General features: G+C 68.5%; 195 protein-coding genes and 5 pseudogenes (2 of these 200 only partly in view). 120 read left to right on the top strand and 80 right to left on the bottom strand.

Features of this window, described 5'->3' with window-relative positions; genetic code table 11:
• The 12 genes from DKM19_RS14965 to DKM19_RS15025 all read left to right on the top strand — a co-directional run.
• Positions 1-913, top strand: partial view of an ABC transporter substrate-binding protein gene (locus tag DKM19_RS14965; RefSeq protein ID WP_110696210.1) — the 3' portion only. The gene continues 869 nt to the left of window position 1, outside the view; 913 of the gene's 1,782 nt are visible here — the last part of the coding sequence; the start codon falls outside the window, past its left edge; the stop codon is at positions 911-913.
• Positions 914-1,001: 88 nt separating this feature from the next.
• A complete protein-coding gene (locus tag DKM19_RS14970; protein ID WP_089210274.1) occupies positions 1,002-1,997 on the top strand; it encodes an ABC transporter permease in 996 nt (331 codons plus the stop codon).
• The gene (locus DKM19_RS14975; RefSeq protein ID WP_110696211.1) at positions 1,994-2,854 is read left to right on the top strand and encodes an ABC transporter permease; all 861 of its coding nucleotides are present in this window, start codon (positions 1,994-1,996) and stop codon (positions 2,852-2,854) included. Before DKM19_RS14970 ends, DKM19_RS14975 begins: the two co-directional genes overlap by 4 nt.
• Before the next feature lie 37 nt (positions 2,855-2,891).
• Entirely contained in the window at positions 2,892-3,833 is a 942-nt protein-coding gene (locus DKM19_RS14980; RefSeq protein ID WP_110696212.1) for an ABC transporter ATP-binding protein, read from the top strand.
• Complete coding sequence (locus DKM19_RS14985) at positions 3,833-4,717, top strand: ATP-binding cassette domain-containing protein (protein WP_110705731.1); 885 nt, start codon at positions 3,833-3,835, stop codon at positions 4,715-4,717. The genes DKM19_RS14980 and DKM19_RS14985 overlap by 1 nt, the downstream gene beginning before the upstream one ends.
• On the top strand, positions 4,714-7,215 hold the full coding sequence (locus DKM19_RS14995) for a glycoside hydrolase family 2 protein (RefSeq protein ID WP_239514260.1): 2,502 nt from the start codon (positions 4,714-4,716) through the stop codon (positions 7,213-7,215). Before DKM19_RS14985 ends, DKM19_RS14995 begins: the two co-directional genes overlap by 4 nt.
• Positions 7,216-7,328: 113 nt before the next feature.
• On the top strand, positions 7,329-7,592 hold the full coding sequence (locus DKM19_RS15000) for a phosphoribosyl-ATP diphosphatase (RefSeq protein ID WP_110705733.1): 264 nt from the start codon (positions 7,329-7,331) through the stop codon (positions 7,590-7,592).
• A 76-nt stretch (positions 7,593-7,668) separates the two neighbouring features.
• A complete protein-coding gene (gene hisG / locus DKM19_RS15005) occupies positions 7,669-8,514 on the top strand; it encodes an ATP phosphoribosyltransferase (RefSeq protein WP_089210271.1) in 846 nt (281 codons plus the stop codon).
• Positions 8,515-8,813: 299 nt separating this feature from the next.
• Positions 8,814-9,698, top strand: a complete 885-nt coding sequence (locus DKM19_RS15010) for an ABC transporter ATP-binding protein (RefSeq protein WP_110696213.1) — start codon at positions 8,814-8,816, stop codon at positions 9,696-9,698.
• Positions 9,698-10,432, top strand: a complete 735-nt coding sequence (locus tag DKM19_RS15015) for an ABC transporter permease (RefSeq protein WP_162641493.1) — start codon at positions 9,698-9,700, stop codon at positions 10,430-10,432. The genes DKM19_RS15010 and DKM19_RS15015 overlap by 1 nt, the downstream gene beginning before the upstream one ends.
• Positions 10,429-11,568 carry a sensor histidine kinase gene (locus DKM19_RS15020; RefSeq protein WP_110696215.1) on the top strand — a complete coding sequence of 380 codons (1,140 nt, stop codon included), beginning with the start codon at positions 10,429-10,431 and terminating at the stop codon, positions 11,566-11,568. The genes DKM19_RS15015 and DKM19_RS15020 overlap by 4 nt, the downstream gene beginning before the upstream one ends.
• Positions 11,565-12,170, top strand: a complete 606-nt coding sequence (locus tag DKM19_RS15025; RefSeq protein WP_110696216.1) for a response regulator transcription factor — start codon at positions 11,565-11,567, stop codon at positions 12,168-12,170. The genes DKM19_RS15020 and DKM19_RS15025 overlap by 4 nt, the downstream gene beginning before the upstream one ends.
• A gap of 160 nt (positions 12,171-12,330) precedes the next feature.
• Here the strand turns inward: DKM19_RS15025 and DKM19_RS15030 are convergent, their stop codons facing one another.
• A complete protein-coding gene (locus DKM19_RS15030; protein WP_110696217.1) occupies positions 12,331-13,191 on the bottom strand; it encodes a siderophore-interacting protein in 861 nt (286 codons plus the stop codon).
• Between the two features lie 168 nt (positions 13,192-13,359).
• The gene (locus tag DKM19_RS15035; protein WP_239514261.1) at positions 13,360-14,424 is read right to left on the bottom strand and encodes an EAL domain-containing protein; all 1,065 of its coding nucleotides are present in this window, start codon (positions 14,422-14,424) and stop codon (positions 13,360-13,362) included.
• Between the two features lie 246 nt (positions 14,425-14,670).
• Between DKM19_RS15035 and DKM19_RS15040 the strand changes: the two genes are divergently transcribed.
• From DKM19_RS15040 to DKM19_RS15060, 5 genes are all read left to right on the top strand, one after another.
• The gene (locus DKM19_RS15040; RefSeq protein WP_110705735.1) at positions 14,671-15,357 is read left to right on the top strand and encodes an acVLRF1 family peptidyl-tRNA hydrolase; all 687 of its coding nucleotides are present in this window, start codon (positions 14,671-14,673) and stop codon (positions 15,355-15,357) included.
• A 182-nt stretch (positions 15,358-15,539) separates the two neighbouring features.
• The gene (locus DKM19_RS15045; RefSeq protein WP_110696218.1) at positions 15,540-17,138 is read left to right on the top strand and encodes an ABC-F family ATP-binding cassette domain-containing protein; all 1,599 of its coding nucleotides are present in this window, start codon (positions 15,540-15,542) and stop codon (positions 17,136-17,138) included.
• Between the two features lie 114 nt (positions 17,139-17,252).
• On the top strand, positions 17,253-17,471 hold the full coding sequence (locus DKM19_RS15050; protein WP_089210264.1) for a helix-turn-helix domain-containing protein: 219 nt from the start codon (positions 17,253-17,255) through the stop codon (positions 17,469-17,471).
• A gap of 129 nt (positions 17,472-17,600) precedes the next feature.
• Positions 17,601-18,404, top strand: coding sequence for an enoyl-CoA hydratase/isomerase family protein (locus DKM19_RS15055; RefSeq protein ID WP_110696219.1), 804 nt, complete (start codon positions 17,601-17,603; stop codon positions 18,402-18,404).
• 118 nt (positions 18,405-18,522) lie between these two features.
• Entirely contained in the window at positions 18,523-20,397 is a 1,875-nt protein-coding gene (locus DKM19_RS15060; protein ID WP_110696220.1) for an ABC transporter ATP-binding protein, read from the top strand.
• Between the two features lie 134 nt (positions 20,398-20,531).
• On the opposite strand, the gene DKM19_RS15065 is transcribed toward DKM19_RS15060, so the two are convergent.
• Positions 20,532-21,422, bottom strand: coding sequence for a sulfotransferase (locus tag DKM19_RS15065; protein WP_110696221.1), 891 nt, complete (start codon positions 21,420-21,422; stop codon positions 20,532-20,534).
• Positions 21,423-21,539: 117 nt separating this feature from the next.
• On the opposite strand from DKM19_RS15065, the gene DKM19_RS15070 reads away from it, so the two are divergent.
• Both DKM19_RS15070 and DKM19_RS15075 read left to right on the top strand, forming a co-directional pair.
• Positions 21,540-22,412 carry an LD-carboxypeptidase gene (locus tag DKM19_RS15070; protein WP_369990513.1) on the top strand — a complete coding sequence of 291 codons (873 nt, stop codon included), beginning with the start codon at positions 21,540-21,542 and terminating at the stop codon, positions 22,410-22,412.
• A gap of 91 nt (positions 22,413-22,503) precedes the next feature.
• On the top strand, positions 22,504-23,382 hold the full coding sequence (locus tag DKM19_RS15075) for a hypothetical protein (RefSeq protein WP_239514263.1): 879 nt from the start codon (positions 22,504-22,506) through the stop codon (positions 23,380-23,382).
• Positions 23,383-23,484: 102 nt separating this feature from the next.
• On the opposite strand, the gene DKM19_RS15080 is transcribed toward DKM19_RS15075, so the two are convergent.
• Both DKM19_RS15080 and DKM19_RS15085 read right to left on the bottom strand, forming a co-directional pair.
• Positions 23,485-25,245 carry a glycoside hydrolase family 15 protein gene (locus DKM19_RS15080; protein ID WP_110696224.1) on the bottom strand — a complete coding sequence of 587 codons (1,761 nt, stop codon included), beginning with the start codon at positions 25,243-25,245 and terminating at the stop codon, positions 23,485-23,487.
• Positions 25,246-25,289: 44 nt separating this feature from the next.
• Complete coding sequence (locus DKM19_RS15085) at positions 25,290-25,895, bottom strand: YitT family protein (RefSeq protein WP_110696225.1); 606 nt, start codon at positions 25,893-25,895, stop codon at positions 25,290-25,292.
• Between the two features lie 75 nt (positions 25,896-25,970).
• On the opposite strand from DKM19_RS15085, the gene DKM19_RS15090 reads away from it, so the two are divergent.
• Positions 25,971-27,404 carry a PLP-dependent aminotransferase family protein gene (locus DKM19_RS15090; RefSeq protein WP_110696226.1) on the top strand — a complete coding sequence of 478 codons (1,434 nt, stop codon included), beginning with the start codon at positions 25,971-25,973 and terminating at the stop codon, positions 27,402-27,404.
• 93 nt (positions 27,405-27,497) lie between these two features.
• On the opposite strand, the gene DKM19_RS15095 is transcribed toward DKM19_RS15090, so the two are convergent.
• Positions 27,498-28,118, bottom strand: coding sequence for a trimeric intracellular cation channel family protein (locus tag DKM19_RS15095; protein WP_110696227.1), 621 nt, complete (start codon positions 28,116-28,118; stop codon positions 27,498-27,500).
• Positions 28,119-28,163: 45 nt separating this feature from the next.
• Positions 28,164-29,663, bottom strand: coding sequence for a peptide MFS transporter (locus DKM19_RS15100; RefSeq protein ID WP_110696228.1), 1,500 nt, complete (start codon positions 29,661-29,663; stop codon positions 28,164-28,166).
• A 179-nt stretch (positions 29,664-29,842) separates the two neighbouring features.
• Between DKM19_RS15100 and DKM19_RS15105 the strand changes: the two genes are divergently transcribed.
• Together DKM19_RS15105 and DKM19_RS15110 are read left to right on the top strand one after the other, a co-directional pair.
• On the top strand, positions 29,843-31,681 hold the full coding sequence (locus tag DKM19_RS15105; RefSeq protein WP_110696229.1) for a long-chain fatty acid--CoA ligase: 1,839 nt from the start codon (positions 29,843-29,845) through the stop codon (positions 31,679-31,681).
• Between the two features lie 198 nt (positions 31,682-31,879).
• Positions 31,880-32,941, top strand: a complete 1,062-nt coding sequence (locus DKM19_RS15110) for a hypothetical protein (RefSeq protein ID WP_162641494.1) — start codon at positions 31,880-31,882, stop codon at positions 32,939-32,941.
• 27 nt (positions 32,942-32,968) lie between these two features.
• Here the strand turns inward: DKM19_RS15110 and DKM19_RS15115 are convergent, their stop codons facing one another.
• On the bottom strand, positions 32,969-34,075 hold the full coding sequence (locus DKM19_RS15115) for a PucR family transcriptional regulator (protein ID WP_110696231.1): 1,107 nt from the start codon (positions 34,073-34,075) through the stop codon (positions 32,969-32,971).
• A gap of 170 nt (positions 34,076-34,245) precedes the next feature.
• Between DKM19_RS15115 and DKM19_RS15120 the strand changes: the two genes are divergently transcribed.
• From DKM19_RS15120 to DKM19_RS15145, 6 genes are all read left to right on the top strand, one after another.
• Entirely contained in the window at positions 34,246-34,941 is a 696-nt protein-coding gene (locus DKM19_RS15120; protein WP_110696232.1) for an SDR family NAD(P)-dependent oxidoreductase, read from the top strand.
• The gene (locus DKM19_RS15125) at positions 34,941-35,690 is read left to right on the top strand and encodes an SDR family NAD(P)-dependent oxidoreductase (protein ID WP_110696233.1); all 750 of its coding nucleotides are present in this window, start codon (positions 34,941-34,943) and stop codon (positions 35,688-35,690) included. The genes DKM19_RS15120 and DKM19_RS15125 overlap by 1 nt, the downstream gene beginning before the upstream one ends.
• A gap of 19 nt (positions 35,691-35,709) precedes the next feature.
• Entirely contained in the window at positions 35,710-36,663 is a 954-nt protein-coding gene (gene speB, locus DKM19_RS15130; RefSeq protein ID WP_110696234.1) for an agmatinase, read from the top strand.
• Between the two features lie 122 nt (positions 36,664-36,785).
• Complete coding sequence (locus DKM19_RS15135) at positions 36,786-37,703, top strand: polysaccharide deacetylase (protein WP_204358807.1); 918 nt, start codon at positions 36,786-36,788, stop codon at positions 37,701-37,703.
• The gene (locus DKM19_RS15140) at positions 37,700-39,148 is read left to right on the top strand and encodes an APC family permease (protein WP_110696235.1); all 1,449 of its coding nucleotides are present in this window, start codon (positions 37,700-37,702) and stop codon (positions 39,146-39,148) included. Before DKM19_RS15135 ends, DKM19_RS15140 begins: the two co-directional genes overlap by 4 nt.
• Before the next feature lie 405 nt (positions 39,149-39,553).
• Positions 39,554-40,234: a DUF899 family protein gene (locus DKM19_RS15145; protein WP_110696236.1), complete on the top strand. Its 681-nt coding sequence runs from the start codon at positions 39,554-39,556 to the stop codon at positions 40,232-40,234.
• Positions 40,235-40,375: 141 nt separating this feature from the next.
• On the opposite strand, the gene DKM19_RS15150 is transcribed toward DKM19_RS15145, so the two are convergent.
• The 3 genes from DKM19_RS15150 to DKM19_RS51640 are packed head-to-tail and all read right to left on the bottom strand — an operon-like array spanning position 40,376 to position 43,150.
• On the bottom strand, positions 40,376-41,389 hold the full coding sequence (locus DKM19_RS15150; RefSeq protein ID WP_110696237.1) for an NAD(P)/FAD-dependent oxidoreductase: 1,014 nt from the start codon (positions 41,387-41,389) through the stop codon (positions 40,376-40,378).
• Positions 41,386-41,946 (bottom strand): isoprenylcysteine carboxyl methyltransferase family protein, encoded by a 561-nt coding sequence (locus DKM19_RS15155; protein ID WP_110696238.1) that lies wholly within the window; start codon positions 41,944-41,946, stop codon positions 41,386-41,388. Before DKM19_RS15155 ends, DKM19_RS15150 begins: the two co-directional genes overlap by 4 nt.
• 7 nt (positions 41,947-41,953) lie before the next feature.
• Positions 41,954-43,150 (bottom strand): type III polyketide synthase, encoded by a 1,197-nt coding sequence (locus DKM19_RS51640; RefSeq protein WP_239514264.1) that lies wholly within the window; start codon positions 43,148-43,150, stop codon positions 41,954-41,956.
• Between the two features lie 139 nt (positions 43,151-43,289).
• On the opposite strand from DKM19_RS51640, the gene DKM19_RS15170 reads away from it, so the two are divergent.
• Both DKM19_RS15170 and lepB read left to right on the top strand, forming a co-directional pair.
• Positions 43,290-44,159: a UbiA family prenyltransferase gene (locus tag DKM19_RS15170; protein ID WP_239514265.1), complete on the top strand. Its 870-nt coding sequence runs from the start codon at positions 43,290-43,292 to the stop codon at positions 44,157-44,159.
• A 259-nt stretch (positions 44,160-44,418) separates the two neighbouring features.
• Complete coding sequence (lepB, locus tag DKM19_RS15175; protein ID WP_162641495.1) at positions 44,419-44,916, top strand: signal peptidase I; 498 nt, start codon at positions 44,419-44,421, stop codon at positions 44,914-44,916.
• An 88-nt stretch (positions 44,917-45,004) separates the two neighbouring features.
• Here the strand turns inward: lepB and DKM19_RS15180 are convergent, their stop codons facing one another.
• From DKM19_RS15180 to DKM19_RS15190, 3 genes are all read right to left on the bottom strand, one after another.
• Positions 45,005-45,937, bottom strand: coding sequence for an aldo/keto reductase (locus DKM19_RS15180; RefSeq protein ID WP_110696241.1), 933 nt, complete (start codon positions 45,935-45,937; stop codon positions 45,005-45,007).
• 330 nt (positions 45,938-46,267) lie between these two features.
• Positions 46,268-46,615: a VOC family protein gene (locus tag DKM19_RS15185; RefSeq protein ID WP_110696242.1), complete on the bottom strand. Its 348-nt coding sequence runs from the start codon at positions 46,613-46,615 to the stop codon at positions 46,268-46,270.
• A gap of 273 nt (positions 46,616-46,888) precedes the next feature.
• Positions 46,889-47,257 carry a YciI family protein gene (locus DKM19_RS15190; protein WP_110696243.1) on the bottom strand — a complete coding sequence of 123 codons (369 nt, stop codon included), beginning with the start codon at positions 47,255-47,257 and terminating at the stop codon, positions 46,889-46,891.
• 242 nt (positions 47,258-47,499) lie between these two features.
• On the opposite strand from DKM19_RS15190, the gene DKM19_RS15195 reads away from it, so the two are divergent.
• Positions 47,500-48,414, top strand: coding sequence for an SDR family oxidoreductase (locus DKM19_RS15195; protein ID WP_110696244.1), 915 nt, complete (start codon positions 47,500-47,502; stop codon positions 48,412-48,414).
• Here the strand turns inward: DKM19_RS15195 and DKM19_RS15200 are convergent.
• Positions 48,405-49,376, bottom strand: a complete 972-nt coding sequence (locus tag DKM19_RS15200; protein WP_110696245.1) for a YafY family protein — start codon at positions 49,374-49,376, stop codon at positions 48,405-48,407. The two genes, DKM19_RS15195 and DKM19_RS15200, sit on opposite strands and share 10 nt — an antisense overlap.
• Positions 49,377-49,726: 350 nt before the next feature.
• Here DKM19_RS15200 and DKM19_RS15205 point away from each other — a divergent pair, with 350 nt between their 5' ends.
• A complete protein-coding gene (locus tag DKM19_RS15205; protein ID WP_110696246.1) occupies positions 49,727-51,160 on the top strand; it encodes an endo-1,4-beta-xylanase in 1,434 nt (477 codons plus the stop codon).
• A gap of 146 nt (positions 51,161-51,306) precedes the next feature.
• Here the strand turns inward: DKM19_RS15205 and DKM19_RS49440 are convergent, their stop codons facing one another.
• Positions 51,307-52,254, bottom strand: a complete 948-nt coding sequence (locus DKM19_RS49440; RefSeq protein ID WP_162641496.1) for an AraC family transcriptional regulator — start codon at positions 52,252-52,254, stop codon at positions 51,307-51,309.
• Between the two features lie 105 nt (positions 52,255-52,359).
• On the opposite strand from DKM19_RS49440, the gene DKM19_RS15215 reads away from it, so the two are divergent.
• From DKM19_RS15215 to DKM19_RS15245, 7 genes are all read left to right on the top strand, one after another.
• Complete coding sequence (locus DKM19_RS15215) at positions 52,360-53,382, top strand: aldo/keto reductase (RefSeq protein ID WP_110705737.1); 1,023 nt, start codon at positions 52,360-52,362, stop codon at positions 53,380-53,382.
• A gap of 304 nt (positions 53,383-53,686) precedes the next feature.
• The gene (locus DKM19_RS15220; protein WP_162641498.1) at positions 53,687-54,472 is read left to right on the top strand and encodes an SCO2525 family SAM-dependent methyltransferase; all 786 of its coding nucleotides are present in this window, start codon (positions 53,687-53,689) and stop codon (positions 54,470-54,472) included.
• Between the two features lie 6 nt (positions 54,473-54,478).
• Positions 54,479-56,323, top strand: a complete 1,845-nt coding sequence (locus tag DKM19_RS15225; protein WP_110696248.1) for an SCO2524 family protein — start codon at positions 54,479-54,481, stop codon at positions 56,321-56,323.
• A gap of 1 nt (position 56,324) precedes the next feature.
• Entirely contained in the window at positions 56,325-57,239 is a 915-nt protein-coding gene (locus DKM19_RS15230) for an SCO2523 family variant P-loop protein (RefSeq protein ID WP_110696249.1), read from the top strand.
• Complete coding sequence (locus tag DKM19_RS15235) at positions 57,236-58,189, top strand: SCO2522 family protein (RefSeq protein ID WP_204358808.1); 954 nt, start codon at positions 57,236-57,238, stop codon at positions 58,187-58,189. The genes DKM19_RS15230 and DKM19_RS15235 overlap by 4 nt, the downstream gene beginning before the upstream one ends.
• Positions 58,167-59,126, top strand: a complete 960-nt coding sequence (locus DKM19_RS15240; RefSeq protein ID WP_110696250.1) for an SCO2521 family protein — start codon at positions 58,167-58,169, stop codon at positions 59,124-59,126. Before DKM19_RS15235 ends, DKM19_RS15240 begins: the two co-directional genes overlap by 23 nt.
• An 11-nt stretch (positions 59,127-59,137) precedes the next feature.
• Positions 59,138-60,133: a phosphatidylserine/phosphatidylglycerophosphate/cardiolipin synthase family protein gene (locus tag DKM19_RS15245; RefSeq protein WP_110696251.1), complete on the top strand. Its 996-nt coding sequence runs from the start codon at positions 59,138-59,140 to the stop codon at positions 60,131-60,133.
• Here DKM19_RS15245 and DKM19_RS15250 read toward each other — a convergent pair.
• The 4 genes from DKM19_RS15250 to DKM19_RS15265 all read right to left on the bottom strand — a co-directional run bounded on the left by DKM19_RS15250 (position 60,063) and on the right by DKM19_RS15265 (position 66,294).
• A complete protein-coding gene (locus tag DKM19_RS15250; RefSeq protein WP_110696252.1) occupies positions 60,063-61,421 on the bottom strand; it encodes an FAD-binding oxidoreductase in 1,359 nt (452 codons plus the stop codon). The genes DKM19_RS15245 and DKM19_RS15250 overlap by 71 nt on opposite strands.
• Before the next feature lie 168 nt (positions 61,422-61,589).
• Entirely contained in the window at positions 61,590-63,554 is a 1,965-nt protein-coding gene (locus tag DKM19_RS15255; RefSeq protein ID WP_110696253.1) for an FHA domain-containing protein, read from the bottom strand.
• A 361-nt stretch (positions 63,555-63,915) separates the two neighbouring features.
• Positions 63,916-65,223: an MFS transporter gene (locus DKM19_RS15260; protein WP_110696254.1), complete on the bottom strand. Its 1,308-nt coding sequence runs from the start codon at positions 65,221-65,223 to the stop codon at positions 63,916-63,918.
• Positions 65,224-65,430: 207 nt separating this feature from the next.
• Complete coding sequence (locus DKM19_RS15265) at positions 65,431-66,294, bottom strand: NmrA family NAD(P)-binding protein (protein WP_110696255.1); 864 nt, start codon at positions 66,292-66,294, stop codon at positions 65,431-65,433.
• 97 nt (positions 66,295-66,391) lie between these two features.
• On the opposite strand from DKM19_RS15265, the gene DKM19_RS15270 reads away from it, so the two are divergent.
• From DKM19_RS15270 to DKM19_RS15280, 3 genes are all read left to right on the top strand, one after another.
• Positions 66,392-67,108, top strand: a complete 717-nt coding sequence (locus tag DKM19_RS15270) for a TetR/AcrR family transcriptional regulator (protein WP_239514266.1) — start codon at positions 66,392-66,394, stop codon at positions 67,106-67,108.
• A gap of 263 nt (positions 67,109-67,371) precedes the next feature.
• On the top strand, positions 67,372-67,845 hold the full coding sequence (locus DKM19_RS15275; RefSeq protein WP_110696257.1) for a hypothetical protein: 474 nt from the start codon (positions 67,372-67,374) through the stop codon (positions 67,843-67,845).
• Positions 67,845-68,180, top strand: coding sequence for a transcriptional regulator (locus DKM19_RS15280; RefSeq protein WP_110696258.1), 336 nt, complete (start codon positions 67,845-67,847; stop codon positions 68,178-68,180). The genes DKM19_RS15275 and DKM19_RS15280 overlap by 1 nt, the downstream gene beginning before the upstream one ends.
• Before the next feature lie 88 nt (positions 68,181-68,268).
• Here the strand turns inward: DKM19_RS15280 and DKM19_RS15285 are convergent, their stop codons facing one another.
• Together DKM19_RS15285 and DKM19_RS15290 are read right to left on the bottom strand one after the other, a co-directional pair.
• Positions 68,269-69,168, bottom strand: coding sequence for a hypothetical protein (locus DKM19_RS15285; protein WP_110696259.1), 900 nt, complete (start codon positions 69,166-69,168; stop codon positions 68,269-68,271).
• 418 nt (positions 69,169-69,586) lie between these two features.
• Positions 69,587-71,545 carry a S9 family peptidase gene (locus DKM19_RS15290; protein WP_110696260.1) on the bottom strand — a complete coding sequence of 653 codons (1,959 nt, stop codon included), beginning with the start codon at positions 71,543-71,545 and terminating at the stop codon, positions 69,587-69,589.
• A gap of 622 nt (positions 71,546-72,167) precedes the next feature.
• Between DKM19_RS15290 and DKM19_RS51645 the strand changes: the two genes are divergently transcribed.
• A complete protein-coding gene (locus DKM19_RS51645) occupies positions 72,168-73,100 on the top strand; it encodes a hypothetical protein (protein ID WP_239514267.1) in 933 nt (310 codons plus the stop codon).
• A 268-nt stretch (positions 73,101-73,368) separates the two neighbouring features.
• Here DKM19_RS51645 and DKM19_RS52940 read toward each other — a convergent pair.
• Positions 73,369-73,473 (bottom strand): annotated as a pseudogene (locus DKM19_RS52940) (hypothetical protein); the annotation flags it as partial.
• Between DKM19_RS52940 and DKM19_RS51650 the strand changes: the two are divergent.
• From DKM19_RS51650 to DKM19_RS15320, 6 genes are all read left to right on the top strand, one after another.
• The gene (locus tag DKM19_RS51650) at positions 73,429-73,809 is read left to right on the top strand and encodes a hypothetical protein (RefSeq protein WP_239514268.1); all 381 of its coding nucleotides are present in this window, start codon (positions 73,429-73,431) and stop codon (positions 73,807-73,809) included. The pseudogene DKM19_RS52940 and the gene DKM19_RS51650 overlap by 45 nt on opposite strands.
• A 127-nt stretch (positions 73,810-73,936) precedes the next feature.
• A complete protein-coding gene (locus DKM19_RS15300) occupies positions 73,937-74,890 on the top strand; it encodes a phosphotransferase family protein (RefSeq protein WP_110696262.1) in 954 nt (317 codons plus the stop codon).
• 48 nt (positions 74,891-74,938) lie between these two features.
• Positions 74,939-75,088, top strand: a complete 150-nt coding sequence (locus DKM19_RS49445; RefSeq protein WP_162641499.1) for a hypothetical protein — start codon at positions 74,939-74,941, stop codon at positions 75,086-75,088.
• 312 nt (positions 75,089-75,400) lie between these two features.
• Positions 75,401-75,910 carry a hypothetical protein gene (locus DKM19_RS15305; RefSeq protein ID WP_110696263.1) on the top strand — a complete coding sequence of 170 codons (510 nt, stop codon included), beginning with the start codon at positions 75,401-75,403 and terminating at the stop codon, positions 75,908-75,910.
• 508 nt (positions 75,911-76,418) lie between these two features.
• Positions 76,419-77,159, top strand: a complete 741-nt coding sequence (locus DKM19_RS15315; protein WP_162641500.1) for a hypothetical protein — start codon at positions 76,419-76,421, stop codon at positions 77,157-77,159.
• Positions 77,160-77,244: 85 nt separating this feature from the next.
• Entirely contained in the window at positions 77,245-78,858 is a 1,614-nt protein-coding gene (locus tag DKM19_RS15320) for a tannase/feruloyl esterase family alpha/beta hydrolase (protein ID WP_110696266.1), read from the top strand.
• 267 nt (positions 78,859-79,125) lie between these two features.
• On the opposite strand, the gene DKM19_RS15330 is transcribed toward DKM19_RS15320, so the two are convergent.
• A complete protein-coding gene (locus tag DKM19_RS15330) occupies positions 79,126-81,849 on the bottom strand; it encodes an AAA family ATPase (RefSeq protein ID WP_110696267.1) in 2,724 nt (907 codons plus the stop codon).
• Positions 81,850-82,224: 375 nt separating this feature from the next.
• On the opposite strand from DKM19_RS15330, the gene DKM19_RS15335 reads away from it, so the two are divergent.
• On the top strand, positions 82,225-82,767 hold the full coding sequence (locus DKM19_RS15335) for a DUF308 domain-containing protein (RefSeq protein ID WP_110696268.1): 543 nt from the start codon (positions 82,225-82,227) through the stop codon (positions 82,765-82,767).
• A 173-nt stretch (positions 82,768-82,940) separates the two neighbouring features.
• Here the strand turns inward: DKM19_RS15335 and sigJ are convergent, their stop codons facing one another.
• Together sigJ and DKM19_RS49450 are read right to left on the bottom strand one after the other, a co-directional pair.
• Positions 82,941-83,840, bottom strand: coding sequence for an RNA polymerase sigma factor SigJ (gene sigJ / locus DKM19_RS15340; protein ID WP_110696269.1), 900 nt, complete (start codon positions 83,838-83,840; stop codon positions 82,941-82,943).
• Positions 83,830-84,021 carry a hypothetical protein gene (locus tag DKM19_RS49450; RefSeq protein WP_162641502.1) on the bottom strand — a complete coding sequence of 64 codons (192 nt, stop codon included), beginning with the start codon at positions 84,019-84,021 and terminating at the stop codon, positions 83,830-83,832. Before DKM19_RS49450 ends, sigJ begins: the two co-directional genes overlap by 11 nt.
• Before the next feature lie 166 nt (positions 84,022-84,187).
• Between DKM19_RS49450 and DKM19_RS15345 the strand changes: the two genes are divergently transcribed.
• Positions 84,188-85,579 (top strand): cytochrome b N-terminal domain-containing protein, encoded by a 1,392-nt coding sequence (locus tag DKM19_RS15345; protein ID WP_162641503.1) that lies wholly within the window; start codon positions 84,188-84,190, stop codon positions 85,577-85,579.
• 239 nt (positions 85,580-85,818) lie between these two features.
• Here the strand turns inward: DKM19_RS15345 and DKM19_RS15350 are convergent, their stop codons facing one another.
• Entirely contained in the window at positions 85,819-86,925 is a 1,107-nt protein-coding gene (locus DKM19_RS15350) for a hydroxyneurosporene dehydrogenase (protein ID WP_110696271.1), read from the bottom strand.
• A 128-nt stretch (positions 86,926-87,053) separates the two neighbouring features.
• On the bottom strand, positions 87,054-89,918 hold the full coding sequence (locus DKM19_RS15355) for a LuxR family transcriptional regulator (RefSeq protein ID WP_110696272.1): 2,865 nt from the start codon (positions 89,916-89,918) through the stop codon (positions 87,054-87,056).
• 904 nt (positions 89,919-90,822) lie between these two features.
• Here DKM19_RS15355 and DKM19_RS15360 point away from each other — a divergent pair.
• The 3 genes from DKM19_RS15360 (at position 90,823) to DKM19_RS15370 (ending at position 98,155) form a co-directional block, all read left to right on the top strand.
• Positions 90,823-92,208, top strand: coding sequence for a HAMP domain-containing sensor histidine kinase (locus DKM19_RS15360; RefSeq protein WP_162641507.1), 1,386 nt, complete (start codon positions 90,823-90,825; stop codon positions 92,206-92,208).
• Positions 92,198-93,565 carry a cell wall metabolism sensor histidine kinase WalK gene (locus DKM19_RS15365; RefSeq protein ID WP_110696274.1) on the top strand — a complete coding sequence of 456 codons (1,368 nt, stop codon included), beginning with the start codon at positions 92,198-92,200 and terminating at the stop codon, positions 93,563-93,565. Before DKM19_RS15360 ends, DKM19_RS15365 begins: the two co-directional genes overlap by 11 nt.
• A gap of 1,122 nt (positions 93,566-94,687) precedes the next feature.
• Complete coding sequence (locus DKM19_RS15370) at positions 94,688-98,155, top strand: phosphodiester glycosidase family protein (protein ID WP_162641508.1); 3,468 nt, start codon at positions 94,688-94,690, stop codon at positions 98,153-98,155.
• Positions 98,156-98,158: 3 nt separating this feature from the next.
• Here DKM19_RS15370 and DKM19_RS15375 read toward each other — a convergent pair whose 3' ends face one another.
• The gene (locus tag DKM19_RS15375; protein WP_110696276.1) at positions 98,159-98,344 is read right to left on the bottom strand and encodes a hypothetical protein; all 186 of its coding nucleotides are present in this window, start codon (positions 98,342-98,344) and stop codon (positions 98,159-98,161) included.
• Between the two features lie 3 nt (positions 98,345-98,347).
• Positions 98,348-99,814 carry an APC family permease gene (locus DKM19_RS15380; RefSeq protein ID WP_110705739.1) on the bottom strand — a complete coding sequence of 489 codons (1,467 nt, stop codon included), beginning with the start codon at positions 99,812-99,814 and terminating at the stop codon, positions 98,348-98,350.
• 483 nt (positions 99,815-100,297) lie between these two features.
• On the opposite strand from DKM19_RS15380, the gene DKM19_RS15385 reads away from it, so the two are divergent.
• Positions 100,298-100,822: an NUDIX domain-containing protein gene (locus DKM19_RS15385; protein ID WP_110696277.1), complete on the top strand. Its 525-nt coding sequence runs from the start codon at positions 100,298-100,300 to the stop codon at positions 100,820-100,822.
• A 219-nt stretch (positions 100,823-101,041) separates the two neighbouring features.
• On the opposite strand, the gene DKM19_RS15390 is transcribed toward DKM19_RS15385, so the two are convergent.
• The 5 genes from DKM19_RS15390 to DKM19_RS15410 all read right to left on the bottom strand — a co-directional run bounded on the left by DKM19_RS15390 (position 101,042) and on the right by DKM19_RS15410 (position 106,627).
• A complete protein-coding gene (locus DKM19_RS15390; protein ID WP_110696278.1) occupies positions 101,042-101,650 on the bottom strand; it encodes a hypothetical protein in 609 nt (202 codons plus the stop codon).
• The gene (locus DKM19_RS15395; RefSeq protein WP_110696279.1) at positions 101,647-102,828 is read right to left on the bottom strand and encodes a PASTA domain-containing protein; all 1,182 of its coding nucleotides are present in this window, start codon (positions 102,826-102,828) and stop codon (positions 101,647-101,649) included. Before DKM19_RS15395 ends, DKM19_RS15390 begins: the two co-directional genes overlap by 4 nt.
• Positions 102,829-102,909: 81 nt before the next feature.
• Positions 102,910-104,010 (bottom strand): hypothetical protein, encoded by a 1,101-nt coding sequence (locus DKM19_RS15400; protein WP_162641509.1) that lies wholly within the window; start codon positions 104,008-104,010, stop codon positions 102,910-102,912.
• An 11-nt stretch (positions 104,011-104,021) separates the two neighbouring features.
• Positions 104,022-105,905 (bottom strand): protein phosphatase 2C domain-containing protein, encoded by a 1,884-nt coding sequence (locus tag DKM19_RS15405; RefSeq protein WP_162641511.1) that lies wholly within the window; start codon positions 105,903-105,905, stop codon positions 104,022-104,024.
• A complete protein-coding gene (locus DKM19_RS15410; RefSeq protein ID WP_162641512.1) occupies positions 105,890-106,627 on the bottom strand; it encodes a vWA domain-containing protein in 738 nt (245 codons plus the stop codon). Before DKM19_RS15410 ends, DKM19_RS15405 begins: the two co-directional genes overlap by 16 nt.
• A 419-nt stretch (positions 106,628-107,046) precedes the next feature.
• On the opposite strand from DKM19_RS15410, the gene DKM19_RS15415 reads away from it, so the two are divergent.
• Complete coding sequence (locus DKM19_RS15415) at positions 107,047-109,488, top strand: XRE family transcriptional regulator (protein WP_162641514.1); 2,442 nt, start codon at positions 107,047-107,049, stop codon at positions 109,486-109,488.
• A 52-nt stretch (positions 109,489-109,540) separates the two neighbouring features.
• Here DKM19_RS15415 and DKM19_RS15420 read toward each other — a convergent pair whose 3' ends face one another.
• Positions 109,541-110,521: a helix-turn-helix domain-containing protein gene (locus DKM19_RS15420; protein ID WP_110696284.1), complete on the bottom strand. Its 981-nt coding sequence runs from the start codon at positions 110,519-110,521 to the stop codon at positions 109,541-109,543.
• 346 nt (positions 110,522-110,867) lie between these two features.
• Between DKM19_RS15420 and DKM19_RS15425 the strand changes: the two genes are divergently transcribed.
• From DKM19_RS15425 to DKM19_RS52725, 5 genes are all read left to right on the top strand, one after another.
• Positions 110,868-111,839, top strand: a complete 972-nt coding sequence (locus DKM19_RS15425) for an alpha/beta hydrolase (RefSeq protein ID WP_110696285.1) — start codon at positions 110,868-110,870, stop codon at positions 111,837-111,839.
• Between the two features lie 324 nt (positions 111,840-112,163).
• A complete protein-coding gene (locus tag DKM19_RS15435; RefSeq protein WP_110705740.1) occupies positions 112,164-113,039 on the top strand; it encodes an alpha/beta fold hydrolase in 876 nt (291 codons plus the stop codon).
• 169 nt (positions 113,040-113,208) lie between these two features.
• Entirely contained in the window at positions 113,209-113,532 is a 324-nt protein-coding gene (locus DKM19_RS15440) for a hypothetical protein (protein WP_110696286.1), read from the top strand.
• Between the two features lie 915 nt (positions 113,533-114,447).
• On the top strand, positions 114,448-115,629 hold the full coding sequence (locus DKM19_RS15445) for an ice-binding family protein (protein ID WP_110696287.1): 1,182 nt from the start codon (positions 114,448-114,450) through the stop codon (positions 115,627-115,629).
• A 712-nt stretch (positions 115,630-116,341) separates the two neighbouring features.
• On the top strand, positions 116,342-117,502 hold the full coding sequence (locus tag DKM19_RS52725; protein WP_305000310.1) for a hypothetical protein: 1,161 nt from the start codon (positions 116,342-116,344) through the stop codon (positions 117,500-117,502).
• A gap of 210 nt (positions 117,503-117,712) precedes the next feature.
• On the opposite strand, the gene DKM19_RS51660 is transcribed toward DKM19_RS52725, so the two are convergent.
• The gene (locus DKM19_RS51660; protein WP_239514269.1) at positions 117,713-118,327 is read right to left on the bottom strand and encodes a hypothetical protein; all 615 of its coding nucleotides are present in this window, start codon (positions 118,325-118,327) and stop codon (positions 117,713-117,715) included.
• Positions 118,328-118,533: 206 nt separating this feature from the next.
• Here DKM19_RS51660 and DKM19_RS51665 point away from each other — a divergent pair, with 206 nt between their 5' ends.
• Complete coding sequence (locus tag DKM19_RS51665; protein WP_239514588.1) at positions 118,534-119,049, top strand: hypothetical protein; 516 nt, start codon at positions 118,534-118,536, stop codon at positions 119,047-119,049.
• Between the two features lie 18 nt (positions 119,050-119,067).
• On the opposite strand, the gene DKM19_RS49455 is transcribed toward DKM19_RS51665, so the two are convergent.
• The 3 genes from DKM19_RS49455 to DKM19_RS15460 are packed head-to-tail and all read right to left on the bottom strand — an operon-like array spanning position 119,068 to position 121,268.
• Entirely contained in the window at positions 119,068-119,229 is a 162-nt protein-coding gene (locus tag DKM19_RS49455; protein WP_162641515.1) for a hypothetical protein, read from the bottom strand.
• Positions 119,216-120,454, bottom strand: coding sequence for an MFS transporter (locus DKM19_RS15455; protein WP_110696288.1), 1,239 nt, complete (start codon positions 120,452-120,454; stop codon positions 119,216-119,218). The genes DKM19_RS49455 and DKM19_RS15455 overlap by 14 nt, the downstream gene beginning before the upstream one ends.
• A gap of 19 nt (positions 120,455-120,473) precedes the next feature.
• The gene (locus DKM19_RS15460) at positions 120,474-121,268 is read right to left on the bottom strand and encodes an alpha/beta fold hydrolase (protein ID WP_204358809.1); all 795 of its coding nucleotides are present in this window, start codon (positions 121,266-121,268) and stop codon (positions 120,474-120,476) included.
• Between the two features lie 127 nt (positions 121,269-121,395).
• On the opposite strand from DKM19_RS15460, the gene DKM19_RS15465 reads away from it, so the two are divergent.
• Both DKM19_RS15465 and DKM19_RS15470 read left to right on the top strand, forming a co-directional pair.
• On the top strand, positions 121,396-121,611 hold the full coding sequence (locus DKM19_RS15465) for a 2TM domain-containing protein (protein WP_110696290.1): 216 nt from the start codon (positions 121,396-121,398) through the stop codon (positions 121,609-121,611).
• A gap of 362 nt (positions 121,612-121,973) precedes the next feature.
• Positions 121,974-122,663 (top strand): alpha/beta fold hydrolase, encoded by a 690-nt coding sequence (locus tag DKM19_RS15470; RefSeq protein ID WP_110696291.1) that lies wholly within the window; start codon positions 121,974-121,976, stop codon positions 122,661-122,663.
• A 260-nt stretch (positions 122,664-122,923) separates the two neighbouring features.
• On the opposite strand, the gene DKM19_RS15475 is transcribed toward DKM19_RS15470, so the two are convergent.
• Positions 122,924-124,126 (bottom strand): hypothetical protein, encoded by a 1,203-nt coding sequence (locus DKM19_RS15475; RefSeq protein ID WP_110696292.1) that lies wholly within the window; start codon positions 124,124-124,126, stop codon positions 122,924-122,926.
• A gap of 329 nt (positions 124,127-124,455) precedes the next feature.
• Between DKM19_RS15475 and DKM19_RS15480 the strand changes: the two are divergent.
• Together DKM19_RS15480 and DKM19_RS15485 are read left to right on the top strand one after the other, a co-directional pair.
• Positions 124,456-124,645, top strand: a pseudogene (locus tag DKM19_RS15480) (RtcB family protein); the annotation flags it as partial.
• A gap of 310 nt (positions 124,646-124,955) precedes the next feature.
• Positions 124,956-126,608, top strand: a complete 1,653-nt coding sequence (locus tag DKM19_RS15485; protein WP_110696293.1) for an ATP-binding protein — start codon at positions 124,956-124,958, stop codon at positions 126,606-126,608.
• A 512-nt stretch (positions 126,609-127,120) separates the two neighbouring features.
• Here DKM19_RS15485 and DKM19_RS15490 read toward each other — a convergent pair.
• A complete protein-coding gene (locus DKM19_RS15490; RefSeq protein WP_162641517.1) occupies positions 127,121-129,010 on the bottom strand; it encodes a hypothetical protein in 1,890 nt (629 codons plus the stop codon).
• A gap of 757 nt (positions 129,011-129,767) precedes the next feature.
• On the opposite strand from DKM19_RS15490, the gene DKM19_RS15495 reads away from it, so the two are divergent.
• The 3 genes and pseudogenes from DKM19_RS15495 to DKM19_RS15505 all read left to right on the top strand — a co-directional run bounded on the left by DKM19_RS15495 (position 129,768) and on the right by DKM19_RS15505 (position 131,883).
• On the top strand, positions 129,768-129,995 hold the full coding sequence (locus tag DKM19_RS15495) for a hypothetical protein (RefSeq protein WP_110696295.1): 228 nt from the start codon (positions 129,768-129,770) through the stop codon (positions 129,993-129,995).
• 305 nt (positions 129,996-130,300) lie between these two features.
• Positions 130,301-130,636, top strand: a pseudogene (locus tag DKM19_RS15500) (transposase); the annotation flags it as partial.
• A gap of 14 nt (positions 130,637-130,650) precedes the next feature.
• Positions 130,651-131,883 (top strand): MFS transporter, encoded by a 1,233-nt coding sequence (locus tag DKM19_RS15505; RefSeq protein WP_110696296.1) that lies wholly within the window; start codon positions 130,651-130,653, stop codon positions 131,881-131,883.
• Between the two features lie 131 nt (positions 131,884-132,014).
• On the opposite strand, the gene DKM19_RS15515 is transcribed toward DKM19_RS15505, so the two are convergent.
• The gene (locus tag DKM19_RS15515; protein ID WP_110696297.1) at positions 132,015-132,461 is read right to left on the bottom strand and encodes a cytidine deaminase; all 447 of its coding nucleotides are present in this window, start codon (positions 132,459-132,461) and stop codon (positions 132,015-132,017) included.
• A gap of 104 nt (positions 132,462-132,565) precedes the next feature.
• Between DKM19_RS15515 and DKM19_RS15520 the strand changes: the two genes are divergently transcribed.
• Positions 132,566-132,775, top strand: coding sequence for a MarR family transcriptional regulator (locus DKM19_RS15520; RefSeq protein ID WP_110696298.1), 210 nt, complete (start codon positions 132,566-132,568; stop codon positions 132,773-132,775).
• Between the two features lie 29 nt (positions 132,776-132,804).
• Here the strand turns inward: DKM19_RS15520 and DKM19_RS15525 are convergent, their stop codons facing one another.
• Complete coding sequence (locus DKM19_RS15525) at positions 132,805-133,080, bottom strand: hypothetical protein (RefSeq protein WP_110696299.1); 276 nt, start codon at positions 133,078-133,080, stop codon at positions 132,805-132,807.
• A gap of 233 nt (positions 133,081-133,313) precedes the next feature.
• On the opposite strand from DKM19_RS15525, the pseudogene DKM19_RS15530 reads away from it, so the two are divergent.
• Together DKM19_RS15530 and DKM19_RS49460 are read left to right on the top strand one after the other, a co-directional pair.
• Positions 133,314-134,141 (top strand): annotated as a pseudogene (locus DKM19_RS15530) (RtcB family protein); the annotation flags it as partial.
• Between the two features lie 320 nt (positions 134,142-134,461).
• The gene (locus DKM19_RS49460) at positions 134,462-135,037 is read left to right on the top strand and encodes a hypothetical protein (RefSeq protein WP_162641518.1); all 576 of its coding nucleotides are present in this window, start codon (positions 134,462-134,464) and stop codon (positions 135,035-135,037) included.
• A 361-nt stretch (positions 135,038-135,398) separates the two neighbouring features.
• Here DKM19_RS49460 and DKM19_RS49465 read toward each other — a convergent pair whose 3' ends face one another.
• Positions 135,399-135,923, bottom strand: a complete 525-nt coding sequence (locus DKM19_RS49465) for a hypothetical protein (RefSeq protein ID WP_162641519.1) — start codon at positions 135,921-135,923, stop codon at positions 135,399-135,401.
• 654 nt (positions 135,924-136,577) lie between these two features.
• Between DKM19_RS49465 and DKM19_RS15535 the strand changes: the two genes are divergently transcribed.
• The 5 genes from DKM19_RS15535 to DKM19_RS15555 all read left to right on the top strand — a co-directional run bounded on the left by DKM19_RS15535 (position 136,578) and on the right by DKM19_RS15555 (position 141,645).
• Positions 136,578-137,570 (top strand): hypothetical protein, encoded by a 993-nt coding sequence (locus DKM19_RS15535; RefSeq protein WP_110696300.1) that lies wholly within the window; start codon positions 136,578-136,580, stop codon positions 137,568-137,570.
• Between the two features lie 282 nt (positions 137,571-137,852).
• Positions 137,853-138,821, top strand: coding sequence for a restriction endonuclease (locus DKM19_RS15540; RefSeq protein WP_110696301.1), 969 nt, complete (start codon positions 137,853-137,855; stop codon positions 138,819-138,821).
• Between the two features lie 337 nt (positions 138,822-139,158).
• Positions 139,159-139,809, top strand: coding sequence for an HAD family hydrolase (locus DKM19_RS15545; RefSeq protein WP_110696302.1), 651 nt, complete (start codon positions 139,159-139,161; stop codon positions 139,807-139,809).
• Between the two features lie 265 nt (positions 139,810-140,074).
• Positions 140,075-140,548, top strand: coding sequence for a hypothetical protein (locus DKM19_RS15550; RefSeq protein WP_162641521.1), 474 nt, complete (start codon positions 140,075-140,077; stop codon positions 140,546-140,548).
• 446 nt (positions 140,549-140,994) lie between these two features.
• A complete protein-coding gene (locus DKM19_RS15555) occupies positions 140,995-141,645 on the top strand; it encodes an HAD family hydrolase (protein ID WP_110705742.1) in 651 nt (216 codons plus the stop codon).
• A 218-nt stretch (positions 141,646-141,863) separates the two neighbouring features.
• Here DKM19_RS15555 and DKM19_RS15560 read toward each other — a convergent pair whose 3' ends face one another.
• The gene (locus DKM19_RS15560; RefSeq protein WP_110696304.1) at positions 141,864-142,496 is read right to left on the bottom strand and encodes an SMI1/KNR4 family protein; all 633 of its coding nucleotides are present in this window, start codon (positions 142,494-142,496) and stop codon (positions 141,864-141,866) included.
• Positions 142,497-142,622: 126 nt separating this feature from the next.
• Between DKM19_RS15560 and DKM19_RS15565 the strand changes: the two genes are divergently transcribed.
• The 3 genes from DKM19_RS15565 (at position 142,623) to DKM19_RS51675 (ending at position 144,408) form a co-directional block, all read left to right on the top strand.
• Positions 142,623-143,009 (top strand): hypothetical protein, encoded by a 387-nt coding sequence (locus DKM19_RS15565; RefSeq protein ID WP_110696305.1) that lies wholly within the window; start codon positions 142,623-142,625, stop codon positions 143,007-143,009.
• A 220-nt stretch (positions 143,010-143,229) separates the two neighbouring features.
• Complete coding sequence (locus DKM19_RS15570; protein WP_110696306.1) at positions 143,230-143,523, top strand: hypothetical protein; 294 nt, start codon at positions 143,230-143,232, stop codon at positions 143,521-143,523.
• 72 nt (positions 143,524-143,595) lie between these two features.
• Positions 143,596-144,408, top strand: coding sequence for a barstar family protein (locus tag DKM19_RS51675; RefSeq protein WP_239514271.1), 813 nt, complete (start codon positions 143,596-143,598; stop codon positions 144,406-144,408).
• Between the two features lie 162 nt (positions 144,409-144,570).
• On the opposite strand, the gene DKM19_RS15580 is transcribed toward DKM19_RS51675, so the two are convergent.
• From DKM19_RS15580 to DKM19_RS15605, 7 genes are all read right to left on the bottom strand, one after another.
• Positions 144,571-145,725 carry an RtcB family protein gene (locus tag DKM19_RS15580; protein WP_110696307.1) on the bottom strand — a complete coding sequence of 385 codons (1,155 nt, stop codon included), beginning with the start codon at positions 145,723-145,725 and terminating at the stop codon, positions 144,571-144,573.
• A 349-nt stretch (positions 145,726-146,074) separates the two neighbouring features.
• The gene (locus DKM19_RS49470) at positions 146,075-146,308 is read right to left on the bottom strand and encodes a hypothetical protein (protein ID WP_162641522.1); all 234 of its coding nucleotides are present in this window, start codon (positions 146,306-146,308) and stop codon (positions 146,075-146,077) included.
• Between the two features lie 36 nt (positions 146,309-146,344).
• Entirely contained in the window at positions 146,345-146,623 is a 279-nt protein-coding gene (locus DKM19_RS15585) for an SAM-dependent methyltransferase (protein WP_110696308.1), read from the bottom strand.
• 144 nt (positions 146,624-146,767) lie between these two features.
• Complete coding sequence (locus DKM19_RS15590) at positions 146,768-147,982, bottom strand: helix-turn-helix domain-containing protein (protein ID WP_239514272.1); 1,215 nt, start codon at positions 147,980-147,982, stop codon at positions 146,768-146,770.
• A gap of 4 nt (positions 147,983-147,986) precedes the next feature.
• On the bottom strand, positions 147,987-148,520 hold the full coding sequence (locus tag DKM19_RS15595) for a flavoprotein (RefSeq protein ID WP_110696310.1): 534 nt from the start codon (positions 148,518-148,520) through the stop codon (positions 147,987-147,989).
• A 140-nt stretch (positions 148,521-148,660) separates the two neighbouring features.
• On the bottom strand, positions 148,661-150,085 hold the full coding sequence (locus tag DKM19_RS15600; protein ID WP_204358811.1) for a replication initiator: 1,425 nt from the start codon (positions 150,083-150,085) through the stop codon (positions 148,661-148,663).
• 701 nt (positions 150,086-150,786) lie between these two features.
• Positions 150,787-152,283, bottom strand: coding sequence for a recombinase family protein (locus DKM19_RS15605; RefSeq protein WP_110696311.1), 1,497 nt, complete (start codon positions 152,281-152,283; stop codon positions 150,787-150,789).
• A 41-nt stretch (positions 152,284-152,324) separates the two neighbouring features.
• Between DKM19_RS15605 and DKM19_RS15610 the strand changes: the two are divergent.
• A pseudogene (locus DKM19_RS15610) lies at positions 152,325-152,714 on the top strand (RtcB family protein); the annotation flags it as partial.
• 534 nt (positions 152,715-153,248) lie between these two features.
• On the opposite strand, the gene DKM19_RS15615 reads toward DKM19_RS15610, so the two are convergent.
• Positions 153,249-154,103 carry a helix-turn-helix transcriptional regulator gene (locus DKM19_RS15615; protein WP_110696312.1) on the bottom strand — a complete coding sequence of 285 codons (855 nt, stop codon included), beginning with the start codon at positions 154,101-154,103 and terminating at the stop codon, positions 153,249-153,251.
• Between the two features lie 369 nt (positions 154,104-154,472).
• Here DKM19_RS15615 and DKM19_RS15620 point away from each other — a divergent pair, with 369 nt between their 5' ends.
• Entirely contained in the window at positions 154,473-155,450 is a 978-nt protein-coding gene (locus DKM19_RS15620) for a S41 family peptidase (protein ID WP_110705744.1), read from the top strand.
• Positions 155,451-155,545: 95 nt separating this feature from the next.
• On the opposite strand, the gene DKM19_RS15625 is transcribed toward DKM19_RS15620, so the two are convergent.
• A complete protein-coding gene (locus DKM19_RS15625; protein ID WP_110696313.1) occupies positions 155,546-156,382 on the bottom strand; it encodes a class I SAM-dependent methyltransferase in 837 nt (278 codons plus the stop codon).
• A 94-nt stretch (positions 156,383-156,476) separates the two neighbouring features.
• Between DKM19_RS15625 and DKM19_RS15630 the strand changes: the two genes are divergently transcribed.
• The 4 genes from DKM19_RS15630 to DKM19_RS50645 all read left to right on the top strand — a co-directional run bounded on the left by DKM19_RS15630 (position 156,477) and on the right by DKM19_RS50645 (position 159,418).
• Positions 156,477-157,109 carry a TetR/AcrR family transcriptional regulator gene (locus tag DKM19_RS15630; protein WP_110696314.1) on the top strand — a complete coding sequence of 211 codons (633 nt, stop codon included), beginning with the start codon at positions 156,477-156,479 and terminating at the stop codon, positions 157,107-157,109.
• A 260-nt stretch (positions 157,110-157,369) separates the two neighbouring features.
• Positions 157,370-158,359, top strand: coding sequence for a GTP 3',8-cyclase MoaA (gene moaA, locus DKM19_RS15635; protein WP_110696315.1), 990 nt, complete (start codon positions 157,370-157,372; stop codon positions 158,357-158,359).
• Between the two features lie 109 nt (positions 158,360-158,468).
• Positions 158,469-159,164, top strand: coding sequence for a molybdenum cofactor guanylyltransferase (locus DKM19_RS15640; RefSeq protein WP_204358812.1), 696 nt, complete (start codon positions 158,469-158,471; stop codon positions 159,162-159,164).
• A 2-nt stretch (positions 159,165-159,166) separates the two neighbouring features.
• Positions 159,167-159,418: a DUF6457 domain-containing protein gene (locus DKM19_RS50645; RefSeq protein WP_338055656.1), complete on the top strand. Its 252-nt coding sequence runs from the start codon at positions 159,167-159,169 to the stop codon at positions 159,416-159,418.
• A gap of 192 nt (positions 159,419-159,610) precedes the next feature.
• Here the strand turns inward: DKM19_RS50645 and DKM19_RS15645 are convergent, their stop codons facing one another.
• Positions 159,611-159,886, bottom strand: a complete 276-nt coding sequence (locus DKM19_RS15645) for a DUF3099 domain-containing protein (protein ID WP_239514274.1) — start codon at positions 159,884-159,886, stop codon at positions 159,611-159,613.
• 111 nt (positions 159,887-159,997) lie between these two features.
• Here DKM19_RS15645 and DKM19_RS15650 point away from each other — a divergent pair, with 111 nt between their 5' ends.
• Positions 159,998-160,210 (top strand): dodecin, encoded by a 213-nt coding sequence (locus DKM19_RS15650; protein WP_089205466.1) that lies wholly within the window; start codon positions 159,998-160,000, stop codon positions 160,208-160,210.
• Positions 160,211-160,302: 92 nt separating this feature from the next.
• Here DKM19_RS15650 and iolD read toward each other — a convergent pair whose 3' ends face one another.
• From iolD to DKM19_RS15720, 14 genes are all read right to left on the bottom strand, one after another.
• Positions 160,303-162,249 carry a 3D-(3,5/4)-trihydroxycyclohexane-1,2-dione acylhydrolase (decyclizing) gene (gene iolD, locus DKM19_RS15655; protein ID WP_110696317.1) on the bottom strand — a complete coding sequence of 649 codons (1,947 nt, stop codon included), beginning with the start codon at positions 162,247-162,249 and terminating at the stop codon, positions 160,303-160,305.
• Positions 162,246-163,169 (bottom strand): 5-deoxy-glucuronate isomerase, encoded by a 924-nt coding sequence (iolB, locus tag DKM19_RS15660; RefSeq protein WP_110696318.1) that lies wholly within the window; start codon positions 163,167-163,169, stop codon positions 162,246-162,248. Before iolB ends, iolD begins: the two co-directional genes overlap by 4 nt.
• Positions 163,166-164,074 carry a deoxyribose-phosphate aldolase gene (locus DKM19_RS15665; protein ID WP_110696319.1) on the bottom strand — a complete coding sequence of 303 codons (909 nt, stop codon included), beginning with the start codon at positions 164,072-164,074 and terminating at the stop codon, positions 163,166-163,168. Before DKM19_RS15665 ends, iolB begins: the two co-directional genes overlap by 4 nt.
• A complete protein-coding gene (iolC, locus tag DKM19_RS15670) occupies positions 164,071-165,042 on the bottom strand; it encodes a 5-dehydro-2-deoxygluconokinase (RefSeq protein WP_110696320.1) in 972 nt (323 codons plus the stop codon). The genes DKM19_RS15665 and iolC overlap by 4 nt, the downstream gene beginning before the upstream one ends.
• Positions 165,039-165,980: a sugar phosphate isomerase/epimerase gene (locus DKM19_RS15675; RefSeq protein ID WP_110696321.1), complete on the bottom strand. Its 942-nt coding sequence runs from the start codon at positions 165,978-165,980 to the stop codon at positions 165,039-165,041. The genes iolC and DKM19_RS15675 overlap by 4 nt, the downstream gene beginning before the upstream one ends.
• 4 nt (positions 165,981-165,984) lie before the next feature.
• Positions 165,985-166,989 (bottom strand): Gfo/Idh/MocA family oxidoreductase, encoded by a 1,005-nt coding sequence (locus tag DKM19_RS15680; RefSeq protein ID WP_110696322.1) that lies wholly within the window; start codon positions 166,987-166,989, stop codon positions 165,985-165,987.
• A 332-nt stretch (positions 166,990-167,321) separates the two neighbouring features.
• The gene (locus DKM19_RS15685) at positions 167,322-170,297 is read right to left on the bottom strand and encodes a glycoside hydrolase family 2 TIM barrel-domain containing protein (protein WP_110696323.1); all 2,976 of its coding nucleotides are present in this window, start codon (positions 170,295-170,297) and stop codon (positions 167,322-167,324) included.
• A gap of 39 nt (positions 170,298-170,336) precedes the next feature.
• Entirely contained in the window at positions 170,337-173,066 is a 2,730-nt protein-coding gene (locus DKM19_RS15690) for a glycoside hydrolase family 38 C-terminal domain-containing protein (protein ID WP_110696324.1), read from the bottom strand.
• Positions 173,067-173,125: 59 nt separating this feature from the next.
• Positions 173,126-173,983 carry a carbohydrate ABC transporter permease gene (locus tag DKM19_RS15695; RefSeq protein ID WP_089205475.1) on the bottom strand — a complete coding sequence of 286 codons (858 nt, stop codon included), beginning with the start codon at positions 173,981-173,983 and terminating at the stop codon, positions 173,126-173,128.
• A complete protein-coding gene (locus DKM19_RS15700; protein ID WP_110696325.1) occupies positions 173,980-174,927 on the bottom strand; it encodes a carbohydrate ABC transporter permease in 948 nt (315 codons plus the stop codon). The genes DKM19_RS15695 and DKM19_RS15700 overlap by 4 nt, the downstream gene beginning before the upstream one ends.
• Positions 174,928-174,934: 7 nt before the next feature.
• On the bottom strand, positions 174,935-176,287 hold the full coding sequence (locus DKM19_RS15705) for an ABC transporter substrate-binding protein (RefSeq protein WP_110696326.1): 1,353 nt from the start codon (positions 176,285-176,287) through the stop codon (positions 174,935-174,937).
• Positions 176,288-176,506: 219 nt separating this feature from the next.
• Positions 176,507-177,748, bottom strand: a complete 1,242-nt coding sequence (locus DKM19_RS15710) for an ROK family transcriptional regulator (RefSeq protein ID WP_110696327.1) — start codon at positions 177,746-177,748, stop codon at positions 176,507-176,509.
• A gap of 204 nt (positions 177,749-177,952) precedes the next feature.
• Positions 177,953-179,320, bottom strand: coding sequence for a metallopeptidase TldD-related protein (locus DKM19_RS15715; RefSeq protein WP_110705745.1), 1,368 nt, complete (start codon positions 179,318-179,320; stop codon positions 177,953-177,955).
• A gap of 74 nt (positions 179,321-179,394) precedes the next feature.
• Complete coding sequence (locus DKM19_RS15720) at positions 179,395-180,894, bottom strand: TldD/PmbA family protein (protein ID WP_110696328.1); 1,500 nt, start codon at positions 180,892-180,894, stop codon at positions 179,395-179,397.
• A 77-nt stretch (positions 180,895-180,971) separates the two neighbouring features.
• Here DKM19_RS15720 and DKM19_RS15725 point away from each other — a divergent pair, with 77 nt between their 5' ends.
• Positions 180,972-181,676 carry a beta-ketoacyl-ACP reductase gene (locus DKM19_RS15725; RefSeq protein WP_110696329.1) on the top strand — a complete coding sequence of 235 codons (705 nt, stop codon included), beginning with the start codon at positions 180,972-180,974 and terminating at the stop codon, positions 181,674-181,676.
• 118 nt (positions 181,677-181,794) lie between these two features.
• Complete coding sequence (fabI, locus tag DKM19_RS15730) at positions 181,795-182,559, top strand: enoyl-ACP reductase FabI (RefSeq protein ID WP_110696330.1); 765 nt, start codon at positions 181,795-181,797, stop codon at positions 182,557-182,559.
• A 16-nt stretch (positions 182,560-182,575) separates the two neighbouring features.
• Here the strand turns inward: fabI and DKM19_RS49475 are convergent, their stop codons facing one another.
• A complete protein-coding gene (locus DKM19_RS49475) occupies positions 182,576-183,499 on the bottom strand; it encodes a hypothetical protein (RefSeq protein ID WP_162641525.1) in 924 nt (307 codons plus the stop codon).
• Between the two features lie 241 nt (positions 183,500-183,740).
• Positions 183,741-184,685, bottom strand: coding sequence for an aldo/keto reductase (locus tag DKM19_RS15740; protein WP_089205484.1), 945 nt, complete (start codon positions 184,683-184,685; stop codon positions 183,741-183,743).
• A 65-nt stretch (positions 184,686-184,750) separates the two neighbouring features.
• Between DKM19_RS15740 and DKM19_RS15745 the strand changes: the two genes are divergently transcribed.
• The 5 genes from DKM19_RS15745 to mshC all read left to right on the top strand — a co-directional run bounded on the left by DKM19_RS15745 (position 184,751) and on the right by mshC (position 188,883).
• Positions 184,751-185,449, top strand: a complete 699-nt coding sequence (locus tag DKM19_RS15745; protein WP_110696331.1) for a histidine phosphatase family protein — start codon at positions 184,751-184,753, stop codon at positions 185,447-185,449.
• A 9-nt stretch (positions 185,450-185,458) separates the two neighbouring features.
• Entirely contained in the window at positions 185,459-186,043 is a 585-nt protein-coding gene (locus DKM19_RS15750) for a DUF3090 domain-containing protein (protein WP_089205486.1), read from the top strand.
• Complete coding sequence (locus tag DKM19_RS15755) at positions 186,040-186,801, top strand: SCO1664 family protein (RefSeq protein ID WP_110696332.1); 762 nt, start codon at positions 186,040-186,042, stop codon at positions 186,799-186,801. The genes DKM19_RS15750 and DKM19_RS15755 overlap by 4 nt, the downstream gene beginning before the upstream one ends.
• Before the next feature lie 33 nt (positions 186,802-186,834).
• Complete coding sequence (locus tag DKM19_RS15760; protein WP_110696333.1) at positions 186,835-187,551, top strand: NRDE family protein; 717 nt, start codon at positions 186,835-186,837, stop codon at positions 187,549-187,551.
• Between the two features lie 90 nt (positions 187,552-187,641).
• Positions 187,642-188,883, top strand: coding sequence for a cysteine--1-D-myo-inosityl 2-amino-2-deoxy-alpha-D-glucopyranoside ligase (gene mshC / locus DKM19_RS15765; protein ID WP_110696334.1), 1,242 nt, complete (start codon positions 187,642-187,644; stop codon positions 188,881-188,883).
• Positions 188,884-189,885: 1,002 nt separating this feature from the next.
• Here the strand turns inward: mshC and DKM19_RS15770 are convergent.
• A complete protein-coding gene (locus DKM19_RS15770) occupies positions 189,886-190,089 on the bottom strand; it encodes a cold-shock protein (RefSeq protein ID WP_086571699.1) in 204 nt (67 codons plus the stop codon).
• Positions 190,090-190,278: 189 nt separating this feature from the next.
• Positions 190,279-190,779 carry a peptide deformylase gene (def, locus tag DKM19_RS15775; protein ID WP_110705746.1) on the bottom strand — a complete coding sequence of 167 codons (501 nt, stop codon included), beginning with the start codon at positions 190,777-190,779 and terminating at the stop codon, positions 190,279-190,281.
• 235 nt (positions 190,780-191,014) lie between these two features.
• On the opposite strand from def, the gene DKM19_RS15780 reads away from it, so the two are divergent.
• The 7 genes from DKM19_RS15780 to DKM19_RS15810 all read left to right on the top strand — a co-directional run bounded on the left by DKM19_RS15780 (position 191,015) and on the right by DKM19_RS15810 (position 201,424).
• Complete coding sequence (locus DKM19_RS15780) at positions 191,015-192,334, top strand: MFS transporter (protein ID WP_369988986.1); 1,320 nt, start codon at positions 191,015-191,017, stop codon at positions 192,332-192,334.
• 122 nt (positions 192,335-192,456) lie between these two features.
• Positions 192,457-194,544, top strand: coding sequence for a molybdopterin oxidoreductase family protein (locus DKM19_RS15785; RefSeq protein ID WP_110696335.1), 2,088 nt, complete (start codon positions 192,457-192,459; stop codon positions 194,542-194,544).
• A complete protein-coding gene (locus tag DKM19_RS15790; RefSeq protein ID WP_110696336.1) occupies positions 194,541-195,944 on the top strand; it encodes an FAD-dependent oxidoreductase in 1,404 nt (467 codons plus the stop codon). The genes DKM19_RS15785 and DKM19_RS15790 overlap by 4 nt, the downstream gene beginning before the upstream one ends.
• 395 nt (positions 195,945-196,339) lie before the next feature.
• Complete coding sequence (gene nirB / locus DKM19_RS15795) at positions 196,340-198,787, top strand: nitrite reductase large subunit NirB (RefSeq protein WP_110696337.1); 2,448 nt, start codon at positions 196,340-196,342, stop codon at positions 198,785-198,787.
• Positions 198,788-198,847: 60 nt separating this feature from the next.
• Entirely contained in the window at positions 198,848-199,201 is a 354-nt protein-coding gene (nirD, locus tag DKM19_RS15800) for a nitrite reductase small subunit NirD (protein WP_110696338.1), read from the top strand.
• 304 nt (positions 199,202-199,505) lie between these two features.
• Positions 199,506-200,675, top strand: coding sequence for a uroporphyrinogen-III synthase (locus DKM19_RS15805; protein WP_110696339.1), 1,170 nt, complete (start codon positions 199,506-199,508; stop codon positions 200,673-200,675).
• Positions 200,672-201,424, top strand: a complete 753-nt coding sequence (locus DKM19_RS15810) for a sirohydrochlorin chelatase (protein WP_110696340.1) — start codon at positions 200,672-200,674, stop codon at positions 201,422-201,424. The genes DKM19_RS15805 and DKM19_RS15810 overlap by 4 nt, the downstream gene beginning before the upstream one ends.
• Here the strand turns inward: DKM19_RS15810 and DKM19_RS49480 are convergent.
• Complete coding sequence (locus DKM19_RS49480; protein ID WP_162641527.1) at positions 201,328-201,924, bottom strand: hypothetical protein; 597 nt, start codon at positions 201,922-201,924, stop codon at positions 201,328-201,330. The two genes, DKM19_RS15810 and DKM19_RS49480, sit on opposite strands and share 97 nt — an antisense overlap.
• 198 nt (positions 201,925-202,122) lie before the next feature.
• A complete protein-coding gene (locus DKM19_RS15815; RefSeq protein WP_110696341.1) occupies positions 202,123-202,977 on the bottom strand; it encodes a PAC2 family protein in 855 nt (284 codons plus the stop codon).
• Positions 202,978-203,561: 584 nt separating this feature from the next.
• Between DKM19_RS15815 and metH the strand changes: the two genes are divergently transcribed.
• The 13 genes from metH to DKM19_RS15880 all read left to right on the top strand — a co-directional run bounded on the left by metH (position 203,562) and on the right by DKM19_RS15880 (position 220,630).
• Positions 203,562-207,026 carry a methionine synthase gene (gene metH / locus DKM19_RS15820; RefSeq protein ID WP_110696342.1) on the top strand — a complete coding sequence of 1,155 codons (3,465 nt, stop codon included), beginning with the start codon at positions 203,562-203,564 and terminating at the stop codon, positions 207,024-207,026.
• A 37-nt stretch (positions 207,027-207,063) separates the two neighbouring features.
• On the top strand, positions 207,064-207,714 hold the full coding sequence (locus DKM19_RS15825) for an HAD family phosphatase (RefSeq protein ID WP_110696343.1): 651 nt from the start codon (positions 207,064-207,066) through the stop codon (positions 207,712-207,714).
• A gap of 104 nt (positions 207,715-207,818) precedes the next feature.
• Positions 207,819-208,337: a cellulose synthase gene (locus tag DKM19_RS15830; RefSeq protein ID WP_110696344.1), complete on the top strand. Its 519-nt coding sequence runs from the start codon at positions 207,819-207,821 to the stop codon at positions 208,335-208,337.
• Between the two features lie 328 nt (positions 208,338-208,665).
• Positions 208,666-209,676: an ABC transporter permease gene (locus tag DKM19_RS15835; protein WP_110696345.1), complete on the top strand. Its 1,011-nt coding sequence runs from the start codon at positions 208,666-208,668 to the stop codon at positions 209,674-209,676.
• Between the two features lie 59 nt (positions 209,677-209,735).
• Positions 209,736-211,514, top strand: coding sequence for an ABC transporter substrate-binding protein (locus DKM19_RS15840; RefSeq protein WP_110696346.1), 1,779 nt, complete (start codon positions 209,736-209,738; stop codon positions 211,512-211,514).
• 81 nt (positions 211,515-211,595) lie between these two features.
• Positions 211,596-212,609, top strand: coding sequence for an ABC transporter permease (locus DKM19_RS15845; protein WP_110705748.1), 1,014 nt, complete (start codon positions 211,596-211,598; stop codon positions 212,607-212,609).
• Positions 212,606-213,646 carry an ABC transporter ATP-binding protein gene (locus DKM19_RS15850; protein WP_110696347.1) on the top strand — a complete coding sequence of 347 codons (1,041 nt, stop codon included), beginning with the start codon at positions 212,606-212,608 and terminating at the stop codon, positions 213,644-213,646. Before DKM19_RS15845 ends, DKM19_RS15850 begins: the two co-directional genes overlap by 4 nt.
• Positions 213,647-213,698: 52 nt before the next feature.
• A complete protein-coding gene (locus DKM19_RS15855; RefSeq protein ID WP_110696348.1) occupies positions 213,699-214,757 on the top strand; it encodes an ABC transporter ATP-binding protein in 1,059 nt (352 codons plus the stop codon).
• Positions 214,758-214,972: 215 nt separating this feature from the next.
• Positions 214,973-216,646, top strand: coding sequence for an ABC transporter substrate-binding protein (locus DKM19_RS15860; protein ID WP_162641529.1), 1,674 nt, complete (start codon positions 214,973-214,975; stop codon positions 216,644-216,646).
• A 3-nt stretch (positions 216,647-216,649) separates the two neighbouring features.
• Positions 216,650-217,654 (top strand): ABC transporter permease, encoded by a 1,005-nt coding sequence (locus tag DKM19_RS15865; RefSeq protein ID WP_110696350.1) that lies wholly within the window; start codon positions 216,650-216,652, stop codon positions 217,652-217,654.
• 31 nt (positions 217,655-217,685) lie between these two features.
• A complete protein-coding gene (locus tag DKM19_RS15870; protein WP_110696351.1) occupies positions 217,686-218,594 on the top strand; it encodes an ABC transporter permease in 909 nt (302 codons plus the stop codon).
• A 3-nt stretch (positions 218,595-218,597) separates the two neighbouring features.
• Complete coding sequence (locus DKM19_RS15875) at positions 218,598-219,578, top strand: ABC transporter ATP-binding protein (RefSeq protein ID WP_110696352.1); 981 nt, start codon at positions 218,598-218,600, stop codon at positions 219,576-219,578.
• On the top strand, positions 219,575-220,630 hold the full coding sequence (locus DKM19_RS15880) for an ABC transporter ATP-binding protein (protein WP_089205509.1): 1,056 nt from the start codon (positions 219,575-219,577) through the stop codon (positions 220,628-220,630). Before DKM19_RS15875 ends, DKM19_RS15880 begins: the two co-directional genes overlap by 4 nt.
• Positions 220,631-220,770: 140 nt before the next feature.
• Here DKM19_RS15880 and DKM19_RS15885 read toward each other — a convergent pair whose 3' ends face one another.
• The 3 genes from DKM19_RS15885 to DKM19_RS15895 all read right to left on the bottom strand — a co-directional run bounded on the left by DKM19_RS15885 (position 220,771) and on the right by DKM19_RS15895 (position 223,750).
• The gene (locus tag DKM19_RS15885) at positions 220,771-221,454 is read right to left on the bottom strand and encodes a response regulator transcription factor (RefSeq protein ID WP_110696353.1); all 684 of its coding nucleotides are present in this window, start codon (positions 221,452-221,454) and stop codon (positions 220,771-220,773) included.
• Positions 221,454-222,647 (bottom strand): sensor histidine kinase, encoded by a 1,194-nt coding sequence (locus tag DKM19_RS15890; protein ID WP_110696354.1) that lies wholly within the window; start codon positions 222,645-222,647, stop codon positions 221,454-221,456. Before DKM19_RS15890 ends, DKM19_RS15885 begins: the two co-directional genes overlap by 1 nt.
• A gap of 206 nt (positions 222,648-222,853) precedes the next feature.
• Complete coding sequence (locus DKM19_RS15895; protein WP_110705749.1) at positions 222,854-223,750, bottom strand: RecB family exonuclease; 897 nt, start codon at positions 223,748-223,750, stop codon at positions 222,854-222,856.
• Between the two features lie 169 nt (positions 223,751-223,919).
• Between DKM19_RS15895 and DKM19_RS15900 the strand changes: the two genes are divergently transcribed.
• From DKM19_RS15900 to DKM19_RS15915, 4 genes are all read left to right on the top strand, one after another.
• Positions 223,920-225,011, top strand: a complete 1,092-nt coding sequence (locus tag DKM19_RS15900) for a site-2 protease family protein (protein ID WP_110696355.1) — start codon at positions 223,920-223,922, stop codon at positions 225,009-225,011.
• Positions 225,012-225,205: 194 nt separating this feature from the next.
• Positions 225,206-226,741, top strand: a complete 1,536-nt coding sequence (locus DKM19_RS15905) for a hypothetical protein (protein ID WP_110696356.1) — start codon at positions 225,206-225,208, stop codon at positions 226,739-226,741.
• A gap of 13 nt (positions 226,742-226,754) precedes the next feature.
• Positions 226,755-227,192: a hypothetical protein gene (locus tag DKM19_RS15910; protein ID WP_110696357.1), complete on the top strand. Its 438-nt coding sequence runs from the start codon at positions 226,755-226,757 to the stop codon at positions 227,190-227,192.
• Entirely contained in the window at positions 227,189-228,640 is a 1,452-nt protein-coding gene (locus tag DKM19_RS15915) for an FHA domain-containing protein (RefSeq protein WP_110696358.1), read from the top strand. Before DKM19_RS15910 ends, DKM19_RS15915 begins: the two co-directional genes overlap by 4 nt.
• 135 nt (positions 228,641-228,775) lie before the next feature.
• Here the strand turns inward: DKM19_RS15915 and DKM19_RS15920 are convergent, their stop codons facing one another.
• A complete protein-coding gene (locus DKM19_RS15920; RefSeq protein WP_110696359.1) occupies positions 228,776-229,375 on the bottom strand; it encodes a TetR/AcrR family transcriptional regulator in 600 nt (199 codons plus the stop codon).
• Between the two features lie 82 nt (positions 229,376-229,457).
• On the opposite strand from DKM19_RS15920, the gene DKM19_RS15925 reads away from it, so the two are divergent.
• The gene (locus tag DKM19_RS15925; RefSeq protein WP_110696360.1) at positions 229,458-230,372 is read left to right on the top strand and encodes a carbohydrate kinase family protein; all 915 of its coding nucleotides are present in this window, start codon (positions 229,458-229,460) and stop codon (positions 230,370-230,372) included.
• Between the two features lie 11 nt (positions 230,373-230,383).
• On the top strand, positions 230,384-230,686 hold the 5' portion of the coding sequence (locus DKM19_RS15930) for an aminotransferase class III-fold pyridoxal phosphate-dependent enzyme (protein ID WP_089205518.1). Its footprint extends 921 nt past the window's final position; 303 of the gene's 1,224 nt are visible here — the first part of the coding sequence; its start codon is at positions 230,384-230,386; the stop codon falls past the right edge of the window.

Raw genomic sequence — 230,686 nt, forward strand, 5'->3', positions numbered from 1 at the left:
GGTCAAGGGGAACTTCGGCATCCAGTCCTACTATCCCGAGCCCCCCTACATGCTGTCGGCCAACACGGCCTTCCTGGTCCCCAACACCACGAAGAAGCCGATGGACGACCCCGCCTTCCGCAAGGCGATCGCCAACTCCATCGACACCAAGAAGATCGTCGAGGGCGTCTACGGCAACCTGGTCAAGGCGTCCGGCCCTACGGGCCTGCTGCCCCAGTGGGACAAGTACGTCGACACGGCGGTGGTGAGCGAGAAGGGCTTCGCCTTCGACACGGGCAAGGCGAAGAAGCTCCTGGCCGACGCGGGCTACAAGGACACCGACGGCGACGGGTTCGTGGAGAACAAGGACGGTTCCAAGGCCTCGCTGAAGATCATCGTCCCGGCCGGGTGGACCGACTGGATGGAGGCCTCCCGGGTCATCGCCGAGGGCGCCAAGGCCGCCGGGATCGACCTCACCCCCGAGTTCCCCGACTACAACGCGCTGGTGGACCAGCGGGGGTCCGGCAAGTTCGACCTGCTGCTCAACAACGAGCGGCAGCTGTCCAACACGCCCTGGATGTACTACGACTACATCTTCCAGCTGCCGGTCAACAAGCTGCAGAACACCGTCAACTTCGGCCGCTACGAGAACAAGAAGGCCTGGGACCTCGTCCAGGAGCTCGACGGCAAGAAGGTCGACGACGTCGAGGGGATGAAGCAGGTCGCCTCGGAGATCCAGAAGATCCAACTGGACGATCTTCCGGTGATCCCGCTCTGGTACAACGGCCTGTGGGCCCAGACCAGCAACGCGGTCTGGACGAACTGGCCGTCCTCGGCGGCGGGCACGCCCAAGTCCCCGCCGGCAATGTGGCGCAACTGGCTCGAACTCGGCGGCGTCCTGACCCTGACCGACCTGAAGCCGGCAGGCGGCTGACCGACGATCCTCACCCCCTTCCCCGCGCCGTCCGCCGGAGTGCTCCGCGCGGGGGAGGGGCCCCATCTCGCCGATTCGGGAGGATCGTTTGCGACGCTATTTCGGCAGGAAGCTGCTCGTCTACGGGCTCACCTTCCTCGTGGCGGTCACGATCAACTGGATGATCCCGCGCTTCATGCCGGGGGATCCCGTGCAGAGCATGCTCGCCAGGGCCAACGTCTCGCAGCCCGCCGCCGTGGAGGCGATGCGCGCGCACTACACGAACCTGTTCGGGCTCGACCTGCCGCTCTGGAAGCAGTACGGCAACTTCTGGGCCGCGCTGTTCCAGGGTGATCTGGGCACCAGCATCTGGCTGTTCCCGACGCCCGTGACCGACGTCATCATGCGGGCGGTGCCGTACACGCTGGCACTGCTCATCCCGGCCATCCTGCTCAGCTGGTGGGCGGGCAACAGGTTCGGCGCGTTCGCGGCCAGGCGCAAGTGGCTGGACAACACCGTGCTGCCGATCGGCTACGTGCTCACCGCGACCCCCTACATGTGGCTGGCCATCCTGCTGGCCTGGGGGCTGGGCATCGTCGCGGGGGTCTTCCCCGTCTCGGGCGGCTACAGCTTCGCCATGCGGCCCAACCTGTCGTGGGAGTTCGTGGGAGACCTCGCGCTCCACTGGTTCCTGCCGTTCGTCTCGCTCTTCCTCGTCGCGTTCGGCGGGTGGGCGATCGGCATGCGCAACATGATCATTTATGAGCTGGAGGCCGACTACTCCACCTACCTGTCCTCGCTCGGGGCGCCCCAGCGCCTGATCCGGCGCTACGCGTTCAGGAACGCCGTCCTGCCGCAGATCACCGGCCTGGCCCTGCAACTCGGCGTGCTCGTGGCGGGCGCCCTGGTCACCGAGATCGTCTTCTCCTATCCGGGGCTCGGCCACCTGATCCTCCAGGCGATCCAGAACCAGGACTTCTTCCTGCTCCAGGGTGCCTTCCTGTTCATCGTCGTGGGCGTGCTGGCAGCCAACTTCATCATCGACGTCGTCTACGTCCTGGTCGATCCCCGCACCAGGACCGGGATGGGAGGCGAGGCGGCATGACGGCCGTTCCCGCGAGGCGCCACGAGGGCCTGTACTTCGCGATCCGCAACGGCAAGCTCCTGGCGGGGCTGGTCGTGCTGGTCCCGCTGATCATTCTGGCCGCCGCCGGTCCGATGCTCGTCGAGGGCGACCCGAACGCCTATGTCGGCATCCCCGCCTCCGCACCCTCGGCCGAGCACTGGTTCGGCACCACCATGTTCGGCCAGGACGTCTTCGCCCAGTTCCTGTACGGCATGCGGGTCACCTTCGTGGTGGGGCTGCTCGGCGGAGGGCTGGCCGCGATCATCGGCATGGTGATCGGCTTCACCGCCGGCTACCGGGGCGGGCTGGTCGACGAGGTGCTGAACATGCTCACCAACATCGTCCTGGTCCTGCCCGCGCTGGCCGTACTCCTGATCGTCAACGCCTACCTGGGCATCCGCAGCGTCGGCGTGCAGGCGCTCTTCATCGGGCTCACCTCCTGGCCCTGGGCGGCCAGGGCCATCAGGGCCCAGACGTTCTCGCTGCGCTCGCGGGACTTCGTGGACCTGGCCCGGCTGAGCGGGGTCCGCACCTGGAAGATCATCGCCAGGGAGATCGCGCCCAACATGAGCTCCTACCTGTTCATGACGTTCATCCTGCTGTTCGGCGGGTCGATCCTGATCGCCGCCTCGCTCGACTTCATCGGGCTCGGGCCGAGCCAGGGCGTCTCGCTCGGCCTGATGCTCAACAACGCGGCCCGCTGGAGCGCGCTCCACCTGGGCATGTGGTGGTGGTTCGTGCCTCCGGGGGCCGGAATCACCGCCATCGTCGGCGCCCTCTACGTCACGAACGTCGGCCTGGACGAGGTGTTCAACCCGAAGCTGAGGGAGCTGTGATGACCGAGACCGTGCTCGTCCCGGGGGAGAAGGCCCCATGACCCTGCGCGTCGACGACCTGCGGGTCCACTACCGGACCCTGCGGGGCGAGGTGAAGGCGATCGACGGCGTCACCTTCGACGTCGGCGACGGGGAGATCCTGGGGCTGGCCGGGGAGTCGGGCTGCGGCAAGACCACCCTCGGCAAGAGCCTGATCAGGATGGACGGCCGGATGCGGCTGGCCGGAGGCACCGCCGAACTCGACGGCGAGGAGCTGCCGATCGGCGACGACCACCGGATGAACCCCTTCCGCTTCACCAAGGTGTCGATCATCCCGCAGTACTCCATGAGCGCCATGAACCCCACCCGCAGGATCGGCAGGATGGTCGCCGAGCTGCTCCGCTCTCGCGGGCGGCACCTGGACACCGACGAGCTGGGACGCCGCCTGGACCTGGTCGAGCTGCCGCGAGAGGTCCTCCAGCGGTATCCGATCGAGCTGTCCGGCGGCATGAAGCAGCGGATGGTCATGGTCATCTCCACCCTGCTCGACCCCTCCCTGCTCATCGCCGACGAGATCACCTCCGCGCTCGACGTGTCGACCCAGAAGGCCGTGGCCAGGACCCTCGTGGAGTTCCGGGACCGCGGATTCGTGCGCAGCATGATCTTCATCACCCACGACATCTCGCTGACCTACCAGATCGCCGACACGATCATGGTCATGTACGCGGGGAAGCTGGCCGAGAAGGCCCCGGCGGGCGTGATCGTCGGCGAGCCCCGCCATCCCTACACCCGGTTGCTGATCTCCTCGCTGCCGGAGGTCGGCGTCCGCTACACCGATCGCCGGCTCTCGGGCATCCCCGGCGAGCCGCCCTCGCTGCTGGATCCGCCCGCCGGGTGCCGGTTCAGGGACCGATGCCCCCTGGCGTTCGGCAAGTGCGCCGAGGAACCCCCGGTGGTCGAGGTCGAACCCGGCCACCACGTCGCATGCTGGAAGGCCTGATGCTGAGACTCGACGGGGTCACGAAGACCTACAAGGTGGGCGCCTTCGGCGGCAGGACCATGACCGCCGTCGACGACGTGAGCTTCGACCTGCGGCCGGGGGAGGTGGTCTCGCTCATCGGGGAGAGCGGCAGCGGCAAGACCACCATCGGCAGGATGATCCTCGGGCTGACGCCTCCTTCCGGCGGCTCGATCACCCTCGACGGGGCCCGCGCCACGCCCGGCAAGGCCTACTACCGCCACGTCCAGGGCGTCTTCCAGGATCCGTTCAGCTGCTACAACCCGGTCTTCAAGGTCGACCACGTGCTCCAGATGATCAAGAACGAGTACTTCCCCGGGGTCGCCGCCTCCGAGTGGGAGGGCAGGATCACCGAATCGCTCAGGGAGGTCAGGCTCAACCCCGGCCAGGTCCTCGGCAAATATCCGCACCAGCTCAGCGGCGGCCAGCTCCAGCGCCTGCTGATCGCCAGGGCGCTCCTGCTCGACCTCAGGTTCCTGGTCGCCGACGAGATCACCAGCATGCTGGACGCTTCCACGAGGATCGACGTCCTCAACCTGCTCGCCGACCTGAAGTCGCGGGGCCTCGGCGTGCTGTTCGTCACCCACGACCTCTCGCTGGGCAACTACATCAGCGAGCGGGCCGTGGTCCTGTACCGGGGACAGGTGGTCGAGTCGGGCCCCACCGAGATGGTGTTCGGCAACCCCCTGCACCCCTACACGATCAAGCTGCTGTCCTCGGTGCCGCAGCTCACCACCAAATGGGACGACGCGCCCGCCGCCCTCCGCGACGACGGGCCCGCCGCGCCCTCCACACTGGTGGAGGCCGAACCGGGGCATCTCGTCCGGCAGGATGATGCGCCCACACGATTGAGGAGCGTGAGTTGAGAACTCTGCACGACGGCTGGACTCTTTCCCAGGTGGGCTCCGAGGGCTCCGAGACAGGCACCGAGGCGGGGAAGGAGATCTCCCGCGTCGCGGCCACGGTGCCGGGGTGCGTGCACACCGACCTGCTGGCCGCCGGGCTGATCGAGGACCCCTACCTGGACGACAACGAGACCCGGCTGACCTGGATAGGCCGCTCCGGCTGGGACTACGAGACGACGTTCGTCTGGCACGCCGACGAGCACGAGCGGACCGACCTGGTCTGCGAGGGGCTCGACACGGTCGCCACGGTGGTGCTCAACGGCGTCGAGGTCGCGGTCACGGCCAACCAGCACCGTTCCTACGGCTTCGCCGTACGGGATCTGCTTCTGGAGGGGAAGAACACGCTGCGGGTGCGGTTCGCCTCGCCGTACGAGTACATCGAGGCGCGCCGAGCCGAGCTCGGCGACAGGCCGGGCTCCTACGACGACCGCTACCAGTTCATCAGGAAGATGGCCTGCAACTTCGGCTGGGACTGGGGGCCGGCGGTGGTCACCTCCGGCATCTGGCGGCCGATCGGGCTGCGGTCGTGGAGCGGGGCCCGGCTGGCGTCGGTCCGGCCGCTGGTGAGCGGTGACGGGCGGGTCGAGGTGCACGTCACGATCGAGCGCGCGTCCGCCGGCACGGCCTCCGGGGCGTCCACCGGCACAGCCTCCGAGGCGGCCTCCGGCACGGGTCCTGGCACGACCTCCGGCACGGACTCCGGCGCGACCTCCGGGGCGGACGGGCGGCCGGAGGAGCCCCCGTTGACGGTCACGGCCTCGGTCGCGGGCATCGAGCACGAGGTACGGCTGGCACCCGGCGAGAACGAGGCCGTCCTGACGCTCCAGGTGCCGGACCCGGAGCTGTGGTGGCCCCGCGGCTACGGCGAGCAGACGCGCTACGAGCTCGTCGTCGGCCTCGGCGAGGAGACCTGGAGCCGGCGGATCGGTTTCCGCGACGTTCACCTGGACCGGACGGACGAGGCGTTCACCCTCGCCGTCAACGGCGTCCCGGTGTTCGTGCGCGGGGTGAACTGGATCCCCGACGACTGCTTCCCCGCCCGGGTCACCCGCGAGCGGCTGGCCGAGCGGTTCGGCCAGGCCCTCGCGGCGAACGTGAACCTCCTGCGGGTCTGGGGCGGAGGCCTGTACGAGAGCGAGGACTTCTACGACCTGGCCGACGAGCTCGGCCTGCTGGTCTGGCAGGACTTCCCGTTCGCCTGCGCCGCCTACCCGGAGGAGGAGCCCTTCGCGGCCGAGGTGGAGGCCGAGGCGCGCGAGAACGTCACCCGCCTGGCCTGGCGTCCCTCGCTGATCCTGTGGTGCGGCAACAACGAGAACATCGAGGGCCACGCCGACTGGGGCTGGCAGGAGGAGCTGGGCGAGCGCACCTGGGGGGCGGGCTTCTACTACGACCTGCTGCCCTCCGTGGTGGCCGAGCTCGACCCGACCCGCCCCTACTGGCCGGGCAGCCCCTACTCCGGCCGTCCCGACCTGCCGCCCAGGGACCCCGAACGCGGCACCGTCCACATCTGGGACGTCTGGAACCGCGAGGACTACACCCGCTACGCCGCCTACCGCCCCCGGTTCGTGGCCGAGTTCGGCTTCCAGGGCCCGCCCGCCTACGCCACCCTGCGCGGGGCCGTCTCCGACGACCCCCTCACCCCCTCCTCGCCCGGCGTCCTGCACCACCAGAAGGCCGCCGACGGCAACGCCAAACTCCTGCGAGGTCTGGGCGACCACCTGCCCCGGCCGGAGACCTTCGACGACTGGCACTATCTCACCCAGCTCAACCAGGCGCGGGCGATGGCCTTCGGCATCGAGCGGTTCCGGGCGCTGGCGCCGTACTGCATGGGCACGATCGTCTGGCAGCTCAACGACTGCTGGCCGGTCACCTCCTGGGCCGCGATCGACGGGCAGGGCCGCCGCAAGCCGCTGTGGTACGCGCTGCGCCGTGTCTACGCCGACCGCCTGCTCACGGTCCAGGACGGCGCCGTGGCGGTGGTCAACGACAGCGCGGAGCCGTGGGCGGGCGAGCTGGAGCTCCTGCGGCTCGGCCTGACCGGTGAGCCGCTGGCCAAGGAGACCGTCAGGGTCGAGGTGGCGCCCCGCTCCGTGGCGAGGATCCCGATCCCCGAGGGCGTCGCCACGCCCGGGAATCCGGCCGCCGAACTGCTGGCCGCACGGCTGGGGGAGCACCGGGTCCTGGAGTTCTTCGCCGAGGACCCGGAGGTCGACTTCCCCGTCGCGGCCTACGAGACCGAGGTGATCCCCTCGGGAGACGGCCTGGACGTCACGATCACCGCCCGGACCGTCCTGCGCGACCTGGCCCTGTTTCCCGACCGCCTCGATCCCGCCTCCTCGGTCGACGACATGCTCCTGACCCTGCTCCCCGGAGAGAGCGTCACCCTCCACGTGACCGGTTCGCCCGATCCCGCCGCCCTTGTCGCCCGCCCGGTGCTCAGATGCGTCAACGACTGACCGGCCGTTCCTTCTCATGTGACCGATTCGTGTCCCACGGTGTGGACGCGCACGCGAGAGGACCGGTGGGCGGATACGCTTGATGAGCACATCCGACGATGGCGAGAGAGATCATGAAGACCTTCGAAGAGCTGTATGCCGAGCTGTCCGACAAGGCACGCACCCGGCCCGAGGGCTCGGGCACCGTGGCCGCGCTGGACGCCGGTGTCCATGCCATCGGCAAGAAGGTCGTGGAGGAGGCCGCCGAGAGCTGGATGGCGGCCGAGCACGAGTCGAACGACCGTGCCGCGGAGGAGATCTCCCAGCTCCTCTACCACGTGCAGGTTCTCATGATCGCCAAGGGGATCGGGCTGGACGAGGTCTACAAGCATCTGTGAGCCGGTGAGCCCGGCTCACAGCATCGCAGCGTCACCGCCCTGTAGACCACACTCCACACGTAAGGAACCTCACGCCATGTTGCGTCTTGCCGTCCCGAACAAGGGCGCCCTCACCGAGGCAGCCCAGACGATACTGAAGGAAGCCGGATACCGCGCGCGCAAGGACAGCAAGGAGCTCGTGGTCGTCGACCCCGAGAACTCCTGCGAGCTGTTCTTCCTGCGGCCCAAGGACATCGCCGTCTACGTCGGCGAGGGCACCCTGGACGCCGGGATCACCGGCCGTGACATGCTCCGCGACTCCGGAGCGCAGGTCGAGGAGCTCATCCCGCTCGGCTTCGGCAGATCCACCTTCCGCTTCGCCGCCAACCCCGACGAGTTCGTCTCCGTCGCGGACCTCAAGGGCAAGCGCATCGCGACCTCCTACGCGGGCCTGCTGGAGGCCTACCTCGCCGAGCAGGGCGTCGAGGCCCGGGTGATCAAGCTGGACGGCGCGGTCGAGACCGCGGTCCGCCTGGGCGTGGCCGACGCCGTGGCCGACGTCGTGGAGACCGGAACCACGCTGCGCAACATGGACCTCGAGGTGTTCGGCGAGCCGATCGCCCACTCCGAGGGCGTGCTGATCAAGCGGGTCGGCGCCGTGGAGACCCAGGGGCTCATGCAGCTCATGCGCCGTCTCCAGGGCGTGCTGGTCGCCCGCGACTACGTGATGATGGACTACGACATCCGGGCCGAGCGGATCGAGGAGGCCATCGCCCTCACCCCCGGCATGGAGGGCCCCACGGTCTCCCCGCTGCACCGGGAGGGCTGGGTCGCGGTCCGCGCCATGGTGCCGCGCAAGGGGCACCAGCAGGTGATGGACCAGCTCTGGGAGATGGGCGCGAAGGCCATCCTGGTCACCGCCATCTTCGCCTGCCGCCTCTGAGCGGCTCCTGCCCGGCGGCGCCCCCGTGAGCGGCCCATCCTCCGGCGGGTGCTCCATCGGCCCATGTCCGTGGCCGGAGATCCGCGTCCGTCGTCGCCTCCGCGGCGGTCGACGGGAGTCACCGCCGTTCCGGCGGCGTCCGGCGCGTTCCGACGTCGTCTGACGCCGCCCGGCGCTGTCCGACGGCGTCCGGGGCTGTCCGACGGCGTCCGGGGCCGTCGGTCTTTCTGACAAATGTCACCGCCAAACCCGGAGAACAGGCACTGAGGATCATGCCTTGACGCTCCTAGCGTTGAGGCATGAAAGCCATCGCCTTCACCGACGTGAGTAAGAGCTACGGGAACGTGCTCGCCGTCGACGGGCTGGACCTCGCGGTCGAGGCCGGCCAGACCGTCGCGCTGCTCGGCCCCAACGGGGCGGGCAAGTCCACCTCCATCAACATGCTGCTCGGCCTGCTCCGCCCGACCCGGGGCCGGATCGAGATCCTCGGCCGCCTCCCGGAGGAGGCGGTCGCCCGGGGTGAGATCGGGGCCATGACGCAGAGCGGTGAGCTCATTCCCGAGCTCACCGTCGGTGAGCTGGTCGACTTCGTACGGCGGCTCTACCCCGCCCCGCTCGGTCTGGACGAGATCCTGAGGACGGCGGACCTCACGGACCTGGTACGGCGGCGCGCCGCCAAGCTGTCCGGCGGGCAGGCCCAGCGGGTCAGGTTCGCCCTGGCCATCGCGGGCGCGCCCAAGCTGCTCGTGCTGGACGAGCCCACCGCGGCCATGGACGTGGAGTCGCGGCTGAGGTTCTGGGCGGGCATGCGCGACTACGCGGCCGGGGGCCGGACGGTCCTGTTCGCCACCCACTACCTCGAAGAGGCCGACGAGCACTCCGACCGGGTCATCGTGATCTCCGGGGGCCGGATCGTGGCCGACGGCACCGCCGCGCAGATCAAGGCCGGGGCAGGCGGCCACGCCGTCAGCTTCGTCCTGGACGACCAGGCGACCACGGGGCTGGACGCCCTGCCGGGCGTCTCCGCCGTGGAGGTCTCGGGGGGCACCGCCACGCTGCGCACCGCCGACCCCGACGCCACCGTGGCGGCCCTCTACCGGGGCACCTCGCTGGAGATCCGTGAGCTGCGGATCACCGGGGCCGACCTCGAAGACGCCTTCCTCGCACTCACCCGGGAGCCATGATGCCGAACTACATCAAGATCGAGATCTTGCGGATGCTGCGCAACAAGCGCTACATCATCTTCGTGGTGGCCTTCCCCGTGGCGTTCTACCTGCTGTACGCCAACCTGTGGGGCGACGAGGCGGGCTCCGGTGGGGTGAGGGGCAGCGTCATCCTGATGGTCTCCATGGCCGCCTACGGCGCGCTGGCGGCCTCGATGATGAGCACCTCCGTGCCGTGGGCACAGGAGCGGCAGTCCGGCTGGCTCCGCCAGCTGCAGATCACCCCGCTGCCGAGCTGGTCGATCATCGTCACCAAGCTGATCACCTCGCTGCTGCTGGTGCTGCCGTCCCTGGTGCTGGTCTGCCTGGCCGCGGTGCTCACCCAGGGCGTCTCGCTGCCGGCCTGGCAGTGGGCCGCGCTGATCCCGGTCATGTGGATCGGCACCCTCCCGTTCGCCGCGCTCGGCCTGATCGCCGGCTCGCTGCTGCCCGCGGACACCGCCCAGCCGGTCACGATGATCGGCATGTTCGGGCTGGCGTTCCTCGGCGGCCTGTGGTTCCCGGTGGAGATCATGTCCGCGACGATGAGGAGCATCGCGCAGGTCACGCCCTCCTTCTCCTACGCCGACATGGGCTGGCACCTGGTCGCGGGCACGGCGCCGCCGCTGCGGGACGTGGTGACGATCCTGATCTGGGCCGCCGTGCTGGGGACCGCCGCGGTGTTCGCCTACCGCCGGGCTACCGTACGAGCATGAAACTCGCCTCGGCCCTCACCTTCGGCGGGACGGGAGAGAATCCGTCCCGCTGGCGGCGGCTGCCCGGGATGGCCATCGGCCTGGTTTATCTCTGCTTTCCGATGCTGGACCTCGTCACCGGAAACGTGACCGGCGCGAAGGCCGTGTGGGGCGCCTTCGGGCTGGTCACCTTCATCGTCTGTTACATCGCCGTGGTGATGAGCCAGCGCACATTCGGGAAGCCGACCCTGCTGAGCCATCTGCTGATCGCCGCGGTCACGGTCCTGGCCGTCGGCCTGCCGCTCCTCTTCGGCGGCGGCTGGCTGACGTTGCCGATCTACATGACCGTGCTCTACAGCATGGCGCTGAGCACGCGTGCGGCGGTCGTCGGCATCGTCGGCATGGGCGTCACCGTTGCGCTGATCGGTCTGCTGAAGCAGAACGATCCGGGCACCACTCTGGTGCTCGTCTTCCAGGTCGCCACGCTCGGCATCCTGTTCATGAGCGTGCGCAACACCCGGCTGCTGGTGACCCAGCTCCGCCAGGCGCAGGAGGAGGTGGCCCGGCTGGCCGCGAGCGAGGAACGGCTGCGCATCGCCCGGGACCTGCACGATCTGCTCGGCCACAGCCTGTCGCTGATCGTGCTGAAGAGCGAGCTGGCCGGGCGGCTGGCCGAGAGCGGCTCGGAACGGGCGGTGGCGGAGATCAACGACATCGAGTCGGTGGCCAGGGAGGCACTGGTGGAGGTGCGCGACGCCGTCACCGCCTACCGGCAGCGCGGCCTGTCGGGCGAGCTGGACGGCGCCCGCGCCGCGATGGAGGCGGCGGGGACGCGGGTGACGGTCCGGCTGGCGGGAACGCCGCTGCCCGACGCGCTGGACGGGCTGCTCGGCTGGGCGGTGCGCGAGGGGGCCACCAACGTCATCCGGCACGCGCGGGCGACCCGGTGCGAGATCGAGGTGACCTGCGACGGGGAGAGCACCGTCCTGGAGATCGTGGACGACGGACGCGGGGCGGCGCCGTACGGACCGGGCAGCGGGCTGACCGGGCTGACCGAACGGGTGGAGGCTGCCGGCGGGACGGTGTCCGCCGGTCCGGGTGAGACCGGCTTCGCCCTCAGGGTGGCGGTCCCGACGGCCGCGGGGGGACGGGCATGATCCGGGTGTTGCTGGTGGAGGACCAGGCGATGGTCCGGGGCGCGCTGGCCTCGCTGCTCGGCCTGGAGCCCGACATCGAGGTGGTGGGGGAGGCCGCCTCCGGCCCGGAGGCGCTCGCCGTCGCGCTCAGGATCCGGCCGGACGTCGTGCTGCTCGACGTCGAGATGCCCGGGGGAGACGGCATCACCGCCGGGGCGCGGATCCGCGAGGCGCTCCCCGGCTGCCACATCATGATCCTGACCACCTTCGGCCGTCCCGGCTACCTGCGCAGGGCGATGGAGGCGGGCGCGGTGGCCTTCCTGGTCAAGGACAGCCCGGCCCGCGAGCTCGCCGCCGCCATCCGCCGGGTCCGCGACGGTGAGCGGGTCATCGACCCGGGGCTGGCCGCGGCCGCGCTCAGCGCGGGCCCCAACCCGCTGTCGCCTCGCGAGCGCGACGTCCTGGCCGCCGCGGCGGACGGCTCCACCATCGCCGACGTCGCCGGGAGCCTTCACCTGTCGGAGGGCACGGTCCGCAACTATCTCTCCTCGGCCATCCAGAAGACCCACGCGCGCAACCGGATCGAGGCCGTCCAGCGAGCCCGGACCCACGGCTGGCTCTGACCCGCGACGACCGCGACGGCCCGCGACGGGCTGCCGGGACCGTCCGGCGAGCCCGGACCCGCGGGCGGCTCCGGCTCAGGAGACCGGCTCCGACCCGGAAGGCTCAGGCCCGGGAGGGCCCCGATCGGGGAGACCGGCTGCGGTCCGGGAGGTTCCGGGCTCAGGAGGAGAGCGCGGCGGCCTCCTCCTGCTCGATCTGCTCGTTCCACTCGCGCTTGGAGGAGCGCCAGGCCTCGTCGTCGCGACCGAGGCGCCAGTAGCCGGAGATGGACAGCTGCGACAGCGGGACGCCCCGCTCGGTGCGCAGATGGCGCCTGAGCTCCCTGACGAAGGTGGCCTCGCCGTGCACGAAGGCGTGTACGGCGCCGGGCGGGAAGTCGAGCTCCCGCACCGCTCTGATGAGCGCCTCGCCGACCGGCGCGCCGCCGCGGTGCAGCCAGAAGATCTTCGTGTCGGCGGGGGAGTCCAGTGACTGCTCCTCCTGCGCGTCCTCCACCTCGATGAAGACATGGGCCTGCGCGCCTGCGGGCAGGCGCTCCAGGGCGGTGGCGATGGCGGGCAGCGCGCTCTCGTCTCCCACGAGAAGGTGCCAGGCGGCGTCCGGGTCGGGGGCGTAGCCGCCGCCGGGGCCGAAGAAGTGGATCTCCTCGCCCGGCTGGACCCGATCGGCCCACGGCCCGGCCAGGCCGCTGTCGCCGTGGTAGACGAAGTCGAGCGTCAGCTCGGACGCCTCGGGGTCCCACGCGCGGACGGTGTAGGTCCGGGTGGTGGGCCACTGGTCACGGGGCAGGTCGCGCTGGATCGCCTCCATGTCGAACGGCTTCCGGTAGGTCACCCCGGGCGGGGGGAACAGGAGCTTCACATAGTGGTCGGTGAACTCACCCACCTCGAAGCCCGCGAGGCCCTCGCCGCCGAGCACCACCCGGATCATGTGCGGGGTGAGCCGCTCGACCCGCCGCACTTCGCCGCGGGTCGTCCTGCGTACGGGGCGCGCGGGGCGTGCGGGCCTGTCGTCTGCCATGTGCCACTCCCGGGAACGTCAAGTTAGGTAAACCTAACTCGTAGCATATGCCATTGAAGTGCGGAGAGGTTTTGGCGATTCGGCCAAAGTAAAGGCACTCCCGCCGTCGAACGGCCGAGCGCGGGCGTTTGGCGCGTTCCAAGGTCGCTCTGCTGCGGAGGCCGGCCCTCAGTGCTGCATGGCCGCGACCTGGCGGATCAGGTCGGCCACCCGGACGACGCCCATGCAGCGGCCGACCTCGTCGGTGACGACCAGATCGTCGTAAACGCGTGCGGTGTCGCGGCCCGCGAGCTGCATGGCGGCGATGGCGGGAGTGGTCTTGGGAACCGTGCGGGCGGTGTCGGCGAGCCGTGCCGCGGGCTTCTTACCGTGCAGGGCATGGCCGAAGCGGGTGGCGATCGACAGCAGGAAGCGGCTGCGGTCGAGGCTGCCCCTGGGACGCTGGTACTCGTCCACCAGGATCACGCTGGTGATGGACGGCTCGCTGCCGAAGGCCTCGGCCGCGTCCTCGGCGGTGGCGGCGTAGGGGAGGGTCACCGCGGGCAGCAGGAACTCCTGGACGCGGGGGCCGAGCAGGGCCTGCACCGGCTCCTGCTCGACGACGGGGATCGGCACGTGGACCCGTCCCGACGGGCCGGGGACCAGGAGCGGGCCCTGCGCCAGCCGTACTCCCCAGCCGCGCACCGCGGTGAGCTGCGCCTCGTCGGAAATCCCCGGGGCCAGCACGTGGGCGCCCACGCCCCGGGCGAGCGCCGCCAGGGACTCGGCGAGCGCGGAGCGGCGCGCGTCGCGGGGCGTCCTGGAGACCAGCTCGGGGGAGATCACGGCCAGGTACGGCCCCGCGTCGACGAGCAGGTCCAGCGGAATGTGGCCGGTGCCCAGATCGCCCACCGCGATGAGGTAGCCGATGGCGCGCAGGCCCTCCAGCCCGATGAGCAGGGCACGCCGGTCGTGCTGGGCGAAGTCTCCCCGGATCATGATGATGATCTCGCCGGGCCGCCGCCCGGATATGCGCAGGGCCTCGTGGAGCGGGGCCAGTGCCGCCGAGCCGCCGATCACCACGATGGCCGGCACGGGCAGCACGAGCGGGAGCAGCGCATCACTCCCGGTGACTCTGTGGATCGTCTGGATGACGGCGGAGATGTTCCCGTGACCGTTGCCTGCCGCCTGGAGCGCGATGACGCCCCCGGTGTCGAGGTCGACGATCGGCGTGATGCCCAGGTCGGCCGCCATGGAGGCTGAAGGGAGGACTTGCGCGCTACTCGACACCTCTTGAGGATGAACCCGGTCGCGGGGGCTACATAAGCCACGCACGGCGTGTTCACTGATATTTCGCTATTTGTTGAGGTTTTGGTTAGAGCCGGTCATTGGATCCGGCCGGCTGGAGCCGGTCGTCGAGGGCGCCCGCGCGGTCATCCGGCCGGGTGGTCGCCTGAGGAATCGTATGGAGCGCCGGGGCACCGGGTAGTGTCCCGTTTCATGACATCGCGACCGGCCAAGGGTGGAGGTCGCTGGGTCCTGGTGGGGCCCGAGCGCCTGAACCGCTGGATCGACGGCTTCGTGGAGCGGCACGGCCCGCCGAGCGTGACGGTCTCCGCCTCCGCCGACGTCGTCCGGCTTGAGGGCACGGACGGCGCGGTGGCCGAGTGTCAGGTGCCGTTCCCTCCCCTGACCCCCTCCGGTGGTGGGCCGCTGGCGCGTCTCACCACCCACGTGCGCAAGGAACGCCGGGTCGGCGTGCTGCTGGTACGGCTCGGCGGTCACGCGGCCGGGATCTTCCACGGGGACGAGCTCGTCTCCTCCAAGGTCGGGTCGCGGCTGGTCCACGGCCGTAGCGCGGCGGGGGGCTGGTCCCAGCACCGGTTCGCCCGGCGCAGGGAGAAGCAGGCGAACGAGGCACACGAGGCGGCGGCCGAGGTGGCTCTGCGCATCCTCGGACCCCACCTGGCCGAGCTGGAGGCGGTGATCCTGGGCGGCGACCGGCGTGCGGTGGACGCCCTGCGGCCCGACCGCAGGCTCGCCCCGGTCTTCGCGCTGGAGACCGAGCCCTTTCTGACGGTCCCCGACCCGCGGCTGGTCGTGCTCAGGGAGACCCCGGGCCAGTTTCGGGCGATCCGGATCAGGGTCACCGACCCCGATGTGCCGGTGTCAGGCGAGCGGCCCTGAACAAACGGGGGGAAGCGGGCCGGTTGCGCGCCGTACACTGATCGGTATGCGCACTCCCGATTGACCGTCGTCTGGGCAAAGGCGAGACGGCCGAGCCGAGAGCCGGGAGACACAGGGCGCGGCGGGTTCGGCCACTAGTGAAGTGAGCCTGTGTATTTCCAGTCTGGGAGTGTTCTCCAACCATGATCGTAGCTTCTGACATCGAACTGCGCGCCGGCGCCCGATTGCTGATAGAGAACGCCTCGTTCCGGGTCAACCCCGGTGACAAGATCGGGCTCGTCGGCCGCAACGGCGCCGGTAAGACCACCCTGACCAGGGTTCTCGCGGGTGAGGGCGCGCCCGCCGCGGGCACGGTCTCCATCACCGGCGAGGTGGGTTACCTGCCGCAGGACCCGCGCACCGGCGACCTGCAGGTGCTGGCCCGCGACCGCATCCTGTCCGCGCGCGGGCTGGACGACGTGCTGCGCGACCTGCACGCGGCCGAGCTCGGCATGTCCTCCGAGGATGACCGCAAGAGGGACCGCGCGGTGCGGGCATACGGGCGCCTGGAGGACCGGCTGCACGTCCTGGGCGGATACGCCGCCGAGTCCGAGGCCGCCTCGATCGCCTCCAGCCTCGGCCTGCCCGACCGGGTGCTCGGCCAGCCGCTCGAGACGCTGTCGGGAGGCCAGCGCCGGCGGGTGGAACTGGCCCGGATTCTCTTCAGTGGAGCGGAGACTCTCCTTCTTGACGAGCCGACAAACCACCTAGATGCGGACTCAATCGGGTGGCTTCGTGATTTTTTACGATCTCACCAGGGCGGCTTGATCATAATTAGCCACGATGTGACGCTTCTTGAAGTGACGGTAAACCGGGTTCTGCACCTGGACGCCAACCGTGCGGCGATCGACACCTACAACGTCGGCTGGAAGACCTACCTGGCCCAGCGGGAGACCGACGAGAAGCGCAGGAAGCGCGAGCGGGCCAACGCCGAGAAGCAGGCCTCGGTGCTGATGTCGCAGGCCGACAAGATGCGGGCCAAGGCCACCAAGGCCAAGGCCGCGCAGGACATGCAGCGCCGGGCGGAGCGCCTGCTCTCGGGGCTGGAGGTCGAGCGGCGTGACGACAAGGTCGCCAAGCTGCGCTTCCCCGAACCCGCCCCCTGCGGGCGGACTCCGATCATGGCGGAGGGATTGTCGAAGTCCTACGGCTCGCTGGAGGTGTTCACCGATGTGGACGCCGCCGTGGACAAGGGAACCAGGGTCGTCATCCTGGGTCTGAACGGTGCGGGAAAGACCACTTTGCTCCGTATTCTCGGGGGTATCGAGCAGCCCGACACCGGCGCGGTCAAGCCCGGCCACGGACTCAAGCTGGGCTACTACGCGCAGGAGCACGAGACGATCGACCCCGAAAGGACCGTGCTGGAGAACATGCGCTCGGCCGGGGGAACCCTCGCCGACGTGGAGCTGCGCAAGGTCCTGGGCTCGTTCCTGTTCACCGGCGATGACGTGGACAAACCCGCGAAAGTACTCTCCGGCGGGGAGAAGACGCGGCTGGCGCTGGCCACCCTGGTCCTCTCGGCGGCCAACGTCCTGCTCCTCGACGAGCCCACGAACAACCTTGATCCGGTCAGCCGAGAGCAGGTACTTTCTGCCCTAAGGTCCTATTCTGGGGCAATTGTGCTCGTCACGCACGATGAGGGTGCAGTAGCGGCTCTACGACCCGATAGGGTGATCTTGCTGCCTGACGGAGTTGAAGACGCATGGAGCGACGAATTTTCCGATCTTGTGGCACTTGCCTGATCTTAATTTGAGCGGGTACGGATCTTTTCCCATGGAGTAGGTAGCCGATCTCGCCGAAATGACTGATCATGGCGTGTGTAACGCTGCGGAAGTCTGGCACTACAGGAGGTACTCGTGGCCGAGACTCTTAAGAAGGGCACCCGGGTTACCGGGGCCGACCGTGAAAAACTGGCCGCCGATCTAAAGAAGCGCTACAGCGCGGGTGAGAGCATCCGCGCGCTGGCCGCTTCGACCGGCAGGTCATACGGGTTCATCCACCGCATCCTGAGCGAGTCCGGCGTGACTCTGCGCGGGCGCGGGGGAGCCACTCGAGGTAAGTCGTCTAAGCGCTGACCCCGCCTCGGAACGCGCGACCGCAGCCGCTCGTACCCACGCTGGCCGTCTCGTCCGGGTCTGTAGAACCTCATTCTGGAGAATCGATAGGCTCGGACGAGACGGAACCGATGGGTGGGAGAACGAGCGATGGTGGAAGTGGCGTTCGGGGGGAGTGCGGAGGAGGTCTCCCTCGAGGAGGTCGGTCTGCGCTACGAGGTGGACGGCAAGATCGCGACGATCACGCTGGATCGGCCGGAGAAGCGGAACGCACAGACGTTCGCTACCTGGTCGGCTCTGGCTCATATCGGTGACACCCTGCCGCAGCAGGTGAGGGTCGTCGTGATCAGAGGTGAGGGGCCGTCCTTCTCGGCGGGGATCGATCTGCGGATGTTCACTCCGGAGGGGGTTCCCGGTCAGGGTTCGTTCGCGGCCTCGGCGATGCTCGACAGCTCGACCTTCGAGCAGCGGCTAGCCAAGGCCCAGCAGGGTTTCCTGTGGCTGCGGCGTCCCGACATCGTCTCCGTCGCGGCCGTTCAGGGCCACGCGATCGGTGCCGGGTTCCAGCTTGCGCTCGCCTGTGACCTGAGGGTCCTGGCGGACGATGCCAAGCTGTGCATGAAGGAGCCTGCTCTCGGGCTGGTCCCCGACCTGACCGGCACCAAGCCGCTGGTCGATCTCGTGGGCCTGTCCAGGGCGATCGAGATCTGCCTCACGGCTCGCACCGTGGGAGCGGAGGAGGCAGCCAGAATCGGCCTGGCCGAACTGGTGGTCGCTCCCGGGGATCTGGGGCAGGCCGTACAGGATCTGACCGCTGCCCTGCTGGCGGTCGACCGGGACGCCGCGACGGCGACCAAGCGGCTGCTCCAGGGCGCCTCGGGGCGCACGCTGGAGGAGCAGTGCGTGGCCGAGGGGCAGGAGCAGGCAGTACGGCTCAGGGCGTTGTTCGCGTAGTTCACAGCGGTTCACAGCAGTTCACTTAGGGTCACTCAGGCGGGCCGTTGTTCGCCTCAAGCTGATGGGGGAATGGGACTGCCTCTCCCGGTGCTCGCATCGGGAGAGGAGGTCGTACATGGCGATGATGGGCGGGGGCTTCGGACCCCAGATGATGCGCTCGCTCCGGCGGGACGGCTCGGTGACCAAGGAACGTCTCACCCCGGGGACCGTCAGGCGCATCGTCAGATACGCCCGGCCCTTCTCACGGCACATCACGGCCTTCCTGGCCCTGGTCGTGGTCGGCTCGGTCATCGTGATCGCCAACCCGCTGCTGATGAAGGCGATCATCGACGACGGGATCATCCCGAAGCGGGTGGGAGTCGTCATCGCCCTCGCGCTGGTCATCGCGGGCCTGGCGATCGCCGACGCGGCGCTCACCCTGGCACAGCGCTGGTTCTCCTCGCGGATCGGCGAGGGCCTGATCTACAACCTGCGCACCGAGGTCTTCGACCACGTGCAGCGCATGCCCGTCGCCTTTTTCATGCGCACGCAGACCGGCGCCCTGGTCTCCCGGCTCAACAGCGACGTGATCGGCGCCCAGCGGGCGCTGACCAGCACGCTGTCCTCGGTCGTCGCCAACGTGGTCATGCTGGTGCTGGTGCTCGGCGCCATGCTGGTGCTGTCCTGGCAGATCACGGTCGTCTCCCTCGTGATGCTGCCGATCTTCATCTTCCCGGCCAAGTGGGTCGGCAGGAAGATGTCGGGGCTCACCCGTGAGCAGATGGAGCTCGACGCCGAGATGAGCTCCATGATGACCGAGCGGTTCAACGTCGCCGGCGCGATGGTCGCCAAGCTGTACGGCCGGCCGGACGAGGAGGCCGCCTCCTTCGGCGGCAAGGCGGGGCGGGTGCGCGACGTCGGGGTCACCGTCGGCATGTACGGGACGGTGTTCCGGGTCGCGCTCGGCCTGGTCGCGGCGCTGGCCACCGCGCTGGTGTACGGCATGGGCGGCGTGCTGACCATCGACGGCGCCTTCGAGTTCGGCACCCTGGTGGCGCTCACGACCCTCCTGCTGCGCCTGTACGGCCCGCTGACGAGCCTGTCGAACGTGCACGTGGACGTGATGACCGCGCTGGTGAGCTTCGACCGGGTCTTCGAGGTGCTCGACCTCAAGCCCATGGTCGCCGAGAAGCCGGACGCCCGGGCCGTTCCCCACGGCCCGGCCTCCGTCGAGTTCGACGACGTCTGGTTCAGATATCCGGCCGCCTCCGAGGTGTCCCTGGCCTCACTGGAGGCCGTGGCCCGCCCCGACACCGGGCCCAGCCAGGACGTGCTGCGCGGCGTCGGCTTCACCGCCCGCCCCGGCGAGATGATCGCGCTGGTCGGTCCCTCCGGCGCGGGCAAGACGACGATCACGAGCCTGGTCTCCCGCCTCTACGACGTCAACGACGGCGCGGTCCGGATCAACGGCCTGGACGTGCGCGACGCCACCCTGGACTCCCTGCGCGACACCGTGGGCGTGGTCATGCAGGACGCCCACCTGTTCCACGACACCATCGGGGCCAACATCGGCTACGCCAGGCCGGGCGCGACCGAGGAGGAGATCTGGGACGCACTGAGCGCCGCGCAGATCGCCGACCTGGTCAGGGGGCTGCCCGAAGGGCTGGAGACCGTGGTGGGCGACCGCGGCTACCGGTTGTCCGGCGGCGAGAAGCAGCGGCTGGCCCTGGCGAGACTGCTGCTCAAGGCTCCCCGCGTGGTCGTACTCGACGAGGCCACCGCGCACCTGGACTCCGAGTCCGAGGTCGCGGTGCAGCAGGCGCTGAAGATCGCGCTGGCCGGGCGGACCTCCCTGGTCATCGCCCACCGGCTGTCCACGATCCGCGACGCCGACCAGATCCTGGTGGTCCAGGACGGCCGCATCGTGGAGAGGGGCCGCCACGAGGAGCTGCTGGCCGAGGGCACGGTCTACGCCGAGCTCTACCACACCCAGTTCAGCGAGACCTCCTAGCGCCGGAGAGCACCGGCGCGCGTTCCATCGAGCCCTCCTGAGCTCGGCCCGGTCCCGTCCGCGCCGTTCGCATCCGCGCTGTGAGAAACATCTCCGTGACCCCTCGGCCCCGCCCCGTCGGGAAGCCGTCGCCCTCAGGAGGCCGAGACGTAGCCGAGGCGCAGGAGCTCCTCGCGGGCGACCTTCCCCACCAGCTCGGCGTCCTCGCCGCGCAGCCGGGTGCGCCAGGCGCCGACCTTCGGCACGCTCCTGCCGTACAGGGCGACCTTGGAGATCCGGGTCCCGAGGAAGGTGGAGAGCCCCTCCGCGGCGTCGGCGGGGGAGGAGACCAGGTCCTCGTAGCGCAGGGTCAGCAGTTGCTCGCGGGGCAGCTCGTGGTGGAGCGCGGCCGACAGCCGGACCGCGCTGCGCCAGCGCAGCGCGCACTTGCCCGCCGTGGGCATCGCCTTCCAGCGCTCGCTGTGCTCGCCGGAGTTGAGGCCCAGGAACGGGTTGGGAAACTCGGTCTCGTCGCTCAGCATCACCGGCTTGAACCACGACAGGGCGGCGGGGTCGGCCAGCATGTCGGCGATCACGTCGCGGCCGTCCCTGATGAGCTGGACGAAGCGGGCGTCGGGGAAGGCCTGCAGCAGCACCGAGGCGCTGTAGAGCAGGTCGGGGCTGGCGTCACCGAACCGGGCCACCGTGTTGGAGGTCACGCAGGGCCCCGCTCCGGTCACACCCCCCGCCTCGCGGCACGGCGCCGGGCACTCCTGGCACGCGCCGGGCACGATCTGCCAGGCCTCGGCCATGGCGTCGCGGAGCACCCGGGTGGCGCCCATGCCCCGGCTGGCGATGGAGGGGCGCCGGGCGAAGGCGTAGACGACGTGGGCCACCGCCGGACGCCCCATCGTGACGTGGAAGCCCGGGGAGCGTTTCAGGGCACGGGCCAGCAGGTCCGCGCCTGAGTGGGGAGCGGCGAGAACGAACACCGGCTGGCGGACTTTGATGCCGTTGACCACCAGGATGTGGGGCGGAGGTCGCATATGTGAGCCCAGTGTGGCACCGTTTGGGGAGTGAAAGAACCGCCTACGTCCTTCCCGGGCGCGGCAGACGGCGCCGTCGTCCCGCCCCCGCTGCGGCCCGGTGACACGGTGGCGGTGGTGGCTCCCTGCGGGCCCGTCGATTCCGGGGGAGTGGCGCGCGGCGTCCGGGTCCTGGAAGGCCTGGGTCTGAAGGTCGTCACCGGCGCCCACATCCTCGACAGGGACCGCTATCTGGCCGGATCCGACGCGGTCAGGGCCGCCGACCTGAGCGACGCCTGGTGTGATCCCGAGGTGAGCGCGGTGTTCTGCGCCCGGGGCGGTTACGGCGCGACCCGGATCCTGGACCTGCTCGACTGGGACGCGCTGCGGGCGGCCGGGCCCAAGACGCTGGTCGGCTCCAGCGACGTCACCGCCCTGCACCGGGCGTTCGCCGTCGAGCTGGGCCTCGCCTCGCTGTTCGGCCCGATGCCGGCCAGCGCCGTGATCAGCGACCCCGCCGGTCCCGAACCCCGCACCTTCGAGCACTACACGGCCGCCCTGGCCGGGGACCCGCCGCCGATCACCGGCGACCGGGTGATCGTTCCCGGTGAGGTCGCCGCCCCGGTCACCGGCGGCAACCTCAGCCTGCTGGCCGCGCTCTGCGGCACGCCGTACGAGCTGGTCGCACGGGGGCGGATCGTGCTGCTGGAGGACGTCACCGAGGCGCCGTACCGGATCGACCGGATGCTCGTCCAGCTGCTCCAGGCGGGGTGCCTGGAGGGGGCCGCCGGATTCGTCCTGGGTTCCTGGGTCGACTGCGGCGATCCCTACCCGGTGCTGGAGGAGCTGCTGGCGCCGCTCGGCGTGCCCGTTATCGCGGGGCTCCCGGTGGGGCACGGCCAACCACAATTAAGTGTGCTTCTAGGGGCACTTGGTGCTATTGATACGAAATCGTGCTCTCTAGCCTACTCCATCCGCGACTCCTCCAGGGCAGGCTGGGTGCGGATATAGGAGGAAACCCGGCAGAAGGGACGCACGAGTGAGGCTGTTCCGGCGGCATCGGAGTCGGCGGGCCGAGATGCCCCCGCGTCCGGTCGAAGAAGTGGATCTCGATTCCCTGCTCGCGCTGGTCGCCGACAATCTCGGTTACACCTGCTCCTTCGCGCCCGACGGCGGCGGCACGCTGACACTCGAAGGTCCCCGCACGGTCGTCGTACGGCTGGCCGGACTCCGGGCCGAGGCGCGACGGCGCTCGCGGGAGGACTGGCCGATGCTCGTCTCCGAGCACCTGTCCCACACGCTGGACGCCGCGGACGAGCCGCTCGACGTATGCGACCTGGACCAGGTCCGCTCGCTGCTGCGAACCCGGATCCAGCTCGACGAGGACCTGGGCTCGTCCCACGTGGTCGGCCGTCACCTCACCGCCGACCTGGTCGAGGTGCTCACCATCAAGTACGGCGCGACCTCGCGTCCGGTCCGTCCCGAGGAGGTCGGCTGCTGGCCGATCACCGCCGCCCAGGCACTGGACCTGGCCCTGGAGAACGTCCGCCAGGACGAGCGGCTCTCGGTCACCGAGGACGACCTCGGCGGCGTGGCGATCCGGCGGCTGAGCGGCCCCACCGCCAGCGCCGCGGCCCACCTGCGCCGCCTGGCCGACTACCTGCCCGTTCCCTCCGACGGGGTGCTCGTCGCGCTGCCCGACCCCGCGACGCTGATCGTCCACCCCGTGGAGAGCATCGGCGTGGTCCGCGCGATCGAGCGGCTGCGGCTGTTCGCCCAGCGGGAGTTCGACCTGGGCGTGGGCGCCGGCGCGCTCAGCTCGCAGGTCTACTGGTGGCACGACGGGCGGCTCAGGCTGATCCGGTCCGACCTGGTCAATCACGACGGCCAGACCCGGCTGGTGGTGGCCCCGCCGCCGGAGTTCGCCCGGGTCCTCGCGGACCTGGCGGTCCGTTCCGACGGCGAGGGCGCCGCCGGCTGACGGCGAGTCCGGCTCCCGGCGCGGACGAAGACCCGTCACCGTCGAGGTCTCCAGGTCTCCTCACCGTCGTCGCCGGAGCGAAGAGACCGGGAGGACTCCGGCTCAGCTGAGCGCGCGCGCCGTGTGGATCAGCGGAACGTGGCTGAAGGCCTGGGGGAAATTGCCGACCAGCCGGCCGTAGCGGGGGTCGTACTCCTCGGCGAGCAGGCCGACGTCGTTGCGCAGGGACAGCAGGCGCTCGAACAGCACGACCGCCTCGTCCTTGCGGCCGATCATGGCCAGGGCCTCGGCCAGCCAGAAGCTACACGCGAGGAACGCGCCCTCGCCGCCCGGCAGGCCGTCCACGTCGTTGTCGGCGGCCACCGGATAACGCAGCACAAAACCCTCGGACATCAGCTCGCGCTGGACCGCCTCGACCGTGCCGATCACGCGCGGGTCCTCCGGCGGCAGGAAGCCGACGATCGGGATCAGCAGCAGGGCCGCGTCCAGCTCGTGCGAGCCGTACGACTGGGTGAAGGTCCCGCGTGCCTGGTCGAAGCCCTTGTGGCAGATCTCGGCGTGGATGTGGTCGCGCAGCGCCTTCCAGCGCTCAACGGGTCCCGTCCGGCCGAACTCCTCCACCTGCTTGATGGCCCGGTCGAGGGCGACCCAGCACATCATCTTGGAGTGGGTGAAGTGGCGGCGGGGGCCGCGGACCTCCCACAGGCCCTCGTCGGGCTCGTCCCAGTGCGCCTCCACGAAGGCCATCAGCTCCCGCTGGATGGTCCAGGCCCGGTCGTCGGGCTCCATGCCCGAGGCGCGCGACAGGTGGAGGGAGTTCATCACCTCTCCGTAGACGTCCAGCTGGAGCTGGTTGACCGCGGCGTTGCCGATGCGGACCGGCCGGGAACCCTCGTAGCCGGGCAGCCAGCCGAGCTCCAGCTCCGTCAGCCGGCGCTCCCCGGACACGCTGTACATGATCTGCAGGTCCTGGGCGCGGCCCGCGATCGCCCGGAGCAGCCACGCGCGCCAGGCGCGGGCCTCGTCCAGGTATCCGGCTCCGATGAGGGCCTCCAGCGTCATGGTGGCGTCGCGCAGCCAGCAGAAACGGTAGTCCCAGTTGCGGACCCCGCCGATGTCCTCGGGCAGCGAGGTCGTGGGGGCGGCGACGATGCCGCCGGTTGGCTCGTAGGTGAGCGCCTTGAGCGTGATGAGGGAGCGGACCACGGCCTCGCGCCACGGGCCCTGGTAGGTGCACTGCGCGACCCATTCGGCCCACAGCGACTCGGTCTCGGCCAGCTGCTCGTAGGGGTCGATCTCGACCGGCCTGGTCTCGTGCGAGGGGTGCCAGGTGAAGATGAAGGCCATGCGGTCGCCGGCGGAGACCTTGAACCTCGCCTTGTGGGCGTAGTCGCCGCCCTGCAACGGGACGGGGGAGTGCAGCCACACCGAGTCGGGGCCGCCCACGGCCTGCAGCAGGCCGTCGGTGCGGCGCACCCAGGGCACGATGCGGCCGTAGTCGAAGCGGATGCGGATCTCGGTGGCCATGTCCACCGTCCCCGACACACCCTCCACGATCCTGACCAGGTCGGGATTGGCATGCCGGGTGGGCATGAAGTCGGTCACGCGGACCGTGCCGTGCGGGGTGTCCCACTCGCTTTCCAGGATCAGGGACTCGCCCTTGTAGTGCCGCCGGGTGGCCTTGGGCCGCTCGGCGTCGGCGGGACCGAGCCACCACTGCCCGTTGTTCTTGTCGCCCAGCAGAGCCCCGAAACAGGACGGCGAGTCGAACCTCGGCAGACAGAGCCAGTCGATGGAGCCGTTGCGCCCGACAAGGGCGGCCGACTGCATGTCGCCGATGAGAGCGTAATCCTCAATCCACATGGGCTCGACGCTAGTGCCTCCGTGGCCTTTCCGGCGGACGGATGTCAGCCCCTGGGCCGCATCCGCGGCATGAAGAACTGGCTCAGAGGCCCGATGGCGAGGGCGAAGATCAGGGTTCCGGCGCCGACGGTGCCGCCGAGCAGCCAGCCGATGGCCAGCACCGTGACCTCGATGACGGTGCGGGCCGAGCGGATGGACAGGCCGAGGCGGTTGAGGCCGGTCATCAGCCCGTCACGCGGGCCGGGGCCGAGGCCCGCGCCGATGTAGAGGCCGGTCGCCGCGGCGGTGGCGACGACGCCGAGCAGCAGGTAGGCCCAGCGGGCGACGAGGGGGTCCGGGGTCGGGATCAGCCACATGGCCGCGTCGGCGAACAGCCCGAGGAAGACGACGTTGCTGAGGGTGCCCACGCCCGGCTTCTGCCTCAGCGGGATCCACAGCAGCATGACCAGGGCGCCCACCACGATGATCCAGATGCCGATCGACAGGCCCAGGTGGATGGAGAGTCCCTGGTGGAACACGTCCCAGGGGCTACCGCCGAGGTGCGACTCGATCTGCAGGCCGACGCCGACGCCGTAGAGCGCCAGACCCGCGTACAGGCGCAGGAGGCGGTTGGGAAGGGAGCCCAGAAGGGGAAGGGAGAGTTCGCTCATAATGCCCTCGATCCTCCGGGCCACCGGCGCCAAGAAAAAGGGCCAATAACGAAAAGTGGCTTTATAGTGGCCTGCATGGATCGGCATCTGAGCGGACCTCAGCTCGCGCGTCTCGTGGCGATCGCCCCCGGCGCCAGGCCGTACTACAGGGTCCTGGCGCAGGCGGTACGGTCGCTGATCCTCGACGGGCGACTCCCCGTGCGGATGCGCGTCCCGGCCGAACGGCATCTCGCCGAGGCGCTGGGCGTCAGCCGTACCACCGTGACCGCCGCCTACGACCGGCTCCGCGAGCAGGGCTATCTGGAGAGCCGGCAGGGCGCCGGGAGCTGGACCGCGCTGCCCGACGCCGCCTCGATGGGCACGGACAACCCGTGGATCGCCTCCGGCGACGACGGGCTGCTGCCCCTGCACGCCGCCGCTCCGCTCGCGATCTCGTCGCTGCCCGCGGCGATCGCCTTCGCGAGCGAGCACTACCCCCGCTACGCCCTCGGCATGGGCTACGACCCGGTCGGGATCGCGCCGCTGCGCCGGGCGATCGCCGCCCGCTACACCGCGCGAGGGCTGGCCACCAGGCCCGAGCAGATCCTGGTCACCACGGGAGCCCAGCAGGCGATCCACCTGGTGGGCAAGGCGCTGCTCTCGCGAGGCGACCCGATCATGCTGGAGTCGCCCACCTATCCGCACACGGTCGACCTGGCCAGGTTGCGCGGGGCCAGGATCGCCGGCGTCGGCGTCTCCGACGAGGGCTGGCACCTCGACCTGCTCACCGAGGCCCTGCGCCAGTCGGCCGCCCGCCTCGCCTACGTGATCCCCGACTTCCAGAACCCCACCGGTCACCTGATGGACGACGCCACGCGCGCGGGTCTGGTCCGCGCGGCCAGGCGGTCCGGCACCACCGTGATCGCGGACGAGACCTGGAGAGAGCTGGCGATCGACGAGGTGCCGGACACCTCGCCGCTGGCCGCGTTCGACACCGACGGGCGGGTGATCAGCATCGGGTCCGCGTCCAAACTGTGGTGGGGCGGGCTGCGCATCGGCTGGATCCGTACCACCGCCGCCATGGTCCGCCGCCTGGCCGTGCTCCGCGCGGCCGTGGACATCGCCAGCCCGCTCTTCGAGCAACTGGTCGTGACCAGACTGTTCGAGGACATCGAGGAGGCGAGGGCCGAGCGCCGCCGTACCCACGGGGCCTCCAGAGCCGCCCTGGTGGCCGCTCTGGAGACGCATATGCCCGATTGGAGCTTCATCGTGCCGAAGGGCGGAGGCTCGCTCTGGGTGAGGCTGGAGGGCCCCTCCGCCGTCTCGCTGACCGACGCGGCGAGCTGTCACGGCGTACGGCTCGCGCCCGGCCCCCTGTTCGGCGTGGACGGCACGCTGGAGGGCCGGCTCCGCCTGCCCTTCACCCAGCCGCCGCAGGTCCTCGTCGAAGCGGTGAGCCGCATCGCCGAGGCGAGGGTCAGGGGAGCGCACGGCACCCGCCCCGCCCGGTCGCTCACCCCGGCCCTCTGACCCGCTCTCGACGTGACCCGCTCGGGAACGACCCCGTTTCGGGCCGGTCCACTCCGCGGCGCCGGGCTACCCGGGTTGCCCGGACTACCCGGGCTACTTGGGCTGTTCCGAGGTGACGCCCCTGGCCAGTGGAGCGCGCAGCCGCAGGCGCATGGCCGCGATGCGCAGTCCGAAGGCGAGCATGGCCGCGGCCAGCGTGGTCGGCCATCCGTGCAGGTCGAGGGTGTAGAGCAGGGCCATGAGCGCCGAACCGAGCATGGCGGGCACCGCATACAGCTGGCGGTCGTACAGCAGGCTGGGGATCTGCCCGGCGAGGATGTCGCGCAGGACGCCGCCGCCGACCGCGGAGGTGATCCCGAGCAGGGCCGCGTGCAGCGGGCTGAGGCCGTAGCTCATCGCCTTCTCCGTGCCGACCGCGCAGAACAGGCCGAGGCCCGCCGCGTCGAACACGTCCACCGCGGGCATCACCCGCTGCACGTGCGGATGCCAGAAGAAGACGATCAACGTGGCGACCATCGGGACGAGCACGTAACCGAGGCTGGAGAAGGCGGCGGGCCGTATGTTCAGGACCAGGTCGCGCAGGATCCCGCCGCCCAGCGCCGTCATCTCCGCCAGTACGGCCATGCCCACCACGTCCAGCCGCCTGCGGACGCCGACGAGCGCACCCGAGAGAGCAAAAACGAAGATTCCGGCCAGATCAAGCACTTCATGCACTGATAAATCATCACATGACCTGTTTTATGAAATTTCGGTGGAGGGTCAGGGCGACGCCGGAGCGCTCGGCTCGCGGTGCTCGCGCATCATCGTGTGGAGCCTGCCCGAGAACACCAGGAGCACCAGGGACGCCACGATGGCGATCACCGCGAGCGTGAGGAAATAGGCGGGCTCCGACATGTGGTTTCTCAGCCGGCCGGTCTGCCCGCCCACGGAGTCGCCCACGGCGAAGGACATGAACCACAGGCCCAGCATCTGGCTCTTGAAGGCCTGGGGGGCGAGCTTGCTGGTGACCGAGAGCCCGACGGGGCTCAGCGCCAGCTCTCCGAAGACCTGGACGAGGTAGACCAGCACCAGCCACCACACCGAGATCCTCCCGCTCTGGGCCAGGGCGGCGGCCAGGGCCATGACCACGAAGCTCAGGCCGTTGATGAACAGTCCGGCCGCGAACTTCTGGGGAGCGGTCACCCGGTCGCCCAGTTTGACCCAGAGCGCGGCGAAGACCGGCACGAAGATCATGATGAACAGCGGGTTGAACGCCTGCGTGGTCGCGGGCGTGATCGAAATGCCGAACAGCGACAGGTCGGTCCTGTGCTGGGCGAAGAACAGCAGCACGGTCGGAGCCAGGTCGTAGATCATCCAGAAGATGGCGGCGGCGATGAACAGCCAGATGTAGGCCTTCACCCGAGAGCGCTCGTCGTCGGTCAGGTTGTGGCTGCCGAGCAGGATGTAGCCGAAGTAGAGCACGGGAACGGCCAGGATGATCAGCGTCATCACGAGCGCGAAGGCGTCGAGGCTGAAGGTGCCCGAGGCCGTCCAGGCGGCCAGGGCCACGGCGATCACGGCGACGACGGCGAGGGCGGTCAGGCCGAAGTGCCTGCGCTCCTCGGGGGTCAGCCGGTGTCCGGGCACGTCGCCCACGCCCCGCAGATGGTGGCGGCCCCGCACGTACTGGAGCAGGCCCAGGGCCATGCCGACCGCCGCCGCGCCGAAGCCCAGGTGCCAGCGGTCGCCCGCGGCGAGCCAGCCGACGACGATGGGGGCGACGAAGGCGCCGATGTTGATCCCCATGTAGAAGATGGAGAAGCCCGCGTCCCTGCGCGCGTCGTCGTTCTGCGGATAGAGCTTGCCGACCATCGTGGAGATGTTCGGCTTCAGCAGCCCGGTTCCGATGATGATGAGGAACAGGCCGAGCGCGACGAAGGCGCCCGTCCTGACGGGGACGGCCATGCTGATGTGGCCGCACATGATGATGAGGCCGCCCCACAGCACCGCCCTGCGGGCGCCCAGGACGCGGTCGGCGATCCAGCCGCCGGGCAGGGCGACCAGATAGATGAGGGCGCCGTAGATGCCGACGATCGCCTGGGCGGTCGCCTCCGTCAGGCCGAGGCCGCCCGCGGCCGGAGAGGCGACCATGAAGGTGGCCAGGATGGCGCGGAGGCCGTACCAGCTGAAGCGTTCCCACAGCTCGGTGCCGAACAGCGTGGCCAGCCCGCGTGGGTGGCCGAAGAAGGTCTTCTCGCGGGCGCCCGTCCCCGATGCCATGTCGCCCCCCGGCGTCAGCGTGTGATCGAGTTCTCACTTTACGTATACATGTCGGCGGAGTGCGAGGAGAGGTTGCGCGGGCGAGGGTTCTTCTCCCCTGAAGGGTCTTGTTCTAGGTGATCGCCATGTGGTGCGATGCATCCCCACTCGTGCAAGTGAGCACTTTCAGGAGGCGCGTCATGGCCGGTGTCCTTGAGGAGCGTGCGGCGATCGAGCAGGAGATCGCGGGCCGTACCGTCTGTGGGCAGTTGAAGGAGGCGGCGGAGCGCAACCCCGATGCTCCGGCCTACTCCGACCCGATCGAGGGGGGCTGGAGCACCCTCACCTACGCCGAGGCCCGCCGGCGGATCCTGGAGATCGCCGCCGGCTTCGTCGCCCTCGGGCTGGAGCCGGGCGAGGCGGTCGCGTTGATGATGGTCAACCGCAGCGAGCACGTGCTGGCGGACCTGGGCGCGATACACGCGGGCGCGGTGCCGTGCTCCGTCTACTCCACCTTCGCCCCCGAGCAGGTGGCCTTCGTGGCCGACGACGTCAGGGCGAGGATCGCGGTGCTGGGCGGCCCGGCCGAACTGGCCAGGTGGGAGCCGGTGCTCGGCGACCTCCCGGAGCTCCGAAAGATCATCATGCTGGAGGGGGCCCCGCAGGAGGACGACCGGTTCGTCGGCTGGGACGACTTCCTGGCCCTGGGCCGCGAACGGCTCGAACAGGACCCCGCCGGGATCGACGCCCGCTGGCAGGCGGTGACCGCCGACGACACCCTGACCGTCCTCTACACCTCGGGCACCACCGGCAATCCCAAGGGCGTGCCGCTGACCCACTCCAACGTGTTCTTCGAGGTCGTGGCCACCGACCGGATGGCCTCACTGCCCGAAAAGGGCACGCAGATCTCCTATCTCACCTACGCGCACATCGCCGAGCGCGTGCTCAGCCTCTACCTGCCGCTGTTCAAGATCTCCCACACTCACTTCTGCACCGACCTCGCCCAGCTCGGCGCCACCCTCGGCCAGGTCAAACCGGTGCTGTTCTTCGGCGTCCCGCGCGTCTGGGAGAAGATGATGGCCCGCCTGCAGGCGCTGCTGTCCACCCAGCCGCAGGAGCAGCAGGAGAACGTCCGCAACGCCATGGCCGCCGGTCTCGCCCACGTCGAGGCCAGCCAGTACGGGCGCACGCCCTCGCCCGAGGTCCAGGCCGCCTACGAGCAGGCCGACGCCGCGCTGCTGTCGATCATCCGCTCGATGGTCGGTTTCGAGAACGCCGGCTGGCTGATCACCGCCGCCGCGCCGATGCCGACGGAGGTCCAGCGCTTCTTCGCCGGTCTCGGCATGCGGGTGCTCGACGTGTACGGCATGACCGAGACGACCGGCGCGTTCACCGCGAACTCCCCCGAGCGCTTCAAACTCGGCACGGTCGGCCAGGCGGGGCCGGGCGTCGAGATCCGCATCGCCGAGGACGGCGAGATCATCACCCGCAGTCCCGCCAACACCGGGGGCTACCTGAACCGGCCGGAGGCGACCACCGAGCTGCTGGACGCAGATGGCTGGCTGCACACCGGCGACGTGGGCTCCATCGACTCCGACGGCTTCGTCAGCATCGTCGACCGCAAGAAGGAGCTCATCATCACCTCCGGCGGTGAGAACATCTCCCCGGCCAACATCGAGAACTACCTCAAGGAACACCCCCTCATCGGCCAGGCGCTCGCCTACGGCGACGGCAGGCCGTACCCGGTGGCGATCCTCACCCTCGACGGCGAGGTGGCCCCCGGCTGGGCCCAGGGCCGCGGCTTCGTGTTCACCACCCTGGCCGAGTTCGCCGAGCACCCCGAGGTCCTCAAGGAGATCGAGGCCGCGATCGCCGCCGCCAACGAGAAACTGGCCCGCGTCCAGCAGGTCAAGCGCTGGCGCCTGCTGCCGGTGGAGTGGACGGCCGAGACCCTGGAGCTCACACCGAGCCTGAAGCTCAAGCGCCGCGTCATCCACGCCAGGTACGCCGAGATGATCGAGGACATGTACGAGAGCTGAATCCTCGTACGGCCACGGGGCGCATGGTGGGGCCGGCGAGGTCGCGGTGCCCCACCCGCGAGCCGAGCCTCGTACGGCCACCGGGCGCCCGTCCCCCCGTCTCCCGGGGAGCCGGGCGCCCGGTGGCGAGGGCCTTTTGCCTGATGAGGCGTGTGTCGTCTACCCGGCCCTTACCGGGTGTTTCCTAGCGTCCTGACCATGACTATGAAAGTTCTCCTCGCATCCCTGGCGGCGGGGGCCGTGGCCCTGCCCTCGCCCGTCGAAGCCCCGGCCGCCGCCACGGCTCCGGATCTGACGATCCGCTCGGTGACCCTGAACCCCGCCTCCCCAGTGGTCGGGCCCGTCGGCGCGGTGCGCCTGGTGGTCGAGGTGGTCGCCCGTGGGGTCGCGGGCCCGGAGGGGGTGACGATCCAGGTCGAGCCGGGCGTGCCACCCGAGTCGTCCCGGGTCGGGACCTTCCCCGTCTCCGCGTCCGGCTCCGTCTCCGTAGCCGTCCCGGGCGCGGTCCCCGGACCGAGGCCGACCCGCGTGCCCAGCCAGGTTTCCGGGACGCGGAAGGGCACCGTCGCCCGGTTGGCGGGTGGCTTCCGTACAGGTTCGGGCGGTACCGGCTTTCCCGGCGTGGACGGCGGTCCGATCACGTCCGCCCACGGTTCGGACGGTGCGGGCCCGGTCACGTCCGCCCACGGTTGGGACGGTGCGGGCCCGGTCGTGTCCGGCCGTGGTTCGGGTGATGCCCGCCTGATCACGACCGGTCAGGGAGGGGTCGCGATCGAGACGGCGAAGGTTTCCTCGCGTGCCGGGCAGGACTGGGAGACCTGGCGGTTCGCCCCCGACAAGAGCCTGAGCCGCTGGTATCCCGCGGGACGATGGACCGTCACCGCGACGGCCAAGGGAGCGGGCGGCACGACGGTCACCGGGTACGCGCCGTTCTGGCTGAAGCGCGAGACCCGGTTCGGCGCGGTCCAGGCGGTCAGGAAGGGGACGGAGGTGCAGGTCGACGGCGTGCTGAAGCGGGTCGATCCGCGGGGAGTCGTGGACTACGCCCCGTTCGCCGGTCAGCCCGTCGAGATCCTGCACCGGGAGACGGCGCAGGCGGCCTGGACGCCGGTGGCCACCGCCGCGAGCGACGCCCAGGGGAAGTTCAGCCGGATCGTGCCGGACCGCCAGGGAGGGGAGTGGCGGATCCGTTTCGCGGGAACGGGCCACTACGCCGCCCGTCTGGGCAAGGTCCACCCGACCTCGCCGGGCGCGAGCTGAACCATCGTCGGTGGCGGTGCCGGCGCGTCAGTTCTGGGCGCCCCAGGCCCACATCGCCACCGCGAGCGCGATCCGGTCCTCGAACCGCAGCGGATTACGTCCGGTCACCGCCTCGATCCGGGCCAGTCGATGCCGCAGGGAGTTGACGTGCAGGAAAAGGGCACGTGAGGCGGTGCCGACCGAGCCGTCGCTTTCGAGGAACGCCTGGAGCGTGTCGATCAACCGTGTCCCGTGGGCGGCGTCGTAGGCGGCGAGCGGCCGGGCGATCTGATCGAGGAAGGGTTCGAGCCGGTGCGGCCCGATCCCGCCGAGCAGCGCGGTGAACGTGGCCAGGTCCCCGGAACGGACGATCCCGCCACGCCGCCGGGCCAGGTCGAGCGCGGCATGGCTCTCCGACAGGCCGCGCGACAGCTGCGCGAGGGGCACGGGACCGCCGATTCCGCACGGCACCAGCCAGGAGGCGGCGAGCTCGCGCGCGGGCAGCTCGTCGGCCGCCAGCAGTACGGCCACGCCGTCGGCGACGCCCAGGAGAACCCCCGGTGGCGTCTCGGTCCCCGTGGGGACCTCCGGCACGGGCAGCGCCGCCACGATGAGCGGGCGGTCGGGCAGTCCCGCCCGCTCGACGTGGCCGCGGACGGCCTCCGCCGAGGCGAGCCCGGAGCCGACCAGGCCCAGCAGCCGCCCGACCTCCTGGCGGTCGTGCTCCACGTCGTGGGCGGTGGCGAGCCGCTCGGCCAGCCACTCGGTGAAGCTGACGAAGGGCACGTCGGGGGGCACCGCGAACAGCGGCAACCCCAGTCGTTCACAGGCCTCCCGCAGGGCCTCGGGGACCTCGGGGGTGACGTCGCCGATCCCGTATCCGATCGCGCTCGCCGTGCTCGCGTGCACCGACTCCGCGAAGGCGACGGCCGTGGCGGGCTCGCGGAGGGAGGCCCCCACCGTCAGCACGATCTCGTGACCGCGCAGATAGGGGCCGGGATTCAGCAGCTCGGTCGAGTGCGCCCAGCGGATCGGCCGGTCGAGCCCTCTGCCGCCCGCGACCAGGCGCAACTGGAACCGCGACTCCGCGAGAAGTTCTGCCACGGTCAGCCGCAGGCGGGAAAGACCCGATGGAGACTCCCTGGTCACGGTCATCACTATTTCAGACTAAACGCGCAATGTGACCGGTGCGTAACACGACATTGGAGAACTGTACGGCTGGTCAGCCCCGTAGCGGTGCATTACCCCAAGCCTCTCCCAAAACCCTTGTCGCCCGCCTTCTCACCTCGTTTCCATGGACGCCAGAGCCCAGTCGAGGAGGTCGGATGAGGGAGCGGGTGGCACTGGTCACCGGCGCGGCGAGCGGCATCGGAGCGGCGGTCGTCGCGGAGCTGTCCCGCCGGGGCTGGGTGACCGCGGGTCTCGACCTGCGGCCCGCGGCCGGGGCCGACCACGCGATCGGCGTCGACGTCGCCGACCCCGCGCAGGTGGGCGCGGCGGTGCAGCGGGTCGAACGGGAGCTCGGGCCGATCGGCGCGGTCGTGTCCGCCGCCGGTCACTACGCCATGGTCCCGGTCGCCGACATCACGCGGGCGCAGTGGCGGCACATGCTGCACGTCCATCTCGGAGGCCTGTTCAACGTCTGCCGCGCGGTCGTTCCCGGCATGACCGAACGCGGCCGGGGCGCCATCGTCGCCGTCACCTCGGAGCTCGCCATCGGCGGCGGGGACGGCGACGCGCACTACGCGGCGGCCAAGGGGGCGATCATCGGCCTCGTCCGGTCCCTGGCCGTCGAGCTCGCCCCCGAGGGCATCCGGGCGAACGCCGTCGCGCCGGGGCCGACCGACACCCCGCTGCTCGAATCCGGCTCCCCCTGGCGGGACCCGGCCTATCTCGCCACCCTTCCCGCACGCCGGCTCGTCACCCCCGAGGAGGTCGCCGTGACCGCGGCGTTCCTGATCGAGGAGGGCACCTTCTGCTGCGGCGAGGTCATCTCGCCCAACGCCGGGGCGGTGATCTGATGCGCGTCGCCCTCGTCACCGGGGCCGCCGGCGGGCTCGGCCGGGCCGTCGCGCGCCGCCTGGCCGCCGACGGCGCCCTCGTCGCCGTGTCCGACCGTTCGCCGGGCCGGGAGCTCGACCTGCTCGCGGAGGAGATCGGCGGCTTCGCCGTACCCGCCGACGTGGCGGATCCCGAGGCGGTGCGGGAGATGGCGGCCGCGGTCGAGGAACGGGCCGGCGCCCCGATCGAGGTGCTCGTCGCCAACGCGGCGTACATGACCATGGCGCCGTTCGCCGAGCACGACCTCGACGACTGGTGGCGGATCGTGGACACCAACCTCGGAGGCACCTTCGCCTGCGTCCAGGCGGTGCTGCCGGGCATGCGAGCGCGAGGCGGCGGCCACATGGTGTTCGTCGCCTCCGAGTGGGGGGTCATCGGATGGCCCGGCGCCGGCGCCTACGCGGCGTCCAAGGCCGGGCTGATCTCGCTGGCCAAGACACTCGGCCGCGAGCTCGCCCCCGAGGGCATCGTGGTCAACGCGATCGCGCCCAGCGTCATCGACACCCCGCAGCTGGAGGTCGACGCCCGGGCCGCGGGGGTGAGCTCCGAGGAGATCCGCAGGCGGTACGCCGAGCGGGTGCCGCTCGGCCGGATCGCGGCCCCCGAGGAGATCGCGGCGGCCGTCGCCCACCTCACGGACCCGCGCATGTCCTCCCTGGTCGGCCAGGTCATTCACGTCAACGGCGGGACCACCCGGGCCCGCGCCTAGAGACTGGAGAAGCAACGGTATGGGGCGCGACCACACGAACATCGGCCAGCTCAACGCGCTGGAGATCCCGCGCTACGCGGGGCCCGCGACGTTCGCACGCCTGCCACGCCGGGACGAGGTCGAGCGGTTCGACGTCGCCGTGGTGGGCGTGCCCTTCGACAGCGGCGTCACCTACCGGCCCGGAGCGCGCTTCGGGCCCGCCGCGGTACGGCAGGGGTCCCGGCTGCTGAAGCCGTACAACCCGGCACAGGACGTGATGCCGTTCGCCGCGCAGCAGGTCGTGGACGCGGGCGACATCGCCTGCAACCCCTTCGACATCGGCGCGGCGGTGGTCCAGGTCGAGGCGGGGCTCCGCGAGCTGACGGCGAACGGCGGGCGAGCCGTGACGATCGGGGGAGACCACACCATCGCGCTGCCCGCCCTCCGCGCGGCCACCGCGACGCACGGGCCCGTCGCGCTGGTCCACTTCGACGCCCACCTCGACACCTGGGACACCTACTTCGGTGAGCCGTACACGCATGGGACGCCGTTCCGGCGGGCCGCCGAGGAGGGGCTGCTGATGCGGGACGCGAGTGCCCACGTGGGCATCCGCGGCTCCCTGTACGACCCCCGCGACCTCGACGACGACGCCCGTTTCGGGTTCACGATCGTGCACTGCGCCGAGATGGACCTCATCGGCCCGCACGGCGTCGCCGAACGCGTGCGGGCCAGGGTGCAGGACGCCCCGGTGTATCTGTCCATCGACATCGACGTGCTGGACCCCGCCTTCGCCCCGGGCACCGGGACGCCGGAGAGCGGCGGGATGAGCAGCCGGGAGCTGCTGTCGGTGCTGCGGGGACTGTCGGGGCTGAACATCGTCGGCGCCGACGTGGTGGAGGTCGCCCCCGCGTACGACCACGCGGAGATCACCTCCGTGGCGGCGGCCACCGTCGCCTACGAACTGGTGAGCCTGCTGGCCGGGAAGCGCCCGTGACGCGGCCCGGCGAGCCCGCCGGCCGAGAGGCGTCCGTGATGCGGTCCGCCGAGTCCGCCGAGTCCGCCGAGGGAAAGGCTTCCGTGACGCGGTCCACCGAGCCTGCCGACCGGGGAGCGCCCGTGACGCGGCCCGGGGAGTCCGCCGGTCGGGAGGCGTCCGCGATGCGGCCCGCCGAGCCGGTCGCCTGGCCGTACGGCAAGGGCGCGGCGGCCTCGTTCACCTTCGACGTCGACGCCGAGTCGGCGGTGCTCTTCGGCCATCCGGGGGCGGCGTCCCGGCTGAGCGTGATGAGCCACCAGGCCTACGGGCCGCTGACCGGACTGCCCCGCCTGCTGCGGATCCTCGCCAGGCACCAGGTGCGGGCCACCTTCTTCGTCCCCGGGTACACGGCGCACCGCCACCCCGACGCCGTGCGCGCGATCGTCGACGGAGGCCACGAGATCGCGCACCACGGCTACCTGCACGAGTCGCTCATCGACACGGGCGAGGCCGCCGAGGCGGAGATCCTGGACCGGGGACTGGCGGCGCTGGACGAGGTGGCCGGGGTGCGGCCGGTGGGCTACCGCGCGCCGATGTGGGAGCTGACCTACAACTCGCCCCGCCTGCTGGCCGAGCGCGGATTCCTCTACGACTCCAGCCTGATGGACGCCGACGTGCCGTACGAGCTCGACGCCGGCCACGCGACGTCGATCGTCGAGATTCCCATCCACTGGGGACTCGACGACTGGGAGCAGTACTGCTACCTGCCGGACATCGCGGGGGCAGGGCTCATCGAGCACCCCGACAAGGCCGTCTCGATGTGGCGGGGCGAGTTCGAGGCGCTCCGCCGGGAGGGCGGATGCTTCGTGCTCACCAACCACCCCTTCCTCTCGGGACGTCCGGCGCGGGCCGCCGCCCTGGAAGGACTGATCGAGCATGTCGCCGGCTGCGCGGACGTGTGGCTGGCGCCCCTGGGCGACATCGCCCGGCACGTGCGCGGCCTCGCCCTGAAACCGCGTGCCATCCCGAAACCCGAGCTGAGAGGCAGCCCCCCATGACGTCGCCTTCCGATTCCGACGCCCGTCTCGCCACCCCCGTGGCCGACGGGCAGACCCTCCACAAAGGCTTCACCCTGCGCTCGGCCTGGGCGCTGGCGTTCGCCGACGTCTCCCCGATCGTCGCGCTGTACGCGATCTTCACGCTGGGACTCGTCGCGGCGGGGCCGGCCTTCTGGTGGGCGTTCCCGATCGTGCTCGCCGGACAGCTCCTCGTCGCCTGCGTCTTCGGCGAGCTCGCCTCGCGCTGGCCGTACGAGGGCAGCGTCTACCAGTGGGCCCGGCACGTGAGCGGGACCGGCAGCGGCTGGTTCGCGGCCTGGGCGTACATGTGGGGACTCACCATCGCCCTGTCCACCCTGGCGTACGGCGCGGCGGGTTTCCTGCTGGAGGCGCTGGGAGTGTCCGAACCCGGCAAGTGGGTGACCGTACTCACGGCGCTGGTGATCCTCGTGCTCGGCAGCCTCGCCAACATCGTCGGGCGCCGGACGCTGAAGATCCTCGTCACGGCGAGCCTGGTCTGCGAGGTGCTCGCCTCGGTCGGACTGGGCACGGTGCTGCTGCTCTTCTACAGGGTGAACCCGTTCAGCGTCCTGTTCGAAGGGGCCGGCGGGGCCCAGGGCGGTCTGTGGACCGCCGGTCCGATGCTCGCGGCCGCCGCCTACGTGGGCTGGTCGTTCGTGGGCTTCGAGGCGGCCGGGTCGATCGCCGAGGAGGTCGACGAGCCCGAGCGGAACGTGCCCAAGGCGCTGATCTTCTCGCTGCTGGCGGTGGGCGTCGTCGTCATGTACTCCGGCGCGGCGCTGATCCTCGCCATCCCGGACCTGTCCGCGGCCGTCTCCGGTGAGGTGGCCGACCCCGTGGGAGGCACGCTCATCGCGCACTTCGGCTCGGCGATCGCGCGTCCGATGCTGGTCATGTTCGTCATCGGGTTCCTCGCGAGCTTCCTCGCGGTCCAGGCCGCGGTGTCCCGCGTCATCTGGGCGTCCGCCCGCGACCGGGCCCTTCCCGGGGCGCGGCTGCTCGGCCGGCTCGCCGGCGCCGAGCGGCTGCCGGTGAACGCGATCATCCTCACCGGGGCCGGTGCGGCGGTGTTCGTCCTGCTGTCGGGGTCGGCGCTGTACGCCGTGCTGGTCAACTTCACCACCATCGGCTTCTACATCGCGTTCGGCCTGCCGGTCTGGGGCGCGGCCATCGCCCATCTGCGGGGGAAGTGGCGGCCGGGAGCCTTCACCCTCGGCAGGCTGAGCGCGCCGGTGACCTACCTCGCGGCCCTCTGGCTGGCCTTCCAGACCGTCAACATCTGCTGGCCCAGGGACACGGGCCAGTCGTGGTACATCGAGTGGAGCATGGTGATCACGCTCGCCGTCGTCGGCGTCGCGGGAATCGCGCTCTACTCGTTCTGGTCAAAGAGGATCATGCCCGCGATCGGCGAGAGCACCCGCTGACCCTGTTCTCCGTACGTGCCGCGTCGCCGCCGGCCGGAACGGTGCGATCACGGTTGCCGACGTGCCCGTTCAGATCATCCCGACGAGTCGCCGGGAGCACCGACCCGGCTCGGTGCCCTCTGGTTCGCCACGGGTCGGGTCGCGGACGCCGAAGCCGCGTTCGAGCGGGTCATCGCGACACGGTACCCGGAGTTCGCGGCCACGGCACACGCCTGCCTGATCGACCTGCGTCGCCGGCGGCGCCGATCGGAACCGTACGGAACAACCACGTGGCTCTTCAAGCCGGCACCGGCGCGCCAACGCCTCACCACCTGGCTGGAGGCCGCCGACCTGCATAGACTTGGAGAGCCGGGGGACCCGGGAATCGGACCGGGGACCGGGGAATCGCTACCCCAGGAGGACGCCATGCGGCAGACGAAACCGGCCGGCGAATCGGCGGAGTACCTCGCCGCCCGCGACGAACTGCGCCTGGCCGAGATCGACCTCATGCGCCACCGCGAGAAGGTCGCGGCCCAGCGGCGGGCGCTCCCACAGGGGCCGCCCGTCGACGACTACGTCTTCATCGAGGGTCCCGCCGACCTCGACGCGGGCGACACGCCGGTCCGCGAGGTCTCCCTCGGCGAGCTCTTCACCGCGCCGGACCGCCCGCTGATCGTCTACCACTTCATGTACGGCAAGCTGCAGACCGACCCGTGCCCCATGTGCACCTTGTGGATCGACGGCTTCAACGGCATCTCCCACCACATCGCCCAGAACGCCGACTTCGTCATCGCCGCGGCCGCCGACCCGCCCGTCCTGCGCCAGCACGCCCGCAACCGGGGCTGGCACCGGCTGCGGCTGCTGAGCTGCGGCGACAGCACCTTCAAGTACGACCTCGGCAGCGAGGACAAGGACGGCTGGCAGGACTCCACCGTCTCCGTTTTCACCCGCGACGGCGACGGCGCGGTCCGCCACTTCTACTCCACCCACCCTCGCATGGCCGACGACATCGACGAGCGCGGCATCGACCTCCTCGCCCCCGTCTGGCACCTCCTCGACCTCACCCCTTACGGCCGGGGCGACTGGTCCCCGAGCCTCGACTACTGACCTTCGATCGCCGGTCCGGCACGATCGCGCCGACCGGCGGCACAGGCCGTCGGCGCGGACACGACCAGGGCCTTCTTCACCAGAACCAAGAAACAAGCTCCGGGTTCCCGAGCGCCTCTCCAGGTCGTCCAGCCGCAGGACTCAGGCCAGGGCGTGCACCGCCGCGCCGAACAGCAGGGGCATCCGCTGGGCCGCCGGGACGATCAGCCGCGCCGCGGTCCGGTGGCGGCGGGTCTCCACGAGCGCCCCGGTGAGCAGCCGGTGACGCCGGGACAATCGCCGCCAGGCGCCCTCGTACGCCTGGGGGGTGCCTGCCCGCAGGCAGTTCACCAGGGCCTGCGCGGACAGCAGAGCCAGTGAGACCCCCTCGCCGGTGAGCGCGTCGACGTATCCGGCCGCGTCGCCGACCAGCAGCACCCGCCCGGCGACCCGGGCGCGCACCCGCTGACGCAGCGGCCCGGCGCCGCGCACCGGGGTCGCGGCCGGTCCCCGCAGCCGGTCCACGAGCGCGGGAAAGTCCGCCAGGTGCTCCAGGTAACCGCGGCGCCGCGAGCTCAGCACGGCCACGCCGACCAGGTCGTCGCCGACCGGTGTCACGTACGCCTCGCCGTCCGCCGCCCAGTGGACCTCGACGAAGTCCGTCCAGGGCGCGACGGGGTAGTGCCGGCGCAGGCCGTACCGGCGCGTCCGGCGGTCGGGCAGCTCCAGCCCCAGCCGGGCACGGAGCGGGGAGTGCAGGCCGTCCGCGGCCACCAGCCAGCGGGCCCGCAGCCCCGCGGCCTCGACCCCGTCGCGGTCCTGCCGCAGCTCGCCCACCTTGCCGGAGACGACCTTGATTCCCAGCTCGGCCGCCCGGAGGGACAGCGCGGCGTGCAGCGCGGTACGGCGCACGCCCAGCCCCGGGCCGTCGCGGAACGCGGCCTGAGCCTCGTGCCGTCCGTCCAGATAGCGGATCCCGCGCAGCGTCCGGCCCTCGACCCGCACGCCCAGCGACCGCAGGGCGGCGGCGCCGCTGGGCATCAGCCCCTCGCCGCACGCCTTGTCCACGGGCATGGTCCGGGGCTCGACCACCACGGCCTCCATCCCGGCCTGCGCCGCGTGGATGGCGGTGGCCAGGCCCGCCGGGCCTCCCCCCGCGATCAGGACGTCGATCACGCCCGCGCCCGCCCGGGGGACGGCGCGGAGACGAGCGAGGCCAGGGCGGCCTCCTCACACCGGATCCGCACCACCATCAGCGCGGCGTTACCCGCGGTGAACACCAGCGCGGTGACCCACGCGCCGTGCACCAGCGGCAGCGCCGCGCCCTCCACGGCCACGGCCACGTAGTTGGGGTGGCGCAGCCAGCGCAGCCGGTAGGGGCCGCGGGTCACCGGGGACAGGCCGGGCACCACGATCACCTGGGTGTTCCACTGCGGTCCCAGCGCGGTGATGCACCACCAGCGCAGTCCCTGCGCGGCGACCACCAGGGCGAACATCGGCCAGCCGAGCGCCGGGACGAAGGGCCGGTCGGCCAGGCCCGCCTCCAGCAGGCATCCGGCCAGCAGCCCGGTGTGCAGGAGGACCATCCACGGATAGTGGCCGCTGCCCGACAACACTCCGCCGCGGGCCATGCTCCACCGCGCGTTGCGGCGGGCGACGACCAACTCGGCGATGCGCTCGGCCCCCACGAGCAGCAGGAGCAGGAGGTACCAGGACGACAGATGCCAGGACATCGGGCTCCTACCAGCGCAGCAGTACGAGTTCGGAACAGAATCCCGGGCCCATCGCGATGAGCAGTCCGGGCGTGCCCGGCGGCGGTGGCCGCAGGGCGAGGGTATCCCGCAGGACGTGCAGCACGGAGGAGGAGGACAGGTTTCCCACCTCGGCCAGCGAGCGCCAGGTGAGGTCCAGCGCGCCGTCCGGCAGCCGGAGGGTCTCGGCCACGGCCTCCAGGACCTTGGGGCCGCCCGGATGACACACCCAGGCGGTCACGTCCTGGACGGTCAGGCCGTGATCGGCGAGGAATCCGTGCACGTCGTCGGCCAGGTAGGTGCGCACCACGTCGGGGACGCTCGCGTCGAGCACCACCTGGAAGCCGGTGTCGCCGACGTTCCAGCCCATCACGTGCTCGGAGCCGGGATACAGGTGGCTGCGGGTGGCCACCACGGTCGGCCCGCCCGGCCTCCCCGGTCCACCCGGTCCACCCGGTCCACCCAGTCCGGTCGGCCCGCTCGGATCGCCCGCCCCACCGGATTCGCTCAGCCCGCCCGTACCGTTCGAACCGATCGGCCCGTTCGACGGTCCGCCGGGTCCGGCAGCCCGGGGCCGCCACTCGTCGCCGCAGGCCACCACGGCCGTCGCCCCGTCGCCGAACAGCGCGCTCGCGACCAGGTTGGCGACGGAGGCGTCACCGCGCTGCAGGGTGAGGGAGCAGAGCTCGACCGAGAGCAGCACGGCCACGTGGTCCGGCCAGCCGCGCAGGTAGTCGTGGAGACGGGAGATCCCGGCGGCCCCCGCCACGCAGCCGAGACCGAACACCGGCACCCGTTTGACGTCGGGGCGCAGCCCGATCACGCCGGCCAGCCTGGCGTCTATGGAGGGCGCGGCGATACCGGTCACCGAGGTGAAAAGGATCATGTCCACATCGTCCGGCGCGAGACCGGCCGCCTTCAGCGCGCCGCCCACCGCCTCGGCGCCCAGCTCCACGGCGGCGGCGATGAAAACGTCGTTGGCCATCCCGAGGCCGTCGAGTTTGGCGTACTGGTCGAGCGGCAGCACCAGATGACGTGAGCCGACCTGCGCACCGGCGTGAAACCGGTCGAGCAGTCGCCGGTTGGTGCCCTCTGGCAGGCATATCTGGGCGAAGGTGTCGGTGATCTCTGCCTGGGGGTAGCGGTTGGGCGGAAGAGCGCCGTGCACAGCGGCGATTCGCGTCATCTGTTGACTACTCCCCGGGCTCGCGGACGGCGGACGTCTAGATCTTGCCCATCTGGGTGTACGGCATACCTCGCAGACCCGGGCGGCGGTATGAGATATGAGCGGGCATCCGCACGCCGGTAATCGTTACGCTCATTCCGTGACGACGAGCCGGTATTCGCGCCTGGGCAGGGGGACCGGGCTCGGGGCGGCCCTGGGGTTGGTGCGAGCCTGCCATCTGGGGCCGACCGTGGCGGTCACCACCCTGGTGACCGCGCTGGCCGTGGCGAGCGGGCGCGACGCCATCGGATGTGTCCTCGTGGCGGCCGCCGTGCTGACCGGTCAGCTCTCGATCGGCTGGTGCAACGACGCGGTGGACGCCGGGCGGGACGTCGCCGCCGGCCGTACGGGCAAGCCCGTCGTGGACGGCGCGGTGAGCGTCCGGACGGTGTGGGTCGCCGCGAGCGCCGCCCTGGCGCTCTGCGTGCCGCTGTCCCTCGCCTCGGGCCTGGCCGCCGGTGCCGTCCATCTCACCGGCGTCGCCGCGGCCTGGGCCTACGACCTCCGGCTGAAGGCCACCGTGCTGTCCTGGCTGCCCTACGCGGTGGGGTTCGGTTCTCTGCCCGGCTTCGTGACCCTGGGGTTGCCGGGACACCCGTGGCCGGCCTGGTGGGCCGTTCTCGCGGCGGCGCTGCTCGGCTGCGGGGCGCACCTGGCCAACGTCCTGCCCGACATCCCCGGAGACCTCGCCACCGGGGTCCGTGGCTGGCCGCAACGGCTCGGCCCCGCCCGCGTCCGTGTCCTGATCCCCCTGCCGCTGCTCCTGGCGACGGGGCTCCTCGCCTTCGGGCCGCCGGCGTCGCCGGGCGCGGGAAGCTGGGCCGCCTTCGCCGCGGCGGGGGCGTTCACCGCCGCGGGCCTGCTGCTGGGCCGCCGCTCGCCCCGGGTCCCCTTCGCGGTGGCCATCGCCGTGGCGGCGGTCGCCGTGATCCTCCTGCTCACCCAGGGCACCGCGATCACCGCGCGCTGATCCGCTTCCTGGAACACGACAGGCGGACGATCAGGAACTCCCCGCCTTCCTCCGTGCCGAGCCGGGACGCCGATCATCCCGGAGCCACAGTGCCCCGCCGGAGATTTTCTCTTCACGACCTGTGGTCGAGGATGTGAGGTCCGTACGGGAGAAACCAAGGGACGGCCTGCGGCGAGATCGTGATGAGGCGAGAACCGTCAGGTCGCGCCTTGCCCTCGATAATGCTGCGATGAATCGCTTTGGGCTAAAAGTTCTATCTGTGGTGGTGATCCTGCCCTTGCTTGCGGGGTGCGCTGTTGTTGACCGAATCGCCGGGCGTAAGGCGTACAACATCCCCAGCCCATCCATGGAACCCACGATCAAAGAGGGCAGCCGTGTCATGGCTGTCCTGACCATGGGTGAGTACGTCCCTAAAACAGGTGACGTCATCATTTTTGAGGTTCCCAAGTCGTGGGGCAAGGCTGGGACCCGCATCTCACGAGTCATCGGAGTTCCGGGGGCCATCGTGAAGTGCTGTGACAACGAGGGGCGTATGAGCCTGAACAAGCAACCCCTGGAGGAGCCTTACATCATGGACTCTCCAGCTTCCTACAGCACATTCGGCCCCGTGGTCGTTCCCCAGGGCCGGCTCTGGGTCCAAGGAGACAACCGTCATATTTCTCTCGACTCGCGCAGCTATCTGGGAGACGGCGTCGACGGTTCCACCATTCCGGTGTCCAGCGTCGTCGGGGTCGTTGACCTCGCCCGCACCGAGTAGCGGACCGTCGGAGGCCTCGGGCTTCGTCGAAGGCGGCAAAAGGGAGGCCGCCGCTGTCGCGGGGCCTCCCTGCTCACCCGTTCGGTATCTAGGATCCGAGTCCGGCGACGGTGGCCGCCTCGGCGGGGGACAGCGTCCAGGAGGCGGTGTTGGCGGCGATCTGCTCGGGCTTGGTGGCGCCGGCGATCACCGACGTCACCGACGGCTGCGCCAGCAGCCAGCCGATCGCCAGCTCCGTGACGGTGTGACCGCGCTCTGCCGCGAACGCTTCGTAGGCCTCGACCTTGTCGAAGTTCTCGGCGGTGACGAGACCGGCGGCGAATCGCTCGCCGAACCGCGCGAGGCGGCTGTCCGGCGGGAACTCCTCACCCCTGCGGTATTTGCCGGTCAGCATCCCCGAGGCGAGGGGGAAATACGGGATCACTCCCATGCCGGCCGCGGTGGCCGCGGGCACGATCGACTCCTCCACGGCGCGGGAGAGCAGACTCCACTCGATCTGCGTGCCGGTGAACCTCGCCCAGCCCTTCTCGCCGGACACCACGGCGGAGCGCTCGATCTGCTCCGCGGACACGTTCGAGCTGGCGACGTGCAGAACCTTGCCCGCCCGCACCAGCTCTTCCAGTGCCTCCAGCGCCTCCTCGGTCGGGGCTTCGGCGTCGGGGTAGTGCTGGTAGTAAAGGTCGATGCGGTCGGTACCGAGGCGGCGCAGACTGGCCTCGGCCGCCTCGCGGATGCGGTCCGCGAGCACCCCGGGGGTGTACGGCTGGTCCTTGGGGCGGGGCAGGAACTTCGTGGCGATCACCACTTCGTCACGGCGCGAGCCGAGCGCGGCGCCGAGGAACTCCTCCGACTTGCCGTTGCCGTACATCTCGGCGGTGTCGAAGTGGGTGATCCCGGCGTCCAGCGCCGCATGCACGACGGCCGCCGCCGCCGCGGCGTCGATCCGCGAGCCGAAGTTGTTGCAACCCAGCCCGACCACTGACAGTTTCGGGCCGCCATCGCCCAGCACACGCTGTTCCATCGTGACACCTCTGGTTCGTCGTCCTGCGGACGAATATGTTGTACGGCTCGCGTCGGCGAGCCCGATGCGTTCTGACCGGGGGCGATCGACGGCGGTCTCCCATGCCTGATCACCCGGAGCACCCGGGCGATGACGGTCCCTCGACCTGCCTTCCGCGTTTCACACCCGTCTGCCCACCCACGATCTTTCCGTTCTATCAGAACGGTGGTGTGCGGCCGTTGGCGGGCATCCCGCCTACGCCGCCACCCGCCGTACAGCAGGTGCGTGCGCGCCTGCTCGGTGACCGGAGAGACGCGGTCGAGATGGTCGAGCGGTCTGTGTATCCGCCGGTCATCGGTGGCTGAGCACGTTGACGATGCGTCCGTTGGGGTCTCGGACGAAAAAACGACGTACACCCCAGGGCTCGTCCCGGAGCGAATGGACGATCTCGGCGCCGGCCGCCGCCACGGCCGCGTGCACCGCGTCCACATCCGCCACCTCGACGCTGAAGTCGGGCTGTACGGACGCCGAGGCATCGGGGCCGGTGAGCGTGATCTGTGCCGTCGGGTTGTCCGGTGAGGCCATGGTCACCACCCAGCCCAGGTTCATGACCTCCTCGAAGCCGAGCATCCCGTAGAACTCAAGGCTCTCACCGATCGCCTCACTGCTGATATCAGGCACTACCCGACGAATACTCATGGGTTCATCTTTTCCTACCGGACCGACAGAGACCTGCCGCCCGGCAGCGAAACCCGTTGCGCTGTTCATCTGGAACGCAGACCCATGCCGGTGAACGTAGGCACGCTGGGCGGCTGACTGCGCGGCGGGCTGTGACTGCACCGTGTCCTCGGCGTCCTCGGCGTCCTTGGCGTTGGCCTGTCTGTGGTGCCGGACGGGTACGTCGAGGACCTGCGGCGTCAGATGGCGCAGCAGGTCCTCAAGCGGTGGGTCCTCGGAGGAGGGTCTCCGGACTCACATGTCCGATCCGGCCGAGAACATCACCGGCCGCACCTCGATGCCCAGTCCGTTGATCCTGGTGTCGGGGATCAGCAGGGCCAGCTCGATCGCGCGCTCCCTGCTCTCGCAGTCCACCAGGTAGTAGCCGCCCATGTACTCCTTGGCCTCTGCGAAGGGCCCGTCGGTCACCGCCGGGACTCCGTCGTGCCGGCGGACGGAGGCGCTGTTGGCCGGGTCGGCGAGTGCGTGCGTACTGATCATCTCGCCGGACTCCTGGATCGTCTTGAGGAAGGCGCCGTGGCCGTTCATCACCTCGTTGCGCTCCTCCTCCGGCAGGGCGTCCCAGATGTTGGGGTTCATCTGCATGATCAGCATGTACTTCATCGATTCGGTCCTCACGGTTTTCGGCGCCCCGATCGGGTGCCTCTGACAGGTAGGTCGGAGCAGGCTTCGGCTTCTCGACATCGGCGAGGAAACCGATAGAGGGCGTGGCCGGAATGTCCCTGCGAAAAGGATGGCACCGCCTGCCGGCGGCCAGGTGTGTGCCCCCGTACTCGGCTGATGGCCCGGAGCCGAGGTGGAAAGTCTGACGTTCCCTGTCAGGTATACCTGCCAGCATCGATCTCATGAGTGAATCACTGAGGGGGAAGATCGCGCTGGTCGCCGGGGCGACGCGTGGTGCGGGCCGGGGCATCGCGGTGGAGCTGGGTGCGGCGGGGGCGACGGTCTACGTGACGGGGCGCACCACCCGGGAGCAGCGCTCGGAGATGGACCGGGCGGAGACGATCGAGGAGACCGCCGAGCTGGTCACCGCCGCGGGCGGCGAAGGCATCGCGGTGCAGGTGGATCACCTGGTACCCGAGCAGGTCCGCGCGCTGGTGGAGCGCATCGACCAGGAGCAGGGCGGGCTCGATGTGCTGGTCAACGACATCTGGGGCGGGGAGCTGATGTTCAGCTGGGATGAGAAACTGTGGGAGCACTCGCTGGACAAGGGCATGCGCATCCTGCGGCTGGCGATCGACACCCACATCATCACCAGCCACCACGCCCTTCCCCTGCTGATCAGGAAGCCGGGTGGCCTGGTCGTCGAGGTGACCGACGGCACCGCCGAGTACAACGCGGACCACTACCGCGTCTCCTTCTTCTACGACCTGGCCAAGACGTCGGTGAACCGGATGGCGTTCGCCCAGGCCAAGGAGCTCGCCCCGTACGGTGCGACGGCGATGTCGCTGACCCCGGGCTGGCTGCGTTCGGAGATCATGCTGGAGGTGTTCGGTGTGACGGAGGCGAACTGGCGTGACGCGCTGGTGAAGCAGCCGCACTTCGTCATCTCCGAGACACCCGCCTTCGTGGGGCGGGCGGTCGTGGCAATGGCCTCCGATCCCGAGGTGGGACGGTGGAACGGCCGGTCGTCGTCCAGCGGGCAACTCGCCCAGGTCTACGGTTTCACCGACGTCGACGGCAGCCGGCCCGACGCGTGGCGGTACATGGTGGAGGTTCAGGACGCCGGTGGGCCCGCCGACGCGACGGGCTATCGCTGAGGTCGGTAGAGCCCGGCGATCCGGTCGGCGGCGTCGGCCATCCGGGCACGCAGCTCCGGGGGGTCGACGACCTCGACCTCCGGGCCGAGGCGCAGCAGTACGGTGTACGCCACCTTCAGGGACTCGACGGGCAGCCGGGTACGCACCCAGCCCTGCTCGTCGGGTTCGCCCGCCGCCGCGTGGGCCTGCTGGGCCGCCGGCGGCTCGACGGCGAAGGGCAGCGCGCGCATCCCCTCGGGGCTCAGCCGGACGGTGACGTGTTCGGTCAGTAGGGACACGACGAACTGCGCCGCCCGTTCGGCCCAGAATCCGGGCAGGTCGAACGTCTCATCCCGGACGAACGACGTCCCCGCCGGTTCGACGGCGACGACCCGGTCCACCCGGTAGACCCGGTAGTCGTCGGCGACCCGGCCCACCAGATACCAGACGCCTCCCTTGAGCACGAGCCCGTACGGGTTCACCGTCCGGGTCACCTCCCCGTCGCGGCGGTAGCGGAGTTCGACGGTCCGGTCCTGCCAGACCGCGTCCGCCAGCTCGGTCAGCCGCGGCGGCGGGTCGGTGTTGGCGAACCAGCCGGGAACATCGAGGTGGAACCGCTGACCGACCCGTGCCGGGGCGTCCTGCAGCGCGGGTGGCAGCGCGGCCAGGACCTTCAGGCGGGCGGTGGCCACGACGTCGGCCAACCCCATTTCCCCCGCCGGGCCGGGCAGCCCGGACAGGAAGAGCGCCTCCGCCTCGGCCCGGCTCAACCCGTTCAACCGCGTACGGTAGCCGCCGACCAGGCGGTAGCCGCCCGTGCGGCCGTGGTCGGCGTACACCGGCACTCCCGCCGCCGAAAGCTCCAGCACGTCCCGGTAGATCGTCCGCTCCGACACCTCCAGCTCACGCGCCAGCTCGCCGGCGGTCATCGCCTCGCGCGATTGCAGCAACAGCACCAGAGAGATGAGACGAGACGCGCGCATCCCCCCATCCTGGCCTCACGCGTGCCCGCCGTTCCCCGCGGAGCCCCTTGCATCGCCCGCGTTGACGGCCGTCGGCATCCCTGGTTCATGAAACTTTCGACGGGTTGTTTGAGGCTGCCACGGCATGACGTGCGCGGGAACGGCAATCAACCCGAAACATTTCTGAATTACGTTGACACATTTCGTGGTCCTCCCCAGACTGAGGCGTCAGGCAGGGCTCTCCGCATCTTCACCCGGGTGTCAGCGATGCAGCCGCAGCTCAACATGGTTCCGGACCCAGTCATGTCGACCGCTGCGATGCCGTACGCACGTTCCATTTTCCTGATCGATGTTCCAGTGGAGGAACAGACGTGATCGACAACGCCGTCCCACACGGCAGACCCCAAAAAAGCCGCTCGGGCATCCGCACCGCGCTCGTCATCGGCGCCGTCGGCGTTCTCGGCGCGGCCTTCGCCGTGGCCCTGTCCGCCCCGGCCAACGCCGGCACCACCCTCGGCACCTCCGCCGCAGAAAAGGGCCGCTACTTCGGCGCCGCGGTGGCCGCCAACCACCTCGGCGAAGCCCAGTACGCCGCCACCCTGAACCGCGAATTCAACATGGTCACCCCCGAAAACGAGATGAAGTGGGACGCCACCGAACCCTCCCGCGGCTCGTTCAACTACGCCAACGCCGACCGGATCGTCAACCACGCCATCGGCCAGGGCATGAGGGTCCGCGGCCACGCGCTCGCCTGGCACTCCCAGCAGCCCGGCTGGGCCCAGAGCCTGTCCGGCTCCACCCTGCGCAGCGCCATGCTCAACCACGTCACCCAGGTCGCCACCTACTACCGGGGCAAGATCCACTCCTGGGACGTGGTCAACGAGGCCTTCGCCGACGGCGGTGGCGGCGGCCGTCGTGACTCCAACCTGCAGCGCACCGGCGACGACTGGATCGAGGCCGCGTTCCGCGCCGCCCGCGCCGCCGACCCCGGCGCCAAACTCTGCTACAACGACTACAACACCGACGACGCAGGCGCCGCCAAGACCCGCGCCGTCTACAACATGGTCAGCGACTTCAAGGCCCGCGGCGTACCCATCGACTGCGTGGGTTTCCAGTCGCACTTCAACAGCCAGTCGCCGGTGCCGGGCAACTACCAGCAAAACCTCGCCCAGTTCGCCGCCCTGGGTGTTGACGTGCAGATCACCGAACTCGACATCGAAGGCTCCGGCACCGCCCAGGCCAACAGCTACCGCACGGTCGTCAACGCCTGCCTGGCCGTCTCGCGCTGTACCGGCATCACCGTCTGGGGCATCCCGGATCACTACTCCTGGCGCAGCGGCGGCACCCCGCTGCTGTTCGACAGCGGTTATGCCAAGAAGCCGGCCTACGACGCGGTGCTCACCGCCCTCAACGGCGGCACTCCGCCGGTGACCCCGACGCCGACCCCGCCCGTGACGCCGACGCCGACCCCGACGGTCACTCCGCCTCCCGGCACCGGTGGATGCGCCGTCACCGCCACCACGCAGACCCAGTGGAACAACGGTTACGTCATCCAGCCGATAACCGTCACCAACACCCGTAGTACCCCCATCACCGGGTGGACGGTGACCTTCACCCTGCCGTCGGGTCACACCGTCACGGGTTCGTGGAACGCGACCCTCACCGGCGGGCCGACGGTGACCGCGAGGAACGCCGTCCACAACGGGACGCTCGCGCCGAACGCCGCCACGACCTTCGGATTCCAGGCCACCCGCGCCAACGGCAACACCCAGGTGCCGTCGGGCTACACCTGCACCGCTTCCTGAGTGACTCCCGTGCGCGCCCCGGCCCCGGGGCGCGCACGGCCATGCGGTTCAACGGGGTACGGCCGGCGGCCGTACCCCGTTCCTCTCTCCTGCAGGGCCTGCGCGCCCGGTAGGGAACGAGCGGTGCCCGTCGCTGTTCGCCGGCGTCATTCGTGGAAGGGCGGGGCGGCCGGAGGGGCCGGCTTCGCGGTTCGGTAGCGGGCGGGCGGCTGGCCGGTGACACGTTTGAAGGCGTTGCTGAAGGCGCTCTCCGAGGCGTACCCCCACTCGGCGGCCACCGACGCGACCGTGCGCTCACCGGCCCGCAGGACCTCGGCCGCGGACCTGATGCGCCAGTGCAGCAGGTAGTCCAGCGGCGGCAGCCCGACGAGGGTCTTGAAGCGCAGGGCGAAGCTGGAGCGGGACATGCCCACCTCGGCGGCGAGGTCCGCGACCGTCCAGCGATGGGTGGCCCGCTGGTGCATCAGTGTGAGCGCGGCGCCGATCTGCGGGTCGTTCAGCGCCCCCAACCAGCCGGGAACGGTCTCCTCACCGGCGAGATGGGCACGCAGGGCCTGGACGAACAGGATCTGGGTCAGATGCTCGATCATCACCGCCGCCCCGAGCGGCTCGGTGGCGGTCTCGTCGCTCAGCATCTCCAGCACCGGGCGAAGGGACTGGGCCGGAGGACTGTCGGCGGGGATGCGCACGACCGGAGGCAGGCAGTCGAGCAGTAGCGCCGAGGTCATCTCGTCGAGGGTTATGCTGCCGCCGACGATGACGGTCCGCTCCGCGTCCGAGGCGGCGGTGCCGTATCGCACGGTCCTGGCGCCGGGGAACCGGCGATAGACGGCGTGGCCGTCCTCCGGTTCGAGGTCCAGGTCGCCGGCGACCTCGTACGGCCGGTCGTTCGCGAGCAGGTAGCAGTCACCCGACGACAGCCGCAGCGGGGGCTCACCGTCGATGGTGAGCCAGCAGGCGCCGGACACGATCGCGCCGATCTTGACGTACCGGTAGCTCCGGAAGCGCAGCGCCCAGGGGCCAACGGCCTCGAAGCGCGAGGAGAAGGCGCTGCGGATGTTCAGCAAGGTCAGGACGTCGGATATGGGATCCACGGTGTCTCCGGACGATCTCGCATGGATGGCGGACTCTTCCTCATGGATTGTCCAGGTCTGCGGTTGTAGCGTTCCAACGCCCCCCCTTATTCGAAAGGTATGAAGATGAAATATGCGCAGCTCGGGGCCACCGGAGTCTTCGTCTCCCGCATCTCGCTGGGAGCGATGAGCTTCGGCGGGCGTGGCTCCCAGGTCTGGGACGCGGTCGGCGCGCTGGACGTGAAGGAGGCCGACCAGCTGGTGGGCGCCGCGCTCGATCACGGGGTGAACCTCATCGACACCGCCGACGTGTACGCCGCGGGCGAATCGGAGGAACTCCTCGGCCAGGTGCTCGGAGCGCGCCGCCGCGACGTGATCCTGGCGACCAAGATGACCGCGCGCATGGCCTCGGGGCCCAACGACGTCGGCCAGTCCCGGCTGCACATCATGCGGTCGCTGGAGGACAGCCTGCGCAGGCTCCGGACCGACCACATCGATCTCTACCAGATCCACAACGTCGACCCGATCACCCCCTTCGAGGAGTCCCTGGCCGCCCTCGACGACGCCGTACGGCAGGGCAAGATCCGCTACATCGGCGCCTCGAACCTGACCGCCTGGCAGATGATGAAGGCCCTGGGCGTCTCCGAGCGGCGGGGATGGGCGCGGTTCGCCTCCCTGCAGTCCTACTACTCGCTCGCGGGGCGCGACATCGAACGTGAGATCCTGCCGCTGGTCCACGACCAGAAGGTCGGCATGCTGGTCTGGAGTCCGCTGGCCGCCGGCCTGCTGTCCGGCAAGTTCGACCGCGACGGCACGAGCGACGGCGGCGCCCGCCGCGCCCGGTTCGAGTTTCCGCCGGTGAACATGGAGCGCGCCTACGACGTCATCGACGCCCTGCGCCTGGTCGCCGCCCGTCACGAGGTCGGCGTGGCCCGCGTCGCGCTCGCCTGGGTGCTCGCGCAGCCCGGCGTGACCAGCGCCATCATCGGCGCCAAGCGCCCGGAGCAGCTCGCAGAGAACCTCGCCGCCGTCGAGCTGGAACTCACCGAGCAGGACCTCGCCGAGCTGGATGCGGCCAGCGCGCTCCCGGTCGAATATCCCGCCTGGATCCAGACCGATCACACCGCCCGCTTCCCCCAGACGGCCTGACGGCCACCGATGTGATGGCGTGACAGATCGTGGCCCGGTGGGCGTGTGCCTCTTTCACGCGCCCATCGGGATATTCAGGGAATGCGCCTCACCATCACCTTTCGCAACATCTGACCGGTTTCTCGCATCACTAGCTTTGTTCGCTGTGGTCCGGGAGCTGGGGATATCATGGTGGGAAGCATAGGAACCCGCGGTCTGTCCATCCACTCTCATGTACCGACGGCGCGGATCGGCCAAGGATCCCGCCCAAGATTACAAGTTGGCCAACGCGACGCGCCGCCCAAACCGAGAGAGGTTAGGCTCCATGTCCATGACGATGGAGGTTGACCAGGTTCGGCAAGAGGAACCCGGCGGTAATGCGGATTTCGAATGGAATAAGTTTAATTCCATTTTGTATCACGGACACAATTATGTGAAGCCCTATCCAAACGACCTCGTGTTCGTTGAAGAGCTCCGTGATTTCTTCGCCGCGGAGCTCCAGGGCGGAGAAGGATTGCACGGCGTCGACGTCGGCGCCGGGGCCAACCTCTACCCCTCCCTCGCCATGCTCCCGTTCTGCGCGAAGCTCACGTTGATCGACTACTCGACCTCCAACGTCGCATGGCTGCAGCGCGAGACCCAGAGCTACTCCGCCAGCTGGGATCCGTTCTGGGAAATCCTCGCGAAAGCCGAGCCGTACTCCGCGATCGACAAGCCCCGGCTGCTGCTCAGTCAGCGGGCACAGGTCGAATCGGGGTCGATCTTCCAGCTCCCCCGTGAGAAATGGGATCTCGGCACCATGTTCTTCGTCGCCGAGTCCATCTCGGAGCGGAAGGAGGAGTTCGTGGCCGCCGTTCACGGTTTCATCGGCACCCTCCGTCCAGGTGCTCCTTTCGCGGTCGGATTCATGGAGAACTCCACCGGTTACCGGGTGGGCTCCCATGCCTTCCCCGCCGTGGAAATCCGTGATACCGATGTCAAGGAATCTCTCCGTTCGCTCGCCGAGATTCGCCTGCTACTCAGGCTGGAGGCTGGAGATGACCCAATTCGTGCGGGTTATACCGGAATGATTCTGGTCTGCGGGAAGAAGCTCACCAACACAGAGAGCTGACCACATATGAGGATTCAGCCCCGCGAGCAACTCCTCAATATCTGGCGGTCCATTGTCGAGACCTCCATGCAGGACGGCAAGTGGACCTGGGGTGGTCAGCTCCAGCCAAACTCGATCAGTGACGCCGAACAGTTGCTGACGATCATGTATCCGGCCGCGGATGTCCCGATCTTCAAGATCGACCTGCCCGATCAGATCGCCGACGACGTCCTGGGCGCCCTGCGCGGATTCGGCGACGAGCTTGAGATCCCGCAGGTCCTGACCGACGTTCTCATCGAATACATCGAGAACTACACGGACGAGAAGGGGACCCCGTACTTCTCCGGCGGCAGCTACTTCCGGAGCGCCGAGGACAAACGCGACCCCACGCCGGAACAGCTCGCGCTCGACGTGGTCGACTCCTTCTCGATGTCGGTCACCCTGATGCTGAACACCATCGGTTTCGTCCGGGTGTTCCGCGGCGCGGTCCGCAACACCGAACTGCTCGAGAAGCTCGCCTATCTCGAGAGGATCGCCGGCAACCGGCTCACCGCGGCGATGGTCGGCCTGCTCCGCAGCTTCGTCGTCAACGTGTTCACCCCGGAGTCACCCGAGGGCCAGGCGCTGATCCGGTCGGTCAACCAGTACGGCGACTCGTCCAGGCACGTCGTCGAGCACCTGTACCGAGAGCTCGTGGAAGTCCGGGCGTCCACGCGAGAGTTCACGATCGGTTCCGGGCAGACCAGTGAGCTGGACAACCGCAACCGGCTCTTCGAACTCGGCTGGAGCTGGGGCATCGTCAAAGACGCCCCGCAGATCGACGGTGTCACCGGCATCGGCGAACAGCGCGCCGGCTTCGCGCAGCAGGTCCCGTTCCTGTATTTCACGGTCAACGCCCTGGACGGCATCGCCGACCTGTTCTCCACCCGGACGGTCATTCTCGGTCTGCTCAACGAGGAGCAGCAACGTCTGTCCTCCGCGCTCCGCCTGCGCTGGGAGCTCACCCAACGCTACTGGGCCACGATCGCGACCTTCGGCGAGGCCCGCTGGCCGCTGGAGGACATTCCCTGGAAGACCACCGACGGCAGGGAGTCCGACTACTACAGCCTCCTGGTCACCTCCATGGTCGTCCAGGAGCTGGAGACCCGGCGGGCGTCGGACGAAGAGCTCAGCAGGCTTCACCGCATCCTCGAGGAGCTGGCGCAACGCGGCCGCATCACCCGTCGCGCCGCGGGCACCGACTGGGGAGTACGTTTCCACTCGCCGGGCAACTCCGTCCGGCTGATCGGAAGTGAGAACGTCGCCGACGGACCGCGGCTGCTGTGGCAGGTCTCCGACTACTCCGCGGTCATTCTCAAGCGCACCCTCAGGCTGGCCTCCATGGCGCGAAGCACCGAGCTCCGCGACAACCTGATCGAGTTCGGCGACCTCGTCTGGGCGCACCTGGACAGACGGCGACTGGACTCGGGCATCGGCAAGGGCCTCTGGGACCAGCCGGGCAACGTCTACAGCGACCTCCAGGAATGGAACGACCAACCGTCCTGGTACTTCACCGAGCGGATCGTGGAATGCCTGGTCTTCGCCACGAAGCTGGTCACGGGACGGCCGCCGCAGAGCCGGCAGCTGGTCGACCACGCACGTGACCTGCTGAACGAGGCGAACAAACTCTACGACTACGAGGTCCTCAACAGCACCATCGCGGGCCGGGGCTCCCTGCGATACGAGCTCGCCCAGCTGCAGACCACGCTGAACCGTGCCCGCGAGATCCTTTACGAGCGTCCCGGCACCGCCGAGGCCCTCACGCTCGAGGTGCTGCGAGCCCTCGACAAGCTGGAGGTGGCCCGCAAGAAGGCCGAAGAGGGGGCCGGCTGACATGCTGGTCATCTCCACTTCGGACAAGGGCGGCACGGGACGGTCGGTGACGACCTGCAACGTCGCCTACCGGCGGGCCCTGCTCGGCGACGACGTGTGTTACCTGGACTTCGACTTCGGATCCCCGACCTCCGGGGCGATCTTCGGCATCGAAGGCGCGGCCCACGGCACCGATAAGGGCGGCCTGCACCAGTACCTCCAGGGCGAGCTGGTCGAACCACACCGGATCGACGTGTGGGCGGAGGGCAACCCGCGGACCCTCGGCGCCCGGCCGTCGGGCGCGGGACGACTCGTCCTGTTCCCCGGTGACGGCGGCGGCGGCGAGTTCAACATGAACGGCGACGTCGTCGAGCGGTGCGCCAAGCTCCTCATGCGGCTCCAGGAGGAGTTCGACATCTGCCTGATGGACCTCAGCGCCGGACGCTCCCACGCGGCGGAGATGGTGCTGACCACGACGGCTCGGCCCGAGGTCCAGCGGATGGGCGTGCGCTGGCTGGTCTTCCACCGCTGGACCCGGCAGCACGTCGCCGCGGCGTCGGGCCTGGTGTACGGCAGCCGCGGCCTGATCGACGTCGGCAAGAACCGCGGTCACCTGGAGAGCGACCTGCTGGACCAGATCCGGTTCGTCCGCACCGCGGTGGTCGCGCCGGACTCCCCGGAGACGATGGGCCTGCGCGCCACCCAGGAGGCGTGGCTCCGCAAGGTCAACGAGGATCTCAACGACCGGGCCATCGACCTGAGACTGGGTCGCAGCACGGTCATCGCGACGGTGCCGCTCGACCCCGTCCTTCAGTGGCGGGAACAGCTCATCACGGACCAGGACATCTACGACGACGTCGCCAACGCGGCCACCGTCGAGGCGTTCCGGAAACTGGCCGAGGATCTGGACGACAACGAAGCCTGGACCAGGCTGTGAGCACCCCCGAGATCGAGGTCGAGGTGGTCACGGCCAGGCCACGCGTGCAGCAGGTCTCCCGTTCGCATCTCTCCCTCGAGCTCGGGCACCTCTACATGGAGGACCTGCTCCGCGGCCCCAAGGCGCTCCGCGAACACTTCGCCATGATCAAGCCGTGGGCGGACTTCGCCATCGCCCGCCATTCCGGATCGGGCCGGGTGAGCACGTGTTTCCTCGTCGACGAGTACTTCAGCAGGATCAGGAGCCCCGCGGAGCTGATTCCGGAGCTGATCGAGGCCGCCGCGGAGGCGGGCATCGTCATCGACTACCTGGCGCGGGAGTCCGGCTGTGCCCAGGCCGGCGAGGTCTCCCCGGCCGCCCTGGTCATGGCCCGGATCGTCTCCATCCCTCCCCAGGGGACCAACGGGCTGAGGCCGTCGGCGCACGAGACCGGCTGGCTCACCAACAGCGAGGGCATGTCCCGAGCCGGAGGCGTCGACCAGGCGATGGCGGCGCTCCGTCCGTGGAGCCCGCCGAAGGAGAACGGGGCGCGGAGCCACTCGATCTGCATGGACGTCCAGCTCTGGGACGCGCCCGACGGCGTACGCCGCTGGTCGTGCGCGTTCCTCGCGGCGGTCTGGCAACTCCTGCGACTGGGACTGCTCCGGCACGAGGGTAAATCGATCGTCACCCCGGCGCCGTGGCACGGCCGTCACCCGGATCACTGGTCCGAGCTGCCACCGGTGATCAAGCTGAGCGAGCGGGCCCATCCGTTTTACGCGTTCCGGACGATGACCGTCCTGGAGACCAGGTTCGCGCAGGTCGAGGCGGCCGTCCGGACGATCCTCAGCCAGGTCGCCGTCGATCCCGCGGTCAGCGCGCTGACCGCGCGGCAGGCGGCGTCCCAGGGCATCGACCTCCCGGATGACCTCGTACAAAGGATCTCTCATGTCTTCTCGGACGGCGTCTGACGGAGCTCTCACGATCGGTGAGGTGCGGACCGGTTTCCTGCGTCATTCGACGTCCTTTTCCCCCGCGGCCTCCTCGCTCCTGCTGGATCTCGTCCCGGGCGAGCAGGTGCGCCATGCCTCCCGGCCGCGCGCCTACGCGATCTCTCCGGAGTCGCTGACCGGAGTCGACTGTTCGATGCCGTCACAGAGCGGGCGGCAGGTGCGCGGAGTCGGCACGGTCGCCTCACGTGTCACTCTCACCGGCGGACGGATCCTGCAGGCCTGTTCACACACGACGATCGTCCGGGCGGAAAGGGATTTCCGGCAGCCGTGGTCGCACTATCTCGGGCGCCCTGGAGCGGTGGAGTTTCTGGGGAAAATGAATGTCGACGACGCCGCATCCGGATTTGCCGAGGACGACGACGGCTTTCGGGGAATCGAACTCGGAGCCATCGCGGAACACGCGATGAACAACCTGCAGAATTCCTCGATGCTGGACGGAAAGCTGCCGGTTAAGGTGCCGCGAGGATCCTGGCGCTGGGCCTTCCAGTGTCCGGAGCCGGGCGGGCGGTACCTTTTTCGGTTCAAGATCCTCAAAGACGGAACTCGCCTGATGCGCCTGTCCGCTCCTGGTCACGATGTCGCCGACCTGATGGACCTTGTCGAGGACATGGCCCTGCACGACTGGCTGCTCAGCACGGTGGAAGGGATTGTGGAACGTGCGGAATTGGGTTCTGGGCCGACCGAGAAAATGCTTATAAGAGTGCGTCCCGTCATTGACCACGTGCTACATCACTGGATGCCCGGCGCTCGAGTCAAGCAGGAGTTACTGCCATTGTGGGATAGCCTTGACAGGGTTCAGGGGCTCACGCGACAGTGGGATATATTGGTCAATAGGGTGCGTGATCAGCTGGCAATGAGCACCATCACCATGCTGAGCGCCGCCGCTGCCAAATAGAGCGGACAAGGATGAGCCAGCCTCTCGTTGAGCCTCACCCCCCTCGGGGAAGCTCGGTTCTCACCAAAGCGATCAGCACCGCCGCGGTCGGCGCCCTCACCTTCTTCGTAACCAATAATTTCGACGAGGATAAGATCTGGCAGATCACCCTGTCCGTCCTGCTGGGAAGTGTCACGCTGGTCGTCCAGTTCATCTGGGACTTCGACAAACGCGTCCAGTACATGGAGCAACGGCAGCTCCGGCACTACGCGTCCATGAACGATCTGGTGCAGGAGGGCTTCTCCAAGATCAGTGAGGCCACGGAGCTGTTCGGTCTGGTGGAGCACTCGGTGCTGCACACCGACCAGATCACCCAGCTCGTCCGGTACGCCACACGCATCAAGGCCGAGCCCCAGCTCTTTTACGACATCGGGCAGTCGGAGATCAACCGGGTCGCGAGATTCCTCAAGGAGCTCGGCGACGGCAGCATGGTCTTCTACGACGGAGAGGACCGTGACCTGCTGCTGGGCCTCACCAGGAACGTTCAGAAGAGCCTCTCCGCGGTCAGCCTCGGGATGGTCGACTCCGGGGGAGGGGGAGGCAGCTACAGCTTCTGGCTGTCCGACCTCGGCCGCCGCTATCTCTACCATCAGGGGGAGGCCGTCGAACGCGGCGTGAAGGTGCGCCGGGTCTTCATCCTGGACAGGTCGGACCTGCTCGCCGACCCGAACTTCGGCAGAATGTGCGCGCTCCAGCACGACATGAACATCGAGGTGCGGCTGCTGGATCCGTCGAAGGTCGCGGGCACCCCGCAGCAGATGTTCGACGTCATCCTGTTCGACGAGGCCATAAGCTACGAGGTCACCTCTGCCTCGGCGCTGCCGGAGGACCGGCCGACCTTCCTGAACACCCGGCTGGCGCTGCATGACGAGGCGGTCGGGCAGCGGGTGCGGCACTTCAGTGCGCTATGGGATTCTGCGACTCCGTACGTGCCGCCGGAAGGCCGGAAAAACGACCGGGACTACTGATCGCCAGATCGTGGCGGTCCTCGTGGCCGCGAGGCAGGTCCAGGAGAAGCTTGGCGGCGAGGTCGACCGTCACGGGTGCGAGAGTGATTCCCATGCCGTAGTGGCCGGTGGCGGCGAGAATGCGGTGGTCGTCATCCACATAGCCCAGCACCGGTGCGGCGTCGACCGTTCCAGGCCGGACCCCCGCCCAGCGGCGGGTGACCGGCATCGCCGTCAACGCGGGCAGGACGAGGGCGAGGTTGCGCAGGATCGACGTGCGTCCCTCGGCCGTCGGGACGTTGTCGGCCGTCCCCTTCTCGAAGGTGACGCCCGCCGCGATCCGGCCGTCCGGGCGAGGAAGCGCGAAGACGACGTGTTCCTCGCCGTCGGCGATGACCAGGGCGTCGCACTGGATGCTGAGGCTCCCCCGGCCGGGGGACGCGAATTCCATGGCCTGGCCCTTGACGGGAAAGAACACGCCATCCGGCAGATCCAGGAGTGCGTGGCTGAGGTGGCCCGCGGCCACCACGACCCGGTCGGCGGTGAGCACCCGGCCGCCGGCGAGCGTCACGACGACCTCGGTCCGGCGACTCACGACGGAGATGACCGTGGCGGAGAGCAGGAGGTCGGGTCCTCCGTCACCCAGCAGGATTCGGGTCAACCCGTTCATGATGAGTGCCGGTTCGACCGCCAGGTCACGGGGCTGCACCACACCACCGGCGACGTCGGGCCCGAGCATGGGTTCCAGGGCACGCGCGTGATCACCGTCGATGAGCTCGGCGCCGATGTCTCGAGCGAGCAGGATCGGCATCACCTCGTCCGCGAGGCGCTCCCATTCCTTTTTGCCGGCCGCGACCTGAAGCAATCCGGTGGGGAGCAGGGGAATCGCTGTTCCGGACTCGGATGCAATTCTGTTTATCCAGCCGGGGAAAAGGTCGCGGCTATGCTGTGCCATGAGGCCGAGCGGGCCCAGGCAATAGTCACCGAGATGCGGATTGATACCGCCGATCGCCGCCGACGACGCCCCCAGTCCCAACTTCGGACCTTGATCGATCAGACAGACGCGAGAGAGTTCGCCGCGTAATCGCTCGGCTATTCCGCATCCGATGATACCTCCGCCAACAACGATCAGATCGTATGTGGAGGCCATCCATTCCCCCTCTGCGTCGCCCCTGCCCTGCGTCACTCCTGGCGTTTCGCCAAAGAGCTGGGAGCCCGCGAACTCAGCGTAAGTTCGTCCCTCGCATAGGTCAATGGGCGGGGCTTCGGGAAAGTCGAGAAACGCCGGCCCTTTAGGCTCGTCCAGCATGCGGCAGGAGCCGGCCGCCGACCGGCTGCTCCGGCTCTTCGATGTTGACGGAAACAGGCACTCATCGGCGTGGTGACGACGCGCATCCGTCTGTCGTCGTCGCCGGAACAACCAGGCGGGCGAGGTCGCCGGCCACACGAAGGCCAAGGCCGGAAGGGCACGCCCGGGTTATCCCGGCGATATCGGATTGCTCGATCCCCTCCAGATCAGCTTTGTGTGTTCGGGGAGTTCTTCGACGTTCGCCGTGACCGGAGGGGTTTTTGATGCGGGCGCGGTCGGCGAATCCTGTTGGTCGAAGATATCGATGTCGACCTCTTCGCCTCCGACGATCAATGTGTCCCATGCTCCACTTGTCAGCAGGGTTCGCAGTGTCTCGCCCTTTAGTTTCCTCAGGTGGTCGTCGAGGGTTTTTTCGTCGGGCATGCCGGGAATGCGTCGTGACAGACGGCTCCGGATCTGTCGCAGCTGCTCCATGAGCGTGTCGATGTCCGTATCCTTGTCCGAACCCTCATCCCCTTCCTTGATGCCCTGGACGATTATGTCCTTGATCGCACGAGTGACCCCGTGTTCGTCGGTGGTCACCATCGCCTTCCAGGCACGGCTCTTGTGCCGATACTGGAGCATCGACATCGCCGCCTCGTGGCGGAGGAAGTCGGCGTCACGGAAGGCTTTCCCGCGCCAGTTGCGGTTGAGAGACCGTGCCAGCGAGATGGCCGACGCCAATCCGCTGTTGAGCCCACGTCCCGGCCAGAAGTGAATCGCGTTGGCGGCGTCCCCGAGGAGAAACCCATAGGTTCCCGGGGTGGTCGCCGTCGCGGAATACAGCTGGGCGGTGAATCGCGGCCGCTGCACCATGTCGAGCCGGAAGGCGGTGATGGCGCTCAGATTCTCTTCCGAGACGCCGAAGAGCACGAGCCCCTCCATCACCCGTTTCCACAGCGCCGAGCTTTTGATCAGGGCGGGCAGGAACAGCGTGCCATGGGTCGAGCAGTGAAACTCGCCGTGGTCGGTCCGTCCCATCAGGCATGGGCGGGAGGCGATACATTCTTCGAACACGTGCCGGACGGGATCGATTCCGATGACTTCCTGGGCCTCGGCATCGGTGAGGCGCATGTTCAGAAAGCCCTCGCCGCGCAGGGCGTTCAGGAGAAAACGATTCTGGGCCACGGTCAGCAGGACCGTCATGGGGTCCGACAGGTCGGACTTCACCTGCAGGCCCAGCACGACATCCTGGATGTGCTGACCGTCCAGCGAGTAAATCGACTTGTCGGCGTTGCCGAACTTGTCGGTGAAATAATCCCGTGTTCGCGAACGCCCGCCCTCGCAGATGGCGAGTACATGGTTTTTGACCAAGGTCTCACGCTGCTCGGCCGGGTCGAATCTGGCGGGAACGAGCCGGATGCGGTCGGGTTTTTCGTTTGCTATTTCAAGCAGTGTATCTTCGATATAAGCGATCCGGATGTTCCGCGGGCCATAGCCGCGAATGGAGTCGGGGCCGCTCGGCCACATCTCGGAGTACGATTCGGGCCGGAACAGCCGCTCCTGGACATCCTCGGGGAGGTTCAGGTATTGGCGACTCTGGACCGTCACGACCTGCTGCCGCCGAACGTTACCCTGTGCTTGGTTCTTCCATATGATCCGCGACCCTTCCTGAATCCAGCGACCGTCATACAACGTGATGGCCACTCGCTGACCCATGAAGTGTTCGAGGAGCAGGGCAAGGCTCAGCCCGACAGGACCGCCCCCCGAAATCGTGACATGCAGGACCGACTCTGGATCGACGTTCACGGCAGACTTGATGAATGACTGAATTAAAAGGGCATCCATGATTGTTTCCATGTCATTGGATGCCTCAAAGCAAAATGTTTCATTTCCGATCGTTATCAGGTCGCCCGGCTGAAGGGCGTGCGATGCCACACGGCTCCCATTGACCAGCGTCCCGTTCTGGCTTCCCCGGTCGTACAGCACGTAGCCGTCGGCCTCGCGAACCACCTCCGCGTGAAAGCGTGAGGCTCTCCCGCTGGCGATCACCACATTGTTGTCGTCCCTGCGACCGAAGGTGATCGGTGCGTCACTGATCGGAAATTTTCGTCCAGCAAGAGGACCTTCACGGCCAACGATTGTGGGTGGCATGGGTCGCACCCCTTTTCCGTAGGTCATATAACTGACGAGATCGATATGATCATCGATCTCAGAGGCGCTGTACGTTACATCCGTGCCGAGTCGACCAGTTTCACCATGGGATTCCGTTTTGCTCAGGAAATCTCTGGATGATCGCCTATCGTGCCACGCTTGGCGTCCACAGGAAATGACCCACACCCGTCCAAATCGCTTACCGCCGAACCCCGGGTCCGGGGCACCGGACGGTCCGGGGCGCGGGCCCGCTTCAAGGCGGGCGGTGACGGGGCCGCACCGGTCTCGCGACCACCCGGACCCGGCGTGACCTGGCCTCCAGCCCGATACGGCGACGCCTGATCGGCCTCGGTCTCCCGCCTCAGCCTTCCCGCGGAGACGAGGTCGGCAGCGTGACCGGCGGAGGCCAGGACGTGGCGAGGTGACGCACCTTCAGCAGCGGTACGGCCGCGGCGAGCAGACCGGCCGTGCCCAGCACGAGGACCGGCAGCCCGGCCAGAGACCTGATCCCGGCAAAGGTCCCGGCTTCCAGGAAAAGCTCGGTGTCGCCCAAGAAGTCGACGAAGGAATCGGCAAGCAATTCCAGAAACCATCCGGCGACTCCCACCAGGCCGGTGAACAGGACCAGCGTGCCGCCGGTCCGGCCCAGCAGCCGCCCGGGCGTGATCACCTGACGATGACTGAGCAGGGCGAGTGCGGTGATCGTCCAGCCGGCCCAGGGGACGAACGTGCCGAGCAGGTACCAGATCAGGCCCCAGGCCGTGTCTGTCAGGGCGAGCAGGAGCGCGAAGGGCTGGGTCACCAGGATGGCCAGCCACGCCAGCCGGAAGGTGCCGACACTCCGGTACAGCAACGCGGTCAGCAGCGCTCCGATCACGGGCGCCGCGTAGATCGCCATTCGTGACAGCTCGATGAGGTCGTCGTGGGTTCCGTCCGCACGGCTCGGAGCCCGGGTCGCCTCCTCGATCACCGGTTCCAGCAGCACCGACGCCATCAGGTAGACGGTGATCGCCCTGAGTACCGGGTGGGTCAGGGTGAAGCGCACCCCCTCGACCGCCTCCCGCCACCATCTCGTCCGTGGTCTCGACGGCTCCTCGGGTGCGTCGACGCCGCGGAACAGCAGCGCCGAGGCGGCGAACGCCACGGCCGCGACGGACAGGACGACCGACACCACGGCGTCGGAACCGCCGTCGGCCAGCGGGGGAAAGACAAGGAAGCCGATCGACGCCACGCCGGACAGCACGGCGTTCACCGGAACCAGCCGGTCTCGCCCGACGACGTCCGGCAGGTAGGCCACCTGGGTCCCCGACCCCACGGCCTGCAGGATCGCCAGAGCCACCACCATCACCATGAAGTGCGGCACGGTGAGCACCCGCAACCAGATGGCGAGCGCGACGGAGGCGAGCAGCCCGGCGCTCAGCAGACCCGTCGCCACCAGTACCGGCCTGCGCCGTACCCGGTCGATCAGTACTCCCAGGGGCAGGGCCAGCAACAGCGCCAGAACGGTCCCGACCGTCTGCGTTGAGTCGATCTGGCCGTAACCCATGTCCAGCACGATGATGGCGGACAGGGTGACCACGCCCCCCTGGACATACGCGCCGAGCTGCTGGCCGATGCCGCCGGTCAGGAACAGCAGGAAGCGGCGCCGCTGCGGGCTGGGGGAGATCATCCCCGCATCCTTCACATGATCGACTATCACGGCAAATCGGCTATCGATGGAGCGCGCCGTTGCTCCGGGGGCGCTTCTCCGAGGGCCGCATCAGAGCGGCCGGTCCTTCGCGGATCGGGTGGCCCAGGAGCCGCTACGTCCGCTCATGCCGAGATGAATGTGATGTGGCCACCCCGTGGGGCGGCCACATCAAGAAAGGGGGAGGGTTCACGGCCGGATGGTGAGTCCTTCCAATACCGAACGGACCGGCGTGGCCGGACGCTGGAGGAGATTCTCGAGCTCCGGTCCGGTGGTGGAGAACTCCCCGCGGCGGGTTGCGTGGAACATGCCGAGCAGCATGTTCGCCTGATCCTCGGGTACGCCGTGGCCGATCATGGTGGCCGTCCACTCGGCGTCGTCGGCGACGACGCGGCGGATGGTTCGTCCGGTGAGATCGGTGACGATGCCGGCGATGTCCGCGAGGTCGAGCGCGTCCGGTGCGGTCAGCGGCGGGGTCGGGCCATCGAACCGGCCCTCGTCGGCGAGGATGATCGCTGCCGCTTCGGCGAGGTCGGCGTGCGCGGTCCAGGACACGGGCCCGTCGGCCGGCGCGACGAGTTCGCCGGTCTCGAGCGCCCGGCCGAGCAGGTGCTGGATGGTGGCGGCGTAGAACCCGTTCCGCAGCGCCGTGAACGGTGTGCCCGTCTTCGACAGGTGGCGCTCGGTGGCGGCGTGGTCGGGCATCGGCGCGAAGACCGAATCCTCGGCGGCGCCCTGGTGGCTGGTGTAGAGGACGCGCTTGGCGCCGGCATCGCGAGCGGCGTCGATCGCCGCGACGTGCTGGGCGATCGCCGCCTCGCCCGCCTGGTCGGTCGAGACGATGAGCACCTGCGTCGCGCCCTCGAACGCCTCGGCGAGGGAGCCGGGGTCGGTGAAGTCGCCGCGTCGCACGCGTACCCCTCGTGCGGCCAGGTCGCCGGCGCGGCCGGTGTCGCGGACGCTCACGCCGACCCCGTCCGCCGAGACCCGATCGAGCAGCCGGTCAACGATCTGGGAGCCGAGCCGGCCGGTACCGCCGGTAATGATGATCATGATTTGACCTCTCTTGCTAACGCTGGAAGTACAAGAATGCTACCAGTGTTAGCAACGGAGATAGCAAGAGTGCGTTATCGTTGGAAGCATGGTAGAGGTGAGGCCGGACAGCGCCGGCAGGCACAAGACGCGGGCGAAGATCGTGGAGTGCGCGGCGCGGCTCCTGCGCGAGCAGGGCGCGAGCGCGGTCACCACCCGCGCGGTCGCGCAGGCGGCCGGCATGCAGGCGCCGACCATCTACCGGTTCTTCGAGGACAAGGACGCGCTGCTCGACGCCGTCGCCGAATACGTCTTCGCCACCTATGTCGCGGAGAAGGTCCTCGTCGAGGACGTCGGCGACCCGGTCGCGGATCTTCGGGCGGGGTGGGACACGCATATCGGCTTCGGTCTCGCCAACGCGGCGCTGTTCGGTCTCCTCACCGACCCCGGCCGCGGGGTTCGTTCACCGGCGGCGGCCGCCGGCCTGGAGGTTCTGCGCGCCCGGGTGCACCGCGTCGCGGCGGTCGGCCGGCTCCGGGTCCCGGAAAGGCGCGCCGTCGAGCTCATCCACGCCGCCGGCACCGGCGCCGTGCTCACCCTGCTCTCCACCCCGCCGGAACACCGGGATCTCGACCTTGCGGACGCGATGTACGAGGCGGTGATGCGATCGATCCTCACCGACATGCCGACGCTTCCCGCGGACGGCGCGACCGCGGCCGCTGTCGCATTCCGGGCCGTCGCACCGGAGCTGACGATGCTCACCGACGCCGAGCGTGCCCTGCTGTCGGAGTGGCTGGATCGAGCCGGCGAGGGCCCAGTCGCCCCCGGTGCCTGAGCCGGCCCCGGCTGGGGCGGTGATCGGGTGCCGTCCGATCCCGGATCATCTGCCTGACCAGGGATGATGCCGCACGCAGGCGTTTGTCGTAGCCCGGCTGCTGCCGCGGGCACGGGAGCACACCGGTGGAGATCGGCCTCGCCAAGCCGCCGGTCACCGGACCGGATCGACGGCGGCCCTCTCGGATGCAATCAGGAAAGTACTTGACGGACTGGAAAGTGGAAAGTACTTTCCTGATTGGAAACTGAATCGAGGAGGCACACATGAGCATCTCTCCCGAGGACGCCGCCCGCACCCTGTCCGGCATCCGCGGCGTCCAGGCGCAGGCCATCCGATCCGAGCCGTTCTTCCCCGCCTGGTTCACCGTTGGAGTGGCCCTGTTCGCCACGGGCATCTCCTTCTTCACCGAGCCCGGGACCTCTCCCTTGACGACCGCCACGGGCATCGCGGTGCTGGCGCTCGCGCTCGCCGCGATGGTGTTCAGACTCGCCCGGGGCACGCGGATGCGCACCCACCGCAGCCTGATCAAGCCCGAGACCGTGAGCGGCTACGTCTGCTGGGTTCTGGTGAGCGTCGCGGTCGCCCTGGCGGTCGCCCTTCCCCTGAACGCGCGGGAGGTCGCCTACGCGGGGGTCCAAGGGTGCCTGGCGATGACCGTCTTCATGGCCGCGACCGGTCCGCTCATCGCCCGCTGGATGTCGCGGCGCACCGCCGACGCGATCCGCGACGGTGACTGATGGAGATAGATCCGGCCATTCACGCGCCTGCCCGGTTGCAGATCGTCTCCCTCCTGGCCGCCGTGGAAGAAGCCGAGTTCAGCTTCGTCCGCGACCAGGCGGGGGTGAGCGACTCGGTGCTCTCCAAGCACGCGAGCGCCCTGGAGACGATCGGATACGTCCAGATCCGCAAGGGCCACGTCGGCAAACGCCCCAGGACCTGGCTCAGGCTCTCGGCCACGGGGCGTCGGGCCTACCTCGCCCACGTCGCCGCTCTGCAGGCCATCATCGCCCAGTCGAAGCTCGGCCTCGTTCTCGACGCCGAACTCTCACCGGGTGAGCGGTCCGAGAGGTGACCGAGGCAGCCCCTGAAGTTACAGGCTCCCAGGTCTCTCGGGCGGTGCGGTCGGCGTCGAGGCTCGCGCGGCCCGAGAGACCGTCCGCTCACAGGGGGCGGACGCGTACATCCTTGAGAGCGCTCCGCACGAAGTCCTGATCGCCCGAGGCGGCCAGGTAGAAGCCGTCACGGCAGTTGCTCCCCGAGATGGGATGCCGTGGGTCGAGGACGACGCGCACCTCGCCCTGCCGTTCGCAGTCGGGGATCGGAGCCAGCACCAGCATCCGGCGGCTCAGCCCGCCGAGCCATAGTTGCGGCCCGACGAGCACACCCTCGCGGATCTCACCGGGCCGCGAGAGCCGCAGTGGGCCGTCGGCCGACAGGGTGAAAAAACCATCCGGGGTGAGCATGCCGTGCAGGTTCTTCGCCCAGGCCAGCCGCTGTTCGAAGGTCATCCCGGCACGCTCGTCCTGCAGGGCGATCCGCCAGTCGCCGAACGCGAAGAGCAGGACCGAACCGGCGGTGTCCATCCCGAGCGGGCCGGGCCACAGCGTGACGTTGTCGGTGAGATGGCGGATCATCGGGCGCCCGGCGGCGGTCTCGGCCTCGCCGTACAGCGGAGCGGTGAAGGAGCGGAAATCATCCGCCTCTCCGCTGTCGGCAAGGACGCCGCTCGCGTACGGCCGTGCCCCCAGCGAGGCCAGGTTCAGGCCGGCGGGGTAGGTGATCTCCGCCCGCGACCCGTCGGGGAACGTGACCCGCAACGCCCTGGTGCCGCCCGTCCCGATCGCCGCTGGATAGACGGCGTTGGGTGTCACGTTGATCGCGTTGCGCGTGGGTGCCGGGGCAACGGTCGGGATGGGACGAGTCGGGATGGGAAGGCTTGTGTCCCGGTTGGCGAGAATCGCGATGAGCGGCACCGCCACGAGAGCGACCAGCACCACCATTCCCACCCAGCGGGGCCCGCGCGGACCCTGTTCGACGATATCGACGCGGCCGGTGGCCATCGGCCTTCCTCTGTCGTACGGCTGTCGCACCAAGTTCAGACCACCGGCTGCCGCCGGCGCAAGCCCCCGCCGCCCATCGACGACCTCCGGGCATGGTGACGGTGACGGCGTTCGGCGGTGTCATCGCAGGCAGTGCTGTCGGGAAACCCTAACGCAGGACGATTCGCACGATGAGATCAGAGCCGGCCTGCGATCACTGCCAACCTGACTCCGCCCGAGACGCAGGGCGATGTATCCCGGATCCGGAGGCCGCGCCGTACGGTGCCTGGCGCGGCCGCTATCGCGATCACGGTCAGCGGGATCGAACGACGAGCACCAGGGCCGGCCCCTGGCCCCCGAAACCGGCACCCCTTGCCCAGGCACCACCACGGTCCCCCCGCAGGCGGCGAACCCACTCCGCGGGGACGGGGCGGCCGGGTCAGATCTGGGTCTGATCCGATGCCGGGGCGCCGAGCCATCGGTCGAACCACGCGCGGGTGCGCCGGAGCAGATCGACGCGGTGGTTGCGTTCCCTGAACGAGTGTCCCTCTCGCGGGTAGACGACGAACTCGTGCTCGACGCCGAAATGACGCAGCGCGCGATGGAAGAATATCGACTGGCTGAGCGGCACACTCGTGTCGTTCTCACCGTGCAGGATCAGCACCGGGGTGTTGATCTTCGAGGCGAACGAGATCGGGCTGAGCCGGTCGTGGCGGTGCGGTCCGGGCCCCTCCCAGCCGGCACTGCCGCCGAGCTCCACCTCCCAGGTCGCCTGTTCGCCGGTCGCGACGAGCATGCCCCAGTCGCTGATCCCGGCGTCCATCAGGGCGGCCTTGAACCGGTCGGTCTGCCCGATCGCCCACGCGGCCATGAACCCGCCGTGGCTCGCTCCGCCGATCCCGAGCCGGTCCGGGTCCGCGACCCCCTCGGCGATCAGCAGGTCGATCCCGTCGGTGATGTCGGTCCATTCCTCCATGCCGACCTTGCCGGCGACCGCCGCCGCGAACGCGTGGCCATGTCCCCAACCGCCTCGCGGGTTGGGCAGGAAGACCGCGTATCCCGCGGTCGCCAGCCACTGCCCCGGGGGGAACGAGCGGCCGTTGAACTCGTCCGTGTGCCGGTCGTCGGGGCCGCCGTGCACCAGGGTGACGAGCGGGAACGGGCCGTCCTGCCGGCGCTTGCCGGCAGGGAGGATCAGGAGCCCGTCGAGGTCGAGTCCGTCACCGGCCTTGTAGGAGAGGCGTTCCTGGGTTCCCCACCTGATCCGGCGCAGCTCCGGTCTGGTGTCGCTGAGCCGGATGAGAGGTCCGGCGGGTGGTCCGGCGTGAACGTCCATCGGCTCGTAGGCCGTGCTCGCCAGTGCGGCGACGACCTCACCCGAGCGGCTCACCGTGAGCGAATCGACACCGCCGTCCCGCGTGGACACCCGCTCGAAGCGCTGCGCCTCGGGATCGAGCCGGTAGATCGCGGTGTCGAGCCCGTCGGCGAACAGCGCCAGCGGCGGGCCGTCCGCGACCTGCGCCAGGTCGGTCGGGCAGACGGCCATGCCCGCGGTCAGGTTGCGATGCTCGCCGGCGGTATCGCCCGCGGGTACAGTGACGTCGAAGACGGCGAGGCCACCGACCGTGCCGGGTGGGGTCACCGCCAGGTAGGCCACATGCCAGACGTCGTGGACGTTCCACCAGGTCGGCGAGCACGCCTGCCACGCGATCCGGCCGAGATCGTAGACCGCACCGGTAGCGGGGTCGACTACGTGCAACGCGGCGGCGGAAGCGCTGGAATCGAGCTCCGGGCAGGCCCAGCTGATGACCGCGAGCGGGCCGCCGTCCGGTCGCTGGGCCACTTCGACGACGTGCCTGTCGCCGAGCCCGTCCACCACCCGGAGCTCTCCGGTGCCGAGGTCGAGCAGCCGCAGCCGGTCGTAGGCCACCCGCTCTCCCCACACCTTGGCGTCGTCGCGCTCGATCCTCCGGCGCTCGTCCTCCGCGGTCGGCTCGTCCGCGGCGATCACGGCGATCCGGTGGGCGTCGCCGAGCGGGAGATGATCGGAGATCCCGCTCTTCCAGGTGGTCAGGGCCTCGGCCTCGCCGCCGTCGAGCGATATGCGGTGCAGCTGGGAGGTGCCGGGTTCCATCCGGTCCGAGGTGAAGAGGAGCGAGCCCGAATCCGGTGTCCAGCGCGGGGCGGAGTCGTTCGCCGTGCCCGCGGTCAGCTTCCTGGGGGGTGAGCTCCCGTCGGCGGCGGCGACCCAGAGCGCGCTGACCGGGTGCTTCTCCCGCATTCCGGTCGGGGTGACCGCGTAGGCGACCCAGCGGCCGTCCGGGGAGATCACCGGCCGCAGGGGAACGGCGCCGTCCACGATCAGCTCAGCAGTCAGCTCCGGTGCGCTTTCACTCATGCAGCGTGCCCTTCCATTCCTGCCATAGCGGGATATGGATCATGTCAGCTCTCATGTGAACTCGCGAGAAGGGCAGGGAAAACCCAGGGCACATGGGCACGAGAAGCGGCGTGAAATGATGTGAACCAGTGAAAGCAAAAATCCGGTTCACAACGCCTCGTAGGGAGATCACTGCAGGTCGGTCATTATGATGGGTCGGATTTCGGTGCGCTGAAAAGCGTTTATATTCCATCTGATGCGGTATTCGCATCAGTGGCATAGGTGTTCTCGCAGGTCGGGTGCGGTCTTCAGCGTGAGCATCGGGGCTTGGTAGGATCTTGTCTGTTGAGCTTCTGACCTGCATGTTTTGGTTTCCAGGATGCCACCTCGCATCGAGCGCGGGGGAGGTTGACGGCTCGCCGGAAAAACAAGGGGAACCCAGGCGGGCGGGTCGCGCGTCGTACATGCTGTGAATTATGGGCGGTCGGTACGGGTATCAGGTGTTGCGTTCATTCTCGTGGTCGCCGCCGGTGTGACCTCGTCATGCACAGTGAGCTACCAAGAGCGACAGTTCCCGCTGTCCCAGCGTTTCCCGCCATCCGGGGCAGTACCGGATATACCAGACTTGGAGCCTGCCGCCACGGTGTGGGCCAAGGCGACGTTCGCCTTGCCCGCCAGGGTCAAGAACGGCCCCAGCGTGCAACCGGTGGCCATGCTGAGCAAGGACAAGGCACTCATGGTCACCTCTTATGCGATGCGCCCTATCTTCTTCGCCTACGATCGGCGGACCGGACGGCATCAGGCACTGGCGACCGCGCCCAAGTGGGGCGAGTGCAACCTGTGCTACGAAATCATGAGCGCGGCCATGAACGAAACCCAGATCGCCTGGACCGCCGGGATCTACCGCTCCGAGCCCGGAAATCCGGGCAAGCGGCACATGGAGTTATGGATCATGCCGCGCTCGGGCGGTCAGATGCGGATGGTGACCTGGCTGACCGGCCCCGGAGACATCCCTTGGGGTGACGAGCTGACCATCACCGGCGACCATGCCATCTGGCGAAGTGAGGACGACACCTATCGTGTCCCTCTGGCCGGCGGCCACCCGGAAAAGATCAATCCACCGGCCGAGCCCCGGCCGGTGAAGCCGGACCCGGAGGTTCGAAACTTCCGCTGCGACGTCGAATGGTGCGTGGGGCGGATACGTCCTCGCCCCGATGAGGTAACCACACTGGTGGTGCAGCGGAGAGACGGCTCGGGGCGTGCCACCATCGCGGCGTCCTCCTCCGAACGCCCCCTCATCGGTGACAGGTTCGGGCTGTTCGACCCGCCGTACGTCTATGCCGGAAACTCCGTCCACATCTCGACGAACGATCTGGGATCGAACGCGGTTGTCTACGATCGCTGTACCGGGAAGACCGCACAGGTGGGGGCGCCGCAGGAGGACGAGGGGTCCGCCCAGGTCCTTCAGGGAGCGACGAGTCCACAAGAACCAATCCTGTTCTGGCCGACGCAGAGCGAGAAACAGTACATCGTGCTGGACCTGTCCCGTATCTCCGATCAACCATGCAGAAACTGATGCCGTACGGCAGCCAATACGCAACGCCGCCTTTCAGTGTGGAGCGGCTGGTCGCTAGGCCGAGCATGCTCGCCGGCCGTGCTCCGGCGCGACCGGCTAAAGCCAGGGCGATGGCTTCTAGGCCGGAGCGAAGCAGGGGTGTGCGACGGGCGTGCCGCTGGGTCAGCGTGGGGACCTGCTCAACAAAAGTGTGCACGTCGCATGAGGCGTTGTCGCAGAAGAACCGGCGAACCTCGAGGTCGATCGGGATGGATTGGCCTGCCATTGATAGGTCGTGAAGGCGTCGGCGGTAGTGGCTGTGCCGTCTGACTGCCGAGATGGCGCATCGGTGGCAGGACGCCTGGTCAGCTCGGACCCGAGCTGTAATCAGCACACCACCTTGATCATGCTCGATCGCTTGCACATGTACCTGACTGAGGTGCGGGAACAGCAGGTGAACGCAGCAGGCTTCCTCGCCTGCCGAGGCATACTGCACAATGACCTCGCGGCCGCTCGTGATGATCAGTTCCGGGATGAACCGGATCATGACGACGCGGCCGTTCTCCTGCGTGTTGAGTTACGAAATCGCGATCATCTGACGACCGTCTGCACCGGCAATGTGATCACAGAACGTGACAGCTTCACGGACTTTGAGCCAGATCCTGAAGTTGGACTCCACTTGTCAGTCAGTTCTGACTTCACCTGCTGCCGTGGACGCCTCGTCGTGTGAGTGAGATTTGACTCCACCTGTTGTGTCGGACACGCAGCCGGAGCAGCTCCGGATGTGGATCATCGAGCCTTGTTCGAGTCCAGTAAAGCTGTCGCGCGTGCCGCCTCTTGGATGATGAGGTAGTACGGTGACCAACCACGATGAGGTGGCGACGGTCCGACCGTTGACACTGGCTTGGGTGAGCCGGCACCTGGAGGTCGGCGAACGGATCGTCAGCGCTGAGGCACTGCACGGCGGCATCACTGCCGAAATGCGGAGGTTGACTATCGGCACGCGGGACGGAGGCACCCGTGACCTGGTGCTACGGACTTTCGTCACCGTGGAGCACGCCGAGGACTGGCTGAACAGGGAAGCAGGCGCCCTGACCCTGCTCCCGGGGACCGGCGTGCCAGCTCCTGGACTGGTCGCGGTCGATCCGACCGCCGCGCATTGCGAGTATCCGTCGCTCCTCATGACACATTTGGCAGGCCGGACGGTCCTCGATGATGAGGGATTGGAAGCGCGCGTTCCTCTGCTGGCCCGTCAACTCGTGGCGATCCACGCGTTGCGACCCGCCGAGCGGCCCCGGGAGTATGTGGCGTTGACGACCGCCGACACCGTCGTGACTCCAAAGGGCGCAGACGCGGTGGCATGGGCCGCGGCGATCGACGTGATCCGCAGGCCCGCGCCGTCCTATGAAGGGCGATTCCTGCACCGGGACTTCCAACCCGGCAACGTGCTGTTCGACGTGCCGCACCCGCAGCCGGAAGGTGCCCGGATCACCGGCGTCGTCGACTGGGCGGCTACCTCCTGGGGCCCGGCGGATCTCGATGTGGCGCACTGCTCGACCAATCTCGCGCTGCTGCACGGCCCTGCGTGGGGTCTGCGGTTCGCTGAGGCGTATCAGGAGGCCGGCGGGCTGCTGGCCGCAGCCGCGAGTGAGCGGCTGTACTGGCAGGTCCGGGACGGGCTGGCGTGCTCAGAAGAAGTGCAGTCGGTGGCGCGGCCATGGCGGGAAGCGGGGAGGACAGAGCTGACGACGCGAGCCGTGGAGGAGCGGCTGGATGCCTATGTCACCGCCCTGATGGACGCGCTGAGCTGAGCCAAGACGGTCCTGGGCGCAGGCCCGCGTTGGCCTGAGTTGATGGCCATGGCGCCGCATTTCAGATGGAGGAAGGGGAAGAGCTGGCGGGCGACGGCGCTGGCGACGATCGAGCTGACCACGGGGGCCAGGTTGAGCCTGGAGTGGCTTGAACAGGAACGCCCGTATCTCACCTGCCAGGATCTCGTGGTGGACTGAGCGGGGGCGGATGGTCGTGGGATCTGAGCGGCCCGGAGCGGAACCTCGACGCCCTGAGGCGTGTATAACTTCGCGCACCGGGTCCATATCTGCCGCCTGACCTGGTGAGGGGCCCGCGGGCCTGGATGGGGTGTGCCGGTGTCGGCCTTCGTCTCGACCGACCCGATCGGGCGGCTTCCCGTGACCCGCCGGATTGAGACGCGAGGGCGGCGGCTGACGTCGGTCACAAAGTTCGGTGTCGAGTGCGGCATGGGAACTGGTCCCATTTATCGCGCTTATCGGGAGGCATGCGCCGACGCTAGGCTCTAGATCATGAAGCGTGCGATCGTCACGGTGCTCGCCGTCGGCTGCATTGCGGGTGGTGTCGCCGCGATGGGTGCCATGGGGGTCGGTTCTTTCGTAGAAGACCGCCTTGTCTCGCTGATGCTTCCCCAGTCGTTCTTTCCCTACAGGTGCACCGAGGGCGACAAGCGCTTCGCTTCGTCCCTCGCGACGCTCGGCATCCTTGATGCCCACCCGGCCGGTGCGAAACCGTATGAGGAGCGCGATGGGGGATGTAATGACGATGACCGGCTTGCGTATGCCGGGCAGTCCTACCGTATTTCGGGCTCACGCGCCGATGCGCTGTCCTTCTACCGTAAGGCTGTGATCAAGGATGGCTGGAAGCCGGCGCCCAAAGACATGGAGGGCTGTCTCGTCAAGGCTGTTGGCGGCCGGAAGGTTTATCTCTCCATGGGATTCCCGGATGTGCCGAGAGAGAAGGGCCTCGATGAGTACTACGTGCAGGTCAATTCTACTGCCGACGGGGGTGGCCTGTGCTGATGCCCGAAAGGCGTTTGCCCGGCATCGGCTCCGGAACGGGAGCGAGCAGGGAAAAGAAACCAAGAAGCACGCGGTCCGGTGCATCGGCCGGTTCCACCGTAAAGGTCAGCGGACCCTAATCGTCCCCCTGGCAGTACGTGGGCTTACGACGAACCCGCCAGCGGTAGGCGGTGCCGAGCGGTGATTGAGGGGCCAGGCCGCATTCCGTGGGGGAGCGTCGTACAGCGGCCTGGTGGAGATATGGGATTGGTAGCGGGCATCGAAGGTGGACGGCAGGTTCCTGATGATCCGCAGGGACGGGGGTGCCGACGGCGATGACGGCGTGTTTTCGTCCGTGACGTTTGCTGCTCGCCGGTGGCGCTCGCCCGGGAAGCCGCCGGAGCGGGAGGCGGCCGTGACGATCTCGCCGAGCGGGTGATCGCCCTTGCCCGTGGATCCATCTGACCTCGAACGACACCCGGCTGAACCAGTTGAAGGAAACGTACGTTTGTGGGGCATGAGACTAAGGATGATTCTGCTTGTAGCGCTGTTGTCCCTGGCTGCGGCCTGTGGGGGAGCGGAGGCGGACATGTCGGCGACCCCGGCTGACGACGGGCCGGCGAAGCCGGTCGCCCTGTGGGGCGCCGAAGGCGGGTTTGTGACCGCGACGACGAACGTGCTGCGCCCGCCGAGGGTGGTGCTGTACAGCGACGGTCTGGTGATCGTTGACGCGAGTAAGCAGTTGAAGCTCACCGATGCCGAGGCGGGCGAGACGGTCGCGTCGATGGAGAGGTATCTGACCGGGCAACCGCCGACCGTGGAGCCCAAGCCGGGCGCGCCGATGGTGACGGACGTGCCGACCACCGTCCTCGGGGTGCGGGGGAAGGACGGGAAGATGCTGGAGGTCCGGGCCGCGGCCCTGGACCAGGTCGCGGACTTCTACCCGAAGGAGCTCTCGGAGGCGAAGAAGCTGATGGACGGCTTGGCGACCCGGGCCGCCGCCACGGGCACCGACTACGTCGCCACCCGCGTCCGGATGGTCGCCGAAGGGGCCGAGTCGGCGGAGGGCAAGCCGGCGCCGTGGCCCGCGGGGGTTCCGGAGCCTTCGGGCACGGTGGACCCGGTGTGGCAGAAGGACGTCGAGGGGGCGGCGGTGAGTGCGATCACCAAGGCGGTGCCCGCTGGGCAGGGGCACGACCGGCCACTCTTCAAGACCGGCTCGGGAGCACTCTTCGTGCTCTCCTGGCGGTACCTGCTGCCTGACGAATAGCAAGGCCCCCCGGGCCCCGGCCAGGGTGCACCCCAGGGCGTTTCCCTGGGGTGAGGCCCGCGGGTCCCAGGTGAGTATGTCGGGCATGAAACAACGCTTGATCGTCCTGATGGCGACGGCGGTATCGGCGGTGGCAGTGCTGGTGCCGGCGGCAGCCAACGCCGTCTCCCGCGACAGCGGTCCCGTAGCCGCCACGACCTGTGCCACGGTTCCCGTCTCCGCGCCCTCCGGCACCAAGGTGGAGTCGGTGAAGGCGGTCGCCAACGCCGGCGGAACCGTCACGTTCCCCGCCGCTCCTCCGCTGCACCCCGACAAGGAGACGCTCACCGACGTGCCGGCCTGGTGCGACTTCACCGTCACGGTGAGCCACCCGGGTGCGAACGACCACGTCAACATCAGGGTCTCGCTGCCCCAGGACAGGAAGAAGTGGAACGGACGGTTCCAGGCCACCGGCGGCAGCGCCTACCTCGCCGGTGATCTCAGCGGCGCTCCGCTGGCCGGCGCGGTGAAGGCCGGCTACGCCGCCGCGGCCACCGACGCCGGTGTCGGCGCGAACCCGCTCGACGTCAGCGGCTGGGCGCTCACCCCGGCCGGCAAGGTCGACACCCCGCTGCTGAAGAACTTCGCCGCCCGCTCGCTGCACGACATGGCCGTCATCGGCAAGGACGTGGCGAAGAGGTTCTACGACCGATCCGTGAGTTACGCGTACTGGAACGGCTGCTCGACCGGTGGCCGCCAGGGTTACGAGGAGGCCCAGGACTACCCGGCGGACTTCGACGGAATCCTGGCCAAGGCGCCGGCGATCAACTGGGACCGTTTCGGGGTCGCGACGCTGTGGTCGCAGGCCGTCTTCAACGAGGAGAAGGTCCAGCCCACCCCGTGTGAGTCCGACGCGTTCAACACCGCCGTGATCAAGGCCTGTGACACCGACGACGGGGTCAAGGACGGCATCGTCGACAACCCGCAGGACTGCCGCTGGGACGCCCGCCGCCTGGTCGGCACCAAGGTCCTCTGCGAGGGCAAGGAGATCACGATCTCCAAGGCCACCGCCGACGCGTTCCGCAAGATCTGGGCCGGACCGGTCTCCTCATCGGGCAAGCGGCTGTGGTACGGGCCGAACAAGAGCGCCGGCCTCGCCTCCCTGGCCACTCCCGGCAACCCGTTCTTCGTCGCCTCCACCTGGGTCAAGTACTTCGTGACGCGGAACCCGTCGTTCGACGCCACGAAAATCAACTACAGGTCGTTCGAGCAGCTCTTCCGCTCGTCCCAGAAGCAGTTCAACGACATCATCGGCACCGACGACCCGAACCTGTCCGCGTTCGCGAAGGCCGGTGGCAAGCTGCTGAGCTGGCACGGCCAGACCGACGAACTGGTTCCCACCCGGGGCACCATCGACTACCGCGAGCGGGTCAACCAGGCCCTCGGCGGCAACAAGCGGGTCGACGACTTCTACCGCCTGTTCCTGCTGCCCGGCGTGAACCACTGCGGCGGCGGCATCGGCCCGCAGCCGACCGACGACCTGGGCGCGCTGGTCGACTGGGTGGAGAAGGGCCGGGCTCCGGCCACCCTCGCCGCCTCGGCCCCCGGCGCCGACGGCAAGATCGTCACGCGTAACGTCTGCCGCTACCCGATGGTGACCCGCTACACCGGCCACGGCGATACGGCCTCGGCCGCGAACTATCGCTGCGTCACCGCCTGACCTGATCCGCACAACGCGGCGGCCCGGCGCTCTCGCCGAGGCCGCCGCCCTTTTTCATGCCGGTCCGCTCGGGCCCGGGCCGACGCGTCCACGGCTCGGTTTCAGCGACCGCTTCAGCGGCCGGGGAAGCGCTCGACGGCCTCTTGCAGCAGGAAGCCGTTGCCGCCGGGATCGCCGAACGAGCCGTACGAGAGGCGGCCGGGGCAAAAGCCGGGAACCCGCTTCTTATTACCCGCGCGGTGGAAGCCGGGAAGAGGCGGCCCGAGGTCAGCTGTCGCGCAGGGCGGAGGCCAGCTCGCGGCGGGAGCCGATGCCGAGCTTGGTGAAGACCTTGCGCAGGTGCCATTCGACGGTACGCGGACTGAGGAACAGCACGGCGCCGATCTCCGGATTGGTACGCCCCGCCACGGCCAGGCGCACGATCTGCGTCTCCTGCGGGGTGAACTCCTCTCGTGCACCCGGGGTCCGCTTGCGCACCGTCTCGCCGGTGGCGGCCAATTCCCGGCCGGCCCGCTCGGCGAAGCCCTCCGCACCGATCGTGGTGAACGCCTCGTGCGCGATCCGCAGCTGCGTCCGGGCGTCGGCCCGCCGGTTCTCCCGTCGCAGCCATTCACCGTAGAGCAGGCGAGCGCGCGCCAGTTGCAGGCCGAGCCGGGTCGCGGCGAACTGCTCGATCGCCTCTCGGTAGTACGCCTCGACCGGTCCGGCCGGGTCCGCGAGCGCGTCCGCGAGAGCCTGGGCGCCGCGCGCCCAGTTCGTGTCGACGACACGTGTCCGAGCGGCGAGGCGGTCACGTGCCTCGGCCGCGACGGTGTCCGCCCCGGCGCGTGCGGCGGCTTCGACCAACTCCCCGAGCGTCCACTGCAGGACGGCGAGGTCTTCGTACCGAGCCGCCTCGAGGGCCGCCTCCAGCGCGGCCGGATACCGGCCGAGCCCGTTGAACAGCACCGCCCTGCTGTATCCGGCGACGGCGAGCAACCACCCCAGGCCAGACTCCTCGGCATTCCTGACCAGTGCCTCGTTGAGTTCCAGCGCCGGCTCCTCGCGTCCGCGATACGCGGCCAGGATGACCGCGGTGGCCGGATGCGGGGACGAGCCGGTGGCGTTCCCGAGGGCCTCGGCCTCGTCGAGCAGGTCCGACGCGTCGGCGAAGCGGCCGGCGTAGATCAGCGCGGTGGCGCGGAAGGTCAGCGCACTCGGCAGGAGGGACAGCGCGCCGGTCTCGCGGGCGTAGCCGACGGCCTGCTCGGTCCTGGTGAGAAACGCCACGTCGTCCCAGACCTCGTGCATGACCATTCCGCTCAGCCAGACCAGGTCCAGATCGGTTTCCGGAATGACCGAGGCCAGGGCGCGGGTGAACAGCGGCACCGCCGCCGCGTGCCCCTCCAGGCTCCACGCCGTCAGACCTGCGAGAAGCAGACAGGCCGGCTCCCCGCCCGCGGGAAGGCCGCGGGCGGCCTCGGCCGCCCGGCGCAGGTCGGCGCCGCCTAGCCGCCCCGCGTTCACGGCCGCGCCGATCGCCGCCAGGTAGGTCTCCCGGGCCGCGGTGGGATCCAGCGATTCCAGGCGGCGGGCGGCCACGAGCAGCGGCGGCCCGGCTGCCCGTCCGGCGTTGAGCGCGAACGCGACCTTGGCGCGTAGCCGTTCCACCTGGGCCTGCTGCACCGGGTCGAGCGGACCGAGTTCGGCGGCGGCCAGCAACTCCGGCACCTCGGCGAGGGCTCCGGCGGTGAATCGGGCCGCCGCGGCGGCCAGGGCGCGCCCGGCGCGTTTCGCCGAATCGGGGGTGAGCTCCGCCGCGCGCTCCAGGAAGGCGGCGGCCGCGGCCCGGCCGCCACGGGACAGTGCCCGGTCGGCCGACCGCTCCAGTTCGCCGGCGACCTCTTCGTCCGGTCCCAACGTGGCGTGCGCCCGGTGCCAGGCACGGCGGTCGGGCTCCCGCTCGGGATCGGTCACCTCGGCGAGCGCCCGGTGCACCGCGCGCAGTTCGGCGGACTCGGCGGAGCGCCGGCTGGCCGAGCGGACCAGCGGATGCCGGAACCGGACCCGGGCCCCGATCTCGATGAGGCCCGCGACCGCCGCGGGTGCGGCGGCGTCCATCCCGACATCCAGCCGCTCGAGCGCGCGCCACAGCAGCGGCACGTCGCCGACCGGTTCGACGGCGGCGGTGAGCAGCAGCGTGCGGGTGTCCGCCGGCAACGCGGCGATGCGCCGCTGGAAGCCCTCCTCGACCCGGCTCACCAGCGGCGTCGCGCTGTGCCCGCCGAACCCGAACGCCAGTTCCGCCGGCGTGAGATCGCGCGGCAGTTCGAGCAGGGCCAGTGGGTTGCCGCGGGTCTCGGCGACGATCCGGTCGCGTACGCGGGCATCCACCGGCCCGGGCAGCACAGAGTCCAGCAGCGCCCGCGCGTCCGCGTCCGGCAACCCCTCGACGCGAAGCTCCGGCAGCCCTTCGAGGATCCGTTCGTCGCCGGGGCTGCGCGCCGCGAAGATCAGGGCGACCGACTCGGAGTCCAGACGGCGCGCGACGAAGGTGAGGATCACCTCCGACATCCGGTCCATCCACTGCACGTCGTCCACCGCGCAGACCAGCGGTCGCTCCGACGCGGCCTCGGCGAACAGCCCGAGCACGGCGAGCCCGACGAGCAACGTGTCCGGCGGGTTACCGGTGCTGAGGCCGAATCCGGTGGTGAGCGCGTCCCGCTGCGGCTCGGGCAGCCGATCGAGACAGCCCAGCAGCGGCGCGCAGAGTTGCTGGAGCGCGGAATAGGCGATCTCGGTCTCCGCCTCCACCCCGGACGCGCGGGCCACCTGGCCGGCCGGCGCGGCCTCGGCCAGGTAGTCCAGCAGGGCGGTCTTGCCCACTCCGGCCTCGCCGCGCAGCACCAGCACCCGGCTCTGCCCGGCGCGGACGTCACGCAGCAGCCGGTCGAGCGCCTCCTGCTCGCGTCGCCGCCCCCGAAGCGCGGAAATCTTGGTGTTGATCGGCACGCCACCCCCCTGCCGGGGAGGCTACAACACTCCCGATCCCCAACTGACAAATGGGACCAGACCTTGTGACGTGCCGAAACTCCGTGCCGACGTGCCGGAGACCATGATGATCGGCACTCGCTGACGACGGCCGTCGCTGCCGCCGATCACCACCACGTCAGAACGCCGCATGCCCGGATGCTCGGTCCGGCGGGGGATCGATCGCCTCCCCGGGCGGGTGCCCGGCCCTCCCCGGGGGTGCCCTGGTGAGTCTGGGGGGCCGGGAACCAGGGTCCCGGCCAGGGTCTCTCCCAGGGGCGGTCGGCCGGTACGGGCGGTCAGAGTGACTCCCGTACCTCGAAAGCCGGAAAACCGGAAAGAAAGCGGAAGCCCTCGATGTCGTCCCTCCTTCGCATCTACCTCGTCCGTGGCCTCGTCGCGATCGCCTGGTCGGCCGGTTTCGCCGCCGTCCACACCTCGTTGACGGCCACCTCGGTGATCCTGCTCATCGCGTACCCGATCATCGATGTCGTCGCCTCGCTGCTCGATGTCCGTGAGGATCCCGGGACCCCGGCCCGCAAGCTGCAGGTGTTCAACACGGCGCTCAGCGCCCTGGCCGCCGCCGGTCTCGGTCTCGCCGCCGTCGGCGGCATCGGCGCGGTGCTGTTCGTGTTCGGCCTCTGGGCAATCGTCTCCGGTGTCGCCCAGCTGACCGTGGCCATCCGCCGCCGCAGCCCCGAACTCGGCCGTCAGTGGCCGATGCTCATCGCCGGGGCCCTCTCGGTCATCGCAGGTTTCACCTACCTGCTCGCCGCCGCCGGCGACGATCCCAACCTGACCGCGTTGATCATGTACACCGCGGCCGGTGGCGCCTTCTTCGTCATCCAGGCCGCGACCCTGGCGTGGAAGCAGCGCCGGGCCCGGGTCACCCAGGTCTGATCGACACCCCGACGCGGTGGCGGCCGGTTCACCCGCCACGACCGCGTCTTCGTTCGTGCCCCGTCCATCCCCTGCAAGATCCTTCATCTGCTCTGGGTGTCAACGGCGACCTGGACGGGCCGATGCCCCACCCGCTGCCAACGACCACCGTGGCAGCTCGCTTTTAGGCCGCCTCACTGCCAGGTGCGCAGCTTGTCGGGGTTGAGCACCATCCAGATGTCGGTCAGCCGGCCGCCGCGTACGTCGGTGGCGATCACCGCGACCACCCGGCCGTCGAGCCGGGCGACCAGCCCGGGACGGCCGTTGACCTCGGCCTCGGTCACACCTTGGCCGAAGTCCTTGCGGAGCAGGCCGAGGAAGAACCGGGCCGCCTTCTCGGCGCCGTGGATCGGCCGCCGTGCCGCGCGGACCTTGCCTCCGCCGTCCGAGATCACGGTGACCCGCGGGTCCAGCAGCCCGACCAGCGTGTCGAAGTCGCCCGTCTCGCAGGCGTCCTTGAACGCGACGACCACGTTCCGGTGCTGGTCGGGGGCGATGGCCCGGTGGCGGTCGGACCGGACGTGCCGGCGCGCGGAGGTGGCGAGCTGACGGCAGGTCACCGGGGCGCGCCCGACCACGGCGGCGATCTCCGTGAACGGCATCTTGAACACGTCGTGCAGGATGAACGCGACCCGCTCGGCCGGGGTCACCGCTTCCAGCAGCACCAGCATGCTCATGCTGATCGACTCGTCCAGCGTCACCCGGTCGGCCGGATCGGCGTCCGGGGTCGTGGCGCTGGTCCACGCGCCGTCGTCGGGCATCGGCTCGGGCAGCCACTCCCCGGCGTACCGCTCTCGCCGCACCCGTGCCGAGGCCAGGTGATCCAGGCAGATCCGGCTGGTCACCCGGATCAGCCACGCGGTCGGCGACTCGATCGCGTGCCGCTCGTCCTCGGTCAGGGCGTACCAGCGGGTGTAGGCCTCCTGCACGGTGTCCTCGGCGTCGTGGGTGGAACCGAGCATGCGGAACGCGACGTTCATCAGCGTGGCCCGCTCGGCGAAGATCGAGCGCAGCGAGTCGTTCTCAGGCGGCATGGCGGATCTCCTCCCGGTACGCGGGGGTCCGGGGCCGGCTCCGCCGGTGGCTGCCGGGGGAGCGGCGCTCCCGGCCCAGGACCGTGCCGTCGGATACCCGGTCGCCGACCATGCCGGCGAGGCGGCCGGTGTGGCCGCCGCTCAGGATGAGCATCTTCTGCTTCCCTGCAGGTTCTGTCATACCTCTTTGACGACGCAGCCTGCGCGAATGTGAAGTCCGGCGGATCACTCACAGAACGCGGGGCCACCTCGTCGTGACGCGAATCACCGTCCCCGACGCCTCATCGTTGTCACACCTCATGGCCCCATTTCGTCATGTGAGTGAGGCAAAGGTTAGGGGGCCCCAAATGGGTTCGTTGTTGGCCAGGCGCCGCTCGTTTCAGTTCTCCCACTGGTCGTTCATGTTCGCGGAGATCGCCGTCTGGTCGTTCGCCGTTCTGGCGGTGACCGGGGTGGCGCTGATGCTGTTCTACGACCCCGGCATGTCCCAGGTGACCTATGACGGCTCGTACGGCCCGCTGCGCGGACTCTTCGTCAGCAGGGCCTTCGACTCGACCATGCATCTGAGCCTGGAGGTGCGCGGCGGCCTGCTCATCCGCCAGGCCCACCACTGGGCGGCGCTCGTCTTCGTGGCGGCGGTCGTGTTGCAGCTGGTGCGCATGTTCCTCACCGGAGCGTTCCGCCACCCGCGCATCGGGCAGTGGCTGATCTGGGTGACGCTGCTGGCGCTGGGCATGGCCGCGGGCGAGACCGGCAACGCCCTGCCCGACGACATGCTGTCGAGTGGAAGCCTGTGGCTGATCATGTCGGTTGCGCAGTCCGTCCCCGTGGTCGGAACCTGGGCGCTGTCGCTGCTGTTCGGCCCGGACTTCCCCGGCGACAGGATCATTCCGGTCATGTACGGGGGGCATCTGCTGATCGCGGTCGTCGTGGCCGCTCTGCTGATCGCCCGCGAGCTGCTGGTGCGGCGGCACGGCCACTCCCGGTTCGTCGCCTCGCTGCCGGGGCGGCGGAGCGCACGCCCGATGATGGCGCTCGCGACGGCCGGCATGCTGATCATCCTTGGGTACGGGGTCCAGATTGCCCCTGTATGGCTGTACGGCCCCGCCAAACCGACGCAGATCTCGGCGGGCTCGGTTCCCGACTGGTACATGGGGTTCCTCGACGGCGCCCTCCGGATCATGCCCGGGTGGGAGCTCACCATCGGGAGCCACACGCTCAGCCTCGCGGTCCTCGTCCCCACCTTGGTGATACCCGGGGTCTTCTTCACCGCCCTGGCCGCCTACCCGATGGCCGAGCGCTTCCTCCTCTCGCGACGCGGCCGCCGCGACGCGCTGGGCCGGCCCAAGGCCACGAACCGCATGACCCGCGGGACGCTCGCGCATGACCTGCTCGATCGGCCACGCGATGCGCCGGTGAAGACGGCCATAGCGGTCGCCGGCTTCACGTTCTACGGCCTGCTGTGGGCGGCCGCGGCCAACGACCAGATCGCCTACCAGTTCCAGCTCGGCGTCGAGGCTGTGACGATCTTCTTCAGGTTCGCCGTGGTCATCGGCCCCGTCATCGCCTTTGTCATCACCCGGGGGATGTGCCTCGCACTCCAGCAGACGGATCATCAGGTGGCCGATCACGGAGTGGAGACCGGGATCATCACGCAGTCCCCGGACGGCGGATTCCACGAACGGCTGGTGCCGGCGCGGCAGGAGCGCCGGGAGCCGCCGATCACCTCGGGGAGATGACGGCGAAGGTCACAGGTTGTGATCGTCGGAGCCGGGGCCGCCGGATACCGGGCGGTGCGTACCCTGCCGCGGGGTGGGAGACGGCGCGGAGATCGTGCTTGCCCACCCGACCGGCGTGGGGGCGGCGGGTGTTCGCGGAAAGCGCCGAGCCGTTCCCGCCGCCGCCCGCGTCCGTGAAAGCCCCGGCCGACGCGGTGCGGGTGGCCCACGCTCCGGCCACCCGCTGACGGTTTACCGTGTCAGTTCGCGGGACCCGGTCGCCGAGGCGTCTCGGTGCGGGCGTGGCCGAAGTACATCAGCTCCCAGATCGCCTCCTCGGTGAACGTCTCGACGGTCTCACCGTGCTTGCGGTGCTCGATCGTGAGGTCGCCGGTGAAGCGGAGGTAGGCGCCGTCGACGCGGATCAGCCGCGCGGCGGCCTTGCGCCAGCCCTTCATCTGCTCGACGAAGGTGTTGGCGACCAGGTCGCGGTGCTTGGTGAAGGTGACGACGTAGCCGTCGTCGCCGTCGTCGTAGTGGTATCGGGTGGTGCGGGCCACGGGCTTGCCGGTCTTCCCGTCGAGGTAGGTGTCGAGCGCCTCGAAACGGACCCGCGACGCGTCGTCGGCGACGACGCGGCCGTCGCGGGCGAGCATGAAGATCGGGATCGGCTCGTAGCCGTACTTCTTGTGGGCGGTGATGTACGAGGCGATCACCGAGTAGGGACCGGCCTGGCCACGGGCCCAGTACCAGTCGTGGATGATCGACATCATCCCGACGTTGCCCCAGTTGTGATCGTGGTAGCCGACGCCGCCGACCTCGGTGCGCACGCCCGCGACCTCGTAGGAGCCGCGGACCGTGCCCTGGGGGACGGCGGGGAGCCAGGAGAACTCGAGATCTCGCTTCTCCCCGAAGAGCAGGTGGCCGGTGTGCGGGCGCCACGGCCGGATCTCGGCGTCGAGGGCGACGTCGACCCGCACGCCGCCGACGTCGGCCCGGATCTCGTAGTGCGCGAGGTCGCCGGAGAAGACGTTGCCGGCGATCCGGACGTCGGCGCGGTCGGTCCGGGCCGAGAACGACGCCGCGGGGAAGTCCTGGATGACGTTGTACCGGCGGCCGTCCGGCAGGTCGAGGTTCAACCGGATCACCGGGCTCAGCGGTTTGCCCGGCGTGGACAGGTCCTTCGTCATGAAGATGACGACGAGCGTGGCGCCGTCGTCGAGGTGGGCGTCGAAGTACCACCACTCGTAGGTGCCCCGGCGCCCGTCGGTGCGGGCGCCGTCCTCCCACTCCGCGACGACGTCCGGGCGGATGCCGATGCGTCGGTAGTCGGCGTCGGTGCGGGCGATGCCGGCCTGCTGGGTCATGGTGTCCCTCTCCTTCGTGGTCTCTGCACAGGAGATGACGACGCAGCCACCGGGATCGTGAGGAGTTCCCTCCGGAGGATCCGGAGAGAACTCCTCAGCCCATGACGGGGATGAGGCCGAAGGGGACCTTAAGCGCCCTTGAGGAGCTCGGGGCATTCTTCGGCGACGATGCGGGCCAGTTCGGCACGCGATGCGATGTCGAGTTTGCCGAACATCCGGCGAAGGTGGGTGGACACCGTGTGGGGCGAGAGGAACATCCGCTCGGCGGCCTGGCGGTTGGTCATCCCCCGGGCGATCAGGCCGGCCACCGCGCGTTCCGTGTCGGTAAGACTGTCCCACCCGAAAGCCGGCCGCTGGGGCTGAGCCCAGTGACGGCGCCGTACACCCAGGGCCCGCAGCCGGGCTCGCACGCGGGCCGAGTCCCAGAGCGCACCGATGCGCTCGTAGCCCTCGAGCGCCTGGTCCAGGCTGTCGACGGCCTTCTCGGAGGTGGTGGCGCCGGAGGTGGCGGCCAGCAGGACGCCGAGATCTTCGGCGGCCGAGGCGCGTGCCCACGGTTCGGGCTGATCGGCGGCGGCGGAGGCCAGCGCGCCGGGGTCCTGGTGGAAAATGCCGCGGGCGTGGGCGAACGTGGTGGCGAAGACGGGGAAGTCCGGGTTGTTCCGGGCCAGATGTTCGGCCGTGTCGACGATGGCCTGCGCATACGGACGGTTCGCCGTGGCCAGCGCCAGCCGGGTCATCCAGGCGGCCGTGAGAGGCGTCGTGAGGAGTGCCCAGCGCCGCTCCTCGTTGTCGGTGTAGATGGTGTGGAGTATGTCGATCGCCCGTCCGGGATCACCTTGGGCCTCGGCCACCGCCGCCATCACCCACCTTTCCCACACCGACCCGAACAGCATCCCGGGCGCGGCGTGTATGGACTGGTACCGCTCTATGTACCGGACCGCGGCGTCGATGTCGCCCCGCCGCATGGCGACGAGAGCGAGCATGGACACCCCGACGCGGATGAAGCCGTGTGTGCCCAGCTCTTCGGCGATCGTTCTCCCGGACTGGGCCTCGGCGGCGGCGTCGTCGAGTCGACCGGCGGCCAGCTTCAGAACGGAGCGGAACAGCGCGGGCTGTGCGGCGAGCACGGTCAGCCCAAGGTCCTTGATCTCCTCCTCGGCGGCCTGGATGGCGATGTCGGCCGCGTCGAACTGACGCATGGCCCTGTGGTTGAGGCTCAGCATCAGGCGCGTGTACGGACGCTGGATGGCTTCGACGGTGCCGGTGTCGGTGATGTGCAGGGCTTCGCGTAGATGCGCGAACGAGTCGGCGATTCGCCCGTCGACCATGGCGAACCGGGCGAGCAGCAGGAGGGCTCCGACGACGGCGGCATCGGTGTGCCGCTCGCGGTCGGCGAGTACGGCTTTTGCCCGTTGCCGTCCTTTCCGGAAGTCGTTCAGCGAGATGAGCCCCCAGAACATCGCCCATTCGACGATGCCGCGAAGGTCATCCGGGATGTCCTGCTGGGCGAGCAGGCTCTCGGCCTCGGACACCGCATCCGCCGGTCGGCCGCTCAGCAGCAGGATGTACGCCAGCGCGCATCGCAGGCGAGGCGCCTGGAAGGGCGGGGCCCTGCCCAGTGCGGCACGGGCAAGATCGGCCGCCTCGGACAGCCGCCCGATGACCGTCAAAGCGTCGACCGCCGTGCCGACACGGCCGAACCAGTCGGGGCCGGCGGAGTCGCTGAGTTCGAGCGCCCGCAGGGCGAGGTCGGCGGCGGTCTGAGGTGAGGACCGCAGCACCTCCCGCGCCGCCTGGTCCAGCCCGAGCAGTGCGGACACGTCACCGCGACCGGCGCTGTGAATGAGGTGTGTGGCGGCGGGAACGGCCGACCCGCCCCGTTTGAGCAGCATCTCTCCCGCGTCGTGGTGCAGGGCCCGGCGTACGGGGGCGGAGATGGTCCCGACCACCGCCTGCCACAGCAGATCGTGCCGGAAGGTGAGCTCGTCCCCGGCGGGTTCGACGATGCCCGCCGACATCGCCTCCTCCAGCATCGGCAGCAGGCCACTGGTCGACTCGCCGAGCATTTCGGCCAGATCCTGCACCGAGAACGACCGGCCCAGGATTCCGGCGCCCTGAAGCAGATGCCTGGTCCGCGGGGACAACTCCGCCAGGCGTTCCTGCGTGACCGCCTGAGCACACGGCAGCCGCGCCGAGATCATCCGCGCGTGGCCATCGGCGATCTGGAAGGCGCCCTTGCCGTTGAGCTTCTCCAGGCGATCGACGAGCAGGAAGGGGTTGCCGTCCACGATGCCGGCCAGGGCCAGCACGTCCGGGTCGGGCGCCGCCCCGAGGACGTCGGTGATGACGTCCGCCACCGCTCGCTCGTCCAGCGCCTCCAACACGATCCGGATCGCGCCATCACGTTCCAGCACGTCGAACAGACGGTCGAGGCGGGGATCGTCGCCGCCGCCGCTGGTACGGGTCAGCATCCAGACGAGCGGATAGGAGGCGAGCTCCCTGGTCATCGACCTCAGCGCCAGCAGGGTTATCGGGTCGGCCCAGTGAAGGTCGTCCAAGGTGAGGAGCAGCGGTCCCCGAGCCACCCGTTGCTCCAGCGGTCCCTGCAGTCGCTCCACCAGCAGCAACCGCTGATCGGCCGGACCGGAGACGGTCATGTGATCGCCCGTGGGAAGCGTGCAGCCCGCTTCTCCCAGCGCCGATGTCAGCGGAGCCAGCGGTATCAGCTGGGTCAGCTCGTCCGCCGTGCCCCGGGCGACCGCCAGCCCCGCCCTCGCCGCCGCGGTGACGGCCATGTCGAGCAGGCGGCTCTTTCCGACGCCCGATCGGCCCTCGATCAGTATGATCCCGCCCCGGCCGATCTTGGCTGCCCGCAGCAATCCGGCGACAAGCTCCCACTCCCGCGCGCGGCCACGCCAACCGGGCCACGATGACCGATTGAGATCGGGTTCACCGGCAGCTTCGTGGTTGCGGGGGGACGAATACCCCATAAATACATGAACTACCCAGATGTCAGCCGTGTCAAGTGCGGGGTCGGAGGGGGGCCGCGACGTTCTCCGGCCTCCGTGGTGTCACTCGCACGAAAGAAGCCGTTGCCCGCCTCAAGAACGCACGGTCTTCACCTGGCTTCATCCTTCCCCCCTTTCTGTCATGTGACATGGCGCCGGGGATGAACGCTTGATCTCAGATGTCCGCAAACCCGATATAAAGCCCATGCCAATCAGGCCTCAAGCCGGTGGCCGCACGTGCGGAATGCGGAAGCGCAAATGCGCATAAATGTGCGATACGGGACCTTTTATCGCAGGACAAGCTCATAACCGTTCACCCATCCTCGGTGAAGTGGCGCGAAAGGATCCCCCTCGGCTGAGGCGCGTGAAGAAGCGACAGCGGTGGCGACCATCGGTAGCGGCTCCCGGCCCACTCGGAACCTCGACATCCCCCTCGAATCTGTTTTCGACAAGGATGGCAATGTTGGACCCGTATGACGACTTGCTGATACTCATGTGGCCCCTGGTCACCCTGCTCGCGTGGATGGTGATCGCCGTAGGCCTGGTACACCTGCTGACCGACAGATCATGGGAGCGGTGGGCCGATCTCCCACCCCCTGAGATGTCGCTCCTCAGGAGGTTCGCCGGAGGAAAGATCGATGATGACGAGCATCGGCGTCACGGGGCAAAGGATCCACCTTCCCGTCCACCGGAGCCCTACCGTTCGCCTCATGCGCTTTCGGTGATCGACCCCGCCGCCCGGCCCCGCATCCGTCCCCTGCGGGTGGGTGGCGACCCTGTTCGAGGGCGGTCGCCCGGCTCGGCGGGCCGCACGAGTGCTCGCGGGCGTCACCTGCGCCTGCCGCGTATGGGCTGGAGGCAGAAGCCGGCTCGTACGAGGTCACCGATGCAGGCCATCCGATGCAGGCCGGGAACGGTCCGGGGGCAGATCACCCTGCTGACCACCGCCGTGGCCGTCCTCACCCTCCTCACCCTCCTCGTCGCGGGGGCGGGGATGTACTCGATGGACCACGCACGCACTGCCCGGCTGCGGGAGGGCCCGCAGCGGGCCGCGCCCGCTGCCAACGAGATCCACCGTGGAAAGGCACCCGGCCGGTTGCGAGCGCGTGGCGACGGCGTCGGCCGGACCCCGACCGTGGCGCGGGGCCACGATGCGGTCGCCTCGCGGGCCGCCACCCCGAGGTCGCTCCCCAATCAGACGGTCTGGCAGTCTCCGTGCGACCGCGAGCAGCACGCGCGGACCTGCGAGCCGCGGTTGCCGGCGTTCGAATCCGGTGGCTCAGCCGCCTCGCCGGCATACGCCACCGGGCAGCGGGTCACGGGCCTCCTGTCGCGGAACTCCTTTCACCTGATCCTGGTGATCGAGGCTGTCGCGCTGATCTCCTTGACCACGTGGGCCACCTGGAAGGTGACCGGCTGGGCGTTACGTCCCGTGGACGTGGTGCGCGCCGAACTGGCAGTGATCGACTTCGGTGACCTGCACGCTCGCATCTCCGAACCGGCCAACGCGCAAGAGGTCGCCCGTCTGTGCCGGACGATCAACAATGCGCTGCGGCGCCTGAACGAGGGCAAGGAAGAGCTCCAGGACTTCGCGCGCTCCCAGCGGCAGTTCGCCTCGGACGTCTCCCATGAGCTGCGTACTCCCATAGCCGGACTGCGTGCGCAGTTGGAGGAGGCGCAACAGGATCTCGGCGGGGTTCGGCTGCCCGACCTGCTCGGAAAGACGTTGGGCCAGGTGGAGCGGCTCCAGGCGATCACCGACGATCTGCTGTTCCTGGCCCGCATGGGGACCGGCGTAGCCGCCGAACAACAACGGCTGGATCTCTCGGCGCTCGTCCGGGCCGAGATCTCCCAACGGGCGGCTCAACGTCCGGTACAGCTCCACCTCGCGCCCGGCAGCACCGTCGACGCCGTGCCCACCCAGATCAGCCGGCTGCTCACCAACCTGCTGGACAACGCCCAGAGGCACTGCACGCGCCAGGTATGCGTCGATGTGCACGCCGCCCACACCGTGGTCGAGCTCGCGGTCAGTGATGACGGGCCGGGAATCGCGCTCGACGACCGGGAGCGTGTGTTCCACCGTCTCACCCGGCTGGACGACGCCCGCCGGCTCGACCGCAACGGCACCGGCCTCGGCCTCGCCATCGCCCGTGAGATCGCCCACGCGCATCACGGAACCCTCAGCGTCGAGGAGAGCACCACCGGCGGTGCGTGTTTCGTCCTTCGGCTGCCCCGAGTCCTGCCACGTGAATGGGGTCATCATGAGGCTTGAACACTGCACGATCAGAGGTCGCCTGGCGCTGTTCACCGGCGTGGTGGTGGGACTGCTCTGCATCGTGTTCTCCACCGTCCTGATGTTCACCATCAACAGGACGGCCACCGACAACCTCACCAAAGAGGTGACCGCCGTGGGGGAGCTGACCGCCTACTACGTCGACCGTGGGAAACTCGTCGATCCGCTTCCGCCCATCCCGCAGAACCTGATCCGCCCCGTCCAGGTGGTCGATCCTCAAGGAAGGGTGGTCGCGGCGACCAGAGATCTGCAGAACCAACCGGCCATGGCGCATTTCACCCCGAAGTCCCCTCACCGGGTGGCCAGTGCCGTCGTCTGCCACTCTGTCTTCACGTCAGGCCGTTGCCACATCGTCGTCGCGCAGCAGGTGTTCCACAACGGCGACTGGACCATTTACAGTGCCGCGCCGACGCTGCCGTTCGCCGTCTATCCGGGTGTGATGGCCCTGTTGATCGCGGGGACGGTCGTCTTCACGATCGCGGTGGCCTACGGGGCGCGGCACACCGTCACCCACTCGCTGAAACCCGTGGACGCCATCCGTGCCCAGCTCGACCACATCCAGAGCACCGACCTCGGCCGTCGTGTTCCGGTCCCCACGGCCAAGGACGAGATCTACCGGCTGGCCCGCAGCGTCAACCAGACACTGGACCGGCTGGAGAACGTACTGGAGCAGCAGCGACGGTTCTGCTCCGACGCCTCCCACGAGCTGCGTAGCCCGATCACCGCCATCCGCATCCAGATGGAGGACGCCCTTCTGGCGCCGCAGGACGTCGACCCGGCCAATCTGTGCAACGCCGTGCTCCCGAGCGTGGAACGGCTCCAATCGATCGCCTCCGACCTGCTGACGCTCACCCGCCTGGACGGAGGCGTACCGTGCGAGCGACGACCCGTGGATCTTGCCGAGCTCGTCGCCGCGGAGCTGAACGGCCACCGGATGAGCAGGGAGATCGTCCAGCATCTGGCAACGGGCGTGACGGTCAGCGGCGACCGGATGCGGCTGGGCCAGCTGGTCAGCAATCTGGTTCAGAATGCCCAGCGACACGCCTCCTCCACGATCACGATCACTGTACGGTGCGCGGACGGCGACCCTCGATTCCCGGAGAGGGCCGCGGAACTGGAGGTGCTCGACGACGGCGCAGGAGTCGCCGCCGACCAGCGAGAGACGGTGTTCCAGCGGTTCGCTCGGCTGGACACCGCCCGGAGCAGAGACGCGGGAGGCGTCGGCCTCGGCCTCCCCATCGCCCGGCAGATCGCCGAGAGCCACGGCGGCACGCTCACCATCCAGGACAGCGCCCAGGGTGCGCGTTTTGTCGTCCGTCTTCCGCTGTCTCCGTAACGCCTGTCCAGAGCCGTCAACGGCTCTGGACAAGCGTGGGACGCCGAGGCGGCTTCGTTCCGCACCGCGCCGCCACCGCGGACGGCCGGGTGGGATCAGGTCGACGAGGCGCCGATCGTCAGCCGCAGCGGCCGGACGGTGGCCGACCTGCCGGACGCGCGCGGTGTGGTGCGGAAAGGCCAGGTGGCCTACGTCGCGATCGACAGGTGCGCGATCTTCAAAGCGGCGGTGCGGGCCGCGCTGCCGGTGATCGATCACTTCCGTTCAACGTCGAAGAGCCATGATTTCCCGCTTCGGCCTACGCGCTGTTCGGCTTTTTTATCGCGTCGATTGTCAATGTGTCCAGCGTTGGATCGTCTGCGTGCGGACGTAATGGCTCTGCCGTATCGGCATTCCCTGTCGCGCTCATAACGACGACTCGGGTGGTCCCGGCGCGGGACGGGCGATCGTTGTCAGGGAATCCCCATATTGGAGGTCCCGCTCCAAAGCGGAGCATATCTCGACAGGAAAGACGCGGGTCCTTTCTCAATGATCGGAATGTCGCCGGGGTTGGTGGCGACGCCGGAGCCGGACACCCGGCAGAGCGGATCAACGGCGGCCTGGATTGCCGACGATCAATGACCGATGCCGGTGTGCGCGGGAATATCCGCGCAGGTCAGAAATGATCTTCTGGTCCGACATCGCTCGTTCGCGTCTGGTGGTCCGCCCCGTGGCGTCTCCCGCAACGGAGCGCACCGTCCGGTTGTTTACTGCATCGGTCCTGGCCCGATGAATCCGGAACACAATGGCGCCATCGTGCTGCCAGGCCGATTCACCATCCGTCCGAAATTCGATAAGCGTGGGCGGCTCCTCCAAAAACAATGCGCAACCTCATGTGGCGAGGACATGGCACGAGAAGGGCCGCCGAATGAACGGGGCGTCTGAGGCGGGGTCGCGGCGGCGCACCGCGTGAGCGCGATCACCGCCTCTTCCATCAGGGTTCATCGCATGCTCGCGATGGCGTCATCCGCGCTTCTTGGTTGATCTCTTTAATCGAGTGCTGCCCTTGATCGAACTGGGCGGTAGCGGGGGCGTTGCCTCCGTGTCATCTCTTCAGCCGAGGTTCCAATGAAATTGATGGTCTTGAACCATCGGTATACGAGGCCACTGCTGGTGGCGCTCGCCGCGGCGACCACGCTGTCGGCCCTGCCCGCCGCCGCGTACGCGGACGGCAGTCAGCCCGCACCGGTCACCGGCGGAATCCCCTTGATCAACACGGTCGAGAAGATCGGCCCGGGGATCAACCTGCAGCATGTGCAGGCGCTCGACCAGAAGGGCTGGTACAACGCGCAGTTCCTGACCGTTGACCTGTCCAACAGCGCGGTCGGCACGGACCTGCTGACCGCCGGACCGGTCGCTTCCGGCGGGCCGCTCAGCGTGGCCGCCAACAAGGCCGGCGCCGTCGCGGGCGTCAACGGCGAGTTCTTCGACATCGGCAACTCCAACGCGGCGCTCGGTGGCGAGGTCCAGAACGGTCAGCTCATCAAGACCGCCGACATCGGCGGCCGCCAGCACGTCGGCGTCAGCAAGGACGGCATCGCCCAGCTCGTGGACCTCACGGTCAACACGACCGCGAACTTCTCGGGCGCGGACCACAAGGTCCTGTCGATCAACGCCGCGAACGGCGGCGGGGTCCCCGCGGACGGTCTGATCGCATTCACGTCCGCGTGGGGCGACTACAGCCGCAACCGCGGCCTGACGGGCGTGGCCAACGACCAGATCGCCGAGGTCCTGGTCCAGAACGGCTCGGTCGTGTCGGTCACGCCGAACGGTCCCGCGGGCTCGGGGATGATCCCGGATGACGGGTTCTACCTGGTCGGGCGCGGCGCCGCGGCGACCGCGATCCGCGCACTGCAGCCCGGCGACCCGGTGACGCTCAGCTACGCGCTCGCCAACGACGTCGCCAAGACGATGAAGTTCGCGCTCGGCGAGGGCGGCACCGTCGTCTCCGGCGGCCAGGTCGTCGGCGGCCTCGACACCTCGATCGCCCCGCGCACCGCGCTCGGCTTCAAGGACGACGGCCACACGCTCGTGCTCGCCACCTGGGACGGCCCGGGCGGCACCGGCAAGGGCGGCGTCGGGATCGACAAGGAGGCGCGCGACCTCGTCGCGATGGGCGTGCAGACCGCGGTCAACCTCGACGGCGGCGGCTCGACCACGATGGTCGCCCGCGCGCTCGGCGAGGACACCGCGACCGTCCGCAACGTCCCGTCCGACGGCTCCGAGCGCAACGACCCGAACGGCGTGGGCGTGTTCGTCTCCAAGGGCGACGGCAAGGCGCACGAGGTCCTCATCAAGCCCGCGCCGGGTTCGGCCACGGCCGACGGTGACCTGAAGGTCTTCCCGGGACTGCGCCGCGCGCTCGTCGCGCAGGGCATCGACGACCACCAGACGGCGGTGACGATCGATCCGAAGTCCGTCGGATGGGCCGTGCCCGGAGCATCCGTCGAGAAGGGCACGGTCACGGCCCCGGCCAAGATCGCCAAGCCGTACGGTGTGCTCAAGGTCGAAGCGCACGTGGGCCGAGAGGCCGGGCGCGAGCAGATCACCGTCCTGCACCCGCTCGACAGCCTGGAGCTGTCCTCGCAGCGCCTGTCGATCGCCGACGCGACGCCCGCCGCCGCGGCCACCGTCGCCGTGACCGGCCGCGACGACCAGGGCTACACGGCCCCGATCGACCCGCGCGACCTCGACCTGGACTACGACCACAACGTCGTCGACATCCAGTTCGCGGACGGCAAACTGAAGATCGTCCCGCTGACCAACGCGAGCACGCTCCTCACGATCTCGGTCGCCGGCGCGTCGGTCCAGCTCCCGATCACGGTCGGCGTCCAGACCACGACGGTCTACGACTTCAACGACGACGTGCTGGCCCGCTGGCGCAACAACAGCACCGCGGCCACCACGTTCTCGGCCGACCCCGACGGGCTGCGGATCGACTTCAACGCGATGCGCAACGTGGGCATCTCGGCGGCGTCGGCGGCCCAGCGCATCCCGGTGCCCGGCCAGCCGCTGCGCCTGCGGGTACGGATCAAGTCGAGCATCAGCGTGCCGAGTGGCCTGACCTACCTGGCCTACACCGACGCGACCGGCAAGGGCACCGGCATCTACGGCACCGCCCTGGCCGCGAGCGCCGACTGGCAGTACGCGACGTTCACACTTCCGGCGAACGCGGCGTTCCCGATCGCGATCTCGGGTTTCCAGGGCATCAACACGAGCGTCGCCCAGCAGAAGGCGGGCACGTTCGTTCTGGACCGTGTCGAGGCCGACGTCCCGACGTCGATCGATCTGCCGGCTCAGCCCGCTCTGCAGCCCGATGCGCTGATCTCCGAGGACGGCTCGTTGCTGCAGAGCAACAAGACCTGGCAGTTCGCCACGCTGTCGGACGTGCAGTTCACGGCCGACAACCCGGCGCTGACCCAGGTCGCGACGGCGGCGATCAAGCGGATCCGTGCCACCAGGCCGGACCTGCTGGTGCTCAACGGTGACATCACCGACCGTGGCCTGCCCCAAGACCTCGCGCTGGCCCGCCAGGTGCTCACCGACGCCGGCTGTGACCTCATCGCGGTCGGTCAGGAGCCGGCGGCCAACAGCACGCCGGATGCGAAGACCGGCACGATCCCGTGTTACTACGTGCCGGGCAACCACGAGTCCTACGGTCTGAACAATGTCCAGTCGGACCTGACGAACTTCACCAACGAGTTCGGCCGGCCGTATCGGACCTTCGATCACAAGGGCACCCGGTTCATCTTGCTGGCCAGCTCCCTGGGCTCGCTGCGCGGCACGGCGTGGGACCAGCTGCCGATGATGCAGCAGGCGCTCGCCGACGCCGAGAAGGACACCTCGGTGCACAACGTGATGGTCTTCGCCCATCACCCGGTGGATGACCCGGCCGAGACGAAGTCCAGCCAGCTCGGTGACCGCGACGAGGTCGCGCTGATCGAGAGCATGCTGACCGGTTTCCGTGAGGTCAGCGGCAAGGGTGCGGCGATGGTCGGATCCCACGCTCAGATCGCCAATGTTCACCGGGTGGAGGGGGTGCCGTACATGGTGCTGCCGTCGTCGGGTAAGGATCCGTACGGTACGCCGGACCGTGGTGGTTTCACCGGGTGGGTCGACTGGTCGGTCGATTCGCGGCAGAACGCGGATGAGCAGTGGATCGAGGCGAATGTGCGTGCGTTCGCGCAGTCCATCACGCTGGAGGCTCCGGCCTCGGTCGAGGTGGGTAAGGCGGTGCAGCTTTCGGGCAGTATCGTGCAGCCGCAGGGTGTGGGGGCGGGTACGCGGGTGGTGCCGTTGCGCTATCCGATGTCGGTCGATTGGGACGGTTCGGACACCCTGGCGATCGGCGGTGGCAAGGACGCCGTGGAGAAGGCCCGTGATGCGGGCAAGGTCGCGATCTTCGATCCGCGGACCCGGACGCTCACCGCGCTGAATGCCGGTTCGGTGAGTGTGTCGGTGACCAATGACTCGATGCGTGCCTATACCGACGACAGTTCGCTCGCACCGATCACGACCTCGAAGACCATCCAGGTCGTGGACGGAAGCTAACCGTTACCACACCGGCACGCAGCCGCTGCGGATCGGCCCCTGGGCGGTCTGACGCGCGAGGCGGCCTGGCTGAGGGCGAGCACATATGTGCTCGCCCTCAGTGCTGCCCGACCAGATGGCGCTCATCGCGCGGATGCCATGGCCGTGGGCGATGATGAGCGCCATCTCGTCGATCCCGGCGCTCTTCATCGGTCAATGCTTGAAGACGCTCACGTTTCCGGGCTCGGTCTCCAGCGCCTCGCGGTTGAACAACAGCAGGCCGAGGAAGAACAGCCCGCCCGCCAGGAGCAGGCCGACCACGATCAGGACGGGGACCAACGCCCCCGCCGGCACCACCAGCATGAACAGCGCGACGATCGACCACACCAGTGCGCAGATCGCGACCGGCAGCTCGAAGCGCCCGAGGTCGAACGCGCCCTTCTTGCGCTCCAACCGTCTGCGCACCCCCAGGTAGAGGACGATCGTCAAGCCGTAGATGATCGCTGGGAGAATCGTCGCCGCCGTGATCAGTTTCAGCAGCGCGGCACCCGGCAGCGCGACCATCAGGATGACACCCATGACGAAGATCAGGATCGTCGCCGGGACCGGCGTGTGCGTGCGCGGGTCGACCCGCCGCATCAGCCGGTGGGCGGGGAAGCGCGAGTCGCGCGACATCGCGAAAACGATCCGCGAGCACGCGGTCATCACCACCAGCCCGGCGCCGAAGAACGCGAACGTGATCGCGACCAGCAGCGTCCTCTCCATCACCGGGCCGAGCTGATCGTGCATGATCAGCGCGACCGGGGATTCGCTGGCGCTGATCCGGGGGATGTCGTCGATCGCGACGGTGAGCGCGACCAGGAACAGCAGTCCCAGCAGCCCGGCTGCCACGACCGAACCCACGATCGCGCGCGGGACGTTGCGATAGGGATCTTTGGCCTCCTCGGCCAGGTTCGCCGCGGCGTCGAAGCCGACGAGCGTGGCGAGGCCCATGAGCATCGCGAACATCAACCCGCCCCCGACGGCGAAATAGTCGGGGGCGTTCTCGGTGACACCGCGGGAGGTGAGGTTGCCGACCGCGCCGTCGCCCGTGATCGCCACAGCGATGAAGAGCGCGATCGCCACCACCACGACGAGCACCAGTTCGAGCCCCACCGCGCTCGCGTTGATCACACTGACGATGCGCGTCGAGCCCACCGCGAGTACCACCTGGATGAGGAGCACCACGAGCGTGATCAGGCGCGCGGTGCCCTCGTCCGGCTCGATGCCGATGAGCGGGATGAACGCCTGGCTGGCCAGCGCATTGTCGACCGCCACCACGGCGATCGCCAGATAGCAGAAGGTCAGCCAGCCGAATCCCCAGCCGATCTTCGGGTTGGCCAGCCGCGAGGCCCATTGGTAGGAGGAGCCGCTGAGCGGGATACGGGCCGCGAACTGCGCGACTATCAACGCCACCAGGGTCTGCCCCACCGCCGCGATGACCCAGAGCCAGATCCCGACCGGCCCCGCGTTCTGCAGCACGTCGTCGTACGTCGCGAAGATGCCGACCGCCACCGAGATGAACGCGAACGAGATCGCGAATACCTGAAAGGGGCCGAGCGTCCGTTTCAGCTCCTGCCGGTAGCCCCCAAGCTGGACGGAACTCTCGCCGCTCTGCCCACTCGCCAAAGCTTCCGCCATCTCGGCCACCTCACGTTCCGTGGAGGGGGCACCAACCAACCTAGAGGAGCCGAGCCGAATGCTGCTCCGAAGACTCTCTTCTGAAGATCCTTTTTCCGGAAACTACTGGCCTTCGGACCCGTGGTGTCGCAACAGATGACAAGTACGGGTCTGTGCGCTTAGGCCAGAACCCCACGATAGAAGGGGAAGGCCAACGGGCTTTCGGATAGGCGTGGCACATCCCGGCCCCGTGGGCCGTATCCCGTCCGGAGCGCTCAGTTCGGCGAGCGGGGGACCGATCCGCCGAACGGCATATGGGAGCCGATGAGGATCTACAGGGTCAGCCCTTGTACGCGTCGAGGGGATGGAGCCCGAACGCGTCGTCAGGGTCACCGCGGCCCTGCGGCCGTTCTCCACGCGAGCGGTCCGGGAGTTTCCGGCGCGTGCGCACACGCCCTTGTAACGTGGTGCTGAGATCAGGAATCCACGCTGGGAGCACGCCGCATGCGCTGGCAGGTCCACTCCGAAGAACCGCTCTACACCGACCAGTGGCTCGACGTCCGGGTGGCGGATGTGGAACTTCCCGACGGCAGGCACCTCGACCACCGCCTCATCCGTACGGCACCGGGCGCCGGGGCGGTCGTCACCGACGACGAGCGGCGGGTGCTGCTGATCTGGCGGCACCGGTTCATCACCGACTCCTGGGGCTGGGAGATCCCCATGGGTAAGATCGACGAAGGTGAGGAGCCGATCGCCGCCGCCGCGCGGGAGGCCGAGGAGGAGACCGGCTGGCGACCCGGGCCGCTGAGCCCGTTGCTCTACACCCAGCCGACCAATGGCCTCTCCGACTCCGCGCACCACATCTTCCGCGCCGACGGTGCCACGCACATCGGCCCGCCGACCGAGGCGTGGGAAGCCGAGCGCATCGAGTGGGTACCGCTCGCCGACATTCGCCGATTGATCGACAAGCGCGACATCCTCTGCGGCACCAGCATGGCCGCCCTGCTGTACACCCTCACCGAGCCGTAGCCCACGGGAGTCCGTGACATGGTGACGCCGGCTCAGCCGTTTCACGGCCTTTCGGGGATGCCGCATCGGCGCCGGCCGCACCACACGCATCAGGTCGGGGTTGAGGGTAGCCGCCCACCCGGCGCTCCATGATCGCGTTCATCCGTATTCTGGGCACCTCGCAGGTGAGGGCGTCATGCCCGGCGCCCTCCGAGGGGTCGATGCCGTACGGTGCCGCGGTCATGGTGGTGGTGCGTTCGCTCCACTGAGGAGGATCCCGTCACCGAGCCTGAGCTGGAGCGGCATGGTGAGTCTCGCCGTGTTCTGGGCCACCGGGAAGCCCTCCACGCTCCACGTTATGCTCGCCGTGCAGTCGCCCGCGCGCAGGCTCATCAGGCGACCGTTGCGAATGCTCGCCTGGAGCAGGCCGACGCCGAACTCCAGGTCGATGCCGAAGTTGACGCGGGCCACGTACTGATCCTCGACGTACACGTCGACGTAGGGGGCGTGCTTCGACGTGATCGTGTGTCCGGTCAGGCGCACTATTTCGGTGCTTCCGGGTTGTTCGACGCTCCTGCGGGCGGCGAGCCCCAGCTCCCGGTACTGCAGCCAGCCGCCGAGCAGGACCGTGCCCAGCTCGATGCCGCGCAGCAGTTCGCCGCCCGCGTCGGCGACCCTGCCGTTGAGCGCGCCGCGGAAGGCCGAGCCCGTTCGCTGGGCGTCGTCCTCGACCCGCTCGAGTGTGCGGCGCGCGTCGAGGGCCCGCGACAGTTCCGCCGCCGCGTCCCTCTGGTCCGCGAAGAGCAGGAGATCGGCGGTTCCCGGCTCGGTTTCGATGTGGACTGTCACGATAAGACCTCTCTCAGTTCCTGGCGGCCGGGGTCCGCGAACAGTTCCACCCGAATGTCCGGCACCGGGGCGGACGGGGCCGCGCCGGGCGGCGGAGAGCCGGTCAGGTGAATCTCCTGGTGCGGGGCGGGATCGGGGTGCGGATCGCAGTGGATCGACGGCACCTGCTGGGACTGGGTTTGGGGTGGGACCTGGGGATACGGCCGGGTTTGGGACGGGAGCCGGGACTGGGCCTGGTGCGGGTCGCTCCCTCGCGCGGTACGGCGGGCCCGCAGGGTCCGGGCGACGATGACGGCGACGAACACCAGTCCCGGGATCAGGATCCCTATGATCGCTGCGGGGATCAGCGGCGAAGAGGAGCCACTGCCGGTCCCGGGGATCTCCCCAGTGCCCGTTCCGCCCTCGTTTCCACCACGGCCCGGGTTTGGCGCCTCCGTCACCGCCTCCCGCAGCGACACGGTCACGGTCGTGCCCTCGGGGACCCGGCTGCCGGCCGCGGGATCCTGGCTGCTGACCTCCCCCGTCTCGGGCGAACCGGGATCCACGCCGAGCACCAGGCCGACCTCCGAGAGCTGCAACCTGGCCGCTGCCGGGTCGAGTCCGGTCAGCGACGGTACGGTCACCCGGCGCCGTCCCGGCTGCACGGGCGGTGGCGGAGGAGTGGTGACCTCGGGCGGGGGCGGATTCGGGGAGACCAGGTCTATTCGCACGGTCGTGAAGAAGCTCACCAGTCGGCCCGCGGGCGGATCCTGGCCGGTGACCTTCCAGCCGGCGCTCGCGCTCGCCGGCTGCGGATCCTTGCCCAGGCCGGCGGCGTCGAGGGCGGTTTCGGCGTCGGCGCGGGAAAGACCCTGCACATCTGGGACCTTCGGACCGACCGTGAGGACGACCGTGTAGACGATGCCGTCCGGGGCGACGATGCCACGGTCCTCCGGGCAGTTTTCCACCGCGTAGTCGATGACGTAGGACGTCGAGGTCGGCAGGAGGGTCTGGGGAGTCACCTGAACGTCGATGTCCGCGCCCGGCACGTTCAGAAGCCTCTCTGTCGCCACCCCGAGCTCCTGACCCCGTACGTCGGGTGGCTCACAACCGTTGGGCACGGCCGGCGGGGGGGACGGCAGCACCGGGCCCAGGAACACGGCCAATGACATGGCGAGCATCGAGAGGTGGCGAAGCATCGGCTACTCCGCGGGGGATGCGGCCATGACGCCCGGGACACGGCTGGTGCCTGACATTTGATTCACTCCCCTTGAACGAGGTCACATACCCAGGGCGATGATGATGAGGAAGAGCACGATCAGCACGGCCCCCGCCACGACCGCCCACTTCACTTTCTCTCCCGAACCTGCCGAGGTGGCCGGCACCGGAGGCGTGACAGCGGCAGTGACAGTGATCGGGGCCGGTGCCACGGCCGACTCGCCCGTCGGCCAGGGCTTCTTGATGAAGCCGTCCACGTTGACGTAGAGCCGCTCCCCGATGACCATCCTCGGCCACACCGCGGCCGCCTCTCGGAGCCGCTCCCGCACACCGGGCGGCGGCAGGGTACGGCTGCACTCGATGAGCGTGTCGGCGAGGGCCGACGGCATGACCCTCCGGAGGACCACCGGATCCGGCTGCCAGGTTTCGACCGTCTCCTGGACGCAGCGCACCACCGCCCAGGCGAACTTGTAGTGGTCCGAGGTCACGTCGAAGGCCACCCCACGCTGCTCCACCGGAAGCTTCCACTGCTCCGGGTCGACGGGAGGCATCGCGCCCTCACCCAAGAGCGGCACGCAGGAGTCGCAGTCGAGGAGGTACGCCTTGGGGCGCGGATCGATCGTGAAGACGGCGTTGCGCAGTTGCAGATCCCCCACCGCGTACCCGTGCTGGTGCAGCCAGGTGACGGTGTCCAGCAGCTCACCGAGCACGGCCAGCTTGTACGGCGGCTCGTAGTACGCCTTCTTCACCTCGTACCGTTGCGCGATCCGCCTCGCACGGTCCGGGCTCCGGGTGAGCTCGTCGAGGTGACGCGGGGTCTCGGTCATCTCGCCCGAGCCGGAGGTCCGCTGCTCGAACATCGACTTTTCGGCAAGTTTGATCAGGATGCCCTCGGCCCTGGCGGGAGTGCCGACGACGGCGATCGGCCAGGCGCACCTCTCGTCCAGCACCGCACGCTCCTCGTCCGGGAGCTCCCTGCGCCAGCGGATCATGGAGTGCAGCGCGGGGACGCGCACCTCGTCGGCGGTCTCGGACTTGTATCTCTTGAACAGGTAGGTGCGCTGGTCGGGGGCGACGCAGAGCCGCAGTCCGTCCGTCTGCCCTCCGTCGCGGAGCACCGGCCCCTCCCCGGTGAACGTCAGCTCGCCGACGCGGACGATCATCGGAAGGTCCGTCACGGCACGGCCGTATCGTGGCGTCCGGCCCAGATCGCGACCACCGTCCGGTCGTCGTCGAAGGTGGAGAGGCGGAAGTCGACCTCCTGGACGAAGTCGACCAGGCTCGGCGGAGTGCGCCAGGTCTGGGACAGCCGCTGGGTCAGCGGGGTCCGGCCGCCCGCGACGCCCGCGGCGAAGCCGTCACTGCTGAGCACCAGCAGATCACCCGCGCGCCACGGGAACACCTGGACCTGGATGTCGGCGAGGTCGCCCGGAATCGCCGCCGTCACGTTGTCGCCGCCTCCTCCCTCGCCCGCCAACGCCTGCCACCGGCCGCCGGTGACGAGGATGGCCGGGGAGTCGCCGACGGCGGCGCACACGGCCTGTCCCTCTCCCTCCGAAGGGAGGACGGCCACGGTCAGAGTGGTCCCGGGCCGTGCGGAAGGGGCGCGTTCGGTATTGGTGCCCGGTCGCGGCGAGCCCAGGGACTCGGTGGTCCGCCGGACCGTGTCGGACACGTGGGCGAGCACGGATTTCCAGTCCCAGCTCTGCGGGCGTTCACCGGACCGCAACGCGGAGTCGATCCCGTCCAGCGCGGCCCTGACGGCGACCGTGGACGCGATCTCCGCGTGGCGCGCGCTGCCCAGGCCGTCGGCCACGACCGCGATGACCCAGCGCTCGTCGCTGCTGAGCCGCACGCCGTAGGCGTCCTGCCGGGTCTCGCCGCGGAAGCTGTGCGTGCGGCCCCGTACCGTGGCGGCGCGCACCGTCGTGCCCTTGACCAGGCCTCCGTCGAGCGCGAGCCCGGCATCGGCCGAGGTGGTGCTCCAGGGCAGGTGTACGGCGATCCGCCTGGGCTCGGGACCGATGACCACGCGGGTGTCCTGCGCGGCAGTGGACCGCGGCGCGTCGGGTGTCGCCACGTCCGGCTGCCTCCCCCCACGCACGGCGGTCGTCGCGGGACGCCAGCCGAGGAGGTAGAGCGCGGTGAACGCCGCCGCCCCGCCCAGCAACAGGGCCAGGATCATCTGTGCCAGGGGGAACCCGGACGGCGTCGGCACGTTGTCGCCCGCCCAGTCCCTCGCCACGTCGGCCGGCCTCTTCCCGTTGGTCCTCACCTCGGTGAGCAGACGGTCGACGACCTGCGGGGTGAGCGCGTCCGTCACCTCCTGGAGCACCCGCTGGGCCTCCGGATCCCCCTTGGCGACCTGGTCGCCGGCGAACACGCTCAGCGTCCGGGGAGGCAGGATATTGTCCGGGTCTTCGAGCGGGACGAGGTTCTCCTTCTTCGAGCCGGCCGGGACGATCGCGCCTCCCGTGAAACCGGGCCGTGTCAGGGCGGCGTCGAAGGCGGCCTGGTCGGGCTGACCGCGGACGTCGAGTCCCCGGTCGGTCAGCGCCCGGTTGAACACGCCGAACTCTGGCGGAACCAGGACGGTGACGCCGGCCGTGTTGTTCTGATATTTCTGCGCGAACTCGGCGATCGTCCGGACGTCCTGCCGCAGCGAGGGGGACACGGCGAGCACCGCGCGGCTCTGGATCGCCGTCCTGCTCACGAGTGTGTGCCCGGGGAGGGCGGTGGGGAGTCGCCGGTCGTCCGGCGACGCGGCCATGAGCACGTCGAGGTCGTAGTCGACGGCGACCCGTGCGCCGTCCGGCTGCTTCGCGTAGTCCGCGACCTCGGCCACCTTCTCGGCGACGCCGTCGACGCCGGCTCGGTCGAGCGCGGCGGCGTAGATCTCGGCGACGAGCTGCTCACGCTCTCCCGCCCGCGCGTTGACGGTGATCTGCCGCCCCGAGTCGCCGGACCCGCCGCAGCCCGCGACGGAGAACCCGATGACGAGCGCGGCGACCGCGCTGGTACGGACCCGGCCCGGCGGGCCCATCAGGAGCCTCCGCACGAGAGCCTGCGCATGCCGGCCGGGATCGGGATCACGAAGTCGGAACTCCTGATCGAGCTTCCGATGCTGTCCTGGACCGCCTGGGCTATCGCCGCCACCACCTTGACCGCCTGGATCGACTCGTCCGCGACGTACGCCAACGGGTTGTTCCGGAAGGACGTCGCCACCTGGCAGAGGGTCTGCTCGGTGACCTGGCCGAAGCCCATCGCCGTGATGTGCGGGTGGTGCGGGAACGCGGGGTCGACCAGCCTGGCACGGGCGGGCAGCCAGACCTCGGCAGGCTGGCGGCCGTTTCCGACGAAGGGCTCGCCGTCGGTGATGAAGAAGACCACCGGGGTCTTGAGCTGGTACTGCCCGGCCAGGCGGGCGCAGTCGGCCTGGATGAGCTGCCGCAGGGTCAGGAACGCCTGCTCGTAATTGGTCTGACCACCCTTCGGCAGTGCGGGGATGTTGCTCGCGTCACAGGGCCGGGTGAGCGGGAGCACCACGTCGGCCCTGTCATGGAAGGCCACGATGGACACGTGCGCGGCCTCGCTCACCCCCGGATCGCCGGCCTCGAGCTGAAAGAGCAGCTCCCCGACACAGTTGGAAAGGATGTCGAACGGAGTCTGCCTGCCGTCCTCGCGGGGGGCGTGCATCGAGTGGGACACGTCACACGTGATGTAGAAGGGGAATGCCCTTGGAAGGGCATAGTTGTAGACAGGCTCCGGAGAATGCGACACGGCGACTACTCTCCTCAAGATCGCTTACGCGGACGGCCCGAGGCATGCGATACGGGCCCCAGAGCGGACCCCTCACCCCATAGATACGCCGCGAAGGCCCCGGCATTACTCATTTTCGGGAATTCATGGCCGCGGCACGGTGGCGGACTCCGACAACGTCGGCCCGTAGGGCCGGGGGCCGGCGGATTCGCTCTGTTTCATCGATGATCCACCCCACGTCGAGCGCCAAGCCAGGGCGCACACCAGGACCGAACCGGAGCGGAAACGAGTGACCTAATATCGGTGGTGGATCGGACAAATCGGTCAAACTTTATGCCGAATCCTCTGCGGAGGATGCCACTCGGCACCTGGACGACATCGTCCCTCCAGGCCACAGATCCACGTACTGTCTGCTCAGCGCTGCCCATAGCCTTTCCTCCGTGGCAGAAGCCGCGAGCTGCAGGGAAGCACCGGCGTCGTCTTCCGGCGAAGCGATGGCGGCAGGGGATGCTTCGCGTGTGAGCCAGAAGGCTCTGGCAATCTGGACGGGCAGTGCTACTTATGGGAGCGGGATGCAATTCGGTCGGATGTTGCGGGAGTTGCGGCAGGCCCGCGGCTTGACGATCGAGGAGCTGGCCGAGGCGTCCGGTGTTTCAGGGCGCGCGATAGGTGACATGGAGCGGGGGCGGAGTCTGCGTCCGCATCGTGGAACGGTCACCGCGCTCGCGCAGGGTCTGCGGCTGGACGAAACGGCGCGTGCCGAACTGCTGACGGTCGCCCGTGCCGCCCGTCCAGGCGCGAAACCCTTCGAATCCGTCAAGGCCCCACCTCACACGTTGCCCAGAGGCGTCCGGGACTTCGTCGGGCGTCACGCGGAATTGGCCAGGCTGCGCGCCCTCGTGCAGCCGTCGTCCGAGGACACCCAGGACCAGGCAAGGATCGCTGGTGCGCCGCCGGTGGCGGTGCTGTTCGGCGCGCCCGGGAGCGGCAAGACAACCCTGGCGGTCCGCCTGGCCGAGGAATGCGCGCCGAGCCTCGCGGACGGGGCGTTCCTGCTGGACATGCGGGGCCTTGATGCGCAGCCGCTTTCGGCGGAGGAGGCGGTGCTTCGCCTGCTCGGCGCATGGGGCGTGGCTGATCTTGAGGCGGTACGACTGAGCGCCGAGGAGCGTCTCGCGCGTTACTACGCGATCACAGCCGGGCTCCGGGCGGTCCTGGTCCTGGACAATGCCGGCAGCGAGGCTCAGGTCAGACCCCTGCTGCCGCGTGAGGGGCGTCTGACGGTGGTGGTGACCAGCCGTCGTGGCCTCGCCGGCCTGGAGGGCGTACAGCGCGTAGAGCTGGGCGCACTGACCCAGCAGGAGTCCGCCTCCTTGCTGCGTGCCGTCGTCGGCGCCGGCCGCGTGGACGCGGAACCGGAAGCCGCACGCTCGGTGACCGAGCTGTGCGGGGGACTTGCCCTGGCCTTGCGCGTGGCCGCGAACTGGGCCGCGACCCGCACCAACTGGAGCCTGCAACGACTCGCCGCCCGGCTCATTGACGAGGATCGCCGGCTGGACTCGCTCAGCGCCGGTGACCTGCGGGTCAACACGGCGTTCTCCCTGTCCTACTCGCGACTTGCTCCTGAGGTCGCCCGGATGTTCCGGCTGCTGTCGCTGGCGCCGGGACAGGATTTCAGCGTGCCACTGGCGGCCGTGCTCGCGGGTGTGTCCATGCCTGCCGCGGAGGACGTCCTGGAGGAACTGCTGGAGGCGGGGCTGCTGATGACCTACGCCGAGGATCGCTACCGCTTCCACGATCTGCTGCGCCTGTACGCCAAGGCTCGCCACCGCTTGGAGGACGGCGAGGAGAAGTCGGCGGACGCCTCTTCCCGTCTGCGTACCTGGCTGCTCGACACGGCCGTCGTCGCCGGCCGCTGGTACGAGCCGGGCTACGGTGCGCCGCCGCCGGACCCCGGCCGCCTGGTCGCTCTCGACGACCGTGAGCAGGCGCTGCACTGGATCAAGGCGGAGAGTGACAACTGGTTGGCGGCTTTCCGTGAAGCCGCCGAACTCGGCGAGCACGCCAAGGTCGCCGAGGTCGCGGAAGCCATGCACTGGTTCTCCGACAACTGGGTGTCCTGGGGCCACTGGGTTGAGATCTACGAACGCGCCGCCGAGGCCGGAGCGGCTCTTGGCGACGCCGGGCTGGAAGCCACCCACCGTAACTACCTCGCATGGGCCTACTGGATCGAACACCGCCATGACGTGGCGGCCACGACCGCCACGTGCGCGCTCGGCCTCGCCAGGGCCGCCGGGGACATCGTCCAGCAAGCGTGGGCGCACTACTATCTCGGCGGGCTGCAGAACCGGGTCCAGGACGTGTCATCCGCCGCGGACAACCATCGCCGAGCCGTGGAACTGTTCGCCCAGGCCGATGAGATCAACGGATACCTCCAAGCCTGCAACGCGACCATCGACATCCTGCAGAAGGCCGGTCGCGGGGAGGAAGCCATCAAGATTTACCGGGAGGTGATGGACGCCCTCGCCGATCCTCGTAACGGCGACCGCATTCCGCCGAACGTACGGAACTTCACCGCCTTGATCGCCACGTTTCACGTGTCGTTCGTCCATCTCAATCAAGGGCACTGGCCGGAAGCGGTCGATGCTCTCCGTCCCATCCGCGGGCAGTTCGACGCCCGCGGATGGCATCGGCAGGCAGGCAAGGTCCACCTCAACCTGGCCCATGCGTTGGCCCACCTCGGTGAAGACGCCGAGGCCGTCATCGAGTACCGCACCGTGCTCTCGATGGAAGGCCGCATCCCGTCGCTCCTGCTGGAAGAGGCCCGCGCAAGCCTTGACGCCCTTGAGACCGGCCGTCCGGCGCCGCCGACCCGGTTCTGAGTGGCGGGCGGCCCGACCGACGGACGCTGGGGCCGGAAGGGGAAGAGCGACCTCAAACGCTCTCGGTGGCGCGCCGTTCGCCGGACAGGCCGTGAGCCTGCCAGTCGCGAGGCGTCATACCGTAGGCCGCGCGGAAGACACGGCCGAAGTGGCTTGGACTCACGAAACCCCAGCGCCGGGCAATGGCCGCCACGCCCAACTCCCTGGCCCTGGGCCGGAGAAGATCCCGGCGGCACCGTTCCAGCCGCTGCATCCGAATCCACTCGCCCACCGTAACGCCCTCGGCCTGGAACAACTTGTGCACGTAGCGAACCGACATGAAGTGCGTTTCGGCGATTTTGGGTGGTGACAGGTCGGGGTCGGACAGGTTTCGCATGATGTGGTCCTTCACGCGTACAAGCGTGGCCGCACCGGCCTGCGGAGCCTCGGAGGCAGAGCGACCGTGCCGCTCTTCGATGAACAGTTGCACCAGGTCGATCGCAGTGGCGGCGACTCGGCGACCGACGACGTCATCGAAGCCCGCCGCTTCGCGCGCCACGCGCGCCAAATAGGTTGCCACCAGTGCGGCGCTACCGTCTTCGCCGGTGAAGGACGTCGCGGTCAGCGCCCGAAGATCCTCGTCCCGCACGTGAAGCTCTTTGCGGGGGAAATGGAAAGAAGTGAAACCGAATTCGCCCTCCAGCTTCTTCCTGAACAGGCGGGACGAATCGCTGATGGAGAATTCTCCCGGCTTTATCAGGGACTCTCGCCCGTCCTGCTCCTTTATCGCGGTGCCTCGGTGCTGAAGACTGAGGATGAGCGACTCCTGGCCGTCCTGGGAAATCAGGCGCCGGTTGCGCGTCACCACTTGCGGTCCCGCCTGGACACGAGAGATCTGCAGGGGACCGAGTTGGTCGCTGACGATCGTTCCCGGCGACGGCGCTTTCTCGAGGAGAGTCACATCCAGCGGTACGAAGGTGCGGGACACCGCTTCGTGCCAGCGTTCCGCCCGGTCAGAGGCGGACAGCGGCGCGGTGGACAGGAAGACGGACATCGGGCTCCTCAACGGTCATCGTGATCGACCGGCGGCCGGAGCCGGTACCTAGATGACACCGCCTCGACGCCGGACAGTCCAGGAAGAACCACGGGAAGGATTCACACGCGGAACTTCCCCGCTGAGGGGCCACGAGTGCCCGGATGGGTCCACAGGAGGCCGGTGACCGCTGATACGGGAGCCCGCCGGCTTCTGTGCGCTGCTGGTGCAGCGGTAGTGCGCTAGCGGGCGATCACCGGCCGCTCCGTGGTTTTAGCGTGAAGCAACGACATCGGAGCACTCCGCACGTGACCCGAGTCGCTCTGCCGGAAGGACCGGCGTGACAGCGAAATTCCAGGAGATTCACATGTCCGACTTCGCCAAGCCGGTTCAGCCTGTGCTGGAGCCCGCGGCAGCCGCCTTCGCGGAGGCCACTGCCAATCCGCCGTACCTGTTCGACCTGCCCCCGGCGGAAGGGCGCAAGGCCGTCGACGAGGTGCAGTCCGGCGAGATCGAGAAGCCCGCGATCGACGAGGAGTGGATCACCGTCTCGGGCGGCCCGACGGGCAGCGTCCGTGCCCGCATCGTCAAGCCCGCCGGCGCCGAGGGGACCCTGCCGGTGATCCTCTACATCCACGGCGCAGGCTGGGTTTTCGGCAGCGCCCACTCCCACGACCGCCTGGTGCGCGAACTCGCCGTCGGCGCGGGCGCCGCCGTGGTCTTTCCCGAGTACAACCTGTCGCCCGAGGTCCGCTACCCGGTCGCCATCGAGCAGAACTACGCGGTCGCCCAGTGGATCGTCCAGCAGGGCTCCCTCAAGGGGCTGGACGGCTCACGGCTGGCCGTGGCGGGAGACTCCGTCGGCGGCAACATGACCGCCGCGCTCACCCTGATGGCCAAGGAGCGCGGGGACGTTCCCCTGGTCCAGCAGGTGCTGTTCTACCCGGTCACCGACGCGAGCTTCGACACCGGTTCGTACCACCGGTTCGCCACCGGTTTTTTCCTGCGCCGTGACGGCATGCAGTGGTTCTGGGATCAGTACACGACCGACGAGGGCGAGCGCGCCGAGATCACCGCGTCTCCGCTGCGTGCCACCGTCGAGCAGCTCACCGGCCTGCCCCCGGCTCTGGTCATCACCGGCGAGGCCGACGTCCTGCGCGACGAGGGCGAGGCTTACGCCAACAAGCTCCGTGAAGCCGGCGTGCCCGTCACCGCCGTGCGCTTCCAGGCGATCATCCACGACTTTGTGATGCTCAACGCCCTGCGCGAGACCCACGCCGCAGCGGCCGCCATCACCATGGCCGTCGGCACCCTGCGCGCGGCCCTTCACACCGTCTGAACAAGGAGGGAACCCGGCCAGGACCGTCTCTACCCCCACCGGCGTACTCGTCCCCGGCGCGTTCGCGGACGCGGCCGGCGGGGCCGGGGTCATCACCGAGTTGCAGAGCCACGGCATTCCCGTCGTGGCCGGCTGCCGGCTGGCCCACGCCTCAGGTTCCGACCTGGTCCGTCACGGTGGCACGGACCAGGGACGTAAGCACCGCTGGACGTGGAAGGAGATGTCCTGGCCGTTCCCGATCCCGTACCCGCGCCGAAGTCGCGTCGGCTCTCGGTGAACTCACTCACATGGCCCCTGAACAGGGCCGCCGAAAGGACTTTCATCATGCGATTCCGAGGAACACGACTGCGCAAGTCCCGTGTGCTGGCCGCCGCATGCGCCCTGGCCGTCGCCGGGGTGATGGTGTCGGCCACCCAGGTGGTCGCGCAAGCCACCACCACCCCGAAAGACCACGGCCCCAAGCCGACGATCGTGCTCGTACACGGTGCGTGGGCGGACGCGTCGAGCTGGAACCCGGTGATCAGCCGCCTCCAGCACGACGGCTACACCGTGGCCGCCCCGCCCAACCCGCTGCGCGGCGTCGACTACGATGCGCAGACCCTGAAGAACTATCTGGCCACCATTCAGGGCCCGGTCGTCCTGGTGGGCCACTCCTACGGCGGTGTGGTCATCACCAACGCCGCCGTGGGCAATCCCAATGTCAAGGCCCTGGTCTACGATGACGCCTACATCCCCGCCAAGGGCGAGACCGTATTCCAGATCAACGCCGCCCAGCCCGGTTCGTGCGTCACCGCCGACCCGTCGACGTTCCTGAACCTGGTGCAGTACCCGGGCTCTCCCCAGGGCGACTACGACGCCTACCTCAAGGTCGCACCCAACGGCGCTTACCCGGGATTCGCGGACTGCTTCGCCAACGGTGTCCCCAGCGCCCAAGCCCGCCTCCTGGCGGCCGGCCAGCGCCCCTTCGCCGTCAGCGCCGGATCCGAACCCTCCGGTACGCCCGCCTGGCAGACCATCCACTCATGGGCCGTCGTCGGAACCGCCGACCGCGTCATTCCCCCTGCCGAGCAGTTGGCCATGGCCACCCGTGCGGGCGCTCACATCACCAAGGTCAAAGCCGGTCACCTATCCCTCATCACCCATCCCGGCGTGGTGACCGACGTCATCCTCGACGCCGCCCGAGCGGCCGTCTCCTCCTGACACGATCGCCTCCAACCTGCATGACGCAGCCGCCGGAGGCGCCCACACGCGATTCCCCCGTTTCGGGGCCGGGGCCGCTAAGACCGGCCTCCGGCCCCCTGAGCAAGCGAGGGCCGGGCAGCTGCGTCGCAGGAACTCCTCGTCCAGCGGCTGGACGAGCCGCATCAGGGTGCGGGCCGAGAGGGTCACGTCCGGTCCGCAGTTCGTCCAGACGATCGCTGCTGACCGTGGTGAGAGTCTTGTCGGCGAGCTGTTCGTCGATCTGGAGGAGGTCGAGCCGGTAGAGCCGCACAGCTGGTGGGAGTCCCGTCTTCTGGGCGCTCCCACCTGGTTGCAGTTCGAGGAGTACCCGGACGGCGGTCCATGGACGTTCTTCTTCCAGCTCAGATCCTCCCAGCGGCACATGTACGAGCTGAACTTCGGCGACAGCGGGATGGGCTATGGCTTCCTCAGCGCCGACGAGCAGGAGGGCCGCTTCCTATGGCAGTGCTAACCAGTTGCCGACGTGGGCAGGGGCGGACGGTTAGCGTCTATACGGTCTGAATCGACTGGGAGACATGGCCTTGACCCGGTGGGCGCGAGTGGACATCCGCAGAAGACGATCAAGCGTGGAATGGCTCTGAGCAGGACTTTCTGACACCTGTGGACGATCTCGAACTGGCTATGGGACAGAAGTTGAGGGCTGTGCGGGCCAGAATTGCAGCCGGTAGGTCTCCAGCCCTTCGGGAGGCCGTTCCCTGCGGTAACGGGCACCCGGGCCGGGGCGGACGCTTACATGCACGAACCAGTTGCGAGCCTGATCGCGGAGGATGCTATCTCTTGACGATCATGCGGTGTGGCCCATCATGGTTCCGAAGGAATGCGGTGACAGCGGCGTCCCCACACAGGGACTCACTTCGGCTACCGTCCACCACCCTCTGACCGCGCTGTCCAGTACCTGATCATGGCGGTTGGTACACGCGCGTCGGGCATGAGAGCGACATGGCCGGCCAGGAAAGGCAGCCGAGCGGCGTGCGGCTTGCTCGATGGCGCCTGCCTCGATGTCGCTTGCCCACGACAGCAGGTTCGGTGCGGCCTCGTTCGGCAGGATGGTCTCCCTCGGTTCACCCCTCTGCGCGGTTCGATGTGCAGGATGAGCGATCGCTGGGCGGTCGATTCTCACCTCGAGAGTATGTTGACTCGTTCATGACGACATGCCGGGGAACAAACGCTATTCAGCGCTCGGGAGATTAAAAGCACTGCCAGACAATATGGCGATCTCACCCTTTTTCAAGAAATGACGCCCATTATTTTTCTCCCGCATGTCGGATGGCAATGAACCAAAGTGCTGATTAGTAAGGTTGGAGGATATGAGGCGTCATTGATGATGCGCCTGGACTGATCCGCACTAAAGGGAAAGAGCAGTTTGATGACAGACGCCGGTGGCCCCCGCCTTGTATCACAAAACATCGTTCGCTCCTTGCTGGCATGGGTCCTCACGGTCCTGATCGCGACGGGAAGCATCGCCGCGACACCCTGTGCCGCGAACGCATTGGCGGTACCGGTCACGCTGGGCACGGCCGCGAACTTCGCAGTCCTGGGCGGGGCCACTGTCACGAACACCGGGCCCACCATCGTCACCGGAGATCTGGGGGTCAGCCCGGGCTCTGTGGTAACCGGCTTCCCGCCCGGCATCTTGATCGGGGCACTCCACGCCGCCGACGCCGCCGCCGCACAGGCTCAGACGGATCTGCTCGCCGCCTACAACGACGCCGCCTCTCGCATTCCTGACGCCACCATCCCGACAGAGCTGGGTGGAACCACCGTGACCCCCGGCGTCTACGACTCCGCCGCGGGCACATTTCAGATCACGGGAAATCTGACACTTGACGCCCAGGGCGACCCCAACGCGGTCTTCATCTTCCAAACCGCCTCCACCCTCATCACCGCGGCCGCCAGCACGGTGACCCTCATCGGGGGGGCGCAGGCATGCAACGTCTTCTGGCAGGTAGGCAGCTCGGCCACGCTGGGAACCACTACCGACTTCGTCGGCGACATTCTCGCGCTGACCTCGATCACGGTGGGCAGCGGTGTGACCGTGAACGGTCGAACCCTGGCTCTCAACGGCGCCGTCACGCTGGACACGAACACCATCACCCTGTCTACCTGCGCGGGTCCTCTCGACAGGTCCACCACCACCACGGTGAACTCGTCGTGCGCCATCAGCCAGCAAAGCCCGATCACCTTCACCGCGACGGTGAGATCTCCGAGCGGGATCGTTCCCACCGGCCCGGTCGAATTCTTCAGCGACGGAGTGAGCCTGGGCACAGCCCAGCTCGATGGCACGGGCCACGCCGAATTGACCGTCGCCCCCCTCCCCGAAGGCGTACACGAGATCGTCGCCGTATTCCCCGGCACGATCGAACTGGATGGCAGCACGTCGCCGGCCTTCATCCAGGCTGTCGACTCCCAGGGATTCTGCCTGCTGGAGGAATGCGGGCCAACGTGTGGCAGCGAGCCTCCAGCCAGGCTGCTGTCGACGACAGCGGGGCGCATGGCCTGCTCGTCACGCCCACCCTCTGCGAACGCAATGGTCGCCGACGAGCTCTAGGGTCCCCCCATCTTCCCCCACAAAATATACAAAAGCCTTCACTATGAATTTAATGACCCACAGATCGAAGATCGCAACATAAAGTCCTTATGCACATGAACATAAACTCAATGGGCTGCTCTTCGCCGCTTTCCTGTCGCCATATTCTTAATTTACGATTCAGTGGTCAAGTTGAAGCACTTATCGGGTATCTCATGATCACCATCCATGCGTCACAGAGGCCCCCCCTCAGGACCCCAAACGACACGGAATGACATGAAATTCACCGATAGCAGGCGCATCGTGACTCCACGGCCCAGCAGGCGCGCTCGAAATCGAGGCGTTACGGTGATTCTCATTGGCGTTTTTTCGGCCGCGTCATTCCAAATGCAGGCAAACGTACCCAAGGAGAAACTGAGCAGTATTCAGCTGGTCGCACAAGTCAATGAGGATGAGTCGGTTCTGGCTTGCCCTCCTGGCTCCGTCTCCAGAAAGCCACACGTCTATGCGGGAGGGCACTGCCGGAAGAGGTGCTGCAAGCCATGTAGGTGCAGGAACGAGTTTTGCGTATGCCTGCATGGCCCGCGCGGACCGAAAGGCAGGAAAGGGCCGAGGGGCGCAACGGGTCTAACCGGCCTACATGGCCCTCGGGGCGCAGAAGGCCCCGTAGGAGAGACCGGCATGCCAGGACCTGTAGGCCCGGAAGGAGCAACGGGACCGGCAGGACCTATCGGTGCGACGGGACCTGCGGGAGCGACGGGCGCGACGGGCACGACGGGACCAGCGGGCGCAACGGGTGCGACGGGACCTGCAGGGGCAACGGGCGCAACGGGCGCAACGGGCGCAACGGGTGCTACGGGTGCGCCGGGTGCGACGGGATCTGCTGGACCTGCAGGACCGGCGGGTGCGACGGGGCCGGCGGGGCCTGCAGGGGCGCCGGGTGCGACGGGATCTGCGGGGCCAGCAGGACCTGCAGGGGCGACGGGACCTGCGGGAGCGACCGGTGCGACGGGACCGGCAGGGACAACGGGCGCTACGGGTGCTACGGGACCTGCTGGACCTGCTGGACCTGCTGGACCTGCAGGGGCAACGGGTGCGACGGGACCGGCAGGGACAACGGGCGCTACGGGTGCTACGGGACCTGCAGGACCAGCAGGACCTGCAGGGGCGACGGGACCTGCGGGAGCGACCGGCGCGCCGGGACCGGCAGGCGCAACGGGCGCAACGGGTGCGCCGGGATCTGCAGGACCAGCAGGACCAGCAGGACCAGTGGGGCCCGCAGGCGCTACGGGTGCGCCGGGTACGCCGGGACCTGCGGGAGCGACCGGCGCGACGGGACCAGCGGGACCTGCAGGTGCTACGGGTGCTACGGGATCTGCTGGACCGACAGGACCTATCGGTGCGACGGGACCGGCGGGACCTGCAGGCGCAACGGGTTCGACGGGACCGGCAGGACCTGAAGGACCTGCAGGGGCGACGGGACCTGCGGGAGCAACCGGTGCGACAGGACCGGCAGGCGCAACGGGCGCAACGGGATCTGCAGGACCAGCAGGACCAGTGGGGCCCGCAGGCGCTACGGGTGCGCCGGGTGCGCCGGGTACGCCGGGTACGCCGGGTACGCCGGGACCTGCGGGAGCGACCGGCGCGACGGGACCAGCGGGACCTGCAGGCGCTACGGGTGCTACGGGATCTGCTGGACCGACAGGACCTATCGGTGCGACGGGACCTGCAGGGGCAACGGGACCTGCAGGGGCGCCGGGCGCAACGGGCGCAACGGGTTCGACGGGACCTGCAGGACCTGCAGGACCTGCAGGACCTGCAGGGGCGACGGGACCGGCAGGCGCAACGGGCGCAACGGGTGCGACGGGATCTGCAGGACCAGCAGGACCAGTAGGGCCCGCAGGCGCTACGGGTGCGCCGGGTGCGCCGGGTACGCCGGGTACGCCGGGACCTGCGGGAGCGACCGGCGCGCCGGGATCTGCGGGGCCGGCAGGGGCGCCGGGTGCGACGGGACCTGCAGGACCGGTAGGACCTATCGGTGCGCCGGGATCTGCAGGACCAGCAGGACCAGCAGGACCAGCAGGACCAGTGGGGCCCGCAGGCGCTACGGGTGCGCCGGGTACGCCGGGTACGCCGGGACCTGCGGGAGCGACCGGCGCGCCGGGATCTGCAGGGCCTGCAGGGGCGACGGGCGCAACGGGGGCGACCGGTGCGACGGGATCTGCGGGGCCGGCAGGGGCGCCGGGTGCGACGGGATCTGCAGGGCCGGCGGGACCTGCAGGGGCGACGGGCGCAACGGGGGCGACCGGTGCGACGGGATCTGCAGGACCAGCAGGACCTGCAGGGCCGGCGGGGGCGCCGGGTGCGACGGGGCCGGCGGGGCCGGCAGGGGCGCCGGGTGCGACGGGATCTGCAGGGCTGGCGGGACCTGCAGGCGCAACGGGCGCAACGGGGACGACCGGTGCGACGGGATCTGCGGGGCCGGCGGGGGCGCCGGGTGCGACGGGACCTGCAGGACCGGCAGGGGCAGCGGGTGCGCCGGGTGCGACAGGACCTGCAGGCGCAACGGGCGCAACGGGGGCGACGGGATCTGCAGGACCAGCAGGACCTGCAGGGCCGGCGGGGGCGCCGGGTGCGACGGGGCCGGCGGGACCTGCAGGGGCGCCGGGTGCGACGGGATCTGCAGGGCCGGCGGGACCTGCAGGCGCAACGGGCGCAACGGGGGCGACCGGTGCGACGGGACCGCAGGGAGAAACGGGACCTCAAGGACCTCCTGGGTCGGCCATCTGTTGCAACGATAGGTGGGGCGTCATCGGCCGCGAATCAGAGGGTGGGCCGAGTGCTGTCTATCGTGTTGGCCCGTATGGTCGAGACCCTGCCAGTGACTCTTCGGCCACCGTACCGCCGCCCTATGGCGTCGGCAGCTTGGGAATCATCGTCGGCGACAGCCCAGACAAGATCACTTTCGGCAACGAGACGGACTTCGCGGAGCTGTCGATCAGTGATCTCACCACTCTGAAATACTGGGCGTTCGCGGGCACCAACTCTCCGGACGAGGTCTCCGTGCCAAGGCTGAGCATAGAGGTTGATCCCAACGTAGGCTCGGCGAGCTACGCGACCTTGATCTATCTGCCTGATACCTCTGTCAGCCCGTCGGCTCCCAGCCCCCGGCTGCCCAACACCTGGCAGCAGTACGACACCAGCGCAGCCGGCAACCAGTGGTATGCCACCGGGGCGACGGGCGTCTTGATCAACTGCACTTTGGCTTCTCCGTGTTCGTTCGACGACCTCAAGACCGCGATGCCGAACGCGGTGATCACACTGAGCCTTGGGTTCAGCATGGACACCGCCTTCATCGGCGCGATCGACGGGCTGCAGGTGAACAACACGATCTATGACTTCGGGCCGCTTGGAGCTCGGAAGATAGCCGTGGGGCCATAGAAGTCCTAGCAGAATGAGCTAAGCAGCACTTTTGCAGGTCGGCGATTGTTGTTCCTCGTATGAGGCGGGCAGCACCTCGGCAATGTCATCGCGCTCGGCGAGGGCCTGGTCGGCGAGCCGGCGGAACCGCTCGTCGTTCAACGCCGGCCCGCGCTGCGCCGCACGGTCACCGTGCGACATCGGGTGCCCGCTTCTTCCGAGTGATGGTCAGCACGTACAGGAACAGACCGGCCGAGGTGAGGACGAAGCCGGCCCAGACGGTGGACAGGGTTCCCCAGCCTGCTTCGAGGGTGATCGCGCCGCCGATCGCACCGAGAGAGTTGGCGAGGTTGAGGGCGGCCAGGTTGAGCGCGCCCATCAGGGTCGGGGCGTCCGGCGCGAAGCCGGTCAGCCTGACCTGGATGGTGGGGATCGCGAGCATCATGGTCGCGCCGACGCCGAACAGGCAGGGCAGCAAGATCAGCAGGTTGCCGCCGGCCACGCCGATCACCACCAGGAGCGCGAGGACACCGCCGTAGCCCCAGATCAGACCGCGGTGCTCGTATCGGTCGGCGACGCGTCCGCCGAGATGGTTGCCGACGGCCATGCCAAGGCCGAAGACGGCGAGTGCGATCGGGATGAGTGCGGCGTCCCGCAGCGCCGCGTCGGTGACAAAGGGGCCGATAAACGTGTAGACGGCGAAGATGCTGGAGATGCCGAGCGCCGCGACGGTGACCATCAGCCAGACGTTGAGCCGGCGCAGGCCGTTCAGCTCGTCCCTGACGGGACTGCCGTGCAGGTCGTCGGTGCGGGGCAGCCAGGCCACCAGGGCGGCGCCGGCGAGCAGGCCGATGGCGACCACGGTCCAGTACATGGCGCGCCAGCCGGCGTGCTGGCCGATGAAGGTGCCGAGCGGTGCCCCGGCGATGGTGGCGACGGTGAGTCCTCCCATCACCGTGGCGAACGCCTTGCCGCCCCTGCCCGGGCCGTACACGTACGCGGCGACGACGGCCCCGGCGCCGAAGAACGCACCCTGCACGCTGCCGGCGACGAACCGGAAGACGACGAGCAGCGCGATGTTCGGTGCCAGCGCGGAGAGCCCGTTGCCGGCCAGGAAGAGCACGACCAGGCCGAGCAGTAGCGTGCGCCGGTTGACCCGGGCGGCGAGCAGGGTGATCGCCGGAGAGCCGATCACCACCCCGAAGGCGTAGGCGGTGATCGCGTACGTGGCGGCCGGGACCGACACGCCCAGATCAGTGGCGAAGAGTTGAATGATGCCGTTGCTGCCGAACTCACCGGTGCCGATCGCGAAGGTGCCCAGCGCCAGCGCGAACAGAGTCAGCTTCGGGTTGCCGACGGGCGACTCGGCGGAGATGTGCCGTTTCTCCTCGACGGCGCACTGGCCTTCATAGGCGCGAGTATGCATCGACGTCTTCTCCGAGGTGTCAGCGCGCGGCGCGTTTGATGAGGTCGGCGGTCACGGCGGGCTGCGAGATCATCGCGACGTGTGAGGCGCCGACCTCGCGGACCTGAGACCCGGCCCGCTGCGCCATGAACCGCTGCGCCGCGGCGGGGAGCACCTGGTCGTTCCGGGCGATGAGGTAGTGGGAGGGAATGGTCTTCCACGCCGGGGCGCCGGACGGCTCCCCGAGCGTGCGCGTGTCGGCGGGACGCTGACTCGCCTGCATCAGGTCGGTGGTCGCCTTCGGCACATCGCCGGCGAAAACGCCGCGGAAGAACTCCTTCTTGATGTATCCGTCGACGAGGCTCTCGCCGTAGGGACGGAAGTCCAGCGCCGCCTCGCTGAGCTTGCTTCCCGGAAACTTCGTCTGCAGGCCCAGCAGCGACTCACCCTTATCGGGGGCGAACGCGGCCACGTAGACCAGCGCTCTCACATTCGGGTTGCCGACCGCGGCGTTCGTGACGACGATCCCGCCGTAGGAGTGCGCGGCCAAGACGATCGGGCCTTTGAGTGTGGCGAGGACACTGGCCAGGTAGGCGGAGTCGGAGGCCACGCCGCGCAGCGGGTTGGCCGGGGCGATGACCGGATAGCCCTCGCGGATGAGCCGGGCGGCGACGTCGTTCCAGCCGGAGGCGTCGGCGAACGCGCCGTGCACAAGGACCACGGTGGGTTTGGGCTCGGCTTCCGGCCGGGGGCGTGCCTGCGCCTCGGTCGTTCCCAGCAGGGCACTGGTCGCGACCGCGGCGGATCCGGCCAGCACCGCTCTACGAGTCGTCATCAATGTCAACCTTTTCAACTTATGGCGTTCGCACCTCGATTGCGGGTTCAATGTAGAACCCAGGCACTTGACGATCACTGAACGAGCGACTCAGTCGTCGTCAAGTACGCCGATTTAGCTTTCGGGAATGAGATCGGCAAAAAGCGAAAGCGCCCGGAGATGGGGCCTGCGAATTCACTTGCTCTTTTACGTCCTGGCCAATCTGGCCCAGGTCGTGGTGTGGCGGGTCTACGACCCGGAACACTTCTTCTGGCCCCTGTGGTCCATCGTCTTCTGGGGCATCGGACTGGCCTTCCACTTCTGGAGTGTCCACTCACGGCCCACATCGAAAACCGGTCAGTGAGAGCCGGGTCGTTCCTCCTCAAGTTCGTGCGCGTCACCATGACGATCGGCGGTCAGCCGTCCCCAGCCCCTGAGCGGTAGACGACAGTCCTGGAGTCGCAGACCGACGTACCCGGCCCTTCTCCGGACCGGCCGCGGTCGAGCTGATCTCGCTGGTCGGGAAGACCACGGCTTAGCCCCGTCACGCGAAGGCATGGCGTAATCCATCCGGCACGCCGCCGTCCGCGACCATCGGCCGTTCTACGGCGAAGCTGATCCGAGCCCCTCAACGACCGTCCGTGGCGTCGATCAACGAAATATTCACTGGTCGTCCAGTGACGCCAGCTAGTTTCACCGAAATAACGCTGTCAAGGAGGCAACATCATGAGTTCCACCGCGGTCAACGTCGTGCTCGTACACGGCGCTTTCGCCGACGGATCGGGCTGGCAGTCCGTCCATGACCTGCTCAAGCGGGACGGCTATCGGGTCAGCGTCGTCCAGAATCCCACGCTGTCGCTGGACGGGGACGCCGAGGCCACCCGGCTGATCCTGGACCGCCAGGACGGTCCCACCGTGCTCGTCGGACACTCCTACGGTGGCGCGGTCATCAGCGAGGCCGGGAACCACCCGCAGGTGTCGGCGCTGGTCTACGTCGCTGCGTTCGTGCCCGACAGTGGCGAGTCCGTGAACACGCTCATCGCCGACCCACCGCCGGGCGCGCCGGTGGCACCGATCCTGCCTCCGGTCAACGGGTTCCTCTTTCTCGACCGGGACAAGTTCCACGCCGCCTTCGCAGGCGACCTGCCGGCCGCGCAGGCCGAGTTTCTCGCCGACTCGCAGGTGCCGTGGGGTGTCGGCGCACTCGGCGGCACCATCACCGAAGCCGCCTGGCGCACCAAGCCCAGCTGGTACCTGGTCGCCACCGAGGACCGGATGATCCCGCCACCGGCTCAGCGGGCCATGTCCGAGCGCGCGGGCGCCACCGTGACGGAAGTCGCCGGCAGCCACGCCATCTACATCTCCCAGCCGGAGGCCGTCACCGAGCTGATCAAGAAGGCGGCCGCCGGCGGCTGAGCGGACGGCCCACAGGGCAGACCAGAAGGTCGGGGTTTCGAGTATCTCCGGCCGCACACATGCAAGAAGGCCCCTGAACAGGCATTACGCCATCGGGGGCCTTCGTGTTTTCTAGATCGTCTGGACTTCTTGCTAACAGGGTGGAACGCTCCGGGCGGATACGTGCGACTCAGGATGCGGCGCTCGAACTCGGCCGCGACGCACCGGTAGCGCGGCTCGGCTGCGTCACCACAACGGGGGTCAGCCTACGTCGTGACCCCTCACTTCTTCGCGCCGGAGCCGGTCACGACCGTCATCGGCCCGGACTCGACGGTGCTCGACGTCCCGTCGGCCCACGTGCCGGTCACCTGAACGGTCACCGTGTCGCCGAGGTACTTCCCAATGAGGTGGAACCGCGACCCGGTCGCGCCCGCCAGCGGCTTGCCGTTCACGAGCCACTGGTAGCTGAACTTCGCATCCGGGGTCCACTTGCCCGGGTCGGCCGTCACGAACCCGCCGACCTTCGGCGAGCCCTCGATGACCGGCGTGCCCGGCACCTCTAGCCGATAGTGATAGAAGGTGACGTTACTGGGACCGTTCGGATCCGGCTGCTCCCGGTTGAGGATGTTGAGGGTCAGGCTGTCCGGTGTCTCCAGGAACGACAGGCCTTCGACCTCTTGAGCGTAGGGAACCTTGAGATTGAAGAGCACCTGGACCTCGCCGGTCGTCAGGTTGGCGCGGGAGATGTTCTTCCCCGCGTCGTTCGAGGCGAAGTACATCCAGCCGTCATGGATCTTGCCGCCCTGGGCCTGGTCGACCGTCTGCGATAGCGGGATGTATCTGTTGAACGTCCAGTCGGACAGGTTGTAGACGGCGATCTCCGTCGCGTTGCCATAGGCCATGCCGTAGGCGAGGCCTTTGTCCGCGTCGACGGCCACCCAGCTTGCGATGTCCTGCACGCCGTGCGGCGGGTTCAGGGCAGCGGCCTGGCCGGTGAAGCTCAGATCGGGGGCGTTGTAGACGGCGAACACCGGCGTGTCGTAGCGGCCGCCGGTAATCGGATCGCGCGTGCTGGTGTCGAGCGAGATGTAGAGCTTGCCGTTGGCGTAGTCGATGTCGCCGATGTGGTTCAGGCCTTTGTAGGCGAGCGGCGAGGGGTTGGCCAATGCGGACGGAATGGCCGGCGAGCTCTTGAAGGTGGTGTTGTACCGCATGTCCGTGATCTCCAGCCCGTTGCTGCTGGAGAAGTACCAGTGAGTGCCGTCAGTGGTGACGCCCTGGCCGCGCGAGCTCTCGGCCTCGCCGGTGAACACGTCCTTGCCGATGAGCTTCCACGTCTCGGCCGCCTGCGCGGGTGCCGCGTGCGTGGGCGCTACGTGCACGGTTGCCGCCGCCACGGGTGCCGCCTGCGCGGTTGCCGCCGCCGCGGCCGCGCCGACCAGGGCGAGCCCGGCGATGAAATTCCTTCTAGCGAAACTTCCCAAGATGACTCCAAATGATCCGCCAGTGGGCGACCGTGTCCGCTGTGTCCGTTATGTCGGGCCAAGTTCTACAAGGGTGAGTTTGCGCCGCCACGGCGGCAGTATGACCGCGCAGTGACGTTTTCTCGCTGGTTCGGCTGATTCGATCGTTCGCTCTCCTAACCAGTTGTCCGGCCGGGCGCAGGGGAGTGACACCACAAGAACGCCTCCCGGCTCCTCGGCTCGCTCGACGGCGAAGCTGAGCGGGCTCCAACTGTTGCCCTGGTCGTAGGTCGGCTTGTGGCGGACACGCCAGCGGTAGACGATGCCATCGACGGTGATGAGCCGCGTGCCCTTGCAACCAGGATCTGCCGGATCGGAATCCGGTGGTGTTGGTCGGGGGCACGCCGCAGATGGACGCCTACCGCAGGGATCTGTTCTGGGCGCAGGACTACACGCGGCGCAACCGGGCGGTCATGATGGCCCTGGTCTGCGACGTGCTCCGGCGTCATCTTTGAACAACCGATCTCCTGCCATCACGACATCGCTTCAGGCAACAGGTTCGCGCCAGCCGCCTGAGCCGGTCTTTCGGCACCGTGACCTCGGTGATCGGGGGCCTGAACTGCCGGCGGCGGACGCTGCTTGCTCGTGGATGACGTGGACGTGGACATGCAGGGTGATCGCCGGGTCGGTGTGGCCGCGGCTCGACGTAATGGGGACGCTCCTCGCGGACCAAAAACGATCTATGAAGTATCTCCCCGGCGCACACAACAGTCTCTTTCGAGATACATACGCTTAAGGGATTGTTCGCCGTTTGGGCGGGTTGGACAGGTGGTGGGTAAGGGGGGCCGCCATGACGGCCGGCGACGACCTGGAGGACTGGGCGAGGTATGGGTTCAGCGAGGAACTCGTCAGAGCCCTGTTCCACGGTCTGCGCGTGGGTCTGTACGTGGTCAGCCATACGGGGAAGATCCTCCTGGTCAATCCGTATGCCGAGAGGCTGCTCGATCGTCCCGCACGGCAGTTGATCGGGGCTGATCCCCACGACCTGCTGCACCGCAACGCCGACGGAAGCCCGGTCCCCCGGGAGGACTGCCAGATTCTGGCCGCGTTTTCCGAGGGGGTGTACGTCCGCAGCGAGGAGGCGTGGTTCACTCGCGGATCCGGAGGCCTGGTCCCGGTGGGCGTGATGGCGGCTCCGCTCCCACTGGGCGCGAAGAAGGACATGGGCTCAGTGGTCCTGTTCTACGACCTGTCGCGGCACAAGGCCGTGGAACACAAGCAGGCGGCCGCCCTGGCGGCACTGGAGAAGCTGACCGACCGGTTGTCGCTGATGGCCGAGACCAGCACCGTGCTGGCCTCCACCCTGAAGGTGGATGAGGCACTGCGGCGGCTGTCTCGTCTGTTGGTGCCCCGGCTGGCCGACTGGGCGATAATCGACCTGCTCGGCCCCAGCGGCGACGGGGTGGACAGGGTGGCGGTCGTGGTCAAGCAGGGCCGGAGCGGTGTCGAGTGCAAGCAGTGGGAGGAGCCGCTTCCGGCGTTTCCGGAGACCTCCCAGGCGCCGATGGCGCGAGTGCTGCGCGGCGGTCCCGCGGTGCTGTTCGGCCCTGAGGACCTGGCCGAGCGAGTCGACCCGGAGGAGTGCAGTGTCCAGCGGCGGCGACCGTACGAGGAGTTGGGCGCCCATTCGCTCATTGTCGCGCCGCTGCGTACGCCGCGCCGGGTGCTGGGTGCGCTCACCCTGGCCCGGTACGAGACCTCCCCGGTGTACGACTCGGCCGATCTGTCCCTTATCGGCGACATCGCCAGCCGAGCCGGGCTCGCCGTGGACAACGCGGACATGTTCGAGGAGCAGAGTCGGTTCGCCTCCTCCACCTCTCACGAGCTCAGAACGCCGCTTGCCGGTCTCCGCGCCCGGCTCGAGGAGGCGGTGCTCTACCCCGCCGACGTCGACCCGCACGAGACCATCAGGGAGGCGCTGGCGGTCACCGATCGGCTGGAGACGATCGTCGACGACCTGTTGGTGTTGGCTCGGCTCCGAGCCGGAGGGCCGGCCGCGTACGAGGCGGTCGATGTCGGCGCGCTGGTGATGAAGGAGGTGACGGCCATGGCGGGTTGCGTGCCGGTCCACGTCGACGCGGGCCGGGATGTGAACGTTCTGGGCAACCGGATCCAGCTGATCCGGGTCATCGACAATCTCCTGGTCAATGCCCGGCGACACGCCGACAAAAGGGTCGAGGTCACCGTGGGACGGGTGGAGGGCTCGGCCGTCATCATCATGTGCGACGACGGTGCTGGAATCGCGCCGCAGGATCGAGAGCGCGTCTTCGAGCGCTTCGTCCGACTGGACGAGGGCCGGCGCAGGGAGCCGGGAGGTACAGGGCTCGGCCTGGCCATCTCGCGCGACATCGCCCACGCCCACAACGGGACCCTCACGATCGAAGACTCACCGCGTGGTGCCCGGTTCGTCCTCCGGCTTCCGCTGACAGACAGGCGTCCGTAGCCTTCGCGGACCTCCGGCCATCATCGAGCGGCGGCTCAGGCGTGGGTCGCCTTTGGACGACAGGACTTCACCGGGGAAAGGATCACGAGTCTGTGAAGCCGGCAGGTTGGAGGGTCGAGGGGAGTCAGCGAGCACACCAGGCGGGCTCCGCGCCGCGACCGCAGCTCGACCTCACCACGATCGCCCACCAGGGCGACCGCTCGGAGGCCGTCCCACTTCGGTTCGAAGATGCACCGCCCCCCGGGGCCGGTGGGAGGTGGTTCACGGCTCGGGCCAGCATCGGCTCGACGAGCCCCCGAACCCGCACGACGATTCCGTAGAGGGTGACGGCTTCCTGGACAGGGGCCGCTCTTTGGTCAGACTGTCAACGCAACTTTGGTTGACGATGATTCGAACTAATCGAAGACTCGAAATGAAGGATCGCGTGAATTCGGAGCGCGGGCCGCGCCCCTGGGTGCAGTCTGAGGTCCCAGGGGCGCGGCTGCGTCAGTTCGACCGCGACCTTCCCGTGCCTAATTCTTCGGCACGTACAGCCGGATGTTGTCGATGCGGGCCTGGCCCTCACCGACGTTCGTGTACGGCTCACCGATGACGAAGTAGTCGGGGTAGGCCGAGCCGGCCGGCCACTGGTTGTCCCACGTCTTGGAGCCGAACGCGCCCTGCGCGGTGTGCGACGTGTTGAACTGGCCGTTGTACTCGCCGGCGTCCACGTTGTAGTGGAAGATCGGGACGTTCGCCCCGATCACGCCGGCGTCGTCGTCGATGAAGCCCCGGGTGAACCGGTAGGTCTGCTTGCCGACGTTCTTGAAGACGCCGCTGACCTCCATCGTGTAACCCGCCGGGGTGCGCTCGATGGCGAACGCGTAGTCCTTGTGGGGCATCAGCTCGGGCTGCAGCTCCACGGCCGACTTCTGCACGCCGGAGACCGGCCGACGGTCGCAGCTCGTCACGAACGTCTGCGACTGACCGAGTGAACCCGTGAAGTAGAGCATGTTCACCGTGGTCTTGTTGCTTTGGTCCCAGGGGTACTTCTCACCGGTCAGCGAGTTGCAGACGTCGTAGCCGTTCGTGTTCCGGGATGGGGCCGGGCTGAACTGGTCCATCAGCACCTTGCGGTGCCAGTGGTACATCGCCAGGTTCCGGGGCATCGCCGGGAAGTCCAGGATCGACATGTAGTGGAACGCGTTGTACGCCTCGTTGCTGTCCTCCCGCACGGAGTGTGTGGCGCAGGGGTCGGCCGGGTCGATGTCGTTCGGGTCGCCGACCCAGGGGTAGAACGTCTTGCACTCCCCGAGGGTGTACCCGTTGTACTTGCCGTCGTAGAACAGCGAGCCGTTACGCAGGCCGCCGAAGTCGAGCGTCTTGAGCTCGTACTCGATGCGGTAGTACTTCGGCAGCGGCTCGGTGTTGCGGATGATCGCGCCACCCGTGTAGTTAGGCACGTTGATCTTGGCGACGGCGCCTACGGTGTCCAGCTTCTCCGTCGAGATCGACGGACGTTCGGCGGGGTCGGTGTAGCTGTCGTCGACCCGCCCGCCGCTCTCACGCGTGGAGAGGGACGCCGTGAGCCAGCCGTCCTTGCCGAACTCGGTCTCCTGCCGGTAGGTCCGCATGGTCGCCATCGACGCGTCGAACTCGGGACCGAGCTGAAGGCGGTAGAGGTCGCCGTTGTCGTCGTTGAAGTCGTCGACCGGATCGCTGTAGTCGTCGAGCACCCACGGGCTGGCCTCGGTGCGGATCTTCTTGCTGAACGGCTCGTCGTACTTGAGCCTCCAGCGAATGGGGGTGGGTTCCGGATCGGGATCGGCGGCCGCGCAGGGCGGGGTCACGCCGTCGTCGTTCTGAATGATCGCCAACTTCACGCTGTGGAAGGTCACCCCGGTCGTGCCCGCCTCGACGCGGAAGTCGGCGCCGCCGTTCTCGCGGTTGGCGAACCGGGCGTCCATCAGCTCGAAGCCCGCCGTCTTCCACGTGTTCGACCCGGTGCGGTTCACCGAACCCGTCCCGGCGTACGCGCTGCTGGTCGAGTCGTACTGGACGCGGAATGTGGCCCCGCCCTCGTCGAAGTACTCGACCTGCAGGCACGCGACGAACGCGCCATCGAAGGCGACCGCGTCGTCGACCTGGAAGTACATGTGCTGCGCCGGTGCCGAGGTCTGCACGGTCTTGCGTGCGCTCCGCTCGCCGACCGTCACGGGTGCGGTCGTGCCGTCACCCTGCTCGATCTGGCGGAGACCGTTCTCCTCGTTGACCTCGCCCAAGATGATCGAGGCGCTGGGCCCGTCCGCGGCGGCCGACGTCGCGGCCGGTATCGCGGCGAGGAGCAGAGATGCCCCCAGGGTGATCACGCTCAGGGCCGCCACGGCCGAGCGACGTCTGCGATTGCGAGTTGTTGCTCTCATTGCGCTTCCTTCTTCGTTGAGCAAGGCGTCCGTTCGTGCCGCTCCGGGCCTTGGGGCCGCGCGTGAGGCGCGGCCCCCGTCACGGGTGCCGATGTGCGCTGGTTCGGTTCACTCGTCGGTCACGCTCGCGCGCGGTAACTCCTTCCCGCCACCATCGGTGAGCACGAGGGTCGCGGTCGCACCGGACCCGACAGGTGCCGAGAGTTCGTGCGAGACGTACGCGTCACCCGTGAGTCGCACTCGTCAGCGTGCTTCCGGTCGAGTCGTCGACCAGGGCGGCCGTCACGTCCTGGCCGATGAGGGTTGTGAAGCTGTGCCTGCGGACGCCACCGTCTCCAGCGGCTCGAACGCCTTGGTCGTACTCGACGACTTCCTCATCGTCGGCATTCCTGTGTCACCATTCGAATAACTCGAATCCTCTTCGATTTGTTACGTGATCACAGCCTTTATAAATGCGATACACCTTGTCAAGGGTTTTGATTCGTGGACTTTCCCGGCTGATCGACGGATTCCTCACCGGGCATTCGAGCATGTCGAATCGACGGTTCATCTCGACACCGGCGTGGGCCGTCGACGGTCGCGGTCACGGTGACGGGCACCGCGGCAACTGGTTACGCCGCTTGTCGCAAGGGAGGACAGACTCCCGCCGCACGTCGAGCGCTCCCGCCGCACGTCGAGCGCGAGCCCGGTCACCGGCGGGCGGCGTTCGGAGGACGTCAGGCGCACGCTTGCTCGTGCCAACCCTGAGGTTCACTCGGTGGACCTGGCCACCAGCTGCGTTGTCAACGGCCAGTTGCTAAGTGAATCAGAACAACTTGAGGAGGGCCTTGAATTAATTATGAAAGGTCTCCAGATCGCTGTAGAGCGGGATTTGCTCGATCTCGTCCGCGTGGCAATAATGCTCCTCCGTAACCTCTATCAGCAGAACCCTTCGGAGGTCGCGGAGGCGTGGCGCAAGGCGACCTCAATTGAACCGCCGGAGTGAATGATGCAGTGATCATCTTGGCTCAGAAGGTGGACCCGTCCATCAAGCAAGCGAAAGCCTTCAGCCAGCCCCAAGCCACGCCGCACGCCCGATCCCTAATTGCGAGGAGGATTGGTAATGGCGTTCCAGGGTCTTTTGATGACGGGCGGCCAGGTGCTGGGCGTGGCGGGCGTAGAAGCCGTTGCCGTCTTCTCGGTAGTCGGTATTGCTAGCCATGACCGCTTGAGAGCGCCCAACAGAATGGGCTCTGCTGTGCTTTGATCTCTCGCTATGACAACGGCGAGAGGGGTGGGCAGGTGGCGCGGCTGAAGCCCTGGGAGGTCAGCGACGAGTTGTGGGCGGTCATCGAACCACTGCTGCCCGAACATCAGCGTCGAGCCCGTTGGCCAGGACGTAAGCGGCTGGATGACCGCCTCGCTCTGCAGGGCATCTTGTTCGTGCTCTACACCGGCATCGCCTGGGAGCACCTGTCCCAAGAGATGGGGTACGGCTCGGGCATGACGTGCCGGCGGCGGCTGAACGAGTGGAACAGGGCCGGCCTCTGGCAACGCCTGCACGAGGTGCTCCTGGCCAGGCTGCGTGCGGCCGATGCCCTCGACTTCTCCCGGGCCGCGGTGGGCTCCTCCCACGTCGGAGCTTTAATAGGGTAGATCAGATGCCCCCCGTTTTCCGTCGTTACGTCATCGCCGACGGCTTCAGCCAGTCCGGCACCCAGGTCACGCGCGTGGCCCTCCCTCTGGTCGCGTTGCTGGTGCTCGGCGCGGGCCCGTTAGAGCTTGGCCTGCTCGGCGCGGCCCAGATGATCGGTTTCCTCCTTTTCGGGCTGCCCGCCGGCGTGTGGGTGGACCGGTTGCGCAGGAAGCCCATCCTGGTGACGGCCGACGTGCTGCGCGCGGTGTCCCTGGCCTCCATCCCGATCGCCGCGCTGTTCGACGCGCTCACGCTGGCGCAGCTCTACGCGGTCGCCGTGATCGTCAGCATCGGCACGGCCTTCTTCGACGTCGCCCACATGAGCTTCCTGCCCTCCATCGTGACCAAGGAGCAGCTGCCCAAGAGCATGGGAACCCTGGAGTCCGTGCGCAGCCTCGCCGTGCTCTTCGGCCCGGGGTTCGGCGGCTGGCTCGTGCAGGTGCTCACGGCGCCCATCGCCATCGTGGTCGACGCGGTCAGCTACATGATCTCCGCCACCCTGCTGGCGACCGTCAAGGCCAAGGAGACCCCCTCCGGGGGGCGCGTGAGCCTGATGGAGGGCCTGCGCTACGTGCTCGGCCACCCCGTCCTGCGCCTGATCGGCCTCGTCGGCGCCATGAACATGTTCGTCAGCGGCATCTTTGCCATCGTCCAGCCGTTGTACCTGGTCAACGAGCTGGGCGTGAGCGCGGCGGGCTACGGCCTGATGGTCTCGGGCGCGGGGGCGGGCGGCCTGCTCGGCGCGCTCCTCGCGTCACGCGTGATCGCCCGCTTCGGTCACGGCCCCACGATCTGGGGCACAGCCGTCCTCATGCTGCCGCTCTTCGTGATCGTCGCCTTCACGGGACCCGGCTGGCGGCTCGCCCTGTACCCGATCGGCATGGCGCTCGTCTTCCTGGTCGCGGTCATGAATGACATCGCCCAGGGCAGTTACCGCCAGGCGATCTGCCCAGAAGCCCTGCGTGGCAGGATGAACGCCAGCCTCCGCTTCATCATGTGGGGTTCGCTGCCGCTCGGCGGTCTCGTCGGCGGGCTGCTGGGCGAGGCCATCACCGTTCACCAGCTCCTGTGGATCGCCTGCCTCGGCACCGCGGCGGCCCACCTACCCTACGTGCTGGCTCCCGCCGTACGAAAGCTCAAGCTCACGGACGACGGCGGCCGTGTGGACGCCGACGCCAAGGAGGACAGCCGCGCGTAGGTCGTCGGGGGCCTCGACGTCGCGCCTGACCGAGTCGATGTCGTCGAGGCACAGCTCCTTGGCGCCGCCCGCCAGATGCTTGGCCCTCGACTCGCCGCCGAAACGCGATGTGAACGGCGCTCTCGAGGATGTCAGGAGTAGTGGAGTTGGGGAGGAGGCCAGGCGCCGTCGTCCGTGAACTGCGATCCCCAATAGAACGGGTTGACCTCTCGCAGAGTGCGGGCGCACCACCCGGCGGGGCTGGTTCGGTCCGGCACACCGACCTCGACGTCAGGCCCCCACAGGGCCAGACGCTCCTGGCAGATGCCGCATGGGGGAAGAACGAGTATCTGCTCGCGCCCGGGAATCCGGCAGACGCACACCGACGCTGTGACTTTCCGGTTCAGCGTGTACGCCTGGCAGATGGCTCCGGTCTCCTGGCAGAGGGACACTCCACCGTTCAGATTGTCGAAACCGACGCTGGTAAGGATTTCCCCGTCGTCCAGGTAGACAGCCGCCGCACCGCCCTGCTCGTCGGCGGGCCATCGACGGTCCATCTGATCGATCGCCGCATCTACCAGCCGCTGGTCGAGATACATGCCCGACAGCCTGGCACATTCTTATGAGATCATCGAAGGCAACCCCGCCGGCAAGGGATTGGCTCGCTGACCAGGACGAAGCCGAATCGATCGCACCACCTCCCGTGTTACCGGACCACCCCGCCTACCAGCAGATTCTGGCCGTTTTCGCCAACGTCGGCGGCTCCCTGCGCGCTCGCGACCTGTGTGAGGCTTTGGACCTGCCCATCGTGTCGAAGAGCACCGAGAACATCCGTTCCAAGCTCAAACGCCTGGTCCGCTGCGGCATCCTCGTCGAGACCGAGCCGGGGTTGTTCTCTCAACCGCGCCCGTAGCCCGGCAGCGAGTCTCTGACCAGCCCGCCTTACCTAACCTCAACGACGAAAAGGACGTCAACTCGCGAACCGCCCTCTGATGAGTTGGCAAATGCCAGAGCCCCGCCGCCTGCGCTTGGCGACGGGGCGCAGGAGGTGCAGGGGCGGACCCGGTCGCCGGTCAGCCGCTTCGGTTCCTCGGTGTCGACGAAGCGGGCGCCCATCGGTGCGGTGACCACGTGCACCTGCCAGCCGTCGTGCTGGGCGAGGTCGGCCGCGGGCGGAGCGGCGCATGCGACCACGTACAGCACTCCGGGCGTTTCCATACCGCGTGATCCTCAATCAAGGCGGGGCTGGGCAATGGCGGTGGTGAAAGGAATCCAGCACAGGGAATGGGATTCGGCGTTTTGAAAGTGAAGAGGTATCGAGGCTGTTCAAAGGCGGTGTGCGGTGGGCGGGGGATCTTTATTGAGTTGCGGGGTGGGGTGGGGGTCTGGCGTTATTGACCTTGTGTTGGCCTTGTTGGGAGGTCTGCCGGCCGGAGGGAGGCGATGTGGGGATGTCGTACAACGAGGTGCTGGGCGGGCGTGTGCGGATCCGCATGTGGGCCGACCCGGCCGAGGTTGAGTCGAATGTCATGCAGCAGTTGCGCAATGTGGCGAACCTGCCGTGGGTGCAGGGGGTCGCGGTGATGCCGGATGTCCATCACGGGATGGGTGCGACGGTGGGTTCGGTGATCGCGATGCGGGATGCGGTGTCGCCGGCGGCGGTCGGGGTGGACATCGGATGCGGGATGACCGCGGTGAAGACCTCGTTCAAGGCCGACAGCCTGCCGGATGATCTGGGGTATCTGCGTTCGAAGTTGGAGCAGGCGGTTCCGGTGGGGTTCGGCAAGCATCAGCGGCCGGTCGATCCGACGAAGTTGCATGGGCTCAAGACCGCTGACTGGGCGGGTTTCTGGGCGGACTTCGAGGGCTTGGCCTCGGCGGTGCATCCGAAGCGGGAGCGCGCGGAGACCCAGATGGGCACTCTGGGCGGGGGGAACCATTTCCTGGAGGTCTGCGCCGACGATGAGGGTGTGGTCTGGGTGGTGTTGCATTCGGGATCGCGCAACATCGGCAAGGAGCTGGCGGAGTTCCACATCGGGCAGGCGCAGCGACTGCCGCACAACCAGGATCTGCCGGATCGGAATCTGGCGGTGTTCGTCGGGGGCACGCCGCAGATGGACGCCTACCGCAGGGATCTGTTCTGGGCGCAGGACTACGCGCGGCGCAACCGGGCGGTCATGATGGCCCTGGTCTGCGACGTGCTCCGGCGTCACCTGTCGGGCATCACCTTCGAACAACCGATCTCCTGCCACCACGACATCGCTTCAGGCAACAGGTTCGCGCTAGCCGCTTGAACCGGCCTCTCGGCCCTGCGTTCTCGATGATCAAGGTCTTGAACTGCGGGAACTCCCGTGATCTTCGGTAAGAGCGCTCTGCTCCCGGTGATCAGAACACACGAAGCACCCCTGATCGGCGACAAGTTTCATTACAAGTTCAAGGCGCGTGCCGCCTGCGGCGTCCCGCGCGTGGGCGGTCGCTGGCCGCGCTGCGGCTCTTCGGCCGGTCGCGGCCAGCACCGCCCACGCGCCCAGTCACCAGGTAGGACGGGCCAGAAGAAAAGGCGCACCAATCAGCATAAACACCGCTAAGCTTGCACGCCATGAGCTGGTCACTGAGCCGCCTTAAGCCTCGTGAGCCAGAATTGCTTGATGCGACATTCTTATCGGCTGGACGAGCGCTCTATCTGGCTAACGAATTCGAGTCGAAATGCCAATTTGTGTTAAGAATCTCGAATCTCATTTCGGTCGTGCAAGATGATCCAGTTCTGAGCCTACAAGAGGCAATTTCATCGCTTCCTAGAGAAAAAATGCTGGGGGCTACGCTGAAGGACCTTACCCAACACACGTTGGGAGGTTTCGACTCCGAGGATATCGATGTTCTAGACAAAGCGCGGAAGGCTCGGAATTTCATTGCTCACGAAGGCGTAGCGATTGGGGCGATGTGGGTTGCAAGAAGCAATAAAATCCTGGATCACATAATTCGCCTGCGTGCTGCCGTAACAGATCTGGCGCATGGAGATAACATTATTTCGCAGTGGTGTCACGGCATCGAAGAACCAAAAGAGCCTCTGCCAAGATTCTTCGTCGAAGCGTATCCATCGATGATCGATAACTGGGTCTTTGGTCACTTTGGCGAACTGCTCGATGTCCTTGATTCCGGTGGCTCATCAGATTAAGGAGAATAAGCTGGATGCACGGCCGAGCAGCAGCGCCAGCGCCCGACCACAGCTCTCCGTTTCACTCATCTAGTGATCGGGTTGAGGCCGTGACGATCGCCGGCTTCGGTTCTCGCCATAGGGGCTGGGGCGATCGGCTGCCGCGGACCGACTTCGTCGGTCCTTGCCACTGGATGACCGGGCTGGTCGAGCGTGCTGGGAAGCGGTGGGTGCGTGGCGCGCGTGGACAACGCAGCATCCTGTGCTCTTGACATGCGTCCCGCCCCACCTAATCCCGCCACTTCGCCCGTCCGCCTCATACGGAAGCCAATCTACTGCTTCCGGATCGTTTGGCGGTAGTCGCCTATATTCAAGGCGTGCCCTAATTCTCAGATTCTCGTTTCTGTGTTTCGCGACGACCGGTCCTTGGCTTTCCCTCCAGATAATAGCTGGACCAGTTGAGGATCGAACCGGCTATACGAGAGAATTCTCGACCAAGATTTCGCAATTCGTCGACTTCGAAAGATGCCTGATTTAGGCTGCCGGTCTTGCGATTCTTGGTCCAGGTCACATCCCGTTCATCTCCTATGACGCGAAGCCCATGAACATGCCGGTTCCTTTGAGGAAAGGCCGTGCGGCATTGACTTATTATCACCGTCATCTCCTGTGCTGCCTCGTCGCTAAAAGGTCCTGCTTCAACGATGCGCTTGATTACATCCAAACTGCCAGATGCAGATAGGCTGGCAGTCACAAGGGGTGTGTACGGGTTTTTAATCAGGCGTCGAATGGCCTGATCAAGAAAGAACTCCACCATTGCAGCGTTTCGGACCATATATCCGAGGGCCGCATCAGTTTCTTCCTGACGATCGCTAAGGTTTGGGGAGTTGGGAGTTATATCAGATGCCATGCGTGCATTATGTCGGATGTCGAGCGCCTTCGCGCGTGATTACGAGAAACCCTACGCAGTGATGCATGTGTACAGCTATGTTAAGAAGTGGTCAGTTCACGAGGTCCATCGCTGAAGACAACAGCCCAGATCGCTGCTGCCTAGGCTGTACGGATCGCTGATTTCGAGCCTCGCCTCGGACGCCGATCCTCTCTTTCGTTGGTACTCAGGACGGCCGCCATGGTTAAGGTGATGCGAGCTGACGACAACGTCAGCCACCAGGAGCTCGAAACGGCAGTCATTCGCCACCGCTGACCTCGTCTCGGGTCATCGGCGCTAGGGCAGTCGGCCGCCTGAAAAGTGGAAGGTCGGCGGTTCGACCTCGCCCCTGATCACATCATCTGAGCAGCGAAAATGCTCTGAGTCGATCATGGCCTGGGGCTTTTTGATCTCCGGTGACAGCAACACTGACGGCCTGCTACTCATCACTGAAGCCGTGATTGATCGGCTTTGTTGGCGTACAGCCCTCAATCTGTCGAACATCTCGGCTATCTTGCTCCTAGCATCCGAAGCCAGCTACGGCGTTGTTTGTTATGTAAAGGGGAAGCAGCGCACGAGGCTCGCGACCTTGCGTGTGCTCTAGGGATTGTTCATTGATCGATACAAGGGGCCGTTGTGGAGTTCAGGAAGAAAACGATCGGCCAGATAGCCGACATGATTTGCGGAAACGCTCCGGATGCAGAACCGTTCTTTGTTTATCGAAGCAGCTACTATCTGACTGAATTCTTTCAGGAAATCGAGACCGAATATCGGCACGACGGATCGACGCGCAAGTTTTGGGTGTCTGATGTTCTCGCTGAGATACTTGCTGAGCCGCGACCAGGTGTAAATGCTCTTCCTGAAACATTTCTACGAGTTATTCGCAGGCTTATGGATCAGGAAGATGCTAAGGATGAGGAGTCGCGTCGGCCGGGAGCTCTGACTCTCTTAAATGCTGCACTTCAGCGTGAGGGCTTCGAGGCATTCTATGGTACGGATAAGCAGTGCTACCTCCGACACATAGCGACTAATGCCGTTGCTGCGCCGCCGCCCAGTCCGCATCGCCCTTTTTCGGATGCGGAACTCAAGCGGCGTGAGCAATTGCTTGCGTACCTTGAGACTGCGTCTGAAGACTCGTTGATCGAAGAAGTTTTACTCCCATTATTCCGCCAGTTGGGCTTCCATCGCATCACCGCTGCTGGCCACAAAGATAAGGCTCTTGAGTATGGCAAGGACGTGTGGATGAAGTACGTCCTTCCTACACAACATGTCCTTTACTTTGGGATCCAAGCGAAGAGGGGGAAACTTGATTCTTCAGGAGTCAGCAAGACTGGAAACGCAAACATCGCGGAAATTCATAATCAAGCACTAATGATGCTTGGTCACGAGATATTTGACCCCGAGATTGGCAAGCGTGTTCTTGTCGACCATGCATTTATTATTGCCGGTGGCGAGATTACGAAGGCGGCTCGGAACTGGCTGGGCAATGCTTTGGACGCTTCAAAGAGGAGCCAGATCATGTTCATGGATCGAGAGGACATTCTCAATCTATTTGTTGTAACGAACCTTCCGCTTCCGAGTTCGGCATGGCCGACTGCAAAACCTCTGCCGGACGAGCCGCCCTTCTAATCGCCACTTATCGGCCGGGTTGTGTCCACGTACGTGACGTACAGCAGCGGGATACAGCAACGCTGCCTTACGCGATTACACGTCACTGGCCCGCACCCACCACTTGAGCAGGGCAAATAGCCTTCTACGTCGTGACCGGCTCCTGTTTGCAAGCAGGCAGTCAAGCTACCATGCAATTTCGACATCGGACTCATGAATGTAGATTAAGACAGAGTGATCAGGGCCGTGGATAGAACCGGGGGCCAATAACTGTACGGATCGGCGCGATAGAGAGGAATATCGATGCGGGGAACACCATCGTGGCGGCAGTATCAGCATGACGTCGCCGATCTCCTGACAGAGTTGGGCTTCGATACCCAGGTTGAGGAGAAGATCGCCTCCCGACGAGGAACGACTCACGCGGTCGATGTGTCCGCTCGCCGTACTGTCGCGGGCGTGTGCGTGTTATGGGTGGTTGAGTGCAAGCTATGGCGTAGCCGAGTTGGCAAGGAGAAGGTCGCCGCGCTCATCGCCATCTGCGAGGACCTTGGCGCTGACCGCGGCTTGCTGATGTCGGAGACTGGTTTCCAATCCGGGGCGTTGCAAATGGCGACGGGACGGAGCATCACTCTCACTAATTTGGAAGATTTGCGGGCCAATGCCGCCGCTGACCTGCTGGCGGCCCGGCAACGGCAGGCCGAGCGGCGACTACTAGACCTAGAGGCGAAACTTCGGGAGTGGCATCCCAAGCCTTTGTTCGAAGGGGCAGAGTTTCTTCTGATCATTTACCTTTTGGCGCCCGAGGAAAATAAGAATAGCTTCACTATGGAGCCAGATGCGACTTTCTTTGACACGGATCAGGAATTCACGGGAATGGTCAACCAGTTGTCCGGTATTACTCCATCGGAGAAACGCCTCCCTAAGGGGGCTATGGCTCGCTTCATGAAGGAGCGGTGGAAAAGCGGAGCCGACGAAAAGGAAGTTGCCCGCCTAGCTAAAATAGTTAGTGAATGCCGGGCTCTCTTGGACCGGGGCGCTCTCGGACACTGGCCTGTAATACTCAATGACCAGGAGGGCAAGAGACGGGCCGCATGGAGGATGGAACACCTGCTCGGATTGATAGAGCTCTGGCTGACCGATTTGGAACAGCAAGCCAATGCCCAAAGCGAGCGGGTTAAGGCCGCACACCCTCGTGACACCATTGCGAGCCGGATAAGAGCCGGTGGCCCGCAACCTGCCGCGCGGCCATTTGTGCCTGAATTTGATACTTAGCATTCAGACGTTGCAGGGCACTTGGCCTGTGTGAGTGATGAACCGATCCAGGAATGTTGGTTTGGTAAGCGAGTCTCCCAATATCCTCAGCTCCTTCTGTACGAGGACAGGGCACACTCAGGGCACCTGGGCATGAGAAGCAGCACGAAACGATGAGAACCGGTGAACACTAAAGTGCAGTTCATCAGGGGCATCAGACAGTAACCGCAGGTCAGCCACCATGACGGATAAGATCCTGACGTTCTGAGCTGCCAGTCTTTGAGATCGGTTTCTGACTGCGTGAGGAATCCTCGCACCACACAAGTTCGGGGTGACGACCTGATTAGGGTGGGTTGTCGTGCAGCCACTCGCGCTTTTCGACCTGGACAACACCCTCGTCAACCTGGACGAGGCGTTCCAGGTGTGGGCCGGAGAGTTCGCCGACGAGCATGGTCTGGGGCGTGAGGCGGTCGATTGGCTGATCGCTCTGGACCGGGCCGGCTACCCGCACCGTGAGGTCTTCTTCACCAAGGCCCGCGACCACTTCGCCCTGCCCGAGCTGGTGGATGGGCTGTGGAGCCGTTATCGCCAGCGGATGCCGTACCTCGTCCGCTGCCGACCTGAAGTGATGGACGGGCTGTCACAGCTCCGCGCGTCGGGTTGGCGAGTGGCGATCGTCACCAACGGGACGGCGGATAATCAGCTCGGCAAGATCCAGCGCACCGGACTGGTCGAGGCCGTAGACGCCTATGCGCTTTCGGGAATCGAGGGCATTCGCAAGCCCGACACCGGCCTGTTCGAGATCGCCGCCAAGCGCTGCGGCGTGGATCTCGCAGACGGGGGATGGATGGTCGGTGATCACCTCATCGCAGATATCGGCGGGGGACAGGCCGCGGGTCTGCGAACCGTCTGGATCGATCGGGGTACGTGGCCGGGTCATGAGCATGATGCGGATCATGTCGTTACTGACGTGCTCCAGGCGATAGAGATTCTGCAAGCGGCGCGGTAGCCGGTACAGGCCTTTGGGCAGCGCGAACGGTGATCTTGCTAACGCGGGTGCTAACACTGGTCCTGGACGACCCTGGACACGCCTGGACTTCTGGACCCTGCCGACCCCGTCCGATCAGGAACGTGAGACAACGGTGGACGGTCCTGGACGATCGTCCTTTAACTCGTGATGAAGTGGTCGCACGTGGAGTCATGACCGTGGTGTATCCAAAGACAGCTACGACGCACCTGTTGAGCGAACGTGTGGGCGCACTAAGCTGTTGATCGTGAAGCGCTTGACGATCGCGGTGCTCGTGGTTGCTTGTGCATGGGTCGGTGCTCTGATCGCTCCTGCCGCTTTCTTCGTGCTGACCTATGGGTGCAATTCTGACGATGACCGGCTTGGCGCCTCCCTGGCCACCCTCGGCATCTTCGACGCCCGTCCGGTAAACGCGACACCGCAGGGGGAACGCAGCAGCTCTTGTGAAAATGACGATCGGATCACGACCGTCGGGCAGACCTACCGTCCCACGGGCTCGCGAGCCGACGTGTTGTCCTTTTACCGAGACATCGCGATCGAGGACGGATGGGTGCCCCCTTCGGAGGATGACGGTGAAGATGTGGACTGCTTCATCAAGTCCGTCGACGGGAGGGACGTTGAACTCTCGGTGGGGTTTGTGGGTGCGACGGGAGAGAAGCACGGCGATGACTATGAGGTACTCGTAAGCTCTTCCATGGACGGCGGGGGCTGGTGTTCGTGAGCTCTTTCCTGACTGGCGGGGGCCGACGTCGACACCGCGGAGTCTCTAAACGCTTCGAGACCCCATCGCCAGCTACGCGACGAGGGGCTGACGACAACGGTGACGACAACATCAGCCACCACAGGCACATGGCGGCAGCCGTCCACAGCCTTCCGGCCTCGTGTCCGTTGAGTGGAGCAGGATGGTCGCTCCACTTGAAAAACGGACGGTCACTCTCCCGGGCTGTTCCCCGCGCCTCGGGCCCTGACGGCTCTGTGATCCGGGTCGTATTGCCAGCGGGAAACTCGGTGGCCATCTTCGTGGACGCGATGCATTCTCGAAATGATCAAGCAAGCTGTCAGATCATAACGGCCATAGAAGCAGGTCAACCGACCACAAGCCCGGATGTGCTACCCGTCTCCTAATGCGGGTGTCTTAAGTTGACGCGCCCTCGTAGGGTGGGCGCCGTGCAACGGCTCGCGCTCTTCGACCTGGACAACACCCTCATCAACCTGGACGAGGCGTTTCAGGTGTGGGTCGGGGAGTTCGCTGATGAGCATGGCTTGGGGCATGAGGCGGTTAACTGGCTAACCACTCTTGACCGTGCCGGCTACTCGCATCGTGAGGTCTTCTTCACCAAGGTGCGCGATCACTTCGCTTTGGCCGCGCCGGTCGACGAGCTGTGGAGTCGCTACCGACGGCGTATGCCGCACCTCGTTCACTGCCGACTCGAGGTGATGAACGGTCTGTCTCGGCTACGCGCGTCGGGCTGGCGGGTGGCGATCGTCACCAACGGGACGGCGGACAATCAGCTCGGCAAGATCCAGCGCACGGGACTGGCCGAGGCCGTAGACGCCTACGCGTTGTCCGGAGTCGAGGGCGTCCGCAAGCCCGACACCAGTCTGTTCGAGATCGCCGCCAAGCGCTGCGGTGCGACTCTCGTAGACGGAGGATGGATGATCGGCGATCATCTTGTTGCGGACATTGGCGGAGGACGCGCAGCCGGTCTGCGGACGATCTGGATCGACCGAGGCACCTGGCCGGGGCACGAACACGATGCGGATCATGTCGTCACTGACGTGCTTCAGGCAATGGAGATATTGCATGCCAAGCAGTGATCGAGCGGCCAGGCCGTAGCTCCGCGGTGTCGCTGTACAGCAGCTCATACAGCAACACCGCCTTACAGGATCACCCTCCACCGGCCCGTAACCACCACCATCTGAGCAGGGCGAGACGTCGCTGACGAGGCATCTGCCCTTGCCTACGGATCAGGTGGTATGGAGTGGACCAAGGCGCGGGAGTTCGCCTGCGCGAGGAAGAATGAACGCCTCTGCGATCAAGGCAAGTCAGGTTGTCGCGAGTGCCGATGTCGGCTGACGATCTGCCGTGTCCAGCGCATGTACCAATCCAGGAATGGCACCGGTTCGCTCCAACCCCCATGCAGACGGCCCGACGGTTCGACATCCCTCCAGGGGGCCGACGGCCACCAGTACATGTCCTTCACCCATCCCATCTCGGTGAGCCAGACGGTGCCGGCGTACTCACCGTTCATGGCGAGCATGCTGATCCATGAGCATCCATGGCTGCACAGGAACATGGTTCCGGGCGAGGGCTTGTCCATCCACAGGGTGGGGTCTGCTCCGTCGCCTGCGAGGCGTCGCAGTTGCCGCACATTATCCCGGGTCACCCCGAAGGGCTCCCACGGGTAGGCGGCGACCTCGGGTTCCTCCTGGAAGTACCCACGCTCCCGTTGGGTCTCTTCCACGATCCAATGCAGGTCGAGCAAGCGACCGGGAGAGACTCCCTGGCCGAATCGCAGCAGGAACGACCGGAACTCGTCAGGAAGCGGCGCGCCGATCGCTTCCTCAAGGGCCACAACCTCGGATTCCGGCAGAGGAACAGCCGTTGAGAGATCAGCAAGCTGGGAGAGTTCAGCAGCCATCTCATCCAGGCCGATGTCTGATCGCATGACTTCTCCCTGCTGAAGGTCTCAACGCGCACAGGCTAACGGCGTCGAAGAGCAGGTGGCTGCGCTCGGCTTTGGGCGGCGTGCCTCAGCATCCTGCCACAGGCAGAGTGGTGCGATACTCGCCGAATGCCGCTCTGCATTCCTCGCGAGGACGTCAGCTACCTCGGTGGCGTCGTACCGATGCTGGTTCTCGTCTCGACCGACCCGATCGAACGGCTTCCCGTTTTCCGGCTCGATGCGGGCAGGCCGTTGCCCTGTGAGGGCTGGCAGCTCCTCGCCGGTCTGACCGCCTCGGTGGTCGACGGTCCCGGTGAGTCCGGGATCTTCGTCGAAGGCATCATCCGTCCCGAGGAGGCCGAGGAGCGCTTCGCATGGTTGGAGGCCGTGGACCATGCCGGTGGTGCGGTCGTGCTAGTCATCGACTCGCGTAGTGCGGTGGATGACTGGGGTGTCATGGCCGAAGGCGGGAAGGCCCTGGGCGGCTTCGTGCCCGCGGTTCAGCGGGATGGGTGACCGCCGGGAGGCAGAACCAGCAGCCGTCTCGGGACAGTCGAGGTCTGGTCGATCGTGCTAACGCTGTTGCTAACAACGTCCCTGGACGTCGGTGTACGCCTGTGGAACCCGATCAAGCTGGAGAGGTCGTTGAGCAGGCGCTTCTGACGGCGGTGGACGACTGCGGACGATCTCGCACTGGCTACGGATCAGATGCTCAGGTGGGTGCGAAGATGCGGAGATGAGGTACTTCCGGCGGCGGTGGGACGAAACGCGCGGCGATGAATACGAGTGTTGGGGGACGTCGCTCTGGTACCTGGCTGTAGACGAGGCCGGCGATGTGTGTCGTCAGATCGAGGTCTACGCCAATGGCCATGTCATCGCCTACGACGAGAAGCACCACGAGGATCGGTTCGGTGGTTTAACCTACGCGACCCTGGACCTGAAAGAGTTCGCTCCGTTCGAGGTCAGTGCGCAGGAGTTCAACGAGGACCTGGGGAAGTTGTCGCCGATCAATCGCCTTGACTGGTGGTGACGGGCGGACGGTCGATCAGGGAATTTGGTGCTGCTGTTCCGGTAATCGCTTCGCCGGCCTGGAAGGTGAGATGTGAACGTCGTTGAGCCGACTCGATCCCCAAGGTACCGCCTAGTCGACCAGGACGACCTGATCATGTGCTCATGCCTGGATGCGAAGGGCCTCTTCATCGACATCCCGCAAGAAGCCGCGCCGCCATACGAGCTGATCGGCTGCACGCTGTCCCAGCAGCTTCTCGACTACCTCAATGGGTCTAACCGTTACCGGCGGAGAAATCCGCTCGATCTTGGCGATCTGCAGGTGGTTGACGCGATGGGGGAGTATCCCGGCGGGTTCTGGATTGGAGGTCAGATCATCGACTGGTGCGCTTCTGAGCGCGGGTCCTCGTTGATTGATCTCACCGTGGATGCGCCCATGGGCCGGCCGTCCTCGGTGTCCGAGCCGATCTGGGAGTGCTGGCGCGCGGGATGGCCGGAGTCGCCTGGCCTCTGGGCCGAGTATGACGCCGAAGGCAGGCGCGCGTGGATCGAGGTTGTCGCAGGCTGCACCTTCCACCGCTCCAGGCCGCCGGACGATCTGCCGGGAGCCACGTACGAGCTTGAGGGGGCACCCGTCATCGATGAGACGAGCTTCTACCTTGCGATAGGTGAGGCCATTAACGGGGCCGGCGGATACTTCGGCTGGAATCTCGGCGCCCTTGCCGACTGTACGAGCGGCGGCTTCGGAGCGACGACGCCCTTCACGCTGATTTGGTGCCACTCAGATGTCGCCCGCTCGCATCTGACCGAGCGATTCGAGGAAGAGAACGGACAGAAGTCGCCACCCTTCTTCGACCTCGTCGTGGAGCTCCTTGAGAGGCGCGGAGTCGAAGTGGTCCTTTGCTGAGCTGACATGCCTGCACGCGAGCTGTCCCGAGGCGGCGTCGGGGTCAGGTTGACGCGATTTCGCCGACGTCTTTGATTGGTTCTATCAGGAGGTCAGGGGAGGAGTTGGCAGACACAGAGCCCCGCCGCCTGTGGTTGGCGACGGGGCTCAGGAGGTGCAGGGTCAGCCCTTGTAGTTGAATACCTGGCGCAGTGTGTGCTGGATCGCGACCAGGTCCTTCTGATCCGCCATCACCTGGTCGATCGACTTGTACGCCTCCGGATGCTCATCGACCAGAGCCGCGGCACGGTTGGCGTTCCAGGTGCGACCGCGCATCGCCTCGGTTAGGGACGCGGCCGTCAGTTCCCGCTTCGCCCGGGTGCGCGACATCCTGCGGCCCGCTCCGTGGGAGCAGGAGTTGTACGACATCGGGTTACCGAGACCGCGCACGATGTACGAGCGCGTGCCCATCGAGCCCGGGATCACGCCCTCATCGCCCGTGTCAGCTTTGATGGCTCCCTTGCGGGTGATCCACAAGTCCTTGCCGTCGTGCGTTTCCTGCTGGGTGAAGTTGTGGTGGCAGTTGATAGTGCGGAGCCGCTGGCCCTTGCCGACGACTCGGAACAGGGCGTTGCTCAGTACCTTGTCCATCCGGGCACGCGAGGCCATGGCGTAGTGCTGCGACCACAGCATGTCCTCGATGTAGGCAGTGAACTCCGGGGTGTTCTGCACCAGGTAGGCCAGGTCCGGGTCCTCCAGGCCGATCGCCTGCTTCTTCATCATCTTCTTGGCGTCGACGATGTGCCTGGTCGCGAGCAGGTTACCGATGCCGCGCGAGCCCGAGTGCAGCACCGTCCAGACCCGGTCACGCTCATCCAGGCAGACCTCGACGAAGTGGTTGCCGGACCCGAGGGTGCCGAACTGCAGGGACACCTTCTTCTCCTGATGAGGGGTCAGGTCGGTGTGCGGGCGGCCGAGGTCGCTCAGCGCGCGGTCCATGGACGGGTCGTCGTGGCCCTTGCCGACGCCGGCGGGAATTCGCCTCTCCACCAGTGGCATCAGGGCGTCGAGGGTGTCTGGGAGGTCGGCAGCGGTGAGCGTCGTCTCGGTCGCGACCATGCCGCAGCCGATGTCGACGCCGACGGCGGCCGGAATGATCGCGCCTTCGGTGGGGATCACCGAGCCGACCGTCGCGCCGATGCCGATGTGAGCGTCGGGCATGAGAGCGACGTGTCCGGAGACGATAGGCAGGCGGGCGGCGCGCGCGGCCTGCATGATCGTACCCTCGTCGATCTCGCTGGCCCACGACACCAGGTTCGGTGCGGGCTGGTTCGGCATCATGATCTCCTTCGTTGCGAGATCCAGTTTGCCTAGGTTTGTCGCAAGATCCCACTGGTTTTCGGACGGGCGAAGCGCACCATGGTTGCTCACCATTCTTCTCCGGCCCCGCCGCGTCATTGTTCGTGGCCCTCGATCGGCGTCAACTCATCTGCGCGGGTTGTGTGGGGCAACGGTGTACGTCGTGGGTGGTGCACATGCGAAGCCGGAGTTGGCATCTCGGTCGGGCGACACAAGCGGTAGCTATCGGGGCCGGGGGAGGGACGGGCCAGGAGTCGTCTTAGGTGCTCCTGGCAGGCGTGGCGGCGCCGTCCCTCCAGATCCCACGCCGCCACGCCCGTCTCTGGGGTCAGGAGACCATTCGCAGCGGAGCACGCTGTCGGGACTGATCTTCCAACCGTGTCTCGATCTCCAGACCGGCTGCCAGATCTGCCAAGGTTGCCCCGCATCGGACCTCTGACAGACCGAGATCATGCATGTGGGCCGAGAAGGGGCCGCGCCGGATGGCGTACCAGCCCGCGCCGACGCCCGGACTGATCAGCCAGCGCCGTCCGTAGCGCTCACTCAACTGGTTGAGAGTCATCGGTTCCCTGGTCACGGCTTGCGGGCCACCCCGCACCTAAGGGCCCGTTCCCGGTCGCTGAAGTAGGAACTGGTCGATGCCCACCTCGCCGGCTAGATAGCGCACCGCCCGTCCGAGAAAGAGACGGTTCTCCTTCGCCATGGTGATCACGTGCGGGGCCTGCCGGATCACCTCGTCCGCGCACGCCCGGTCAGCGGCGTAGTTGTCCTTGCCGCCGAGGTAGTAGTCGTACATCCGGGCGACGTTGGGCGTGGTGGAGTCGATCCCGGGTGGCGCGTGATCAGATCTCGCGGCGTCCGCGCGTAGTGCTGACATGACCTGGTCTTCCCTCCTGGCAGCGGGGTGCGGCTGGTGGCGTCTGCGCGCCAGGAGGAACCGTAGGTTCGGGCCGATGGCCAGACCCGTACCGCGGTGAGGGCAAAGAACCCGCACTTTTGTGCGGGTCAGGAGTTTTGCGGGTCAGGCGATACCGGCCCGGGTGGCCAGGCCGCGAAGTTGCGGGGTGCTGGCTCGATGCTCGCGCTTGAGGAGTTGGGTCAGCAGGTCGCGGGTGCGCCCGCCGTAGCGGACGAGTTCGGGGGAGAGGCGCTCGGCCGCAAGGAGCGTGTTCACCGATGCGGCGTCCTTACGCTGGACGGCGTAAGCGCGCGCAAGATCCAGGTGAACCTGAGCGCGTCGCCCGACCAGACCGGGGGCCAGGTTGCCGACATCGAGCGTCTCGGCCTTGGCGATGGCCTGGCGTGCGTCTCCGGACTCCGTCGCTGCCGACACCTCGTGGATGGTGACGTTGGTCGACCCGAAGGCGGTCCAGAAGTCGTTGCGATCCTCACCGATGCGTTCGGCGGCTTGCCGGGCTTGCGCAAGGAAAGTCCGTACGGCTGCCTGGTCGTACTGCGCGGCGGCAGCGGTGACCGCCACCAGGTAGAGCGCGCCGAGCATCGACAGCGACCGGGGGCCGGCGTGGCGGGGAGAGCGGTGCAGGGCGTCGGCCGCGCGGAGTACGAGGTGGAGTGCCTTGCCCGGCTCACGCAGGCGCACGAAGACGTAGCTGAGCCGATAGGCGCTTACGGCGGCCAGCAACGGCCGTTCGGCCTCTTCGGCGGCAGCCAGCGACCGGTCGGCGGCCAGCCAGGCGAGGTCGGATTCCCCGACGCGGCGCAGCGTGGTCGTAGCGCAGTGGTAAGTCAGCGAGCGCAGCGTCTGGTAGGTCCGGCGCCGGTCGGCCGGAGCATGACGGCTGCCGAGTTCGGTTGCGATGATGAGTCCCGGCAGGCGCTTGCCTACCTCGTCGTACTGCGTCGACTGGTAGAGCCGATTCACCTGGCGGATCTCGTGACGCAGCCAGACGAAGCTCTCCGGTGAGCCTTCGGCCTGGCGGGGATCGATCAGGGAGGACAGGCCGTCGTAGCCCATCATGGCGTGACGGATCGCGGATGCTGCCTGGTAGTGCGTCATGGCATCTGTCCTCGTGGTGGTGAGGTCATCGGCGGCCAGGCCCAGGATCTCACCCATCGCTTTGATCACGCTGTGGCTGTCCACCGAGCGCTGCCCACGCTCGACCTGGCTCAGCCAGCTCTCTGACCGGCCGATCAGGCCGGCGAGGACGGACTGTGACAGGCCGCGACGGCGGCGTGCCCGAGCGATCCGCTGACCGATGTCCTGGAGGGCATCCACACCATCACTCCTGTGAGTGTCGTCCCCCGACAACGCTGCGCAGTTCCTGCATGACCTGTTCCCAGGATGGCATGCGCGCATGTGACGGCGCGGCAGGATCGAACAGCACCCGCACGCCCATCTCCCGCAGCACGTCCAGGCTCCGGCCGAAGGCCAGGTGCCGAGCTAACGCGTCCTTGAGTAGGGGCACGGCCAGGATCGGAACGCCGAACCCCATCGTCTCGCACAGTAGGCCGACCGCGAAGGTGTCCGCGATCCCGCCGGCCCACTTGTTGACGGTGTTGAACGTCGCCGGAGCCACCACCACCGCGTCGGCAGCAGGCAACCCCTTCGGCTCGTCCGGCATCCGGTAGGCACTGCGGACCCGGTCGCCGGTCAGCCGCTCCAACTCCTCGACATCGACGAACCGGGCACCCATCGGCGTGGTGACCACGTGCACCTGCCAGCCGTCGTCTTGGGCGAGCACCACCAGGCGGGCGAGATCGGCCGCGGCCGGAGCGGCACACGCGACTACGTACAGCACTCCGGGCCTCTCCATATGCGTGATCCTAATCAGGGCCGGACCATCCGGCATTACCGGAAGAGCAGTGATGGAACAGCCGCGGTACCGCCGGCCGAACTCGATTGGCACGCCTTTCGGGTGCCTGTTGACATTCCGCCAGCCGCATTACTCCTTCGTTAGCCGGGGTCCGGCTGCTCCCGTTCCCGGGTCATTCGGCGAGCGGTGGTGATGCGCTGCCGGGCGAGTTCGGCCCAGAAGGGTTCGCCGTGCCGGTGGCCGCTTCCGCCGTAGTGCCACTCCGAGACCGTGAGTGTCTTGCCTTCGGCAGGGTCCGGCAGGCCGAGGATCATCCGGGCCTGCTCGGCCCGGTAGTCGGCGCGGGTCCGGCGCAATGCGCCCAGAGTGGTGGAGTAGTGGCGGGACTTTGTGGAGAAGTGGCCCCGGTAGGCCAGCATGTGCGACCACTGCCGCAGTGGAATCTCCCGGTACTCAGGTAGGTCCGCCAGCGCGAAGCAGGTGTAGATCATGCGGCATGCGTGCTCGTTCACCTTCAGGAAGGCCACGTCACGCGGATGGCGGATCGGGCGGTCCACCGTTCCCGCCGACTCGGCTCCCTTCGTGGCGTATTTGGCCACGTACGCCGCCACACGCTGGTCGCTCATCTCGTCGAGGTCGGTTGAGACGTAGATCGGTCGAACGTCGAGCTGGTCGCCCCACCGCACCACGGCCGAGGGCGGTCCGTCCCCGGGGCCAAGGCGTTCTGGCATGGAAACGGAGACCTGGCGGGCCGCCTCACGGATCACGTCATCCAGTAGAGAGAGCGTGGCCCAGCCCGGTGGCTGGTCCGCCGGCCCCTCTGGACCGTCGAGGCGGATGACCGCATGGAAGTGGACCAGGCCGCGTGACTGGTACTCGGCGACCTTGGCGTACGACAGCCGGAGCGTCCGGCGCAGCTCCACCCGGCTGATCCCGAGCCGCCGGGCGAAGACGCCGGGAACGGTCTTGGTGAACTCCTGCCAGAGCCGGCCCGCGTGCGCGTTCCACAACACCGCCCCCTGGTAGTCGTAGCAACTCACGCAGAGCGGCTGCCCCACCTGGGGATCATCGCGGTCATGACGCAGTCCGCAGCCTGCGGGCTGCCCGTGCACGCACACCGGGCGATCGCGACGGGGACGGCACGGCAGCGTTTTCCCGCCCTTCTCCCGATGGGCGTGGACGGTGCCGAAGGACGGGGCGGTGAAGGTGGCGAACACGCGGGGATGACCGCTGACGTCCTCGGGGACGCCCTTGCCGCCGCGCAGGCCGGAGATGATCAGGTGATAGGTGTCGTCCTTGTAGGTGGCCGAGCACGCCGGGCAGCGGGACGCGCGCCGGTTGCCGCAGGCGGTCAACAGGAACCCGGTCGGCTCGTCGGCGGTCCGGTAGGCGTCCAGGACCTCACCCGTTCCAGCGTCCAGGGTGATCCGCTCACCGTGGAGCCGGACGGGCTGAGCACAGCCGCCCGTGGCGTACACCATGCGCTGCCACCGGTCGAAGTCCGGCATGGCCGCACGCTGCATCGCGGCCAGGATGTCAGGAGAGAAGGAGGGAGCCTCACTCATGCGGCGTTCCTCCCGCTCTCGGTGGCGGGTGGGGGATCGGTCGTCTCGTGCTCGTCAGCGACACGGACGCCGAGCAGGGTGGCGATGCGCTGCCACTTCTCGTCAGACCACGGCGGAGATTGTGCGGCTTGTTGTCTGCCCCACTCCCGGGCGGACAAGGGGGTTGGTCGGTTCAGGCGGACTCCTTCCCTCGTGGGTGGAGCCACCGCCACACTGACGGACGCGACGCTGTGCACCCGCCTCAGGGCAGCCTGAAGACAGCCGTTGGCGTGTGGTGCGCATCAGCGAGGAAGATCGATTGGAGTGCGGCGAGAGAAGTGAATGGCGCGCTCTATGTGGATACCTGCCGCCGGGCCGGCTGCTACCGACGATCGTCGGTGATCATGAAATGTATTCGTCCCGGATGCTTGTATGCGCCTGAGGTGATTCGCCGAGATGCTCGCTGGGTCGTGCCGTGAGAGGGTCGGTGGCTTCTTGCGTAGATCGGTTCTACCACCGGACGGGCGCGTTGAACCAGCTCGATGTTCCCTTGCCGTTGGTGCTCAACGTTGTGTGAAGCCGTCCGTTGTCGTCCGTCTGTGTCTGTCGGCGTCCGTAGACGTCCCTCTGTTCCCCGTGATTCGGGGTGAAAAGTAAGAGAGTTATCGCCCATGGGTAAGGGATGGCGGCCCCCTCGAAGCCGCAAGACGTCCTGGACGTCCTCAAGCCCGCCAGATCGGTTCGAGCTTGCTGTGGTCGAAGGTGCTCCGGCTGCCGTTGCCCTGGCCCACCGGGTGAACGATGATCGCGTGGAACGCCTCGCGGACGTAGGCCCGCTTCTGTGACATGTCCAGGCGGTCGTCGTCGGTCTCGGAGAACCACCGCCGCCGGACGTCGGTGATGTCGGCCTGTGACCGCTGCACCGCGACCGAGTGACGCTCTCGCTCGGTGGTCAGCCGGGCGATCTCCGCCTCTAGCCGTTCGGCCTCCGCGAAGAAGAGCGGGTTGCTGATCTTCTTCATGTGCCAGTGCTGGCGGAGCTCCCCGAGCTGCTCTTCGGCTTCTTTCAGGTCACTCGCCCCGGCCCACGGCCCGACCTCGGGAGCCGTGACGGTCCGCTCTTCGAGCTTGGCCAGCACCGCTTCGGTGATGTACTCGTCCACTTTGTCCCCGCGCCGTGCCAGCCTGCCGCAGCCGCCGTAACTCTTGGAACGGCACTGGTAGACGTGGTGATCGAAGTCGGGATGCTGCGCGACCCTGAGCTTGGCCATGCACAGCGTGCCGTCCTCACGCGGTCGTCCACACCGCAGGATGCTCGTCAGGAGGTATCGGTGCTCCCGGAAGTCGTGGGGGAGGTCGCCCACCACACCGTGCTCGCCGACCTGCTTGCCCCGCCGCGCGTCGAAGATCGCTTGCACGGCCTCCCACTCCTGTGAAGTGATGACCGCCTCCCACTGGCCCACCACCGCGGCCCCGTTGGCGTCCTTGAGGATCTCGCCCTTGATCCGTCGCCACCCGCACAGGCGGGGGTTGCGGAGGAGTTGCTTGAGAGTCTGCGGGGTCCAGGCGTTCCCGCGCGTGGTCACGAACCCCTGGCGCTGCCAGTCCATGACGATCGAGTTGAGCGAGCGTCCGGCGATGAGCTGCCTCACCGCCTGCCTGATCGCGTCGGACTGCGCGGGATCGAGGGTGCGCTTGTCGTCCTTCCAGCCGAAGGGGCGGTAGCCGTTCGGGATCGTGCCCTCCTCCGCGCGCTTACGGTGCCACTGCGTCACGCGCCGCCGCATCTTCTTGACCTCCATGTGGGAGATCACCGCGCCCATCAGGCCCATGGACTCTACGTTCTCGCTGTAGAGATCCTTGGTGTCCCGAGCGTCGGCGAACACCCGCCCGTCGACCACGGTGATGGCGTCGATGAACCGCTCATAGTCGCCGGCCCGCCTCACGAGACGATCCTCGGCGACGACCACGCAGCCCCGCACGGGTGTGCCGTCCGGCAGCTTCCCGGCTCGCAGGACGCGGAGCATCTGCTCGAACTCATCGCGCACCACGCCGTCCTTGGCGGCCGACTTGTCGTTGTCCGTGAACGACCGCACGATCTGCCAGCCGAGCCGCTCGGCGGTTCTCCGGTTCACCTTGCGCTGATCGGCGACGGTGTGTTCATCCTTGGCCTTGTCCGCACTTGCTCGTTCGTAGCTGACCACCGGGACGAGATCCATGCGTGCCTCCCCAGAAGCTCATGCCTGGAGCAATGTTGTATCACCACAACTACGTGGCCGAGGAGCGGTACGACGACGTGGATGTGCTGGTTACCCGCAAGGGCGCGATCCGCGCGGGATCGGGGGAACTGGGCATCATCCCCGGCTCGATGGCGACCGGCACCTACATCGTGAAGGGCTTGGGGAACGCCGAGGCGTTCAACTCGGCCTCACACGGTGCCGGTCGCCGGATGAGCCGGACCAAGGCGAAGAAGACCTTCACGCTGGACGACTTCAAGGCCCAGACCGACGGGGTGGAGTGCCGCAAGGACTCCGGGGTGATCGACGAGATCCCGGGCGCCTACAAGGACATCCAGTCGGTCATGGCCGCGCAGACCGATCTGGTCAAGGTCGTCGCTCACCTCCGGCAGCTCATCTGCATCAAGGGCTGAACTGTGTAATAGCCTGCACCGCAGCGGTGGAATCTCCGCCGACCTGCGGTGCAGGCTCTCGGCTTTTCTTGTTGCTTCGCAGCATGGTCGCAATGTCATGTGCCCTGGATGTGCCTTGATCTTGCGCGGTGGGCAATCGACGTGGGTGACCCTTTCGACTCACTGGGCTCCGAGTCATGAGCGGACCTGCGTTGGTGATCGAGCCGGCGGAGGCGGTTTCGCGCCCCGTGATTCAGCGGCTTCGCGAGTGCCTGGCGCGCTTGTCGGCACGATGCGAGGAGAGGCGTTCTGAGAGTACGACCTTCACATTCGCACGGAGAGTCCGGGCGACTCTGACCCCGGTGATGCCGACGGATGCCGGCCCGTTCTAGTCCTCCCTCATGGGACCGGGTGGGACCGGGCATCGGCGAAGAGGTGCTCTTTGACGTCGAGCACGCCGACGAAGCGGAAGGCGCCGCGCGCTGTGCTGAGGGCCATATGTTCCACGATCAAGATGATTTATGACCACGAGGTCACGGAGTTCACCACTGTTAATCATGGGAAGGACGGTCTCTTCTGTCCTATTTGGCCCAGCCGTTCCAGGGCGGAGGCGGACGGGGATCCCTGTGCGGCGGTGCAGACGAACAGGAACTGCTCGAGGTCTCCGGGGAGACGCAGAAGTTGGTAGTTGGTAGAGAAGTCTCCGACCATCGGATGGTGAAAGGCAATCGTTCCCGAGGCGCGCTCGTATACATGGTGAGCGGCCCATATTCTCCTGAAGTCCCCGTTTTCCAGTAACTCCCCGATCAGCTCGTTGATCCTCGGCTCGTGGGGGTGACGCCCGAGGGCGAAATGGAGCATGGCGGTGACGTCGGTCGCCACGTGCTCCCAGTCGAGATACAGCGTGCGTGAGTTCGGGTCCAGGAAGAAGAATTTCGGGAGGCTGTTGTCTCGCGCCGGTCTGTCGTCCTGCCACATATGCAGGGCCCTGAACGGCCGGTTGGCGGCCAGGATGTCCAGGCAACGGCTGAATGCGCACGCCGGGATGTCGGCGTGCTCCAGTGCGTCGAGCAGTTCGTAGGTCACGGGTGGTATCCGTTGCCAGGCGCCTGCGTGACGACGGACGGGATCGGTGATGGGGCCGGCCAGCGTAAACAGGTGATCACGCTCGCTCTGGTTGAGCCGAAGCGCGCGGGCGATCGAGTCGAGGACCACCGGAGAGGCGCTCTTGCTGCGGTCCTGTTCCAGCCGGGTGTAGTAGTCGGCGCTGACGCCGGCGAGTCGTGCGAGCTCCTCGCGACGCAGCCCTGGAACACGTCTGCGCCCTACGCACTCCATCCCGACGTCTTCAGGATTGATGCGGGCCCGGCGGGAGCGGAGGAAGCCCCCTAATCCCAAGAGGCGGTCCATTCGTCCAGAATATTCCCTTATGGGGCATTTGGGGTGAGCGGCTGGTTTGGCGGGGCTGTCGGCGGGCGGGTTCGCTTCGGGTGATGCGACGGGTCATGCCTTCGGCGGGTGGCTTCCACCAGCCAGACGGCGCCGGGGAAGCGAACCCCCTCCGAATGCGGCCATGATGACGAACTCGTCCCGCCACGCTCCGAGTGGTCCGCGGATCCGTCGTGGGCGATGCCGGGACCTGGTCGTCGCTGGGGGAGCCGGCGGACCGCGAAGGCCGCCGACCGGCCTGTACCTCGGCGAGTTCCGTTGTTGGTTCCGGCGATTTGATACCCCTGCGAGATTGTTTGCTCAACGGTCTTGGACTTAGCATCCATGCTCATGGATTGGTCTGCCGAGATTGAAACGCTTTCCGCGCATTTGGTAGAGCATTACGTTTTTCCTGAGGTCGCCGCCGAGGTGGTGAAGGTGTTGCAGGGGCGGCTGGCTGAGGGGGCGTACGCCGATATTTCGGGAGATGAGGCTTTTGCTGCCGCGGTGACGGATGACCTGCAGTCCGTCAATGGCGACAAGCATCTGCGACTGCTCCACAGCGCGACCGAGGTTCCCGTCGCGGATCCGTTCGACGCGGAGCTGTACCGGGCCGAGGTGTCGCTGTCCGGGTACGGCTTCACGAAGGTGGAGCGGCTTGCCGGAAATGTCGGATATATCGATACGACGATGTTCCACTGGGCCGCGCTGGCCGGAGACCGGGCGGCGGCGGCGATGACGCTGGTGGCCGACACGGACGCGCTCGTGTTCGACGTGCGCCGCAACCGTGGTGGCTCGCCCGGCATGGTGGCGTTCATCTGCAGCTACTTCTTCGACTTCGACTACCCCACGCACCTCAACTCCATCTACCACCGCGCCACCGACGCCCTCGACCAGTCCTGGACCCTGCCGTACGTGCCCGGTCCCCGATTCGGACCCGACAAGCCGATCTGGGTGCTGACCAGCTCCATGACGTTCTCCGGGGCGGAGGAGCTGGCCTATGACCTGCAGACCCGCGAGCGCGCCACCATCGTGGGCGAGCGCACGCGAGGCGGGGCCAATCCGGGCACCCGCTACCGCGTCGGGCCGCACCTGAAGTCGTCCGTCCCCTCCGGGCAGGCCGTGAATCCGGTGACGGGAGATAACTGGGAGGGGACAGGGGTCACGCCGGACGTCGCGGTGGAGGCCGAGGAGGCGTTCGAGCGAGCGTACGCGCTGGCCCTACGGCACGTGCTGTCCCTCGGGGAAGAGGGGGCGCGCCACCAGGTCGCCACGGAGGCCCGCGAGGCTTTGGCGGGCCTCCGTGGCGACCTGGTGGAGGGCGTCTGACGGTTCGGCATGACAGAGCCGGAGCATCAGGCGGCCGATGGCGGCGCCGGTGAGGTGGCGGCGTACGAGATTTCCGGCGGAGCCGCGCCCAAGGCTCAGGGGCGGGTGGCTTCCACCAGCCAGACGGCGCCGGGGATGCGAACCCCCTCCGAGGTCTCGTACGCCCTGAGGCCCGCCCGAAGCTCCTCCCGTGTCCGTTCGACGACGGCCTGGTCGACCCCTTCCAGATTGAAGCGGACCGGCCCTTGGCCGAGGATGAACTCCGCCGCGTCGGCGGCGTCGCGGCCGTAGTCCATCGGCGCTCTGACCGGGGTGACGCTCACGCCGGCGAACCCGGCCTCACCGAGCACCTCGTGGATGCGGGCCGAGTCGACCAGGGATCCCATTCCCCGCGCGGCGGGGGAGGGCCCGCGCATCAGCGGCTTCAGGGCCGCGGTGGCACGGGCGTAGTCACTGTCGGGGGTGCCGCCCTGCGGGCTCATGAACACGAGCCGCCCACCAGGCCGCAGCGCTCGTCGGATATTGGCGAACCCGGCCACCGGGTCGCCGAAGAACATCACCCCGCCACGGCTGATCGCGACGTCGAAGCCGCCGCGGGGAAAGGGATGGACCTGGGCGTCCCCCTGCTCGAACCTGACGTTGGCGATGCCCTGCTCGGCTGCGTCGGCGCGGGCGCGTTCCAGCATCGGCGCCGAGATGTCGACGCCGAAAACGTCTCCTCGGGACGCTCGGCGTGCGGCCATCAGGGTGGGTTGTCCCGTGCCGCAGCCGATGTCGAGGACGTGGTCATCCTCGTGGATCGCGGCGACTCGGAACAGGTCGTCGTCGAAGGCGGCGACTATCGCGTTGTAACGGGCGGCGTTGTTCGCCCAGTTGACGCCCTCCCAGCCGTTCCATGCTTCCGCGTGGTGGGTGTTGGCGATGGCCTGCATGGGTTGTCCTCCTGCCTTTTGCGTGGCGACGCTCAGGCGGCCACCACTACTAGAGTTGAACTCTAGACCTGATATCTAGATATAAGCTCTAGCCATGAGTCAGGTCAACAGCGAGAACAAGCGGACTCGAAAGCCCAAGGAGACGCGCAGGCGCATGCTGGAGGCCGCGCGTGAGCTGTTCGTCCAGCGTGGGTACGGCGCGACAGCGCTTCAGGAGATCGCCGACCGGGCGGGCGTCGCCGTACAGACGATCTACTTCACGTTCGGCAACAAGCGCGTGCTGCTCAAAGAGCTGGCCGACGTGTCGATCGCGGGCGACGACGAGCCGATCGCGACGATGGATCGGCCGTGGTTCCAGGAGGCCCTCGCCGCCGAGACCGCCGACGCCCAGTTGCGGCTCCATGTCCACGGCACGACCAGGATTCTGGAGAGAGTGGCTCCGATCATCGAGATGCTGCGTGCCGCCGCCTTGGCCGACCCGGGAGTCGCCGAGCTCTTCGACCAGGACGCCGACCCGAGGTTCCCCGTCCACACGACTGCTGCCCGGTCCCTGGCGACCAAGCCGGGGACCCGTCCTGGAGTGACGGCCGAGCATGCCGCCGACCTGCTGTTCGGCCTGCTCAGCCCCGAGCTCTATCTGCTGTTCGTCCGCGACCGCGGCTGGTCGCCCGGCCAGTGGGAGAGCTGGGCCTACGACACCCTGAGCTCCCAGCTCTGCTCAAGATGAGGCGGTCCTCGGCTTCGTCATCTCCGGTGACCTTCAACCTCGTCCACGTCACCATGAGGGTGTTCTCGGCAAGGGGTTGCTTCGGATCGGGGCTGTCGGGTGGCTCGTCCGCATCGAGGGCTGATCGATCGTCACTTTAAGGAATCAACCATCCGCAAATGATGTTGTTTACAGATGGTGCCTGTGTTTTGGGCCGGGCAGGGGGCTGGCCTTAGGCTGGCCCCCTGTTCGAATCGGCGACTGAATGGGAGGTGACGCCCATGTTGCAGGATTCGTTCGGCCGTGTGGCGACTGATCTGCGGGTGTCCCTCACGGACCGCTGTAACCTGCGCTGTTCCTACTGCATGCCGCCCGAGGGTCTCGAATGGCTGCCCAAGCCCGAGTTGCTCACCGCCGACGAGATCGTCCGGCTGGTGACCATCGGGGTTGAACGGCTGGGCATCACCGAGGTCCGCTACACCGGCGGCGAGCCCCTGCTCCGCCGCGAGCTGGTCGACATCGTGACCCGCACCGCCGCGCTCCGTCCCGCCCCTCAGGTCTCACTGACCACCAACGGCATCGGGCTGAGCCGTACGGCCGCCTCGCTCGCCGAGGCGGGCCTGCACCGGGTGAACGTCTCGCTCGACACCCTCGACCGCGAGACGTTCAAGACGCTCGCCCACCGCGACCGGCTGGCCGACGTGCTGGAGGGTCTGGCGGCGGCCGACGCGGCCGGATTGCGCCCCGTCAAGATCAACGCGGTGCTGATGCGCGGGATCAACGACCACGAGGCCGTGCCGCTGCTCCACTACTGCCTGGAGCGCGGATACGAACTCCGGTTCATCGAGCAGATGCCGCTGGACGCCCAGCACGGCTGGCGCAGGGAAAACATGATCACGGCCGATGAGATCCTCGCCAGGTTGAAGGAGGACTTCGACCTCACCGACGACGATCCGGTGGAGCGCGGCAGCGCCCCGGCCGAGCTGTTCCTCGTCGGGGGAGGGCCGTCCAGGGTCGGGGTGATCGGCTCGGTCACCCGTCCGTTCTGCGGAGCCTGCGACCGGGTGCGGCTCACCGCCGACGGGCAGATCCGCAACTGCCTGTTCGCCACCGACGAGTCCGACCTGCGGGCCGCGATGCGTTCGGGTGCCGATGACGACCAGCTCGCCGAGCGCTGGCTGGCCGCGGTCCGGATCAAGAAAGCCGGGCACGGCATCGACGACCCGTCCTTCCTGCAGCCGTCCCGTCCCATGTCGGCCATCGGCGGATGAGCGCCCGCCGCGATGCCCGCGTCCTGGTGGGCGGCCGCGTGAAGCAGGTTCGGATGAGCATCCGTCATGACGCCCGCGTTCCGGGGGGCGGCCACGTGAGCAGGCTTGGATGAGCGCCCGTTACGACGCCTGCGTCCTGGCGGGCGGCCGCGCGAGCAGGCTCGGAGGGCAGGACAAGCCCGCCCTCCAGGTCTCGGGCCGCCCGCTGATCGAGTCGGTGGCGGCGGCCGCGGCGGACGCGGGAAGGCTGATCGTCGTCGGGCCGGACCGTCCGGGGCTACCGCACGCGATCTTCCGGCGGGAGGATCCGCCCGGTGGCGGCCCCGTTCCGGCGCTGCGTGCCGGGCTGCCCGAGGTGGACGCGCCGTGGGTGGCGCTGCTCGCGGCCGATCTGCCGTTCCTGACCGCCGAGCACGTGTCGGCGTTGCTGGTCGCGGCGGGCGGCGACATGACAGGCGACATGACAGAGGGCGCCGCGGTGGATGGAGAAGCCGGGGCGGGCGCGGTGCTCATTGACGACGGCGGCCGGGAGCAGTGGCTCGCCGGAGTCTGGCGTACGGCGGTCCTCGTGCGGGCGCTGGCCGGTTACGAGGGCCGGTCGCTGCACGGGCTGCTCGCCCCGCTCTCCCCGGTCAAGCTACATCTCACCGGAGAACCATGGTTCGATTGCGACACCACAGATGATCTGCAGCGTGCCCGGAGCGGTGAGCCGGGCTTCAGAGCGGAGGTGCGGGCGTCGAGCGGGAGCCGTGAGAACGGCGAGAACGCGAGGCGGCCGCGGCCGCGGACGAGGAGCGAGAGTTGAACGTGCTGATGGAGTGGACCGCGCTGGTCTGCCGGGAACTGGGCGTCGATCCCGCGAAGATCGATCGGGACGAGGTGCTCGACCTGACGAAGGAGGTCGCACACGGGGTGGCCCGCCCGGCCGCGCCGCTGACGGCGTATCTGCTAGGGCTTGCCCAGGGGGCCGGCACGGCGCCGCCGGACGCCGTGGAACGGCTGACCACGCTGGCGCGTAACTGGGAGCAGGCGACCACGGAGACAATGGGCGACAAGTAGGCAGAAGTCTGCCATGCGCTGGTAAAAGTTTGGGAAAAGGCAACGCCGGGTGGTTACGGGGGCAAACCACCCGGCGCCGCTTCATCGGCGTTCCGACGGGGGCCCGGAACGCCGGCACCAGTGCCCCGACGGGGGACCAGGGCACTTGGCTAAAGCGTACACCTACTACCCCTGAGATGCGTCAAGACTTAGTCACGACCCGATCTCGCGTCGGTGGAGTGGAATCTCGCTTTGTCCGGAATCTTCCACGTCAGGGCCACGAGATGGCCCCTTTTGGGGAGCGTTTGCCCCGATCACGGCAATGTATGGCAAAAAGATCGCCCCGGCGAAGAGCAGTAGCCGTACGGGCAGCGGAGCGGGCACGGTGAAGGCCAGGACCAGGCAGATCAGCCGGATCCCCATCTTGATGAAGTAGCTCTTCTCCCGCTTGCCGATGTCCTCGCTCAGAGACGGTTTGGCATCGGTCACCTGGTGCACTACCGGTCGTCTGCGCCATCCCCTCACAAATCCCAATTTAGACCTCGAATCAGGTGGATGCGAACGGTCATATGATCATGGCTTCCGGGGAAGGAAGATGTGGTGACAGATCGAACGTATCGCGTGACCGAAATAGTCGGCACATCGGGGGAGAGTGTTGAGGATGCGATCCGCAACGGCGTCCGCCGCGCCTCGCAGACCCTGCGTCACCTCGACTGGTTCGAGGTGACAGAGGTCAGAGGACACATCGTCGACGGCGAGGTAGGTCATTTCCAGGTCGGCATGAAGGTCGGGTTCCGCCTCGAGGACGGCTGACCCCGTACCGAGGAGGTCGCTGGTTCGACCTCCGTACCGCCCACCCGGGTCAGAGGCCGTTGACGACAGCGCAGATCATCCGCGCCGCCTGCTCATCGGTCGGTTATCTCCGTCGGCGCCAGGTAGGGGCGCTGGGCGGCCTTGTGCGCCGTGTAGGCGTCATGGGCCCGCCGCGTGGTGTCGAGATCGCTGACCTGGCTGACCGGGACGTCCCACCAGGACTCGCTGTCCGGAGCGTGGACGGTGGGGTCGGTCTCGACGTGGATGACGATGGGACCGCCGTCCGCGGGGGCGGCCTTGGCGTCCCTGATCGCCTGCTCGAGCTCCTTGCGGCTGTGCGCCTCGATCACGGTGGCGCCGAGGCTCCGGGCGTTGGCGGCGAGGTCTATCGGCAGCCTCTCCCCGTCCAGACGGCCGGTGGCGTCGTTGCGGAAGCGGTAGGCGGTGCCGAATCGCTGTGATCCGAGCGACTCCGAGAGCGAGCCGATGGAGTGGAAGCCGTGGTTCTGCACCAGGACGACGATGATCTTGAGTCGTTCCTGCACCGCGGTGACCAGCTCGGTCGGCATCATCAGGTAGGAGCCGTCGCCCACCAGGACGAACACGTCCCTGTCCGGGTCGGCCAGCCGCACGCCGATGCCGCCGGGGATCTCATAACCCATGCAGGAGAAGCCGTACTCGACGTGGTAGGACTTGCGGTCCCTGACCCGCCACAGCTTGTGCAGGTCTCCCGGCATGGAGCCGGCCGCGCACACCACCACGTCCCTCGGGTCGGACAGCTCGTTGACGCGGCCGAGGACGGTGCCCTGGGTGAGCACGCCGTCGGCGAGCGTGTCGGTGATCTCCGCCGGCGGGTTGTGGGCCGTCTCCACCCGTGCGTCCCAGTCCTGCCACAACTCCGCCTGCCGGTCGCGGTACGCCGGGTGCACCGCGTACCCGTCCAGGGCGGCGGTCAGCGCGATGAGCGCCTCCCGGGCGTCGGCCACGACCGACAGCCCCGAGAGCTTGCCGGCGTCGAAGCGGGCGACGTTGACGTTGACGAAGCGGACGTCCGGGTTCTGGAAGGCGGTGCGCGAGGCGGTGGTGAAGTCGCTGTAACGGGTTCCGACGCCGATGACCACGTCGGCCTCGACGGCGAGGGCGTTGGCGGCGGTCGTGCCCGTCGAGCCGACGGCGCCCATCGCCTGAGGGTGCCCGTGCGGCAGCGAGCCCTTGCCCGCCTGACTCTCGCCGACCGGGATGCCGGTCGCCTCGCTGAACGCGCGCAGCGCGTCCTCCGCGCCGGAGTAGTGCACCCCGCCGCCGGCCACCACGAACGGGCGCCGCGCGGAGCGGATGAGCGCGGCGGCGTCGGCGACGTCGACGGCCTCGGGAAGGGGCCGGCCCACCCGCCAGACCCGCTCGGCGAAGAGCTCCACCGGCCAGTCGAACGCCTCGGCCTGCACGTCCTGGGGCAGCGCGACGGTCACCGCCCCGGTCTCCACCGGGTCGGTGAGCACCCTCATGGCGCCGAGCAGCGCCGAGGGCAGCTGCTCCGGCCGGCTGACCCGGTCGAAGAAGCGCGACAGCGGGCGGAAGGCGTCGTTGACGGTGAGATCCGCGGCGTACGGCGCCTCGAGCTCCTGCAGCACCGGCCCGGCCACCCGGGTCGCGAACGTGCCCGAGGGCAGGAGCAGCACCGGGAGCCGGTTGACGGTGGCGAGCGCGGCGCCGGTGAGCATGTTGGTCGAACCGGGGCCGACGGACGCGGTGCAGGCCCACGTCTGCAGGCGGTCCTTCTGCCGTGCGTAGGCCACCGCCGTGTGGACCATCGCCTGCTCGTTGCGGGCCAGCACGTACGGCAGGCGCTCCTCGCCGGCGGCGAGCTCGTTCTGCAGCAGCGCCTGGCCGATCCCGGCGACGTTGCCGTGACCGAAGATCCCGAGACACCCGGCGAACAGCTTCTGGCGCCGTCCGTCGCGTTCGCTCCACTGGTTGGCCAGGAAACGGACGACGGCCTGGCCCACGGTCAGGCGCACCGTCTCTGCGGTCGAGGTCATCGCAATCCTCCGATCGGAAGCCTGGGATCGACGTCCTGCTGGGCCCACGACTCCCGCACCCACCTGTGCGCGGGGTCGTCGCAGATCAGCCAGGCCCGTGTCATACCGGGGCCGGCCATCACGTTGAGGTAGTAGAGATCGTAACCGGGAGGTGCCATCGCCGGGCCGTGCCACCCGTGCGGCACGAGGACGACGTCACCGGAGCGGACCTCGGCGAGGACGTCGATGGGCCGCGCGTCCGTGCCGTAGACCCGCTGGTAGCCGACGGGATCCGCACCCGGGGCAGAGCCGCCGGGCTCGGTCCTGACCTCGAAGTAGTAGATCTCCTCGAGCTCGGTCTCCACGCCGTCGCGTTCCTCGTCGTGCTTGTGCGGCGGGTAGGAGCTCCAGTTGCCCGCCGGCGTGACGACCTCGCAGGCGATGATCGAGTCTGCGTCGAGCACCTGCGGGACGCCGAAGTTGCGCACCTCGCGCGAGGCCGTACCCGCTCCGCGGAGCTCGACGGGGACCTCGGCGGCGGCCACGTGCCGGAACGGCGGCGGCACCTGCCGCTTGGTCGCCTTCGCGCCGCAGAGCGCGATCCTCACCTGGTCCGCGCCGGGGTTGCGCATGGTGAGGTGGGACCCCCGCGGGACGTAGGCGACGTCGGTCGGACCGGCGAAGACGCTCTCCCGCCCGGCGAGCCGGGCCTCGTGGCGCTCACCCGCGTGGTCGACGGCCGTGACCTCGGCGCCTCCCCGCATGGGCACGACGAGGACCTCGTCGTCGCCGGTGGCGACGGTCACCTGACCGGCCGGCTCCAGCGTGGCCACCCGCAGGCTCGTGTGCGTCCAGCCGTCGTAGGTGTCGTCGATCGACACCTCGAACTCGCCCGAGGCGGCCGTCCCGAAAGGACGGACCCAGCGTTTGCCGTCGCTCACGGCCGCCTCCCGTGCACGAGGCCCGCGGCGATGTCGACCGCCGCGGCGACGTCGCCGTCCGGAGGGAACAGCAGCGCCCGCCCCACGACCAGCCCGCGTACGGCGGGCAGGTCCAGAGCCCGGCCCCACGCGCCATACGTCTCGTCGGGGTGCCCGCTCGGATCTCCGCCGAGCAGGAGGGCCGGCAGCGTGGTCGCGTCCATGACCCGTTCCAGCTCGTCGACGACCGGCAGTTTCAGCCAGGTGTGCCGGCTCGTCGCGCCGAGCCCCGCCGCGATGTGGATCGACCTGATGGTCGAGTCGGGGTCGAGCAGGTTCCGCACGCGTCCATCCTGGCGGACGGACAGGAAGGGTTCCACCATCGCCATCACGCCCCGCTCGGCCAGATCGGTGACCGCGCGGGCGCTCGCCTCGAGCGTCGCGACGGTTCCGGGGTCGCCGTAGCAGATCCGGGTCAGCATCTTCCCGCCGTCGATGCCGCTGGCCGCGATCTCCTTGGCCGTGTAGGCGGTGAACCGGTCGTCGAACTCGAAGGCCGAACCCTGCAGACCGCCCCGGTTCATCGAACCGATGGCGACCTTGCCCTCCAGCGCACCCATGAGCAGCAGGTCGTCGAGCACGTCCGGCGTGCCGAGCACGCCGTCGACACCCGGGCGGGACAGCGCCGTGGCGAGGCGCTCCAGCAGGTTGCTGCGCGAGGCCATCGCATGGCTGTCGTCGCGGACGCCGAGTGCGCCGCGGGCAGGATGATCCGCGGCCACGATGAGCAGCCGGCCGTCCTCGCCGACGAGCTCGCGGCGCCTTCTGGCGGCCCACCCCTCGGTGATCCGCCGGGGCTCGCGCACCCGGATCTCGGTCAGCTCGGCGATGCTCGCACGGCTCGCACGGCTCGATGTCGTCGTCATCGTCCCTCTTCCTGTTCCCGGCCGGCGAGGGCGGCCTCGACCTCGGCCTCGGTCGGCATCGCACTGGAGCACTCGAGTTTCGCGGCGACGAGGGCGCCGGCCACGTTGGCGAACCGCAACACGCGGTGCAGGTCCCATCCATTGAGCAGCCCGTGGACGAGCGCACCGCCGAAGGCGTCCCCGGCACCGATGCCGTTGACGACCGTGACGGGGAAGGGCGGGACCTCGACACGCTCGTCGGCGGTCGCGGCGAGCACCCCCCTGGGGCCCTGCTTGACGATCGCGAGCTCCACCCCGCGTTCGAGCAGGGCGTCCGCCGCGCGCTGCGGCTCGGTCTCGCCGACGGCGACCTCGCACTCCTCGCGGTTGCCCACCGCCACGGTGACATGATCGAGGGCCTTGCCGACCTGTACGGCGGCCTCGCTCCGGTCCGGCCAGAACATGGGCCGGTAGTCGAGGTCGAGGACGGTGTGCGGCCGCCGTTCGCGGGCCTGCCAGGCGGCGAAGTGCGCGGCGCGCGACGGCTCCTGCGACAGTCCGGTGACGGTGGCCCAGTAGACCGACGCCTCACGAATCGCGTCGAGCGGGAGCTCCTGCGCCTCGATCATCAGGTCGGGGGCGGTCGGGTAGCGGTAGAAGTACAGGGGGAAGTCGTCCGGGGGGAAGATCTCGCAGAAGGTCACCGGCGTCGGTGGGCCGTCGACCTCCGTGACGAACACGTCGTCGACGCCGAAGTCACGCAGCGCCCGGTGAACATACCGGCCGAACGGGTCCCGGCCGGTGCGCGTGATGATCGCGGACCGGCGCCCGTACCGGGCCGCGGCCACCGTCACGTTGGTCGCGCTGCCGCCGAGGAACTTCCCGAAACGCTCGACGTCCTCGAGACCCACGCCGGAGTCGAGCGGGTAGATGTCCACCCCGACCCGGCCCATGGCCACGAGATCGTATGCCGCTGGGGCCATCGTCATGCCTTCGCCGCGCTCGGGCCGCCTGCCACGGCGAGCAGGTGCGCGATGCTCGCCCGCACGTCCGCCACCGGGTCCGGCCCTCCGGCGGCCGGCGGGCCGGCGAGGATGGTGTCCTGCTCCAGGACGTACCACCCCGCGTACCCGCTGCCCTCGAGCGCGGCCACGATGGCGCTGATGTCGACGTCGCCCTCTCCGAGCGGGACGTACATGCCGCCGGCCACGGCCTCGGTGTAGGTCACGTCGCCGGACTGCACGCGCCTGGCCCAGTCGACCCGGACGTCCTTCAGGTGGGTGTGGACGATCCGCTCGGGACTGCGCTCGGCGATGGCGACGGGGTCGCCGCCGCCGATGAGGAGGTGCCCGGTGTCGAGGCACAGGCCGATGCGGCTGCCGGCGAGCACCCGCTCGGTCTCCTCGCCGCTCTCGATCATCGTGCCGACGTGGGGGTGCAGCGTGGCGACGAGCCCGTGGGCTGCGGCGGCGTCGGTGATGCGGTCGAGGTTGCCCAGCAGGGCCGACCATCCCGACTCGTCGAGGACCGGACGGTCGTCGTAGCCCTCCTGGCCGGTGGCGGCGGCGATGACGACGGTGGAGGCCTGGGCCGCGACCAGCCCCTCCATCGCGCGCTCGACGTCCGGGAGGGGGTCGTGGCCCGGATCGTGCAGGACGACGGGGACGAACTGCCCGACCGCCTTCAACCCGTAACCGGCCAGCGTCGCCGCCTTGGCCTGGGGGTCGTCGGGCAGGAAACCGTCAGGGCCGAACTCGGTGGCGCTGAGGCCGAGGGCTCGCATCTGGCGCAGTACGGTGTCCGGTTCGAGCTGGAAACCCCATCCGGGGACCTCGCTGACGCCCCAGGAGATGGGCGCTCCGGCGACGCGGTCGGCCACCGGGCGGCGGTCGCCCGACGGGATGCTCGTGGTGCTCACAGTGGTCATGTCCTCAGATTCCCTTGATCTCGGAAAGGGCGACGGGCCGGCGCTCCGCTCGGGAGAGCTCGCAGGCCTCGGCGATGCGGGAGGCCTCGAGCGCGTCGCGGACGGTGCAGGGGGAGGTCCGCTCGCCGCGGACGACCTCCGCGAACGCGGTGAGCTCGGCCTGGTACGCGGGGAGGAAGCGCTCCATGAACGACCACTTCTGGGGACCCCGGGGGAAGTCGACGCCCTCCTCGGCGGAGCGCATCGCCAGCGAGTGGTCCAGCCCGACGGCGATCGTGCCCTTCTCGCCGTGGACCTCCATGCGGACGTCGTGGCCGGCGCCGTTGTAGCGGGTCGAGGAGATCAGGACGATCGTGCCGTCGTCCAGGGTCAGCAGGGCTCCGGCGGTGTCGACGTCACCGGCCGCGGCGAAGAAGTCGGCGCCCTTGTTGGCGCCCGTCGCGTAGACGGAGGCCACTTCCCGCCCGGTGACGAACCGGAGGATGTCGAAGTCGTGCACGTTGCAGTCGCGGAAGATGCCGCCGGAGGTCGGGATGTAGGACGCGTGCGGCGGGGCCTGGTCGTGGGTGTTGGCCCTGATGGTGTGGATGAATCCGAGCTCCCCGGACTCCACCGCGGCCCGCGCCCGCCGGTAACCGGCGTCGAACCGCCGCTGGAAGCCGACGTGCACCTGCACGCCGGTGGACGCGGCGAGGTCGGCCAGCCCGATGGTCTCCGCGAGGGTGGAGGCCACCGGCTTCTCGCAGAAGGTGGGCACCCCCGCGGCGATGCCCTGACGCAGGAGCGGCGCATGGGCGGGGGTGGCCGTGGTGATCACGAAGCCGTCGACGCCCGACGCGAGCAGCGCCTCGGCGTCCGGAGCGACTTCGATCCCGAGCTCGTCGGCGACGGACTTGGCCGCCCCGAGGTCGGCGTCCGTCACGACGAGCTCGTCGACGAAGTCGAGAGCCGCCAGGGTCCTGGCATGGAAGGCGCCTATCCGTCCGACACCCGCTAGCCCGATGCGCATTCGTGATCCCCGTTCCGATACGTGTTTGGGTCGTTCCCGCCGTGGCATGAGGCCTTTTCCGGCAGCTGACGATGGGGGCAGCGTGCCCGTTGACCACATGCTACGGCACTACTTTGTCCTGACATATTGTCATAACGTCCTGCCCGCACGCGAGACCGCATCCGGCTCGTGGCGATCCGAGCGGGTGTCTTGATCGACCGCCGGTGACGGCGGCCGGACGGGGGCGCCGCCGCGCGACCGGGGAGCGGGCGGAGCATGGCTCCGCCCGCTCCCCGGCGGCGCTGCGGACACCGTGCACACTGCGGACACAGCGGACACAGCGGACCGCGTGACTAGCCCGCCGCAATGCGAAGCCTGATCGTGCGGGCCTCGGGGCGAAGCGCGAACTCGGGCCACACGTCCGGCCCACAGGCCCGTGAGCCGAGCCCGTGCTGGGCCGCATCGACGATCAGGTGACTCGTCGTCGAATCCGGAAGCTGGAACGGGTGTCCGGCCCGTGCGATCTGCTGCGGGGCGTGGCGGCTGAGCGTGAAGCCGGGGCGACGTCCGCGAGTATCCGGCACTGTCACGATGCGTAGCACCTCGGTGCCGGCGCTCGTCAGCGTCAGCTGTCGCAGCAGGGAGCGGTGCCCGGTCTCCTGGGGCCGCGCGTAGTCGACGGAGAGGTCGTCGATGGTGGAGGAGAAACGGCCGGTGCGTGCCGCGCGGAGACTGTCGGGGTAGGACTCGAGCGGGCCGAGGCCGAACCACTCGGCGCCGTCGACGGGAGCGGCGCCATCGGGCAGGTCGAAACGGATCCCGATCCGCGGCCACACCGTCGGCCAGCCCTTCGAGGGCTCGATCTCCACACGCAACTCGAGTTCGTCGTCCTCAAGCGACCAGACGGACTCCACGATCACCGACAGGGCGGAGTTCGCCGCCGAGACCTTGGAGATCGTTCGCAGGGCGTCCGCGCCGCGCTCCACGGACAGTCGCCGCGTGGTCAGCCGGTCGAGGCCGTCGCGACGCCACAGTTCGGCGTTGGAGACCCCGGCGATGCTCGCGTCGCTCTCCTCGACCTCTTGGGACGCGCCCTCGTCGTTGTCGGTCGGGGCACGGAACAGCTCCAGCCGCGGGCCGGCCACGGCACGACCGGCGAGGCGCACGAGGGACCCGTCGACGAACTCGGCGATTCCCAGCGTCAGCGTTCCGTCACTCCGCCGCCAGTTCGTTTCGCGTCGGACGGCGGGCGCGGGACGAGGCGCCGAACGGTCCAGCTGGGCGGTCGCGATCACATGCCCGTCGGGCGCCCAAGCGGTCTGGGCCGCCAGCACCGCGTCAACGGTGAGCCACGTCTCCGAGTCCGGCGACACCGGGATCCGTGGAAGCGGCACCCGCGCCGACCCGCCCGCCGCGACGACGGGGACCTCCAGGTCCCCGGAGTCCACGAGCGTCCCGTCGTGCTCGACGCGCCAGCGGAAGCGCAGGTCGGAGGTGTCGGCCGAGTGCCGCAGGCTGGTGACCGCGACCTCGTCGCCGTCGAAGGCGAAGCGGACCGGCGCCACGACCGCCTTGTACTCGTGGAGGCTCGGAGTCGGGACGTCGTCGCTCAGCAGCATTCCGTCCATCACGAAGTTGCCGTCGTGGACGACCTCTCCGAAGTCGCCGCCGTACGCGTAGTAGGGCCTGCCGTCCGGGGTCGTCGACAGGATGCCGTGATCGCGCCACTCCCAGACGAAGCCGCCGTGCAGCCGCGGATGCTCGTGCACCAGCGCCTCGTACTGGTCGAGCGCTCCCGGCCCGTTGCCCATCGCGTGGGCGTATTCGCAGAGCAGGAACGGCTTGGTGCGCTGCCGGGCGCCCTGCGCGGGAGTGCAGTTCAGCAGCGGCGCGCGTGAGCCGTCGGTTCCGATCTGCTCGGTCTCGAGCACCGAGGAGTACATCCGCGAGTAGACGTCGGTGTACTCGCCGGCGTGGTCGCCCTCGTAGTGCACGGGCCTTTCGGGGTCGCGGGCGTGGACCCACGCCGACATCGCGGCGAGGTTGCCACCGGTTCCCGCCTCGTTGCCGAGCGACCAGATCACGATGCTGGGGTGGTTCTTGTCCCGTTCGACGGTGCGCCGGATGCGGTCGAGATACGCCTCACGCCACGCCGGGTCATCGCTCGGATTGCCGACCCAGCCCAGCTTGTCGAAGCCGTGCGTCTCGAGATCGCATTCGAGGACGACCCAGAATCCGAGCTCGTCGGCAAGGTCGAGCAGTCGCGGGTGCGGCGGGTAGTGGCTGGTGCGGATCGCGTTCACGTTGAACCGCTTCATGCGGGCCAGGTCCTCGCGGGCGTGCTCCTCGTCGAAGACGCGGCCGCGCTCGGGGTGGGTCTCGTGGCGATTCATCCCGTGGAACACGACGCGGCGCCCGTTGACCAGGAACCGGTCGCCGCGGATCTCGACCGTGCGGAAACCCGCCCGCAGGGCGATGCTCTCCGCGGCCGTCGACACGGTGACGTCGTACAGGCGAGGCAGCTCGGCAGACCAGGGCTCCACGCCGTCGACGTCGAGCGGGGCAACGTCGGCCGCCGTCGCCCAGACCTGCTCGATGCCGAGTTCGGGGAGGCGAAGGGTGACCGGGAACGCCGCCGCGTCGGCGGTGACCTCCATCTCGATCCGTCCGCGCCCATCGTCGAACCCGGTCCGCAGCCAGACGTCCTCGATGCCTCCGGCCGGCCGTGCGATCAGGGTGACGTCACGGAAGATGCCCGGCAGCCACCACTGGTCCTGGTCTTCGACATAGCTGGCCGCCGACCACTGGTGCACGCGCACGGCGACGACGTTGTCGCCCGGGCGCAGCGACGAGGTCACGTCGAACTCATGGGCGAGCCGGCTGCCGGCGGCGCCGCCGATCTCGTCGCCGTTCACCCACAGCGTGAAGAGCGACTCGACGCCGTCGAACCGCAGCACAACGCGCTCGGCGTCCGACCAGTCGGCGGGCACGTCGAAGTGGCGGCGATAGTCGCCGGTGGGGTTCTCATCCGGGACATGGGGTGGGTCGATCGGGAACGGGAACTGCACGTTCGTGTAGATCGGCCGGCCGTAGGCTCCGTCACCCTGGAGCACCCAGTGGGAGGGCACCGGGATGCCGTCCCAGCCGCCGTCGTCGAAGTCTTCGGCCGCGAAGTCCTCCGCCACCGACGCCGTGGGAGACAGACGGAAACGCCAGAGCCCGTTCAGCGAAAGGCGGGGGGCGTCGGAGTGCAGCCACGAGCGCGCCGTGCGCAGCGCGCCACGCCCCGGTGCGGTGTCCGAAACGTAGGCGGAAAGTTGGGAGGGCACGAGGTCACAACCCTTTCTTGAGAACAACGGTCGCAGTGTCTATCGGACCACGACCGTTCGGATCTCCCACGGGCCGAGGGCGAGTTCGAGTCCGTCCGCGACCGGCGCCGCGGAGAGAGGCCGGCCGAGCAGGTCGACCGTGGTGGCCTCCGTGAACGCGCCGGTCACGCGGACGGCCGATCCCGTGTCGCTCATCGCGGTCAACCGCACCTCGGTGCCGGCGCCGCGGTCGTCGTCGGCGACGCGGCGGATGCTCGAGACGAGGATGTCCGTACCGTCGACCCGCACGCCGGTCGCGTCGGGGGGCAGCTGACCCCCGGCGGACGCGGTCCCGCGGGCGACCAGCACGTCGTTGCGGAAGTCCTCGGCGAGAGCGACCGCGTTCGCGCCCTGCCAGCCGGTCGCCGAGGGCACGACGGCGAAGCGGTTCTCGATGCGCACGCCGAGATCCTGCGCGCCCGGCGCGGGGATCTCGCTCGCCGCGGGCTCGTCACGGAGCGGATGGATGTTGACGCTGATCGAGCCGATCGCGCGCAGCAGCGTGATGGCCAGTTCGGAGCCGTCGCCGACGAGTTCGTACTCGGTGGCGTGGTCGAGCAGCACGTTGGCGGCTCCGGCCGACACGAACGAGCTCGCGGGGAAGGTCGGGATCGGGTATTCGCCCCAGCCGCCCTCGGCGGTGAGCCCACGCTCGGTGACGGCGAACTGCCCGGCGGACGCGGACACGGCCGCCGGTTCGGGCAGCGGCACGTGGAAGCGCAGCCGGTGGTCGGCGGAGGAGTTCAGGAACGACGTGGACACGCGCACGAACGGCTCACCCGCGCGCACCTCCACGAGGGTCTCCACCGGGGTCGGCACGGTCCGGTCGCTGCGTAGATCACGCTCGGAGGAGAGCGCGGCGGGCCATTCGTAGACGCGGGTGACCCGCATCCGCGAACGCAGCGGGCCGTTCTCGAGGAGTTCGACGGCGACCTCCGCCGGCTCCGACACGAGCACGTCCTTCGCCGGCGGAGCGTAGTTGTAACTGTCGCCGCGGTCACCGCCGTCGACGAGGCGGCCGACTCCGTGCAGCACGGTGCCGTCGGCCCCGGTCACGTCCAGGGTGCCGTCGGCGGCCATCGCGACCTCGACCAGTCCGTTCGAGAGAGCGCGGGCCGTCGCCGTCGCGGGTGCGAACGTCGCCGACCACGCGGCGGTCCGGTCGCTCGGTTCGACCCGGAAGCTCGCAAGCCCGGAGGCGGGGACGTCCACGGGCACAAGCGCGGTCGCGCGGGCCTCCTCCAGCGTCAGCACCCTCCACTCACCCGGATGCGCGGCGGCCGCGGCGGCGACCTCCCGGCGCAGGATCAGCAGGTCGAACGGTCCGCCGGCCGGCACCTCGGCGAGGTGGAAGACGAGCGATCCCGGGGTGAGCTCGTAGTGGTCGATCAGACGGCCGAAGAGCTCGCGGCGGTGGATGCGGCGCAGCACGCGTTCGAGCTGCGAGGCGTCCATGCGCTCGTCGCTGAGCACGGTCGGGGCCTGCGAGGTCAGCTGGGCGGGATGCGCCGAGCCGTCGGCGGCGGTCGCGACCAGAACGGTTCCCTCGGGCGGGGCCACGACGTCCACCTCGACCAGGGCCGTGCGCGGGAACGGCAGCGGGTTGGCGACCAGGTAGCCGTCGCTCGGCACCAGGGCGGCGGGCTCGGCGAGGGCCGCGTCCCGAACCGCCCGCGCCGCGTGCGTGGCCTCGGCGAGACGCGCCTCGACCTGGTCGGAGGTCTCGTCGGTGCCGGAGCCGACGACCGAGTCGTGCGCGGACGACTCGATGATCTTGTGCCACGCGAGCGAGAGGAACGGCGAGTCGTCGCGCCGGGACCACAGGGCGTTCACCCGCTCGGCGTGGTCGATCGTGCGCTCGGCGACGGCCATCCGCTGCTTGAGCCCGAGCCGTACGGAGAGCACGCCCGGGAGGATGTTGCCGCGCACGTGGCTGCGGAGCTCACCGGTGACGACGGCGGAGACCTCGTCGCGCACGTGCTTGCGGATGTACTCGTCGAGCGTCGCGATGGTGATGGCGCGCTCGTCGCTGGACGCCCGCCGCAGCCAGGCCGCGAGCTGCGGGTCGGGCGCGTTGTGGTCGGTGCCGGCCATCGCGAGCAGCGGATCGCCGCCCCACCGCTCGGCCGTCATCTCCGCGTACTCGCCGAGCGCGCGCCCGATCTGGTCGGGCACCAGCAGGACGTCGAGGCCGTTGTCGTAGCCGTCGAAGAGGAACTCGGTGCGCACCTCGGAGCCGTCGGGAGCGCGCCAGCGGAAGGCGTGACCGTCGACGGAGCCGGGAACACCGCGCCACAGCGCCGCGTGCTCGATCCCGGCGCGCGCCAGGATCTGCGGCATCTGCGCGACGTGGCCGAACATGTCCGGCAGGTAGCCGATGGGCATCGAGCCGCCGAGGTCCGCCGCGGCCGCCCACCCCATCTGCAGGTTGCGCACGATGGTCTCGCCGGAGCACAGGAACTCGTCGAGCAGGATGAGCCACGGCCCGATGGCGAGCCGGCCGCCGGCGACCAGGGCCGCGACCCGATCGCGGTTCTCCGGTCGCATCTCCAGGTAGTCCTCGATCGCGGCCATCTGCCCGTCGACGGTGAACCGGAAGTCCGGGTTCGCCTCGGCCGTCTCCAGCACGGTGTCGAGAGCGGTGACAAGCCGGTGCCGGAACACCTGGAACGGCTCATACCATTCCCGGTCCCAGTGGAAATGGGGCACGAAGACGGCGGAGTTCTGCATGGGGAGAGGGGACCTTCTGCTGGTGGGAACGTGGAAGACAGGGGAGTGGCGGTACGGAGTCACTTGATCGAGCCGGAGGCGAGCCCGGTGCGCCAGAACCGCTGAAGAAGGATGAACAGGATGATCACGGGCACGATCGAGACCAGCGAGCCGGTGATCACGGATTCCTGAAGAAGCGGGGCTCGGGCGGTCTGACCGTTCCACTGGTAGAGGCCGAGCGTGATCGGGAAGAGCGACTCCTTCTGCAGCATCACCATCGGCAGGAAGAAGTTGTTCCAGATGCCGACGAACTGGAACAGGAAGATGGTCACCAGCGACGGCGTCAGCAGCTTGAGCGCCACCGAGAAGAACGTGCGGAACTCGCCGGCGCCGTCCAGGCGCGCCGACTCGAGGATCTCCTCGGGGACGGCGGCGGCGGTGAAGATGCGGGCGAGGTAGACGCCGAACGGGCTGACGATGCTGGGCAGGAACACCGCGAGGTAGGTGTTGACGATCCCGGTCGCCGAGAACAGGAGGAACAGCGGGAGCGCGAGCGCGGTGGTGGGAACGAGGACACCGCCGAGGATGACGGAGAACAGGAACTCGCGGCCCCGGAACTTGAACTTGGCGAGCGCGTAGCCGCACAGCGCGGAGATCAGGGTTCCGACGGCCGCGCCCAGCACCGCGTAGATCACGCTGTTCAGGGCCCATCGCCCGAAGATGCCGTCGCTGCGGCTGAACAGGGTGTCCAGATTCTTGAACAGGTCGAAGTGCGAGAACGTCAGCCCGAAGGTGGAGGCGAGGTCGCCCTGCGGTTTTGTCGCCGCGACGATCAGAAAGTAGAGCGGCAGCAGGAAGTAGATCGCCAGGAGGAACATCAGAGCCATGGCGGCCGTGCGGCTGACGCGGCTTTCGCGGGTCGGGGTCTGGTTGCTCACAGTCCGGCCCTCTTCGAGGTCAGTCGCATGAACCCGAAGCTCAAGACGAAGGTGATGACGGCGATGACCACGGAGATCGCCGCCGCCTGCTGGTAGTTGTTCCCGGAGGCCACCGCGTACGCGAGCATGTTCGGGGTGAACGTGCTCGAGATGTTCGAGGAGATCTGGCGCAGCACGGCCGGCTCGGCGTAGAGCTGCAGCGTGCCGATGATCGAGAACACCGTGGTGAGGATGATCGACGGAGCGATGATCGGGACTTTGATCCGCCACGCGATCGCCCAGGTGCTCGCACCGTCGAGCTTGGCGGCCTCGTAGAGCTCCTGCGGGATCGCCTGCAGCGCCGAGAACATGATCAGCATGTTGTAGCCGGTCCACAGCCAGGTGGAGACGTTCGCCGCCGACCACAGCACGGCGCCCGGGCCGAGGAAGTCGGGCTGGAGGCCGATGGCCTTCAGCAGGTCGACGAGGGGGCTGAGCTGCGGCGAGTAGAGGAACGACCACATGATCGCGGCGATGACGCCGGGCACGGCGTACGGCATGAACGCCGTGATGCGGAAGAACCCCTTCAGCTTCAGCAGGGGAGTGTCGAGCAGCAGCGCGATGATCAGCGCGACGAACAGCATGACCGGCACCTGCACGATGCCGAACAGTCCGATGCGCCCGATGCTAGACCAGAACTCCGTGTTCTGGAACACCTGAACGTACTGCTCGAAGCCGCCGAAGGTCGTGTACGACGTGCCGTACTGGCCGCCGGTGCGGCGCACGACGAGGAAGCTCTGCCAGACCGCGTAGGCGATCGGCACCAGGTAGAACAGCACGAACGGGAGGAAGAACGGGGTCAGGAAGGCGGCTATGGTGCCCGCCCGGGGGCCGCCGCCGTTGTGACGGCTGCGGCCTCCGGGCGTTGCCACCACGCGGTTCGCGCGGGTTGCGATGTCAGTCATGCCGCGGTCAGTTGCCCGCGACGGCCGGGATCGCCAGATCCTGCATCGATTTCAGTGCGGACGCCTGGGCGGCCGAGAGCGCGTCGGCGAGCTTGCCGTCGCCGGCCGCCGCCTTGGCCAGCGCGTCCTGGAGCGCCAGGTTCACCGTCTTCTGGGTGGGGCCCCAGGCGAAGCTGGTGTCGATGTTCTTGGACGACTCGGCGAAGACGTCGAAGATCTTCTCGTTGTTGTAGTACGGGACGCCCTCAGAGAGCGCGGGAAGCTCCAGCCCGGCGGTGGCCGCCGGGTAGAGGCCGCCCAGCTTGTTCTCCATCGCGAGGGCCTCCGGGTCGGTGTTCAGCCAGGAGTTGAACTTGACCGACTCGTACAGGTGCGCGTTGCCCTTCATGAACGCGACGGTGGATCCGCCCCAGTCGCCGGACGCGGCGTTCGAGCCCCACGTCGGCATCGGGACGATCGACCACTTGCCGGACTGGTCGGGCAGGTTGTCGCGGAACATGCTGTAGCCCCAGGCGGCGCCGACGTAGCTGGCGATCTCGTTCTTCTGGTACGCGGCGTACATCGGGGTCGAACCGTGGGCGAGGTCGGTGCGGACGAGCTTGGCGTCGATCAGCTTCTGCCAGTACTCGGCGACCTGCTTGCTCTGGTCGGATTCGACGGTGACGTGCCACTTGTCGCCGGAGTAGCCGTACATCTTGGCGTTGTTCTGCCAGAGAAGCCCGTTGAAGAACTCGGCGTTGTTCGGGTCGAAGAACGTGATGCTGAGGTTGGGGTCCGCGTCGTGCAGCTTCTGCGCGTCCGCCGCGTACTCGTCCCAGGTCTTCGGGACCTCGAGGTTGTGCTTCTTGAAGATGTCGCTGCGCACGAAGAGGGCCATCGGACCGGTGTCCTGCGGGAAGGCGAACACGCCGGTGTCACCGAAGCTGCTCTGCGACCAGGTCCACGGCACGAACTTCGACTTGGCCGCGACGGCGTCCGCGCAGGCCGAGGCGTCCACGAAGGCGTCCTGGGTGCGCAGGCTGGGGAGCTGGTCGTAACCGACCTGAGCGAGCTCCGGCGCCTTGCCCGCCTTGAGGGCGTTGCCGATGATGCCGTACTGGTCGGTGGAGATGTTCTTCATCTCGACCTGGATGTTCGGGTTCTTCTTGTTCCACAGGGCGACGACCTGGTCCATACCCGGAACGGTGTTCCAGTACTGGAGGGTGACGTTGCCCTTCGCGGGCTCACAGGCGGCTGCGGGTGCGGCTGCGGATGCGTCGCCCGACGGAGCGGGCGACGAGCACGCGGCGAGTCCGGCGGTGCTGGCTGCCGCGGCGATGACGACACCCGCGAGCCGGATGCGCGTGACTGTGTTGCTCATGTTTTCCTTCCAGACAACGCCAGGCGACGGTGCTAGACCGGTCGACGTTGACACCTCAGGCAGGGGGATTTGTGGATGCCTTCCGGTGGGCATCGACCATGACGCAACGGTGTCGGTTCCAACACCGAGCGCAGTGGCGGGAATTAGCAAATCATGTGTTCATAATCGGCCGCAACACTTTGTGAGGTCAAAACTTTGTGAGGACAAAGTTGGACGTGATCACTCCGCCGCGAGAAGCAGCGCGGAAGGCCGGGGCGAGAAGGTGTTGTCGAGCACGAGGGTCGCGGCTCCGACGGCGGCGACATCGACGGGGATCGCGGACTGGGCGAACCGGATGGGGTGCGGCGGAATCAGGGCGGGGTCGCTGCGCACCGCGTCCGGCAGCGCACCGAGGATCACCGGAGAGATGCGCGTCCAGAACGGCCCGCCGAAGATGACCCGGTCGATGTCGAGGAGGTTCACGATCACGACGATCGCGCGTGCCAGAGAACGTGCGGCGTCGGTCAGGATCGCGATCGCCTCGGGGCTCCCGGCCGCGGCGAGGGCCGCCAGCCTGCTGAACGCCGCGTCCACGTCGACCGTGTCGTCGAGGTTGCCGGCCTCGGCCGCCGAGAGCACGCCGTCGAGCACCGCGCGCGCGACGAGCGCCCGCGGAACGGTGATGTAGCCGACGCAGCCGCGCCGGCCGCAGGTGCACACCGGGCCGTCGGGATCGACGGTGATGTGGCCCCCGTCACCCGCATTGGAGCTGATGCCGCGAACGACCTCGCCCGCCACCGACAGGCCGGTGGCGAGACCGGTGCCGTAGTACATGAACACGAAGTCGCGGCTGCTGTCGGGGCCCGCGAACCACAGCTCGGCGACGACCGCGGCCGTCGCGTCCTTCTCCAGCAGCACGGGCAGGCCCGTCGCCTCGGCGAGCGAGCGCCGCAAGGCCACCCGATGCCAGGTGGGCATCATCGGCGGATTCAGGAGCACGCCGTCGTCGACGTTCACCGGGCCGGGCGACGCGATGCCGATACCGAGGATACGGGACCTGTCGACGGCGGAACCCGCGATGAGCGCTTCGATCGCGTTCGCCATCTCGTCGATGACCGCGCTCGGGTCTCCCGCGGTCGGTGTGCCGGTGCGCGAGTGGTCCCGAACCTTGCCGGACAGGTCGACGAGCACGTAGGTCACCGCTGCGGGATCGATGTGCACCCCGACCGCGAAACCGCCGTCCGGGTTCAGTTTGACGACCGCCGCCGGCTTGCCGGGGCCGCTCATGCGCGTGCCGTGCTCGTCGACGAGACCGGCGTCGAGAAGGCGCCGGCAGACCTTCGTCACCGTCATCCCGCTCAGGGCGGTCAGGGCGGCGAGCTCGGACCGGGTGATCCCCTCGGGGCGCCGGCGGATGGCGTCGAGAACGACCGTCTGGTTGTACTCACCGACGGCGGGAAGGTTTGTTCCCGTGCGATCCAAGGCTGCTCCCCACGCGCTGTGGCCAGTGGAAGCCTAGCGGTGCCCTGTCCGGACTCGAACGCCACATCTCGACATGAGAGACGGCATCTACGGACGTCCGGAGACGGAGACGGACGTCCGTAGATGATCGGCGCAGGTCAGGGCCGCTCAGGTGTCCCGTACGGAAGCCGCCGGCGTCCGTACGGAGCGAGCCCCGGAACCGTCCTAGCTGGCCTGGCTGACCGTCGACATGTTGAAGTCGGGCACCCGGATCGGGGGCATGATCGCGCGGGTGAAGTAGTCGCTCCACTCGCGCGGCAGGGTCTGCTCGGAGGCGCCGATCTCGGTGAGACGGCGCAGCAGGTCGACCGGGCTCTCGTTGAAGCGGAAGTTGTTCACCTCGCCCACGACCTCGCCGTTCTCGATCAGGTAGACGCCGTCACGGGTCAGCCCGGTGAGCAGAAGGGTCTGCGGATCCACCTCGCGGATGTACCACAGGCAGGTGAGGAGCAGGCCGCGCTCGGTGGAGGCGATCATCTCCTCCAGCGAGCGTCCGCCCTCGGGACCCCGCATGATCAGATTGTCGATGTCCGGGGTCAGGGACAGGCCGGTCAGCTCGGCCGAGTATCGGGTCTGCAGCAGGTTCGCCAACCTGCCGTCGGCGATCCAGTCGGTGGGCGCCAGCGGCAGCCCGTTGTCGAACACCGAGCTCTGCCGGCTGGAGGCGTGCGCCACCACGAACGGCGCGCACTCGATGCCCGATGCGGCGGGGTCTCCGGACAGCTGGATCGGCAGTTCGGAGAGGGTCTCCCCGACGCGGGTCCCGCCCCCGGGGCTGGAGAAGACCGTGCGCCCCTCGAGCGCGTCGCGGGCTCCGGCCTTCCAGTAGAGGTAGATCATCAGATCGCTCACCGCCGTCGGCGGGAGCAGCGCCTCGTATCGGCCCGCGGGCAGGTCGATACGGTTCTTCGCCCACTCGAGGCGCTGGGCCAGCGAGGAGTCCAGAGCCGCGACGTCCACGTCGGAGAAGTCGCGGGTGGCCACGCCGGTCCAGGCGGAGCGCTTCATGTCCGGAGACTTGGCGTTGAGCTCCAGGCGGCCGGTGGGCTGGGTGTGCCGGAGGCGCGTGCCGGTGGAGGTGCCCATGAAGGTCGTGGTGACGATGTGCTCGGCGAAGCCGTACAGCTTGCGCCCGCCCGCCTCGGCCGCGGCGAAGGCCTCGCCGAGCGCGGGGGCGAACGCGCCGAACACCTTGATCGACGTGACATCGGCGGGGGCGTCCCAGTCTGCGGAACTCTCGCCCTCGACCAGCGGCCGGGCGTCCTCGGACGGCTGGGCGTCCTCCGCGGCGTGATCGGCCGCTGCGACGATGTCGGCGAGCTGCTCGGGACGGACCGCCGCCCGCGACACCACGCCCACGCCCCGGCCCACGATCGAGATCACGGTGAGCTGCGAGGAGCGGGACACGCCGTTGGTGGTGAGGGTGTTGCCCGCGAACCGCAGGTTGGCGCTGGAACCCTCGTCCACGATGACGACGACGTCGTCGGCCGTGGAGAGGTCCAGAACCTTCTCGATCATCTCCTGGGGGCTCATCCCGCTCCTGTCCTCATCGCTCGTCGAGCCGGTCGCCGGTGCGCCGTGTCCGTCGGGTCGCGCGTGCTGCTCGCTCAACTGCCACTCTCCTGCACGGTGTTGAGGATGCGCACGTCGCGGAAGAGCGCGGACGGGCTGCCGTGGCTGACCGGGGCGACCTGGCCCGGCTGGCCCTTCCCGCAGTTGAACGCGCCGCCCAGCACGTAGGTCTGCGGCCCGCCGACGGCCTCCATCGACCGCCAGAAGTCGGTGGTCGTGGCCTGGTAGGCGACGTCGCGCAGCTGGCCGGCGAGCCTGCCGTTCTCGATCTTGTAGAACCGCTGGCCGGTGAACTGGAAGTTGTAGCGCTGCATGTCGATGGACCAGCTCTTGTCGCCCACGACGTAGATGCCGCGATCCACCCCGGAGATCAGCTCCTCGGTGGAGGGGCCGCCGGGGGCGGGCCGCAGCGAGACGTTGGCCATGCGCTGGATCGGCATGTGGCCGGGGGAGTCGGCGAAGGCGCAGCCGTTGGAGGCGCCCAGGCCCTTCAGCAGCGCCATCCGCCGGTCGAGCTGGTAGCCGACCAGGACGCCGCCGGAGACGATGTCGAACTCCTTGGCCGCCACGCCCTCGTCGTCGTAGCCGATCGTGGACAGGCCGTGCTCGGTCGTACGGTCGCCGACGACGTTCATCGCGGGTGAGCCGTATGCCAGCTTGCCGAGCTGGTCGAAGGTGGCGAAGCTGGTCCCGGCGTAGGCCGCCTCGTAGCCGAGGGCCCGGTCCAGCTCGGTGGCGTGCCCGATGGACTCGTGGATCGTCAGCCACAGGTTGGACGGGTCGACGACCAGGTCGTACTGCCCCGCCTCGACGGAGGGGGCCCCGAACTTCTCCTCGAGGTATTCGGGAATGCGGGCGAGCTCACCCCGGAAGTCCCAGGTGGGGCCGGTGAGGTATTCGTACCCCCGGCCGACCGGCGGGGCGAGCGTGCGCATCGACTCGAAGCGGCCGCCCTGGACCTTCATGGCCTCCAGCTCGCAGTGCAGGCGCACCCGCTGCTGGGTGGTGGAGGTGCCGGCCGTGTCGGCGTAGAACTTCTGCTCCTTGACCTGCATCAGCGAGGTCTGGACCTGGTCCACGCGCGGGTCTCTCAGCAGACCGCCCGACCAGTCGGCGAGCAGGGCCACCTTGTCGCGCATCGGCACGTCGAAGGGGTCGATCTCGTAGGAGGAGACCCAGGTGACGTCGGAGTGGACCGGCTCGGGGGCCAGCTCGATGGGCTCGCGGTTGACGGCCGCGGAGACGACGGCCACCTCCACCGCCTGCTCGGCGACCTTGACCGCCGCCTCGGGGGTCAGCTCGAGGCCGGCCGCGAAGCCCCAGGTGCCGTTCTTGACGACCCGTACGGCGTAGCCGAGGTCGTCGGCGTCCATGGAGCCTTCGAGGGAGGTGTCGGACAGACGGAGGGTCTCCGCGCGGACACGCTCGAGCCGGAAATCGGCGTGTTCGGCGCCGAGGTCACGGGCACGCTGCAGAGCCGCGTCCGCCAGTTGCCTCAGGGGCAGGGCGAGAAAGTCGGAATCGATCTGGCGCATGTCGACGATCCTAGCCCTGTGATCTTGTCCTTCCCGGACAAGGGGGTTACCCCCGGGTAGACGATAACGTCAGCTCCATGGCTCGATCTGTTCTCATAACCGGCGGTAATCGCGGCATCGGCCTCGCGATCGCCCGCGAACTCGCCCAGGCCGGCGACGCCGTCGCCGTGACCTACCGCTCCGGAAACCCCCCCGAGGGGTTGTTCGGCGTGCGCTGCGATGTGACCAGCATGGCCGACGTGGAAGCGGCGTTCGAGAAGGTCGAGGCCGAGCACGGCCCGGTCGAGGTGCTCGTCGCCAACGCGGGCATCACCAAGGACACGCTGCTGCCGATGATGAAGGAGGAGACCTTCACCGACGTCATCGACGCCAACCTCACCGGCTCCTATCGGGTGGCCAAGCGCGCCACGCGCGGCATGCTGCGGCTCAAGCGCGGCCGCATCATCCTGATCTCCTCGGTGGTCGGCATGCTCGGCTCGGCCGGGCAGAGCAACTACGCCGCCTCCAAGGCGGGCATGATCGGCTTCGCCCGGTCCGTGGCCCGGGAGCTGGGCTCGCGCGGCATCACGGTCAACGTCGTCTCCCCGGGCTTCGTGGAGACCGACATGACGGCCGAGCTGGACGCGGCCTACCAGGAGCAGATCCGTAAGAACATCCCGCTCGGCAGGCAGGCCACCCCCGAGGAGGTCGCGAAGGTGGTCGCCTTCCTGGCGAGCGCGGACGCCTCCTACATCACCGGCGCCGTCATCCCCGTGGACGGCGGACTGGGCATGGGCCACTGACGCGACCTCTCCGCTTCTGGAGGGAGTGGCTTTCGCCCTCCTCCGGGAGGGGCCGGATGACGGACGGGTCCCGCCCGTCGGAACACACGAACGACACATCAGATGAGGAACGGCACTCATGGGAATTCTTGAAGGCAAGCGGCTTCTGATCACCGGGGTGCTGACCGACGCATCCATCGCCTTCTCCGTGGCCAAACTGGCCCAGGAGCAGGGGGCGCAGGTCGTGCTGACCGGCTTCGGCCGCCTGAGCCTCGTCGAGCGCATCGCCAAGCGGCTCCCCGAGCCGCCTCCGGTGCTGGAGCTCGACGTCACCAGCACCGAGCACCTCGAATCCCTCGCCGACCGGGTCGGCGAGCACGTGGACGGTCTGGACGGCGTGGTGCACGCCATCGGGTTCGCCCCGCAGAGCGCCCTCGGCGGCAACTTCCTGAACACCTCGTGGGAGGACGTGGCGACGGCCATCCAGGTCTCCACGTATTCGTTCAAGTCGCTCGCGGTGGCAGCGCTTCCGCTGATGAAGGGCGGCGGCGCGGTCGTCGGCCTCGACTTCGACGCCACCAGGGCCTGGCCGGTCTACGACTGGATGGGCGTGGCGAAGGCCGGCCTGGAGTCCTGCTCCCGCTACCTGGCCCGCGATCTCGGCAAGCACGGCATCAGGGTCAACCTGGTGGCCGCGGGCCCGATCCGGACCATGGCGGCCAAGAGCATCCCTGGCTTCACCGAGTTCGAGGAGAGCTGGCCGGCCAAGGCGCCGATCGGCTGGGACATCAACGACCCGACGCCGGCGGCCAAGGCGTGCGTCGCCCTGCTGTCGGACTGGTTCCCGGCCACGACCGGTGAGATCGTGCACGTCGACGGCGGCGTGCACGCGATCGGCGGCTAGTCGTCGCCGGTCACCACTAGGCCACCCGGTGCCGCCCCACCCGGAGCGGTTCGAACGGCATGGACTCCTCGCCCATCCGCCTGGTGTACAGCAGGCGGACGGCGAGGATCGCCGCGACCAGCAGCGCCGTGCTGAGCACCGTGCCCAGCGCGTCGGACGACCGGGTGGGCTTGAGCGGACGCCGGTCCGGCATCTGCTTCTGGAACTCCTGCATCAGCGGGCCGGGCCAGAGCAACTCCACCCGGGGCGCCTCGGCGTCGACGACGGGGGACGGTTCGGAGATCACCGGTTCGCCCGCGTCGGTCGTGAGCGTCCGGGTCTCCGGCGGTTTGGTCTCCCCGGCCGGCAGCGGGGCCGTCTTCTCCCGCGTGGGTTCGGGGCTGGGGCTGGGCGACGGGCTGGGACTCGGCGACCCGGACGGCTGGACCGTCGGCTCGGGGGTCGCGGAGGGCTCGGCGGGTTTGGAGGGTTCGGAGGGTTCGGGAGTGCCGCCCGCCGACGGGCCCGCGCACTCGGAGGAGGTCGCCAGGGGCAGGCAGACGCCGCCGAGGACCTTGGGCAGCAGGTTGCCGTCTTCCGACCTCTCCGACTCCTCCACCGGTTCGGGAGCGGGCGCGCCGGTGGCGTCCGGCGTCGACGAGGTGGCCGCCGCGGTGTCACCGGCCCGTGCGGCATCGCCGGAGCCTTTCTCGGTCGTCTCCCTGGGGGCGTCGAGGACTCTGACGCTGGGCAGCGGGACGGAGATGCCGTCCGTGAGCTCACTCACGGCCTCGCCGAGGGTGTCGACGGTCTTGCAGATCCCACCCGTGACGGTGCCCAGCAATCCCTTCTGCGGGCAGTCGTCCCGTTGCGTGGCGGCGCTCACGGGGGCGGCCGCGACCGCGGGGATTCCGCCGCCCAGTGCCAGCGCCAGCACACCGGCAGAGATCACAGTTCGCATTCGTCCCCCTTTAGACATCAACGAAGTCATCTCGCTGACACCCGAATGCCCCCTGCCAAAGCGTCTCGTCGACATCCGAGCGCCCCTCCTGTCACCCGTTGACAGTTTTGTGGGGGGACCCGGTTTTTCCACGGAAAGTTGCGATTCGGTATCGACTAGTGATACGCGAAACGAATTCTCGTTCGGTTTCCGTGCCTGTTTCCGTCTGTGGTTCGGTGCGCTCGTCCGCTCCCGCCGCCCCTCAGTCGGCCGAGACATCGTCGAGTGCCTCCCTTATCTCCACGGGCAGCGTCAGATCCTCGGCCTGGAGCACCCCGGCCAGCTGGGCGTGGGTACGGGCGCCGACGATGGCGGAGACGACCCCCGGCTGGTCGCGGACCCACGACAGGGCGACCGACAGCGGCGAGACCCCCAGCCCCTCGGCCGCGGTCGTCACCGACTCCACGACCCGGCGGCACCGCTCATCCAGGTAGGGCTTGACGAAGTCGGCGAAGTGCGGGGTCGCGGCACGGGAGTCGGCGGGGATGCCCGTGCGGTATTTCCCGGTGAGGACTCCGCGCCCGAGCGGCGACCAGGCCAGCACGCCCGCACCGACGTGCTCGGCGGCGCCGAGCAGCTCGCGCTCGGCCTCCCTGGCCAGGAGCGAGTATTCGACCTGGGCGGCGACGATCGGCACCCGGCCGGAGACCGCCCGCTGGCCGACGGCCGCCGCGGCGAGCTGCCAGCCCGCGTAGTCGCAGACCCCGGCGTAGGCCGCCCGGCCCGAGGACACGATGGCGTCCACGGCGGCCAGGGTCTCCTCCAGCGGGACGTCCGGGTCGAAGGCGTGCAGCTGCCACAGGTCCACCTCGTTGACGCCGAGCCGGGTCAGCGAGGCGTCGATGGCGGCGATCAGGTGCTTCCTGGAGGCGTCGCGCGGACGGCGGCCGGACGGGGTGAGCACGGCCTTGGTGGACAGCACCAGCTCCGAGCGCGGCACCGAGTCGCGGATCAGCCGCCCGATCAGCCGTTCGGCCTCGCCGCCGGTGTAGACGTCCGCGGTGTCGATGAGGGTGCCGCCGGCCTCGGCGAACATGCGGAGTTGCGCGGCGGCCTCCTCGGCGCTCGTGTCGCGTCCCCACGTCATCGTCCCAAGTCCCAGGCGGGATACCGACAGTCCGCTCCGGCCCACATAGCGCTGCTCCATGATCCGGCCAGATTACCGCCCGGGCACTTAAAAGTAGTGGAGTGAGGCCTGCAAGACTTACCCACGTGACGACCCTGCTACTGGCCAGACACGGCCTGACCCCCCTCACCGGTCCCGTCCTGGCGGGCTGGACCCCCGATGTCCATCTCAGCGAGGCCGGACAGGCCCAGGCGGAGGCGCTGGCCGTACGGCTGGCGTCGCTGGAACTGGACGCCATCGTCTCCAGCCCGCTGGAGCGCTGCCAGGAGACCGCCCAGGCGATCGCCGGCGGTCGCGCGACGGAGGTGCTGACCGACGAGCGCTTCGGGGAGTGTCACTACGGCGACTGGACGGGCCGCCCGATCGCCGAACTCGCCAAGGATCCTCTCTGGCCGGTCGTGCAGGCCCATCCGAGCGCCGTGACGTTTCCCGGTGGAGAATCCTTGTCCGCCGTACAGCATCGCGCCGTGGCGGCCGTCAGGGAGTGGAACGAGCGCCTCGGGCCGAAGGCCGTCTACCTGGTCTGCAGTCACGGAGATGTGATCAAGGCCATAGTGGCCGACGCCATGGGCCTCCACCTGGACCAGTTCCAGCGGATAACCGCTGATCCCGCATCGCTCACGGCCATTCGATATACGCCCTTGCGTCCCTTTGTGCTCAGGCTCAACGACCTAGGTGGAGATGTGGCCGCATTGAGACCCGCGGAGGGTTCGGAATCCGATGACGGGGGAGAAAACCTCACCGGGAGCGATGCCGCAGTCGGCGGCGGATCCGGGACCACGTAAGGTCGGGCTATGCCGGTCTTCGACTACGACCCACCCGAGAGGTTTGTGGCCGGTGCCGTGGGGCAACCGGGATCACGAGCTTTCTTTCTGCAGGCCCGTGGCCAGGGCCGATTGACCACCGTCGGGCTGGAGAAATTCCAGGTCGCGGCGTTGGCCGACCGCCTCGACGAGCTTCTCGACGAGGTGTTGCGGCGCAGCGAGGGCATTGCCCAGGTGCCCGCCGTCGCCCCCGTCGCGCTGACCGACAACGCTCCGCTGGACGTGCCGATCAGCGAGGACTTCCGGGTCGGCACGATGGCACTGGCGTGGGACTCCGAAACCGCGCAGGTGATCATCGAGGCCCAGGAGGCCGTCGCGGAGGACGAGGACGAGGAGTTCGAGCCGTCCCCGCTCGCCGAGCCCACGGTACTGCGCGTCCACATCAGCCCCGGTGCGGCCAGGGCCTTCACCAAACGCGCCATGGCCCTCGTCGCGGCGGGGCGCCCCCCCTGCCCGCTGTGCGCCCAGCCTCTTGATGCCGAGGGGCATATTTGTGTGCGGCTCAACGGTTACCGGGGTAGTAGTAGCGCTGCATCGGGTGGAGGAGGCGAATGAGTGCCGAGAGTGAGCCGACGCTGAGTGCGGTGCCCGCGACGGGGCTGGATGACGAGACCGCGATACGCCTGCTTCGCGAAGGTCAGCTGGAGGTGGCCGGTCGCCTGATCGAGGCGACCAACATGACGCTCTACTGCTCGGTCCGGCTCGCCGGGCTCTCCGCGGCCTGCGTCTACAAGCCGGTACGCGGTGAACGCCCGCTCTGGGATTTTCCCGACGGCACGCTGGCCGCCCGTGAGGTGGCCGCCTACGAGGTCTCGGCCGCGACCGGGTGGCGGATCGTCCCGCCCACCGTCTATCGCGACGGACCCTTCGGCCCCGGCATGTGCCAGCTCTGGATCGACACCGACTCCGAGACCGACCTGATGGTGCTGATCCGCAGTCGCCAGCCCTCCCTGCGCCGGATGGCCGTGTTCGACGCGGTCGTCAACAACGCCGACCGCAAGGGCGGCCACCTGCTGCCGCTCGCCGACGGCCACATCTACGGCGTGGACCACGGCGTCTCCTTCTCGGCCGAGGACAAGCTCCGCACCGTGCTCTGGCAGTGGCGCGGCAAGCCCCTGTCCCGCGACGCCATGAACGTCCTCACCCGCCTGGAGCGAGACCTGGAGCAGGGCCGCCTCGGCCGCCGGCTCCGCGAGCTCCTCACCCTCGCCGAGGTCGAGGCCACCTGGTCTCGCGTACGCAGGCTCCTCAACACCGGCCTGCACCCCCTTCCCTCCAAGGACTGGCCGGCCATTCCCTGGCCCCCGATCTGAGGTCGCCCCCGGCGGGGCCTGTACCCTCCGGGCATGTGCACGGTTGTCGTCAGCATCGATCCGAGCGCCGAGATCCCCCTGATCCTCGTCGGGGTGCGCGATGAGTTCATCGACCGGCCGTGGGTCCCTCCGGGCGAGTACTGGCCCGGTCTGATCGGCGGGCGCGATCTTCAGGCGGGCGGGACCTGGCTGGCCGTCGATCCCGCCGCCAGACGGATCGGCGCCCTGCTCAACGGCCACGGTGTGCTCGCCCCCGAGCGGACACGCCGCTCCCGGGGCGACCTGCCGCTCCGGGCCGCGGCGGGGGAGCGCATCCCCGAGACGGACCTGGTCCATTACGACCCCTTCCACCTGCTCTTCGCCGATCTCGGCGGAGCCCGTCTGTGGCACTGGGACGGGATCGCGCTGAAGCGGGACGACCTCCCCCGAGGGACCCACATGATCGTCAACAGCGGCTGGGAGCGCGGGGAGGAGAACGAGCGCGTCGCGTTCTTCCGGCCCCTGTTCGCCAAGGCCCACCGCCCCTCGGAGCTCGATGGAGACTGGAAGGACTGGCGCGAGACGGCCACCGGCGCGGGGCTGCCTTCCGAGGACCCCCGCACCATGATCGTCCGTCACGAACTGCCCGACGGGCGAACCTTCGGCTCCCTGTCGGTCACCCTGCTCGCCCTCGCCCCCGGCGGGATTCACTACGAGTTCACCGGTGATCCTCGCGACCCGGAGGCTTTCAACCGGGTTCCCGTGGAATGATCCGGCAAGTTCCGGCGGTTGAGGTGATTGCCCTGTACACCACCACCCTGAGCTGATCGGGGTGGTCTGTCTGCTGGATAGGCTCAATACATGAGATCGTGGTCTACGCCGAAGGTCCCCCGGCTTCCCGGTACCGGTGCTCCTCTGCGGCTTTTCGACACCGCCGCACGAGAGACCGAACCCACTCAGCCGGGTTCCACGGCGGGGATGTACGTCTGCGGCATCACGCCCTATGACGCCACCCACCTCGGCCACGCCAACACATACCTCGCCTTCGACCTGGTAAACCGGATGTGGCGGGACGCAGGGCACGAGGTGGACTACATCCAGAACGCCACCGACGTGGACGACCCCCTGCTCGAACGCGCCGAGCAGATCGGCATGGACTGGCAGGAACTGGCCGAGCGCGAGATCGAGCTCTTCCGGACCGACATGGAGGCGCTGCGGATCCTGCCGCCGCGCGAATACGTCGGAGTGACCGAGGTGATCGATCAGGTCGCCGAGCTGATCGGGCGCCTGCGCGACAAGGGCGCCACCTACGAACTCGACGGCGACGTCTACTTCGACGTCGCCGCGGCGCCCAAGTTCGGCTCCGTCTCCGGATACTCCGAGGGGCGGATGCTCACCCTGTGCGCCGAGCGCGGAGGCGATCCGGCGCGGCCGGGCAAGAAGCACCCGCTCGACTGGCTGCTCTGGCGCGCCGAGCGTCCGGGAGAGCCGTCCTGGCCCTCGCCGTTCGGTCAGGGCAGGCCCGGCTGGCACATCGAGTGCACCGCGATCGCGCTGGCCAACCTGGGCAGCGGCTTCGACGTCGCCGGCGGCGGCTCCGACCTGATCTTCCCGCACCACGAGTGCGGCGCCCACGAGGGCCACGTCGCCACCGGCGAATGGCCCTTCGCCAAGGCCTACGTCCACGCGGGCATGGTGGCCCTCGACGGCGAGAAGATGTCCAAGTCCAAGGGCAACCTGGTCTTCGTCTCCCGGCTCCGCCAGGAGGCCGACCCGATGGCCATCCGGCTGGCCCTGCTGGCCCACCACTACCGCACCGACTGGGAGTGGACCGCCGACCAGCTGACCTCCGCGGAGGCGCGGCTGGCACGCTGGCGCTCGGCCGCCGCGCTGCAGGCGGGACCGGAGGCCGGCACCGTGCTCGATCGGGTCCGCGCCCGGATGACCGACGACCTGGACACCCCCGGGGCGCTCGCGGCCATCGACGACTGGGCGGAGCGGGCACTGTCCGCGGACGGCGCGGACGGCGCGGACGGCGCCGACCCGCGGGCGCCCATGCTCGTCAGGGACATCGCGGACGCCCTGCTCGGCGTCTCCCTCTGAATCCTCCTCCGAGCATCTCCCTCTGAGTTTCTCCCTCTGAGGGGATCCCGGATCGGCGGGAGCCCTCGAACCGCCCCTTCGAGGGCGCGGCTCGCTCGGGGGCTCCCGCCGAACCGGCTGTTCTCCGAGGACGCGCCGCGCCCTGAGGGCCGAGGGCCCGAGGGGGTGGACTCTCGGCTCCGAGGGTTGGCCCTTCGCGGCCCTGAGAGCGCGTCTGAAGACCGCGTCCGGGGGAGTGGGTATTCGGGGGTGGAGCCGCCCCCAGGGCGTCGCTGAGGCGCTCATCTCCGATGCGCGTCCCGCGTTCGTGCGGAGGCGCGTCTGCTCGGGTGCGTGACCGTCCGTTCGGGAGGCGCATTCGTGCGTCCGGGGGTCCCTGTGTTCAGGACGGGCATCCGTGCGTCCAGGAGGGACCCGTGCCTTCAGGAGACGCATCCGTGCGTTTCGTTCGGGAGGCGTATCCGTGCGTCCGGGGGTCCCTGTGTTCAGGACGGGCATCCGTGCGTTCAGGAGGACCGGCGCCTTCGGGAGACGCATCCGTGCGTTCGAAAGAGGCGGCCGCGAGGCGGTGCGCGGAGGGCCGACGGCGGTGCGCAGGAAGTCGGAGACGGAGACGGCGCGCGGGGGCCGGGGACGCGCCCGGAGCCGATCGTCGTCGAAGGGTTACGGGGCCGGAGGCCGGAGAGCCCGGCTGCCGGGCTTCAGGACGCTCCAGGGGCGCGGGAAGACCTCCCCGGCGTGCCCGACATGCCTGGGGGACTGAGCCGGCTCCCAATACGCGTGAGGACCCGGCGTGCTTCTCATCGCTCTGCCCGGACAGCGTCTCGCTCTGCCCGTACGGTGTCGCCGGCCCCGAACGCGCGTGAAGGCCTGCCTCGAACGCGCGTGAAGACCGGTCTGTCCGAGCGTGAAAAGTTCCTGGAAATGATCTGAGCCCGCACCGCCGAGGCGGTGCGGGCTCAGTCTGAAGCCTAGCGATCGGATCCTTAGATCAGATACAGATCAGATGACCTGAACCTGGTCGGCCTGCGGACCCTTCTGGCCCTGCGTGGTGGTGAAACTGACACGCTGGTTCTCCTCCAGGCTGCGGTAGCCCCCGGAGTTGATGGCCGAGTAGTGCACGAATACATCGGCGGTGCCGTCATCCGGTGCGATGAATCCGAAGCCCTTTTCGGCGTTGAACCACTTAACGGTGCCCTCAGACAAAACAACTTCTCCTCATTGGGAGCCTCACCGAACCGCCAGGTCGGCGGCACGGGGCTGCGTTGCGGACCCTACCATGCACCCGCGGAAACCTTCCGGAGAAACTGGAATGCCCGCTGTCGGCGGACTTCTCATAAGCACTTGAGATGATAAGGCTTTGCTGAGAACTACGACTGCAACCATGAAAGAGTATCAACGTGACTCCTGATGTGCAAGTCGTGGGATCGAGGCGAGAAAACGTTCTTGCTCGTCCGCCGGGAGATGGTCGATGAAAAGGATGCCGTCGAGATGGTCGGCCTCGTGCTGGAGGACCCGCGCGAGCATGCCGAGGGCGCGGACGATGACGGGTTTGCCGAACATGTCGCGACCTCGGGCCGTGACCATGTAAGAACGTTCCAGCGGCCACCACAGATCGGGTGCGGACAGGCACGCCTCGTCGGCCACGATCTTCCGTTCGGACGGCTCCAGACGGGGATTGATCAGATGCCCGGACCTGCCCTCCAATTCGTAGACGACGACCCGCAGAGGGACTCCGAGCTGGGGGGCGGCCAGCCCCGCGCGGCCGACGCCGGCGCGCATGGTGGCCTGCAGGGATTTGACCAGCCCTCGCAACTCGCGATCGAAGGTGGTCACGGGTTCGGCTACGGTGCGTAGCACTGGATCGTTGAACAGTCGGATCGGCTGAACAGCCACGCGCAACTCCCCGAGGCGACGAACGGGCATGGACATGGTTCCCATTGCCGTCTGCCTCAACCGTGACCGGGGGATCTTCCGTGTTTCCGGGAGGTTGCGAGTGTGCGACCTGTGCATTGCGTATTTCCAAGGTTAGTCACGTGTAACCGGCGCACCATCACAGAACGTGAATGTGCGTAACGCCACACTCCTAGATTTCGGGATCGACGCCCCCGAAATCGCAGGAGGAACGATCGTGAAGCGCTGGATCAGTGAGTGGCGGCCCGACGACCCCGGTTTCTGGGAGGCGGGCGGACGGAAGGTCGCCCGGCGCAACCTGATCTTCTCGATTTTCGCCGAACACCTCGGCTTCACGCTCTGGACGGTGTGGAGCATCGTGGCCGTCCAGCTCGGCGACTACAGGTTCTCCACCGACCAGCTCTTCTGGATCGTCGCCCTGCCCAACCTGATCGGCTCGGCGCTGCGCATTCCCTACACCTTCGCCCCCGCCAGGTTCGGCGGCCGGAACTTCACCGTGGTCAGCGCGCTGCTCCTGCTCGTCCCCGCGGGGCTCCTGGCCGTCGCGGTCAGCGACCCCGGCACGCCCTACTGGGTGTTTCTGGTGATCGCGGCCACCGCGGGACTGGGCGGCGGCAACTTCGCCTCCAGCATGGCCAACATCACCTACTTCTACCCCCAGGCCAAGCAGGGGTCGGCGCTCGGACTCAACGCGGCCGGCGGCAACATCGGTGTGAGCTCCGTACAGCTCGTCATGCCGTTGATCATCGGCGGGTTCGGCCTGGCCGCCGCCGGGCTGTTCTGGATCCCGTTCATCCTGGCCGCCGCGGTCGGCGCCTACTTCTTCATGGACAACCTGACCTCCGCCAAGGCCAGTCCCAAGGACCAGCTGAAGATCGCCGGACGGGCCCAGACCTGGATCATGTCGGTCCTGTACATCGGCACCTTCGGCTCCTTCATCGGGTATTCCACCGCGTTCCCCTTGCTGATCAAGAGCCAGTTTCCCGAGCAGGCGTCCCTGGTCACCCTGGCCTTCCTCGGCCCGCTGCTCGGCTCGCTGGTCCGGCCGGTCGGAGGCTGGCTGTCGGACAGGCTGGGCGGGGCACGGGTGACGCTCGTCAACTTCGCCGCCATGGCCGGTGCGGCGGCGTTGGTCTGGCAGGGACTGGCCCAGCACGCCTTCGTCCTGTTCTTCGGCGCCTACATGCTCCTGGTCGCCACCACCGGCGTCGGCAACGGCTCCACCTACCGGATGATCCCGGCGATCTTCCGGGCCAGGGCCACCGCGGGGATCGCCCCCGGCACGCCCGCCTACGAGGCCGCGACGGCCGTCGGCAGGCGCGACTCCTCCGCCGCGATCGGGATCATCTCGGCGATCGGCGCCTTCGGCGGCTTTTTCATCAACCGGGGATTCGGCAGCTCCATCGCCGCCACCGGGGGAGCAGGTGCCGCGCTTGCCGCGTTCGCCACCTTCTACGTGGTGTGCGCGGCCGTGACCTGGGCCTGTTATCTGCGGACCGCCGGTCCCGTGCCGAGCCTGGCGGCCGCTCGCATCTGAAGGCCTGAAGCCCTGAAGCTCACATCCGGCTCATCCCGAATGTGAACACGGTTAGCGGCTTGTAGCACATCGGTAACAGGGGGGACCCAGCTGTGAAACGGCCTGAACGCACCATCGGACATATGCCGATCTCACTTCCCACCCGGACGCCTGTGAAGGCGGGGACGGCGACGCACTGCCCCTACTGCGCCCTGCAGTGCGGCATGAACGTCACTGTGGACGACACCGTGGGGAAGACGGTCACGATCACCCCGAGAGAGGACATCCCCGCCAATGCGGGCGGTCTGTGCCAGAAGGGCTGGACCGCCGGTGAGCTGCTGACCAGCGGAGAACGGCTCACCACACCCCTCCTGTACGGCAGGCCGGTCGGCTGGGACGAGGCACTCGACTTCGTCGCCGACCGGATCCGCGCCGTTCAGGAAGAGCACGGCCCCAACGGCGTGGCCGTGTTCGGCGGGGGCGGGCTCACCAACGAGAAGGCCTACCAGCTCGGCAAGTTCGCCAGGATGGTTCTGAAGACCAGCCAGATCGACTACAACGGCAGGTTCTGCATGTCCTCGGCCGCCGCGGCCACCAACCGCGCCTTCGGCATGGACCGCGGCCTGCCCTTCCCGATCACCGACCTCGCCCGCGCCGACGCGGTCCTGCTCGCGGGCGGCAACGTGGCCGAGACCATGCCGCCGTTCGTCCGCCACCTCACCGCGATGCGCGGGCGGGGCGGCCGGCTCATCGTCATCGACCCGCGGGTCACCGCGACGGCCAGGCAGGCCGACCTCCACCTCCAGCCGACCCCCGGCACCGACCTGGCACTGGCCCTGGGACTGCTGCACATCGTGATCACCGAGGGTCACGTGGACGAGGAATACGTGGCCGCCAGGACGAGCGGGTTCGACGCGGTCCGCACCTCGGCCGCCGCCTGGTGGCCCGAGAGGGTGGAGCGGATCACCGGCGTCCCGGTCGCCCAGATGCGCGTCGCCGCCGCGATCCTCGGCGACGCGGACCGGGCGGCGATCCTCACGGGGCGGGGCGCCGAGCAGCACGCCAAGGGCACCGACACGGTGAGCGCGTTCATCAACCTGGCGCTCGCGCTCGGGCTGCCCGGCCGCGAGGGATCCGGCTACGGCTGCGTCACCGGGCAGGGAAACGGCCAGGGAGGCCGTGAGCACGGCCAGAAGGCCGACCAGCTCCCCGGATACCGGAGGATCGACGATCCGGCCGCACGGGCCCATGTGGCCGCCGTATGGGGCATCGAGCCGGAGGACCTGCCGGGCCCCGGCCGCTCCGCCTACGAACTGCTGGACGCGCTCGGCACCGCCGGCGGGCCCAGGGCACTGCTGCTGTTCGGCTCGAACCCGGCGGTCTCCGCGCCCCGGGCCGGGCACATCGTCGAGCGGATCAACTCGCTGGACCTTCTCGTGGTCTCCGACCTCGTCATGTCGGAGACGGCCGCGCTGGCCGACGTCGTGCTGCCCACCACCCAGTGGGCCGAGGAGAGCGGCACGATGACCAACCTGGAGGGCCGTGTGCTGCTCCGCCGCCAAGCGGTCGCTCCGCCGTCAGGGGTGCGGAGCGACCTTGAGATCCTCCGGGGGCTCGCCGTGCGGCTGCGCGGCGCCGAGGGCTTCTCCACCGACCCGCGAGAGGTCTTCGACGAGCTGCGCCGGGCCTCGGCCGGGGGGATCGCCGACTACGCGGGCATCACCTACGAGCGGATCGTCGCCGAGACCGGGGTGTTCTGGCCGTGCCCGGCCGAGGACCACCCCGGCACCCCGCGGCCCTTTCTGGACCGTTTCGCCACCCCCGACGGCCGCGCCAGGTTCGTGCCCGTCGAGCATCGCCCGCCCGTCGAGGACATCGATCACGAGTATCCGCTGTACCTGACGACGGGGAGGGTGCTCGCCCACTACCAGAGCGGCGCGCAGACCCGGCGGATCCCGGCGCTCAACGCGGTCGTCTCGGGTCCCTTCGTCGAGCTCCACCCCGATCTCGCCGAGCATCTGGAGGTGTCCTCGGGCGAGACGCTGCGCGTGGTCGGCCGCCGCGGCGAGACGGAGGGCGTGGCCAGGGTCAACCCGGCGATCCGGCCGGACACGGTGTTCATGCCCTTCCACTGGCCCGGGGTCAACCTGCTCACCAACCCCGCGCTCGATCCGGTGTCGCGGATGCCGGAGTTCAAGGTCTGCGCCGTGAGAGTGGAGCGCGCCGGATGACCCGGCTGGTGGTGGTGGGCAACGGGATGGCCGGCGCCCGCCTGGTGAGCGAGGTCCGCGCCAGGGACAGGCACGTCACGGTGACCGTGTTCGGAGCCGAGACCTGGCAGCCCTACAACCGGGTGCTGCTGTCGAACGTGGTGGCGGGGACGATGACGCCGGACCAGGTGCGGCTGCTGGACCCGGCCTGGTACGCCGACCATTCGGTGACGGCCCTGCCGGGCGTCGAGGTGACCTCGATCGACAGGGAGACCCAGGCCGTGATCACCGCAGGGGGCAGGAGGGAGCCGTACGACGTCCTCGTGCTGGCGACCGGCAGCCAGGCCGTGGTGCCGCGGGTGCCCGGGGCGGCCGGGGCCGTCGCGTTCCGGACGCTGGACGACTGCCGGACGATCCTCGAGGCGGCCGCCACGGCACGGCGCGCGGTGGTGGTCGGCGGCGGGCTGCTCGGCGTCGAGGCGGCCCGGGGCCTGGCCGGGCGCGGCCTGCCGGTGACGCTGCTCCACCTGGCCGGGCATCTGATGAACCGGCAACTGGACGCCGAGGCCGGGCTGGTGCTGGGGGAGACCCTCGCGGGGCTGGGCGTGGAGATCAGGACCGGCGTCGTGGTGGAGGAGATCCTCGGCGACGGTGTACGGCTCATCGGAGGCGAGACGGTCGAGGCCGACCTGGTGGTGCTCGCGTGCGGGGTCCGTCCGGTGACCGGGCTGGCCAGGGACGCGGGACTGGAGGTGGCGCGCGGCATCGTCGTCGACGACGAGATGCGGACCGACGACCCGTCGATCTTCGCGATCGGCGAGTGCGCCGAGCACGACGGCACGGTCTACGGTCTGGTCGCCCCCGCCTGGGAGCAGGCCGCGGTGGTCGCCGACATCGTGACCGGGACCGACAAGACCTCCCGCTACCGGGGTTCGCGGATGGTCACCCGGTTGAAGGCCAGGAGCGTGGAGCTGGCGGCGATGGGAGAGACCCACCTGACCGAGGACGACGCCGAGGTCGTGCGGTTCAGCCACCGGGCGGCGGGCACCTACCGCAAGCTCGTCATCCGTGACGGCCGCCTGGTCGGGGCGATCCTCCTCGGCGCGACGGCCGCGGTGGGCAACCTCACCCAGCTGTTCGACCGGGGCGGGCCGCTGCCGGGCGACCGGGCGGGGCTGCTGTTCCCGGGCCTTTCCGGCAGCGCGGTCGCCGAGAGCCCGGTCAGGATGCCGGACGCGGCGAAGGTCTGCCAGTGCAACAACGTGACCAAGGGACAGATCCGGGCCTGCTGGGAGTCCGGCGCCCGGGACGTGGAAGCCGTGGCCGCCGCCACCCGGGCCACGACCGGCTGCGGCGGATGCCGCGACGCGGTCGAGGGCATCGTCGGCTGGCTCTGTGAGCAGGAAGGGGTCTCCGCATGACAAACGGTCTCCGTGTGACAGAGCGGCGAGCTGACGCAGTGAGTGGAGTGTCCCGTGAGGGACGAGCGGGCCGCGGAGCGAATGAGGAGGCGAGCGCGACCGATGTGTCAGAGCGGCGAGCTGACGCAGTGAGTGGAGTGTCCCGTGAGGGACGAGCGGGCCGCGGAGTGAATGAGGAGGCGAGCGCGACCAGGGGTGCTGAGCGGCGAGCTGACGTAGTGAGTGGAGCGTCTAGTGAGGGACGAGCGGGCCGCGGAGTGAATGAGGAGGCGAGCGCGACCAGGGGTGCTGAGCGGCGAGCTGACGTAGTGAGTGGAGTGTCCTGTGAGGGACGAGCGGGCCGCGGAGCGAATGAGGAGGCGAGCGCGATCAATGTGCCGGCAGGAAGTGCGACCGTGTCGCGGGTTGTCGTGGTGGGGCACGGGCCGACGTCGCACCGGCTGGTCGAGGCGCTGGTCGACAAGGGATTCGACGGGCGGATCACGGTGCTCGGGGAGGAGCCCCGGGCGGCGTACGACCGGGTGGCGCTGACCTCCTACCTGGCCGGCAGGAGCGCCGCGGATCTCACCTACCCCGTCCCGGAGGGGGTCGTGCTGCGGCTCTCCTCCAGGGTCGTCGAGATCGACAGGAAGAACCGGACGGTCGTCACCGCCGACGGCCACGCCGAGCCGTACGACGTGCTGGTGCTGGCCACCGGATCCAGCCCGTTCGTTCCGCCGGTCCCGGGCAGGGACGCGGAGGGCTGCTTCGTCTACCGGACGATCGACGACCTGGACGCGATCAGGGAGGCCTCCGGGCAGGCCACGACCGGAGTCGTCATCGGCGGCGGGCTGCTGGGACTGGAGGCCGCCGACGCGCTGCGCGGGCTCGGCCTGTCGACCCACATCGTGGAGATGGGCGGCTGGCTGATGCCCCGGCAGGTCGACGAGGGCGGCGGCGCCGTCCTGCGCAACCACGTCGAGGCGCTCGGGCTCAGCGTGCACACCGAGGCGGGGGTGAAGGAGATCGTCGCGGGCCCGGACGGGAGGGTCGCGGGCCTGCTCAAGCCGGACGGCCAGACGATCGAGGCACAGGTCGTGGTCTTCTCCGCGGGCATCAGGCCGCGCGACGAGCTGGCCGGGCAGGCCGGGCTGGAGGTCGGCGGGCGCGGCGGGATCGCCGTGGACGACGGGATGCGCACCAGCGATCCGGCGATCTACGCGGTGGGGGAGTGCGCCCTGCACGAAGGCACGGTCTACGGGCTGGTCGGGCCGTGCTTCACGATGGCCGAGGTCGCCGCCGACCGCATCCTCGGCGGCGAGGCGGTCTTCACCCGGGCCGACATGTCCACCAGGCTCAAGCTGCTCGGCGTGGAGGTCGCCCAGTTCGGCGCCATGGACGGCGCGCTGAATGTGACCTTCATGGACCCGGTGAGCGGGGTCTACCAGAAGCTGTTCGTCAGCGACGACGCCCGCACCCTGCTCGGGGGGATCTGCGTCGGCGACGCCACGCCGTACAACACCCTCAAGCCCTTCGTCGGCCGGGACCTGCCCGGCGCGCCGGGCGAGCTGCTGTTCACCGGCGGCCCGGCGAACACGGACCTTCCCGACGACGCCCAGGTCTGCTCCTGCAACAACGTCACCAAGGGCCAGGTGTGCGCGGCCATCGCCGGCAACGGCCTCACCGACGTGGCCGGGATCAAGGACTGCACGCGTGCCGGGACCACCTGCGGCAGCTGCCTCCCGATGCTCAAGCAGATCCTGGTCAAGTCGGGCGTCGAGGTCTCCAAGTCGTTGTGCGAGCACTTCGCGCACAGCAGGGCCGAGCTGTTCGACATCGCCTCGGTGCGGGGCATCACGACGTTCTCCCAGCTCATCGCCGAGCACGGCACCGGGCGTGGCTGCGACGTGTGCAAGCCCGTCGTCGCCTCGATCCTCGCCTCACTCGGTAACGGGCACATCCTCGACGGCGAGCAGGCCACCCTGCAGGACACCAACGACCACTTCCTGGCCAACATCCAGCGCAACGGCACCTACTCGGTGGTGCCGCGCATCCCCGGCGGGGAGATCACCCCCGACAAGCTGATCGTGATCGGCGAGGTGGCCCGCGACTTCGACCTCTACACCAAGATCACAGGCGGGCAGCGGATCGACCTGTTCGGGGCCCGCGTGGAGCAGCTCCCGCTGATCTGGAGGCGCCTGGTGGACGCCGGGTTCGAGTCCGGCCACGCGTACGGCAAGGCGCTGCGGACGGTCAAGTCCTGCGTGGGCTCCACCTGGTGCCGGTACGGCGTGCAGGACGCCGTGGGCCTGGCCATCGACCTGGAGCTGCGCTACCGGGGGCTGCGCTCGCCGCACAAGCTGAAGTCGGCCGTCTCCGGATGCGCCCGCGAGTGCGCCGAGGCCCGGAGCAAGGACTTCGGCATCATCGCCACCGAGCAGGGCTGGAACCTCTACGTCGGCGGCAACGGCGGGTTCACCCCGCGGCACGCCGACCTGTTCGCCGCCGACCTGAGCACCGGCGAGCTGATCCGGACCATCGACCGGTTCCTGATGTTCTACATCCGCACGGCGGACCGGCTGCAGCGGACCTCGATCTGGCTGGAGAACCAGGGCCTCGCCTACGTCAAGGAGGTCATCCTGGAGGACTCCCTCGGGATCTGCGCCGACCTGGACGCCCAGATGGAACGGCACGTCGCCACCTACGCCGACGAGTGGGGCGCGATCCTCGAGGATCCGGAGAAGCTGAGGCGTTTCGTCTCCTTCGTCAACGCTCCGGGAACCCCTGACCCCTCCATCGCCTTCGAGACCGAACGTGACCAGGTCAAGCCGGTCCTGATCCCCCTGGAGGTGGTCCGTTCCTGATTTCCCTCCGTGACCCCCCGATGCGATCGATGACAGACGAAGGAGAGAGGACTTTTTCCGATGACCATCCTGCGTGAAGACGTGGAGACGACCTACTGGACCCCGGTCTGCTCCTACACCGACCTGCTCCCCGAGCGCGGCGCCTGCGCACTCGTCGACGACCACCAGATCGCGCTGTTCCGGACCTTCGACGGCGAACTGTTCGCCGTCGGCAACCGGGATCCGTTCAGCGGCGCACAGGTACTCTCCCGGGGGATCGTGGGCACCAGGGCGGGCGAACCCAGCGTCGCCTCTCCCATGCACAAGCAGGTGTTCTCGCTCGTCACCGGGATGTGCATGGACGACCCGGCGGTGGCCGTACCGACCTATCCGATTCGCATCCTCGACGGCACCGTGGAGGTGGGCGTGAGATGAGTTGTCCGCGGAGTGAGCGAGGAGTGGTGAGCGACAGATGAGCGCGGAGCGAGCCCGACGTAGTGAGCGCAGTGGCCGGCGAGGGACGAGTCGTCCGCGAAGTGAACGAGGAGTGGTGAGTGACAGATGAGCGCGGAGCGAGCCCGACGTAGTGAGCGCAGTGGCCGGCGAGGGACGAGTCGTCCGCGGAGTGAGCGAGGAGTGGTGAGTGACAGATGAGCGCGGAGCGAGCCCGACGTAGTGAGCGCAGTGGCCGGCGAGGGACGAGTCGTCCGCGAAGTGAACGAGGAGTGGTGAGTGACAGATGAATACCGCCGTGCTGGACAGCCCCGTGGGGTCCCCGGAGACCGCCCCCGACGCATTGGCCGGGTTCACGATCGGGGTCACCGCCACCCGGCGGCGTGAGGAGTTCTGCGCGCTGCTGGAACGCCGGGGCGCGAGAGTGGTGCGTGCCCCGGCGATCCGGCTGGTGCCGTTGGCCGAGGACGCCGAACTGCTGGCCGCGACCCGTGCCAGCCTGTCGGCCCCGATCGACGACGTGGTCGTCACCACGGGGGTCGGGTTCCGGGGCTGGATGGCCGCGGCCGAGGGCTGGGGGCTGTCGGCCGACCTCACGGCGCACCTGACCGACGCCCGGCTGCTGACCCGCGGGCCCAAGGCGCGCGGCGCGGTCAGGGCCGCGGGTCTGACCGACTTCTGGACGCCCTCCACCGAGTCGTGCGAGGAGGTCAAGCAGCATCTGCTCGCCCAGGACCTGCGGGGCCGCCGCATCGCCGTGCAACTGCACGGTGAGCCGCTGACCGGCTTCGTGGCCGAGCTGCGTGAGGCGGGGGCCGAGGTCATCGAGGTACCGGTCTACCGCTGGCTTCCCTACCGTGACACGTCGCCGCTGCGCCGCCTGATCAGCCAGGCGATCTCCGGCGGGGTGGACGCGGTCGCCTTCACCAGCGCCCCGGCCGTGCTGGCCATGCTCAACGCGGCCCGCGCCGACGGCCTGGAGGACGCGCTGATCGCGGCCTTCGCCGGGCCGGTCGTCGCGGCCTGCGTGGGACCCGTCACGGCGGGCCCCCTGGAGGCTCGCGGGGTGCCCACCGTGCTGCCCGACCGTGCCCGCCTGGGCGCGCTGGCCCGCACGCTCGCCCGGCATCTGCCCGAGCACAGCGTCACCCGCCTGGTCGCGGGCGGACACCAGCTGGAGATCCGCGGTCACGCCGTCGCCGTGGACGACGAGCTCAAGCCGCTGCCGCCGGCCCCCATGGCGGTGCTGAAGCGCCTGGCCGACAAGCCCGGCCACGTGGTGGCCCGTTCCGAGCTGCGGACCGTGCTGCCCGGCGGCGCGTCGCGCGACTCCGCGGAACACGCCGTCGAGATGGCCATCACCCGCCTGCGCCGCGCCCTGGGGCCCTCCGGCATCGTCGAGACGGTCGTCAAGCGCGGCTACCGCCTGGCCTGCGACCGCGGCGAGGTCATGTGACGACGCTGGTCCTGGCCGGGCACGGGACCCGCAGCGAGCGAGGGGAGGAGACGCTCGCCAGGCTGCGGGACCTCATCCGGCGGACGCGTCCGGGGACCCGCGTGGAGCAGGCGTTCCTGGAGATCAGCTCACCGTTGCTGGCCGACGTGCTGCCCGGTCTGCCCGGCCCGGTGGTCGTGGTCCCGCTGCTGCTGGCGGGCGGCTACCACGTCCACATCGACCTGCCCTCGGTGGTGGCGGCGACCAGGCCGGACGCGGTGGTCGCGGCCCCGCTCGGACCGCACCCGCTGCTCGCCGCCATCCTGGCGAGGAGACTCGCGGGCGCCGGGCTGAGGGTCGCCGACTCGGTGATCCTGGGCGCGGCGGGATCGTCCGACCCGGCCGCGCGGGCCGACGTGCGGGCGGCGGCCCGGCTGCTGGCGGTACGGCTCTCGCGTCCGGTCACGGCGGCCTTCGCCGCGACGGGGACGCCCTCGGTCGGGGAGGCCCTGGAGCGGCTGCGGTCCGGCCCCTCGCCGCGGATCGCCATGGCGTCGTACCTGCTGGCCCCCGGGTTCTTCCAGGACCGTCTGGAGTCGTCCGGCGCCGACCTGGTCGGCGCCCCCCTGGGGGTGGACGCCGACCTGGCCGCGCTGGTGTGGACCCGATTCGATCAGGCCTGCTGGGGCTCCAGCCTCAGCTCCCGGATGATCTCCTCGGCGCTGTCGTCCCGGGAGGGGACGAAGTCGACGCCCACGAACATCTCGTAGTAGGCGTGGCGGAAGCACCCGGCCAGCAGCAGCCGGGCGCTGGCGAGCGGGTCCACCTCCGGTGAGATCCGGCCCGCCCGCTGTTCGGCGGCCAGATACTCCGTCAGGGGGACGACCTCCGACATCGGGCCGAGCTCGGTGTCGCGCATCGCCTCACGGAAGCGGACGGTGACCGTGGGGGAGGTGAAGGCGGGCAGCGCCGCCGACTGGACCTCGGAGTAGTAGTCGATGCCCGCCCGTGCGATGGGCAGCAGGTTGTCGCTGACCCTTCCCTTGCCGACGAGGTACATCAGATCGTCGAGAATGCGGAGCCAGACCGGGAGGCGGTCCTGGAGCAGGGCGAGGAACATGTCGACCGCCTGCCCCGGGGTGTTGTCTCTCAGGCGTGGATATGAGGGTGCGTGCTCGGGGTCCTCACGCTTCATGAATACGGCCATCTCAAGGACGCGGCGTCGCGTCTCCTGTGCTTTCTGGTGCGGGTCGAGATGTGGAGTCGCCATGGTCGCCCTAACGTGCGCAGTCACATGGACAATGTGTGGCATGGTGATGCGGCCATTCATCGATGTTTACAGAGCCGTGTTTCTCCTGGTTGTGGAATCGTTGCCAGCCTGTGTGGCCCCAGACGAACCGGGTGGGCCGATTATTGCCTGGTACCTGTGCGAAAAGCAGGGGCTAACGGTAACTATGTGCTGTGGGTTTCAGCTGTCAGCGTCACGATCACGACGGCGAAGATAACGCTCGAACTCCGCGGCGATGGCGTCGCCGCTCGCCTCCGGCAGCTCGGCGGCGTCCTTACGCTCCTCCAGCTCCTTGACGTATTCCGCCACTTCGCTGTCCTGCGAGGCCAGCTCGTCCACGCCGTGCTCCCAGGCCCTGGACTCCTCGGCCAGCTCGCCCAGCGGCATCGGGATGTCGAGGAGGTCTTCCATCCGGCTCAGCAGCGCCATGGTGGCCTTGGGATTGGGCGGCTGGGCCACGTAGTGCGGGACCGACGCCCACAGCGACACCGCGTGCATCCCGGCTTCTCCGAGGGCGTGCTGGAGCACGCCGACGATGCCGGTCGGCCCCTCGTAGCGGGTCAGCTCCAGGTTGATCGCCCGGGCCATGCCCTCGTCGGTCGCCGAACCCACGATCGGCACCGGCCGGGTGTGCGGGGAGTCGTTGAGCAGCGCGCCCAGCAGGACCGCCAGCTCCACTCCCAGCTCCCGGCAGACCCCGACGATCTCCTCGCAGAACGCGCGCCACCGCATGTTGGGCTCGATGCCGCGCAGCAGTACGACGTCGCGGTCGATGCCCGGCGGCCGGGCCACCGACAGCTTGGTGGTCGGCCAGGTGATGGACCTGGTCAGGCCCTCGCCCATCTCGACGATGGGTCGCGTCACCTGGAAGTCGTAGTATTCCTCCGGGTCGAGGGAGACCAGCGGGGTGGCCTTCCACTCGTCCTCGAGATGCGCGATCACTCCGCTCGAGGCCTCGCCCGCGTCGTTCCACCCCTCGAACGCGGCGATCAGCACCGGGTCGACGAGCTCGGGTAGACCTTCGATTTCGATCACGCGCCGCCTCCTCTTTGCCTCGCCGTCCTATTCGGCTAAGCCTATGCGGTGAGGGGGGCTCCACGTCACCTTCCCGAGGCGGTACGAACGATCAGCACGTCGCGGACCGCGCGCCGGGAGACGGGCGAGAGGCCGAGCGCGCCGGACAAGGCCCAAAGAGCCTGAGGAGGCGGCGATGGAGCCGCCGGCGGCGACGAAGAACGACGAGGAACGGCGCGATACGCGGAGCGGGGCCGGCGTGCTGGGCGCGGTGGCCGGTGAGGTGGAAGTGACCCGTGCGGCGAGTGAGAAGCGGTGGGATGGAGCAGGTCCGGCCGTTGACGAGCGGGGCGGGAGTGGCCCGTGCGGCGGATGAGAAACGGCGAGACGGAGATGAAATGGAGCGGGTCGGGCATCGGTCCGTGAGGTGGGAGTGGCCCGAGCGGGCGACGGGATGGAACGGGTCCGGCGTGGTGAGCGCGGTGGCGGGCGCCCGATGACGTTGTCATCGGGTGTCTCGCGAAGGCGGGCGGGCCTATTGGACAGGCCGTCCAGTCGCGGCCTTGGAGAATAAGGTTTGAACTGTTCCCAGTAGGCTTGGGCCCATGACAAGCACTCCGTCTTTCCGTGATGTCCTGGCCGAGCGCGTGATGGTCGCCGACGGGGCCATGGGGACGATGCTGCAGGCCCATGACGTCACCATGGATGACTTCGAGGACCACGAGGGCTGTAACGAGGTCCTCAACGTCACGCGCCCCGACATCGTCCGCGCCGTGCACGACGCCTACTTCGAGGTCGGCGTCGACTGCGTGGAGACCAACACCTTCGGCGCCAACCTCGCGGCCCTGGGGGAGTACGACATCTCCGAGCGGGTCTTCGAATACTCCGAGGCCGGAGCCCGGGTCGCCAGGGAGTCCGCCGACCACTGGTCGACCCCGGACCGGCCGCGTTTCGTGCTGGGTTCCATCGGGCCGGGCACCAAGCTCCCCACGCTGGGGCACAAGCCGTACCAGACGCTGCGCGACTCCTACTACGACAACGCGGCCGGCCTGATCGCCGGGGGCGCCGACGCGTTGATCATCGAGACCTCGCAGGACCTGCTCCAGGTCAAGGCCGCCGTGATCGGCTCCAAGCGGGCCATCGCCGACGCCGGCCGGGACGTGCCGATCATCGCGCAGGTGACGATCGAGACCAACGGCGCGATGCTGCTGGGCTCGGAGATCGGCGCGGCGCTGACCGCGATCGAGCCGCTCGGCGTCGACGTGATCGGCCTCAACTGCGCGACCGGCCCCGCCGAGATGAGCGAGCACCTTCGCTACCTCGCCCGCCACGCGCGCGTGCGCCTGTCGTGCATGCCCAACGCCGGGCTGCCGGTGCTGACCTCCGACGGCGCCTACTACCCGCTCAGCCCCCAGGAGCTGGCCTCCGCCCACGAGACCTTCGCCCGCGACTACGGGCTGTCGCTGGTCGGCGGGTGCTGCGGCACCACTCCCGAGCACCTGCGCCAGGTGGTGGAGCGGGTGCGCGGCCAGGAGGTCGTGGCGCGCCGCCCGCGGCCCGAGGCTGCCGCGGCCTCGCTCTACCAGAGCGTCCCCTTCCGCCAGGACACCTCCTACCTCGCCATCGGCGAGCGCACCAACGCCAACGGTTCCAAGGCGTTCCGCGAGGTGATGCTGGCGCAGAACTGGGAGGAGTGCGTGGAGATCGCGCGGGCGCAGGCCCGCGACGGCGCGCACATGCTCGACCTGTGCATCGACTACGTCGGGCGCGACGGGGTGGCCGACATGAAGGAGCTGGCGTTCCGCTTCGCCACCGCCTCCACGCTGCCGATCGTGCTGGACTCCACCGAGCCCCCCGTCCTGGAGGCGGGCCTGCAGATGCTCGGCGGCCGCGCGGTGGTCAACTCGGTCAACTACGAGGACGGCGCCGGCCCCGACTCGCGCTTCCACAAGATCATGACGCTGGTGCGCGAGTACGGCGCGGCCGTGATCGCGCTGACCATCGACGAGGAGGGCCAGGCCCGTACGGCCGACTGGAAGGTCCGGGTGGCCAGCCGGCTGATCGAGGACCTGCGGGACAACTGGGGCATGCACGTCGAGGACATCCTCGTCGACACCCTCACCTTCCCGATCGCCACCGGCCAGGAGGAGACCCGCCGCGACGGCCTGGAGACGATCGAGGCGATCGCCGAGCTCAAGCGGCGCTACCCGGGCGTGCAGACGGTGCTGGGACTGTCCAACATCTCCTTCGGCCTCAACCCGGCCGCCCGCATCGTGCTCAACAGCGTGTTCCTGAACGAATGCGTCAACGCGGGCCTGGACGCGGCCATCGTGCACGCCTCCAAGATCCTGCCGATGGCGCGCATCCCCGAGGAGCAGCGCCAGGTCGCCCTGGACATGGTCTACGACCGGCGTCGCGAGGGCTACGACCCGCTGCAGCGATTCATGGAGCTGTACGAAGGCGTGGACGCCGCCTCGGTCAAGGCGGACCGGGCCGCGGAGCTCCTCGGCCTGCCCCTGTGGGAGCGGCTCAAGCGCCGGATCGTTGACGGTGAGCGCAAGGGCCTGGAGGCCGATCTCGAGGAGGCGCTGGCGCAGCGCCCGGCCCTGGAGATCGTCAACGACGTGCTGCTCGACGGTATGAAGACCGTCGGTGAGCTGTTCGGCTCCGGCCAGATGCAGCTGCCGTTCGTGCTCCAGTCGGCCGAGGTGATGAAGACCTCGGTGGCGTATCTGGAGCCGCACATGGACCGCGTCGAGGGGGAGATCAAGGGCCGCATCGTGCTGGCCACCGTCAAGGGCGACGTGCACGACATCGGCAAGAACCTCGTCGACATCATCCTGTCCAACAACGGCTACGAGGTGGTCAACCTCGGGATCAAGCAGCCGGTGTCGGTCATCCTGGACGCGGCCGAGGAGAAGCAGGCCGATGTGATCGGCATGTCCGGGCTGCTGGTGAAGTCCACCGTGATCATGAAGGAGAACCTGCAGGAGATGAACTCCCGCAACATCTCCGACAAGTTCCCGGTGCTGCTCGGCGGGGCCGCGCTGACCCGCGCCTACGTCGAGCAGGACCTCGCGGAGATCTTCCAGGGGGAGGTCCGCTACGCCCGCGACGCCTTCGAGGGGCTGCGACTGATGGACGCCTTCATGGCGGTCAAGCGCGGCGAGGAGGGCGCGAGCCTTCCGCCGCTGCGCGAGCGCCGGGTCAAGGTCGGCGCGACGCTGGTCAGGACCCCGGAGGAGGAGCTGCCCGCCCGCTCCGACGTCGCCGCGGACAACCCCATCCCGAAGGCCCCCTTCCTGGGGGAGCGCGTCATCAAGGGTGTCTCGCTCGCCGAATACTCCGCGTTCCTGGACGAGCGGGCGACGTTCATGGGCCAGTGGGGTCTCAAGGCAGCGCGCGGGGGCGAGGGGCCCTCCTACGAGGAGCTGGTCGAGACCGAGGGCCGGCCGCGCCTGCGGATGTGGCTGGAGCGGATGCAGACCGAGGGCCTGCTGGAGGCGGCGGTCGTCTACGGCTACTTCCCGTGCGTCAGCGACGGCGACTCGCTGATCATCCTGGACGACGCGGGCAACGAGCGGACCCGGTTCACCTTCCCGCGCCAGCGCCGCGACCGGCACCTGTGCCTGTCCGACTTCTTCCGTTCCAAGGACTCCGGTGAGGTCGACGTGGTCGCCTTCCAGGTCGCCACGATGGGCAACAAGGTCTCCGAGGCCGCCGCCGAGCTGTTCGCCAAGGACGCCTACCGCGACTACCTGGAGCTGCACGGCCTGTCGGTCCAGCTCACCGAGGCGCTGGCCGAATACTGGCACGCGCGGGTCCGCGGCGAGCTCGGCATCGGCGGCGAGGAGTCGCTGGAGGACATGTTGAAGGTCAACATCGCCGGCTGCCGCTACTCCTTCGGCTACCCCGCCTGCCCCAACCTGGAGGACCAGGTCCAGCTGATGGAGCTGATCGATCCGGGCCGGATCGGCGTGGAGCTGTCGGAGGAGTTCCAGCTCCACCCCGAGCAGTCGACCTCCGCACTGATCGTCCACCATCCCGAAGCCAGCTACTTCAACGTCTGACGTCCACGTCCGCACGACCAGAGGGGTTTCGGGGGGAATGGACGCTGTCCTTTTTGACATGGACGGACTTCTCGTGGACAGCGAGAAGATCTGGTTTCAGGTCGAGACCGAGGTGATGGAACGGCTCGGCGGCGACTGGGGGCCCGACGACCAGGAGCATCTGGTGGGCGGCTCCATGGCCGTCACCGTCGCCTACATGCTCAAGGTCTCCGACGGGGGCGCCGAGCCTGCGGAGGTGGCGGCCTGGATGCTGGAGGGCATGGTCGAGAGGCTTGCCGGCGGCGTGGAGATGATGCCCGGCGCCGCCGAGCTGCTGGAGGAGGTACGGCAGGCGGGCCTGGCCACCGCCCTGGTCACCTCCTCGATCCGGCCGATCGCCGAAGCCTGCCTGGAGAGTATCGGCAGGCACAACTTCGACCACGTGGTGACCGGCGACGAGGTGGCGAGGACCAAGCCCGATCCGGAGCCGTACCTCACGGCCGCCCGGCTGCTGGGCGTCCGGGCCGACCGCTGCGTCGCGCTGGAGGACTCCCCGAACGGGGTGACCTCGGCCACCGCCGCGGGCTGCCGGGTGGTGGCGGTGCCGAGCGTGCTGCCGATTCCCGTCGCACCGGGCCGTCTCGTCGTGGGCTCCCTGCGCGAGGTCGACGTCGCGGTCCTGCGGGCGCTCTCCCGTGGCGAGCGGTGATCGGGGTCGACCCTTAGGGGATGATCCCTCCTTAGGGAGGAGGATCTAGCTCGATTCGGCGTGCCAGGATGGATGAGGTAAGCCGATACGAGGGACGGTCCGCTATGTCGTTCAGCCAGATCGCATGGTTGCCGCTCTGTGCCGGGGTCACCGGTGTGGGGCTGGTACTGAGTTTCCTGTTACTGCGCCGCCGGGGGGCCGCCGCGGGACTGCGCGGCGCGGCCTGGTCGCTGCTGCCGCTCGCGGCCTACCTGACCGGTGCGCTGCCCACCGTATGGCAGATCGGCACGGCGATCGCCGGCTTCTTCACGGGCCTGGCGTTCAACCCCACCGTGTGGGCCGGAGTGGCCGTGACCGGCCTCTCCGTGGTGCTCTTCCTGGTCTCCGGGGTGCTGCGCGGCCGCCGCAGAGCCGCCGCACCCGCGGCCTCGGAAACGCCGGCGGTGAGCACCCCGGCGGGGCGGGGCAAGCCTCTGGCGCCGGGTGGGTCCGCACGGCAGCCGGAGCAGCAGCGTAAGACGGCCCCCGCCGCCAAGCCGACCGCCAAGCCCGCGGCGAAGCCGGCCGCCGAAGATGACTTCTCCGACGTCGAGGACATCCTTAAGCGCCACGGCATCGGATGACCCCACATGTCATAGATCGGATGATTTTCGGGGCCAAAGGGGCGAATGAGACGAGATATCACTCTGAGTCATCGATCTCTGGAATGTCACGAATCCGAGACGGAAGCGGAACGGGGCCGGGACATTTGCTTCAAGATCAAAACGAATGAATTTCACGTGAATCACAGTTAAGCCACATAGCGCCCTAAAGGACTGGTCGGCGCAGATCAGCCCATAGATTCTGCGTCTACGGACCACTCAGAAGTGGCCCGTAGACTTCAGGGCGCGAGACCCCGACCCGGGGGACGTGCTCACGGACAACGTCGTCTGGGATCCAGGGGGCCACTGTATGACCGCACCGCTCGATGTCTCCGGCCAGGCCATGGAGGCCCAGCCGGAGGCTGTTCTTGAAGGTGTGGGCGGGAAGGCCATCGAAGGCCGTTCGCTCGGCCAGATCGCTTGGATACGCCTCAAACGCGATAAAGCCGCCATCATCGGCGCTTTCGTCGTTGTCTTCCTGACGCTGATCGCGATTTTCGCGGAGCGTCCGTTCGGCGGGTTGATCGCGCTCTTCGGTGACCTGCCCAACATTCCCCACAACAACCTCATCGACCCGATGACCAGCGCGCCGAAGGCCGCATGGGGTGGGATCGGTCTTGAGCACCCGTTCGGCCTGGAGCCGGTCAACGGGCGCGACCTCTTCGCCCGCGTCCTGTCGGGTGCCCAGATCTCACTGCTCGTGGCATTCCTCGCCACGCTGGTTTCGGTGGTGATCGGTGCGCTGCTGGGCGTGGTCGCCGGGTTCTTCGGCGGCTGGGTCGACGCACTCATCAGCCGGTTGATGGACGTCTTCCTGGCGTTCCCGCTGCTGCTGTTCGCGATCGCCATCGTGGGCGCGCTGCCCGACCAGGCGCTCGGGCTGAAGGGCAACGGCCTGCGGATCTCGGTGATCGTGTTCATCATCGGCTTCTTCAGCTGGCCGTACATCGCGCGCATCGTGCGCGGGCAGACCCTGTCGCTGCGCGAGCGGGAGTTCGTGGACGCGGCGCGGTCGCTGGGAGCGGGCAACGGCTACATCATCTTCCGGGAGGTCCTCCCGAACCTGGTGGCGCCGATCCTCGTCTACTCGACGCTGCTCATCCCCACCAACATCCTCTTCGAGGCCTCTCTGTCGTTCCTCGGCGTGGGGGTGAACGAGCCCCAGGCCTCCTGGGGCGGCATGCTCACCCGGGCCGTGGACTACTACCAGATCGCCCCGCACTTCATGATTGTCCCGGGCCTAGCGATCTTCATCACCGTCATGGCCTTCAACCTGCTGGGCGACGGGCTCCGGGACGCCCTCGACCCGCGAGCCCGGTAGCGAAAACGCGACCGCTCCTCTATATCACCGTCACTCACGACAAGGGGTACACCACCACGATGAGGAAGATCAACGTCCTGACGTTAGCCGCGATGGGCACGACGCTGGCCATGGGCCTCGCCGCCTGCGGCGGCACGGCCGGCGGCGGCGGCAACGCGACCTCCGGGAGCGGTGCCAGCGGCGCTGCGGCCTCCACCGCCAAGTACAACGACGCCTACACCAAGGTCGTCAACCCCTCTGACGCCAAGGGCGGCACGCTCAAGTTCGCGCTGACGGACGAGCCCGACTCGGTGGACCCGGGCAACACGTACTACGCCTGGAACTGGAACTTCACGCGCCTGTACGCGCGCCCGCTGCTGACCTACGCCGCCGAGCCCGGCCCCGCGGGCCTGAAGCTGGTCTCGGACCTCGCCGAGGGCCCCGGTGAGGCCAGCGCCGATGGCCTTACCTGGACGTACAAGCTCAAGAAGGGCATCAAGTACGACGACGGCACCGAGGTCAAGGCCGCGGACGTCAAGTACGCCGTCGCCCGCAGCAACTTCACCGACGAGCTCACCGACGGTCCGAAGTACTTCGCCCAGTACCTCGACGCCGATGGCTACAAGGGTCCGTACAAGGACAAGAACCTCGACGACTTCAAGGGCATCGAGACGCCGGACGACTACACCATCGTCTTCAAGCTCAAGCACCCGTTCGCCGAGTTCGACTTCCTCGTCGCCAACCCGCAGACCGCGCCGGTGCCGCAGGCCAAGGACACGGGCGTCGACTACGAGAAGACCGTCGCCTCGACCGGTCCCTACAAGTTCGAGAGCTACGAGGTCGGCAAGCAGCTCAACCTCGTCAAGAACACGAACTGGGACCAGTCGACCGACACCACCCGCAAGCAGCTGCCGGACCGCATCGAGGTGCAGTACAAGCAGAACGCCGAGGACATCGACAGCCGCCTGCTCGCCGGGCAGATCCAGGTCGACCTGGGCGGCACCGGTGTGCAGACCGCGGCTCGCGCGAAGATCGTCGGTGACCCCAAGCTGAAGGACTCCACCGACAACCCCTTCACGCCGTTCAACCGCTACGCGATGATGTCGACCCAGGTCAAGCCGTTCGACAACATCGAGTGCCGCAAGGCCGTCCAGTACGCCACCGACAAGGTCGCCACCCAGGCGCCGTGGGGCGGCCCGCTCGGCGGCGAGATCGGCACCACCGCGATGACCCCGACCACGGTCGGCTACAAGGCGTTCGACCTGTTCCCCAACGGCGCGGACCACACGGGCGACCTGGCCAAGGCCAAGGAGGCCCTGACGGCCTGCGGCCAGCCGAACGGCTTCGAGACCAACATCGCGGTCCGTGGTGACCGCACCAAGGAAGTCCAGGTCGCCGAGGCCATGCAGGCCTCCCTCGACCGGGTCGGCATCAAGCTCACCATCAAGAAGTACCCCTCGGGTGACTGGAGCTCGCAGTACGCCGGCAAGCCGGACTTCGTGCACAAGAACAACCTGGGCATCATGGTCGCAGGCTGGGGCTCCGACTGGCCGTCCGGCTTCGGTTTCCTGTCGCAGATCGTCGACGGTCGCTTCATCAAGGACTCCGGCAACTACAACATGATGGAGCTCAACGACAAGTCGGTGAACGACCTGCTCGACAAGGGCATCCAGACCACCGACGCCACGGCCCGTAACGAGATCTGGGCCGAGGTGGACCAGAAGGTCATGGAGTCGGCGGCGTTCCTGCCGTTCGTCTACGAGAAGACGCTCATCTACCGTCCCTCGACCCTGACCAACGTGTATGTGCACCCGGCCTACGGCATGTACGACTACACGTGGCTCGGTGTCCAGCAGTAGTTCTTCCTCCAGCTAGCCAAAGGCAGGTGAAGGCCTAAGGTGCCCGGGAGCGATCCTCCCGGGCACCCCGGCCGAACGATCGTGGTCGCTTTCATCGTCCGCCGCGTGATCGCCGCCGTGCTGATGCTCGCCGTTGTCAGCGCGGCCACCTTCGCGATCTTCTTTCTCATCCCGCGTGCCCTGGGACAGACCCCCGAAGGCATGGCGTCGCGTTACGTGGGGCGAGACGCCACTCCCGAGGCGATCCAGGGCGCGGTCAAGCGAATGCACCTGGACGACCCGATCCTCGTGCAGTACGGACGCTTCGCGCAGGGCATCGTCGCGGGTCAGGACTACTCGCTCGGCCCGAAGAAGGCGGAGTGCCCGGCGCCCTGCTTCGGTTTCTCCTTCAACAACAACCAGCCCGTCTGGCCGACGCTTCTCGACCGCCTGCCCGCGACGCTGTCGCTGGCCTTCGGCGCCGCGATCATCTGGCTGATCAGCGGGGTCGGCATCGGCGTCATCTCCGCGCTGAGACGTGGCACGTTACTCGACCGGACGGCGATGACGGTGGCGCTCGCGGGCGTGTCGCTGCCGATCTACTTCACCGGCCTGGTCTCGCTCTCGGTGTTCGCCTACACGCTGGGCATCTTCCCCGGCGGAGGCAGCTACACCCCCATCACCCAGAATCCGGTCATGTGGTTCCAGGCGCTCATACTGCCCTGGATCACCCTGGCGTTCCTCTACGCCGCGCTCTACGCCCGTCTCACCAGGGCGGGCATGCTGGAGACCATGAGTGAGGACTACATCCGCACGGCCCGTGCCAAGGGTCTCAAGGAGCGCACGGTCGTCGTCAAGCACGCCCTGCGCGCCACGCTGACCCCGATCCTCACCATCTTCGGCCTCGACCTCGGCCTGCTGCTGGGCGGCGCGGTGCTCACCGAGAGCACCTTCTCCATCCAGGGCATCGGCAAGCTGGTCATCGACGCCATCCGGGGCAACGACCTGCCCGTCGTGCTGGGTGTGACCCTGTTCGCGGCGTTCTTCATCGTCCTGGCCAACCTCATCGTGGACATCCTGTACGCGGTGGTCGACCCGAGGGTGAGGCTGTCATGACGACTCCGCCGCAGTCCTTCCTGGAGCTGCGCGACCTGCGCATCCACTTCCCGACCGAGGACGGCCTGGTCAAGTCCGTCGACGGCCTGTCGTTCAAGCTCGACCGGGGCAAGACCCTGGGCATCGTGGGCGAGTCGGGGTCCGGCAAGAGCGTGACCAGCCTCGGCATCCTGGGGCTGCACAAGGGCGGCGGGGCCAAGATCTCGGGTGAGATCTGGCTGGACGGCGAGGAGCTCGTCAGCGCCGACCAGGACCACGTGCGGACGCTGCGCGGCAAGAAGATGGCGATGATCTTCCAGGATCCGCTGTCGTCGATGCACCCGTACTACTCCGTGGGCGCCCAGATCATCGAGGCCTACCGGATCCACCACAAGGTCAGCAAGGCGGTCGCCCGCAAGCACGCGATCGACCTGCTCGGCCGGGTGGGCATCCCGCAGCCGGACAAGCGGGTGGACGACTACCCCCACCAGTTCTCCGGCGGCATGCGCCAGCGCGCGATGATCGCCATGTCGCTCTCCTGCGACCCCGAGCTCCTGATCGCCGACGAGCCCACCACGGCTCTGGACGTGACCGTCCAGGCGCAGATCCTGGATCTGATGACGGATCTGCAGCGCGAGTTCAACTCCGCGCTGATCATCATCACCCACGACCTCGGTGTGGTCGCCGAGCTGTCGGACGACATCCTGGTGATGTACGGCGGCAAGTGCATCGAGTACGGCAGCGCCGAGGACATCTTCTATCGGCCCGAGCACCCCTACACCTGGGGTCTACTGGGATCGATGCCCCGACTGGACCGTGAGCCCACCGAGCGGCTGCTCCCGATCAAGGGCACTCCGCCCTCTCTGATCAATGTGCCGTCCGGCTGCGCCTTCAACCCCCGGTGCGCGTTCGCCGGCCGGACCGAGGGCAGGGCCACCTCGGAGGTGCCCGAGCTCGCGGAGACGGAAGGCGGCCACCTGGTCCGCTGCCACATGCCCCGCGAGGAGCGGCGGTCCATCTGGGACAACGAGATCAAGCCGATGATGGAGAGCACGTGAGCGAGCCAATGAGCAGCACCCCCGAGGGCGCGCGACCCGCGAAGGAGGAGGCGTGAGCTCGCCTGAGGAGAGGGACGCCGTGATCGCGGCCGACCCCGACGCGCTGCTGTCCGTCCAGGGGCTGCAGAAGCACTTCCCGGTGACCAAGGGCCTGCTCCGACGCCAGGTCGGCGCCGTCAAGGCGGTCGACGGGGTCACCTTCGACGTCCGCAAGGGCGAGACGCTCGGCCTCGTGGGCGAGTCGGGCTGCGGCAAGAGCACCACGGGACGCCTGGTCACCCGGCTGCTGGAGCCGACGGGGGGCAAGGTCCTGTTCGAGGGCCACGACATCACCCACATGTCCCAGGCGAATATCCGCCCGCTCCGCCGCGACATGCAGATGATCTTCCAGGATCCCTACTCCTCGCTCAACCCCCGGCACACGGTCGGCGCCATCGTCGGCGCGCCGTACCGGATCCAGGGCATCAAGACGGAGCAGGGCACCAAGAAGGCGGTCCAGGAGATCCTGGAGCTGGTCGGGCTCAACCCCGAGCACTACAACCGCTATCCGCACGAGTTCTCCGGCGGCCAGCGCCAGCGCATCGGCATCGCCCGCACGCTGACGCTCAAGCCCAAGCTCATCATCGCGGACGAGCCGGTCTCCGCCCTGGACGTGTCGATCCAGGCCCAGGTGGTCAACCTGATGGCGGACCTGCAGAAAGAGCTCGACCTGACCTACGTCATCGTCGCGCACGACCTGTCGGTCATCCGGCACATCAGCGACCGGGTCGCGGTCATGTATCTCGGCAAGATCGTCGAGCTGGCGGACCGCAAGGACCTGTACGAGTCGCCCATGCACCCGTACACCACCGCCCTGATGTCCGCGGTGCCGGTCCCCGATCCGGCCCGTCGCAAGGACCGCGAGCGCATCCGCCTCCAGGGTGACGTGCCCAGCCCGCTCAACCCGCCGGTCGCCTGCCGGTTCCACACCCGGTGCTGGAAGGCCCAGGAGATCTGCAAGACGGTGGAGCCGCCGCTGGTCGAGCTGGCCCCCCGTCACCAGGTCGCCTGCCACTTCCCGGAGAACGCCCCCGGGTCGGCGCCGGTGGCCGCCGGGACGATCACCGTCTGAGTATCCGGCGAACGCCTGTCCCGTACGGCATGCCGTACAGGGCAGGCGTTCTCGCGTTTGAGACGTTTCGTTGCCACCCTTGACGGTCGACTGTCACATTTGCGCTACAGCCTCTCGCCGGGACTGGTCAGCCCTGCCCGCCACGTAGATCCTGCGATCATCAGAAGTCCGCACGACGGCCGCGTCTGGGCCGCAAAACGGCGATGAGGTGCAGCATGCGACGAAACGGTATGCCCCTGCGCGGTACGTTGGCGGTGGTCGTGGGCGCGGTCCTGATCATCTCGACGGCGGCCTGTGGCGGTGACGCGGAACCGGGGGCCACCGCGACCGATGCGGCGAAGGGCTCGACCTTCATTTTCGCCTCCTCGGCGGATCCCAGCATCCTTGATCCGGCCTACCACAGCGACGGTGAGTCGTCCCGGGTGACCAACCAGATCTTCGAGACGCTCGTGACGACCGAGAAGGGCGGCACCGGGGTCGCGCCCAGCCTGGCGGAGAGCTGGGAGGTCAGCGAGGACGCCAAGACCTACACCTTCAAGCTGCACCAGGGAGTGAAGTTCCACGACGGCGAGGCCTTCAACGCCGCCGCGGTCTGCGCCAACTTCGAGCGCTGGTACAACTTCACCGGACTGTCGCAGTCGGACTCGGTCTCCTACTACTGGGTGACGGTGTTCCGGGGCTTCGCCAAGAACGAGTCCGACACCCTCGGCAAGAGCCTGTACGGCGGGTGCGCGGCCAAGGACGACAACACCGTGGAGCTCAAGCTCACCGAGCCGTCCGCCGCGGTGCTGTCGGCGCTGACGCTGTCGTCGTTCGCCATCGCCAGTCCCAAGGCGCTGAAGGACTACAAGGCCGACGAGGTGGGCGGGACCGCCGAGTCGCCGCTGTTCACCGGGACGTTCGGCACCGAGCACCCGGTCGGCACCGGGCCGTTCAAGTTCTCCTCCTGGACCCGCGGCGACAAGCTGGAGCTGGTCCGCAACGACGACTACTGGGGCGAGAAGGCCAAGCTCAGCAAGATCATATACCGGCCCATCGAGAAGGCCGCCGACCGGGCGCAGGCACTGCGCGCGGGTTCGGTCCACGCCTTCGACTACGCCGACCCGGCCGACCTGGAGTCGCTCAAGAGCGCCGGGGTGCAGGTCATCGAGCGGGCGCCGTTCAACATGGGCTACCTCGGCTTCAGCCAGAAGACGAAGATCATGCAGAACCAGAAGATCCGTCAGGCGATCGCCCACGCGATCAACCGCGAGAACGTGGTGAAGACCAAGTACGGCGCCGGCGCCAAGGTCGCCAACGCGTTCATGCCGGACAGCCTGTGGAGCTACACCGAGGACTTCGCCAAGTACGACTACAGCGTGGACAAGGCCAAGCAGCTCATCACCGAGTCCGGCGAGGCGAACCCGACGCTGGAGTTCTGCTATCCGAGCGGCGTCAGCCGCGCCTACATGGTCGACCCGGCCGGCAACTTCCAGCTGATGAAGGCCGACCTGGAGGCCGCGGGCTTCAAGGTCAACCCGAAGACCTCGCCCTGGAGCCCCGACTACCTGAACACCACCCAGGCCGGTGACTGCCCGCTCTTCATGCTCGGCTGGAACGGCGACTTCGGCGACCCCGACAACTTCCTGGGCACCTTCTTCCAGTCCTTCTCCAGCCAGTGGTCGTTCAAGAACGAGCCGATCTTCAAGGTGCTGAACGACGCCGAGCAGGAGCCGGACCAGGCCAAGCGTGAGGAGCTGTACAAGCAGGCGAACGCGCTGATCGCCGAGTTCGTCCCGGGCGTGCCGTACGCGCAGAGTCCCTCGTTCTCGGCCGCGGCCAAGAACGTCCAGGGGTGGGAGCCGAGCCCGGTGCTCAACGACGTCTTCGCCACGATCTCGCTGTCCTGACGGATGCTGAGGTTCGTCGTCAGACGACTGGCGCTACTCGTCCCGATCCTGCTGGGACTGTCGATCCTGCTGTTCCTGTGGGTCAGGGCACTGCCGGGAGGGCCCGCGGAGGCCCTCCTGGGGGAGCGGGCCACGCCGCAGGCCGTAGAGCGGGTCAGAAGGCTCTACGGCCTGGACCGGCCCTGGTACGAGCAGTACTTCACGTGGGTGGGCAACCTCCTGCGCGGAGACCTCGGTGTGTCCACCCGGACCCAGCACCCGGTCCTGGAGGAGCTGCTCCGGACCTTCCCGGCCACGATGGAGCTCGCCCTCACCGCGATGATCTTCGCGGTGGGGGTGGGCATCCCCCTCGGCTACTTCGCCGCCCGCCGTCACGGCAGCTGGCTCGACCACCTCTCGGTCGCCGGGTCGCTGTTCGGCATCACGATCCCGGTCTTCTTCCTGGGCTACATGCTCAAGTTCGTCTTCGCGGAGAAGCTCGGGATCCTGCCCACCGACGGCCGCCAGGACCCGCTGCTCGACGTCGTGCACCCGACCGGGTTCTACGTGCTGGACGGCCTGGTCAGCGGGAATCTCGAAGCCTTCACGGACGCCTTCAGGCACCTGATCCTGCCCGGGATCGCCCTCGGGACCATCCCGCTGGCGATCGTGGTGCGCATCACCCGCGCCTCGGTGCTGGACGTGCTCCACGAGGACTACGTGCGCACCGCCGAGGCCAAGGGCCTCAGACCGGCCACGATCCGGGGACGGCACGTGCTGCGCAACGCGATGCTCCCGATCATCACGATCATCGGGCTGCAGGTCGGCCTGCTGCTCGGCGGCGCGGTGCTGACCGAGACCGTCTTCGCCTTCCCCGGGTTCGGAAAGTTCATCGCCGACTCGATCATGGCCAGGGACTACGCGGTGCTGCAGGGCTTCATCCTGTTCACCGCCGTGGTCTTCGTCCTGGTGAACCTGCTGGTCGACATCGCCTACGGGCTCATCGACCCGAGGGTGAGGGTCACGTGAGCGGACACGACGCCTGGACGAGGTGGAGCGCATGAGTCTGTCCCAGGCCGAAGAGGTCCTGGCCGGAGACGCCGGAGACGGGGCCGGGGGCAGTCTCGGCAGGGACGCCTGGCGCCGGCTGCGGCGCAACCCGGTCGCGATCACGGGCGCGATCCTGGTGTTCCTGTTCGTCGCGGTCGCCCTGCTCGCCCCGTGGCTGGCGCCCTTTCCGCCGGACAAGCCGGTCGGCCAGGTCACCCCCACCTCCATCCCCGGTCCGTCCGCCGAGCACTGGTTCGGCCTCGACGACCTGGGGCGTGACGAGTTCACCCGCATCCTGTGGGGCGCCCGCTGGTCCCTGGTCATCGGCGTGGTCTCGCTATTGCTCGGCATGACGGGCGGCCTGCTGCTCGGCCTGCTCGCGGGGGCCTTCGGCGGGGTGGTCGACACCGTCGTGATGCGTTTCGTCGACATGGTGCTGGCGATCCCCGGCCTGCTGTTCGCCATCGGCGTCGCCGCCATGCTGGGGTCGGGGCTGGAAGCCGTGATGATCGCCATCGCGGTGGTGAACGTACCGATCTTCGCCCGGTTGCTGCGCGGCCAGATGCTGGCCCAGCGCCAGTCCGACTACGTGCTGGCGGCCACGTCGGTCGGGGTGCGACGGCGCCGGATCGTGCTCGGCCACATCCTGCCCAACTCGCTGACCCCGGTCATCGTGCAGGGCACCCTCACCCTCGCCACCGCCATCGTGGACGCGGCCGGTCTGGCCTTCCTGGGCCTGTCCAGCAACGACCCCAGCATCCCAGAATGGGGCCGGATGCTGGCCGACACCCAGCGCTACCTGTCCAGCGCGCCGCTGCTCGCGGTCTTCCCCGGACTGGCCATCATCTTCGCCGCACTCGGCTTCACCCTGCTGGGGGAGTCGCTGCGCGAGGCCCTCGACCCCAAGTACCGGCGGTGACGAGTGAGTCTGCTCAAAGTCGAAGAGCTCAGCGTGGTCTTCCGCCAGCGAGGCCGCGAGGACGTGCGCGCCGTGGACGGCGTCAGTTTCTCCGTGGCCCCCGGCGAGACCGTCGGCCTGGTCGGGGAGTCGGGCTGCGGCAAGTCCGTCACCTCCCTCGCCGTCATGGGGCTGCTGCCCAGGCGCGGCGTGCTGGTGGAGGGGAGCATCGCCTTCGACGGAACCGAACTGCTCACCCTGCCCGCCGACAAACTGCGCACCCTGCGCGGCAGGGACATGGCCATCGTCTTCCAGGACCCGATGAGCTCGCTCAACCCGGTCGTGCCCATCGGGGTCCAGGTGACCGAGGTGCTCGTACGGCACCGCGGCCTGAGCTCGGGGGAGGCGCGGGCCGAGGCGGCCGAGCTACTGCGCCGGGTGGGCATACCCGACCCCGCAAGGAGGCTGAGGGAGTATCCCCACCAGCTCTCGGGAGGCATGCGCCAGCGCGCGCTGATCGCGGCGGCGCTGGCCTGCAGCCCCCGGCTGCTCATCGCCGACGAGCCCACCACCGCGCTGGACGTCACCATCCAGGCGCAGATCCTCGAACTGCTCAAGGGACTGGTCGCCGACACCGGAACCGCGCTGGTCCTGATCACGCACGACCTGGGGGTGGTCGCCGGAATGTGCGACACCGTCCACGTGATGTACTCCGGCCGGATCGTCGAGCGGGCGTCCCGGCACGAGCTCTTCGCGAGCCCTCGCCATCCCTACACCGCCGGCCTGCTCGCCTCCGTGCCCCGGCTCGACCGGCCGCGCGGCGAGCGGCTGGAGCCCATCCAGGGCTCCCCGCGCGACACCCTCCCGTGGTCGCGGGGATGCGCGTTCGCCCCCCGCTGCCGTAATCGCGTCGACGAGTGCGCCCGGGCGGCGCCGGAGCTGTACGGCGGCTCGCACAGCCTGCGCTGCTTCAATCCGATCGAGGCCAAGGCGGTCAACCGATGAGCTCCGAGCCGTTGCTGTCGATCCGCGGGCTGAAGGTGCACTTCCCGGTCAAGAAGGGCGTGCTGTTGCAGCGGGTCGTCGGCCAGGTCAGGGCCGTCGACGGCGTCGACCTCGACGTGGGGCAGGGCATGACCTACGGCCTGGTGGGGGAGTCGGGCTGCGGCAAGAGCACGCTCGGCAAGGCCGTGCTGAGACTGGTGGAGCCCACGGCCGGGACCGTCGTGTTCGACGGCGTGGACGTCGGGGCGCAGAGCCCCGAGCAGACCCGCCTGCTCCGGCGGCACATGCAGATGGTCTTCCAGGATCCGTTCGCCAGCCTCGATCCCCGCCAGAGCGTGGAGTCGGTGCTCACCGAACCGCTTCGGACCCACGGCTTCACCGGGGACGGCTCCAAGCGGGTGCGGGAGCTGCTCGACATCGTGGGGCTTCCCGCCGGAGCCGCGAGACGCTACCCCCACGAGTTCTCCGGCGGCCAGCGCCAGCGCGTCGGCATCGCCAGGGCCATCGCGCTCAACCCCCGCCTGATCATCGCCGACGAGCCGGTCTCCGCGCTGGACGTCTCGATCCAGGCGCAGATCGTGAACCTGCTGGAGGACCTGCAGGAGCAGCTGGGTCTCACCTACGTCGTGGTCGCCCACGACCTGGCGGTGGTGCGTCACGTCAGCGACGTGATCGGCGTGATGTATCTCGGCGCGCTGGTGGAGGAGTCTCCCTCCGACGAGCTGTACGCCGAGCCGCTCCACCCCTACACGATCGCGCTGATGTCGGCGATTCCGATCCCGGACCCCGAGGTCGAGGAGCGCAGGCAGCGGATCCTGCTCACCGGGGACCTGCCGTCTCCGGTGAACATCCCGCCCGGCTGCCGGTTCCACACCCGCTGCCCGTTCCGGCAGCCGACGCGCTGCGCCGACGAGGAGCCCGGGCTCCGGGAGGCGCGCCCCGGCCGCAAGGTCGCCTGTCACTGGGTCGAGGAGATCGCGGCGGGCCGCATCCGGGCCGCCGCCAGCGCCCACGACCCCACCGCCACCGAGGTCGGCGTCCCCGTCACCTGACGGGGCGTCACCGGGCCGGGCGGACCCGGTGCCCGGCGGCCGCCGACGAGTGAGTGCCTCCGTCGTCCGGACCGGTCATGAGTCCCGGGGGCGGATCGGGCCCTCGCCGGCGGCCGCCGGGCCGGGAGGCACGGCGTCCGTCAGGGGATGGCGCCGGGGGTGATCAGGCCGGTCTCGTAGGCGAGGACCACGGCCTGGACGCGGTCGCGCAGGCCGAGCTTGGTGAGCACGTTGCCGACATGGGTCTTGACCGTCGTCTCGCTCACCACGAGCTCGGCGGCGATCTCCGCGTTGGACATGCCCTTGGCGATCAGCCGCAGCACCTCCAGCTCGCGCTCGGTCAGCCGGTCCAGGCGGGCGGGGGTGGACTGCTGGTAGGCCGAGGGCAGGTGCGCGCCGAACCTGTCCAGCAGCCGCCTGGTGACGCTGGGCGCGACGATGGCGTCTCCCGCCGCGACCACCCGGATGGCCTGCACCAGCTCATCCGCGGGGACGTCCTTGAGCAGGAACCCGCTGGCCCCGGCACGCAGCGCCTCCACGATGTACTCGTCGAGGTCGAAGGTCGTCAGCACCAGCACCCGGGGCACGTGGGCGCCGCTCGCGGCCTCCCTGACGATCCGGCGGGTCGCCTCGATGCCGTCCACACCCGGCATCCGGATGTCCATCAGGACCACGTCCGGCAGCAGCGCACGGGCCTGGTCCTGAGCGGCCTTGCCCTCCCCGGCCTCCCCGACCACGGTGAGATCCGGCTCTGCCTCCAGGATCAGGCGGAAACCGGTGCGCAGAAGTGGTTGGTCGTCCACCAGCAGCACTCTGATCGTCATCACATGTCCTTGAGGGGGAATCGGGCATTGACCTCGAACCCGCCCCCGGAACGCGGGCCGATCCTCAGAAGTCCACCATAGAGGGCCACGCGCTCGCGGATACCCACCAGACCGTGACCGCCCTGTTCCCCATCGGAGCCGCCGGCCGGTGGGCCGAGGCCGTCGTCCTCGATCTGGATGGCCAGCTCGCCGGGCTCGTGCCGTACGGTCACCCAGGCGCGGGCCTCGGGCCCCGCGTGCCGCAGGCTGTTGGTCAGTGCCTCCTGGACCAGCCGGTAGGCGGCCAGGTCGACGCCGGGGGACAGCCGGCCCCGCTCACCCTCGATCCACAGCTGCGTCCGCAGCCCCGCCTCACGCATCTGGTCGACCAGCGTGGGGATCTCCCGCACCCCCGGCTGCGGGCCGCGCTCGGCGGGCGTCCCGTCGGTCCTGAGCACGCCCACGATGTTGCGCATCTCCGCCATCGCGGTCCGGCCCATCTCCTCGATCGCCGACAGCGCCTCCCTGGCCCCGTCGGGGTTGGTGGCCAGCACCCGGCGCGCGGCGGAGGCCTGGACGGTCATCACGCTCACGTGGTGGGCGACCACGTCGTGCAGCTCACGGGCGATGCGGGAGCGCTCCTCGGCCCTGGCCGCCCGGGTGTCGGCCTCCCTGGCACGTCCCATGCGCCTGGCGCGGTCGCGGAGCTCCGCCTGGTAGGCCCGGCTCAGCCGGACGCTCCGGCCGGCGATCCACAGGGTCATGGTGAGAACGGCCACGAGCAGGTGGGAGCTCCAGTCGCCGAGACCACCGGCCACCACCGCGGAGAAGGTGTGGCCGATGAAGCTCAGCGCCAGCGCGCCCAGGCTGAGCGCCAGTCCGCGCCGGCTGGCGATCGTGTAGACCATCGCCAGTGCGGCGAGCCAGACCAGGGAGGCGCTCTGTCCCGTCGACGCCAGCGTCGTGTCGATGACGATGACCAGGAAGAGCATCAGGAACGGCCAGAGGCGGCGCAACGTCAGGGACAGGCAGCCGATCACGATCAGGGCGAGGCTCAGCGCGTCGGGTTCTCCCAGCACGACCGGGTCGCCGAAGAGGGAGGGAAGGTAGGAGCAGGGGACCGCGAGGGCAGCCAGCACCGTCGCGGAGATCGCGTCGGGAACCAGCGGATGGTCGCGGAGCCAGGATCGCAGGCTGCCGAAGGTGTTGCGCACACAATCAATTTAGGTGCCCCACCTTCACGGCCACCCTGCCACAGGGGGATATCCCCTCTCATCCCCACGGAGGACCCGGGGCTCCCGCCACGGCGACGGGTCCTCCCGCCACGGCGGCAGGACCCCGCGAGACGGCGATGGGAGGCCCCGTGCGACGGCGCGGGAGGCCCCGCTCAGGGGAGAGGGAACGCGCGTGCCGCGGGCGGTCAGAGCTCGTCCGTGGCCGCTCTGCCGGCCCGGGTCGAGCTGTCCGCCCTGGGGGTGCGGCGGGTGCTGCGCACGGTGTCGCCCGGCTGCCGCTCGGGCAGGGGCGGGGGAGTGCCGCCGAACTCCGGGCACAGCTCCTTGTAGGAGCACCAGTCGCACAACCGGCTGCGCCTGGAACGCCACTCGCCGGTCTCCAGCGCTCGCTCGATGGCCTCCCACAGGGCCTGCACCTTGCGCTCGGTGGCGCGCAGATCCGCCTCGTCGGGGGTGTAGCGCAGGACCTCGCCCCCGCCCCCGAGATACATCAGCTGGAGAAGGCGGGGCACCGAGCCGTGCAGCCGCCACAGCACCAGCGCGTAGAACTTCATCTGGAACAGGGCCTTGGCCTCGAAGGCGGGCCCCGGCGCGCTGCCGGTCTTGTAGTCGACCACGCGGACCTCGCCGGTGGGCGCGACGTCCAGCCGGTCGATGTAACCGCGCAGCATCAGGCCGTTGGCGAGCATCGCCTCCACGTACAGCTCCCGCTCGGCGGGCTCGAGGGAGGTGGGGTCCTCAAGGGTGAAGTAGCGCTCCAGCATGGCGCGGGCCTGTGCCAGCCACTGGGCGTGCTCCTGGTCGCCGGCGAACATCTCGCCGTAGGCGGGCTCCTCGGCCAGCAGCTTCAGCCACTGCGGCTCCAGCAGGTCCTGGGCCGCGGCGACGGTGCGCTCGGGGGCGGGAAGGTCGTAGAGGCGCTCCAGCACCGAGTGGACCATCGTGCCCCGCACGGCGGCGGGGGACGGGGGCTCCGGGAGCCGGTCGATCACCCGGAACCGGTAGAGCAACGGGCACGTCATGAAGTCACCGGCGCGGGACGGCGACAGGGCTCCGATGATCGTGGGCTCGGTCAGTGGCATGTCCGCACTGTAGGTCACAGTGGCGACAGTTTGTGCTCAAGGTGGTCTCGGAGCGATCGGGAAGGGCCTGACGGCGCGTAGCATCGAGGCCTGAAGGTGGAGTTCAGCGAGGAGTGGTGAGCCAGAGGTGAGCAGCGAGAGTCCGCGCCAGGACAACCCAGGACTGCGGATGGGACGGCCGTTCGGCATCCCGGTGTACGTCTCGCCGACCTGGTTCATCGTGGCGGCGTTCATCACCTATTCCTTCCAGCCGGTCATGGCCTCCCGGTTGCCCGAGCTGAGCGTCCCGGTGACCTATCTCATCGCGTTCGCCTTCGCCGTGCTGCTGTACGTGTCGGTGCTCCTGCACGAGCTGGCGCACTGCGTGGTCGCCAAGATGTACGGCCTGCCGGTCCGCCGCATCACGCTCTACCTGCTCGGCGGCGTCTCGGAGATCGAGCGCGAGCCGGAGACCCCAAGCCGGGAGTTCATGGTGGCCTTCGCCGGGCCCGTGCTCTCCCTCGGGCTGGCCGGCATCGGCTTCGTCGCCTCCCAGTTCATCGACCCGTACAGCGTCATCGCCGTCCTGATCTGGCAGCTCTGGTTCTCCAACCTGATCGTCGGGGTCTTCAACCTCCTGCCGGGGCTGCCGCTCGACGGCGGGCGCATGCTGCGCGCGGGCATCTGGAAGATCACCCACAGCCCCACCTCCGGCACGATCGCCGCGGCCTGGGGAGGCCGTGGGCTGGCCGTCGTCCTGCTGGTGGTCCCCATCGGGCTGGCGCTGGTGAGCGGGCAGCCGCAGGAGCTGACCACGCTCCTCTGGCCGGTGCTGCTGGCCGCCTTCATCTGGTTCGGCGCCACCCAGTCCCTGCGCAGCGCCCGGGTGCGCGCCCGCATCCCGAAGGTGAACGCCCGCGCCCTGGCCAGGCGGGCCATCGCGGTGACCGGTGACGTGCCGCTGGCCGAGGCCCTGCGCCGGGCCGCCGAGGCCAAGGCGGGGGCGATGGTCGTGGTGGACCACGAGGGCCACCCCACGGGAATCGTCAACGAGGTCGCCGTGGAGGCCACCCCCGAGAGCCGCCGTCCCTGGGTGACCGCGGGCTCGCTGTCGCGCAGCCTCGAACCGTCGCTGGTGCTCGCCGCCGACCTGGAGGGGGAGCCGCTGATCGACGCCATGCGCGAGACCCCCGCGGGCGAATACCTTCTGGTCGAGCGTGGCGGTGAGATCTTCGGGGTGCTGGCCACGTCGGACGTGAACCGGGTCTTCAGCGGGGTCTGAGCGACCCGACCGTCATTTCCACGAGTCTCACCGGGCGTTCACCGGAAAAGTGAGCCGGCGAGGGAAGATAGCCCTGTTTGTCCCACTCGTTTTCGGCTTTCACCAGGACTAGTGTTTTGATCGATTGTTTTGATCTACCGAACTGGTTGGCCATGTAGCTATAAGAGAGCACCAAGTAGCTTAGGGACGATCAATTGGCATCCCCCCACGCGTCGGCGACGGCCGGTGATCTGACTCCGGAGTTGCTCGGCTCGCCCCAATGGACCGATCAAATGGTCGCCTCCGCTGGAATCCCCATATACGACATTCCCTTCCTCACGGTGGGCGGCGGCATGGGATCCTTCGTGACGCTCGACTACCTGCGGATCTACGGCGTCCCCACCTCCCAGATGCGGGTGGTGTCCAACATCGACCACCCGTGGCAGACCTACGAGTTCCTCACCCGGTGCTCGCAGATCCCCCGTAAGGAGCGGATCCGCTCCGACTCCTCCTCCCGCCCCGACAATCTGTGGGGGTTCCCCTCCTACGCCCTGGAAGAGGCCTGGAAGGAGAAGAAGCCGTCGTATCTGTGGCAGATTCTCACCGAGCCGCTGCTGAACGACTACTGGACGCCACGCGCCGGTACGGTCTTCGAGAACCTCGAGCGCGAGGCCAAGCGCATCGGCTACTGGGACATGCTGGTCAAGGGCCAGGTCCGGATGATCCGCCGCCGGTCGGACGGCGGCTACTTCACCGTGATCACCCCGCCCGAGGGGGCGGCGCCCACCAAGCGCATCGTCTTCCGCTCGCGCTTCGTCCACGTCGCGGTCGGTTATCCGGGGCTGAAGTTCCTGCCCGACCTGCAGGAGTTCCGCACCGAACACGGTGACTACCAGCACGTCGTGAACGCCTACGAGCCGCACGAGCAGGTCTACGAGTTCCTGAAGACCCGCCCCGGCACGGTCGTCGTCCGCGGCGGCGGCATCGTCGCGTCCCGGGTGCTGCAGCGTCTGTTCGACGATCGGGAGAAGCTGGACCTCAAGACCCAGATCGTTCACATCTTCCGGACCTTCGTCACCGGCTCCCACGGGCCGAACGCCTGGTCGCGCAGGAAGGGCGGGAACGGCTGGGCCTACCAGGGCTTCAACTACCCCAAGTCGGTGTGGGGCGGCCAGCTCAAGGCGGAGATGCGCAAGCTCGAGGGCGCCGAGCGCGCGCAGAAATACAAGAACATGGGCGGCACCAACACCCCCTACCGGCGGCGCTGGCAGGAACAGATGCGCGCGGGCCGCGAAGGCGGTTACTACCACGCCGTGCAGGGCACCGTGGACCGGGTGGAGCGGACCCCGGAGGGGAAACTGGTCAGCTACGTGCGCAGCGGCGACGGCATCGTCCGCGAGCCCGTGTCCGACTACATCATCGACTGCACCGGCCTGGAGGCCGACATCGCCGAGCACCGGGTCTTCGCCGACCTGCTCCGGCACGGCGGGGCGGGCCGCAACCCGGTCGGCCGGCTCGACGTGGAGCGCCACTTCGAGGTCAAGGGGACGGCGAGCGGCGACGGAGCCCTCTACGCCTCCGGATCGGCGACGCTCGGCGGCTACTTCCCGGGCGTCGACACCTTCCTCGGGCTGCAGATCGCGGCCCAGGAGATCGCCGACGACCTGGCAGGACGGGGATTCGTTCGGAAGATGGGACCGCTGCGGTCGACCTCGCAGTGGCTCAAATGGGCCCGCAACTCTCCGGTGTAAGGAGCGATTCCCCGTGGTTCCAACCCTGCTGGGGCGTATCCAGACGAGGCTCTTCCTGCTCGCCACCGTGGGCGTGATCATCACTCTGCTGGTCGTGCCGGTGCTTCCCGGCCCCTCGGGGCCACTCGGCGACCGCTACGCGGGCGGGTTCCTCGTCCTGGTGGCGGTGGGCGTCCTGGGGATCGTCTGGGAGCTGATCTATCACTTCCTCATGCAGTTCCGGTGGGAGAAGGACTGGCCGACCCTGTTCGGTTTGCTGACGCTCGTACCTGAGGGTCTAGTGCTGTACTTTTTGTTACGGTCCAGTGCAGTTAATTTCATTGATCCGGTTCCGCCGGCCGCCTTCTGGACGCATTTCACACTCGTCTGGGTATGCATGTGGCTGGTGGCGAACGGTCCCATGCGTGTGCCGTTCATCCGGTGGCGCTTCCGGGGAGGGAGAGTTCTTTGACCGACCAGGGCTTCGGGGTGGTGCGTCCGCTTCCGGGCAACGGGCTGGTGGCTCATGTGGGCGGCCTGCTGCTGGTGTGTGACGCGGCCGAGGCCGTCGTCGAAGACCTGCTGGGGGCGGTGAGGGAGACGGCGTCCTCGGGCGGTGACGGCCGTGCGCTGGCTCGCCGCGTGGCCCAGGTGCTCGCCGTCATGATGGGCGAACCGGTGGCGTGCGCCGTCGCGGGTCCGGTGAACGGCGGAGTGGCCGTGCTGGTCAGCGGCCCGGCGTTCGCCTCGGTGACCGGCGCGGCCGGTGAGGTCCAGCTGGCCGGGCGTGACGCGCTCACATGGTCCGACCGGCTGGTGCCGGGCCCGGTGACCCGGGTGAAACTGAGCCTGCCGGAGGCCGGGAAGGCGCATCCGCTCGCCCGGCTGGACTCCGGTGTGATCGTCGGTGGCGGGGTCTGGTGTGACCTGTCCGAGGTGAAGGCCGAACAGCCTTCCGCCCGGTCCGCGCCCTACGCGGAGCCCGTGCCGCACCGGGAGGCGGCCCAGCCGGTTGTGGCTCAGCCGGCTGCCCCTGCTCCGGCCCCACCGGCCCCGGCGGCCCCCGCTCCCGAGTGGCAGCCGCAGGCGGAGGCGGTGGAGGCCGTGGAGGCCGTACGGCCCGCCCCCTATCCGATGGGCCCCGCGGAGCCCTACGTGTCCGCCCCGCAGCCCCAGGAGGCGCCGCGACCGCCTCGGGAGCCGCAGGCCGCGCCACAGGCATGGCACTCCGAGCCCATCCCGGCGATCTCGCCGCAGAACCAGGGACCGATCTCCGGGCCCATACCGATCGTCCAGCACGAGGACATAGCGACCGCCAGGTCGAGCGGGATGGGCGGCGACCCCATCGACGTCCGCGACCAGTCGTTCGACTACGAACCGCTGACGCCGGGCGGTCCGCCGTCCGTGCCGGAGCCTCAGGGGCCTGCTCCCGAGTCGGAGTCGCGGCCGCTGGTCTACGGGGTCGACTGCAAGAACGACCACTTCAACGACCCGCGCGTGCCGTACTGCGCGGTCTGCGGCATCGCGCTGGTGCAGCGCACGCTCGTCCCCTACAAGGGTCCGCGCCCGCAGCTGGGAGTGCTGCTCCTGGACGACGGCATGACGCTCGGGCTCGACACCGACTACCTGGTGGGCCGCGACCCCGAGCGCGCTCCGGAGGTGGCGGAGGGCTCGGTCCGTCCGGCCAAGGTCACCAGCCCCGACGGGTCGGTGTCCCGCCGTCACCTGCGGGTGGCGCTGGACGGCTGGGACGTCAACCTGGTGGACCTGGGCTCGGTCAACGGCACCCAGATCCAGCCGCCCGGTGATCCCAACTTCTACGACATCCCGCCGAACGAGCCGGTCGCGATCCTGCCCGGCACGACCGTGCGGATCGGGGTCTCCCGCACCATGCGCTACGAGTCGCACCGCAACCGCTAGAGGACCGGCGTCCCCCGGGCGTCGGTCCACACTGACTCCGTCGGTCCACACTGGCTCCGGGGCCCGAGCTCGTTCACGCTCGTGTCCTGGCGACGTGGGCGGGCGGCCCACCGCCAAGGGGGAGGCGGATCGGCTCTACGCGCTGGTCGGCCGGAGCCGGTCGAGCTCGGCGCCGAGCAGTCTCTCCAGGCGCTCGGCGCCCAGCCGGTCGGGATAGAGCAGGCGGTGCACGCTCAGCCCGTCGACCAGGGCGAGCAGTCGTTCGGCGACGTCGTCGAGATCCTCCGTCGTGGTGATCTCTCCGGCCTCGGCCGCCGTGCCGAGCAGGCTGCGGACCAGGTAGCGCAGCTCCTCGGCCTCGGCGCGCTGCGCCTGGTGCAGGGCCGGGCTGGTCATGCTGCGGCTCCAGAAGCCGATCTCCAGCCCGCTCTCCTGGACGCGCTCGTCGTCCAGCGGCAGGTTGTCCAGGAGGAGCTCGCGCAGCGCGGCCAGCCCGGTCAGGCCGGCGAGCTTGCCGCGCAGGCGCTCCACGATGCGCCGGTGCGAGGAGTGCAGCGCCGACAGCATGATGTCGTCCTTGTCGGCGAAGTAATGGGTGAGCACGCCGTTGGAGTAACCGGCCTCCCTGGCGATGGCCCTGGTGGTGGCGGCCTCGATGCCCTCGCGCAGGATGATGCGGCGAGTGGCCTCCACGACCTCCTCGCGGCGCTCCCTGTGATTGACGATCTTCGGCAACGCGATCCCTCCCGGGCTGACTCGTTGACATTGTAGTCGGACGCCCGTCTATTATCCGCTCAGGATATGAGGAGGACTCGCTATGACCGTCGTCACCCTCGGGGTGCACATCGTGGACGTGCTCGCCAGGCCCGTGGAGTCGATCCCGGACGGGCAGGACACCCACCTGCTGGAGCAGATCCGCATCACCGCGGCGGGCGCCGCGGCCGGGACCGCCGTCGACCTGGCCAGGCTGGGCGTCGACGTCTTCTCGATGGGAGCCGTCGGCGACGACGAGCTCGGGGACTTCCTCCTCATGGTCATGGGGCGGCACGGGGTGGACGTGGCCGGGATCGTCCGCAAGAACGGCGAGCAGACCGCGGCCTCGATCCTGCCCATCCGGCCCGACGGCGGGCGACCGTCCTTCCACGTCCCCGGCGCCAACCTGAGCCTGTCCCCCGCCGACCTGGACCGCGAGCGCGTCCTCGGCGCGAAGGTCGTGCACCTGGGCGGCATGGACGTGACCTGGGGTCTGTACGACCCGGCGTTCTTCGCGCTGCTGGACGAGGCGCGACGGGGCGGCACGGTCGTCACCATGGACCTGCTGTCGAACATGCCGGATCTGATGCAGGGGGCCCGGAGCTTCCTGCCGCACATCGACTACCTCCTGCCCAACGAGGAGCAGGCGCTCCTGATGAGCGGCGCGAGCGGGGTCGAGGAGGCGGCGACCGCCCTGCTGGGCGAGGGGCCCACGGCCGTGCTCGTCACGCTGGGCGGCGAGGGAAGCCTCATCGCCACGGCGTCCGGAATCACCCGCGTCCCCGCGCTCGACGTTCCGGTCGTGGACACCACCGGCTGCGGCGACGCCTACTGCGCCGGGTTCATCGCCGGTCTGGTCGACGGCCGCGAGGTCGTCGGCGCCGCCCGGCTCGGCACCGCGGTGGCCGCCCGCGTCGCGGGCGGCCTCGGCTCGGACGCGGGCCTGGACGGCGCACGGGAACTGCGCGACAAGGAGTGAAGGAGAGACATATGTTCAACGACGCCAACCTCAGGGAGCGGGCCGCCAAGGTCGTGCCCGGCGGCATGTACGGCCATCTCAACGCGGCCCTGCACGGCCCCGGCTACCCGCAGTTCTTCGTGGGGGGCGAGGGCTGCCGCCAGCGCGACGCCGACGGACGCGAGTACGTCGACCTCATGTGCTCCTGGGGCCCCATCGTGATCGGCCACCGCCATCCCGCGGTGGAGGCCGCGGTCGCCGCGCAGCTCGCCGAGGGCGACTGCCTCAACGGCCCCGGCCCGGTCTACGTGGAGCTCGCCGAGCTGATGGTGGAG

The organism is Streptosporangium sp. 'caverna' (assembly GCF_003203775.1).
Taxonomy (GTDB): domain Bacteria; phylum Actinomycetota; class Actinomycetes; order Streptosporangiales; family Streptosporangiaceae; genus Streptosporangium; species Streptosporangium subroseum.

Bases quoted from the DNA above. Each gene is read 5' to 3' on its own strand.
- DKM19_RS14975 (WP_110696211.1), top strand. From the start codon at position 1,994: ATGACGGCCGTTCCCGCGAGGCGCCACGAGGGCCTGTACTTCGCGATC.
- DKM19_RS14980 (WP_110696212.1), top strand. From the start codon at position 2,892: ATGACCCTGCGCGTCGACGACCTGCGGGTCCACTACCGGACCCTGCGG.
- DKM19_RS14985 (WP_110705731.1), top strand. From the start codon at position 3,833: ATGCTGAGACTCGACGGGGTCACGAAGACCTACAAGGTGGGCGCCTTC.
- DKM19_RS15000 (WP_110705733.1), top strand. From the start codon at position 7,329: ATGAAGACCTTCGAAGAGCTGTATGCCGAGCTGTCCGACAAGGCACGC.
- hisG (WP_089210271.1), top strand. From the start codon at position 7,669: ATGTTGCGTCTTGCCGTCCCGAACAAGGGCGCCCTCACCGAGGCAGCC.
- DKM19_RS15010 (WP_110696213.1), top strand. From the start codon at position 8,814: ATGAAAGCCATCGCCTTCACCGACGTGAGTAAGAGCTACGGGAACGTG.
- DKM19_RS15015 (WP_162641493.1), top strand. From the start codon at position 9,698: ATGCCGAACTACATCAAGATCGAGATCTTGCGGATGCTGCGCAACAAG.
- DKM19_RS15020 (WP_110696215.1), top strand. From the start codon at position 10,429: ATGAAACTCGCCTCGGCCCTCACCTTCGGCGGGACGGGAGAGAATCCG.
- DKM19_RS15025 (WP_110696216.1), top strand. From the start codon at position 11,565: ATGATCCGGGTGTTGCTGGTGGAGGACCAGGCGATGGTCCGGGGCGCG.
- DKM19_RS15030 (WP_110696217.1), bottom strand. From the start codon at position 13,191: ATGGCAGACGACAGGCCCGCACGCCCCGCGCGCCCCGTACGCAGGACG.
- DKM19_RS15035 (WP_239514261.1), bottom strand. From the start codon at position 14,424: ATGGCGGCCGACCTGGGCATCACGCCGATCGTCGACCTCGACACCGGG.
- DKM19_RS15040 (WP_110705735.1), top strand. From the start codon at position 14,671: ATGACATCGCGACCGGCCAAGGGTGGAGGTCGCTGGGTCCTGGTGGGG.
- DKM19_RS15045 (WP_110696218.1), top strand. From the start codon at position 15,540: ATGATCGTAGCTTCTGACATCGAACTGCGCGCCGGCGCCCGATTGCTG.
- DKM19_RS15055 (WP_110696219.1), top strand. From the start codon at position 17,601: ATGGTGGAAGTGGCGTTCGGGGGGAGTGCGGAGGAGGTCTCCCTCGAG.
- DKM19_RS15060 (WP_110696220.1), top strand. From the start codon at position 18,523: ATGGCGATGATGGGCGGGGGCTTCGGACCCCAGATGATGCGCTCGCTC.
- DKM19_RS15065 (WP_110696221.1), bottom strand. From the start codon at position 21,422: ATGCGACCTCCGCCCCACATCCTGGTGGTCAACGGCATCAAAGTCCGC.
- DKM19_RS15080 (WP_110696224.1), bottom strand. From the start codon at position 25,245: ATGTGGATTGAGGATTACGCTCTCATCGGCGACATGCAGTCGGCCGCC.
- DKM19_RS15085 (WP_110696225.1), bottom strand. From the start codon at position 25,895: ATGAGCGAACTCTCCCTTCCCCTTCTGGGCTCCCTTCCCAACCGCCTC.
- DKM19_RS15090 (WP_110696226.1), top strand. From the start codon at position 25,971: ATGGATCGGCATCTGAGCGGACCTCAGCTCGCGCGTCTCGTGGCGATC.
- DKM19_RS15100 (WP_110696228.1), bottom strand. From the start codon at position 29,663: ATGGCATCGGGGACGGGCGCCCGCGAGAAGACCTTCTTCGGCCACCCA.
- DKM19_RS15105 (WP_110696229.1), top strand. From the start codon at position 29,843: ATGGCCGGTGTCCTTGAGGAGCGTGCGGCGATCGAGCAGGAGATCGCG.
- DKM19_RS15110 (WP_162641494.1), top strand. From the start codon at position 31,880: ATGACTATGAAAGTTCTCCTCGCATCCCTGGCGGCGGGGGCCGTGGCC.
- DKM19_RS15115 (WP_110696231.1), bottom strand. From the start codon at position 34,075: ATGACCGTGACCAGGGAGTCTCCATCGGGTCTTTCCCGCCTGCGGCTG.
- DKM19_RS15120 (WP_110696232.1), top strand. From the start codon at position 34,246: ATGAGGGAGCGGGTGGCACTGGTCACCGGCGCGGCGAGCGGCATCGGA.
- DKM19_RS15125 (WP_110696233.1), top strand. From the start codon at position 34,941: ATGCGCGTCGCCCTCGTCACCGGGGCCGCCGGCGGGCTCGGCCGGGCC.
- speB (WP_110696234.1), top strand. From the start codon at position 35,710: ATGGGGCGCGACCACACGAACATCGGCCAGCTCAACGCGCTGGAGATC.
- DKM19_RS15140 (WP_110696235.1), top strand. From the start codon at position 37,700: ATGACGTCGCCTTCCGATTCCGACGCCCGTCTCGCCACCCCCGTGGCC.
- DKM19_RS15145 (WP_110696236.1), top strand. From the start codon at position 39,554: ATGCGGCAGACGAAACCGGCCGGCGAATCGGCGGAGTACCTCGCCGCC.
- DKM19_RS15155 (WP_110696238.1), bottom strand. From the start codon at position 41,946: ATGTCCTGGCATCTGTCGTCCTGGTACCTCCTGCTCCTGCTGCTCGTG.
- DKM19_RS51640 (WP_239514264.1), bottom strand. From the start codon at position 43,150: ATGACGCGAATCGCCGCTGTGCACGGCGCTCTTCCGCCCAACCGCTAC.
- DKM19_RS15180 (WP_110696241.1), bottom strand. From the start codon at position 45,937: ATGGAACAGCGTGTGCTGGGCGATGGCGGCCCGAAACTGTCAGTGGTC.
- DKM19_RS15185 (WP_110696242.1), bottom strand. From the start codon at position 46,615: ATGAGTATTCGTCGGGTAGTGCCTGATATCAGCAGTGAGGCGATCGGT.
- DKM19_RS15190 (WP_110696243.1), bottom strand. From the start codon at position 47,257: ATGAAGTACATGCTGATCATGCAGATGAACCCCAACATCTGGGACGCC.
- DKM19_RS15195 (WP_110696244.1), top strand. From the start codon at position 47,500: ATGAGTGAATCACTGAGGGGGAAGATCGCGCTGGTCGCCGGGGCGACG.
- DKM19_RS15200 (WP_110696245.1), bottom strand. From the start codon at position 49,376: ATGCGCGCGTCTCGTCTCATCTCTCTGGTGCTGTTGCTGCAATCGCGC.
- DKM19_RS15215 (WP_110705737.1), top strand. From the start codon at position 52,360: ATGAAATATGCGCAGCTCGGGGCCACCGGAGTCTTCGTCTCCCGCATC.
- DKM19_RS15220 (WP_162641498.1), top strand. From the start codon at position 53,687: ATGTCCATGACGATGGAGGTTGACCAGGTTCGGCAAGAGGAACCCGGC.
- DKM19_RS15225 (WP_110696248.1), top strand. From the start codon at position 54,479: ATGAGGATTCAGCCCCGCGAGCAACTCCTCAATATCTGGCGGTCCATT.
- DKM19_RS15230 (WP_110696249.1), top strand. From the start codon at position 56,325: ATGCTGGTCATCTCCACTTCGGACAAGGGCGGCACGGGACGGTCGGTG.
- DKM19_RS15240 (WP_110696250.1), top strand. From the start codon at position 58,167: ATGTCTTCTCGGACGGCGTCTGACGGAGCTCTCACGATCGGTGAGGTG.
- DKM19_RS15245 (WP_110696251.1), top strand. From the start codon at position 59,138: ATGAGCCAGCCTCTCGTTGAGCCTCACCCCCCTCGGGGAAGCTCGGTT.
- DKM19_RS15250 (WP_110696252.1), bottom strand. From the start codon at position 61,421: ATGCTGGACGAGCCTAAAGGGCCGGCGTTTCTCGACTTTCCCGAAGCC.
- DKM19_RS15255 (WP_110696253.1), bottom strand. From the start codon at position 63,554: ATGCCACCCACAATCGTTGGCCGTGAAGGTCCTCTTGCTGGACGAAAA.
- DKM19_RS15260 (WP_110696254.1), bottom strand. From the start codon at position 65,223: ATGATCTCCCCCAGCCCGCAGCGGCGCCGCTTCCTGCTGTTCCTGACC.
- DKM19_RS15265 (WP_110696255.1), bottom strand. From the start codon at position 66,294: ATGATCATCATTACCGGCGGTACCGGCCGGCTCGGCTCCCAGATCGTT.
- DKM19_RS15275 (WP_110696257.1), top strand. From the start codon at position 67,372: ATGAGCATCTCTCCCGAGGACGCCGCCCGCACCCTGTCCGGCATCCGC.
- DKM19_RS15280 (WP_110696258.1), top strand. From the start codon at position 67,845: ATGGAGATAGATCCGGCCATTCACGCGCCTGCCCGGTTGCAGATCGTC.
- DKM19_RS15285 (WP_110696259.1), bottom strand. From the start codon at position 69,168: ATGGCCACCGGCCGCGTCGATATCGTCGAACAGGGTCCGCGCGGGCCC.
- DKM19_RS15290 (WP_110696260.1), bottom strand. From the start codon at position 71,545: ATGAGTGAAAGCGCACCGGAGCTGACTGCTGAGCTGATCGTGGACGGC.
- DKM19_RS49445 (WP_162641499.1), top strand. From the start codon at position 74,939: ATGGCGCCGCATTTCAGATGGAGGAAGGGGAAGAGCTGGCGGGCGACG.
- DKM19_RS15305 (WP_110696263.1), top strand. From the start codon at position 75,401: ATGAAGCGTGCGATCGTCACGGTGCTCGCCGTCGGCTGCATTGCGGGT.
- DKM19_RS15315 (WP_162641500.1), top strand. From the start codon at position 76,419: ATGATTCTGCTTGTAGCGCTGTTGTCCCTGGCTGCGGCCTGTGGGGGA.
- DKM19_RS15320 (WP_110696266.1), top strand. From the start codon at position 77,245: ATGAAACAACGCTTGATCGTCCTGATGGCGACGGCGGTATCGGCGGTG.
- DKM19_RS15335 (WP_110696268.1), top strand. From the start codon at position 82,225: ATGTCGTCCCTCCTTCGCATCTACCTCGTCCGTGGCCTCGTCGCGATC.
- sigJ (WP_110696269.1), bottom strand. From the start codon at position 83,840: ATGCCGCCTGAGAACGACTCGCTGCGCTCGATCTTCGCCGAGCGGGCC.
- DKM19_RS49450 (WP_162641502.1), bottom strand. From the start codon at position 84,021: ATGACAGAACCTGCAGGGAAGCAGAAGATGCTCATCCTGAGCGGCGGC.
- DKM19_RS15345 (WP_162641503.1), top strand. From the start codon at position 84,188: ATGGGTTCGTTGTTGGCCAGGCGCCGCTCGTTTCAGTTCTCCCACTGG.
- DKM19_RS15350 (WP_110696271.1), bottom strand. From the start codon at position 86,925: ATGACCCAGCAGGCCGGCATCGCCCGCACCGACGCCGACTACCGACGC.
- DKM19_RS15355 (WP_110696272.1), bottom strand. From the start codon at position 89,918: ATGGGGTATTCGTCCCCCCGCAACCACGAAGCTGCCGGTGAACCCGAT.
- DKM19_RS15360 (WP_162641507.1), top strand. From the start codon at position 90,823: ATGCAGGCCATCCGATGCAGGCCGGGAACGGTCCGGGGGCAGATCACC.
- DKM19_RS15365 (WP_110696274.1), top strand. From the start codon at position 92,198: ATGAGGCTTGAACACTGCACGATCAGAGGTCGCCTGGCGCTGTTCACC.
- DKM19_RS15375 (WP_110696276.1), bottom strand. From the start codon at position 98,344: ATGAAGAGCGCCGGGATCGACGAGATGGCGCTCATCATCGCCCACGGC.
- DKM19_RS15380 (WP_110705739.1), bottom strand. From the start codon at position 99,814: ATGGCGGAAGCTTTGGCGAGTGGGCAGAGCGGCGAGAGTTCCGTCCAG.
- DKM19_RS15385 (WP_110696277.1), top strand. From the start codon at position 100,298: ATGCGCTGGCAGGTCCACTCCGAAGAACCGCTCTACACCGACCAGTGG.
- DKM19_RS15395 (WP_110696279.1), bottom strand. From the start codon at position 102,828: ATGCTTCGCCACCTCTCGATGCTCGCCATGTCATTGGCCGTGTTCCTG.
- DKM19_RS15400 (WP_162641509.1), bottom strand. From the start codon at position 104,010: ATGATCGTCCGCGTCGGCGAGCTGACGTTCACCGGGGAGGGGCCGGTG.
- DKM19_RS15420 (WP_110696284.1), bottom strand. From the start codon at position 110,521: ATGTCCGTCTTCCTGTCCACCGCGCCGCTGTCCGCCTCTGACCGGGCG.
- DKM19_RS15425 (WP_110696285.1), top strand. From the start codon at position 110,868: ATGTCCGACTTCGCCAAGCCGGTTCAGCCTGTGCTGGAGCCCGCGGCA.
- DKM19_RS15435 (WP_110705740.1), top strand. From the start codon at position 112,164: ATGCGATTCCGAGGAACACGACTGCGCAAGTCCCGTGTGCTGGCCGCC.
- DKM19_RS15445 (WP_110696287.1), top strand. From the start codon at position 114,448: ATGACAGACGCCGGTGGCCCCCGCCTTGTATCACAAAACATCGTTCGC.
- DKM19_RS49455 (WP_162641515.1), bottom strand. From the start codon at position 119,229: ATGTCGCACGGTGACCGTGCGGCGCAGCGCGGGCCGGCGTTGAACGAC.
- DKM19_RS15455 (WP_110696288.1), bottom strand. From the start codon at position 120,454: ATGCATACTCGCGCCTATGAAGGCCAGTGCGCCGTCGAGGAGAAACGG.
- DKM19_RS15460 (WP_204358809.1), bottom strand. From the start codon at position 121,268: ATGACGACTCGTAGAGCGGTGCTGGCCGGATCCGCCGCGGTCGCGACC.
- DKM19_RS15465 (WP_110696290.1), top strand. From the start codon at position 121,396: ATGAGATCGGCAAAAAGCGAAAGCGCCCGGAGATGGGGCCTGCGAATT.
- DKM19_RS15470 (WP_110696291.1), top strand. From the start codon at position 121,974: ATGAGTTCCACCGCGGTCAACGTCGTGCTCGTACACGGCGCTTTCGCC.
- DKM19_RS15485 (WP_110696293.1), top strand. From the start codon at position 124,956: ATGACGGCCGGCGACGACCTGGAGGACTGGGCGAGGTATGGGTTCAGC.
- DKM19_RS15490 (WP_162641517.1), bottom strand. From the start codon at position 129,010: ATGAGAGCAACAACTCGCAATCGCAGACGTCGCTCGGCCGTGGCGGCC.
- DKM19_RS15505 (WP_110696296.1), top strand. From the start codon at position 130,651: ATGCCCCCCGTTTTCCGTCGTTACGTCATCGCCGACGGCTTCAGCCAG.
- DKM19_RS15515 (WP_110696297.1), bottom strand. From the start codon at position 132,461: ATGTATCTCGACCAGCGGCTGGTAGATGCGGCGATCGATCAGATGGAC.
- DKM19_RS15525 (WP_110696299.1), bottom strand. From the start codon at position 133,080: ATGGAAACGCCCGGAGTGCTGTACGTGGTCGCATGCGCCGCTCCGCCC.
- DKM19_RS49460 (WP_162641518.1), top strand. From the start codon at position 134,462: ATGAGCTGGTCACTGAGCCGCCTTAAGCCTCGTGAGCCAGAATTGCTT.
- DKM19_RS49465 (WP_162641519.1), bottom strand. From the start codon at position 135,923: ATGGCATCTGATATAACTCCCAACTCCCCAAACCTTAGCGATCGTCAG.
- DKM19_RS15540 (WP_110696301.1), top strand. From the start codon at position 137,853: ATGCGGGGAACACCATCGTGGCGGCAGTATCAGCATGACGTCGCCGAT.
- DKM19_RS15560 (WP_110696304.1), bottom strand. From the start codon at position 142,496: ATGCGATCAGACATCGGCCTGGATGAGATGGCTGCTGAACTCTCCCAG.
- DKM19_RS15565 (WP_110696305.1), top strand. From the start codon at position 142,623: ATGCCGCTCTGCATTCCTCGCGAGGACGTCAGCTACCTCGGTGGCGTC.
- DKM19_RS15570 (WP_110696306.1), top strand. From the start codon at position 143,230: ATGAGGTACTTCCGGCGGCGGTGGGACGAAACGCGCGGCGATGAATAC.
- DKM19_RS15580 (WP_110696307.1), bottom strand. From the start codon at position 145,725: ATGCCGAACCAGCCCGCACCGAACCTGGTGTCGTGGGCCAGCGAGATC.
- DKM19_RS49470 (WP_162641522.1), bottom strand. From the start codon at position 146,308: ATGACTCTCAACCAGTTGAGTGAGCGCTACGGACGGCGCTGGCTGATC.
- DKM19_RS15585 (WP_110696308.1), bottom strand. From the start codon at position 146,623: ATGTCAGCACTACGCGCGGACGCCGCGAGATCTGATCACGCGCCACCC.
- DKM19_RS15595 (WP_110696310.1), bottom strand. From the start codon at position 148,520: ATGGAGAGGCCCGGAGTGCTGTACGTAGTCGCGTGTGCCGCTCCGGCC.
- DKM19_RS15600 (WP_204358811.1), bottom strand. From the start codon at position 150,085: ATGAGTGAGGCTCCCTCCTTCTCTCCTGACATCCTGGCCGCGATGCAG.
- DKM19_RS15605 (WP_110696311.1), bottom strand. From the start codon at position 152,283: ATGGATCTCGTCCCGGTGGTCAGCTACGAACGAGCAAGTGCGGACAAG.
- DKM19_RS15615 (WP_110696312.1), bottom strand. From the start codon at position 154,103: ATGGACCGCCTCTTGGGATTAGGGGGCTTCCTCCGCTCCCGCCGGGCC.
- DKM19_RS15620 (WP_110705744.1), top strand. From the start codon at position 154,473: ATGGATTGGTCTGCCGAGATTGAAACGCTTTCCGCGCATTTGGTAGAG.
- DKM19_RS15625 (WP_110696313.1), bottom strand. From the start codon at position 156,382: ATGCAGGCCATCGCCAACACCCACCACGCGGAAGCATGGAACGGCTGG.
- DKM19_RS15630 (WP_110696314.1), top strand. From the start codon at position 156,477: ATGAGTCAGGTCAACAGCGAGAACAAGCGGACTCGAAAGCCCAAGGAG.
- moaA (WP_110696315.1), top strand. From the start codon at position 157,370: ATGTTGCAGGATTCGTTCGGCCGTGTGGCGACTGATCTGCGGGTGTCC.
- DKM19_RS15640 (WP_204358812.1), top strand. From the start codon at position 158,469: ATGAGCGCCCGTTACGACGCCTGCGTCCTGGCGGGCGGCCGCGCGAGC.
- iolD (WP_110696317.1), bottom strand. From the start codon at position 162,249: ATGACCTCGACCGCAGAGACGGTGCGCCTGACCGTGGGCCAGGCCGTC.
- DKM19_RS15665 (WP_110696319.1), bottom strand. From the start codon at position 164,074: ATGACGACGACATCGAGCCGTGCGAGCCGTGCGAGCATCGCCGAGCTG.
- iolC (WP_110696320.1), bottom strand. From the start codon at position 165,042: ATGACGATGGCCCCAGCGGCATACGATCTCGTGGCCATGGGCCGGGTC.
- DKM19_RS15675 (WP_110696321.1), bottom strand. From the start codon at position 165,980: ATGACCACTGTGAGCACCACGAGCATCCCGTCGGGCGACCGCCGCCCG.
- DKM19_RS15680 (WP_110696322.1), bottom strand. From the start codon at position 166,989: ATGCGCATCGGGCTAGCGGGTGTCGGACGGATAGGCGCCTTCCATGCC.
- DKM19_RS15690 (WP_110696324.1), bottom strand. From the start codon at position 173,066: ATGCAGAACTCCGCCGTCTTCGTGCCCCATTTCCACTGGGACCGGGAA.
- DKM19_RS15700 (WP_110696325.1), bottom strand. From the start codon at position 174,927: ATGACTGACATCGCAACCCGCGCGAACCGCGTGGTGGCAACGCCCGGA.
- DKM19_RS15705 (WP_110696326.1), bottom strand. From the start codon at position 176,287: ATGAGCAACACAGTCACGCGCATCCGGCTCGCGGGTGTCGTCATCGCC.
- DKM19_RS15715 (WP_110705745.1), bottom strand. From the start codon at position 179,320: ATGAGCCCCCAGGAGATGATCGAGAAGGTTCTGGACCTCTCCACGGCC.
- DKM19_RS15720 (WP_110696328.1), bottom strand. From the start codon at position 180,894: ATGCGCCAGATCGATTCCGACTTTCTCGCCCTGCCCCTGAGGCAACTG.
- DKM19_RS15725 (WP_110696329.1), top strand. From the start codon at position 180,972: ATGGCTCGATCTGTTCTCATAACCGGCGGTAATCGCGGCATCGGCCTC.
- fabI (WP_110696330.1), top strand. From the start codon at position 181,795: ATGGGAATTCTTGAAGGCAAGCGGCTTCTGATCACCGGGGTGCTGACC.
- DKM19_RS49475 (WP_162641525.1), bottom strand. From the start codon at position 183,499: ATGCGAACTGTGATCTCTGCCGGTGTGCTGGCGCTGGCACTGGGCGGC.
- DKM19_RS15740 (WP_089205484.1), bottom strand. From the start codon at position 184,685: ATGGAGCAGCGCTATGTGGGCCGGAGCGGACTGTCGGTATCCCGCCTG.
- DKM19_RS15750 (WP_089205486.1), top strand. From the start codon at position 185,459: ATGCCGGTCTTCGACTACGACCCACCCGAGAGGTTTGTGGCCGGTGCC.
- DKM19_RS15755 (WP_110696332.1), top strand. From the start codon at position 186,040: ATGAGTGCCGAGAGTGAGCCGACGCTGAGTGCGGTGCCCGCGACGGGG.
- DKM19_RS15760 (WP_110696333.1), top strand. From the start codon at position 186,835: ATGTGCACGGTTGTCGTCAGCATCGATCCGAGCGCCGAGATCCCCCTG.
- mshC (WP_110696334.1), top strand. From the start codon at position 187,642: ATGAGATCGTGGTCTACGCCGAAGGTCCCCCGGCTTCCCGGTACCGGT.
- DKM19_RS15785 (WP_110696335.1), top strand. From the start codon at position 192,457: ATGCCGATCTCACTTCCCACCCGGACGCCTGTGAAGGCGGGGACGGCG.
- DKM19_RS15790 (WP_110696336.1), top strand. From the start codon at position 194,541: ATGACCCGGCTGGTGGTGGTGGGCAACGGGATGGCCGGCGCCCGCCTG.
- nirD (WP_110696338.1), top strand. From the start codon at position 198,848: ATGACCATCCTGCGTGAAGACGTGGAGACGACCTACTGGACCCCGGTC.
- DKM19_RS15805 (WP_110696339.1), top strand. From the start codon at position 199,506: ATGAATACCGCCGTGCTGGACAGCCCCGTGGGGTCCCCGGAGACCGCC.
- DKM19_RS49480 (WP_162641527.1), bottom strand. From the start codon at position 201,924: ATGGCGACTCCACATCTCGACCCGCACCAGAAAGCACAGGAGACGCGA.
- metH (WP_110696342.1), top strand. From the start codon at position 203,562: ATGACAAGCACTCCGTCTTTCCGTGATGTCCTGGCCGAGCGCGTGATG.
- DKM19_RS15825 (WP_110696343.1), top strand. From the start codon at position 207,064: ATGGACGCTGTCCTTTTTGACATGGACGGACTTCTCGTGGACAGCGAG.
- DKM19_RS15830 (WP_110696344.1), top strand. From the start codon at position 207,819: ATGTCGTTCAGCCAGATCGCATGGTTGCCGCTCTGTGCCGGGGTCACC.
- DKM19_RS15835 (WP_110696345.1), top strand. From the start codon at position 208,666: ATGACCGCACCGCTCGATGTCTCCGGCCAGGCCATGGAGGCCCAGCCG.
- DKM19_RS15840 (WP_110696346.1), top strand. From the start codon at position 209,736: ATGAGGAAGATCAACGTCCTGACGTTAGCCGCGATGGGCACGACGCTG.
- DKM19_RS15850 (WP_110696347.1), top strand. From the start codon at position 212,606: ATGACGACTCCGCCGCAGTCCTTCCTGGAGCTGCGCGACCTGCGCATC.
- DKM19_RS15860 (WP_162641529.1), top strand. From the start codon at position 214,973: ATGCGACGAAACGGTATGCCCCTGCGCGGTACGTTGGCGGTGGTCGTG.
- DKM19_RS15865 (WP_110696350.1), top strand. From the start codon at position 216,650: ATGCTGAGGTTCGTCGTCAGACGACTGGCGCTACTCGTCCCGATCCTG.
- DKM19_RS15870 (WP_110696351.1), top strand. From the start codon at position 217,686: ATGAGTCTGTCCCAGGCCGAAGAGGTCCTGGCCGGAGACGCCGGAGAC.
- DKM19_RS15880 (WP_089205509.1), top strand. From the start codon at position 219,575: ATGAGCTCCGAGCCGTTGCTGTCGATCCGCGGGCTGAAGGTGCACTTC.
- DKM19_RS15885 (WP_110696353.1), bottom strand. From the start codon at position 221,454: ATGACGATCAGAGTGCTGCTGGTGGACGACCAACCACTTCTGCGCACC.
- DKM19_RS15895 (WP_110705749.1), bottom strand. From the start codon at position 223,750: ATGCCACTGACCGAGCCCACGATCATCGGAGCCCTGTCGCCGTCCCGC.
- DKM19_RS15900 (WP_110696355.1), top strand. From the start codon at position 223,920: ATGGGACGGCCGTTCGGCATCCCGGTGTACGTCTCGCCGACCTGGTTC.
- DKM19_RS15925 (WP_110696360.1), top strand. From the start codon at position 229,458: ATGACCGTCGTCACCCTCGGGGTGCACATCGTGGACGTGCTCGCCAGG.